The sequence below is a fragment of the Enterobacter sp. BRE11 genome, from assembly GCF_031844285.1.
Classification (GTDB): domain Bacteria; phylum Pseudomonadota; class Gammaproteobacteria; order Enterobacterales; family Enterobacteriaceae; genus Pantoea.
Map to the genome: position 1 here is coordinate 56,538 of NZ_JAUZUX010000004.1, position 225,556 is coordinate 282,093.

Sequence of the window (225,556 nt, forward strand, 5' to 3'; positions counted from 1 at the left end):
TGAGCCGGGCACCAATTACGCCTACCCAGTCACCATTGAAAAAGAGCAGGGTCGCGTGAAGCAGTTAGCGCCGGGCCAAAGCACCACCTTTGAGCTGACCTATACCCTGCTGAGCAGCGCCAGCGCGGTTAACGCAACCGAACAGCGCATTAAGCAGATTCAGGGCGATGAACAGCCCACGGTGGATGAGAAACCCATCGCCGTAGAGTAAGGCTGGCGGGCAGATCGCCATCGCTGCGGTGTGCCCTTTTACAGGACGCCTGAACGCGGCGTTCAGGATCCTCAGGACGCTTTTCTGAGTCACAAAAGGTCACCTGTTCAATAAAGTGTTTCTATTATTAGGTTAATTAACCGGTTATCCGTTAACACCTACGCTTTTACAGGAGATCACGATGAAAGCAGTTACGCTCAAGGCGCCCGGCGGTCTGGAAAACATTACCCTGACTGATATTGCCGACCCCGGCAGGCCTGGCAAAGGCGAAATTCGGGTGGCGATTAAAGCCAGCTCGCTTAACTTTCACGACCTGATTGTGGCCAGCGGAGAGTTCCCTACTCAGGATGGTCGCATCTTGCTGTCAGACGGTGCAGGCATTGTGGAAGAAGTAGGAGAAGGCGTTGAAGCGTTCAAGGCTGGCGATCGCGTTGTCTCTACCTTTTTCCCCATCTGGCCGGCAGGCAAACCGCTGCCCGCGGCAGGCAACTTTGCCCATACGCCCGGCGACGGCATCGATGGCATGGCGAGCGAATATGTTGTTCGTCCGGAAAGCGCCTTCACCCATGCGCCGCAAGGCTGGAGCCATGCCGAGTCTGCCACCATCACCACTTCCGCCCTGACGGCCTGGCGCGCGCTGGTCACAGATGGTCAGCTTAAAGCGGGTGAAACGGTGCTGGTGCAGGGAACCGGCGGCGTCTCCATCGCGGCGCTGCAGATCGCCAAAGCGATGGGCGCCAGGGTGATTGCCACCTCCTCCTCTGACGAAAAGCTCGCCGCCGTACGGGCGATGGGCGCCGATGAAACCATCAACTACAAAACCACGCCGCAATGGGGCGACAAAGCGCTCGCGCTGACGCAGGGGTTCGGTGTCGACCACGTCGTGGAAGTGGGCGGTCCGGCCACCCTGAATGAATCCCTGAAGGCGGTTAAAGTCGGCGGCCATATTGCGCAGATCGGCATTCTCTCCGGCGATAAAGCGGACATCTCCGTGCTCTCCCTGCTGGCGAAACAGGTCCAGCTTAAAGGTCTGATTGTGGCCAGCCGCCAGGACCAGGTCGATTTTGTGAAGGCGCTGGAGATCATGGGCAAGAAGCCGGTGATTGACCGGACCTTCAAATACGCCGAGCTCGGCGACGCCTTTCGCTACCAGCAGAGCGGCGCCCATCTGGGCAAAATTTGCGTCGAGTGGTGATAGCGCAGGCCATTGCGCGCGCCCTTATCGCCCTGCTGTAATGGCACCTGCACGCCCTTTAGCCGGGCCGTGCTGGTGCCCGAAGCTATCCCTCTTATCCCGCGCCATTACCCCGCTTCGCCAGAGGCCACGCCAGTTGACAGACTACCGGCTCCGGGACAATCAGTAACCGTGAACAGGAGACAAGATGGCCGACTTCGATTTTCATAAGTTTCTGATTAACGACCTGCCTTATACCTTTCTTTTTGAAGTCGTCATTCGCGTGTTTATTGCCTACAGCGTGGTGTTTATTTTCCTCAAAATTTCTGGCAGACGAGGTGTTCAGCAGCTGTCGCTTTTCGAGGTGGTCATTATTTTGACGCTGGGCTCCGCTTCTGGTGACGTGACATTTTATGACGATGTGCCGGTGCTGCCCGTCATCATGGTTTTTATCGTGCTGCTCGCGCTTTACCGTCTGACGACCTGGGCTATGTCGCGATCGACCACGCTGTCGACCCTGATTGAGGGAAACGTCGTCACCCTTATCTCCCAGGGGAAGTATGTCTCCAGCAATCTCGACAAACTCAATATTTCTGAAGATGAGTTTTTAATGGAGCTGCGCCATGTGGGCGCAGAACATCTTGGTCAGATTCGCCTGGGACTGGTCGAAGTGGATGGCCAGCTCAGCCTCTATTTCTATCGAGACGAAGATGTCGTGCCCGGTCTGTCCGTTCTGCCGGCTGAGCATCGCCCCTGCTTCACCTTAATCCCTCAGGACGGCTTATATGCCTGTAAGCGCTGCGGCCTGACCCAGCAGATGCATCGCGGTGACAAAGGTAACTGCCCCGAATGTGGTCGGGATATATGGTCGCTGGCGCTGCATTCGCGTCGGACATAAACCGCGGGCCGCTTGCTCCTGGTGCCTCGCCTGGCCCGCCGGACCCTCTCCCGCGACGCTTTCAGCCGCTTTTTTAGCCAGACGGCGCTTGTGAAACAGCTGGTAATGATTTTTTTACTCGGCTCGGCGCGCATACCGCTACGGCCTGCGCGCCACGTTCGCACACCGCGCCAGCGCCGCCACATGCGCACCAGCGGGCAACAGCCTGCTGGTGCGCCGGGCGGCAGCGGCCCGGTTGGTCAGCTTGCGTCATAAGATGAAAAAATCGTAAGCCTCCAGCATAACCGCCGGGCTTTGCTACGCTTTTAGTGAACGCCAACTCAAAGGAGACGAACTATGTCAGGAAAAATCGAAGATACCGTTAAAGAAGTTGCTGGTGCCGCTGAGCAGCAATGGGGCGAAGCCACCGATTCACCGCGTCATCGCGTTCGCGGTGCCGCACGTCGTTATTCCAACCAGGCGACCTACGCTGCGCGCGATGCGGCAGACACCATTAAAGACCAGGTCCAGTCAAACCCGCTTGCCGGTCTGGCAGTCGCCGCTGGCGTCGGCGTCTTTATCGGCTTCCTGCTGGGGCGTAAATAAGCCCGCGCCGCTTTCCGCATAACGCGGAAAGAACGGGAAGGGACGCCTGTCCCTTCCCGTCAGTCAGGCTCCCTTCTCTCTATCTACTCCGCATCGCGCTTTCCAGTTCCCGTACAGGGTAAAAGCTGTCATCCTCTTTTCTCGCGACCGCCTGACTTCGCCATATTGCCGGTTCACCTGCCGCTAACCGTCGGCGTTTTTCAGGCTCTTTGAGGAAAAAACGTGCTCTGGCTTATCTCAAAACAGACGATTGTTAAAACGGTTCGGCATTGCGCTGATGTAGAGGCTACAGCCGCTGCTGAGCCTCGCTGTTTTTCAGCGTCATCAGCGCGGGAATAGTGACCAGCGCGGTGGCCATCATGTACCAGGCCGGGATATCAGGATTGCCGGTCTGCTTCATCAGACCGGTGATAATCAGGCCAGCACAGCCTGAAAAGATGGCGTTCGACAGCGAATAGGCGAGCCCCAGCCCGGTGTAGCGCACATGGATGGGAAACATCTCCGCCAGCATCGCGGGGCCAGGCCCCGCCAGCATGCCGACAATGCCGCCGGCGATAAACACCACCAGCGCGCGCAGCGCGGTCGAGGTGGTGTCAGCCTGCAACAGGTTGAGCAGCGGAAACGCGAGCAGCAGCAGCAAGATGCTGGCGGTGAGCATCACGCGGCGGCGGCCGATTTTATCGCTGAGCCAGCCGGCCGGTAAAATGGTGGCCGCAAAGCCCAAATTAGAGATCACCGCGCTCAGCAGCGCCTGACCAAAGCCGGTATGCAGCGCCGCCTGCAGATAGCTGGGCATAATCACCAGCCAGGTATAGCCCGCCGCCGACCAGAGCATCACCCGCGCAATCGCCAGCAGGATAATTTTCAGCGTCTGCGCGGCGCTCGCCTGCGGACGGGTCTGCTGGTGCTGGCGAATAAAGCTCGGCGTCTCCTCGATGCTCAGCCGCAGCCACAGCGCAATCAGCCCGAGCGGCAGCGCCAGCAGGAAAGGCACGCGCCAGCCCCAGGCGAGCATGCTATCGGGGCTGAGCAGCCCCGACAGCAGCGCCACGACGCCCGCGCCCGCCAGCAGCCCCAGCGCAACGGTAAAGGATTGCCATGCGCCGTAGAGCCCGCGCCTGCCCGGCGGCGCGAATTCGGTCATCAGCGCCACCGCGCCGCCATACTCGCCGCCCGCGAACAGCCCCTGCAGAATACGCAAGCCGGTGAGGATCAGCGGCGCGGCGATGCCGAGCGCGGCGCTGGTCGGCACCAGGCCGATCAGGGTGGTCGCCAGCGTCATCAGCAGCAGCACCGCGATCAGCGTCGGCTTGCGGCCGATCCGATCGCCGATGCGGCCGAAGATAACGGCGCCCAGCGGACGAAAGAAAAAGGCGATGGCGAAGGAGGCCCAGGTCAGGATCAGGCTGCTGAGCGCCGAAGCGCCGGGTAGCTGAAAGAAATTCTGCGCGATCAGCGTCGCGAGAAAGCTGTAAACGGCGAACTCATACCATTCGATAAAGTTGCCGACCGAACCGGCAAGTAACGCGCGTCGCTGACGCTGCGCCAGCAGTTGAGGATTTTCCACAGGCCTCTCCTGATAACGGATCCTTTAATGCGTCAAGTATAGGATTGCAACGCGCGTTCGGCCTCAGCGCGCCGCAAAGCGGCGCGGTTTTTCCATGCGAAACCCCAGGCCGAGCAGCCGCCCAAAGACAAAGCGCAGGAACGGCCATTTGCGCAGCATGCCCGGCATCGGGTTTTTCCCGCCTCCGCCCGGCCGTTTACGGCTCATTTTGATCTGCAAAAACTGGGTAGCCACGGTGGGAAACTGACGTCGTTTCTGCACCCGGGCCAGATCGCGCAGCGTGACGCGGCCACGCTGTAGCGGCCGGGTCAGCAGATTGGCGGCGGCCACCGCATCCTGGATCGCCAGGTTGACGCCGACCCCGCCAACAGGCGACATGGCGTGCGCCGCATCGCCGATACAGAGCAGTCCGGGCCGCATCCACTTATCCAGCCGGTCGATACGAATCGACAGCAGCCGGATCTGCGACCAGTCGTCGATCGCCTCCAGCCGTCCGGCGTCGAACGGCAACACCGCGGCGATGCGCTGCTTAAGCGCCCCCAGCCCGTCACGCTGCAGCGCCTCAAACTCCCCCTTCTCGATAGTGAAGCCGCACTGCCAGTAGTCGCCGCGATCGATAACGATAAGGTTGTTGCGCGGGCCGCTGTGGCCGGTGCCCATCGCGGGATCGTCAGGCTGCTTGTCGAGTCGAAACCAGATCATGTCGCGCGGCGTGCCGAAGGCGCGGCTGGTCAGCCCCGCCTGCGCCCTGACCGCCGAATGCCGCCCGTCGGCGCCAATGACCAGCTGCGCGCGGAGGGTCAGCGGCTGGCCGTCGCGCAGCGCGGTGACGCCGCACACCCGCCCCTGCTCGACGATCAGCTCGCTGAGGGTGGTCGAGGTCATGAGCCTGAAGCCGGGAAAGGCGGCGCACTGGTCGGCAAGAAAGTTAAGAAAGTCCCACTGCGGCATAAAGGCGATAAAGCGGCAGCGCACCGGCAGGCGCGAAAAATCGGCCATCGTCACCGCTTCTCCGCCCATTTCCGCCTGCAGCTGTACGGCGCGCTGATGCGGCAGCGCCAGCAGCTTATCCAGCAGGCCCAGGTGATGCATCACCTCCAGCGTGGAGGGGTGAAGGGTGTCGCCGCGAAAGTCGCGCAGAAAATCGGCGTGTTTTTCAATAACGACCACCTGCAGGCCGGCGCGCGCCAGCAGGTAGCCGGTCATCAGGCCCGCCGGACCGCCGCCGACGATGCAGCAGTCAGCGGAAAGCGTCTGTGATGGCATAGTCACTCCTCGGTTAGTGCCTGACAGTGTAGGCCAGCTGTCAGGCATAAAGTACAGACTTATTGCAGGGATTTTGCCGTCTGGCTTGAACGATCTCATCTGGCTGCCAGGCTTAAAGGTAATGTCAAACATCCCACCATAAGGAGAGAACATGTCGAGATTTACAGGAAAAGTGGTCGTTGTCACCGGAGCGGGTTCGGGTATAGGTCAGGCTACGGCACAACAGTTTTCCCGTGAAGGCGCCGCCGTGGTGCTGGTTGGCAGAACCGAAGAGAAGCTACAGAAGACGCTCGCGATGCTGGCGTCAGGCGATCACCTGGTGGCGCCGTGCGATGTCGCCGAGGTCGATCAGGTTAAGGCGCTGCGCGATCGCGTGGCGGAGAAATATGGACGCGTCGATGTCCTCGTCAACAACGCGGGCAGCGTAGTACAGGGCCGCATTCACGAGGTGCAGCCGGATGACTGGCACAAGCTGATGAAGGTCGATCTTGACGGCGTTTACTACTGTATTCACCACTTTATGCCCGACCTGCTGAAAACCCAGGGCAACGTGGTCAATATCTCTTCAGTGTCCGGCCTGGGCGGCGACTGGGGCATGAGCGTCTACAATGCGGCGAAAGGCGCGGTGACCAACTTTACCCGCTCGCTGGCGATGGACTATGGCGCCGACGGCGTACGCGTCAACGCCATCTGCCCCGGCCTGACCTTCACCGATCTAACCGAAGAGATGAAAAACGACGAGGCGCTGATGGAGCGCTTCTATGACCGCATCGCGCTGCGTCGCGCTGGCGAGCCGGACGATATCGCCAGCGCGGTGCTGTTTATCGCCAGCGACGACGCGCGCTACATTACCGGCGTCAATCTGCCGGTCGACGGCGGCATTACCGCCTCGAACGGGCAGCCGAAACAGGCATAGCGCCACCGACGGCATCGCGCTGTGCGATGCCGCTCACTCTCAGGAGAGACTATGAACCAGGATTATCTGATTTTCGGCGCCGGCTATCACGGCGAGGTCAAAAGCTTTGCAGCGGGCCAGGTAGAAGTTGAGGTTGAGATCAAAGCGCCTGAAGAGACGGAGAGCAGCACCTCGCCGAACCGCGAGGCGCTACAGCGCTACGTGCTGCCGGTGACGGTGATTGCGGTAGACGGCAAACGCTACAACGTGGCGACAGAAGAGAATCCCAGTGAAGATGAGGTCAGGCAGGCGGTTGAGCGCGCCCATGCGCAGCCGATTCAGACCGACGAACTGCTGTAACCCACGGGGCGCGGCGTCAGCCTCGATCAGACGCCCGCCTCAGCCTTCTGCATCTCCACCAGCACCAGCGGACATTTCCTTACTTTGCAGGCGTGGCTATAGGCCAGCGCGCACACCGAACAGAGATCGCCCTCCGACTCATATTCATACTCCGTGAAATAACGGACGCCGGCGCGCTGTGACTGCGCGGCGCGGAATGACGCTTCAGCCAGAATCGCATCTAGCTCCCGGAAGGTCAGCGCGGAGGGATTATGGAATCCCACTTTGATTCGATAAGTAGCCATGCTGAGATTATTCCCGGCTGGCGCGCCGGCCGCCAGACGGTAATAGTATTTGGTGTGATAGCTGCGGATTATCAGCGGGATAATCCGCAGCCTGCGCCTAGGCCGCGTCGCTGGCGGCAGCATTATCCGTTTCGCCGAAACGCTCGCGCATCAGGGTTTCGATCTGCTCCAGTGATTTGCCGCGCGTCTCCGGCAGCATCAGGGCCACAAACGCCAGCGACGCCACGTTAATCGCCGCAAAAATAAAGAAGGTGCTGTTGCCCGCCAGCGCCAGCAGCGGCGGAAAGACGAAGGCGACCGCCGCGTTGCAGATCCACTGGAAAGAGACGGCGGTGCCGGTCAGCACGCCGCGCACCTTCATCGGGAAGAGCTCCGACATCAGCAGCCAGTAGACCGGCGAGATGCACATCTGCATAAAGAACAGGAACAGCATGATGCAGGCGAGCGCCAGCAGGCTCTGCGTCAGGTTCTGCGGCATAAAGACCAGCACCGCGCCCAGCGCCAGCTGCGCCGCGATCACCACGCACAGCCCGGTGATCAGCATCGGACGGCGACCGAAGCGCCCTACCGCGCGGATCCCCGCCATCACCGCCAGCACCGACACCACGCCGTTGCCGATGGTGGCGGCAATGGAGGCGCTGGTGCCCATGCCGGTCGTTTTCAGAATAATCGGCGTGTAGTACATAAAGGCGTTAACGCCGGTAAACTGAATGACGATGCCCATGCCCGCGCCGAGCAGCAGCAGACGCACCACCCATTTCTCGCGCAGCAGCTCACCGGCCGACGGGCCACGCTCCGCTGCGCGCGCCTGTTTGCGCATCTCCGCCATCTCTTTGCGCACCTCGCGCGGCGTTTCGCGCAGCTTCTTCATCACGCGCATCGCCTCTTTGATACGCCCCTCCGCCACCAGCCAGTGCGGCGAGGCGGGAACAAAGAAGGTGCCGATAAACAGCAGCGCGCCGGGGATCATCGCCAGCGCCAGCATATAGCGCCACATTTTCGGATCGTGCAGCAGGTAGCTCATCAGCGCGCTGACCACATAGGCGAGCAGCTGGCCGGAGACGATCATCAGCTCGTTGCGGCTCACCAGCGGCGCACGGTGGCGCGGCCCGGCAATCTCGGCGATAAACACCGGCACCGTTGAGGAGCCGCCGCCGACCGCGATGCCGAGCAGCAGTCGCATTGCGACCATTATCTCGACGTCAGGCGCAACGGCGGTGCCGATAGCGCCGGCGACAAAGAGCAGCGCCAGGCTGCGCAGGGTGATGCGGCGGCCGAAGCGGTCGGAGACATAGCCGCTGAGAAACGCGCCGATCGCGGCGCCGAAGATCAGGGAGGAGGTCACCAGCCCTTCGGTGAAGGGGGTGAGGTCAAGACCGCCCTGTGCGGCCGGCAGCGTCATATAGGGCAGCGCGCCGGAAATAATGCCGGTGTCGTAGCCAAAAGCGAGTGCGCCCATGGTTGCCACCAGCACCACAAAAAAGAGCCGCTGCCGAACGGTATCGGCCGACGGCGCGCTGCTGTCGTTTGATTCAGGTTTATTCTGCTCCACATTCACTCCATGAGTTTTAATACCCTGAATTTGCTTATAATTTCACCAACCCAGGCAAGAGTAACAAGTATAGTTGCCCTTTTGAATTTGTGACGCGCGTCACCTGATTTTCCCTTTGCGCGCGGCGATAGCCGCTTTCACGCCGCACGCCGCTCCGGCAACTCTTCCAGCGTGAACTATGATTGATTTTCGTATGGCGTCGTAAAGAGCCGGTTACGCCACCGCCGCATCCCGCCGCGGCGGGCACGCTCTCTCCGCCAGCGACGCGTCAAATACGTTTCCGTCTTACCTTTTGTTGCCTGCATCGCCGGACCTGGGCCGCGCGGTGTGGTTTATCGATCACATTTGATTCAGACGAGGTTATTGAATGGAGTCAGCATCATTTACCAAAAGCTGGGGCGCTGAATATGTCGCCAACGATGCGGTCCGCTTTCGTCTCTGGGCCCCCGGCCAGCACAGCGTGAGCTTGCGCCTTAACGGCAAAGAGACGCAAATGAGCCCGACCGAGGATGGCTGGTTTGAACTGCTCTCGACCGGCGTCGCGCCCGGCAGCGAATATCATTTTGTGCTGCCCGACGGTACGGTGGTGCCCGATCCCGCCTCGCGTGCGCAAAAAGATGAGGTGAACGGCCCCTCGCTGGTGGTGGATCCCACCCGCTACGCCTGGCAGCATCAGGCGTGGCAAGGCCGCCCCTGGGAAGAGAGCGTGGTCTATGAGCTGCATATCGGCACCTTTACGCCGGAAGGCACCTTCCAGGCGGCGATCGAGAAGCTGCCCTGGCTGGCGGAGCTCGGCATTACCATGATTGAGGTGCTGCCGGTATCGCAGTTCGGCGGCAACCGCGGCTGGGGCTACGACGGCGTGCTGCTCTATGCGCCGCACGCCGCCTACGGCACGCCTGACGACTTCAAAGCCTTTATCGACGCCGCACACGGCCACGGCCTGTCGGTGGTGCTGGATATTGTGCTGAACCACTTCGGCCCGGAAGGCAACTATCTGCCGCTGCTGGCGCCGGACTTTTTCCATAAAGAGCGCGTGACGCCCTGGGGCGCAGGCATCGCCTACGACGTCGACGCGGCGCGCCGCTATATCGTCGAGGCGCCGCTCTACTGGCTGCAGGAGTACCGCCTTGACGGCCTGCGCTTCGACGCCATCGACCAGATTGAAGATACGTCGGAGAAGCATGCGCTGATCGAGATCGCCGAGCGCATCCGCGCGGAGATTTCCGACCGCCCGATCCATCTCACCACCGAAGACAGCCGCAACGTGGTGTTCCTGCATCCGCGCGATGAACAGGGCAACGCGCCACTGTTCAGCGGCGAATGGAACGACGACTTCCACAACGCGATTCACGTCTTCGCCACCGGTGAAACCCACGCCTATTACCAGGATTTTACGCCGCACCCGGAAAAATATGTCGCCCGCGTGCTGGCGGAGGGCTTCGCCTATCAGGGCGAAGTGTCACCCCACAGCGGCGAGGCGCGCGGCGTCGACAGCCGCGGCCAGCCGCCTGCGGCGTTCGTCGATTTTATCCAGAACCATGACCAGGTGGGCAACCGCGCGCTGGGCGAAAGGCTGATTAGCCTTATCGGCGCCGATCGCAACAAGGTGCTGCTCGCGACCCTGCTGCTCTCGCCGCATATTCCGCTGCTGTTTATGGGCGAAGAGTATGGCGAAACCAATCCCTTCCTCTTCTTTACCGATTTCCACGGCGATCTGGCCAAAGCGGTGCGCGAAGGCCGCGCGAAGGAGTTCGCCGGTCACGCCGGGCATGAAGGCGAAAGCGTGCCGGATCCCAATGCCGAAGAGACCTTTACCCGCTCGAAGCTCGACTGGCGCAAGCCGCAGAGCGACGAGGGCAAGGCCTGGCTGGCGCTGTCGCGCCGCCTGCTGGCGCTGCGCCAGCAGCATATCGTGCCGCTGCTCGCCACCGCGGGCGGCCACGCCGGACGCGTGGAGCAGAGCGAGGAAGGCTTTATCCAGGTGAGCTGGCGCTTCCCCGCCGGCACGCTGTCGCTGGCGCTGAATATCGGCGAGAAGAGGCAGCCGCTGCCCGATCAGCCCGGCGAAACGATTTTCGCCTGGCCGGAGAATCGCCCTGACCTGCCGCAAAACGCCATCGTCGTGCGCCTGGCCAAAGGAGATGCCCAATGACTATTCCCGCTTCAACCTACCGTATTCAGTTTCGCAACGGCATGACCTTCGACCGCGCGGCGGCGCTGGTGCCCTATATTAAACGGCTCGGCATCACCCATCTCTACGCCTCGCCGATCTTTACCGCCACCAGTGGTTCGACCCACGGCTACGACGTGACCGACGCCAACGCCATCGATCCCGCCATCGGCGGCCGCGCCGGTTTCGATCGGCTGGTGGAGACGCTGAAGCAGGCGGGCCTCGAGCTGATTATCGACATTGTGCCGAACCATATGGCCGCCTCGCTGGAGAACGCCTGGTGGCGCGATGTGATTGAGCATGGCGAGCAGAGCCGCTACGCGCGCTACTTCGATATCGACTGGTCGCGCCGCCTGACGCTGCCCTTCCTGGGCGACAGCTTTGACGCGGCGCTGGAAAACGGCGAAATCGCGATCAAAGCCGATCCTGACAGCGGCAAACCGGCGTTCGCCTATTACGACAGCTTTTATCCCCTCTCGCCGGCGAGCTATCAGGGACGCGAAGCCGAGGTGCTGGCGCTGAGCGATAAGGCGCAGATCGCGGCGCTGCATGACCGCCAGCCCTACCGGCTGATGTCGTGGCGCGACGCGCCGCGCGACCTCTCCTACCGCCGCTTTTTCGAAATCACCGGGCTGGCGGGCGTTCGGGTGGAAGATCCGCAGGTGTTTGACGACAGCCACCGGCTGATTCTGGAGCTGGTGCATTCGGGCGCGGTCAGCGGGCTGCGCGTCGATCACGTCGACGGGCTGGCCGATCCCAAAGGCTATCTCGAGCAGCTGCGCCAGCATGCGGGCGCGGACTGCTACATCACGGTGGAGAAAATCCTCGGCGAAGGCGAACAGCTTCCAGCAGACTGGCCGGTTTCCGGCACCACCGGCTATGAATTTATCGCCTCGCTCTCCGATGCGCTGGTGGATGGCCGCCAGATCGCCGCACTGCGCCAGGCTTACGATCAGACGGTGGGCGAGCCGGTAGATATGCGCGCCCAGCTGCGCGCCGCCAAGCTGCTGATGGCGGATAAAAACTTCCAAGGCGAATTCACCACCCTGCTGAAGCTGGCGGGCGCTATCGCCAGCGCCTCCGGCGTCACGCTGCCGGAGAGCGATCTGCGCGCCGCGCTGCGCGAGCTGCTGGTGGCGTTTCCGGTCTATCGCAGCTACGGCACGCCGGAAGGCATGCCGCCGGAGGGCGCGGCCCTGCTGCAGCGCGTGGCGGAAACGGTGCGCCGCGACGCATCCGGCCTCTCGCCTGCGGCGCTCGACCTGCTGCTGCGCATCATGAACAACGACGTCGACGCCGCCGTCGCGCCGGATGCCGCCACCTTCCGCACCCGCTTTCAGCAGCTGACCGGCCCGCTGATGGCGAAGTCGGTGGAGGATACGCTCTTTTTCCGCCAGCATATGGCGCTGGCGCTTAACGAAGTCGGCGCCGAGCCGCTGCCGCGCGCCTTCTCGCTGGCGCGCTTTCACGATGAGATGCAGATCCGCCGCGAGCGCGAGCCGGACGGCCTGACCGGCACCTCGACGCACGATACCAAGCGCGGCGAAGATGCGCGTGCGCGCCTCTATACCCTGACGGAGTCGCCGCAGCGCTGGGCGCAGCATGTGGCGCGCTGGCGCCAGATGAACCGCAGCGCAGTGGTGGCGCTTGAGGGCGGCCCGGCGCCGGAACCGGCGGTAGAGTGGATGCTTTACCAGGCGCTGGCAGGCGTCTGGCCCGCCTCCGGCGCGGCGAACGCTGACCAGCTGGCGGCTATCGAACCGCGCTTTACCGCCTTTGTTGAAAAAGCGCTGCGCGAGGCCAAACTGCGTACCAACTGGGCGGATGGCGACGAGGCCTACGAAACGGCGGTGCTTGAGTATGCGCGCCGCCTGCTCTCGCCGGATAACAACGAATTCCTCGCCGACTTTAGTCAGGCACTGCTGCCCTTTATTGCGGCTGGCCTGATTAACTCTCTCAGCCAGACGGTGATTAAGCTGACCGCGCCCGGCGTGCCCGATATCTACCAGGGCAGCGAAGCGCTCAACTTCAGCCTGGTCGATCCCGATAATCGTCTGGAGCCCGACTTCGACGCGCTGCAGCGCATGCTGGGCGAACGCGGCGATTTCTCTTCGCCCGAAGGCTGGCAAACCGGCCAGCTCAAACAGCAGACCATCGCCACGCTGCTGCCGCTGCGTCAGCAGTATTACGATCTGTTCCGCCACGGCGACTATCTGCCTCTGGTGGTTAACGGCACCGAAGCCTCACATGCGATCGCCTTCGCCCGTACCGATGCGCAGCACGCGCTGATCGTTGTGGTGCCGCGCCTGGCTTTCGCCCGTCAGCGCTACAGCGAGGCCACCTCGATTACCCTGAAAGACCCCCTGGCGCTGCGCCGTTACCGCAATGTCTTCACTGGAGAAATGTGTGAGCTCACCGATCGGCTAAGCCTGGAGGCGCTCAACAGCGGTGCGCCGCTGGTGCTGATCGGCATATGAAGAAAGGAAAAAGATCATTCAATGCGGTTGTTGTGGATAGCATTTTACTGAACGGAGAGGGATAAATGTCTGAAGCTACAGAGTTTACTATTACGTCGGGCTCGGGCCAGCAGCTAGGCGCCAACTACGACGGCGAAGGGGTGAATTTCGCCATTTTTTCCGCTCACGCCGAGCGTATCGAGCTTTGTCTGTTTGATGAGAGCGGCAAGAATGAGATCGCCCGCCTGGAGCTGCCGGAGTTCACCCATGAGGTGTGGCACGGCTATGTGCCGGGCCTCAAGCCCGGCGCGCTTTACGGCTATCGCGTTTACGGCCCCTACGATCCAGAGAACGGACATCGCTTTAACCCCAATAAACTGCTGATCGACCCCTACGCGCGCGAACTGGCGGGCGACATCGAGTGGAACGAGGCGCACTTCGCCTATGAGCTGCTGCATGAAGATAAGGATCTGACGTTCGACACGCGCGACAGCGCCCCTTTTATGCCTAAGTGCCGGGTTATCGACCCCAACGAGTTCGACTGGCAGGACGATAACCGTCCGAGCATCGCCTGGCCGAACACGGTGATCTATGAGACGCACGTGAAGGGGTTCACCCAGCTGAATCCGGCGCTGCCGGAGGTGCTGCGCGGCACCTATGAGGGCATGGGGCATCAGGCCACGGTCGACTATATCAAAAGCCTGGGCATCACCTCGGTCGAGCTGCTGCCGGTGCACTGGTTCCCGGACGATCAGCATCTGCTGGACCGCGGGCTGAAAAACTTCTGGGGCTACAACTCCATCGGCTTTTTCGCTCCCGCGCCGCGCTACTACGGCCCGCGCGGCATTCAGGGCTTCCGCGACATGGTGCGCGCCTTCCACGACGCGGGCGTCGAGGTGATCCTCGATGTGGTCTATAACCACACGGCGGAGGGCAACGAGCTTGGGCCGACGCTCTCCTTTAAGGGCATCGACAACTTCTCCTACTACCGCACCCTGCCTGGCCAGCATCGCTACTACATCAACGATACCGGCACGGGCAATACGGTGAATACTTCGCATCCGCGCGTGCTGCAGATGGTGATGGATTCGCTGCGCTACTGGGCGGAGTCGATGCATATCGACGGTTTTCGTTTCGACCTCGGCACTATTCTCGGACGCGAGCCGGAGGGCTTCGATCAGCGCGGCGGCTTCTTCGACGCCATTATGCAGGATCCGGTGCTGTCGAAGCTGAAGCTGATCGGCGAACCCTGGGATATCGGCCCCGGCGGCTATCAGGTTGGCGGCTTCCCGCCGGGCTGGGCGGAGTGGAACGATAAATATCGCGACACGGTGCGCGAATACTGGAAAGGCGATAACGTCTCGACCGACTTCGCCGCCCGCCTGCTCGGCTCTGGCGATCTCTACGATCAGCGCGGCCGCCGCCCCTGGGCGAGCGTCAACTTTATCACCGCCCACGACGGCTTCACGCTGAACGACCTGGTTTCCTACAACGAGAAGCACAACGACGAGAACGGCGAGGATAACAACGACGGCCACAACGACAACCGCTCCTGTAACTACGGGGCGGAAGGCGCGACCGAAGATGAAGGCATTAACGCGGTGCGCGAACGTCAGAAACGCAACTTCCTCGCCACCCTCTTCTTCTCCCACGGGACGCCAATGCTGCTGGCGGGCGACGAGTTTGGTCGCAGCCAGCTGGGCAACAACAACGGCTACTGCCAGGACAGCGAGATCTCCTGGGTGCACTGGGAGAATCTCCCCGCCAGCGCGGAGGCGCTGCGCGAGTTTACGCGCCACGTTATCCGCCTGCGCGCCGAGCAGCCGCTGCTGCGCCGCGAAAACTGGCGCGACGGCATGGAGATCCAGTGGTTCAACGCCGGTGGCGGCTTCCAGCAGGCGGAACAGTGGGAAGAAGGCTCGACGCTGGGCGTCTATATCGGCCGTCCTGATCTGCAAACCGAGGAGGGCATCTGGCACGACGTGCTGATGCTGATCAACCCGTTTGAGGGCACGGTGCCGTTCCGCATTCCGCAGTTTGGCGAAGGCGGCTGGGTACTGGAACTGACCACCTCCGACAACGACAATAAGGGACTGGTGATCACCAAAGAGAAGGATTTTGAGCTGGAGGGGCGCAGTCTGGCGCTGTTCCGTCGACCCTAAACCGCAACGCTAGCTAAAGAGGCGCAGCGCCCCGTTTTGGGCCGCTGCGCTTTTTTATTATGTGCGGCATCAGAAGCAGACCTCCTTTTCGTGATATCGATCACAAATCAGCACTAACGGTCAAACTGTACAACTATATTTAAACTTGTACATATTTAGTTAAATTTTCTTTAGCTGATATAGAATTAGCCGTCGCTTTTTTCTGCGCGGTTATTTCCGGTAGCGAGAAAAGCAAATAGTCATCTCAAATGTCACATTGCCAAATCGCCATTCTGCTTACATAGTTAAAGTGCATTGAGACTCTTTTAATTATTATTATTTTATACAGAGAGGAATTGATATGACTCAGCGACGTGGTGGAGCAGGTAATTTTGCTGAAAACCCCGACAGAGCGCGGGAAGCGGGTAAAAAAGGTGGGCAGATGAGCAGCGGTAACTTTAAATATAACCGCGAGCGCGCGGTCGAGGCAGGACGCGTTGGCGGCAAGCTCAGCCGCCGCTCCGCCGCGGATAAAAGCGCCAGTTAAAAATAAAATTTCGCCGGGAAGAGGCTTCCCGGCTTTTATTTACTTTATCCTTTTCACCGCATCCTTTTATTCTGCACACCCCATCCCTTTAAATAACACCAGACTCACTATGCAGATAATTAACCGCGTTCAGTGCGACAGCCGCCGTTATTTTGCTGCACGCGTTTCGGCAATAGGTATCGGCTGCCGTAGCCGCTCGGCTGAGACGCCAGTACCCGGCGCAGTACCTGCACATAATCCATGACCAGGCCCGGCGTCCAGGTCATGCCCTCCGCCCGGCTGCGGATCAAACTCAGCAGCCAGAAGTCGGGATCGAGCAGCGCCGCGTAGCCCTTCATGCCGCGCAGCCCCAGCAGTCCCTCTGTGGCGACGTCCAGCGCCTGCATCACGCTGGTGGAGCAGTTGCGCGACGTCAGGTTATAGCGGCAATCCTGACCGTGACGCGCCCAGTAGTTGAGCAGCGCCTGCTGGTTGTAATGCGGCAGCGAAAGGCGCTTGTCGGGCAGACACCACTCTTTGATCTCCCGTTCAAGGGAGCGCTGGTGAAAGCCGGCGACATCATTCTCTTCACGCGCGTGCAGCATTTGTAGCACGCCGCTCAGGGTGCCGGTCATATCCTCGACCGGATAGAGGCTGACGTAGAGAGCGTCGCCCATCGCCAGCGAGGTATGGCCGGTGGAAACCTGTCCGCGATGATCGATAGCCGCAACCCAGCGGTCAAACCAGGGGCGCCGTCCGGCAACGCTGCCCGAGCCCAGCGGCGTCCAGATATAGATGGTGAGCGGTTCGCTGGCGGGCGCGGCGTCGCAGGGAACGTGACGATAATCGAGCCCGTGCGGTTTACGCACGCCTTTTCGGGTAAAGAGCGGCAGCGCCGCTACGCTGGTTTCCGGCGGCAGCGCACGAATTTGCCAGGCCATCTGCAGCAGCGAGAGCGCCCAGCCCAGCAGCACCAGAGCGAATCCCATCGGGATCAGCACGCGATGGGGCAGCGGCCAGTCGGTGACGATCATCAGGCTGAGCAGCCATTCGCCGCCGCCGATCGCCAGCTTGCTGTGCCAGCGGCGACAGCGCATCAGCGTGCAGGCGATGATGCGAAAGCCGCCATCCAGTAAAAAGGCGAGCGCAAACAGCCAGGCGACGCAGCTGCCCTTCTCGTGCGGCGCGGCCAGCAGCGCCGCGCCGAGCAGTATCAGCGTCAGCGCTTTGCTCTGCGCCGCCCAGCCGCTGTCGAACCCGGTTCGCGCGCGCCAGGCCTGTATCACACCTTCGGAGAGGAGGAAAATGCTCAGCAAACAGAGCGGCACAGCCAGCGTGCCGTGGTACAGGCTCTCCAGCACGAGACCCGCGCTGGCGGCAAGGCAGAGCGTGCCGGCCAGCAGCAGACCTGACCAGTTGGCGCGCAGCATCGGCCCGCCCATTAATAAAAAAAGCAATCGCAGCAAAGAGAGTCGCTCCCGTCGAAACAATCAACGTCTGGTTTGCCGGACAACATGCGCGACGGCACCGGGCATTCCTTCTCCCCTGGGCAGGATCCTGACCTGGCGTTAGCAGTGCGTGCAGCCTACGGACTAAAGATTAGTTTTCGCTTAATTTTGTCGCGCCGTGTCGCAACTCGTTTTTGTATGACAGAAAAAAGGCCTGAGGCGGCATTGCGCGTCAGGCCTGGGTGTTGACGTTTTGTCGCTTAGTTGCCGCGATAGGTGGAGTAGCCGTAAGGGCTAAGCAGCAGCGGGATGTGGTAGTGCTGGCTGGCGTTCTCGATCGTGAAAATCACCGGGATCTCCGGGAAGAAGGTTTTTTGCTTCACGCTGGCATAGTAGTCACCGGTTTTAAATACCACTTTATAGGTGCCCTGCTCCGCCTGTTTGCCCGCCGGATAGAGCGCGCTGATGCGGCCATTGGCGTCGGTGACGCCGGTAGCAAGCTTGACCCAGTCGCCGTTGCGGTTTTGATCCAGCTCGACCGTGACGCCAGCGGTAGGAATGCCAGTTTGTAAATTCAGCACGTGAACGCTGATCGGGTTTTTCATCGCGGCAGGTTCCGCCGCCGTGGCGGAGAAAGCGAAAGCCGCCAGCGCGGCGGCACCGAACATTGAGAGAGATTTCATAAGTCGTCCTTTTTTATGTTGAGGACCACAGGTTAAGCCAGCATGCAGCGCGACCTCTCCTTTTTCGTTGCATATCTGAAATTTCCGAGACCTGCAGCGCGGGATATTTCCCTTCTGGTGTGGTTAATAAAAATGATTATTTAGCCTGCTTATTTCCCTGCCCCATCTTTTTCTGACCTGTTTGATTCTGGACGCCCGCAGCGGTGCGACGTTTTTATTTTTTCCTGCCGCGCGCGGTTATGATAATTTGGTAGCAAATATTCTCCTAAGTTAAGCGATGACCTTATCCCGTATCCCCGCCGCGCCCGCCAGAGAGCGTGGCAGACCAAGAACTTTCGATATCGATATCGCCCTGGATAACGCCATGATCGTCTTCCGGCAGAAAGGCTTCCACGCCTCGTCGATCGCCGATCTCAGCGAAGCCATGAATCTGACGGCGGGCAGTATCTACAAGGCTTTCAAAGACAAACGCAGCCTGTTCCTGCGCGTGTTCGAACGCTATATCAGCGTGCGCGGCGCCGACCTGCGCGCGCGCCTGCAGCACTATCCTACCGGCAGGGCGCGCATCGCCGAAATGCTGCAGTTTTATCTCGACTCCGCCCGTGAAATCGAGGGTCGGCGCGGCTGCCTGGTAGTCGGCAGCACCGTCGAGCTGCAGAGCCTGGACGAAGAGCTTTCCGAGCTGGTGCGCCAGGCGGTGCTGCGCAACCGTAATTTTCTTATCGCACTGATTCGTGAAGGCCAGGAGGACGGCTCGGTTTCTGCCGCGCTGGATGCGGAGACGGCAGCAGGCCTGTTATTGTGCGTGGCGTTCGGCATGCGCGTAGTGGGGAAAGTTCAGGATGTGACTAATGGAGCAGAAACGATTAATATGCTGCTTGGCATTCTGGATTAACCTGCTTGCCCTATTAGGAAATATTTATTTCCTAAATGCAGGGTAGCAGCGCGTTTTTCTCAGACGATCGTTCTGTTTGTGCTTTATTCCGGTTAAATAGTTAAAGAGATAATGCGTTCAAAATTACCCATTCGTCATCGCTTTTCAGGAGACAGAGTGAACCACAATGAAACTGCTGATAATCAGGACGTTTACGCTCTGCTTGGCCGGGTGGTGGCGCAGCTCCTGCAGCCTGGCGAAGCCCTTCCCATCCAGGAAATTATTGGCGCGCTCTATCGCGCTGGCGCACGCGCAGAAGATCCAGAAATCAAGGCCGCCTGCGAGCGCGCAATTCGGCTGCTGGCCAGTAAATTAAACTGACACCAGGCTGTTATCTGCTTACCAGTCTGACCAAAATTTTTCCTAACCCGTTGTTAATACTGGCAGCATACTGAAGTTCAAAAAACAAACGCCGGCCTGCACAGGTAATCCTGTACAACCCCGTAAAAATTGTATAACTTTAGGCCTGACTTAACTGATTATCTTTTAATCATACGGACTTTAAGGGTTGTTTATGCGTCAGACTGGAGACAGGCCAACCACAGGCAGTGATATCGCCCACTACTTCAAGAAGGCGACGCTGCCATGCGAGCAGGAAACCCTGGGGCGGATTGTGGTCGAGATCCTGCGCGCGGGCAAACAGCTCAACAGGAAGACGCTCTGCACCAAACTGCTGGCCCGTCTTGAGGTTGCATGCAGCCCGGAAGAAGAGCAACATTATCAGAAGCTTATAGGTTTATTGTTTAAGCGTTAATTATAATTTGCAGGCTGACCATTGCGTTCATCCCCTGCCCGCAGCATGATTCACAGTGGAACGTGTCAGGAAGAGCATTTTGACGGATACAGGCCGCAGGCGAGAGCTCGCATAGCCGGTTTTGCGTCTGACCACTCTCTCCCGTCAACGGGCAAACACTGTAACAAGAGATGCGGGTATGCACAGAAGTAAGATTGAAAAACTCACCGATTACCTGATTGGCGAAGCCGTCGCCGCGCTGCTTGAGCAAAATGCCTCGATTTCGGGCGCCTCGCTGGCGAATCGCCTGAAAGCCATGGCACTGACGGAGCACGACAGCGAAAGAAAACAGGCGCTGGCGGAGATACGCCAGGAGTTTCCTTCGGCGCGCGCCGTCAGTGAACCGCCGCGCGGCTATCCCGAACCGCTTTCGTCCAGCGCAAAGAAACACTGAGGCTTCAGGCCGATCGCTTATCTGACGATCGGCAAATCTGAAAAGCGGGTGGTATAGGCTGGTGACAGCATATCGCGCTTCATCGCCCAGCTCTTTTCAATGCCCTGTCCGGCAAACCAGAGTGTTCCCCTGCCCGCCTGATTGATTTTATCTACCACCTGCATCAGCGCTTCGCTATTGGCTCGCGGCCCACAGGCGTCAAACAGATGCAGCTGCGCCACGTTCTGGCTGAAAAAATCGCCCAGCATGACGCCCGCCTTCATGTAGCGGTAGCCGTCCAGCCAGATGCGATCCAGCGCCTCTGTGGCGATGCGGACGATATCACGCGTGTCGTTGGAAGGAGTCAGCAGCTGCCCCATCGCCTGATTGCCATAATAGGCTTCATTGGCCGCGTGCGGGCTGGTTTTCAGAAACACGGCAATCTGCCGACAGTACTGATTCTCCTGCCGCAGCTTTTCCGCCGCCCGCTCCGCATACTGACAAACCGCCTGCCGCACCGCGCTGTAATCGGTGAGGCGCGAGCCAAACGAGCGCGAGCAGACGATTTGCTGTTTCGTCGGCACCATCTCTTCCAGATCCAGGCAGGCTTCGCCGCGCAGTTCGCGCACCGTGCGCTCCAGCACCACGTTAAAGTGCTTGCGGATGACCCAGGTAGAGCTGTCTGCCAGCTGCAGCGCGTGCTTAATGCCCATCTGATGCAGCTTTTTAGCGATACGCGCGCCGACGCCCCACACCTCTTCTACCGGCACCAGCGCCATCAGCTTACGCTGCCGCTCGGCGTGTGACAGGTCGACCACACCTTGCGTACCGCGATATTTTTTCGCGGCGAAGTTGGCCAGCTTCGCCAGCGTCTTGGTAGGCGCAATCCCGACCCCTACCTGCAAATGCAGTTCCTGCTTAACCCGCGCCTGCACGGCGCGCCCAAACGCCTCAAGCGGCTGGCAAAAGCTGACGCCGCTCAGGTCCAGGAAGGCCTCATCGATACTGTACATTTCTACCGCTGGCGCCATCTCCTCCAGCGTGGTCATAACCCGCAGGCTCATATCGGCATAGAGCGCGTAGTTAGAGCTAAAAACCTGCACCCTGTGCTGGCGCAGCGTTTCTTTCAGCTTAAAAAAAGGAGCGCCCATTTTAATGCCGAGCGCCTTAGCCTCTGCGCTGCGGGCGATCACGCAGCCATCGTTATTGGAGAGCACCACCACGGGCACGCCGCGTAAGTCGGGACGAAAGACGGTTTCACAGCTGGCGTAGAAGCTGTTTACGTCCACCAGCGCGTACATATTAGTGCGTCGATTTAATAACGTAGGTCACGACGCCAAACACCTGAAGTCCTTCGGGCGCGTTAATAGGGATCGGGCTGTGTTTGCTGTTGGCTGGCATCAGCAGCAGAGAAGGATGGATGCGAAGCTGTTTAATAGTAAATTCGCCATCAACGGCGGCGACGATAATATCGCCATGCTTCGCCGTAAGAGAGGAGTCGACGACAATCATATCCCCCTCGCCTATGCCTGCGTCGATCATCGAATCGCCGCTGACGCGGAGAAAATAGGTTGCGCTGGGGTGCTGCACCATCAGGTCATTCAGGTCGATGCGTTTTTCGATGTAATCCTGCGCGGGCGACGGAAAACCGCAGGGCACACGCTCAATGTAAAGCGGCAAAGAGAGCAGGTCGCGGACTTCCGCGGGGCGATATAACTTCATGAGAAAGGCTCCTTCTTCTGAATACTGTATATAAATACAGTAATATCAAACTCATGATTTAATCAAGGCGCGGCGGTGGTAAAAATGGTAAACCCACTGACGCTGAAGGGATTATTTTTTGTAAGGCCGGGCGCTCCATCGGCGCCATGAGCAAAATATCGCCTTAATTCAAACTGATATGATGATAATATGAGCGCTGAAACCTGAATAAAACGGGCTTTCGCCGGGCTTGTGTTTTCATCATCTCACCCCTTTTCAGAGTGTCATCTGCTTTACCTGGCAGTGACGGCCGCGAGGCGCTCCCTCCCCTTTTCCGCATCGCTTTTGATGCTCTGATGGTTAAATGTTTACTCGGCCGTCCAAAACGGATTCTGGCTTTTTTGCCCTGAAGAGGGGCAGTCGCTCTTTGTAAGAGATATAAATCAGCGCATCGTTTTTTTTAAAACGATTAAAACGCTATATTAATAGCAGCTAAATAACAGCATGCGCGTGAAAGGTAGGTCTCTAACCGTTAGAGATGAAGGTATTTATTTATTTTAAATCAGTGGCGGCGTTTATTAACTATGTTATGCTTAAAATGAATTCTGAGCCCAAGCCTCCACCAGAGATATTGCTCTACGAGTCCGTTTCATATCCAATATGACTCCCCCCTGCACTGCAGGGGAATTTTTTATTTCGCTTTATTAAATATCACTATCATTCTTCCCTCTCTGTTTCCCCTGGCTATGCGCGGCGTGACCGGTGCAGGCGCGTCTCTACAGAAAAGAGTGGCCTGTCCAGAGCAGCTTAGTTACCGTGCTGCCAGATATAAGTTGCAGACCATTCTTAGTAATCGTTTTCAGATATAAAAAACCACTACAATTCAATCACTCCCCTTTATCAGCAACCTAATCATTAGAAATCTAAATTTATAATATGGCCCGTCAGAGAGGTAATTATCGCTGACGTTGACTATGTTTAAGCGGCTCGGTAATGAAATCCACAATGCTTACTGAGCGGCTGTTACTCCAACCCCTTGCCCCCTTTTGGGGGCTTTTTTTGGCCGAAGCGCCCCTGGCGCGATGGGGCCGCCGCTGCTGCGCAGTATCCCGAAAGGGGCCCTGATAAGCCGATACAGGGCCCGTCATCCCGCATACAGGCGCTGTGCGACAGCGGCAAAAAACCAGCAACAGCAAAGTCCTACAGCTTGTACTGCTGACGGACTTTTCGCGGCCTGCTCAACAGATCGACGGACCCTCAACGTATGTCAGCCATACTCAAGCAAGCGAAACGCAAATGAGTCTGGCTCGAACGCTTTAGCGTGCTGCCTGCCGCGCCGGAACAGAGGCCGCTACCCGCTGACGGCGCAGAGAGACAGCACTGCTCATTTCGACGCAGGCGCTGCCGGCGTCGCTACTCCTGCTGCTGCAGCGCCTCCCTCATCATCTGTTCATTGCTGAGGCGTTTGCGCACAAGGCTGTTGTATTTCGCCAGCCACACGGAATATTGATCAACCTTTTTTTGCGCGTCCGCTTCATTTTCAGCGTAGCAGAGGAAAATGCGGCTTTTAGTATTGCTGTGTTCATCAACGGCGTACACTTCAAAATCCACGCCATATTTACTGTATATAATGGCGGTAAAAGAGATTTTCTCCCAGGATTCAATTTTATTTTCAAACTGCTTATAGTTCACGTTATTCACCTGACAATAATTAATGCTCGTGCCCGGCCAATAGCCGGGCACGAGCATTATAACGCCAGCAGAAAAGCATAATTGTTTAAAAAAGTCATTTCACATTTACCCCTTCATAAAATATGCGTGACTTTGCTTTAAATCAAATCAAGCGACATTATTAAAGCGAGCGACCTTTTCGCCGCTGCGTCGTGACAGACACAGCGCCCTCTTTACCGCTTCGTTTTTACCGTTTCGCTTTAGACGATCACGACATATTATTTGTCGAGTCAAAAGGTGAAGGCGGCAATAAACGGCTGCCGACTATTTCAAAATCCATTTGGCGAAAATAGGTGGCCGTTATCGGAATGGCGCTTTGCGGCCGATACCAGCTGAACTGAGATAAGTAGTACCAGACCTGCAGCGGTTCGTTTCCCGATTTAACCCAGTAGAAACCTTCTTTCATAAGTGACTCGCTCAGCGAATGCTGTTTTAAAGACACTCATGCATGTCTAATCGTGAGCGGCGCCTGAATTTAGCGCCGCAGCGGGTTTTCCTGCGTTCATGACAACGTACCCAGAACTTAAAGCGTAGCACTCTTTAAGCTGAATGACCGATTAATATGGCAAGGAAACCATTTCCTGCTGCGAACCTGACGTTTATTCTGTTAATTGATGGCGCTTAATCAACGCATTTATCTCGCCTTTTCAGCAGATATCATTAATGCGCCGCCTGGTTAACTTTGCCTGATAAAAAACCTCGCCAGATAGCGAGGTTTTTACCGATCGTCACGCCGGGTAATAATTAATCCTTACTCTGTAGCAGGAAGCGGTAAATAAGCCCGCCGATACAGCCACCGGCAATCGGCACCAGCCAGAACAGCCAGAGCTGCTGCAGCGCCCAGGTTCCCTGAAAAAGCGCAACCGCCGTACTGCGCGCCGGGTTGACCGACGTATTGGTGACCGGAATGCTGATCAGATGAATTAGCGTCAGCGCCAGACCAATGGCGACGGGTGCAAAGCCCGCTGGCGCTTTTTTGTCAGTGGCACCGTGAATAACGATCAGGAAGAATGCGGTCAGCACCAGTTCGACTATAACGGCTGACTGCAGGGAATAGCCGCCAGGCGAATGCTCACCGAAGCCGTTAGAAGCGAAGCCGCTGGCGGTCGCGTCGAAGCCTGCTTTGCCGCTGGCGATAAGATAAAGGACGCCAGCCGCCGTAATACCGCCAATAACCTGTGCAATGATATAGGGCACGACGCCTTTCGCGCTAAAACGGCCGCCCGCCCACAGGCCCAGCGTGACCGCAGGATTAAAATGGCCGCCGGAGATATGGCCGACCGCATAGGCCATGGTCAATACCGTCAGACCAAATGCGAGCGCCACGCCGAGAAAGCCGATACCTAATTGCGGCCAGGCAGCGGCGAGCACTGCGCTTCCGCAGCCGCCGAATACCAGCCAGAACGTGCCGAAAAATTCAGCCGCAGTTTTTTTTAACATCATCTCCCCCTGGTTTTTTGCAACGTTGCAGCGGGCATAAATGACCTGCCCGCCAGTATAAAAAAAAGATAAATAGCTACTGGCTTGAACGCTTAAATAACGCCTGCCGATTTTCACGGCCTACTACTTTCTCGTGAGCCTGAAAACTGGCAAAAAAAATACCCTGAATAAACAGGGTAAGTTTTAACAAGCCAAGAATACAAAGATTACATTTTAAGAGGTTGTTTGAGCCGGGTCACTTAACAACACACGCGCTAATAATATTCCTCTCTGCGCTTTACTTTATGATCCCGGTCAATTTTAACCGCCCCGGCCTTTCGTTATTATTCTCAAATGAGAAGATTGGTTGCGGACACGTAATTAATCAGGCTTTACGTAGCAAAAAAGTGTATTAACGCTGGCAAGAGAGCGGGCTATTCCACAATTAACCGCCCATGCAAAGGCTGCAGCGGCCGGTTATTACTCGACTTCAGCGCCTGGCGGAAAGCGTCCAGCTGCGCCTGCGACAGCGTAACGGGCTGTTTCATGACCAGCCAGCGCAGCCCTTCACTACACGGCGGCGTCGTCAGGGAGCCGCTAAAGCGATAATAGTGCAGGTCGTCAGGAAAGAGCGGACGGAGATCGACCCGCCTGTCGACGGTCACGGTGTGATGGCGCTGCGCCGGGATCACGGCCAGAAGCGGGTTAAGCGCCGGGTTCGCTTTCCCGACCTCAAACATGACGGCCACTACCGCCAGCTCGCCTGTCGCATTGCTGTGGACAAAATGCGCCTCCAGCGGAAAACTGCGCCCCTCTATCTGGTTCTCGCTGGGGGTATGGAAGTGATACTGCTTCAGCTGAAAGATTTCGCCGTCGAGCCTGAAATCATCTTCATCCTCCACGCTAACCTGTATGGTATGGCCATTATTCACCAGGGTTTCGGCAGAGGTGTGGAACTCCAGCCCCAGCGGCGGCAGCTTGCCGTCAATGGCGTTTTTAATATCGATCGGCGACTGGAACTGCCCCTGATGACAGGTCTGATAATCCGCCGCCAGCTCGCCCCAGTGCGCCGGTCCCGCTTTGCCTTCGTAGCTCCAGTGCGGCGCCGTTGCGCAGGCGGTGCCTATAGCGCTCAGCGCCATTAACAGCGCCGTCAGTCTGATTCTTTTCATCGTTTGTCTCCCTTCACTGGTAAACATCATTGTTGCCCGGCGATATTATTCCCGGCCAGTTTGCCGCAACAAGGCGCTTACGTGCGCTGGCGCGTTAAAGAGAGTCCAGAATGACGATAACGCGGCGGCACACTAATTAGCCTATAAAAGGCTCACGTCAGTGAGCCTGGCTCTGTCAAAACGGAGGGTTAATTGAGGCGCGCTGCGTCAGCCTGCGCCTGGGCTAATTCGCTCTTTGCTGATTCCACCTTTAGTTTTTTCTCTGCGACCTTGTGCGTCTTTTTAGAAATTTTATCCAGGCGTCCGTCTGCTTTCGCCTCTTCCAGCTCCTGCTGCGCTTCCTGCAGCTCAAGCTCCGCCTTTTTCACCTTTCGCTGCTGCTTGCTGACATCCTGATTCGCTCGCCGCGCCTGACGATCCTCGGTGCAATACGTTTTTACCTTCTCCCGGGCGATATTAAGCCGGGAGAGCTCTGCACTGTTGTTATATTTTTTAGCCTGCTCAATTTTAGTGTTCAGCGCGGAAAGCTGCTCGCTGCAGGAATCGGTAGCGGCAGAAGCAAATAGCGGCGCGGCCGCAAGAAATAATACAGCCATTTTCTTTTTCATATATAAGTTAATTCCTTGTTAAAAACACATATATGGATTTATCCGCCGTCACTATAACCTGGTTCTGGCGAGAAAAAGCCGCTCCTGGCCTGATTAAAAAAGAGAGAAGAAAGTAAAAAAAGATTAATTTCAGGCTGAAGCTAATTATTCCGCGGCGCGCAGGAAAGTGTGCGCAGTCTCTATAGAGCGGCAGAGGCGAGAAAAAGACACGTTTAGTTAAAAACAGGGAAAGGTATCAGGGAAAAGCGTGGTGAAGAAAAATTCCGATCGCCGCAGGGGCGATCGGAGAGAGGTCTGTTACATATTTTCGATGATCGCGTCACCAAACTCTGAACATTTCAGCAGCTTAGCGCCTTCCATCAGACGTTCGAAGTCATAGGTCACGGTTTTGTTAGCGATCGCGCCTTCCACACCTTTAACAATCAGGTCAGCCGCTTCGAACCACTGCAGGTGACGCAGCATCATCTCTGCAGAAAGAATAACGGAACCTGGGTTCACTTTATCCTGACCGGCATATTTCGGCGCGGTGCCGTGGGTCGCTTCGAACAGCGCGCATTCGTCGCCGATGTTCGCGCCCGGTGCGATACCGATGCCGCCAACCTGCGCCGCCAGGGCGTCGGAGATGTAGTCGCCGTTCAGGTTCATACAGGCGATAACGTCATACTCCGCCGGACGCAGCAGGATCTGCTGCAGGAACGCATCGGCAATCACATCTTTCACGATGATATCTTTACCGGTGTTCGGGTTCTTAATCTTCATCCACGGGCCGCCGTCCACCAGCTCAGCGCCGAACTCTTCTTTCGCCAGCTGGTAGCCCCAGTCTTTGAACGCGCCTTCGGTGAACTTCATGATGTTGCCTTTGTGCACCAGCGTCAGCGAGTCGCGGTCGTTCGTGATCGCATATTCAATCGCTGCGCGCACCAGACGTTTGGTGCCCTCTTCCGAACACGGCTTCACGCCGATGCCGCAATCCTGCGGGAAGCGGATTTTCTTCACGCCCATCTCATCGCGCAGGAACTTGATCACTTTGTCCGCTTCGGCAGAACCGGCTTTCCACTCGATACCGGCGTAGATATCTTCTGAGTTCTCACGGAAGATCACCATGTCGGTATCTTCAGGACGTTTAACCGGGCTCGGCGTGCCTTTGTAGTAGCGAACCGGACGCAGGCAAACGTAGAGGTCGAGCTCCTGACGCAGCGCCACGTTCAGAGAACGGATGCCGCCGCCAACTGGCGTCGTCAGCGGGCCTTTGATGGCGACGCGATACTCTTTGATCAGGTCGAGGGTTTCCTGCGGCAGCCAGACGTCCTGGCCGTAGAGCTCTACCGATTTCTCGCCGGTGTAGATCTCCATCCAGGAGATTTTGCGCTCGCCGTTGTAGGCTTTTTTCACCGCAGCGTCGACGACCTTCAGCATCACCGGAGAAACGTCAACGCCGATGCCGTCGCCTTCAATGTAAGGAATGATCGGGTTATTCGGCACATTGAGTTTGCCCTGATCCAGGGTGATTTTCTGACCTTCCGCCGGAACAACTACTTTGCTTTCCATTAACCTCTCCTGGGCGTTTTGTTAATAAATTGTAAGATGTGGGGTCATGATACTTGAATATTTACGCCGCGCCAATCGTCACTGTTTCGCGTTATAATGCGCCGATTGTCACCGACTGCAAAGCTCATGCGAAAAAGTTCTCAGCAAATTCACCAGCATAAACGCCCTGGCCGCGCGCCACGCGGCGCTCAGCGCAAACCGCCGCGTGCGCGCGGACCGCGACGCGTCATATTATTTAACAAACCATTCGATGTTCTACCACAGTTTAGCGACGAAGCTGGCCGCCAGACGCTGAAGGATTTTATCCCGGTCGCCGACGTCTATGCCGCCGGTCGTCTGGACCGCGACAGCGAAGGCCTGATGGTGCTGACCAACGACGGCGCGCTGCAGGCGGCGCTGACGCAGCCCGGCAAGCGCACCGGCAAAATTTACTACGTTCAGGTCGAAGGCGAGCCGCAGGAGGCGGATCTTGCGGCGCTGCGCAGTGGCGTTAATCTGAAAGATGGCCCTACGCTGCCTGCGGGCGTCGAAAAGGTCGACGCGCCGGCCTGGCTGTGGCCGCGCCAGCCGCCAATCCGCGAACGTAAAGCGATCCCTACCTGCTGGCTAAAGGTGACGCTCTACGAGGGCCGCAACCGCCAGGTGCGCCGTATGACGGCGCATATCGGCTTTCCAACGCTGCGCCTGATCCGCTATGCGATGGGTAACTATCGGCTCGACGACTTAGCGCCGGGCGCGTGGCGCGACATAACCGATTCGGCCTAAGCATTGCTGCCCTTTTCGATAACGTCAGGTTAACAATCCCGGAGGATCGATGTTTAAACCTCATGTCACCGTCGCCTGTATCGTGCAGGCCGAAGGCGAACTGTTAGTGGTGGAGGAGCGGGTAAAGGGCCGCGCCACCTGGAATCAGCCCGCCGGTCATCTCGAAGCGGACGAAACGCTGCTGGAGGCGGCGCGGCGCGAGCTGCGCGAAGAGACCGGCCTTGAGTGCACGCTCGACTATTTTCTCGGCGTCCAGCAGTGGATCGCGCCGGACAATACGCCTTTCGTGCGTTTTCTGTTTGGCGTCGACCTGCCGGAAAAGCGCGCGACCGCGCCGCAGGACAGCGACATTGACCGCTGCTGGTGGCTGACGCCTGAGCAGATTATCGCCGCAGATAACCTGCGTTCGCCGCTGGTCGCCGAAAGCGTGAGGCTGTGGCAACAGGGCGCGCGCTATCCGCTGCATCTGATTGCGCCGTTCCAGTGGCCGTTTCGCGAGGGTGCGCGCCACGCCGACGCGTGATAGAATATGCCGCCTGTTTTTTTATCGTAATCAAGAGTGCGTCATGTCTGACAACAGCCAGAAAAAAGTGATCGTCGGTATGTCCGGCGGCGTCGATTCTTCCGTTTCCGCCTGGCTCCTGCAGCAGCAGGGCTATCAGGTAGAAGGCCTGTTCATGAAGAACTGGGAGGAAGACGACGGCGAGGAGTATTGCACTGCCGCGGACGATCTGGCGGACGCGCAGGCGGTGTGCGACAAACTCGGCATCAAACTGCATAAAATCAACTTTGCCGCGGAGTACTGGGACAACGTCTTTGAGCACTTCCTTGAAGAGTACAAAGCGGGCCGCACGCCCAATCCCGATATTCTCTGCAACAAAGAGATCAAATTCAAAGCCTTCCTGGAGTTCGCGGCGGACGATCTCGGCGCGGACTACATCGCCACCGGCCACTACGTGCGCCGCGCGGACGTCGACGGCAAAAGCCAGCTGCTGCGCGGCCTCGACGGCAACAAGGATCAGAGCTACTTCCTTTACACGCTGAGCCACCAGCAGATCGCCCAGAGCCTGTTCCCGGTCGGCGAGCTGGAGAAGCCGGAGGTGCGCCGCATCGCCGAGCAGCTCGATCTCGTCACCGCAAAGAAAAAAGACTCCACCGGCATCTGCTTTATCGGCGAACGCAAGTTCCGCGACTTCCTCGGCCGCTATCTGCCGGCGCAGCCGGGCGCGATTGAAACCGTAGACGGCCAGGTGGTCGGCGAGCATCAGGGGCTGATGTATCACACCCTGGGCCAGCGCAAAGGGCTAGGCATCGGCGGGCTGAAAGAGAGCAACGACGATCCCTGGTATGTGGTGGACAAAGATGTGGCGCGCAACCGCCTGATCGTGGCGCAGGGCGCCGATCATCCGCGCCTGATGTCGGTGGGCCTTATCGCCCAGCAGCTGCACTGGGTCGATCGCCAGCCGATCGCCGCCCCGCTGCGCTGCACGGTGAAGACCCGCTATCGCCAGACGGATATTCCCTGCGAAATCGTGCCGCGCGGCGACGATCGCATCGAGGTGCGCTTCGACGCGCCGGTCGCCGCGGTAACGCCCGGCCAGTCCGCCGTGTTCTATCTCGGCGACCTGTGCCTCGGCGGCGGCATTATCGAAGAGCGCCTGCCGCTGAGCGCAGACTAAGTCGGCACGGCTGACGCGTAGACAGGAGTAACCGTGGCTAAAAATTATTACGATATTACGCTGGCGCTGGCGGGCATCTGCCAGTCGGCGCATCTGGTTCAGCAGCTGGCGCATCAGGGCCAGTGCCAGCCGGACGCGCTTAACGTTTCGCTACGCAGCGTGATTGATCTCAACCCCGGTTCGACGCTGGCGGTGTTCGGCAATGACGAAGCTAACCTGCGCCTCGGGCTGGAAACGCTGATGGCGGTGCTCAACAGCAGCAGCCGTCAGGGCATGGGCGCGGAGCTGACGCGCTATACGCTGAGCATGATGGTGCTGGAGCGCAAGCTGAGCGGCAACAAAAGCGCCCTCGACACCCTGGCGCAGCGCATCAGCCAGCTCGATCGCCAGCTGGCGCACTATGAACTCGGCTCGGAAACCATCACCAGCGCCATGGCGGCCATCTATGTCGACGTCGTCAGCCCGCTTGGCCCGCGCATTCAGGTCACCGGCTCGCCCGCTGTGCTGCAGAATCCGCTGCTGCAGAGCAAAGTGCGCGCCACGCTGCTGGCGGGCATTCGCGCGGCCGTGCTGTGGCAGCAGGTCGGCGGTGGCCGCTTCCAGCTGATGCTGTCGCGCCAGCGTTTGCTGCGCGAGGCGAAAACCATTTTATCCCGGCTCTCCCCGGCTTATTAAGTCGATGAGGCCCATACTGTTAACGATTCAGGAGTTGCACTGATGGAATTATCCTCTCTGACCGCCGTCTCACCCGTCGATGGTCGTTACGGCGATAAAGTCAGCCCGCTGCGCGCTATTTTCAGCGAATACGGTTTGCTGAAGTTCCGCGTTGAGGTTGAAGTACGCTGGTTACAAAAACTGGCGTCCACCGCAGAGATCAAGGAAGTTCCTGCATTTGACGCTGACGCAAACGCTTTCCTCGATGCAATCGTCGCCAGTTTCAGCGAAGAAGACGCGGCGCGTATTAAAACCATTGAGCGCACCACCAACCACGACGTAAAAGCGGTCGAATATTTTCTCAAAGAGAAAGTTGAAAGCGTGCCGGCGCTGCACGCGGTGTCGGAATTCATTCACTTCGCCTGCACCTCCGAGGATATCAACAACCTGTCGCACGCGCTGATGCTGGAAAGCGCGCGCCGCGACGTGATCCTGCCCTACTGGCAGCAGATCATTGAGGCGGTTAAGCGTCTGGCGCACGAATACCGCGATATTCCCCTGCTGTCGCGTACCCACGGCCAGCCAGCCACGCCCTCTACCATGGGCAAAGAGATGGCTAACGTCGCCTACCGCATGGAGCGTCAACTGCGCCAGCTGGGCAAAATCGAGATTCTGGGCAAGATCAACGGCGCGGTGGGCAACTACAACGCCCATATCGCCGCCTATCCAGAAGTCGACTGGCACCAGCTGAGCGAGCAGTTCGTCACCTCGCTGGGCATTACCTGGAATCCCTACACCACCCAGATCGAGCCGCACGACTATATTGCCGAGCTGTTTGACTGCATGGCGCGCTTCAACACCATTCTGATCGACTTCGATCGCGATATCTGGGGCTACGTCGCGCTCAACCACTTCAAACAGAAAACCATCGCGGGCGAAATCGGTTCCTCTACCATGCCGCACAAGGTCAACCCGATCGATTTCGAAAACTCCGAGGGCAATCTGGGCCTGGCAAACGCGGTAATGCAGCACCTGGCGAGCAAGCTGCCCGTTTCGCGCTGGCAGCGCGACCTCACCGACTCGACGGTGCTGCGCAACCTCGGCGTCGGCGTCGGCTATGCGCTGATCGCCTATCAGGCGACGCTGAAAGGCATTTCCAAGCTGGAAGTGAACCGCGAACGTCTGCTGGACGAGCTGGATCACAACTGGGAAGTGCTGGCGGAGCCGATCCAGACCGTGATGCGCCGCTACGGCATCGAGAAGCCGTACGAGAAGCTGAAAGAGCTGACGCGCGGCAAGCGTGTTGACGCGGCGGGCATGCAGACCTTTATCGATAGCCTCGCGCTGCCGGAAGAAGAGAAAACGCGCCTGAAGCAGATGACGCCAGCTAACTATCTCGGCCGCGCCGTGCAGATGGTTGACGATCTGAAATAAGCGCAGACGCAGGCGGGTCGGACCCGCCTGCGTTAAGCTGTTGTTTAAATGTTTTTGCGTATACTTTATCTTTACTTAACTGCTCTGAGAGTAAGGAAAAGCCATGCGTGTTTTGGTTGTGGAAGATAATGCTCTGCTGCGCCATCATCTTGCCGTTCAGCTGCGAGAAATGGGCCATCAGGTAGACGCCGCAGAGGACGCAAAGGAAGCCGACTATTTTTTACAGGAGCATCTGCCCGATATCGCGCTGGTCGATCTTGGCCTGCCGGATGAAGACGGCATGTCGCTGATCCGCCGCTGGCGCGGGCAGTCGGTGCGTCAGCCGATTCTGGTGCTTACGGCGCGCGAAGGCTGGCAGGCCAAAGTTGAAGCGCTGGAAGCGGGTGCCGACGACTACGTTACGAAACCTTTCCATATTGAAGAAGTGGCCGCGCGCCTGCAGGCGCTGATGCGCCGCAACAGCGGACACGCCTCGCAAATTATCGACATGGCGCCCTTCCAGGTCGATCTCTCGCGCCGCGAGCTGACTATCCACGACCAGCCGGTGAAGCTGACCGCCTTTGAGTACACCATCGTTGAAACGCTGATCCGCAACGCGGGCAAAGTGGTGAGCAAAGACTCCCTGATGCTGCAGCTCTATCCCGACGCCGAACTGCGCGAAAGCCATACCATCGACGTGCTGATGGGCCGCCTGCGTAAAAAAATCCAGGCGCTGCATGCGGATGAGGTGATCACTACCGTACGCGGTCAGGGATACCGCTTCGATCTCTGATGAGCTGGTTTCAACGCTACCGTCCCCTGTCGCTGCGCGCCCGCTTTTTACTGGCCTGTTCCGCTATCGTGCTGTTTCTCTCGCTCTCTTACGGCATGGTGGCGGTCATTGGCTACGTGGTCAGCTTCGATAAGAACACCTATCGCGTGATGCGTGGCGAAAGCAATCTCTTCTTTACGCTGGCGCAGTGGCAAAACAACCGCCTGACCATTGCGCAGCCGGAGCGCATGACCCTTAACTTTCCGACGCTGGTATTTATCTACGACGAACAGGGCAGACTGCTGTGGCAACAGCGCGACGTGCCGGAGATCCGCGCCAAAATCCAGCACGAGTGGCTGCTGAAGCCCGACTTCTACGAAATCGACACCAGCAACCGCACCAGCGCTATGGCGATTGGCAACGATCTGTCGGCGCAGAAGCGGCTGCACGCCATCGATAACGACAGTAACGACACCTTTACCCACTCCGTCGCGGTCAATCGCTATGACGCCACCACCAACCTGCCCGCGCTGACTATCGTGGTGGTGGACTCGATACCGCAGGAGCTGCAGCATTCGGACGTGGTCTGGTCCTGGTTCAGCTACGTACTGGCCGCCAACCTGATTCTGGTGATCCCGCTGCTGTGGCTGGCGGCGCACTGGAGCCTGCGCCCGATCGGCCATCTCGCCACGCAGATTCGCGAACTGGAAACCAGCCAGCGTGAGAATCTCGACGATGCGCCGCCGCAGGAGCTGCGCAGTCTGGTACGCAATCTTAATCTGCTGCTGAGCAACGAACGTCAGCGCTATACGCGCTACCGCACTACCCTTTCCGATCTGACGCACAGTCTGAAAACGCCGCTGGCGGTGCTGCAAAGCACGCTGCGCTCGCTGCGCAACGGCAAGGATCTCACCATCGAGCAGGCCGAGCCTGTGATGCTGGAGCAGATCAGCCGTATTTCGCAGCAGATCGGCTACTACCTGCACCGCGCCAGCATGCAGGCGGATCATAACCCGCTGCTGCGCGACCTGCATCCGGTGTCGGCGCTGCTCGACAGCCTCTGTTCGGCGCTCAATAAAGTTTATCAGCACAAAGGCGTGGAGATTACGCTGGACGTTTCGCCGGAGGTGACCTTTATCGGCGATAAAAATGACTTTATGGAGGTGCTGGGCAATGTGCTGGACAACGCCTGCAAATATTGCCTGGAGTTTATCGAGGTGAGCGCGCGGCAGACCGATCAGGCGCTGCATCTGTTTATCGACGACGACGGCCCCGGCATTCCCGAAAGCAAGCGCGATCTCGTCTTCGTGCGCGGCCAGCGCGCCGATACGCTGCGGCCCGGCCAGGGGCTGGGCCTGGCGGTAGCGCTCGATATTCTGGAGCAGTATGAGGGCCAGATTATCGCCACCTCCAGCCCGCTAGGCGGCGCGCGCATGGAGGTGATTTTTCGCCGACAGGAAGTCGAACATCGCCGCGAGTAGAAAGGCGCGCAGGCTGTTATACTTGGCTGCATTTACAGCCCTGCATGGAACCACCCTATGGACTATCAGCTCGATCTTAACTGGCCCGACTTTATTCAGCGCTACTGGCAAAAACGCCCGGTGCTGCTTAAGCGCGGTTTTAAAAACTTTGTCGATCCCATCTCTCCTGACGAGCTGGCCGGACTGGCGATGGAAAATGAGGTGGACAGCCGTCTGGTCAGTCATAACGACGGCAAGTGGCAGGTAAGCCACGGTCCTTTCGAAAGCTACGATCATTTAGGTGAAAACAACTGGTCGCTGCTGGTGCAGGCGGTGAACCACTGGCATGAGCCCTCTGCGGCGCTGATGCGCCCGTTCCGCTTTTTGCCTGACTGGCGCATCGACGATCTGATGATTTCGTTCGCCGTGCCGGGCGGCGGCGTCGGCCCGCACTTCGATCAGTACGACGTGTTTATTATTCAGGGCACCGGCCGTCGTCGCTGGCGCGTCGGCGAGAAAGTGCCAATGAAGCAGCACTGCCCGCATCCCGATTTGCTGCAGGTCGAGCCGTTCGACGCCATTATCGATGAAGAGATGGAGCCAGGCGACATTCTCTATATTCCGCCGGGATTCTCGCACGAAGGCTATTCGCTAGAGAACGCCATCAACTACTCTGTCGGCTTCCGCGCGCCGAGCGGCCGCGAGCTGATCAGCGGCTTCGCCGACTACGTGCTGGCGCGCGAGCTGGGCAGCTACCGCTACAGCGATCCTGAGGTGCCGGCGCGCGACTGCCCGTCGCAGATTCTGCCGCAGGAGATTGAAGGCATTCGCAAGGTGATGCTCGACGTGATCGACCAGCCGGAACACTTCGCCAGCTGGTTTGGGGAGTTTATCTCCCAGTCGCGTCACGAGCTGGACGTCGCCCCGCCGGAGCCGCCCTATCAGCCCGACGAGATTTACGACGCGCTGCAGCAGGGCGATACGCTGTCGCGTCTTGGCGGCCTGCGCGTGCTGACCATTGGCGAGGCGGTGTTTGTCAACGGCGAGCGCGTCGAGTGTTCGCAGCCGGAAGTGCTGACGGCGCTGGCGCACCGCCATACGCTAAGCCTGGAGGATTTCGGCGAGGCGCTGGACGATCCGTCGCTGCTGGCGCAGCTTGCCGCGCTGGTGAACGCCGGATACTGGTACTTTGGCGACGCCGAGTAGAACCACCAGACGACTCAAAAGCTAAAACGCGGGTGGCATGGAGCGAAGAGCAAAGCGTCCCGCGCCAGGGATAAAAACGCCGGAAGCATTTTAAACAACGTAGCGCGTTGGCCCGGTAACGGGCGCACCTCAGGGATGAGGCGCGTAGCTACGCGGGCCGAGCGAGCAGGGATGCGTTTAGCGACTTTGCGATCGCTCCACGCCGTCCGCGTAAGCGCTGCGCCTACTGACGGGGACGTTTTTTACCCCTTTTTCTCCGCCGCCAGCTCCGCCAGCCGGACAATCACCTCCACCGACTGCGCCATAATATTGAGCGAGGCGAACTCGTGCTTGCCGTGGTAGTTATAGCCGCCGGTAAAGATATTCGGGCACGGCAGTCCTTTCCACGACAGCGCAGATCCGTCGGTGCCGCCGCGAATCGGCTTCACCTTCGGCTCGATGCCGCAGTCGCGCATCGCCTGCAGCGCCAGCTCGATAATATGCGGATGCGGCTCTACCTTCTCGCGCATATTGCGATAGCTGTTGCTGATCTCGACCGTGATGGAGCAATCTTTGTGCAGCCCGGCGTTAAGGCGCTCGGCGATCGCCGTCAGCACCTGCTTGCGCTGCTCAAAAGAGGCGGTGTCGAAATCGCGAATAATGTACTGCAGCTCGGCGTGCTCAACCGTGCCCTTCATCTGATGCAGATGGTAAAAGCCCTCATAGCCGTCGGTAAACTGTGGACGCTCTTTCGCCGGCACCTCGGCATGAAACGCCGTCGCCACGTCGAGCGCGTTCACCATCACGCCTTTCGCCGAGCCGGGGTGCACGTTATTGCCGACGATCTTCACCACCGCCGAGGCCGCGTTGAAGTTCTCATATTCGAACTCGCCGAGATCGCTGCCGTCGATGGTATAGGCCCAGTCGGCGGCGAAGCCTTCGACGTCGAAGTGCGAGGTGCCGCGGCCAATCTCTTCGTCAGGGGTAAAGGCGACGCGAATGGCGCCGTGCGGAATATCGCTTTTGGCGAGGCGCGCCATCGCCGTCATGATCTCGGCGATGCCCGCCTTATCGTCAGCGCCGAGCAGCGTCTTACCGTCGGTGGTGATCAGGGTATGGCCGATCAGCTTATGCAGGATCGGGAACATCACCGGTGACAGCACCTCTTCGCCCGTGCCGAGCGCGATATCGCCGCCGCGATAGTTCTCAATAATCTGCGGGTTTACATTCTTCGCGGTAAAATCGGGCGAGGTATCCATATGGGAAATAAAGCCGATTACCGGCGTTGGCCAGTCGACGTTGGCGGGCAGCGTGCCCATCACGCAGCAGTGATCGCTGAGCGAGACGTCGATAAAGCCGAGCGCAATCAGCTCTTCCTGCAGCTTGCGCGCCAGCGTCCACTGCCCTTCGCTGCTCGGCACCTGACGCGCCTGCGGTTTTGCCTGCGTCTCTACCGCCACGTAACTTAAAAAACGTTCAAGTAACTGATCCATATGCCATCCTTCAAAAGAAGCCGACCATCATTATCAACAGTCGCGTTCGACGCGTGTTGCGTCATATCATTATCTGACAGGTTAACCTGCGCTGTGCGTTTGCAGAAGAATCTTTTAACAGGACTGTTAACATAAGTGGTCAGGGAAGCGGAGAACAGCCCAGTCGCCTCTTTTCACCGCCAAAACATGGCATTGCCCTGTTTTTCAGGTATCATCGCGCCCTCTCGCTGGCTGGCCGACGTAAACGGCTATGCTGTAACCTGTTCGACCCTATTACCGACTGAGTGACTAAAATGACGCAAACACGCGCGCAGCAGGCGCTGGTTACGCTTTCTGGCATCAGTAAAGCTTTCGACGGCAAGTCGATTATCAGCGACTTCAACCTGACCATCGACCACGGCGAATTTATCACCCTGCTTGGCCCGTCGGGCTGCGGCAAAACCACTATTCTGCGGCTGATCGCCGGGCTGGAAGAGGTCGACAGCGGCCGCGTGATGCTGGATGAGAGCGATATTACCGATACGCCCGCCGAGCATCGCCACGTCAACACCGTCTTTCAAAGCTACGCCCTCTTCCCGCACATGTCGGTGTTTGAAAACGTCGCCTTTGGCCTGCGCATGCAGAAAACGCCCAATGCGGAGATCGCCGCGCGCGTCAGCGAGGCGCTGGCGATGGTGCAGCTGGAGAGCTTCGCCGATCGCCGCCCGCATCAGCTTTCCGGCGGTCAGCAGCAGCGCGTCGCCATCGCGCGCGCGGTGGTGAACCGCCCTAAAGTGCTGCTGCTCGATGAATCGCTTTCGGCGCTCGACTATAAGCTGCGCAAGCAGATGCAGAACGAGCTGAAGGCGCTGCAGCGCAAGCTCGGCATCACCTTTGTGTTCGTGACGCACGACCAGGAAGAGGCGCTCACCATGTCCGACCGCATCGTGGTGATGCGCGACGGTAAAATCGAGCAGGACGGCACGCCGCGCGAAATCTACGAAGAGCCGAAGAATCTGTTTGTGGCGCGCTTTATCGGCGAAATCAACGTGTTTGATGCCGACGTCCTCGACGCCAGCGCCGCGCCGCGCGTGCGCGCCCGCGTCGAAGGCCGCGAGTGCGATATCCACTGCCCCTTCCCGGTCAGCGTGGGCGATCGCCTGCATGTGCTGCTGCGCCCGGAAGATCTGCGCGTCGACGAGGTGCACAGCGACCAGGCGGTAGAAGGCCTGATCGGCTACGTGCGCGAGCGCAACTACAAAGGCATGACGCTGGAGTCCACCGTCGAGCTGGAGAACGGCAAGCTGGTGACGGTCAGCGAATTTTTCAATGAGGACGATCCCGACTTCGATCACTCCCTGAATCAAAAGATGGCGGTGAACTGGGTTCCCAGCTGGGAGGTGGTGCTGCCCTATGAAGCTGATGCGTAACCGTTTCCAGAAAGGCGTCACGGCGCTGATCGTCGGCTGGCTGGCGCTCTTCGTGCTGCTGCCGAACCTGATGATCTTCGTTACCAGCTTTCTGACGCGCGACGACGCGCACTTCGTCCGCATGGCGTTCACCCTCAGCAACTATACGCGGCTGCTCGATCCGCTCTATGGCGACGTGCTGCTGCACTCGCTCAATATGGCGGTTATCGCCACGCTCTGCTGCCTGCTGCTGGGCTATCCCTTCGCCTGGTGCCTGACAAAGCTGCCGGCGCGCCTGCGCCCGCTGATGCTGTTCCTGCTGATCGTGCCCTTCTGGACCAATTCCCTGATCCGCATCTACGGGCTGAAAATCTTTCTCAGCACGCGCGGCTGGCTGAACGACTTTCTGCTGTCGCTCGGCGTTATCGAGACGCCGTTTCGCATCATGTATACGCCGCAGGCGGTAATCCTCGGCCTGATCTACATTCTGTTGCCCTTTATGGTGCTGCCGCTCTACTCCAGCCTGGAGAAGCTGGATCGCGCCTGCCTGGAGGCGGCGCGCGACCTCGGCGCCAGCAAAACGCAGACCTTTTTCCGCATTATTCTGCCGCTGACCATGCCGGGCATCGTCGCGGGCTGTTTGCTGGTGCTGATCCCGGCGATGGGGCTGTTCTACGTGGCGGACCTGATGGGCGGCGCGAAGAATCTGCTGATCGGCAACGTCATCAAGAGCCAGTTCCTCAACATCCGCGACTGGCCATTCGGCGCGGCGACCAGCATCGTGATGACGCTGCTGATGGGGCTGATGCTGCTGTTTTACTGGCGCGCCGCGCGCCTGCTGAATAAAAAGGTGGAGCTGGAATGATCGCACGCCTGCTACGCGGCGGCTTTATGGCCGCGATTTACGCCTGGTTTTATATCCCTGTCGCCATTCTGATCGTTAACTCGTTCAACGCTTCGCGCTTCGGCATCAACTGGCAGGGCTTCAGCACCCAGTGGTACAGCCTGCTGGTGAATAACGACAGCCTGATTCAGGCGGCGCAGCACTCGCTGATGATGGGGGTGCTCTCTGCCAGCTGCGCGACGCTGATCGGCTCGCTCACCGCCGTGGCGCTCTATCGCTATCGCTTTCGCGGCAAGCCCTTCGTCAGCGGCATGCTGTTCGTGGTGATGATGTCGCCCGATATCGTGATGGCGATCTCCCTGCTGGTGCTATTTATGCTGCTCGGCATTTCGCTCGGCTTCTGGTCGCTGCTTTTTTCGCACATCACCTTCTGCCTGCCCTTTGTGGTGATTACCGTCTACTCGCGGCTGAAGGGGTTTGACGTGCGCATGCTGGAGGCGGCCAGGGATTTGGGCGCCAGCGAAACCACGATTTTACGTAAAATTATTCTGCCGCTGGCGATGCCGGCGGTGGCGGCGGGCTGGCTGCTGAGCTTTACCCTGTCAATGGATGACGTGGTGGTCTCCTCGTTCGTCACCGGACCGACCTTTGAGATCCTGCCGCTGAAGATCTATTCGATGGTGAAAGTCGGCGTTTCGCCGGAGGTGAACGCGCTGGCGACGATTTTGCTGCTGCTGTCGCTGCTGTTAGTCGGCATCAGCCAGCTGTTGCTCCGTGATAAAACCAAATAGAGGATTGATGATGAAAAAATGGTCTCACTGGCTGGCGGCTGGGGCGCTGGCGCTGGGCATGCAGGGCGCGCAGGCTGACGACGGCAAGACGCTCTATTTCTACAACTGGACCGAATATGTGCCGCCGGGGCTGCTGGAGCAGTTCACCAAAGAGACCGGCATCAAGGTGATCTACTCCACCTACGAGTCCAACGAGAGCATGTACGCCAAGCTGAAGACCTGGAAAGATGGCGCCTGGGATCTGGTGGTGCCCTCGACCTACTTCGTGGCGAAGATGCGCAACGAAGGCATGCTGCAGAAGATCGACAAGGCGCAGCTCAGCAACTTTAAAAATCTCGACCCAAACCTGCTGAATAAGCCGTTCGATCCGAATAATGACTATTCGATCCCCTATATCTGGGGCGCAACGGCGATCGGCGTCAATACCGACGCGGTGGACGCGAAGTCGGTGCAGAGCTGGGCCGATCTCTGGAAGCCGGAGTATAAGCAGAGCCTGCTGCTGACCGATGACGCGCGCGAAGTGTTCCAGATGGCGCTGCGTAAGCTGGGTCTCTCCGGCAATACCCGCGACCCAAAAGAGATCAACGCCGCCTATGAAGAGCTGAAGAAGCTGATGCCGAACGTGCTTGCCTTTAACTCCGACAATCCCGGCAACCCCTATATGGAAGGGGAAGTGAATCTTGGCATGATCTGGAACGGTTCCGCCTATGTGGCGCGTCAGGCGGGCACGCCGCTGGAGGTCATCTGGCCGAAAGAGGGTGGCATTTTCTGGATGGATAACCTGGCGATTCCGGCTAACGCGAAAAACAAGGCGGGCGCGCTGAAGCTGATTAACTTCCTGCTGCGTCCCGACGTGGCGGCCAAAGTGGCGGAAACCATCGGCTACCCGACGCCGAACCTCGCGGCAAAGGCGCTGCTGCCGAAAGCGGTGGCGAGCGATCCGTCGCTCTACCCGTCAGCCGAGGTGATTAAGCATGGCGAATGGCAGAACGATGTCGGCGACGCCAGCGTGCAGTATGAGACGCTGTTCCAGAAGCTAAAAGCGGGTCGGTAACAAAAAGGCGGCAAAGCCGTCTTTTTGTTGAACCGGTGCCAACGCGGGTAGCCTGGTCCGATCGCAAAGTCGCTCAAGGCATCCCTGCGCGCTCGGCCCGCGACATCCTTGTCGCGGGACGCTTTGCTCTTCGGACCAGGCTACCCGCTTGCTAACATTTGTGCGGCCTGACTAAAAAGCCATTACTTATACAAACTCCGCAAAAAACCATCTACAAACTGCGGCACTTCCTGGCTCGCCAGCCCGTAGTGACGCTCGGCGAACTCGTTGCCCACCTGGCTCGGCTCCAGATTCAGCTCCACGGTATGCGCGCCCTGCAGTTTGGCCTCATGCACAAAGCCCGCCGCCGGATAGACATGTCCCGAGGTGCCGATGGCGACAAAAAGATCCGCCTTCTCCAGCGCATGGTAAATCTCCTCCATGCCGATCGGCATCTCGCCGAACCACACCACGTGCGGACGCAGCGGCGCAGGAAACTGACAGCAGGTGCAGCGATCGTCCGTCGTCAGATCCTTATTCCACTCAATCACCTGACCACTGCTGGTGCAGCGCACCTTCAGCAGCTCGCCGTGCATATGCAGCACGCGACTGTTGCCCGCGCGCTCGTGCAGATTGTCGATATTCTGCGTCACCAGCAAAAAGTTATCGCCCAGCACCTGCTCCAGCTCGGCCAGCGCCTTGTGCGCGGCGTTGGGCTGGATCTCACTGGACTGCAGCGCGCGGCGGCGCGCGTTGTAAAAACGCTGCACCAGCTCAGGGTTGCTGCGATAGCCTTCCGGCGTCGCCACATCCTCTACGCGATGCTCTTCCCACAGGCCGTCGGCGGCGCGAAACGTCTGGATACCCGACTCGGCCGAAATGCCCGCGCCGGTCAGCACCACCACGAACGGCTGCGGATGGGCCGCCAGCTCAACCTGGCGATCGCGCTCGAAAATACGCTGGCGAAAACGCTGGTGCACCTTGCGGCGGGTCTTCTTATAGCGGGCGAGGCGCAAGCGTCGACGCGGTGTGCGCATAAAAACTCCTTATGGGCGACGTCGAACGCCGCCAGAAATCTCAAGTGTAGCGGCCGCGTATGACAGCGCGATGCCGCCGTTTTCGCCGTGCTACTGCCCGCTGAGCACGCGCGCCGGATCGATGCGGCTGGCGCGCCGCGCCGGATACCAGCTCGCCAGCAGGCTCAGCACGATGGCCGTCAGCAGCACGAAGCCGACATCGAGCCAGTGCAGCTCCGAGGGCAGAAAATCGATAAAGTAGATATCGCCCGCCAGCAAATGATGGCCGGTCAGCGATTCCAGCCCGCGCACCAGAGGGGTGAGATTGAGCGCCACCAGCACGCCGATGACCACGCCGCTGACGCTGCCGAGCAGCCCAGCCAGCAGGCCGTACCAGATAAAGATGGCGCGGATCAGGCCATCTTTCGCGCCCAGGGTGCGCAGGACGGCAATATCGCTGCTCTTCTCCTTCACCGCCATCACCAGCGTCGAAACGATATTGAAACAGGCTACGCCAATCACCAGCACCATCGCCAGATACATGATGGCGCGGATCATCTGAATATCGCGGTACATATAGCCGAAAGTGCCAATCCAGCTGCGAATATAGACGTAGCCGTGGGTCGCCTCGCCCGCGTCGCGCACCAGCTTCACCGCCTGAAAGGGATCCTGCATCTTCAGGGCGATACCCGTGACACTGTCACCCATATCGAGGTAGTTTTGCGCGTCCGCCAGCGGCACCAGCGCCAGACTGTGGTCCAGCATGCCGCTCAGCTGCAGAATGCCGCTCACCTGCAGGCGAATGCGTTTCGGCTGTAGCAGCTTCGTGCCGCCATCGTTATTGGGGATCAGGATAGTAATCCAGCTGCCCTGCCTGACGTTCAGCGTGCGGGCGATGCCGCCGCCTAAAATAATCTGCTGCTTGCCGGCGGCGAAGGTTTTCCAGCCGTCGCCTTCAACGAACTGCGGCAGCGCGCTGAGGCGCGGCTCCTGGGCCGGATCGACCCCTTTCACCTGCAGCGCCTGCAGCTTTGCCCCGCTCTCGATCAGCCCGGTAAAGTTCACATAGGGCGCGGCGGCGGCGATGCCGGGCACCTGCTCTACAGGCGCAATTAGCGACTGCCAGTTGCGGAACGGCTGATTCACCGCCTCAATCTCGCCGTGCGGCACCACCGCCAGAATTCGGTTGTTCAGCTCGCGTTCGAAGCCGTTCATGGCGCTCAGGCCAACGATCAGCACCGCCACGCCCAGCGCGATGCCGAGCGTCGAAATAATCGAGATCAGCGACACCATGCCGCCGCCGCGGCGACCGCGGCTGAAGCGCAGCCCTAACAACAGCGATAACGACGAACCCATCAGAGCGCTCCTGCTAAGGTCACCTGCTCGCTAAGCTGACCGTCGCGCATCTCCATCTGGCGCGACAGGCGCTGCGCCAGATGCAGATCGTGCGTCACCACCAGAAAGGCGGTGCCCTGACGGACATTCAGCTCGCCCAGCAGTTCAAAAATGGCGTCGGCGTTGCGCGCATCGAGGTTGCCGGTCGGCTCATCCGCCATCACCAGGCGCGGACGGTTGACCAGCGCGCGGGCGATAGAGACACGCTGACGCTCGCCGCCCGACAGCTCTGACGGACGATGATGCGCGCGCTTCTCCAGCCCCACCGCCGCCAGCATTTCGCGCGCGCGCTGCTGCGCCTCCGCCTTGCTGGCTTTGCCGATCAGCAGCGGCATCGCCACGTTTTCCAGCGCGTTGAAGTCGGGCAGCAGGTGATGGAACTGGTAGATAAAGCCCAGCTCGCGGTTGCGCAGCGACGCTTTCGCAGAAGAGGACATGGCGTTCAGCGACTGGCCGTCAAACACCACGTCGCCGGCGGTCGGCGCGTCCAGGCCGCCCAGCAGATGCAGCAGCGTACTTTTGCCGGAGCCGGAGCTGCCGACAATCGCCACCAGCTCGCCGGGCTGCAGGCTAAAGGTGACGTTGCGCAGCACGTCGGTCTGCACGCTGCCTTCCTGATAGCGTTTGCACAGCTCGCGGCACTGCAACAAAGGGGTGTTACTCATAACGTAAAGCCTCAGCGGGTTGAACGGCGGCGGCGCGCCAGGAGGGATAGAGCGTCGACAGCAGCGCGACGACCATCGCCGTAACGGCGATGGTCACCACCTGCCAGACGTTGATGTCGACAGGCAGCGCCGCGCCATCTAAAAACAGGCCAATAACCGGCATCAGATTATTGAGCTGGCTGGCCAGCAGCACGCCCAGCAGCGTGCCGAGCAGCGCGCCGATAATCCCGGCGCTGGCGCCCTGCACCATAAAGACCGCGACAATCTGCCGGCGCGTCAGCCCCTGGGTTTGCAGGATCGCTACCTCGCCCTGCTTCTCCATGATTAGCAGGCCAAGCGAGGTAATAATATTAAAGGCGGCGACGGCGACGATCAGGCTCAGCAGCAGCCCCATCATGTTCTTCTCCATGCGCACCGCCTGGAAAAGATCGCCTTTGCGCTCGCGCCAGTCTTTCCACACCAGTCCGGCAGGCAGCGCCTGCTGGCTCAGCGCATCCACCGCCAGCGGTTTGTCGAGCCACAGACGCCAGCCGGTGATGTTGCCCGCCGGATAGCGCATCAGGCGCGAGGCGTCCTGCTGGTTAACCAGAATCTGGTAGCCGTCCACTTCGCTGTTGGCGGCGTAGGTGCCCGCCACGGTAAAGAGACGCTGGCTTGGCACGCGGCCCATCGGGGTAAACTGGCTGACCGACGGCACCATCAGGCGCAGCTCGTCGCCGCGCTTAACGCCAAGCTGCGTCGCCAGCTGCTCGCCGAGGATCACGTTGTACTGGCCCGACTGCAGCACGCTTTGCGGCGTGTTGACCAGATAAGGCGTGAGCGGATCTTTCTCGTCGGGCTGAATGCCGAGCATCACGCCAACCGAGACGTTATGCGCGCTCTGCAATACCACGTCGGCAGTGGTGAGCGGCGCCATGCGGCTGACGCCCGCCAGCTTGAGGCTTTCAGCGGGCTGCTGCTGCGGGTTGATGCTGCCCTTCTCGCTGGTCACCAGCGCCTGCGGCATCAGGCCGAGAATATTCCCCTCCAGCTCGCGTTCAAAGCCGTTCATCACCGACAGCACGGTGACCAGGGCCAGCACGCCGAGCGTGATGCCGATAGTGGAGAGCCAGGAAACGAAGCGACCAAAGCGATCCGATGCTCGCCCGCGCATATAGCGCAGGCCGATAAATAGCGCGACAGGTTGATACATGTATTCCGTCTTGGCAGTTGCCTGAAAGTAGACCAGTGATGATAAAGGAGGCGTTCGGTTTATGAAACCTCTAACCCGCTGAGTACGCGGCAAAGTGTGGCCGATTTTCGTCAAAAAGAAATCCCGCCAGACTCGTCTGTACGTTTAATCACCTGCCGTGCGGTTAGGCTACACTTTAAGGTAGAGTCAGCAACCTGCTCCTGAGGCGCTGGAGGAAACACCATGTTCAAATATCCCAAAGGCAGCATTGTGAAACATAAGTCGGGAGAGATAAAAGGCGAGATTGTTAACGTTTTTGAACAGGGAGACGCGCCCACCGGCTACTACGTCAAGTGGGACGACGGCAACCACAGCTACCATCTGGAAATGGAGTTGAGCTGGGCGAACGTCGATCGTCCGCGCATGCATTATACCCAACCATCCGCTAAATAACTCGGCCACCGCGCAAAGGAAAAACCGCCGCAGCAGGTGATCGCCAGGGCGTAATGTGGAATCATGACGCCCTGGAAAAAATGGAGAGAACCACAAGATCCCATGTCCGAACAGATCCGCTATGCCCTGCCCGTAAAATCCGGCGATCGCCGCCAGCTCGGTCAGCTGATCGGCGCCGCGCACGCGGTAGAGTGCGCCAGCATAACCGAGCGCCACGCCGGTCCGGTGCTGATGATCACTCCCGATATGCAAACCGCGCTGCGCCTGCTGGATGAAATCCGCCAGTTCACCGATCTTCCCGTCAGCCATCTCGCCGACTGGGAAACGTTGCCCTACGACAGCTTCTCGCCGCATCAGGACATTATTTCGGCGCGCCTGTCGACGCTCTACCAGCTGCCCACCATGACGCGCGGCATGCTGATTATGCCGGTAAATACCCTGATGCAGCGCGTCTGTCCGCATCCTTTTTTACACGGCCACGCGCTGGTGATGAAGCAGGGGCAGAAGCTGTCGCGCGATCGCCTGCGCGATCAGCTGGAGCAGGCGGGCTATCGTCACGTCGACCAGGTAATGGAGCATGGCGAATATGCCACGCGCGGCGCGCTGCTCGATCTCTTTCCGATGGGCAGCGATCAGCCCTACCGCATCGACTTTTTCGACGACGAGATCGACAGCCTGCGCCTGTTCGACGTCGACAGCCAGCGCACGCTGGAAGCGGTGCCGGCGATTAACCTGCTGCCAGCCCATGAGTTCCCGACCGACAAAGCGGCAATTGAGCTGTTCCGCACCCGCTGGCGCGAGCTGTTCGACGTGCGCCGCGAGCCGGAGCATATTTATCAGCAGGTGAGCAAAGGCACCCTGCCTGCCGGCATCGAATACTGGCAGCCGCTCTTCTTCGAGCAAGAGCTGCCGACCCTGTTCAGCTACCTGCCCGACAATACGCTGGTGGTGAACTGCGGCGATCTTAACGGCAGCGCGGAGCGCTTCTGGCAGGACGTGGAGGCGCGCTATGAAAATCGCCGCGTCGATCCCATGCGTCCGCTGCTGACGCCGACCTCGCTCTGGCTGCGGCCAGATGCGCTGCTGGGTGAGCTGAACCGCTGGCCGCGCGTGCAGATGACCAATGAGGCGCTGCCGGAAAAAGCGGGTAATACCAATCTCGGCTACCAGCCGCTGCCCGATATCGCTGTGCAGGCGCAGGCTAAGGCGCCGCTCGATCCGCTGCGCCAGTTCCTCGATGGCTTTAGCGGTCAGGTCACCTTCTCGGTCGAGAGCGAAGGCCGTCGCGAAAGCCTGCAGGAGCTGCTGGCGCGCATTAAGCTGCGTCCGCAGACGGTGCGACATCTCGATGACGCCAGCAGCGAGTGCTATACCCTGATGATCGGCGCCAGCGAGCGCGGCTTTGTCGATACGCAGCGCGACCGTGCCCTGATCTGCGAAAGCGATCTGCTGGGCGAACGCGTCAGCCGACGCCGCCAGGATACGCGCCGCACCATCAACCCCGATATTCTGATTCGTAACCTGGCCGAGCTGACGCCCGGTCAGCCCGTGGTGCATCTGGAGCACGGCGTCGGACGCTACATCGGCCTGACAACGCTGGAGGCGGGCGGCATCATGGCGGAGTATCTGATGCTCTCCTACGCCAACGACGCCAAGCTCTATGTCCCGGTCTCCTCGCTGCACCTCATCAGCCGCTATGCCGGCGGCGCGGATGAAAACGCCCCGCTGCACAAGCTGGGCAGCGACGCCTGGACGCGCGCGCGGCAGAAAGCGGCGGAGAAAGTGCGCGACGTCGCCGCCGAGCTGCTGGATATCTACGCCCAGCGCGCGGCGAAAGCGGGCTACGCCTTTAAGCACGACCGCGAGCAGTATCAGCTTTTCTGCGAGAGCTTCCCGTTTGACACCACACCGGATCAGGCGCAGGCGATCAACGCGGTGCTGAGTGACATGTGCCAGCCGCTGGCGATGGACCGTCTGGTGTGCGGCGATGTCGGCTTCGGCAAAACCGAAGTGGCGATGCGCGCCGCTTTCCTCGCGGTAGAAAACCATAAACAGGTGGCGGTGCTGGTGCCGACCACGCTGCTGGCGCAGCAGCACTACGACAACTTCCGCGACCGCTTCGCCAACTGGCCGGTGCGCATTGAGATGCTGTCGCGCTTCCGCAGCGCTAAAGAGCAGACGCAGGTGCTGCAGGCGGCGAGCGAAGGCAAAATCGATATCCTGATCGGCACCCACAAGCTGCTGATGAGCGACCTGAAGTGGCACGACTTAGGGCTGCTGATTGTCGATGAAGAGCATCGCTTTGGCGTGCGCCACAAAGAGCGCATCAAGGCGATGCGCGCCGATGTCGATATTCTGACGCTTACCGCAACGCCGATTCCGCGCACTCTGAATATGGCGATGAGCGGCATGCGCGACCTGTCGATTATCGCCACGCCGCCCGCGCGCCGCCTGGCGGTGAAGACCTTCGTGCGCGAATACGACGCGCTGGTGGTGCGTGAGGCGATCCTGCGCGAAGTGCTGCGCGGCGGTCAGGTTTACTACCTCTACAACGACGTCGAGAATATCGAAAAGGCGGCGCAGCGGCTGACGGAGCTGGTGCCGGAGGCGCGTATTGCCATCGGCCACGGCCAGATGCGCGAGCGCGACCTTGAGCGGGTAATGAACGATTTCCATCATCAGCGTTTCAACGTGCTGGTCTGCACCACCATTATTGAGACCGGCATCGATATCCCGACCGCCAACACCATTATTATCGAGCGCGCCGATCACTTCGGGCTGGCGCAGCTGCATCAGCTGCGCGGCCGCGTCGGTCGGTCGCACCATCAGGCTTACGCCTGGCTGCTGACGCCGCACCCTAAAGCGATGACCCCCGACGCGCAGAAGCGTCTGGAGGCGATCGCCTCGCTGGAGGATCTGGGGGCGGGCTTTGCGCTGGCGACGCACGACCTGGAGATCCGCGGCGCGGGCGAGCTGCTGGGCGAGGAGCAGAGCGGCCAGATGGAGACGCTGGGCTTCTCGCTCTATATGGAGCTGCTGGAGAACGCGGTAGAGTCGCTGAAGGCGGGGCGCGAGCCGTCGCTGGAGGATCTCACCAGCAATCAGACTGAAATCGAGCTGCGCATGCCTGCCCTGCTGCCGGAGGAGTTTATCCCCGACGTCAATACCCGACTGTCGCTCTACAAGCGCATCGCCAGCGCCGACAGCGAAGAGGAGCTGCAGGAGCTGAAGGTGGAGATGATTGACCGCTTCGGCGTGCTGCCGGACGCGGCGCGCAATCTGCTGGATATCGCCGCGCTGCGGCTGGTGGCGCGCAGTCTCGGCATTCGCAAAATTGAGGTGAGCGACAAAGGCGGCTTCTTCGACTTTGCGCCGCAGAACAGCGTCGACCCTGGCTGGCTGATTAGCCTGCTGCAGAAAGATCCGCAGCAGTGGAAGCTCGATGGCCCGACCCGACTGCGCTTTACGCGCGATCTGGCCGAGCGCAAGCTGCGCATGGAGTGGGTGCAGAACTTTATGGCGCAGCTGCGCGAAAACCGCATTTAGCGATGCGCAATGTCTCCCGCCAGCGGGAGACGTTACTTCCCTTACTTCAGCGCCATCGCATCGCGCAGCGTAAAGAAGAGATCGGTCTGGTCGGTCAGCCCCACTACGTTAGCCGCCCAGGGGCCGTAGGCCGCGACGCGCAGCTGCGTGCCGGTATGGCCCTGCGAATCGGTATCGGAGTTGCCGTAGCTGAGGGTCATCACCGCGCCGTCTTTGGTGTTCAGCGCCTGCGTCAGGCCGGGCGCCTTCGTCCCGTTAGCGATGATCTGGCTGCTGTGCGCATGATCCGCCGTCACCACCACCAGCGTATTGCCCTCTGCGCGCGCAAACGCGAGCGCCTGCTGCACCGCCTCGTCGAGATCCACGGTTTCACCGATCTGCCCGCACGGGTTCGCCGCATGATCCTGTTTATCTATGGACGCGCCTTCGACCTGCAGGAAGAAGCCGTTCGGATTGGTTTTCAGCAGATCGATCGCTTTGGCGGTCATCTGCGACAGCGTCGGGGTGGCGACCGGGCGATCTTTGTTCACCTCGCAGGTCACTGCTGCTTGCTCGATGTTGCCATAATGACTCGCCTTCGGCCCTTTCCAGCGCACCGGCATATTGCCGTCGGCAAACAAACCGAGCAGCGGTTTGTCTTTGTCGGCCGCGGTAACGGCGTTGAGCCCCTGCCAGTCGCTCACCAGCTGGTATCCCAGCGCCTGCGCCTGTTCACGCAGCGTTTTGCCCTGGTAGTCGCCCGCTTTAGCCACCTCGTTAAAGGATTTCGCGCCGCCGCCCAACACGACGTCGGCGCGGGTTTTCAGTATCTGCTCGCTGATTGAGCCTTTACCGCCCTGCTCCAGCGCGTTGCTGGCGCACAGCTCGCTGGTTTCCTCCGGGCCGTAGCATTTGCGGCTGGTGACATGCGCCATCAGCGCAGCGGGCGTGGCGTCCTGCAGCTCGGCGGTGGAGACGTTGCCGGTCGCTTTGCCTGCCGCTTTGGCGATCTCCAGCAGGGTTTGCTGATCCTTGCCGTTGACGTCAACGCCGATGGCACCGTTATAGCTCTTGGTGCCGGTGGCCCACGCGGTGGCGGAGGCGGCGGAATCGGTCACGTAATCCGGCTTATGGGTTTTCTTATCAAGAGAATAGTGCGTGTACTGGCCGGTAAGCGGCAGCGCGTCCAGTCCTTTAAAGAAGCCGCCTGCGCCCTCGGCCAGGTTACGCGCGGCGGTAATTTCCGAATCGCCCATGCCGTCGCCAATCAGCAGAATAACGTTTTTCGCCGTAGTATTGCGCAGCGACGCTTTCAGCGCCTCGGTCTGATCGCCCGTCAGGCGACGCGCGCCGCCGTGCTCGGTAATGTCGCCGGTGGCGGCGCGCGTGTAGCCTGCGTCTGCAGGCGCGCTGGTGGTTTCAGCGTGCGCTGAGAGGCTAACCAGTGAGGCAAGAAGCGATAAAGTAAAGAGGCGCATCGGTTTCATCTTGTGTTCCCTTATAAGAAAAATTTACCAGAAGTTTCAGGGGGTAAGTCTGTGATGCTTTGGTGACATTTTTGTGGCTGAGAGATTTCTTTTTGATGACAATATGACCGGAACGCGCAGGGATAAATCGATTCGAACAGAGCTTAAGCGGATAGAAGAGAAGAGAAAAATAGTGCTTGACCCTTTTGGGCCGACTCCCTATAGTAGCGCCCCGTTGACCCAGCAAGGTCAGCGGAAAAAATGTGGTGAGGTGTCCGAGTGGCTGAAGGAGCACGCCTGGAAAGTGTGTATACGGCAACGTATCGGGGGTTCGAATCCCCCTCTCACCGCCACTAATTCAAGAGAAAGCCTGAACTAATGTTCAGGCTTTTTTTTTACATATTCTTCGATGAGAGGGGTATGAGAACCCCCGCCGGGGTTCGACAACGGGTGCAGCCCGTTGGACAGCGGAGCCTGCGACGCTGCCCGCAGGGCGAGCGCAGCGAGTCAATCCCCCTCTCACCGCCACAAATTGCAGAGAAAAGCCTGAGCGAAAGTTCAGGCTTTTTTCGTTTATATTCCTCGATAAGAGGGGTATGAGAACCCCCGCCGGGGTTCGACAACGCACATTTTAAATTCCCGCAACAACATCCACACCGTCTTAAAATCAATAACCTGCAAACGCGCGATATCTCCTACAACCGGGACACATCCATGCTCAAACGGGCCGTAACGCATACCCGTAACAGGTTTACTGACGCAGCTTTTTCGCCCATATTAAATGCCGGTTAACTGGCCGCAACTTGCTGGACAAGGGGTCACCATCAGCCCAGCGGTCAGTTAACTCTCCTCCAGAAAGCCTTTGTTATCATCCATAAAAAAACCCGGCTTGCGCCGGGTTTTGCTTGCTACACAGACGACTCAAATCCATCAACCATACGCATGCAGCGTGCGCTGACAGAGTGCCGAGCGCACGCAGTCATCTTTGCCGAAACGTACAATGCCGACCATCTCGTCCTCTTCGAATCGCGCCAGCGCGTCCGCAAGACCGGAAGGCACCCCAGCGGGCAAGTCGCACTGGGTAATATCGCCGTTAACAATCACCGTGACGTTTTCGCCAAGGCGTGTCAGGAACATTTTCATCTGGGCTGCGGTCACGTTTTGTGCCTCATCGAGGATCACCACCGCGTTTTCAAAGGTACGACCGCGCATATAGGCGAAAGGCGCGATTTCCACCTTGCCGATTTCGGGTCGCAGACAGTACTGCATAAAGGAAGCGCCAAGACGTTTAACCAGAACGTCATAGACCGGCCGGAAGTATGGCGCGAATTTTTCTGAGATATCCCCTGGCAGGAATCCCAGATCTTCATCGGCCTGGAGTACCGGACGCGTGACGATAATCCTGTCGATATCCTTATGTATCAGGGCCTCTGCCGCTTTCGCGGCGCTGATCCAGGTTTTACCGCATCCCGCTTCGCCGGTTGCAAAGATCAGCTGCTTCGATTCTATGGCCTGGAGATAGTGCGCCTGAGCATCGTTTCTGGCGGCAACTGGCGAACGATCGCGCACGTCGCGCGCCATGCCGATGGCATCCAGCCCACTCATCTGCACCAGCGAAGTGACCGATTCTTCTTCGCGCTGACGATGACTACGAGAGTCACTACGAAGCACCCTTCTGGCTTCACGACGCGCTTTGATCACTGCTTTCTGTCTTCCCATAGTCGCACCTTACAGTTGGTTTCATTTCCCGCGTTGGGCCGCTGCCCGCCACGATTAACTGAACGCTTTAGAGGTTTGATTGGCTTCCTTTCGAGCCATGACGTACCGTTGATAAAGATGTGTCGCCGCACCGAAGCGCAGAGGCACACCGGTAAAACCGAAGATCGAGAAACAATTTGATAAAGAAGAAGAGGCTGTCGAAGGCGCGCATGCCCTCGCTGAGGAGTGTGGAACCTGAGGTAAAGCTGTCTGTCCTGTAAAGGACCTTCCCATGCGCGACTCCAGTCTGCGAACCAACACGCTTATCCATTAAACTGCACTAATTTTAACAGAGTTGGCAACATTAATTTTACGACTATGCCCATAATTCAGAAATAACAGTAGCTGGCAGGCAGGCAGGCAAAACCAGCATTTCTTATGGCAATCAAGGGATTAGATTTTCAGGCGGGAAACAACTATTTTGCACGGCGCGCAGAAACCGCGCCGCCGATGCGGCGGCGCAGGGTGTCGTCAGGCTTCCAGCAGCGGCTGCGCCAGATAGTGCTCAGGGTCGGGAACGCCCGGTAAAACAAAGAAGTAGCCGCCGCCGACGGGACGCACATACTCCTCCAGCGCTTCGCCATTCAGCCGCTTCTGTACGGTGATAAAGCCTTTTTCCAGGTCGTGCTGATAGCAGACGAACAGCAGCCCCATATCGAGCTGCCCCGATGCGGTGGTGCCCGCCGAATAGCTGTAGCCGCGGCGCAGCATCAGGCTGCTCTCTGTCTCGGGCGTGCGCGGGTTGGCGAGGCGGATATGGGCGTCGAGCGCGATAACCTCGCCATCGGGATCTTTCGTATAATCCGGCACGTCACGCTCGTGCTGCATGCCCAGCGGCGCACCGCTCAGCTTGTCGCGGCCGAAAATTGCCTGCTGTTCGCCGAGCGGCGTGCGGTCCCACATCTCTACGCGGAAGCGGATAATCCGCGCCGCCTGATAGCAGCCTCGGCGCGTCCACGCTGGCTCATCCTGATCGGCCGTTACCCACAGCAGCTTATCCATCAGCGGCTTATTCTGCGTGTCGGGATTGGCCGTGCCATCCTTGAAGCCCAGCAGGTTAATGGGCGTCTCTTTCCCCTGGCTGCGCGCGGCGTGATCGGCGATAAAGCCTTCGCGCCGCCAGCGCACGCCCAGCAGATCGGGCGTATATTTCACGATATCGCGCAGCGCGTGGATGACCGTGTCCTGGGTGTTAGCGCAGATCTGCAGCAGCAGATCGCCATGGCACTGGGCAGCATCCAGCGAATCGTTGGGAAAGCGCGTCATGCTTTGCAGCTTCTTCGGTTTCAGCGCCTGCAGGCCGAAACGCGTATCGAACAGCGACGCGCCTACCGACACCGTGATCGTCAGGTTGTCCGGCGCGATCTCAGCGCCTAGAATGCCTGAATCCATTGGCGGCAGCTTAGGGTTAGTCACCGCCGGCGCCGGGCCCCCGCGGGTCAGAAAAGCGATACGGGCGGTAAGCAGCTGAAACAGGCGCACCAGATCGGCCTTATCGCTGGCCAGCACGTCAAAGGCCACCAGCATCATCGACGCCTGCTGCGGCGTGAGAATACCTGCCTGATGCTCACCGTAGAAGGGTTGCACCTGGCGTCGCGCGTCAGGTGCAACCGTACCGGGAGAGAAGCTGTCAGCCGCCGCGTGGAACGGGCAGCCGCCGCTCACAGCGGCCGCGCCGCCCAGCAGTCCCAGCCCTTTTAACAGGCGCCGCCTTGCAGGCTGCGCCTCATCCTGTTGACGACTCATATCAATCGAGACCTAAAGTACCGCGCAGTAAAGAGAGATCCTCCGCCAATGCGGTAACCGGCCCTTTCAGGGCATTGCGATCCGCACTGGTGAGTTTCTCGTAGGAGGCGAAGCCCTCTCCCTCGCGATACTTGCCGAGAATGGCATCGACTTTTTTGAAGTTGCCGTCGACTTTCGCCAGCAGCTGCGGATTCGCCTGCTGCAGTTGCGGACGCAGCAGATCGACAATCTTTTGTGCGCCGTCGATATTCGCCTGGAAATCCCACAGGTCGGTGCGGCTGTAGCGATCCTCTTCGCCGGAGATTTTGCTGGAGGCGATCTCTTCGATCAGGCCCGCCGCGCCGCCGACTACTTTCACCGGCGGGAACGCCAGCTCGCTGATGCGGGTCTGCAAATCCTGCACGTCGCGGTTGAGCTGGGTGGCGTAGCCCTCCATGCCTTTGGTGCTGTTATCGCTGAACAGCGCTTTCTCCAGGCGGTGGAAACCGGTGAACTTCGGATCTTCCGCTTTCTTTTCGTAATCGTCTTCGCGCGCGTCGATGCTGCCGTCAAGATCGGAGAAGAGCTCGGCGATAGGCTCGATACGCTCGTAGTGCTGACGGGCCGGCGCATAGAGCGCTCGCGCTTTCTCGATATCGCCCGCTTTCACTGCATGGGTAAAGGCTTCGGTGCTTGACGCCAGCTGCGCCACTTCCTGCGTGACCCAGGCTTTATAGGCGGTGATGGGACCGGCCAGCGCCAGCACGTCAGATTTGCCCGCTTTTGCGGCTGGCGACGCCTCGCCCTGCACGGTCAGTTTGCCTTTTGGATTACTCAGCAGGCCGCAGGTCATCTCATACTCGCCCGGCTCAAGGTTGGCGGTGAGCTTCTGGCTAAAACCCGGCGCGATATTTTCGCGCTCCTCCACTACCAGCACGCCTTTCAAAATCTCCCACTCCAGCGCTTTCTGGCTGTTGTTCTTGATCAGAAACTGGGTTTTGCCTGGCTTGACCGTGAGCTGCATCGGCTCGCACTGGGTATCCGTCACGCTGACGGCGACCTGCGGAATATCGGCGGCCGCAGCGGTTCCCGTCAGCGCCAGCAGCGAAGCCAGCAGGGTTTTGCGGCGAAAGCGAATTATCATAGAGTTATCCCTGTTTAGTCGAGAGTTGGCGCGCCGGACGCGCCGGCAGTAAAAACAGCAGCAGCGCCGGAATAAGATAGAGAAAATAGGCCGCCACTTCGCTGACGCTCGGCGTCTCCTGATAGCCCAGCACGCCCTCAAGCAGCGTGCCCGCCAGCGAATGGGTGGAGAGCACGTTGCTCAGGTCGAAAGCGACAGTCTGAAAATGGTTCCACAGGCCCGCCTCATGGAAGGCGCGCACAGCGCCCGCCGCCAGCCCGGCGGCGACGAACAGAATAAACAGGCTGCTCCAGCGGAAGAAGTGCGCCATATTCAGGCGCACGCCGCCCCAGTAGAGCAGCATACCGAGCACCACCGCCGTCGCCAGCCCGAGAACGGCGCCCACCGGCGGCGCGTAGCCGACATCCTGGGTAAAGGCCGCCAGCAGAAAGAACACCGACTCCAGCCCTTCGCGCGCAACGGCGAGAAACACCATCAGCACCAGCGCCAGTCCGCCGCGCCCGCTCTGATTCAGCGCCTGATCGACCGCCTGCTCGAGCTGCGCGCGCATATTGCGCGCCACTTTGCGCATCCAGAACACCATTGAGGTCAGGATCGCCACCGCGACCACGGCCACGATGCCCTCGAACAACTCCTGCTGTTTCTGCGGGAATTCGCCGGTGGTCTGGTTGATGATAATGCCGAGCGCCAGGCAGAGCGCCGCCGCGATAACTACGCCCGCCCACAGCGCGGGAAACCAGCGCGAACGGCCGGTACGCTTCAGATAGCTGGCAATCAGGCTGACGATCAGCGCCGCTTCCAGGCCCTCGCGCAGCATGATAAGAAAGGGAACAAACATCGCCGACCTCTTGAATGTTAAGCAGCGTCAATCGCAGGTAAAGTTAGGTAAAATGCGAACGATACCGATTATCATTATCGCGGAGGAAAAAACAAGTAATGCAGCGAAATTATTTCTGGACGGAAGACACAAAAAAGCCCGCTCCCATACGGAAAGCGGGCTTGTATGTTGTAATGAATTATTTGGTCAGGTATTCCGCCTCGGCCGCGTCGAAGCGCTGCTGCGCAGCGGCGGACGGCTCGCGGCCCAGCAGGCTAAAGAGCACGATGGCGATGCTGGAGAAGGCGAAGCCCGGAATGATTTCATACAGGCCCAGCCAGCCGAACTGCTTCCAGATCAGCACCGTCGCCGCGCCGATAACCATGCCCGCCAGCGCGCCGTTGCGCGTCATGCGCTTCCAGCAGACGCCGAACAGCACCACCGGACCAAAGGCGGCGCCGAAACCGGCCCAGGCGTAGCTTACCAGTCCGAGCACGCGGTTATCCGGGTTCAAAGCGAGTGCAATGGCGATCAGCGCCACCAGCAGCACCATGGCGCGGCCAAACCACACCAGCTCTTTCTGGCTGGCGTTTTTGCGCAGGAAGCCTTTATAGAGATCTTCGGTCAGCGCGCTGGAGCAGACCAGCAGCTGACAGCTGAGGGTCGACATTACCGCCGCCAGGATGGCCGAGAGCAGAACGCCGGCGATCCACGGGTTGAACAGAATGCGCGCCAGCTCGATAAAGACGCGCTCGCCGTTGCCGCTGACGTTCGCCGCCTGCTCCGGGTGATTCTGGAAGTAGGCGATGCCAAAGAAGCCGACTGCCACCGCGCCCGCCAGGCAGAGCACCATCCAGGCCATGCCGATGCGGCGCGCGGTGCGGATCGAGCGATGCGAATCCGCCGCCATAAAGCGCGCCAGGATGTGCGGCTGGCCAAAGTAGCCCAGTCCCCAGCCCAGCAGCGAAATCACCGCGACGAAATCGAGCCCCTTCAGCATATTGAGGTTTTCAATGCTTTTCGCCTCGATCACCGCCAGCGAGTCGTCCAGTCCGCCAACGGCGACAATCACGATAATCGGCGTCAGGATCAGCGCAAAAATCATCAGGCTCGCCTGCACGGTATCAGTCCAGCTCACCGCCAGGAACCCACCCACCAGGGTATAAAGAATGGTCGCCGCCGCGCCGGCCCACAGTGCGGTTTCATAGCTCATGCCGAAGGTGCTTTCAAACAGGCGCGCGCCCGCCACCACGCCCGAGGCGCAATAGATGGTGAAGAAGATCAGGATCACCAGCGCAGAGATGACGCGCAGGATTTTACTTTTATCTTCGAAGCGGCTGGTAAAAAAATCGGGCAATGTCAGGGCGTTGTCATGGTGCTCAGTCTGCACGCGCAGCCGCCCCGCGACGATCTTCCAGTTCAACCAGGCGCCGATCGTCAGGCCGATGGCGATCCAGCTTTCTGAAATGCCAGAGAGAAAAATTGCGCCCGGCAGCCCCATCAGCAGCCAGCCGCTCATATCAGACGCGCCCGCCGACAGCGCGGTGACCACGCTGCCCAGGCTGCGGCCCCCCAGAATGTAATCGTCGAAGTTTTTAGTAGAACGGTAGGCCACGAACCCTATCAGCACCATCCCAAGGATATAAATAACAAAAGTCACCAGCATCGGTGTGCTTACACTCATTCGTCTCTCCACTTTATAGTTGATTTCCCGAGAGAAACCGCACGCTGTGGCCTCGTCGGAACGGGGCAAAGCCACAGGTTTTGTCCAGCTACAGGCGCCTGCTCTTTCCCGAGGCGCGGTATCCTGCCGGAAAGGCGCGATGCGCACAATGGATTTAACACAGGCCTTACAGCGATTTCACCTGTTAATCACGTAATTTTGTTAACAGGTTGCACTCGCTCACAGTTCCACAGTTGCACCCCGGCAAACCTCCGTCAATGCAGTAAGTTAGCGCTGCGCAATTGTGGCGAGATTCTTGCAGCAAGTTCCATGCCGCCTTTTAAGGCGTTAACAAATTAATCATTAAAAAGGCTGTTAAGCCGGTCACACTTAACACGGTTGCACAAAGTTGCAACATCAGAGATAGTGCTGGCCACGCAGTATGAGCGCTAAAGACAGGAGCAGACAGGTCATGGGCACAACAACAATGGGGGTGAAGCTGGATGAGACCACCCGCGAACGTATTAAACTGGCGGCGCAGAAGGTTGACCGCACGCCACACTGGCTAATTAAACAGGCGATTTTTAACTACCTCGGTCAGCTGGAGAGCGGCGACGCCCTGCCGGAGATCCCTGTGACGACGGGCGCACAGCCGGAGCAGGAGGAGATCGTCCCGGAAGAGACGCACCAGCCGTTCCTCGATTTCGCCGAGCATATTCTGCCGCAGTCGGTGGCGCGTGCCGCCATTACCGCCGCCTGGCGCCGCCCGGAGACCGACGCGGTGCCGATGCTGCTTGAGCAGGCGCGTCTGCCGGCGGCGCTGGCAGAGAAAACACATCAGCTCGCTTACAGCCTTGCCGACAAGCTGCGGCACCAAAAAGGGGCAACCGGACGCGCCGGCATGGTGCAAAGCCTGCTGCAGGAGTTCTCCCTCTCCTCTCAGGAGGGCGTGGCGCTGATGTGCCTGGCGGAAGCGCTGCTGCGCATTCCCGATAAGCCGACGCGCGACGCGCTGATCCGCGACAAAATCAGCAACGGCAACTGGCAGTCGCACCTGGGCCGCAGCCCCTCCCTGTTTGTTAACGCCGCTACCTGGGGTCTGCTGTTTACCGGCCGTCTGGTTTCAACGCACAACGAAGCGAATCTGTCGCGATCGCTGAACCGCATTATCGGCAAGAGCGGCGAGCCGCTGGTGCGCAAAGGCGTCGATATGGCGATGCGCCTGATGGGCGAACAGTTCGTTACCGGCGAAACCATTGCCGAGGCGCTGGCGAACGCGCGCAAGCTGGAGGAGAAAGGCTTCCGCTACTCCTACGATATGCTGGGCGAAGCGGCGCTAACCGCCAGCGACGCCAAAGCCTACCTGGTCTCTTACCAGCAGGCGATCCATGCGATTGGCAAAGCCTCTAATGGCCGCGGCATTTATGAAGGCCCGGGCATCTCCATTAAGCTTTCCGCCCTGCACCCGCGCTACAGCCGCGCGCAGTACGATCGCGTGATGGAAGAGCTCTACCCTATTCTGAAATCCCTGACGCTGCTGGCGCGCACTTACGACATCGGCATCAATATCGACGCCGAAGAGGCGGACCGCCTTGAGCTGTCGCTCGATCTGCTGGAAAAGCTCTGCTTCGAGCCGGAGCTGGAGGGCTGGAACGGCATCGGCTTTGTCATTCAGGCCTATATGAAGCGTTGCCCGTTCGTGATCGACTCGCTGATCGATCTGGCACAGCGCAGCCGTCGCCGCCTGATGATCCGCCTGGTGAAAGGCGCCTACTGGGACAGCGAAATCAAACGCGCCCAGGTGGAAGGCCTCGAAGGCTATCCGGTCTATACCCGCAAGGTCTACACCGATATCTCTTACCTCGCCTGCGCGCGCAAGCTGCTGTTGATGCCGAATCTGATCTACCCGCAGTTCGCCACCCACAACGCCCACACGCTGGCGGCCATCTACCAGCTGGCGGGCAATAACTACTATCCGGGCCAGTATGAGTTCCAGTGCCTGCACGGCATGGGCGAACCGCTCTACGAGCAGGTGGTCGGCAAAGTGGCGGACGGCAAACTCAACCGTCCGTGCCGCATCTATGCGCCGGTCGGCACCCATGAAACCCTGCTCGCCTACCTGGTGCGTCGCCTGCTGGAAAACGGCGCCAATACCTCTTTCGTTAACCGCATCGCCGATACCTCGCTGCCGATTGACGAGCTGGTGGCCGATCCGGTTGTGGCGGTGGAAAAACTGGGGGCGAGCGAAGGGGCGATTGGCCTGCCGCATCCGAAGATCCCCCTGCCGCGCGATCTTTACGGCGCGGGACGCAGCAACGCGGCGGGCATCGATATGGCCAACGAACATCGTCTGGCGTCGCTTTCCAGCGCCCTGCTGAGCAGCGCCGCGCAGCCCTGGCTGGCACAGCCGATTATTGACGGCGAGCTGAGCGACGGCGAAACCCGTCCGGTAATCAATCCGGCTGCGCCGGGCGATATCGTCGGCCAGGTGCGCGAGGCGAGCGAAACGGAGGTGTCGCTGGCGCTGGATGCGGCGGTGAATGCCGGTCCAATCTGGTTCGCGACGCCGCCGGACGAGCGCGCGGCGATCCTCGATCGCGCCGCGCAGCATATGGAAGACGGCATGCAGCAGCTGATCGGCATCCTGGTGCGCGAAGCGGGCAAAACCTATAACAACGCCATCGCCGAAGTGCGCGAAGCGGTCGATTTTCTGCGCTACTACGCCGGCATGGTGCGTAATGATTTCGATAATGAAACGCATCGCCCGCTTGGTCCGGTGGTCTGTATCAGTCCCTGGAACTTCCCGCTGGCGATCTTTACCGGCCAGATCGCGGCCGCGCTGGCGGCGGGCAACAGCGTGCTGGCCAAACCGGCGGAACAGACCCCGCTGATCGCCGCACAGGCGGTGCGCATTCTGCTGGATGCTGGCGTGCCTGCGGGCGTGCTGCAACTGCTGCCGGGCGACGGCGAAACCGTCGGCGCGCAGCTGACGCGCGACGCGCGCGTGCGCGGCGTAATGTTTACCGGCTCTACTGCCGTGGCGACGCTGCTGCAGCGTAATCTGGCTGGCCGCCTCGATCCCCAGGGCCGCCCGACGCCGCTTATCGCCGAAACCGGCGGGCTTAACGCGATGATCGTCGACTCTTCCGCGCTCACTGAACAGGTGGTGGTCGATATTCTCGCCTCGGCATTCGACAGCGCCGGACAGCGCTGCTCGGCGCTGCGTCTGCTCTGCATCCAGGAGGATGTGGCGGATCACACGCTGAAAATGCTGCGCGGCGCGATGGCCGAATGCCGCATGGGCAACCCGGAGCGCCTCTCTACCGATATCGGCCCGGTCATCGACGCTGAGGCGAAGGCGAATATCGAGCGTCATATCCAGGCGATGCGCAACAAAGGCAATGCCGTCTACCAGGCGGTGCAGGATCATCCGGAAGATCGCGCGGAGTGGCAGAGCGGCACCTTTATTAAGCCGACGCTGATCGAGCTCGATCAGGTCAGCGATCTCGACAAAGAGATCTTCGGTCCGGTGCTGCACGTGGTGCGCTTCGCGCGCAATGCGCTGCCGCAGCTGATCGACCAGATCAACGCAGGCGGCTACGGCCTGACGCTGGGCGTGCATACCCGCATCGATGAAACCATCGCGCAGGTCACCGCCAGCGCGAAAGTCGGCAACCTCTACGTGAACCGCAATATGGTGGGCGCCGTGGTTGGCGTGCAGCCGTTCGGCGGCGAAGGACTCTCCGGTACCGGCCCGAAAGCGGGCGGCCCGCTCTATCTTTATCGCCTGCTCTCCAGCCGTCCGGAAACGGCGCTGAGCACCACCTTTGCGCGCCAGGATGCCGAGCGTCCGGCGGACGGCTCGCTGCGTGAGGCGCTGCTGGAGCCGCATAAGGCTCTGGCGGCCTGGGCGCAGCAGGACAAGCCGGAACTGGCTGCGATCTGCCAGCGCTACGCCACGCTGGCGCAGGCGGGCACCGTGCGGCTGCTGACCGGCCCGACCGGCGAGCGCAACACCTTCTCGCTGCTGCCGCGTGAACGCGTGCTCTGCCTCGCCGATAACGAGCAGGACGCGCTGGTGCAGCTGGCGGCGGTGACCAGCGTCGGCAGTCAGGCGCTCTGGCCGGACGATGAGCTGCACCGTACGCTGCGCCAGGCGCTGCCGCAGGCGGTACAGGCGCGCATCGCGCTGGCGAAAGATCTGTTCGCCACCCACTTCGACGCGGTGATCTACCACGGCGACGCCGATCAGCTGCGCACGCTGTGCGAGCAGATCGCGGCGCGCGACGGCGCGATTGTGTCGGTGCAGGGCTTCGCCCGCGGCGATACACAGCTGCTGCTGGAGCGTCTGCTGATTGAGCGCTCGCTGAGCGTCAACACTGCGGCGGCCGGCGGCAACGCCAGCCTGATGACCATCGGTTGATTAATCTCGCCGGCGGATAAGCCGGCATAAAGAGCAAAGCTAAAAAAAAGGCACATCGTAAGATGTGCCTTTTTACTATGTGTGTGCTGTGTGGGAATCTTTGCCCAGTTAAGCCTGATTGCTGTTCAGGATGAGCTGGCCGTTACGGTCCAGCGGGATGCGGGTGCCAGGGTCGTTTTCCATGCGGATTTTGCCCTGCTGGTCGCCTATTTTATAGGTCACGTCATAACCCAGCATCTTTTCTTGCTTATCGTATACCGTTTTGCAGCGCTGCTCTGAGGTGGTGTAGGTGTCGCGATCCTGCAAACCGCCCTGCACCTGGTTGCCGGCGTAGCCGCCCGCCAGCGCGCCTGCGACCGTCGCCACATCGCGTCCCCGTCCGCCGCCGAACTGATGACCCAGCACGCCGCCCGCGACCGCGCCCAGCACCGAACCGGCGATGCGGTTCTCATCCTGTACCGCGCGACGATGGGTCAGCGTCACGTTGCGACATTCCTGACGCGGCTGCTTAATGCTCTCTTTGATTGGCGTCGCTGAAAGCACCTGCGCATACTGCGGACCACGGTCAAATACATCCATGCTGGCAACGGCGGCCACACCCAAAGCGGCAGCCACGCCGATACCGATACCCGCTAACATCGATTTATTCACAGGATTGTCCTCCTGAAGTTGTTACCGTGCATGCGTGCCGCGACGATGTCCACTGTCGCTATGGCACAGAACGGCGTGCACGACCCGCCGTATCATTGCAGGAAGTTTTGCAGATGGTCCGAAATTGCAACATCAGATTAATGGAGGAAAACGCACCGGAAGCGGATCAGGACCAGCTTTTCGGAGAGTTCTGAGCAAGGGGGGCAGCAGAACTTTAATTAATTTGTGTTATGTGTCAGCAGCTTAACAAGCATATGAGAAAAGAAAAGGCGGCTTACGCCGCCTGGGAATCATTAGTGCAGCTTGAGGCGCGGACGGATCACGCGGTTAAGGCTACCTACCAGCATCATCAGGCTAGTCTTGAAATAGCCGTGGAGCGCAATCTGATGCATACGATATAAGGAGATATAGACAAAGCGCGCAATGCGGCCCTCTACCATCATGGAGCCGCGCATCAGGTTGCCCATCAGGCTGCCCACGGTACTGAAGCGCGACAGCGACACCAGCGAGCCGTGATCTTTATAGACGTAGGCTTTCAGCGGCTTGCCGCTACGCTGGGCGAGAATATTCTCCATCGCGCGCGACGCCATCTGGTGTGCCGACTGGGCGCGCGGCGGCACGAATCCGCCTGACGGCAGCGCGCAGGAGGCGCAGTCCCCGATGGCGTAGATATCGTCATCCAGCGTGGTTTGCAGCGTCTCTTTCACCACCAGCTGGTTGATGCGGTTGGTCTCCAACCCGCCAATCTCTTTCAGGAAGTCCGGCGCTTTAATACCCGCCGCCCATACCATCAGATCCGCCTCGATAAATTCGCCGCCTTTGGTGTGCAGGCCATTTTTATCAGCGCTGGTCACCATGGTTTGCGTCAGCACGCGCACGCCCAGCCTGGTTAGCTCGTTGTGCGCGGCGGCGGAGATGCGCAGCGGCAGCGCAGGCAGAATACGCTCGCCCGCCTCCACCAGCGTGACGTTGAGCGCTTCACTGCTCAAACCTTTATAGCCGTAGCTGTGCAGCTGTTTGACCGCGTTGTGCAGCTCGGCTGACAGCTCGACGCCGGTCGCCCCGCCGCCGACAATAGCGATATTGACCTTCTCCAGCCGACCTTCGCTGGCGGAGAACTTCAGGAACTGGTTAAGCATCTCATTGTGAAAACGCCGCGCCTGGTGCGGGTTGTCGAGGAAGATGCAGTGATCTTTTACGCCCGGCGTGCCGAAATCGTTCGAGGTGCTGCCGAGCGCCATCACCAGGGTGTCGTAGGCCACCTCGCGCTGCGGCACCAGCACTTCGCCGTTGTCGTCGCGCATCTCCGCGAGCTCAATGGTTTTGCGCTCGCGGTTGATGTTGGTCAGCGAGCCGAGCTGGAACTGAAAGCCGTGATTGCGCGCGTGCGCCAGATAGCTCAGCGCATCAATGCCTTCGTCCATCGATCCGGTTGCGACTTCGTGCAGCAGCGGCTTCCACAGGTGGCTGTGGTTGCGGTCTACCAGAATAATCTCGGCCTTTTTCTTACGGCCCAGCTTGTGACCGAGCTGCGTTGCCATCTCCAGCCCGCCCGCGCCGCCACCGACAATAACGATTTTTTTCATGGATGTAGTCAACAAGACCCCCTCAAAATTGTGAACCAATAGTTAATCAATGGTTAAATTAAACCTTAATAAACATAGGGTTGGCGAAGTTAAAATCGCTGCTGAGGGCAGAATAGCATGGGCAGGGAAGATGGTCATACCAAAATTGATTTACATCAATTACCAGGCGGTTAACTCAGATTATTACGCAAAAGGTGCAGGCGCCTGACAGGCGCCCGGCTGCTCAACCCAATGTTTTAAAAGCGTTAATGCGCTGGAGATGCGGGGAGAGGCTGCTGAACTTATGGCCTGCGTTATCATCCCAGACAATGTCGTAAAAGGGGCGCAGCGTCTCTGCGCTGCGCTGGCTATCCAACGCCTCGTCGTGGCGCGACAGAAACACCAGGCAGCGATCGCGGTTCTTTTCGCGAAAGTCGCTGACGCACTTAGTGGCGATGTCGAGATACTCTTCAGGCCGGTCAATTTTTCCCTCCATATTTTCGAAGGGAAAAAGATTGGGATTGAAAATCGCCTGGCGAATGCCGCAGAGAAAGCCGATGCGCTCCGCCCAGTAGCCGCCCAGCCCGACGCCGCATATCAGGGGCTTGGCGCCGCCGTGCGTCAGCAGCTTGTCGGTCTCTTTCAGCAGGAACTGCATATCGTGTCTGGGGTGGCGGGTGCTGTAGCCGATCATCCTGACGTCAGGATCGATAAACTGCAGCTGCAGCACCTTTTCATGGTTGCCCGGACTGGTGGAATCGAAACCGTGCAGATAGATAATCATGACACTCCTCAGCGTTGTGCGCGCCAGGAGGAGAGATTACTTTCCTGACGCTTTGTGTTCCAGCCAGCGCGCCTGCAGGTTGCTCAACTGCTGCGCGTTCTGCTTCCAGCGCGCGCTCTGCTGTAGGCTCTGGCGGGTAAAGGTTCCCCGATGGTACAGCCGCGGCACGCGTTCAACACCGATCGCGATCAAATTATCCAGCACGCTGATCGCGCCTGCGCGGTGGTTGCAGACCAGGATCATGTCGCATCCGGCCGAGAGCGACTGCTGCGCACGCTCCGCATAGCTGCCCATGATGGCAGCTCCCTCCATCGACAGATCGTCAGAGAAAATGACGCCGTCAAAGCCCAGCTCTTCCCGCAGCACCCTCTTCAGCCAAAAGGGCGAACCACTGGCGGGTAGCGGATCCACCTCCGTATAGATAACGTGCGCTGGCATGACGGCATCCAGCGCCCCCTCGTCAAACAGCGCCTGGAAGATCGCCATGTCGTGACGACGCAGCGTCTCGAGATCGCGCGGGTCGCGCGGCGTCTCTTTATGCGAGTCGGCACTGACCGCGCCGTGGCCGGGGAAGTGCTTGCCGGTGGTTTTCATGCCCGCCTCATGCATGCCAGCGATAAAGCGGCGCGCCATCGCCAGCGCAATCTGCGGATCCTCATGGAAGGCGCGGTCGCCGATCGCCGCGCTGATGTGGCCGAGGTCCAGCACCGGCGCGAAGCTGATATCGATATCCATGGCGACCATCTCCGCCGCCATCTGCCAGCCCGCCTGCTGCGCCAGCTCGCCGCCGCGTTGCGCGTCGTGCAGCGCCGCGAAAGACTGCATCGCGGGCAGCGTGGTGAAGCCGTCGCGGAAGCGCTGGACGCGTCCGCCCTCCTGGTCGACCGCCACCACCAGCCGCGTGCGCGAGGCGCTGCGGATCTGGCGCACCAGCTCGTTTAGCTGCGCCGGATCGTGGTAGTTGCGCGCAAAGAGGATCACGCCGCCGACGGTAGGATGCCGCAGGATCTCGCGCTCTTCGGCGTCCAGTTCAAAACCTTCGACATCCAGCATCAGCGGGCCGGGAAGTTGTGTCGTCATAATCAGTTCCTGGCGCGGCGCTCTCGCCGCGCGAATTAAAGAGTTTGCCAGCTCTGCCGCGCCAGCTGGCGCAGGGACGCATCGTCGCTCTGCTCGGCGCGCAGCTGATACCAGCTGGCCATCAGCAGCCGCAGCCAGGGCTGCCAGCGCGCAACCTGCCGCGCCAGCGCTGCGGGCGACAGACGCGCCGCCCCGGCATAGGCCTCTAGCCAGCTCTCCGCCCTTTCGGGATCGGCGGCGCACAGTGCCGCCAGCTCGAGAGCCACGTCGCCATCGGCGGCGTACTCCCAGTCAATCAGATGCAGCCCTTGCGCATCGGCAATCAGGTTACCGGCGTGAACATCCATATGCAGCGGCGCCAGCCGCAGCGGCGCGGGTTCGCCCGCCTGCGCCAGTCGACGCAGAGCGCGCTGCCAGCCCAGATGCCGCTGTCGGCAGAGCTGCCAGTAGCGCTGCAGCAGCGGCAGCAGCTGCAGTCGGTAGCCGGTCTGCGGCTGGCGGTGCAGCCGCAGCAGCAGCGCGACCACTTCGTCACGCCGCTGATGAAACCGCTGTGGCGACAGCGGTTCGCCCTCACGCCACGGCAGCAGCAGCAGCTGCGCATCACCCAGCAGGGGCCGCGGCGTCAGGCCGCTGGGGTGCAGCTTGCGCAGCAGGCGGGCCTCGCGCTGGCGATCGACAAAAGGAATCGGCGGCTGCGGCGCAGGGCGCGCGACAAACGCGCCCTGATCGCTTTCCAGTTTACAGCTGTGGCCGGTAAGCCCCTGCAGCGGCGTCAGCCTTTCCGCCGAAATGTCCGGCAGCCGCCCTTGCAGACGCGCCAGCAGTAAGGGATTAATTCTGGGCGACACCTTTGCCTGACCAGATAATCTCGCCGGTCTGCACCAGCATCAGCTGCATCTGCAGCGTCGGGGTTTTTACATCGCCCTGTGCCGTGCTGTAGAGCACATACTGCGCGTTCAGCGTGCGGGCCAGACCGATCGCCTTGCTGCGCGAGTTCAGGCTGTCCTCCGGCGAGAGGCCAAGCGTCTGCTTGGCCTGCGCCAGCTGATCGCTGGTCACCAGCGTAAACTTGCCGTTGTTGGCCAGCGCGTTTTGAATCGCGTCGGTGGCTTTTTCGCTTTGCAACGCGCCGTTGGTGCTGTTTTTAATGCGATCGACCATCAGCACGCTGCCCGGTGCGACACCGTTGGCGGAGCGCAGCATCTGCGCCACCAGCGGCTGCACGCTGGCGTCCCAGTTAATGGTTTTCAGCTTCGGCGGCTGCGGCACCGGCTGCGTCGGCTCTGGTACTGGCTGCGGCTGCGGCTGCGGCACCGGCTGCGGCTGGGTGGGTTCGGCGGGCTGCGTCGGTTCAACGGGCGCAGGCTGCTGCTGCTTAATCACGCAGCCGGAAAGAATGAGCGCCATCAGGAGCGCTCCGGAACGAGGGAGTCGGCGAATCACGTAACAATCCTCAGAGATAAAGGTAGAGACGAACCTTGCTGGCCGTCAGGTTGCCCATTTGGGAAGCGGCGACAATACTGCCGTGCGCCGGAACGGTGACCCGCTGCGCCGGTTCGCCCGGCATAATTTCCAGCCCTTTGTCGTCGTACCAGTAATAACGATAGTGGATCACCACCGGCGTCTCGCGCTGATTATAGAGCACGCTGCGCGCGCGCTGCTGCCCATCCTGCTCATCCACCACCGGCTCATCGGTGATGATGCCGGCAGAGAGCACAGAGGACTCCATCACCAGCGACTGCGACGTATCGATCATCGGTTTATCGCTGCTGCAACCTGCCAGTGTCAGCAGGAGCGGCAGGCTTGTCAGCCATTGACGCATAACTCGCTTCCGTATGGAGGATCAGTCGGCCAGCATCGGACCCAGCGGACGCCCGCCGAGTAAATGCATATGAATGTGATAAACCTCCTGACCGCCGTGACGATTACAGTTAACGATCAGGCGATAGCCATCTTGATCGATGCCCTCGGCGCGCGCGATTTTTGCGGCGACGGTAAACAGTCGGCCTAGCGCCTGCTCGTGGGCGGGCAGCGCGTCATTTGCAGTAGGGATTAACACGTTCGGGACAAGCAAAATATGGGTCGGCGCTTTGGGAGAGATATCGCGAAACGCAGTGACCAGTTCATCCTGATACACCACGTCGGCAGGAATTTCGCGACGGATGATTTTACTGAAAATCGTTTCTTCAGCCATGGTGCATTTCCTTAAGCCTGATGGACAGTCAATCAGTATGCGTGAGGAATTTGTTTTCTTTCAAGCTCAGGACCACTTTTCCCCGATTAACTGCCTGCCTTTGCGCCATTTTCGCCGCTTCTTTTAACTGTGCGCCGCTTCGCAAATTCTCGCCCTGCGCGAGGTTAAAATGAAACACCGTTTCATAAATTAGAAACGCGCCACCCTTTTCTTTGCGTTATTGCCAGCCAGGGACGACGCCTGTCGGAATCGCGAAGGTTTGACCCGCGCTGCGGCTCTACTTTCTATCTATTCCGAGTATGTCGTCCGGATAACAAAGGATGTAATGACTATGGCTATAAAGGAGCATCCGTATGCGCTCACGTAAAATTGGTTTTGGCCACTATCTGGCTTATGGTTCCGGGGATTTTCTCGGCGCAGGCACCACGGCGCTGACTGCCGCCTGGCTGCTCTATTTTTATACCACCTTCTGCGGTCTGACCCCTATCGAAGCAACTTTTATCTTTGCTGCCGCGCGCGTGCTGGACGCGGTGGTCAGCCCGCTGATGGGCTTTCTGACCGATAACTTTGGCTCTACCCGGCTGGGCAAACGCTTTGGCCGCCGCAAATTCTTTATTCTGCTGGGTATTCCCTGCGTCTTCAGCTACAGCCTGATGTGGGTCGGCGATATGAGCTTCTGGTGGTATCTCGCCACCTATCTGCTGTTCGATATTGTCTACACCATGATCCTGGTGCCCTATGAAACGCTGGTGCCGGAGATGACCGATGATTTCAAACAGAAGACCCGCTTCTCCGGCGCGCGTATTGCGCTGGCCCAGCTCTCGGCAATTCTTGCCGCCTTCCTGCCAGGCGTATTAATCGGCGCGCTGGGCAAAGATAACCCGCTCTCGTTTTTCTACGCCAGCCTGGTCTTTTCGGTTATCTGCGCGCTGGTGCTGACGCTGGTCTGGCTCTTTACCTGGGAGCGCGATGCAGACGATTTCTCCGAGGAGTCGCGTCGCGCCGAAGAGGAGAAGCGGCAGCTGTCGCTGATGCAGAGCCTGAAGCGTCTCTATGTCGAGCTCGCCTCCACGCTGCGCATCCGTATTTTCCGTCAGCATCTCGGCATGTATCTGGGCGGCTATATCGCGCAGGATGTCTTTAACGCCGTCTTTACCTGGTATGTGGTGTTCGTCCTGATGCAGAGCGCGCAGATCGCTTCCAACCTGATGGGCACCATGGCGGTGCTGCAGTTTATCGCCGTGATGGGCATGATCCCCCTCTGTATCCGCATGGGGCCGGCACCAGCCTACCGCCTGGTGGTCGCGCTGTTCGGCCTCGCGGCCCTCTCCTATGCCGGTCTCTGGTATGCAGGCATGAATGACAACTTCTCGCTGCTGCTGCTGATCTCCGCGCTGGCAGGCCTGGGACGCGGCGGTATCAACTATGTGCCCTGGAATATCTACACCTATATCGCCGACGTAGATGAGGTGATTACCGGTCAGCGCCGCGAAGGGATTTTCGCCGGCATTATGACCCTGACCCGCAAAGCCTCTCAGGCGGGCGCGGTCATGCTGGTCGGTATCGTGCTGCAGCTCTCCGGCTTCGTCTCCGGACAGGCGACCCAGCCGCCGGGCGTCAGCCATACCATTCTCGGCATCCTTAGCCTCGGCACGCTGTGCGTGCTGGCCTGCGGCTTCCTGATTTCGCTGCGCTTTAAACTCAATCTGCAGACCCACACCGTGCTGCGCGAAGAGACGCTGAAGATGCGCGAAGCTGACCGCGTCCTGCCAGAGCGCATCACGCCGGAGGCGCGCGACATCGTCGAAACCCTGGCCGGCATGCCATATGAGAACCTGTGGGGCAACAACAATATCGGCTTCCTTAACCGTCATAAACCGGCCGCGCCGCCGCTCAGGGCCGCGCGTCCCATCGCTTCTTCCCTTACTACGACCTTGAAACGATAGGAATGAATCATGACTGTATTTCCTGTGAAACAGAGTGCTCTTTTGTGCCAACCAGAATTTCTGCTGCCGCGCCGGGAGCTGTTGCAACTGATTCACAAACTGACGCAAAACCTGGTGAATATCACCGACGAAACGGGGGAGTTTTTACTGCGCCTCGATGACGGGCGCGTGATTGATACCAAAGGCTGGGCGGGCTGGGAGTGGACCCACGGCATCGGGCTCTACGGCATGCTGCACTATTATCAGCAGACCGGCGATCGGCAAACGCTGAGCATTATCGACGACTGGTTTGCCGCGCGTCTTAAGGAAGGGATGCCGACCAAGAACGTCAACACTGTCGCCCCCTTTCTGACGCTCGCTTATCGCTATGAAGAGACCGGCAACGCCGCCTGGCGGCCGGTGCTGGAGCGCTGGGCGGAATGGGTCATGTATGAAATGCCGCGCACGGAACAGGGCGGCCTGCAGCATATCGTCTACAACAACGAAAACCACCAGCAGCTCTGGGACGATACGCTGATGATGAGCGTGATGGCGCTGGCAAAAATCGGCCAGCTGCTGAATCGTCAGGAGTTTATCGAGGAGGCGAGCTATCAGTTTCTGCTACACACGCAATATCTGATGGATCGCCAGACCGGGCTCTGGTTTCACGGCTGGAACTTTGAAGGACGCCATAACTTCGCCAATGCGCGCTGGGCGCGCGGCAACAGCTGGATCACCATTGTGATCCCCGATTTTCTGGAGATGATGAACTGGCCGGAACAGCATGCGACGCGCCGCTTTCTGCTACAGGTGCTGGAGAGCCAGGTGAAAGCGCTGCGCGACTGCCAGCATTCGAGCGGCCTGTGGCATACGCTGCTGGACGATCCCGATAGCTATCTGGAAGCATCGGCGACCGCAGGCTTCGCCTACGGCATTATCAAGGCGGTGCGCAAGCGCTACCTCAGCGCAGATTATCTGCCCACCGGCCTGAACGCGCTGCGCGGCGTGATCGCCAATATCGACGAAGACGGCGAGCTGAAACAGGTTTCGTTCGGCACCGCCATGGGCAGCGACCTCGACTACTACCGCAACGTGCCGCTGACCTCGATGCCCTATGGGCAGGCGATGGCGCTGCTGTGCCTGACGGAATACCTGCGCGTCTATCTCTAATCCCTTGATCGCCGATAAAAAAAAGCCCCGCTTGTGCGGGGCTTTTTTCTTATCACGCATTACATGCTGCGAATGTAATCGTCCATATCGGTTTTCAGGTTATCGGACTTGGTGCCGAAAATCGCTTGAACGCCAGAGCCTGCGACCACCACGCCACGAGCGCCGAGGTTTTTCAGCTCGTTCTGGTTAACCTTGCTGACGTCCGCTACGCTGACGCGCAGACGCGTAATACAGGCATCCAGGTTGGTGATGTTCTCTTTGCCGCCGAAGGCGGAAACCAGCTTGCCCGCCATTTCGCTGCCGGTCGCTGAAGAGGACTCGGTGGTGGTCTCTTCACGGCCTGGCGTTTTCAGGTTCAGCTTCACAATCAGCACGCGGAAAATGGTGTAGTAAACCAGACCGTAAATAATGCCGACGACCGGGAACAACCAGATTTTACTGCTGTTGCCGCTCAGTACGATAAAGTCGATCAGGCCGTGCGAGAAGCTGGTGCCGTCACGCATACCGAGCAGAATACAGATCGGGAACGCCAGACCGGCCAGAATTGCGTGGATCACGTAGAGGATCGGCGCAACGAACATAAATGAGAATTCGATCGGCTCGGTAATACCGGTCAGGAATGCAGTCAGCGCGGCGGAGATCATGATACCGCCCACTTTGGCGCGGTTTTCAGGCTTCGCAGAGTGCCAGATGGCGATTGCCGCCGCCGGCAGGCCGTACATTTTGAACAGGAAGCCGCCAGAGAGTTTGCCCGCCGTCGGATCGCCCGCCATGTAGCGCGGGATATCGCCATGGAAGACCTGACCCGCCGCGTTGGTAAACTCGCCAATCTGCATCTGGAAAGGGACGTTCCAGATATGATGCAGGCCGAAAGGCACCAGCGCACGCTCAACGACGCCATAGATACCGAACGCCACAACCGGGTTTTGATAGGCTGCCCACTGCGAGAACTCCTGAATCGCCGAGCCAATCGGTGGCCAGATAAAGGAGAGCAGCACGCCCAGTACGATCGCCGTCAGGCCAGAGATAATCGGCACAAAACGCTTACCGGCGAAGAAGCCGAGATATTCCGGCAGCTTGATACGGTAGAAGCGGTTGAACATATAGGCCGCTATCGCACCGGCGATAATGCCGCCCAGTACGCCGGTATCCGCCAGATGATGCGCAGCAATCTCCTCAGCGGAGAGATGCAGCACCAGCGGCGCGACCACCGCCATAGTTTTCACCATGATGCCGTACGCCACCACTGACGCCAGCGCGGAGACGCCGTCGTTGTTGGTAAAGCCGAGCGCCACGCCGATAGCGAAGATAAGCGGCATATTAGCAAACACCGAACCGCCCGCTTCCGCCATCACGTGGGAAACGACGGCTGGCAGCCAGCTAAAATTTGCCGAACCAACACCTAATAAAATGCCGGCGATCGGCAGAACCGATACCGGCAGCATGAGCGATTTACCGACCTTTTGCAGGTTCGCAAATGCGTTCTTGAACATAGCCTGAAGCTCCTGAGTATGAGTGCGATTTTGCGCAGTGCGCTGGGTCGCAGGGGAGGATCCGCAACCCGTATGACGGTGACCGCCTTTTAATTATTACGAAGGGTAAAATAAATCCGTCAGCGTTACTTTGACGACTATCACGTTTCCGGGATCGGCTCAGCCTGATATCAGTATATTCCGACTGACAGCGCCCGTTTTACCGCCATAAAAGCGTAGCCCTGCGATACAAAGCAGGGCAATCAGTGGGTATTACCGAATTATTACAGGCTTTGAAATAAACCCTAACCGCCAAGATGGCTCAACGGCACCTTGAAAAGCGTTGAGAAGTTTTGCGTGGTCGCCGAAGCCAGCGTCTCGATATCGACCCCTTTCAGCACGGCGAGATATTCCGCCACGTCGCGCGTATAGGCTGGCTGGTTCTCTTTGCCACGATACGGCACCGGCGCCAGGTAGGGAGAGTCGGTTTCCACCAGCATGCGATCCAGCGGGACATAGCGCGCCGCTTCGCGCAGCTGTTCGGCGTTACGGAAGGTGACGATACCGGAAAAGGAGATATAGAAGCCCATATCAAGCAGCTTCGCCGCCGTCGCCTGATCCTCGGTAAAACAGTGCAGCACGCCACCGCAGCGCTCGACCTGCTCTTCGCGCAGAATCGCCAGCGTATCGTCGCGCGCGTCGCGGGTGTGCACGATAATGGGCTTGTTCAGCGCGATGCCGGTACGGATATGCTCGCGAAACGACGCCTGCTGCTGCGCTTTAGTTTCCTGTTGATAATAGTAGTCGAGGCCGGTTTCGCCCAGCGCCACCACGCGCGGATCGGCGGCCAGACGACGAAACTCCTCGACGTCGTACGGCTCTTCCTGATTCAGCGGGTGCACGCCAACCGAGAGCGCGATATTTTCACGCTCGCCCACCAGCGCCTTCAGGGTATGAAAACCCGGCAGCGTGGTGGCGATTGCCAGCATAAACTTCACGTCGCGCGCGGCGGCCTTGGCCAGCACATCGTCGAGATCGCGATGGTTCTTTTCATAATCCAGGCCATCAAGATGGCAGTGTGAATCCACAATGAACATAAGGTATCTCGTTTGGTCGTTAAGCGACTACGCCGGGCTTGCGTTGATCGGCCCAGCTCAGAAGTCGGTCGGTTAACAGCAGTTCGCGGTTGACGGCGGCTACGTGGATTAGCTCTTCCCGGCACTGCATCCATGCGCGTGCGCTCTCATCCAGCGCGCGGGCGGAAAAGGTCTCTGCCAGCAGCGCGACCACATCCTGACGGTCGGGATTGCTTAGCCAGCGCACGGCGCCCTGCTGCCATTTGATCGCATCCACCAGCAGCGCCATCAGCCAGCTGATGCGCGCGGCAACATCTTCGGCACTAAGCAGCGGCAGCAACAGCAAAATATCCTGCCGCAGCGCGGCCGGCAGCGCGTCACACAGGTTCTGGCGCGCCTGCCAGCGCGCCGGCTCCAGCAGCTGTAACGCCGCCGCAGGCGCGCCCGCGCTGAGGCGCAGCGCGGTCTGCAGCGCGACAGACTCGTGCGGTAGCTGCCTGCCCAACCACTGCAGGCTCTGCGCCTCGTCCGGCGGCGCCAGCGAGAGCGCCATACAGCGGCTGCGCAGCGTGGCCAGCAGACGCGACGATTCGCGACTGCCTAAGAAGAACCAGCTGTTGGCTGGCGGCTCCTCCAGGGTTTTCAACAGCGCGTTAGCCGCCGATTCGCTCAGCTGCGCGGCATCGGGTAGCCAGACCACCTTCGCCCCGCCCTGCTGGGCAAAATGGTAGAGTTTTTCAGTCACCTGACGCACCGCATCGATGCCCAGCGTGCTTTTGCCCTTCTCCGCCTCCAGGCGGTACCAGTCGGGATGCGTCTGCGCCTGCATCAGCTGACAGCCGTGACACTGGCCGCAGCTCTTGAGTCCATCCTTTTGCTGGCACATCAGCCAGCGGCTGACGCCCCATACCAGCGCCTCCTCACCCATGCCGTCAATCGCCTGGATCAGCAGCGCGTGATGCGCGCGTCCCGCCTGATGCTGGCCGATAATGTAGCGGTAGGGCTGATTCAGCCACGGATACCAGTTCATGCCTGCCGATCCAGCCAGCCGCTCAGGGCCGCTTTGATTGCCTGGGTGACGCTGTCGAGCGGCTGCGTGGCATCCACCGTCAGGATGCGATCGTCTTCGGCAGCCAGCGCCAGATAGCGCTCGCGGGTGCGTTCGAAAAAGCGCAGCGACTCCTGCTCGATGCGGTCCAGCTCGCCGCGGGCGCGGGCGCGCTGCAGGCCGATTTCCGGCGTGACGTCGAGGTAAAGCTGAAGGTCGGGGCGAAAATCGCCCAGCACGGCGTCGCGCAATGTGCGCATCAGCCCGGCGTCCAGCCCGCGCCCGCCGCCCTGATAGGCCTGCGAAGAGAGGTCGTGCCGGTCGCCGATGACCCAGGCGCCGCGCGCCAGCGCGGGCTTGATCACCGTATCCACCAGCTGCACGCGGGCGGCGTAGAGCATCAGCAGCTCCGCTTTGTCCGTGACCTGTTCCCCCTCGATGCCCTGCTTCACCAGGATACGCAGCTGCTCCGCCAGCGGCGTGCCGCCCGGCTCGCGGGTGAAGACGATATCCTGAACGCCTCGCTCGCGCAGCGTTTCGACCACTGCCTCGCGCGCCGTGGTTTTTCCGGCGCCTTCCAGGCCTTCAATGACGATAAACTTACTTTTCATCTTTTTCCTTCAGCGTTTGCCGGTAGGCCTGTACCGCCTGGTTATGACTGGCAAGGTTGGTGGTAAAGGTATGACCGCCCTTGCCGTCGGCGACAAAATAGAGGTAATCGGTTTTTTCGGGATGCGCGGCCGCTTCCAGCGAGGCTTTGCTCGGCACGGCTATAGGGCCAGGCGGCAGGCCATTTATGGTATAGGTATTGTAATCGGTCGGCGTCTCGAGGTCTTTACGCGTCAGCGTGCCCGTATACTTCTCCCCCATGCCGTAAATCACCGTCGGATCGGTCTGCAGCTTCATGCCGGTGCGCAGCCGGTTGATAAACACCGAGGCGACACGCGCACGTTCAGCGCTGACGGCGGTCTCTTTTTCAATCACCGAGGCCATGGTGACCATCTCCTGCGGATTTTTATAGGGCAGATTTGGCATGCGATTTTTCCAGATCTGATCCACCAGCGCCGTCATGCGAACGTGCGCGCGCTGCAGCAGCGCGATATCGCTGGTGTTGGCGGTATAGAGGTAGGTATCGGGATAGAAACTGCCTTCCAGCGCCAGCGGATCGATGTTCAGCGTCTTCGCCAGCGTGGCGAACTGATCATCTTTCAGCTGGTGTTTGATATAGGGCGCAGCGCGCAGCTCGGCGAGCCAGTCACGCAGTCGCTGTCCCTCGACCAGACGCAGCGGAAACTGCGCCTCTTTGCCGCTGGCGAGCAGCTGCAGTAGCGCGCGCACCGTCATTCCCCTCTCCAGCCGGTAGGTCCCCGCTTTAAAACGCGCCAGCTCCGGTTCGAGCTTCAGCAGCGGACCGAACCAGACGCTTTGCGGGATCAGGTGCTGGCTCTCCAGCTGCGCCTCCAGCGCCACGCGGCCGGTGCCCGCGGGTAAGGTATAGATTGTTTCCTGGTCAATGGTTAACGGCCTTGCGGCGAAGCGCTGGATTTGCCAGTAGCTATAGGCCGCCGCCAGTACCAGAATCACCGCGATAACGGCGAAAAATTTTTTTGTTCGACTCATTTTGCTTCCATTAAATAGCAGCTGTGCTGTAACCGGTGGTAAAGCGCGCGCGCGCTGAACGCCTTGCCGTCCAGCTCTCGTACCGGTAAAACCGGCATCAGGGCATTGCAGATGACGATTTCGTCGGCCATCTGCAGCTGCGCCGCTTCACAGCGCACTACATCGCAGCGCAGGCCTGCAGCGGCCAGCTGCGCCATCAGATAGCGCCGCATCACGCCGTCGACGCCAGCGTGCGTCAGGTCGGGCGTAAAAACGCGCTCGCCCTGCCGCCAGAATAAATTGGCCGCACAGCATTCCACCACGTAGCCCGCAGTGTCAAGCACCAGCGCCTCGTCGGCATCGCTCTGATCGAGATGCGCGCGGATCATCACCTGTTCCAGACGATTCAGGTGCTTGATGCCCGCCAGCAGCGGGTTCTGCGCCAGCCGCACCGGACTGGTCTGCAGCCTGACGCCCAGCGTTTGCAGCGGCTGATAGTGGTGTGGCCAGGGCGCAACCGAGACAATACGCGTGACGCCGCTGCTGCCTTTGCGGCTGTAGCCGCGTCCGCCAGCGCTGGCGCTGAGAATAACTTTCAGCACCGCCTGGGCGTGCGGCTCTGCAGCCGTGCGCATCTCCATCTCCAGCTGCGCCCAGTCGGCGTCGGGCATCATCAGGCGTTCACATCCCTCGCGCAGACGCTGCAGGTGCGCCGTCAGCAGCTGAATGCGGCCGTTGTGCACCGCTGCCGTGGTAAAGCAGCCGTCACCGAACTGCGTCGCGCGATCGCTGACAGGCAGCGTGCGCTGCTCCGTTCCATTTATCCACATGAGGCTCTCCCGCAAGCTAAAGCGCTATGGTAGCGCGTTGTGGTGTGATAATCCGTTTCAAGGCCTTTCCAGATAGAAAAAAGGCCCGCATTTGCGGGCCTTTTGCCAGAACGTGAATCGTCAGATTTTACGGAAAATCAATGAGCCGTTCGTGCCGCCGAAGCCGAAGGAGTTACACAGCGTGTACTCCAGACCGCTCACCTGACGCGCGGTGTGCGGCACGAAGTCGAGATCGCAGCCCTCATCCGGATTGTCCAGGTTAATGGTCGGCGGAACCGCCTGGTCGCGCAGCGCCAGAATCGAGTAGATTGACTCTACCGCGCCTGCCGCGCCCAGCAGATGGCCGGTCATTGATTTGGTCGAGCTGACCATAACGCTTTTCGCCGAGGCGCCGAAAATCGTTTTTACCGCCTGCGCTTCCGCTTTGTCACCCGCCGGCGTAGAGGTGCCGTGCGCGTTGACGTAACCGATCTGCTCTGCCGACAGCTGCGCATCGCGCAGCGCATTTTCCATCGCCAGCGCGGCGCCAGCACCATTTTCCGGCGGCGACGTCATATGGTAAGCATCGCTGCTCATGCCAAAGCCGACAATTTCCGCATAGATTTTCGCGCCGCGCTTTTTCGCGTGCTCATACTCTTCCAGCACGATAATGCCCGCGCCGTCGCCCAGCACGAAGCCGTCACGATCTTTATCCCACGGGCGGCTTGCCGCCTGCGGGTTATCGTTGCGCGTAGAGAGCGCGCGCGCAGCGCCGAAGCCGCCCACGCCCAGCGGGGTGCTGGCTTTCTCTGCGCCACCCGCCAGCATCACGTCAGCATCGTTATAGGCGATGATACGCGCCGCATGACCGATGTTGTGCACGCCAGACGTACAGGCAGTAGCGATAGAGATGCTGGGACCTTTCATGCCATACATAATCGTCAGATGACCGGCGATCATATTTACGATGGTGGAAGGCACAAAGAACGGACTGATTTTGCGCGGACCGCCGTTGACCAGCGAGGTATGGTTCTCTTCGATCAGACCCAGTCCGCCGATGCCGGAACCAATTGCCGCGCCGATGCGTCCAGCGTTTTCTTCGGTCACGACCAGACCCGAATCCTGCATAGCCTGCACGCCGGCAACAATACCGTATTGGATGAACTCATCCATCTTGCGCTGATCTTTGCGCGAGATAATTTCATCACAATTAAAATCTTTTACGATGCCAGCAAAACGGGTTGCGTAGGCACTCGTATCAAAATGGTCGATCAGGTTAATGCCGCTCTGACCGGCAAGGAGAGCACTCCAGGTAGACTCTACGGTTTTGCCGACAGGAGACAACATGCCAAGACCGGTCACAACTACACGACGCTTAGACACGTTCGTCCTCCAGGGAGGGGAAATAAAAACTCTAAGGAACTAGCATAAAACTCAGGCGGTCGAGCGACCGCCTGAAGATATTCATTAGCCTTGGTGGCTATTGATGTAATCGATCGCTGCCTGAACGGTAGTGATTTTCTCAGCTTCTTCGTCTGGAATTTCAGTATCAAACTCTTCTTCCAGAGCCATTACCAGCTCAACGGTGTCAAGAGAATCAGCACCCAGGTCTTCAACGAAAGATGCAGAGTTAGTTACTTCGTCCTCTTTCACACCCAGCTGCTCAGCAATGATTTTCTTAACGCGTTGTTCGATATCGCTCATACTATTTAATTTCCTATCAAAACTCGCTTTCGCGATGGTTTTCGTAGTGTATAAAATGTTGAAAAAGATGCAACAAAATCCCGGCTGGTCGAACCACGATTTTACGCTATTTTGCGGTTTTTACCGCAAATAATGCAAATGATTTCGTGATTATCAGACCATGTACATGCCGCCATTGACGTGCAGCGTTTCACCCGTGATGTAGGCTGCTTCGTCAGAGGCTAAGAATGCAACAGCATTGGCGATTTCCTGCGCGTCGCCTAAACGACCTGCTGGAACCTGCGTCAAAATGCCGGAACGTTGATCTTCGCTCAGTGCACGCGTCATGTCCGTCTCGATAAAGCCCGGAGCCACGACGTTTACGGTAATGCCACGTGACGCAACTTCGCGCGCCAGTGATTTGCTAAAGCCAATCAAACCCGCCTTGGCTGCTGCGTAGTTTGCCTGGCCCGCGTTGCCCATGGTGCCAACAACGGAACCGATGGTAATGATACGACCCACGCGTTTTTTCATCATGGCGCGCAATACCGCCTTGGAAAGACGGAAGACCGACGTCAGGTTGGTATCAAGGATATCCGCCCACTCGTCGTCTTTCATGCGCATCAACAGATTGTCACGCGTAATGCCTGCATTATTGACCAAAATGTCTACTTCGCCAAATTCTGCGCGAACCTTCTCCAGCACGCTGTCGATCGATGCGGAATCGGTCACATTCAGCAGCAGACCTTTGCCGTTATCGCCGAGGTAAGCGCTGATGGCTTCCGCGCCGCTTTCGCTGGTCGCGGTGCCGATAACTTTCGCGCCGCGCGCGACCAGCGTTTCAGCGATCGCGCGGCCAATGCCGCGGCTCGCGCCTGTTACCAGCGCAACTTTACCTTCAAAGCTCATGTTTATCCTCTTATTCCTGTTCAAGTGCTGCAGAAAGCGACGTCGGGTCGTTGACCGCTGTCGCCGTCAGGCTGTCCACGATACGTTTGGTCAGACCCGTCAGCACTTTACCCGGCCCCATTTCCAGCAGTTGGGTAACGCCCTGCGACGCCATAAATTCTACGCTCTCGGTCCAGCGAACCGGGCTGTAAAGCTGGCGTACCAGCGCATGACGAATCGCAGCCGCGTCGCTTTCGCATTTTACGTCAACGTTGTTTACCACTGGAACGGACGGCGCGTTAAACGCTATCTTTTCCAGCGCTACCGCCAGTTTGTCTGCGGCAGGCTTCATCAGCGCGCAGTGCGATGGCACGCTCACCGGCAGCGGCAGCGCGCGCTTGGCGCCTGCGGCTTTACAGGCTGCGCCCGCGCGTTCAACCGCTTCTTTATTTCCGGCGATGACCACCTGGCCCGGCGAGTTAAAGTTAACCGGCGAAACCACCTGGCCCTGCGCGCTCTCTTCGCAGGCTTTGCGAATCGAGGCGTCGTCGAGACCGATAATCGCCTGCATCGCGCCGGTGCCTTCCGGTACCGCTTCCTGCATCAGCTTGCCGCGCAGCTCCACCAGCTTGATGGCGTCGGCGAAATCAAGCACGCCAGCGCAAACCAGCGCAGAGTATTCGCCAAGGCTGTGACCAGCCATTAGCGCAGGCTGCGCACCGCCCTGCTGCTGCCAGACGCGATAGATCGCCACGGAAGCGGCCAGCAGCGCAGGCTGCGTCTGCCAGGTTTTGTTGAGTTCTTCAGCCGGGCCAGCGCTGACCAGCTGCCACAGATCGTATCCCAGCGCGTCAGACGCTTCGCGGAAGGTCGCTTCCACCAGCGGAAAGGCCGCCGCCAGCTCAGAGAGCATGCCGACGGTCTGTGATCCCTGACCGGGAAAAACAAAGGCAAATTGCGTCATCTTTCTTTCCTGTGAATCAAAAGCGAACCAGTGCGGAACCCCAGGTGAACCCGCCACCAAAGGCTTCCAGCAGAATCAGTTGTCCGGGTTTGATACGGCCATCGCGCACGGCTTCATCCAGCGCGCTGGGCACCGACGCCGCCGAGGTATTGCCGTGACGGTCCAGCGTGACCACCACTTTATCCATGCCCATGCCAAGTTTTTTCGCCGTCGCGCTGATGATGCGCAGGTTCGCCTGATGCGGCACCAGCCAGTCGAGCATCTCGCGATCGAGATTATTGGCCTGGAGGGTTTCGTCAACGATGTGCGCCAGCTCGGTTACCGCTACCTTGAACACTTCGTTGCCGGCCATGGTGAGATAGGCTGGCTCGTCCTGGCTGGCACGGTTCTGATAGGGCAGCGTCAGCAGCTGGCCGTAGCGGCCGTCGGCGTGCAGATGCGTAGAGATAATGCCCTGCTCTTCGCTCGCGCCTAATACCACCGCGCCCGCGCCGTCGCCGAACAGAATAATGGTGCCGCGATCGTTCGGATCGAGGGTGCGCGCCAGCACGTCGGAGCCAATCACCAGCGCATGCTTTACCGCACCGTTTTTAATGTACTGGTCCGCGACGCTCAGCGCATAGGTAAAGCCTGCACAGGCGGCCGCGAGATCGAAGGCGGCGCAGTCGTTGATGCCCAGCATCTGCTGGATCATGCAGGCCGAGCTGGGAAAAGCGTGGCTGGACGAGGTGGTGGCGACGATAATCAGTCCGATGTCGCCTGCGTCTACGCCCGCCATCTCCAGCGCGCGCTGCGCGGCCGCGAAGCCCATGCTGGCGACGGTTTCGTCCGGGGCAGCAATGCGGCGCTCGCGGATGCCGGTGCGGGTTACAATCCACTCGTCCGACGTCTCCACCATTTTTTCCAGATCTGCGTTCGAACGCACCTGGCTAGGCAAATAGCTGCCCGTACCGATAATTTTGGTAAACATCTAGGCTTTGTCACTCCTGGCTAATACAGCATCAAGACGCGCGGCGATTCGTTCGGGAACCTGCCGTCGCACCGCCTGCTCTGCCTGTTCTATCGCCACGGCAAAGGCGCGTTGATTGGCCGCGCCATGGCTTTTGATCACTGTTCCGCGCAATCCTAACAGACAAGCGCCATTGTACTGGTCGGGGTTGAGATGCCCGAAGCGCTGCGCCAGACGTTTCTGAATCCAGCGCCCCAGCAGCTTCAGCCACCATGACCTTTTTTTGCCCTCCCCTGAAGACTTCAGCAGGGAAAGGAACATTCTTACCACGCCTTCCATGGTTTTCAGCGTGACGTTGCCGACGAAACCGTCACACACCAGCACATCTGTCTTGCCGGTAAGCAGGTCATTGCCTTCCAGGTAACCAATATAGTTAATCTGCCCGGACGCTTTCAGCATGCTGGCGGCGCCGCGTATGCTCTCCAGCCCTTTGGTCTCTTCCTGACCAATATTGAGCAGCGCGACGCGGGGATTGGGGATCGCTAACACCTCTTCCGCCATCACCGCGCCCATTACGGCAAACTGCACCAGCATCTCGCTGTCGGAGTCCACGTTGGCGCCTAAATCGAGCACCACCGTTTTGCCGCGCTGCTGATGCGGCAGCACGGTCATCAACGCCGGGCGTTCAATGCCGTCCAGCGGTTTTAACATTAATTTCGCCAGCCCCATCAGGGCGCCGGTGTTACCAGCGCTGACGCAGGCCTGGGCTCGTCCCTCTTTCACCAACTCCAGCGCAACACGCATTGAGCTGCCGCGACTGGCGCGAATAGCCTGAGAGGGCCGCGCATCGCTTGCAATAACTGACTCCGCAGGAATAACCTGCAAACGTTCTGTTAGCGAGGAATCCGCTTTGGCAAGCAATGGAGTGATATTGTCGGGAATGCCGACCAGAAGGAGATTGAGATGCGAATGAGAGGCCAGTGCCTGCAAAGCTGCAGGCACTGTCACGCAGGGACCGAAATCCCCGCCCATGGCATCAATAGCCAGGGTCAAACGTGTCAAAGTATCACCTTGCTAAGCGCAAGTCTTACTTGGTGATAACCTTGCGACCGCGGTAGTAACCATCCGCAGTGATGTGGTGACGCAGATGCGTTTCGCCAGAAACTTTATCTACAGACAGAGTTGCAGTGGTCAGCGCATCGTGCGAACGACGCATGCCACGCTTAGAACGGGTGGGTTTATTCTGTTGTACGGCCATGGACCTTACTCCTATTACTTACGCTTTAAACTGGCTAATACGGCAAATGGGTTTGGTTTTTCCGCCTCTGCAGGCAATTTGCCAAAGACCATGTCCGCCTCGGACACTTCACAGTGTTCAGAATCATGCACCGGAACGACCGGCAGCGCGAGGATGATTTCATCCTCTATCACCGCCAGCAGATCGACCTCGCCAAAATCATCGACGTCGATCGGCTCGTAGGCTTCCGGCAGTGCCTCGGCCTGCTCATCAGTTGAGACAGGACTGAAGCAATAGCTTACGTGGACAGCGTGAGGGAATGTCTGGTTGCAGCGCTGGCAGCGCAATGTAACCTGCACGTCCGCTGTACCTTGCAGTACGGCGAGGCGCTGGCTGTCAACCGCAAACGACATGGTACATTCCACGTCACTGTCCACACTAACAACTGATTCGGCTACGCGCTCCACCTGTTCAGGGGTGTAAACGCCCTGATAATCCAGGCGTTTTTGAGCGGCGCGGACCGGATCCAGCGTCAGGGGTAATTTTACCTTTTGCATAGGGCGCGCATATTAACTTTGTAACGTCATAGAGTCAAAGAAAAAGGCCGTTTCACAGCATCTTTCACCAGTTATTCGCATCCAGTGCGGCGCACAGTTTAAAATGAGTGTCACCAATTCGCCATTACTATTGTGAAAAAATGCCTGTCTCCCTTATTTTAGCCTCAACCTCGCCGTTTCGTCAGGCGCTGCTGGGCAAACTCGGCCTGCCTTTTATTACCGCTGCGCCAGACATTGATGAAACATCGCGCGCTGGCGAAGCAGCCGACGCCCTGGTGACGCGCCTCGCCGTCGCCAAAGCGCAGGCGCTGGCCGCCGACTACCCCGACAGCTGGATTATCGGCTCGGACCAGGTGTGCGTGCTCGACGGCGCCATCGCCGGCAAGCCGCACACGCCCGACCGCGCCCTTACGCAGCTGCGTCAGGCGAGCGGCAACGCCATTACCTTTTATACCGGGCTGGCGCTTTACCAGCCGCGCAGCGGCACGCTGATGCAGTGCTGCGAACCCTTTGTGGTGCACTTCCGCTCTCTCAGCGATGCGGAGATCCGCGCCTATATAGAGAAGGAGCAGCCTTTACAGTGCGCCGGGAGTTTCAAAAGCGAGGAGCTTGGCATCTGCCTGTTCGAGCGGCTGGAGGGGCGCGATCCTAATACGCTGGTGGGGCTGCCGCTGATTGCGCTCAGCGGCATGTTGCGGGCGGTCGGCATCAATCCTCTGCTATGACGCCGACAGCGCGTCAGCTTTTTTGCTGACGCAGCGCCTGCAGGCAGCGCTTGAGTTCGTTATCGAGCGGCGCCTCTAAACGCAGCGTTTCGCCGCTGCCGGGGTGGGTAAAGGTCAGGGCGGCGGCGTGCAGGAACAGACGACGCAGTCCGGTTGAGGCGAGCTGGCTGTCGAACTCGCGCTCGCCGTAGCGATCGTCGAAGGCGATAGGATGACCGGCGTGCAGGGTATGCACACGGATCTGATGGGTGCGGCCCGTGACCGGACTCGCCTTAACCAGCGTGGCGAAGGCGAAGCGCTCTTCCACTTTAAAGCGCGTTTCTGACGGTTTTCCTTCGCTGCTGACGCGCACCACGCGCTCGCCGCTCTGCAGGATATTTTTCAGCAGCGGCGCCTGTACGATCTTGAGATGCGACGGCCAGCTGCCGCGCACCAGCGCCAGATAATCCTTCTGCATCCCCTTTTCGCGCAGCTGCTCATGCAGCGAGCGCAGCGCCGACCGCTTCTTGGCGACCAGCAGTACGCCGGAGGTGTCGCGATCGAGACGGTGCACCAGTTCAAGGAAACGCGCCTCAGGACGCAGCGCACGCAGCCCCTCAATCACGCCGAAGCTCAGCCCGCTGCCGCCGTGCACCGCCGTACCGGAAGGTTTGTTGAGCACCAGAATATGATCGTCTTCAAAGAGGATCGCCTCAGCCAGCGCCGCGACTTTCTCCAGCTTTGGCGACACGGCCTGCTCTTCGCGCTCGGCGACGCGCACCGGCGGGATACGCACCTCGTCGCCCTCTTCCAGCTTATATTCCGGCTTAATGCGTTTTTTATTCACCCGCACTTCGCCTTTGCGCAGGATGCGGTAAATCATGCTTTTCGGCACGCCTTTAAGCTGGGTGCGTAAAAAGTTATCGATGCGTTGTCCGGCATTTTCAGCCGAAATGGCGACAAGCTGTACGCCAGGATTCTCTGTTTTCATGGCGGCGATTCTAAATAGTGTCCTGTGATAGCGCCACCCCTTTTTCTGTGCTTAACTCTCCTCTTGTCGCGCGAAAAAGCGCAGCGTGCGCTGGCTTTTTCAGCAGCCTGCTCATTCGTCCGACATATTAAGGTGTTATGCATCACTAATCTTCATCTGGCGGCAAAAGTCGCCTTGCTATATGAAGGTTAGCAATGGAATAATGCCTGAGTTTCTCGTCTGATGCATTTCAGGCCAGAAAAAGAGCTAATTAGTCATTTTGCCGAATGAAACGCACACGCAGCAATGGCGTAAGACGTGATGTTTATTCAGGCACTTAGCGGGCTGCGGGTTGCGGCCTGGACGGAAGTTTGAAATGCAGGAGTTATCAATTTCTCTCAGGCATTTCAGCGCAACGGCGCTGTTTTTCCTTATGAAAAACAGGCCACCGACGTTATTTGCGCCCCTCGCGCAGTCGACAACCGGGAGGTTGACGTAAGGCACTTAGTCACGGGGCCATCGGTCAGAACTCGTCCAGGGTAACTATGCCCGCAGCTTTATCACTCATGTGAGAATAACGAGTCAGAAACGATGAAAAGAATGTTAATTAATGCAACTCAGCAGGAGGAGTTGCGCGTTGCCCTGGTTGATGGACAACGCCTGTACGATCTGGATATTGAAAGCCCCGGACACGAACAGAAAAAAGCCAACATCTACAAAGGTAAGATCACCCGCATTGAACCCAGCCTCGAAGCTGCGTTTGTCGATTACGGCGCCGAGCGCCACGGTTTTCTCCCCCTGAAAGAAATCTCCCGCGAATACTTCCCATCCAGTTATAACGCGCAAGGCCGTCCGAATATTAAAGAGGTGCTGCGCGAAGGCCAGGAAGTGATTGTTCAGATCGATAAGGAAGAGCGCGGCAACAAAGGCGCAGCGCTGACCACCTTTATCTCTCTGGCGGGTAGCTATCTGGTGCTGATGCCGAATAATCCGCGCGCGGGCGGCATTTCCCGCCGCATCGAAGGAGACGATCGCACCGAGCTGAAAGAGGCGCTCTCGTCGCTGGAGCTGCCGGACGGCATGGGCCTGATCGTACGCACCGCTGGCGTCGGTAAATCCGCCGAGGCGCTGCAGTGGGATCTGAGCTTCCGTCTGAAGCACTGGGAAGCGATCAAAAAAGCCGCTGAAAACCGCCCTGCGCCTTTCCTGATCCATCAGGAAAGCAACGTTATCGTGCGCGCCTTCCGCGACTACCTGCGCCAGGACATTGGCGAAATCCTGATCGACAACCCGAAAGTGCTTGAGCTGGCGCGCCAGCATATCGCTGCCCTTGGTCGTCCCGACTTTAGCAGCAAAATCAAGCTCTATACCGGCGAGATCCCGCTGTTCAGCCACTACCAGATCGAATCGCAGATTGAGTCCGCCTTCCAGCGCGAGGTGCGCCTGCCGTCAGGCGGTTCAATTGTTATCGACAGCACCGAAGCGCTGACCGCTATCGACATTAACTCGGCGCGCGCTACGCGCGGCGGCGATATCGAAGAGACGGCCTTCAACACCAACCTGGAAGCCGCAGATGAGATCGCGCGTCAGCTGCGTCTGCGCGACCTGGGTGGCCTGATTGTTATCGACTTTATCGATATGACGCCGGTGCGTCACCAGCGCGCGGTGGAAAATCGCCTGCGCGAAGCGGTGCGTCAGGATCGCGCGCGTATTCAGATCAGCCATATTTCGCGCTTCGGCCTGCTGGAGATGTCGCGCCAGCGCCTCAGCCCGTCGCTGGGCGAGTCGAGCCATCACGTCTGTCCGCGCTGTAGCGGCACCGGCACCATCCGCGACAACGAATCGCTGTCGCTGTCAATCCTGCGCCTGATTGAAGAAGAAGCGCTGAAAGACAATACCAAAGAGGTGCACGCCATTGTCCCGGTGCAGATCGCCTCTTACCTGCTGAACGAAAAACGTGAAGCGGTGAACGCGATTGAGAAGCGCCAGGGCGGCGTTCGCGCGATTATCGTGCCGGACGACCGTATGGAAACGCCGCACTACTCCGTGCTGCGCGTGCGCAAAGGCGAAGAGACACAGACCCTCAGCTATCACCTGCCGAAGCTGCATGAAGCTGAAATGGCGATGCCGTCGGAAGAGGAGCACGCCGAGCGCCGTCGTCCTGAGCAACCTGCGCTGGCCGCTTTCGTCATGCCTGACGCGCCACCGGCGCCGGCAGAGACCCCTGCCGAGCAGCCTAAAGCCGTTGAGCCACAGCCTGCAGCCAAACCGGCCGCCGCCGCCCCAGCCGCCGCCAGCGGTACCGGCTTCTTTAGCCGACTGCTGAAAAAACTGTTCGGCGGCGACGAGCCCGCTCCGGCACCCGCCGTGGAAGCGACGCCAGCGCCGCAGGCCAGCAGCGAAGGCAGCGAGAACGACAGCAGCGCCAAAGAGCGCGGCGATCGCCGCAACAATCGCCGCAACAACAACCGTCGCGAGCGTACGCCGCGCAATGGCGACAGCCGCGAGCCGCGTGAAAACCGTGAGAGCCGCGAGCCACGCGAAAATCGCGAACCGCGTGAAAATCGCGAACCGCGTGAAAGCCGTGAGCCGCGCGACAACGCCGATACGCGTCGCAACAAGCGCCAGTCACCGCAGAACGACGCGCGCGAAGAGCGCAGCCCAGTTCTGAGCGATGAAGCGCGCCAGCAGCGCGAAGAGCAACAGCAGCAGCGTCGCGAACAGCGCGCCGAGCGCCAGCGTCGTCGTCAGGAAGAGAAGCGTGCGCAGCAGGAAGCGAGCAAAGCCGCTGAAACCGCCGCCGTTGCTGATGTCGTCGAAACCCCGGAAGCGCAGGAAGATGAGCGCGTTCAGGTGATGCCGCGCCGCAAGCCGCGCCAGCTGACGCAGAAAGTGCGTATCGGCGGTGAGACGGAGCAGCCGACAGCGGACGCAGTGGAAACACAGCCAGAGGTCGCACGCAGCGCGTCGCAGATCGACGAGCCAGCCCCGTTCGAGCAGGATGAGGCGGAAAACCGCGACAACGGCAATATGCCGCGCCGCTCGCGCCGTTCGCCGCGCCACCTGCGCGTCAGCGGCCAGCGTCGTCGTCGCTATCGCGACGAGCGTTATCCCTCCGAGTCAGCGATGCCGCTGGCTGCTGCTGCCGCGTCGCCAGAGATGGCCTCCGGCAAGGTCTGGGTACGCTATCCGGTCGCTCAGCCGGTAGAGATGCAGGCGCCTCAGCAGGATGCGCCGGTCTCTGACCAGCAAGAGACCGCAGGCGCTATCGCTCTGCCCGTTGCCGCTGCCGAAGCCGCGCCGTCTGTCGCCGATACTGCACCGCAGACGACGGGTGCCGACGTGCAGCAGGGTGAGGCTCAGCATCTACCGCAGCCGAATGTCGCTGAAGCCGGGCAGGCTAAGGACGTGCAGCAGGCTGAACCTCAGGCGGAAACGCCGGTCGCTCTGGTGAATACGGATAACACCGCGCCGATTGAGGCCCCGGTAAATCATGAACCTGCCGTTATCCCGGCCGCCGACGAAGCCGTAGCGGAAGCGATCGCCGAGCAGGCTGTTCCCGCTGCGCCGATGGTTGAAGAGGCGACGCCAGCCGCTGACGCTACCGAGATTGCCGCTGAATCCGCGCATGACGTTACGCCGGAAGCAGAAGCGCAGGTTGAAGAGGTGCTGAATGCGCCGGTTGCAGCAGAGCGCGCGCCTGAGCCGCTTAGCGAGCCGCATGCGCCCGTTCCGGCACGTGACGCCGCGCCGCAGGCAATCATGCCGCAGGAAGCCGCCGTTCGCTTTACCCATCACGCTTCTGCGCCGATGACGAAAGCCCCGGCGCCAGCCTGGCAGCCTGAGCCGGCACGCCACAGCGACTGGGTGCGTGCGCCGTTCGCCTTCGAAGGCAAAGGTGCAGCGGGCGGTCACAGCGCCACGCATCAGGCCACCGCTCCGGCGACCCGACCTGAAAGCGCGTAATCACCCGACGCGACCTACAAAAAACCCCGGCAAGCCGGGGTTTTTTATTGCTCAGAGATAAAAAAATCCCACGATACCGGTCAGGGTCGTGGGACAAAAATGAGCATGTCCGGTTCAGGCATGCTCGAATCAGGTTTTGTCAGGCGTTAAGCTGGAACAGCGACATTTTGGACATGTCGGTAAAGGTTTTATAAGAGGCCTGAAGCGCCGTCTGCTGCATGGTATAGCTGGAGATCGCGGAGGTGTAGTCGGTGTCGACCAGGTCGCTCATTTCGCTGCTCAGGATAACGTCGCGGTTGCCGCCCTGCCCATCCAGCGTGCTCAGTTCAGAGAGCTGGGTGCCGATCTCGGAGCGCACGGTCAGCACATTGTTCAGCGAGTTGCCCAGGCCACGGTTGGTTTTATCCATCGCATCCTGAAACGTCTTTTTCGCGGCGTCGTCGGCGTTTGCCAGCGGCGTTTTCAGCGCGGCGATAGCGCTGTCGAGCATATTAAAGATATTGGTTTCGCTGGCGCTGCCGTCCGGCTCTTTTTTAGCGTTGCCGGTAATTGACATAAAGATATCGTCGCCGGTGTGGCCTACGGTCATGGTGCGGCTGGTATCCACCTTCTGCGTAATGGCGTCGCTGCCGCCCGCATAGGTGACCGCGCCGCTGCCGTTGTCGACGAAAGGCGCGCTGTCGGTTTTATAGCCGGCGAAGATATAGCGGCCGTTGCCGTCTTTGCTGTTCGCCAGGTTCAGCAGCTGCGAGCGCAGGCCCTCCAGCTGGGTGGCGATAGAGCCGCGGTCGTCGTCGCTCAACGTGCCGGTCGAGCCGTTTACGATCAGCGTCTGCGCATCCTGGATGGTGCTGGTGACGCCGGTGAGCGTATTCTCTTCCATCGACAATCCCTGCGTCGCAAAGGTGCGCGCCAGTGAGTACTGGCTGCTCTGTGCCTGAGTCTGCGCCAGCACCACGGAGCGCGACGCGGCGATAGGATCGTCTGAGGGATTGTTGACGCGGCGGCCGCTGGAGAGCTGCTGGCCCACTTTCAGCCAGGAGGATTGCGAATCGCTGATGCCACGCACCTGCTGGTCAAAAATCATATTGGTACTGAGTCGCATAGTTCTTTTCCTTAGCGGATGTTAAGCAGCGCGTCGAAAATCGAGCTGGCGGTTTTCAGCACCTGCGCGTTCGCCATGTAGTACTGCTGATACCTGGTCAGGTTGGCGTACTCTTCATCAAGGTTGACGCCAGATACCGACTGCTGGCGATCGGTCAGCTGCGTCACGACGTTTTTCTGCGTGGTGCTGGCGGTTTCCAGCGTGCTGGTTTTGTTGCCGACGGTGCTGACGATGCTGGCGTAAGCCTGCGACAGCGTCGCGTTGCCGTTCACCAGCTTCGCGTCCTGCAGCGCCAGCAGCTTCTGGGCGTTGCGGTTGTCGCTTTCGCCGCCCGTCGCGCCCGCCGCAGCGATCTGCGATTCATTGGTAATGGCGACCGACATGCCGCCGATAACGTTCTGCACCGGTTTCACCAGGAAGCTGTCCTGCGCGCTCGGCGTGCCGTTCACGGTCAGCTGGACACCGTCGAAGCTCAGCGTGGCGTTACCCGAGGCGTCGGTGCCGGCCGTGGCGGTTATCTTCACGTTGTCGGACGCGCGCATGACGTTCCAGTTCGCACCGTCATAGCTGACGGTATAATTAGAGGCTTTCAGCGCGCTGGTATCGGTCCAGCTCGCCGTTACGGTCGTGGCGGAGCTGTTTTTACTGTTGCTCTGCACCGTTGGGCTGCCGATAGTGAAAAAGTCCGCGCCCTGATTGCCGTTGCTGTCGTAGCCCTGCTTATGCACCGCGTTGAAGCTGGTGGTAAAGGCGGCCGCCAGCTGGCCGAGCTGGTTCTGCGCGCTGTCCAGGTCCTGCGAGCGGAAAGCCAGCAGACCGCCCAGCGAGCCGGTACTGATATCCTTTTCTGCAATCTGGACGTTGCCAGCGCTGTTATCGACATAGCCGACGGTGGTGCGCGTCGTATCGCTGCTGGAGGGCATCGCGACCAGGCTGGTAGCTTTGTTGCCGTTGACCAGCGTCACGCTACCCATTGAGACGATATAGTTGCCGTCCTGCTTAGAGACGCTGACGCCAACAATATTGTTCAGGCTATTGACCAGCTGGTCGCGCTGATCCATCAGATCGTTCGGCTGCGCGCCGCCTGCGGTGCTCAGCTTGCCAATTTGCTTGTTGAGATCGGCGATCTGGCTGGTAAAGGTGTTGATCTGATTAACGTTCGAAGCGACATCGGTATTGACGCTGTTCTGCATATTGGTCAGATACTGCGCGGTGGTCTGGAACTGATTCACCAGCCCCTGGGCGTTGCTCAGCATCGACTGACGCGCCGACGGATCGTTCGCGTTGCTCACCACGTTCTGCAGGTTAGTAAAGAAGCTCTGAATCGACGTCGAGAGGCTGGTGGTTGAAGTAGAAAGCAGATCGTCGATGTTGGAGATTTGCGAGTACTGGGTATTGGCCGCGCTGTAGGTGGCACTGGAACTGCGCAGCTGCGCCGTGATGAACTCGTCATACTCGCGCTGTACGCCGGTGATGTTCACGCCATTGCCGTAGTAGCTGCTGCCCTGCAGGGTGCTGTTCGCCTGCGACAGCAAAATCGTCTGCCGCGAGTAGCCTGCGACCGTATAGTTGGTGATGTTGTTGCTGGTGGTGCTGAGCGCCGCCTGTGCGGCGCTCAGCCCACTCATCGCAGAGTTTATTATGCTGGACATTTCGGTTCCTTTCTTTCCCGTTAAGCGGGCTCGCACTCATCAAGGCTCGCCCGTGCGCAAAAAACGCGTCTGGCATCTGCTGATATTATCGGCGCGCCGGCGTGAAACTTGAGGCTGAGCCGCTAGAAGAGATCGTTTAAATCTTTGCTGTACGCCTTCACCACTTTCTCACCCATGTTCTTGAATTGCTGAATCATTCCCACCAGCTTCTGCGCATACTTAGGATCGGTAGCGTAACCGGCGGCCTGCAGCGCGTGTGCGCCCTGCTCGGCAGTCTGCGCGCTGGTGACGGCGGCGTAGCGCGGGTTGTTCGAGAGCAGTTTGACGTAGTCGGTAAGCGCCTCGAAATAGGAGTGGTAGACGCGGAAGCTGGCGCGCACCTTCTTCGCCTCGCCCCGCTCATACTCGGTGGTCATGATATCGGTGGTTTCGCCCGTCCAGTTACCGCTCGCCTTAATGCCAAAGACGTTGTAGCTCGGCTTGCCGTCACGGGTCAGGATCTGGCGCTGGCCCCAGCCCGACTCCAGCGCTGCCTGCGCCAGAATCAGGTGGTGCGGAATGCCGCTTTCAGCGCTGGCGGCCTGCGCCGGCTGCGCCAGCTGGGCGATAAACTCGCTGCTGTCGGCAGGCAGGTTGGTCGGCGAGACCGGCAGGCGCGGCACCGCTTTGCGCACTATCTGCTCCAGCTGGCTGGAGGCCGCCGCGCTGTAGATGAAGCTGTCGTCGAGCGGCATCGGCACGGTGCCGGCGCGCTCGTCGGGCTCCTGCGCCGGCTGCATCTGCCTGACGATAAGATCGGCCATGCCCAGACCGCGCTTGCCAATCTCTTGCGCAATCTGCTGATCGTACATCGAGGTAAACATTTTGGTCGATTCATTGCTGAAGATGCCGTCCTGCGGCAGCGCTTCGCGCATGCTCTTCATCATCATCTGCACAAACATGCCCTCAACCTGTTTCGCCACCTGCAGCGCCTTGCCTTTCGGGTCGGTGCTGGCTTCGCGCTTCAGGTCGTTCAGCGAGCGGCTATCAAAGGCCGCCCTCATCAGCGATTGCGTATCCATCGTCAGATAATTTCCAGTTTGGCGCGCAGGCAGCCCGCGCTCTCCATCGATTGCAGGATCGACATCAGCTCGATTGGCGAGGCGCCTAAGGCGTTAAGCGCGCGCACCACGTTGTTCAGGTTGGCGCTGGCGCTGACGCGCTGCAGCGCGCCGCCGCTCTGGCGCAGATCGATCTGCGTCTGCGGCGTCACCACCGTCTGACCGCCGCCAAACGGCGTATTCGGCTGGCTGACGTTCTGCGACTGGTTGACCGTGACCGACAGGTTGCCCTGCGCCACCGCACAGGTGCTCAACGTCACTTCGCGGTTCATCACCACCGACCCGGTGCGCGAGTTGATGATCACTTTGGCGTCTTCAATCGGAATCGAAACGTCGATATTCAGGATCTCCGCCAGCATACGCACCTGGGAGCTGTTGTTCGGCGAAACGCGCACCTGCACGGTACGGGCGTCAAGCGCCGTCGCCTGGCCGTAGCCGCCGCGTCCGTTGATGGCGTCGGCGATGCGCTGCGCCATGGAGAAATCTTCGTTGTTCAGCTGCAGGTTAAGGGTGTTCTGGCTGCCGAAGTTGCTTTGCAGTTCGCGCTCAACGGTGGCGCCACCGGTAATACGGCCGCCGTTAAGCTGGTTGACCTGCACGCTGCTGCCGCCTGCGGACGCACCCGCACCGCCCACCAGAATATTGCCCTGTGCCAGCGCGTAGACCTGGTTGTCGACGCCTTTCATTGGCGTCATGATCAGGGTGCCGCCGCGCAGGCTTTTGGCGTTGCCCAGCGAGGAGACCACCACGTCGATGGTCTGCCCCTGACGGGCGAAGGCGGGCAGCTGCGCCGTTACCATGACCGCCGCGACGTTTTTCAGCTGCATGTTGGTGCCCTGCGGCACGGTAATGCCGAGCTGGGAGAGCATGTTGCTGACGGTTTGCGTGGTAAACGGCGTCTGGGTGGTCTGGTCACCGGTGCCGTCGAGGCCCACGACCAGGCCATAGCCAATCAGCTGGTTATCGCGCACGCCCTGCACGCTGGCCAGATCGCGAATGCGATCCGCGTGGGCGCTGAGGCAGAGGCCGAGCGTCAGGCTCAGGCCGAGCAGTAAACTTTTCACACTTTTCATCATGACCTCATTACATCGGCGAGATGTTCAGGAAGAAACGCTGGAACCAGCCCATGGTCTGCGCTTCATTAATATATCCATTGCCGACATATTCGATGCGGGCATCGGCCACCGCCGTCGACAGTACCGAGTTGCTGGCGCTGATCGTGCGCGGGTTCACCACGCCAGAGAAGCGAATAAACTCGGTGCCCTGGTTAATCTCGATCTGCTTCTCGCCGACCACGCGCAGGTTGCCGTTCGACAGCACCTGGTTCACGGTGACGGTAATGGTGCCGGTAAAGGTGTTGTTGGCGGTTGCGCCGCCTTTGCCAGCGAAATCGTTTTTGCCATTGGCGCCCAGGTTGGCTTTTGAGCCGTCTGCGCCCACCAGGCCGTTCAGACCGGTCGGAATAGCGTCGAGGCCGAAGTTGGCGCTGCCGTCGCGCGATGCGTTAGCAGAAGAGCTCTTGCTGGCGCTGACGTTTTCCTGCAGGACGATAGTGAGCGTATCGCCGATATTACGCGGGCGACGATCCTCAAACAGCGGCTGATAGCCGTAGTTGAGCGGCGCGACGCCTTGAAAAATAGAGCCGTTGACCACCGGCGGCGCGGAAGGCAGCGGCTGCGCCGTTGTTGCCCCTTCCACCAGCGGCGTGCGCGGCACTAACGCACAACCGTTAAGGGTCAGCAGCATTGTTGCCACCAACCAATGTCCAGGCTTTATGTTCAGTTGCTTCGCCACGGAGTCACGACCTTTTAGATGTGTTGACTACAGGCCAGCCAGCGCTGGCCCTGATAACCGACATTAAATCTGCGTTAATTTCTGCAGCATTTGGTCGGAGGTGCTAATTGCCTTGCTGTTGATTTCATAAGCGCGCTGCGTCTGGATCATGGTGACCAGCTCTTCCGCCACGTTGACGTTAGAGGTTTCCACATAGCCCTGATAAAGCAGACCCGCACCGTTCTGGCCCGGCGTGCTCTGGGTCGGCGCGCCTGACGCCTGGGTTTCCTGGTAGAGGTTTTCGCCCATGCTGTCGAGACCGGCGTCGTTAATAAAGGTGCTGAGGGTCAACTGCCCCACCTGCGCCGGGTTGGTCTGGCCCTGCTGCGTCACGCTCACCACGCCGTCGCGCGAGATGGTGATGCTGGTGGCGTTGGCCGGGATCGTGATGCCTGGCTGCACCGGATAGCCGGCGTTGTTGACCAGCTGGCCGTTCTGGTCCACCTGGAATGAGCCGTCGCGGGTGTAGGCGGAGGTGCCGTCCGGCAGCTGCACTTCAAAATAGCCCTGGCCGTTAATGGCCACATCTTTGGAGTTGCTGGTCTGCGACAGGTTGCCCTGTGTGTGCAGGCGCTCGGTAGTGACCGGACGCACGCCGGTACCGATCTGCAGGCCCGACGGCAGCGTAGTCTGTTCGGAAGACTGGGTGCCCGGCTGACGCAGGGTCTGGTACATCAAATCTTCAAACACCGCGCGCGAACGTTTAAAGCCGTTGGTGCTGACGTTCGCCAGGTTGTTGGAGATAACGTCCATATTGGTTTGCTGGGCGTCAAGACCGGTTTTGGCGATCCATAAGGAACGAATCATCTTTTTTCCTCTGCCTTAGCTGCTCATGTTCAGCAGCTGGTTGGCTTTTTGTTCGTTTTCGTCGACGTTGGTGATGACTTTCATCTGCATCTCGAAACGTCGGGCGTTGGCGATCATATCGACCATGGTCTCTACCGGCTTGACGTTGCTGCCCTCCAGCACGCCCGGCATGACCTGTACCGTGGCATCGGCGGCCAGCGCCGCGCCGCGCGTCGCCTGGGTCTGCTGGTTAGGACGGAACATGCCGTCGTCGCCGCGCTGCATCTCTTTGCCGGTCGCTTTCACCAGCTTCAGGCGGCCGATCTGCACCGTGGCATTTGGCGCATCGCCCGCGTTACGCGAGGTGATGGTGCCGTCCGCCGCGATGGTCAGCTCGGCGCCCTGCGGCACCGCGATGGGGCCGCCGTCGCCCATGACGGGATTGCCCTGGACGGTCAGAATGCCGGTCGAGCTGATCTGCATATTGCCGTTGCGGGTATAGGCTTCGCTGCCGTCAGCGGTACGCACCGCCAGCCAGCCGTCCTGCCCCATCGCCACGTCCAGCGTGCGTCCGGTGTTGTCCATCGCGCCCTGGCTCATATCGGCGCCGGGCGTCGAGGCGGCGACCAGGGTGCGCGTCGGCAGCGACCAGCCGCTGACCGGCACCGCGCGCAGCGCATTGAGCTGCGCGCGGAAGCCTGGCGTTGAGGCGTTGGCGAGGTTGCTGGCCGTGACGGCCTGCTGATCCAGCGTCTGGCTGGCCGCGCCCATTGCGGTATATATCGCGTGATCCATAAAGCAATCCCGTTAGTGAATTAACGCAAGTTAACCAGGGTGTTGAGAATCTGGTCCTGAGTTTTGATGGTCTGGGCGTTCGCCTGATAGTTGCGCTGCGCCACGATCATGTTCACCAGCTCTTTGCTCATATCGACGTTCGACGCTTCCAGCGCGCCGGAGGTCAGCGAACCGTAGGTGCCGGTGTTCGCCAGGCCGATCGCCGCCTGACCAGAGGAGCTGGTAGCGGACCAGACGTTGTCGCCCTGCGACTGCAGCCCTTCCGGGTTAGAGAAGCTGGCCAGCACGATCTGGCCCAGCAGCTGAGTTTTCTGGTTGGAGTAGCTGCCGGTAATGGTACCGTCGTCGTTAATGGCGTAGCTGGTCAGGTCGCCCGGTGCGTAGCCATCCTGCGCCGGGTTACCAAAGGTGGTGGCGCCGGTGTTCTGCTGCAGGCTGCCCAGCATGTTGAGCGAAATGGTTTGCCCCGCCGCCGCGCCGTTGGAGCCATTAATGGTCAGGTTAACGGTGGAGCCGGTGCCGCCGTTGATGCCAGTCAGTTTGCCGCTGTTGTCAAACGCCATGGTGAAATCACCCGCGCTGGTACCAGTCGTCGAATCGATCGCATGGACCGTCCAGTTGTTATCGGCGGTTTTGACGAAATACATATCAAGGGTGTGATCGTTACCCTGCGAGTCATAGACCGTCATGGTGCTTTTGGCGTTACGGCTGTCGGCATTGCTGGCGCTGAACGGCGTCACGGTGGGAATGGCGCTGGTAGAGTTCAGGTTGGCTACCAGACTCCCGGTGGTGGTGGCGCGCGCCGACATCTGCGTGGTCGGAATGCTCAGCGCAACCGGGTTGGCACCGGTCTGCACCGTCGGCGGCGTGCCGCTGACCGGATAGCCGGTGACTTTCAGGCCCTGAGTGTTCACCAGGTTACGGTTCTCATCCAGCGTCAGCTGGCCGTTGCGCGAGTAGTAAACCGCGCCGCTGGTGTCAGTCATACGGAAGAAGCCGTTGCCGCTCAGCGCGACGTCGAGGCCGCGGCTGGTGGTGGTGGTGGCGCCATCGTTAAAGTTCTGGATCACCGCCGCCACCTTGGTGCCGAGGCCGACGTTGGAACCGGCGAACATATCGGCGAAGGCGATGGTGCTGGACTTAAAGCCCGCCGTCGCGGAGTTGGCGATGTTGTTGCCGATAACGTCAAGGTTGCTGGAGGCAGCGCCCAGGCCGCTCACCGCTTGGGAAAATGACATGTTTATTTCTCCTGTTTAGGGATGAATCAGAGAATCTGACGTACTTCATCAAGGGTTGCGGCGCCCATGGTGCCGAGATCCAGTTTGGTGGTGTTATTCGCCGTCGAGACGCCGTTGATGTAGGCGTAGTTGAGCGGCTGGGCCACCAGCTGCGTGCTGCCATTGCTGGCGGCGATTGAAACCGTATATTTGCCGTCCGGCGCGGTAGAGCTGTCCGCCAGGGTGCCGTCCCACGAGAAGGTATGCACGCCGGCCGAGAGCGCGCCCAGATCGATGGTGCGCACCACGTTGCCGCCTGCGTCTTTCACCGTGGCGGTGGTGGCGGTCGACGCGGTAGCCAGCTCGACGCCAAACGGCGTGGTGGTGCCTTTGCCGACCAGCACCTGCGAGCCGTTTACCATGACGCCGTGGCCGATCAGCGTCGAGCTCTGCAGCGACTGGCTGGTGCTGATCTGGCCGGAGATCGAACCCAGCGTGGTATTGAGTTTTTCAATGCCGCTCAGGGTGTTGATCTGCGCCAGCTGCGTGGTGAGCTGGCTGTTGTCCATCGGATTAGTGGGGTCCTGATTCTTTAACTGCGTGACCAGCATGGTCAGAAACTGGTTCTGCAGATCCTGCGCGCTGTTGCTGGTGCCGCTGCTGGAGGAGCTGAGGACCGTGGGGTCCAGCTTCTCATTAACGCCTACTGCAATGCCCATCTGTTATCTCCGTCAGGAACCCATCGTCAGGGTTTTCATCATCATTGATTTCACTGTGTTCAACACCTCGACGTTGGCCTGATAGCTGCGCGACGCCGACATGGTGTTGACGGATTCCGCCACCACGTCCACGTTTGGCATCTTCACGTAGCCCTTGTCATCCGCCAGCGGATTACCCGGGTCGTACACCAGCTTTGCCGGAGAGGGATCGTCCAGCACCTGCGCCACTTTGACGCCGCCGGTCGCCGCGCCGGGCGCCGCATCGGTTTGAAACACCACCTGCTTCGCCACGTAAGGCTTGCCGTCAGGCCCGGTGACGCTGTCGGCGTTCGCCAGGTTGCTGGCGCTGACGTTGAGACGCTGGGATTGCGCGGTCATCGCTGACCCGGCAATGTCAAAAATATTCAGCAGTGCCATGTTTATTGCCCTTGTAACACGCTCATCATGCCCTTGATCTGGCTGCTGATGAGGGTGAGGTCGGTCTGGTACTTCAGACTGTTGTCCGCGAACTGGGTACGTTCGCGATCCATATCGACGGTGTTACCGTCGGCTGCAGGCTGATCGGGAATGCGATAGAGCAGGTTGGCCGACGCCGCCGAGTTGACCTGCGCTTCGATATGACGCGGCGAGGTAACCTTTAGCGACATACCGCTGCCTTCGGCGCGACCATTTTTCATTACCCGACTGAGCTCGCTGGCAAAGTCGATATCCCGCGCCTGATAGCCAGGGGTATCGGCGTTGGCAATGTTTGACGCCAGGATCTCCTGACGTTGAGCACGCAGATTGAGGGCTTCAGTGCCGAACTGCAGCGCCGCATCCAGTTTGTCGAGCATGCTTCCTCCGCTAATGAGAATTTCGAGCGGACAGCTTATGCGGAGAAAAGCAATAGCCATCGTCTGAATAACGTTAAAAACCACGGCTATTTTTCGGCTTGATTTTGTCGCGACGCGAGTACACTCGTCGCCATTAGCAGCAAGGAGTCATTTGATGCGTAACATTACCGCCCTGTTGGCCAGCCTGCTGGCGCTGTTCGCCCTGCCCGCCGACGCCGCCGATCTTTCCGCCCAGCTAACGGGTTTCTTTCAGGCTCGCGACGCGCAGCATGCGGCGGGCATGACGGTGGAGATTAAGACGCCACAGGCGCAGTGGCCGACCTGCGACGCGCCGCAGTTCAGCCTGCCTGGCAATAGCCGCCTGTGGGGCCCCATGAGCGTGGCCGCTACCTGCGGCGATACGCGACGTTTTCTTCAGGTGCAGGTGCAGGTTACCGGCCAGTATCTGGTGGCGACGCGCCTGCTGGCGCGCGGCTCGACCGTCAGCGCCGACGATTTTCGTTTGCAGAGCGGCCGTCTCGATACCCTGCCGGCGCGCGCCATGCTGGACGCCGGCTCGGTCGCGGATGCGGTGGTGCTGCGCGATATTCAGCCGGGCCAGCCGGTGACGCTGTCGATGATGCGTCAGCCGTGGCGCGTGAAGGCGGGTCAGAGCGTAATGGTGATCGCCAGCGGCGAAGGCTTTAACGCCAGCGGCGAAGGCAAAGCGTTAAACAATGCGATTCTGGCGCAGTCGGTGCGCGTGCGCATGGGCAACGGTCAGGTGGTGAGCGGGAAAGTGGATGCGGATGGGAATATTCTGATATCGCTATAAGGCGCTAAAGAACACTGTTTTTCTGCCGATAGAGAAATCAATTAAGCGATTACGCTATTCTGATTCAGGTGGCAGTTTCCCCTGACCGTACAGGAGCCCGAATATGAGCATCGACAGAACGCAACCTCTGAAGCCCGTCGCGACCGTGCAGACCCGTGAAAGCAATGAGTCTGCAACCGGTAAAACGCGCCAGGCGTCGAACGCTACCGCAACCACGCCCGCCGCTGCTCAGGTCAGCCTGAGCAATGCGCAGTCACAGCTGACCCAGCCGGGCAGCCAGGACATTAACGTGGCGCGCGTCGAACAACTGAAAACCGCCATTCGCAATGGCGAACTGAAAATGGATACCGGCAAGATCGCCGATGCGCTGATTGCCGACACTAAGGCGTATTTAGAGGGTAAATAATCCCCATGATCAACCTGTTGACCACACTAGATAAGATGCAGGAAGTGCTTTCCTCGCTGTCGAACATTCTCGAAGAGGAGCAGCACCAACTGGCCGCGGGCAGGATTAACAATAATCTGCTGCAGCGCATTACCGAAGATAAAAGCGCGCTGCTGGCGACGCTCAGCTATCTTGACGAGATGCGTCGCAGCACCGAGCGGCAGCTCGGCACCCAGGCGCCTTATGCTGGTCACAGTGATATGACGCGCCGCTGGCAGAGTATCGGCCTGATGACGCGTCGCTTAAACGACGCCAATACCCATAACGGTCTGCTGCTCACTCAGCAGATTCGCTTTACCGAAGAGGCGCTGACCGTGCTTAAGCCGCATCAGACGCAGGCGTTTTACGGCCCGGACGGGCTGGGTAAAGGTCAGGCGACGCTAAGCCGGAAGGCATAACATTCAAAGCCGGATAGCGCAAATCCGGCTTTTCCCTCTGAATTTAAGCATACTGCATCACCGGTTGGCGCTTCCTGACGGCCTTTCATCGTGAAATTTCATCAAAAGAGTAAGACCTGAGCCCCCATTTTATTCGACCGCGTTTTTCATCATTTAACACCTCATCGACAACGCCATTAACCAGCGAAAGGCATTGCGCGCCCTGTTGCCCTGTCGTCTTAAGACTTTTATTCGCCCTTTCAGCATACTCCAGAAACGAAGGCTTATTATAAACAACGGGGTCAGGCAACGTCGCGCAGACCGAGTTGCTGCCTATTCTGTCAGTATCACTATCCTGGTCTTGCTGGCTGATATAGCTATCAATCTTATTTAAAGTCTCAAGGGTCTCAGCAGGCGCTGACAGTAACGCACTGACCAGCGCGTCCCGCAGTGCAATGCTTTGAACCGAATTAATTTTGCCGGATAGAGCAGGCGTGAATGCTATAAATACTTTTTCGCCCTCAGAAACGCCGCTAACAAACGTGTTAAAACAGTGCTGATCGGTCAAAATTATTTTCTCATCTAAAATCGCCCTGCAGCGGTTTGTATTGGCAAAATTAGCAGCTGAGTAGATAAGCAAAATGGAGGTCATGATAAACAGAGATTGTTTTTTCATCTTATCACTTCTAGCGTTCTGTCCGATGAGAGAGCTATGAGACGGCGAGTGTGATAACCCAGAATTATGCATCCCTCAGAAGCCCATCCCGCCGGAGGCGCGATGCGCTCTCCATGGATACGAAAAGCGCTACGGCCATAACTTTCGCCCGATGTTTTTATTAACGTTATAGTTAATGGTCCTTTAGAATGCGTATAACCGCCGATATGATACATTCCCTGGGGTAACGGGCCTAATCCGCGGACCTGCTGGCGATCAGGGTTATTTTTGTTAGTCATCCTTCCCGCATACCCCTGTTCAATCATTTCGCCGTTATGAAACAATTCTCCTGTGCTTTGCTTATATATCCATGCCATACCTTTTCCATCTCCTTTATCAAGCCCCGACTCGCCAACTGTCAGCGTGCAATATATTCCCGTCAACATAATGTGAAGTTAACTTTTCATAGGATAAGGCAATAGATTCAACAGGCTCTATCGCTGATCCGTAGCGACTTTTAATATCGTACATTAATGTTGCGTTAGAGCAGACCTGAACACCTTCTAAAAACAGGGTGAAATAGTGTTCCTCCTGCCCATTATCATGAATTCTGTAATAATGAAACTTAGCGGATTTTAGCTTTTCACCGTTAGTCAGCGCTTTTAATAAAGAGGGTGTAGATGAATCAATAACTTTATCAAAGTAGAGTGGCTGATGGCACCTCGCACTAGCGCTTTTCCCTGTATATGGATCAACCGGAACCTCGGTCGGACTCATTACAGACAAGACCTCTATGCTGTTTTCTCTTCCTGAAACGTCAGCAGAACCTTTTATTAAATTACCCGCATCATCATACAGCCATGCATATACTGGTATAGCCATTCCCCTTTCCTCTTTTAACGGCCTGATTACAGACTATAAAGATAAAAAGGGGTGGGCTAAAACAGTCTCGTCAAAAATTCATGGTCGTTTGATACTGATTAACTTAACCGAATGAAAAAAATGAAAACAAAAAAACTGCGAGAGAGGCTCATTAAAATCAATATACATATTTTATTACTGGAACAGGTTAAACATAGATTTTACTTGCACTACTGCACAGGCTGCTATGTCTGCATTGTCAGATGTACAAAAAAATCGCCCTTAAGACGTAATGCCAGCCAGTTAAGCATGGGATGATAACGTAGTCTGGTGCCGCTCAGGGGCGGGCGGTCCTCGCGCCGCTAACGCGATACCTTCACGCTATTCGCCTGCCTGACGGACCGGTGGGGCTGGAACGTCCCTGTTCCAGCCCCACCTTTCGCCCGCATCCCTGCGGGCTCTCCTGGCAGACTCACTCTGTTCAGCGCTGCGAAATGCCAAACCTGAGCGGCACCAGCCTGCCTGCCAGCTTCCGTGTGCGCTGTTAGAAAAGGACTATGAGAAAGGCCGCTATTTTAAAAAATAGCGGCCTTAACTGGCAAGCATAACGCCAGAAAGCGGGATTTTGCTGTTTTACGCGTGCGCCCGGCGCGCATAGTCGCGCAGCCGGAAGCCGAGCAGCCCCAGCGTCAGGAAGTAGGCGCCGCCGCCCACCGCGCAGACCGCCGCCAGACGCAGCAGACGCCAGACCATCGCGCCCTCTTCCCACGCCGGCATCACATAAAGAATGCCCACCAGCGCCGCCGCCATCACGATGACCGCAATCACCAGACGCAGAAGGAAACTCGTCCAGCCCGGCTGCGGCTGAAAAATCTTTTTCTTACGCAGCTGCCAGTAGAGCAGCGCGGCGTTAAGACAGGCCGCCAGCCCAATTGAGAGCGACAGACCGGCATGCTTCAGCGGGCCGATAAAGGCCAGGTTCATAAGCTGCGTCATCACCAGGGTAATCATGGCGATCTTCACCGGCGTTTTGATGTCCTGACGCGAGTAGAAACCCGGCGCCAGCACCTTCACCACGATCAGCCCCATCAGGCCCACCGAATAGGCGATCAGCGCGCGCTGCGTCATCAGGGCGTCGAAGGCGGTGAACTTGCCGTACTGAAACAGCGCGACGGTGAGCGGACCGGAGAGAATGCCCAGCGCCACCGCGCTCGGCAGCGCCAGTAAAAAGCAGAGGCGCAGGCCCCAGTCCATCAGGCGGGAATATTCATCGTGATTGCCGCTGGAAAAGCTTTTCGCCAGCGACGGCAGCAAAATGGTGCCGAGCGCCACGCCCAGTACGCCCGACGGAAACTCCATCAGGCGATCGGCGTAATACATCCAGGAGACCGAGCCGGAGACGAGAAACGAGGCGAAGATAGTATTGATAATCAGCGAAATCTGGCTGACGGAAACGCCGAGGATCGCCGGCCCCATCTGACGCATCACGCGCCAGACGCCCGCATCCTTCAGGTTAATGCGCGGCAGCACCAGCATGCCGATCTTCTTCAGGTGCGGCAGTTGGTAGAAAAGCTGCAGCATGCCGCCTGCCACTACCGCCCACGCCAGCGCCATCACCGGCGGATGGAAATGCGGCGCGGCAAAAAGCGCAAAGCCGATCATGCTGATGTTCAGCAGCGTCGGCGCGAAGGCGGGAACGGAAAAGCGGTTCCAGGTATTGAGGATCGCGCCCGCCAGTGAAGCCAGCGAAATCAGCAAAATATAGGGAAAAGTGACCCGCAGCAGCGCGCTGGTGAGTGCAAACTTATCGGCGGTATCGGCAAAGCCGGGCGCGGTAACCAGAATCACCCAGGGCGCAGCGACCATCCCAGCGAGAGTCACCAGCGCCAGCGCCAGCGTCAGCAGGCCAGAGACGTAGGCGATAAAGAGCCGCGTCGCCTCTTCGCCCTGCTTGCTTTTATACTCGGCGAGGATCGGCACGAACGCCTGCGAAAAAGCGCCTTCGGCGAAAATACGCCGCAGCAGGTTCGGCAGCTTAAAGGCGACGAAAAAGGCGTCGGTGGCCATCCCGGCACCGAACACCCGCGCCACAATGGCGTCACGGGCAAAACCCAATACGCGGGAAAACAGGGTCATGGAACTGACCGCTGCCAGCGATTTCAACAGATTCATAATTGGCGCGCGTCCTGAAAAGAGTCGGCAAAATGAGCTACTTAGCGCGGGCGCCCAGCGGCGCCCGGCGATAGTCTACTGCCACGGCGGGAAATGACCAGCGCGGAGTGTTACAAGGCGTTATTCCTTCTTCGCCTCGCGCCACATCTTTTCCACCACGCGCTGCGCCAGCAGCGCCTGTTCGCCGCCTGTTTCAGGCATCGTCTGATTTTGCACGCACTGGATAAAATGGTGCGCCGCGCCGCTAAAGCCGCGCTGGGTCAGATGGCTTTGCCAGCCGGGCGGCGGATCGCTGCGCACGCCGTCGCCGCGCTCCTCCTGCCAGTCGCGCATCTCCAGCACGTCGATGCAGCGGCCGTCGCCGACCAGGCTTACGCGCTCGCGCTGGCTGCCCGCGCGGCGATGCATGCTGGTGGCGATCTGCACGGCGCCGGCGGTGAAGTGGTGCTCGGCATAGAGCATTTCGCCCTGCTCGTTGGTGTGGATGTAGCCATGACGCTGGACGGCGCGATCGCCCGCCAGCCAGAGCGCGGTATCCACCACGTGCAGATAGTCATCGAGCAGCGTAAAGCGCAGATCGTGCGGCCCCACGCTGTCGCTGCGGTGTTTCTCCACGCGCAGGCTGGCGGCCTGCGGCATCGCCAGCCGCAGCTGCTGATAGCGCGGCGCAAAGCGGCGGTTAAAGCCCACCATCAGCTTGCGTCCGCGCTTTTCCGCCAGCGCCACCAGCGCCTCGGCCTGGCTGAAATTATCGGCCAGCGGCTTATCCACCAGCACATCTTTTCCCGCCAGCAGCAGCGCTTTGACAACCTCGTAGTGGGTAGCGGTGCTGGTGTGAACGAACACCGCGTCGCAGGCGTCCGCCAGCGCGTTCAGCGAGGAGAAACAGGCCATACGGTAGCTGTCGCACACCCTCTGCGCCTTCTGCTGATTCGGCGAGAAGCCGCCGACCAGCGTCCAGCTTTCCGCCTGTCCCAGCACCGGCAGCCAGGCTTTCTGCGCAATCGAACCCAGTCCAACCACGCCAATTCGCAGCGTCATCTCAGCCTCCTTTATGCAGCAGCGTCTGCACCAGCGCCTGTAACGCGGCGACCGACTGCTCCAGCACGGCGACGCGCGCGCTGAGATCGCTGTTATCGTCCAGCGGCGTTTGCGCCTGGCTGACGGCCTGATCGTCGCCAAACAGATGCAGGTAGCGGCTTTCGCGTTTGCCCGGCTCGCGCGGCAGGCGCGTCACCATCTCGCGCTCGGTCAGGCCAGCCAGCACGCTTTCCACTTCCTCAACGTCGGCAAACTCGTGCAGTCTGCCGCTGCGCGTGCGCAGCTCGCCCGGCGTTTGCGCGCCGCGCAGGAACAGCAGCGTCAGAATCGCCACCTCGGCGCTGCTGAGCTGCAGGTTGCCGAAGGTCGAATTGCAGAAGCGCTGCTCATACTTCGCCACACGCTGCCCGAAGCCGCTGTTGGCCGTCGCCAGATGCTTTTTCGTCAGCCGATCGAGCTCCTCCTGCACGTCGCTTTCGGTCAGGTTCATCACCGGCTCGCGGTTCGACTTCTGGTTGCAGGCGATCACCACCGCATTCAGCGATAGCGGATACTGCTCCGGCGTGGTGACTTGCTTCTCCAGCAGGCAACCCAAAACACGCAACGCCAGCGGCGAAAGCGCCATTTTCATTCCGATCTCCTTATTAGCCGCGCCGATCCGGCGTCCACTCCTGACGGGTCAGCGCGGTCAACACGTGATCCTGCCAGCGGCCGTCGATTAACAGATAGTCTTTCGCATAACCCTCTTTTTCAAAGCCGAGGCGCGCCAGCAGCGCACCGCTGCGCTGATTATGCGGCATGTAGTTCGCCATAATGCGGTGGATATTCTGCTGGCGTTGCATATAGCGAATGGCGGCCTGCAGCGCTTCAAACATCAGCCCCTGTCCTTGCCACTTTTCGCCCAGCGAATAGCCGAGGTAGCAGGCGTGGAAGGAGCCGCGCAGCACGTTGCTGAAGTTGGCGACGCCGCGCACTTCAGACTCGTCGGGATCCATCAGAATGAAATAGTAGGCGGAGCCGCTTTTCTGCATATCGGCGATCAGGCCCAGGCGCGCCTGCCAGCCCGAGGGATAACAGTGGCTCTCGTCGCGCACCGGCTCCCAGGGTTTTAAGAAGGCGCGGTTTTCGGCGTAGTAATCCGCCAGTCGCCAGGCGTCGCGCTCGTGAACCAGACGCACCACCAGGCGATCGGTGGTTAATCGCACCCTGGGCGCGGCAGAACGATAGCCAAACATCATGACTCCTGAAATCTGAGGCTTAAGGAAAGCGGCGCTAACAACATAGCTTTCACTATAACCGCCGCCCCTGCTGCGGTAAAATATTCGTTAACAACCAGTATGAAACGCGTTGATTTTATTTTGCAAATCCCGGCCCGCTCGCGGCATGGGTTTGCCCTCGCCCGGAATCTCTTCCATACTTCCGACACGCCCTCAATCAGGGTGACGCCCGTCGCCCTGACTATCATAAGGAGACCGGGATGAAACTCTACATCTACGACCACTGCCCCTTTTGCGTCAAAGCGCGCATGATTTTCGGCCTGAAAAACCTGCCGGTAGAGCTTATCGTGATGCTTAATGATGACGAAGCGACGCCGAAAAAGCTGGTGGGCCAGAAGGTCGCGCCCATTCTGCAAAAAGATGACGGCAGCGCAATGCCGGAAAGCCTCGATATTGTGCGCTTTATTGATAAAAGCGACCGGGAGCCGCTGCTGAACGGCAAAATCAATCCGGCAATCGGCGACTGGCTGCGCAGCGTCAACGGCTACGTTAATAAGCTGCTGCTGCCGCGCATCGCGGACGCCGCCTTCGCCGAATTCGCCACGCCAGAGGCGCGTGACTATTTCCGCCAGAAGAAAGAGGCGGCGATCGGCGATTTCGCCGAGCTTAAGAGCCATGCGCCGGGCCTGATCAAAAAGGTCAGCGACGATCTGCGCCAGCTCGACAAGCTGATTGTCAAACCCAACGCGGTCAACGGCGAGCTGTCGGAAGATGATATCCACCTCTTTCCGCTGCTGCGTTCGCTGACGCTGGTAGCCGGCATCGACTGGCCGAGCCGCGTGGCCGACTATCGCGACAACATGGCGAAGCAGACGCAGGTCAACCTGCTCTCCTCTATCGCCCTCTGATCCGGTTTGATGAGAGGCGCGCTGGCGTTTCTCATCGCCTTTTTAATGACACCTCATCTGCATTCAGGCACCCTAGGCGCTGCATGAGCATCAACTGGATGAGGACAAAATGAAAAAGGCATTTCTGGGGCTGACGGCCCTGTTTTTCGCCGTGCTGGTTAGCGGCTGCAATCAGCTGACGCAGTACACCATCAGCGAGCAGGAAGTGAATCAGGCGCTGGCGAAGCACAACAATTATGAAAAAGATATCGGTGTCGCTGGCCTGGTGAACGCCCATATTCTGCTGACCGACCTCAGCAGCCAGATTGGCCGCGAGGAGCCGGACCGCGTCACGCTGACCGGCAGGGCGAAAATCAACGTCAGTTCGCTGTTTGGCCCGCAGGAAGCGGATATGCAGCTGAAGATGAAGGCGCAGCCGGTATTCGACGCGCAGCAAGGCGCCATCTATCTGCGCGATCTGGAGATCGTCGACGCGCAGGTGCAGCCGGAAAAAATGGCCGCGGTGATGAAAAGCCTGACGCCCTATCTGAATCAGTCGCTGAAAAGCTATTTTAATCAGAAGCCTGCCTATGTCTTGAGCGTCGATCGCAGCAAGGGCGAAGCGCTGGCGAAGAAATTTGCTAAAGGGCTCAAGGTCGAACCTGGACAGCTGGTGATTCCGTTTACGCAGTGACAAGGTGCAGGCGTGGGTGACATGGCCCGATCGCAAAGACGCAAAAGCGCCATCCCTGGCGGCTCGTCCCGCGCAGTCCCTTGCGCGGGACGCTTTGCTCTTCGGTCCATGTCACCCGCGCTGTAAGCTCATCTGCGGTCTGGCGCCGTGCCCGCTGTTCTTTTCCCCCTCCCTGCAAGAAAAGAAGTGCAAACGGTTGCCCGACACCTTATGCTTTGTACCCGGCCAAAACGCGCCTCTACGTTTCCTGACTAGCCGGAGCTTCACTGATGACTGCACACCCTCAGCAACTTACTATCCGCCGCCCTGACGACTGGCATATTCACCTGCGCGACGACGCGATGCTGAATACAATCCTGCCCTATACCAGCGCGGTTAACGGACGTGCCATCGTGATGCCCAACCTGGTACCACCGGTCACCAGCGTCGCTGCCGCCGTCGCCTACCGCGACCGCATCCTGGCCGCGCTGCCCGCGGAACATCGCTTCACCCCGCTGATGACCTGCTACCTTACCGACTCGCTCGATCCCAATGAGATTGAACAGGGCTTCAATGCGGGCGTGTTTACCGCCGCGAAACTCTACCCGGCGCATGCCACCACCAACTCCAGCCACGGCGTCACCCATATCGCCGCCATCAGCAGCGTGCTGGAGCGGATGCAGAAGATCGGCATGCCGCTGCTGATTCATGGCGAAGTCACCCACGCCGACATCGATATTTTCGACCGTGAGGCGCGCTTTATCGACAGCGTCATGGAGCCGCTGCGCAAAACCTATCCGGAACTCAAAATCGTCTTTGAGCACATCACGACGCGCGAAGCCGCGCAGTACGTCGAGGCGGGCAATGACAAGCTGGGCGCCACTATTACGCCGCAGCACCTGATGTTCAACCGCAACCATATGCTGGTTGGCGGCGTGCGCCCGCACCTCTACTGCCTGCCGATCCTCAAGCGCAACGTCCATCAGGAGGCGCTGCGCAGAGTGGTTGCCAGCGGCCATCCGCGCTTCTTCCTCGGCACCGACACTGCGCCGCATCTGCGCCATCTTAAAGAGGCGAGCTGCGGCTGCGCGGGCGTTTTCAACGCGCCGACGTCGCTGCCCGCCTACGCTACCGTTTTCGAAGAGCTGGACGCCCTGGCGCACCTGGAAGCGTTCTGCTCGGAGAACGGCCCGCGCTTTTACGGCCTGCCGCTGAATGAAGGGAGCGTGACGCTGGTGCGCGAACCCTGGAAAGTTGAAGAGAGCATCAGCATGGGCGAGCACGCGCTGGTGCCCTTCCTCGCCGGCGAAACCCTGAACTGGCGCGTGAAAAACTGATTGCGCTTTCGCTTGCCTCCGGCCGGGATATACTGTAAATATATACAGCATCTAATCCGGAGGCTGCTATGCGTGTTGAAATTACCGTTGCGAAAACGTCCCCGCTTCCGTCCGGCGCAATGGAAGCGCTGACGGCAGAACTTTCCCGCCGTATCGATGAAGAATTTCCCGACGCCCAGAACCATGTCAAGGTGCGCTATGCCACCGCGAACCAGCTCAGCGTGCTGGGCGGCGGTAAAGAGACGCGCGATCGAATCAGCGATATTTTACAGGAAACCTGGGAAAGCGCTGACGACTGGTTCATTACCGATTAACCGCCACTGCGCAGTTTTTGCCGGGTGTCGCCATCCGGCTTTTTTATCGCTCTCTCCCCTCGCCATAACTTTTTCCTGCATCTAGACTCTGATCGATCAATCGCCTATTCTTGCGCTCGTTATGCTTAACAGGAGGTGAGATGAAATGATGACAGACAACCCGGAAGAGGCCATGACCTTCGGTGAACTGCTGGCGCTAATTGCCGATCAGCAACGTCGCCTGACGGTGCTGGAAAGCGCCTTCTCCAGCCTGACCCTCTGCCTCGACGAGCGCGCCGCTCAGCTGCTGGTGCATCATCTGACGCTTGAGGCACAAAATCAGAATCACGACGAACCGCTGCAGCAACACTTTTCTCGCCTCGCACTGACGCTGCAAAAGCCTCACAGCGTACAGCCGGCGGACCCACTGGCCTGATTTTTTACTGCTGCGCGAGCGCGTTAAAAAACTGCCTGATGCGTCAGGCATTTTATTTTTTTTAATCGTTTTTTTAACGCCGAATATTTCGCTCACTTTTTGTTCTCCGCACATTTTAATCGGATAGAACGCTTTTTCTGTTATAATTGTCTCGCTATCGGATAAAAAAGCCGCATTGAACCTCATCATGCACTTCGTTTAACGAGTAATAAGGAGGTTATAATGGACAGTAATCATAAAGACGTTATTCAAACTCACCCGCTGGTGGGCTGGGATATCAGTACCGTAGACAGCTACGACGCTATGATGATCCGTTTGCATTCGCTCTCCTCGCAGGATCAAAAAGAAGAAGAAGCAGACGTCGGACCGACCTACTGGCTGACAACAGACGTGGCAAGACAATTTATTTCTATTCTTGAAGCTGGCATTGCCAAGATCGAATCGGCCGAGCAAATGGAGCGTTACCAGTCCAAACATTAGTCTCCGCCAGATAAACAGGCACCCTCAGGGGTGCCTTTTTCATTTCTGATTCTGGTATGCTGCTGGGCGTGTTACGGCTTTCAGGAGTTATCCTTCAATGATTTATGATCTGATTGTGGTGGGCAGCGGGTCCGTTGGCGCCGCCGCGGGTTTTTACGCCACCCAGGCGGGCCTGTCGGTGTTGATGATCGATTCCAGCCATCCGCCGCATACCCAGGGCGCGCATCATGGCGAAACGCGGCTGATCCGTCACGCCTACGGCGAGGGCGAACGCTATGTTCCGCTGGTACTGCGCGCGCAGGCGCTCTGGGACGAGCTGGAACAGCAGGCTGGCGAACGCATCATGCACCGCAGCGGCATTATTAACCTTGCGCCCCAACACTCTGAATTTATCCGCAACATCATCGACAGCGCGCAGGCCTGGCAGCTGGAGATAGAGCTGCTGCAGGCGGAGGAGGTGCGCCAGCGCTGGCCGCAGATCAGCGTGCCGGATGGCTATATCGGCGTGTTCGAACCGCAGTCGGGCTACCTGAAGTGCGAGCAGGCGGTGCGCAGCTGGATCGCCCTCGCCGAGAAGGCGGGCTGCGCGCAGCTGTTTAATTGTGGCGTGTCGCAGATTGGCCGCGACGGCGATCTGCAGCAGGTGGTCACGGCAGACGGCACCTTCCGCGCGCGCAAGATGCTGATCAGTGCCGGTACCTGGGTTGGCAAGCTGGTGCCAGACTTACCGATCAAGCCGACGCGTAAAGTGTTCGCCTGGTATCAGGCCGATGGCCGCTATAGCGAAAACAATAAGTTTCCGGGCTTTACGGTAGAGATGGAGAACGGCAGCCACTTTTACGGCTTTCCGGCGGATAACAACGCGCTGAAAGTGGGACGTCACGACGGTGGCCAGCCAATGCGCCAGCCGGAGGACCGCAAACCCTTCGGGAGTTTTGCGGAAGATGGCAGCGACGCCTTTGCGTTTCTGCGTAAATTCCTGCCTGGCGTCGGGGTCTGTCTGCACGGCGAAGCCTGCAGCTACGACATCAGCCCGGATGAAGACTTTATTATCGATACCCTGCCGGACGAGCCGAATCGGCTGATTATCACTGGCCTGAGCGGACATGGATTCAAGTTCGCCAGCGTGCTGGGGGAGCTGGCGACAGAGTTCGCGCTCGATAAACCCTTTTCGTTTGATCTCACGCCCTTCTCACTCGCTCGCTTCACCCGCTAAGCGATAAAAAGCCTGACGCATGCGCGTCAGGCTCAGGCGGTTACTCTTTCTCCGGCATCGGGATTGCCATGGTCAGCCGGCCGCGCGACTTATTGAAGATTTTATTGCCGTTTTCACGACCGGCGCGGCGCGCGCGCTGCTCTTCCGGCGACAGCTGTGCCTCTTCCATACAGAGCGGGCTGCAGCAGTTGTGGAACTTCTCGGCGCAGCTCGGGCACTGAATAAACAGCAGATGGCAGCCGTCGTTGACGCAGTTGGTGTGCGTATCGCATGGCGCACCGCACTGATGGCACTGCGACAGCACATCGTCGGAGATGCGCTCGCCCATGCGCTCATCGAAGACAAAATTCTTACCCTTGAAGCGCACCGGCAGGCCCTGCTCGCGCGCGCGACGCGCATATTCGATTATGCCGCCTTCGATATGGTAAACATCGTCGAAACCGTTATGACGCATCCAGGCGCTCGCCTTCTCGCAGCGAATGCCGCCGGTGCAGTACATCACGATTTTTTTATCTTTCTGCTCCTGCAGCATCTCAACCGCCATCGGCAGCTGATCGCGGAAGGTGTCAGCCGGGATCTCCATCGCATTATCGAAACGGCCCACTTCATATTCGTAGTGGTTGCGCATATCGACGAATACCGCGTCGGGATCGTCCAGCATTGCGTTGACTTCTGCCGCTTTCAGGTAGGTGCCGACGTCACTGGCGTCGAAGCTCTCATCTTCAATACCGTCCGCTACGATGCGGTCACGCACCTTCAGGCGCAGCACCCAGAAAGATTTGCCGTCGTCGTCGAGCGCGATATTCATGCGCAGATTGTTCAGCGCCGGATCGAAGCCATACAGATAGTCTTTCATCTTCTCATAGAGGCTGGCGGGGACGCTGATCTGCGCGTTGATCCCCTCTTTGGCCACGTAGACGCGGCCAAAGACCTTGAGTTCGGTCAGGCCAAGATAGAGGGCGTCGCGAAAGGCTTTGGGATCGGCGATGTGAAAATATTTGTAGAACGAGACGGTCGTGCGCGGTTCGGTTTCCGCCAGCATGCGCGCCTTCAGCTCTTTATTGTTAACAAGGTTATGTAACACTGGCATGGTGTTCGTTCCTGTCTGGGATAAAAAATTGCGCGGCACATGATACAGCAATGGGCCAGGATGCAAAGAGAATTGATCTGGATTGCTTTTTATTCACCCGTTCAGGCGCGCTTCTTTTCAACTGGAGGTATGCGCAATCGCCCTGCATTTATTTCAGCGCAGAAGAAAAGCTGGCACAATAGGGGAAAATCAACGAGATATTGGCGCCATCAGGCGCATGACGCAGGATAAGCTTTTTCATATGACTCAACTGCCGCAATTTTCCCGAGCACTCCTCCATCCCCGTTACTGGCTCACCTGGCTGGGCATTGCCTTTCTTTATCTGCTGGTGCTGCTGCCCTATCCGCTGCTCTATGTGCTGGGCTGCGGGCTCGGACGCATCGCAATGCGCTTTCTGCAACGCCGCGTCGCCATCGCCCGACGCAATCTGGAGCTCTGCTTTCCCGATATGCCGACCAGCGAACGTGAAGCGATGGTAAAGCATAACTTTGAGTCGGTAGGCATGGGGCTGATTGAAACCGGCATGGCCTGGTTCTGGCCCGACTGGCGCATCAAGAAGTGGTTCGATGTCTCCGGCCTTGAGCATATCCAGAAAGCAAAAGATGAGCAGCGCGGCGTGCTGCTCATCGGTATGCATTTCCTGACGCTGGAACTGGGCGCGCGTATTTTTGGCATCTATAACCCTGGCATCGGCGTCTATCGCCCCAATGACAATAAGCTGCTTGACTGGCTGCAGACCTGGGGCCGGATGCGCTCTAATAAAGGTATGCTCGACCGTAAGGATCTGAAAGGCATGATCCGCGCGCTGAAAAATGGCGATATTATCTGGTACGCACCCGATCATGATTACGGCCCGCGCAGCAGCGTGTTTGTACCTTTCTTTGCGGTGGAAAAAGCCGCTACGACCGTCGGCACCTATCTGCTGATCCGCAGCGGCAAGCCGCACGTCATTCCCTTCGTCCCGCGCCGCCTGCCGCACGGCCGCGGCTATCAGATGCTTATTCTGCCTGACGTTAGCCAGCAGATCCCGCTCGACAGCGATGTCGCCACCGCTGCGCAGATGAACAAAGTGGTGGAAGATGGCGTCTTACTGGCACCGGAGCAATATATGTGGCTGCACCGTCGCTTTAAGACCCGTCCTGAGGGCGAGCCTTCTCGCTACTGATCTCCTTCCGGCGGACGCGCTGTCGTCCGCCGACCTTAAGCATCATTTTTGCTTACGCTTAAAATTTCGCCCCAACCAACACAACCCGTTGTTTCATAATGAAAATTCATTTCATCCTTTCCCATAAGAGCCATTCAAAACTAAAAGGAAAGGGATAATAATTCAGTCCCTGATTTTTATTGTTCACCCGTGCTAAATTAATTGTGGCCAAAAGTGGGCTTTACCCGTTAATATAGCCTGTAAGCAGCTGAGAAATTAATGATTGCGATTTATCTTATTTGGATCTGATTGTCATTCACTCCAGGTCTTTTCTTATTTATTCGCAAGCTATTCTTTGCCTTAGCTTATGTATCCAGTAAAATTAACTTATTTTACAAGGTATTGTCTGATTAGACCTCTTGCATATAATCATTATGCTGATTATATCTTCGCCTTATACTTTTATGGAATTTGAACAATTAGAAACATATCGGTAATTTCCCTCGTGACAGTTAATTATTTAACTGCCTTTCAAAAAATATAAAAAGATTACACACAGCAAATCTCTAGCAGGAACATAAAAATGAATAAAGGCATCTATTACTACGTGACAATCAGTACCGATCAGGATAATTACCATTATTTACACCGCAAAGAGTGTAAACGTATGCCGGATAAAGAAGACGTCGTTTTTATCGGCACGTTATATAATTTAAATCAGGCATTATCTATTGCGCGAATTAATTTTAAAAAAGTCAAACCCTGTATTAAATGCTGTATTCGCTATGCGGCGCCCGTTATGCGCGAAACGGTGCGACCGGTGCTGCACTTCCCGCAAAAGTCACTCTGATCGATGACGGCGGGAGGACTTTCTCGCCCGCCGTCTCTTTTTCATACTTTCCCCTGAAAAATTTCGTCTATCCTTCTCTGACATCCCGTTAATCAGGCAAGGAGAAGAGTAATGAGCATGTTCAGCACCTTAGAAGAAGCCATCGAGGCTGCGCGTGAAGAGTTTCTCGCCGATCATCCCGACACTGAAGAAGAGGATGTCAGCATCAGTCAGTTTGGCCTGCAGAAATATGTGATGCAGGATGGCGATATTATGTGGCAGGCAGAGTTCTTTGAAGATGAAGGCGAAAGCGGCGAATGTCTGCCTGTCCGCAGCGGCGAGGCAGCGCAGGCGATATTTGACGGCGATTTCGACGAAGTTGAGCTGCGCCAGGAGTGGTTAGCCGAAAATACGCTGCACGAATGGGACGAGGGCGAGTTTCAGCTTGAGCCGCCAATCGACAGCGAAGAGGGCGAAGCGGCGGCGCAGGAGTGGGAAGATGACAACAGCGAGTCCGATCGCCTGCTCTGATTACTCATAGGGCCCGTGGTGGGCATCAACCGGCAGCAGCATGGTGTCCACCACCAGCGACAGCGGCAGATCGAGAATAGTCAGCACGCGCCATGGGCGATCACGCACATCCCACTGCACGCCGGGATAGTATTGATTGCCGTGTCCCTGTCCAGGCACAGCGCGGCTAATAATACTGCCGCATCCGCTTAATATCAGCGCCATCAGCGCGACCATCACCGTTTTCAGCAAACTTTTCACTCGCGATACTCATTTCAGTTAGCGGCTAGTGTAGACAATGGCGCAGGTAGGCTGTCGCCTTATTACGCTGTCAAAGCGTAATAGTAGCGTTAAATCGCGCGCATAAAAAAAGCGGCATCGCTGCCGCTTTAGGTTGGCGAATATTAACCCGCCTGAGGCGGTAGCGCCAGCGGATTAAGCGCCAGCTTCTGATAGCTCTCAACCCACTGATGATACTTGTCGCCGTTCTCCCACAGGCGTGAGTGAACGCGTGCCAGCACCACCGGATCGCTAATCAGCTGCAGACGCTGTTCGCGGTTCAGCTTCTCGGGCGCCTCGCTCAGCGCCTGATCGACGCGGCGGTCGCGCGCATAATCGAGCAGCTGACTCTGTCGGTGACGTGAGGTCGCCAGCGCGGTCGCCAGCGCGTTAAACGCCGGATGGAACAGCGCATGCATAAAGCCGTGCTTCAGAGCGCGCTCGCGGTTGATCTGCAGGTAGCGATCGGTGTCCACCAGCTCTTTCGGCGGCGCATACTCTTCCGGGATCAGGAACAGCTTCGCGCGCTTGCTCTTCAGCCCGACCGTCGCGCGGCTCGACATCACCGACACAAACGGCGACAGGATCAGCGAGAAGACGATCGGCGCCAGCCACCAGAGGAAGTTGAGATCCAGCACGCCCATGCCTACCGCCCAGACGATGCCGAGCAGCATCTGCGATCCGTGACGACGGAAAGCTTCGCCCCACGGCGTGGCGTCATCGTCGCGCTGCGGCGAGTTCCACACCACTTCCCAGCCCAGGAAGGCGCTGACCACGAACACGGTATGGAACAGCATGCGCACCGGCGCCAGCAGCACGGAGAAGAGCATCTCCAGCAGCAGCGAGATAAAGAGCCGGAACGCGCCGCCGTAAGGTTTCGCGCCTTTGAACCAGATTAGCACCACGCTGAGCAGCTTCGGCAGGAACAGCAGCACCAGCGTCGTCGAGAAGAGCGCGATCGCCAGCTCAGGACGCCACTGCGGCCAGACCGGGAAGAGCTGCCTCGGCTGCAGGAAGTATTGCGGCTCCATTAGCGTATGCACCACCTGCAGCGCGGTGGAGAGCGCCAGGAACATAAACCAGAGCGGCGCCGAGAGATAGGACATGACGCCGGTCAGGAACACCGCGCGGTGCACCGGGTGCATCCCTTTCACCAGGAACAGGCGGAAGTTCATCAGGTTGCCGTGACACCAGCGACGGTCGCGCTTCAGCTCGTCCAGCAGGTTCGGCGGCAGCTCCTCATAGGAGCCCGGCAGGTCATAGGCGATCCACACGCCCCAGCCGGCGCGGCGCATCAGCGCGGCCTCAACGAAGTCGTGCGACAGGATCGAGCCGGCGAATGAGCCCTCGCCCGGCAGCGGTGCCAGCGCGCAGTGCTCGATAAAGGGCTTCACGCGGATAATGGCGTTATGCCCCCAGTAGTGCGACTCGCCAAGCTGCCAGAAGTGCAGACCGGCGGTAAAGAGCGGACCGTAAACGCGCGTGGCGAACTGCTGGCAGCGCGCATAGAGCGTATCCATGCCCGACGCCTTCGGCGACGACTGGATGATCCCGGCGTTGGGGTTCGCTTCCATCATGCGCACCAGGCCGGTAAGACATTCACCGCTCATCACGCTGTCTGCGTCCAGCACCACCATGTAGCTGTAGTTGCTGCCCCAGCGACGGCAGAAGTCGTCGATGTTGCCGCTCTTACGCTTCACGCGGCGGCGGCGACGGCGGTAAAAGATCTTGCCAGCCCCGCCCACATCGCGCACCAGCTCCATCCAGGCCTTCTGCTCCGCGATGGCGATATCGGGATCGTAGCTGTCGCTCAGCACGTAGACGTCGAAATGCTCTGCGTTGCCGGTGCGCGCGACCGATTCCCAGGTGGCGCGCAGGCCCGCGAAGACGCGCTCTACGTCCTCGTTACAGATCGGCATAATCAGCGCGGTGCGATGTTCAGGATTAAGCGGCTCATCGCCTACCGTTGAGTAGGAGATGCTGTACTTGTCGCGACCGATCAGCAGCTGCAGGAAGCCCATCAGCGCGGTCCAGAAGCCGGCCGATACCCAGCAGAACAGAATGGCAAACAGGAACAGAATACCGGTCTGCAGCACGTAGGGCAGGATCTGCATCACCGACTGCTGCCAGTTCTGATTCAGCATCTCCATTGGGTCGAGCAGCGTCCAGCCCTGGTAAGGCAGGATGGTTTTCATGTACCAGGTGGCGATGACGGTCTGGAACAGGGTCAGGATCAGCAGCACATAGCGGCGAATCGAGCCGACATGACGCCATTTTTCCTCGGCGCGCTGCTCTTCCGCCGTGGCGTAGCGGTGCGTCAGCTTTTCGCCGCGCAGCGAACGCCAGGCGCGCACCAGCGGGTTGGTCCGCCAGGCTTCCGGGAACATCAGCGAGCGCTTAACCTTCGGCATCGCCTTCAGCGTGGTGCGGTCGAGATAATCTTTGCCGAACTGCTCGCCGTCGGCCAGCGAGTCCGGCCACGCCATTTTGACGCGGGCCGAGACCGACTTGAGCGGCGCATCGTCAGGACGATCGCTGGCGGCTACATCCTGGCCAAGCGTATCGTGAATGAAGTGAAACGCCTCGGCGTGCTGCAGCGAGGCGCTTAACCGGGCCTTCCCTGCCGCATCCAGCGGCAGGGCTTCCACGTAGTTTTTAGGAATAAATGTCGGATTATTCATTGGCAGGTAACTGATAGCTCCAGGTTTCCGTCAATGTCTTGTCGCCGCTAACCAGCGCGGCGCGCATTTCGGTAGGCTGTTTGTTATCTTTGACGCGCAGACGCAGCACCAGACGCCAGCCTTTGGTGACCGGATTATAGCGCACGCTCTGCTCAACCACTTCGCCGTTCTCGCCCACGCTGACTTGCGGCGCGACCTGGCTGTTAGCGGGCATCTCGCTCATCGCTTTCCCAACGAAGTCGATGGTGAAGGCGACAGACCCGTCCGGCTGACGCACCAGATTTGACTGCTTCACGTCACCCGCCGATCGCAGCGTGTTTTTCACCCAGGCGATATCGTCGGAGTGAAGCTGGCTCTCGTCGCGCGTAAAGTGCAGGCGGTAGTTGAAGCTCATCTCTTTGCCCGGATCCGGCAGATTCTCCGGTGTCCAGAAGGCGACGATATTGTCGTTGGTTTCATCCGCGGTCGGGATCTCCACCAGCTCGACGCGGCCTTTACCCCAGTCGCCCAGCGGTTCAACCCAGCCGCTCGGACGCATATCGTAACGATCGTCGAGATCCTGATAGCGGTTGAAGTCGCGGCTGCGCTGCAGCAAGCCGAAGCCTTTCGGGCTTTCGATGGTGTAGGTGCTCACCGCCAGATGGCGCGGATTATTGAGCGGTCGCCAGATCCATTCGCCGTTGCCGCTGTGAATCGACAGACCGTCGGAGTCATGCAGCTCTGGACGGAAGTTCATCACTGGCGAAGGCTGGTTGGCGCCAAACAGGAACATACTGGTCAGCGGCGCAACGCCAAGCTTGCCGACTTTATCGCGCAGATAGACTTTCGACTGAACGTCAACGGTGGTTTCTTTGCCCGGATGGACGGTAAAGCGATAGGCGCCTGTTGCGCGCGGCGAATCGAGCAGCGCATAGATCACCAGCTGCTTATCCTGCGGCTTAGGACGCTGGATCCAGAACTCCTTAAAGCGCGGGAACTCTTCTCCAGACGGCAGCGCCGTGTCGATGGCCAGGCCTCGAGCCGACAGGCCATAAACCTGATCGGCACCGATAACGCGGAAGTAGCTTGCGCCCAGGAAGCTGGCGATTTCATCATCTTTTTTATCGCGCGAGTTAAGCGGATAAAGCACTTTAAAACCGGCGAACCCTAAATTTTTCACCGAGTCGGCATCGTGCTTGACGTTGCCGAAGTTGAAATAGTCAGGGCTGTATTTGATTTCGCGCACCGCGTTGGCCGCCACTTCGTTGATTTTTACCGGCGTGTCGAAATACATGCCCTGGTGGTAAAACTCAAGCTTGAACGGCGTACGCAGTTTGCCCCAGTACGCTTTATCGTGGTTAAACTGGATCTGCTGATAGTCAGCAAATTTCATTTCACGAAACTGAGAGGGTAAATTGCTCTTAGGCGCCTCAAAACTTTTCCCTGCCAGCGTTTTGGCTTCTTTTGCGACATCATCAAGGTTAAACGCCCAGCTATTATTGGCGTACAACGCCAGCAAAACTGCCGCGCCAAGCCAGCGCATCTTCATCAGTCCGCCTTTTTTTTCTACATTAATCAGCACATCCCCCCCTTTCGTGTGCTAAGTACAAACCCATTTATCTTAAAGGATTATTCGCTTTTCCGACAGCATATCCAAAAGAATGTTCCAGGGTTTCGTCAGGACTACGCCTGCTTTTAGGACAATTAAACGTTCCAGAATCAACTGATAGTATACGCTGTTTACAGCGGGTAGAATTTCCCTGCGGCATAAACCAGTTTCAGGGGGAAACTGGCCGAAACGTACTAACAAACTGGAACTTTATGGGTACAGTAAAACCTGAACGTGAATATTTCCTCGATTCGATTCGGGCGTATTTGATGTTACTGGGGGTGCCGTTTCACGTTTCCCTCATCTATTCCACTCAAAAATGGGCCGTCAATAGTCAGGAAGCGTCGCTCTGGCTGACAGTGCTGAACGATTTTATTCACGCCTTCCGCATGCAGGTCTTTTTCGTTATCTCAGGCTACTTCTCCTACATGCTCTACCTGCGCTACGACGCAAAGCGCTGGCTGAAAGTGCGCATGGAGCGCGTCGGCATTCCACTGCTGACCGCCGTGCCGCTGATTACTCTGCCGCAGTTTTTTATGCTGCGCGCGCTGTCGGATAAGATGGGCAACTGGGATCAGCTGACGCGCTATGGCAAGTTCAATAACCTGATGTGGGAGCTGATTTCGCACCTCTGGTTCCTGGTAGTGCTGGTGATCCTCACCGCGCTGGGCATGCTGACCTTTAACTGGCTGCGCCGTCAGCATCGGCATACCGATTACAGCCGCATCGGCTGGGGCAAGGTGACGCTGGGGATCCTGGGCTATGCGCTACTGTGGGACATTTTCCGCCGCGCAATCTTTACCTTTTTCCCCGCCCTGCTGATGGATGGCCTGTTCAGCATTATGGTGATGCAGACGCTGCTGTTTTTGCCCTTCTTTATGCTGGGCGCGCTGGCGTGGAAGCACCCGGCTCTGAAGCAGCTGTTCGTGCGCTTTAACCCGGTGATGTGCTTTGGCGCGATTCTGGTTTTTATCGCCTATAGCCTTAATCAGCGCTACAGCAGCGGCGACGGCTGGCTCTATGAGCTTGATGCGTTGATTACCGCGCTGATGGGGCTCTGCATGCTCAACGTCTGCTTCAGCTTCGGCCACCGCATGCTTAATGCCCACTCGCCGCGCATTATGTATCTGGTGAACGCCTCGCTGTTTATCTACCTGGTGCACCATCCTTTGACGCTGCTCTACGGCATATTTATCACGCCGCGCATCGGCAACAACACGCTTGGCTTCTTTGTCGGGCTGGCGATGGTGTTCGGCGTGGCGTTTCTGCTCTACGAAATCCACCTGCGCATCCCGCTGCTGCGCTTTCTGTTTTCCGGCAAGCCGCAAAAGAAATAGCGGAACGACCGACCGCCGGACGCCCTGTCGTCCGCGCGGTCGACGCCTACAGCAGCCATTCGATCGGCAGACGCCACACCAGCCGTACCAGCAGGCGCTGCACCCAGGTGCAGCGCGGCTCATGCTTATGCACTATCTCCTGTGCTTCTCCCGCATACTCTACCCAGTTGACCCGCCCCCATTTGTCGAGCCGCAGCGTCCAGGCGCGATCGCGCATCGCGGCGCTGAAGCGCTGATGGGTCTGCCGCGCCAGCGCTTCGCTCTCAATGACCAGCCCCATTTCGGTGTTCAGCACCGCCGAGCGGGGATCGAAGTTGAATGAGCCGATAAACAGCGTCTCCTGATCGACGGTAAAGGTTTTGGCATGCAGGCTGGAGCCGGAGTTACCGGTGAGACCGCGGTCGTGCGGCGCGTCGGGCACGCCCGACTGCGGCTTCAGCTCATAGAGCTCAATGCCGCGCCGCAGCAGCTTTTTACGCCATTTGGCGTAGCCCGCATGCACCACCGACACATCGTTGGCGGCGAGGGAGTTGGTCAGAATCGCGATTTTCACGCCGCGCCGTTTCAGTGCCAGCAACTGGGCGACGCCCGCGCGCGTAGGCACGAAATAGGCGGAGATAATATCGAACTGCCGCTGCGGCACGCCGATCACCTCCAGCATGCGCTGCGGCAGCAGGTTCCTGCGCTTCGCCCGGCCCAGCCCTTTACGCGGATCGTCGCTCAGCAGACGTGCGTGCGCCCAGGTCATGCTCAGCGTGCCCTGCTCCAGCTGGCTGACGAAGTGTGAGCTCTCCAGCCGCGCCAGATAGCGCTGCACCGACTCGCTGTCACGCCAGTCGGGCGGCAGCGCCACCGTGCCGTCCTGATGCTCGCTCTCATCCAGCACGCTCTTTAACGGTGCCACCGGTTTGCTCTGCCAGTAGCGCTCGAAATCTTCCGAAACCTCGTTTACCACCGGGCCGATCGCCAGCACGTCGAGGTCGGCGAACAGCGGTTCGCTGCCGGTGGCGAAATATTCATCGCCGACGTTGCGTCCCCCGACAATGGTTGCCACGCCGTCCACGGTGAAGCTCTTGTTGTGCATGCGGCGATTAAGACGGGCGAAATCGGAGAGATAGCCCAGCGCGCGCAGGGTGCGGAATGAGAATGGATTAAACAGCTTCACCGTGATATTGGGGTGACGATCGAGACGCGCCAGCGTATCGTCCAGGCCCGGCGTGTTGTTGTCGTCCAGCAGCAGCCGCACCTTCACGCCGCGTCCGGCCGCCTCCAGCAGCGCGCTGAACAGCAGGCGTCCCGACATATCGTTCTGCCAGATGTAATACTGCACATCCAGCGTGCGCTCCGCTTTGCCCATCAGCAGATAGCGGGCCGCGAACGCGTCGAGCCCGTCTGCCAGCGGATGGATGCCGCTCAGGCCGGGGTGGCGTGCACTGCGCGGGCCGATAATCTCCTCAAGCCAGCTGACGTCCGGCCGCTCAGCCAGCAGATTTAACGCTTCGGTCATTGGGGTTCCCTGAATAATCGACACGCTCTTATTATTTAACGCTTCGCCGGATATGGCTATACGCGCAGTCTGAGAGCCGCCAGACAGCGCCGTTTTTTCAGCTAGACTTAGCCAGACTATCACGACCGGCCAGTTACAGGAGCGGACCATGACGTCAGATTCATCCCTGCTTCAGCGCCATCACCCCCGGCTGTTTAAGAGTTTTTTTCAGGGCAGCTTCCCCTGCTCTACCGCCTGCCGCACCGCAGGCAAGCGGCTGGACATGGTGATCAGCAGCGGCCACGATATGCTGCTGGATAAAGATTACGCCGCGCTGGCGGCGCAGCGTCTGCATACGGCGCGCGATGGCGCGCGCTGGTATCTGATTGAGAAAGAGCCGGACCGCTACGACTGGAGCAGCTTTCTGCCGATGGTGCAGGCGGCCAGACGCCACGAGATGGAGATTATCTGGGAGCTGGCGCACTTCGGCTATCCCGATCATCTGAATATCTGGAAGGCGTCGTTTATCGAGCATTTCGCCCGTTTCGCCCGCGCCATGGCGCAGGTGATGCGCGATGAGGGCATTGAGCGTCCCTTTTTCACGCCGATTAACCAGATTTCATTCTGGTCATGGGCCGGTGCCGACGTCGCCTGGTTCAATCCCCACGTCGCCAACCGCGGCAGAGAGCTGAAGCGTCAGCTGGTGCGCGCCTCGCTGGCAGCGATCCATGCGATCCGCGAGGTCTATCCCGACGCGCGCTTCGTCCTCACCGATCCGCTGGTGCAGATCGCCAGCGATCCTCATAACCCCGACAGCAAACCCTACGCCGACGTGCAGCATCAGGCGCAGTTTGAGGCCTGGGATATGCTGGCGGGCCGCATCGACAGCGAGCTCGGCGGCAGCGAGGATTGCCTTGATATCCTCGGACTCAACTACTATCCCGACAATCACTGGTTCTTTCCCGGCGAGCCGATGCCGGCGACCCATCCGCTGTGCCAGCCGCTGCATCGCCTGCTGGCGCAGTGCTGGCAGCGCTACCAGCGTCCACTGCTGCTGGCGGAAACGGGCGCAGAAGGCGAGGCGCGCGCCACCTGGCTGCAGCATATCAGCGAAGAGGTCATGCTGGCGCTCGACCAGGGAGTGGGTCTGGAGGGCATCTCCCTCTATCCGGTGGTGGAATATCCCGCCTGGGCGGACGATCGGCGTTCGCCAGGCGCGCTGTTCGGGCTGGGCGATCCCAACGGCAACCGCACGCTGCATGAGGGCCTGGCGCTGGTGTTGCGCAGTCAGCAGATCAAATTTCAGACGCGATTTCAGGAGGGGTGAACGGGCGGTTTTTTCGGCGTGCAGCTCTGGACTTCAAGCGACGGATCGGCAGGATGACGGACATCGGTGAGCCAGGTCATTGCAAAGAGAAATACCACGCCGATTAAGCAGGCGGCCAGCAAACCAATAATGGCGATCAGTTTGTCATCTCGCGATTCCATACTTTCTCCTTCTGAACCTCCCTGCCGCTTACGATACTCTTTTTAACTCATCCAGAGCGTCACCAACAGGACGAAGATTATAAGCGTAACAGAGGTCACCGCAAGCACCACGATGGCGAAGTGCGCATCGTCCATTGTCTGGCGAAGAGGCTCATCTTGTGGATCGTGCGGCGACAGTGGAAGCATAGATACTCAACGGGAATCGGTAGATTGCCGCAGGCTTACGGCGGCGACCAGTGTAATAGAAACTGGGCCGCCCGCTAGTTTTTTCCTGGACCAAAAAAAGCGGGACGCGAGGCGCGTCCCATTAACGGATCAGAAGTCGTAGCTGACGCCCACTTTCAGCGTGCGGCCGTCGCCTTGCGTCAGATAAGTCCCGGTGCTGTCGACGTTAGCCCAATATTTTTCATTGGTCACGTTTTCAACCGCCACGCGCCAGACCATATCATTCTCGTTGAGCTTCATGCGGTAGCGCATCCCCACATCGAGCGTGGTATAGCTGTCAATCTTTTTGGTATTGGCGGAGTCGGCCCACTGCGAACCGGAATGGTTTAGCAAGGCGGTCGCCGTCAGCCCTTCCAGCGGCTTGATGTCATACTCGGCGCCCAGCGCATAGTTATAGCGCGGTACGCCGATCGCCTGCTTGCCGTCATAGGTGCCATTTTCCGTTTTTTCCATTTCGGGATTAAGCCAGGTGGCGCTGGCATTGAGTCGCAGACCCAGCACAGGCTCGCCGAAAATATTGGTCTCCATGCCGCGGTGGCGCTCTTCGCCGTCCATCGCAAAGGCGCCGGAAGCGTTGATAATGCCAGAGGGCTTGCGGATATCGAACAGCGACAGCGAGCCGCCGACGCGGCCGAAATCAGCCTTGACGCCGACTTCATTTTGTCTGGAGTGCGCGATACCGGTAATGGCGCCTGGATTGGTTACCGTGCTGTTATTTGGCGCCACTTCGCCCGGCTGCAGCGCTTCGGTGTGGTTCGCATAGAGTGAAATAGTCTGCCAGGGCTTATAGACCAGGCCATAGGTCGGCATCCAGCGGCTGTTGGTGTAGCGCGATGAGGTATCTTCGGCGCCGGTATTGTAGTTGTAGTTGCGCACCACCACTTTTTGATGGCGCGCACCCAGTGTGAGCAACACCCTGTCGTCAAAGAAGCCCAGCGTGTCGCTCAGCAGATAACCTTGCGTGCGTGAACGGGCGGTGGTTAGCGGATCGGAGAATTTACCGCCGGCAAAGTTGGCCTCAGGCGCGTCTATGTCACGGGTGTGGTAAATATTGGTCTCGCTCCCGGTCAGCGACATGTTGTAGGCGTTTTTCGCGTTGGTGGTGAGCGCAGAGTAGCCGACGTTGACCTTATGGGTGACAAAACCGGTGGTGAAATCCCCTCGCACGCCAGCCATACCGCTCATATTGTCCTGAATGCGGTTGGTGTTGAAGGTGCTGATAGTCGCGTCGCCGTCGCTGTTCGTTAATTTCGGCGTGCCGTAGTTGCCGGTTTCATGGGCGTGCTGCGCCCCCAGTCCGGCATAGGCGGTCCAGTTATCAGTCAGGTCATACTCAGCTTTCGCGATACCGAACTCGGACGCCATATCGCTGTAAACCCATTTCTGGCTGTAGTTATGGGAGTTTGACGGCACGGCAGGAATCACATCGATGCCGGTGATGTTGACGCCCTGCAGGCCGTTATGGAACGTTTTTTCCTGGTAGCCGACATCCAGCGAGGTGCGCAGACGATCGCCGCGATAGTCCAGGCCGACGGAGACCGCCGTGGTTCTTTTCTTCTCGCCGTCCACGCCGGTTTCGCCTTCGCGGTGGACAGCGTTCAGGCGCACGCCGAACTGGCTGTTATCGCCAAAACGGCGGCCGGTATCGATACTGGAGCCGATCTGGGAGTCAGAGGTGTAATCGACGCCGACGCGGGTCAGCGGCAGATCCTCTGCATGCTTCGGTTCCAGATTGATCAGGCCGCCCACGCCAGAGCTGGCCGCGCCGTTAAGCAAGCTGTTCGCGCCTTTGAAAATCTCCACGCGCTCCACCAGCGAGGCATCCATCACCTGACGCGGCACCACGCCAGGCAACCCACCGAAGGTCATGTCATCGCCATCAAGCTCAAAGCCGCGAATGCGATAGCTTTCAGCAAAGTTGCCGTAGCCTTTCACACTCTGTACGCCCGCGTCGTTTTTCACCACGGCGGCGATGGTTTTCGCCTGCTGATCCTGAATCATCTTTGAGGTAAAGCCGATGATGTTAAACGGCACGTCCATGGCGTTTTGCTCGCCAAGCATGCCGAGACGGCCGCCGTGCGCGACCTGCCCTTCAAGATAAGCGGGCACCAGCTGGTCGCCGCCAGGCTTGAAATCGCTCTGCGGCGCAGCGGTGACGGTCAGCGTCTGCCCGCTGTTGTCGAGGGTTGAAGCGGTATCACTGGTGGTAGCAGCCATCACTGGCAAACAACCGGCGCTGACCAGCAGAGCGAGCAGCGTCGGTTTAAATCCGGGAGAAGAAAGCGAACGGCGCATAGTCGAGCCCTAATGTTAAGGTTACTGATAATCATTATTATTACGGTTTGCGATTATGCGCAGCCTTGCTTCTTTTGCAAGCGAATATTGACGGGAAAATGGGGGTCTTTGCCTAACGATTTGATACGGACAGTTTTTTTGAAAGCAGGCGGCGGAAAAAGGCGGCGGCTCTCGCCGCCGTCCGTAGGCGGCCTACCGCGCCTGCCAGCCGCCGCCCAGCGCACGATACAGGGCGATTTGTGCCAGCAGCAGGTTATTTTTCACCGAGACCAGGTTGAGCTGGGTGGTGAACAGCGTGCGCTGCGCGTCCAGCTCGTCAAGATAGGAGGCGTAACCGTTTTGATAGCGATTGCGGGCGATGCGCAGCGCCTCCGAAACATACTCCTCCTGCTTCTGCAGCTCCGCCAGTTGCGCCTGCCCCTGCTGAATGGCGTCCATCGCGTCGTTCACCTCCGAGAAGGCGTTGCGCACCACTTTCTCATAGCCGTAAAGCGCCTGGTTGCGCGCCGCCATCGACACATCCACCTGCGCCGTCAGCGCTTCGCGGTTTAGCAGCGGCGCCAGCACGCTGCCGCCGATGCTCCAGAGGCGAAACGGATGGTCGATCAGCTGATGCAGTTCGCTGCTTTGCAGGGTGCCGCTTGCGGTCAGGTTGAGCGACGGCAGCAGCTTCGCCTGCGACGAGGCGAGCGTGGCGTCCGCCGCCAGCAGCAGGCGCTGCGCCTCAATGATATCGGGCCGCCGGTTGAGCAGCTGCGACGGCAGTAGCTGCGGCATCTGCTGCGGCATAATTTGATTGAACTGCGGGCGACGCGCAATCTCGCGCGGGTTCATCCCGACCAGAATGCTCAGGGCGTTCTCCTGCTGGGCGATCTGATGCCGGAGCTGCGGCACCTGCGCCTTCGCCGTCTGGAACTCGGACGCCGCCTGCATCCACTCCAGTCGCGAACTATAGCCGGTTTCGAACTGGCGCTGCGCAAGCTGCAGCGAATTGCCGCGCGACGCAAGCGTCGCCTCGGTCACGCGCAGCTGCTCATCCAGCGCCACCAGGCTCAGATAGCCCGACGCGACCGAGCTGGCGACGGTCAGCTCCGCCGCCGCCGCCGCCGCGCGCTGCGCCTCCAGCGACGCTTCGCTGGCCGCGATGCTGCTGCGGCGCGCGCCCCACAGGTCGACATCGTAGTTCGCCTGCAGCAGCCCCTGATAGACGGCGCTCTCATAGGGCTGGCCGGTAGCGGCAGAGAGCGCGCGCTGATGCGTCGCGCCGACGCCCGCGCTCAGCGTCGGGAAGTTATCGCCCTGCGCCGCGCGCAGTTCGGCGCGATACTGTTCGACGCGCGAACGCGCCGTGAGAATATCGAGGTTATGGCGCAGCGCCTGCGTCACCAGCCGGTTAAGGTTGTCGTCGCCAAAGGCGCGCCACCACTCCGCTTCCGGCGCGGCGGCGGGTCCAGCCTGGTTACGCCACTGCGGCGGAATCGGCAGCGACGCCGGCGCTTTCTCTACCTCGGTGGCGCAGCCGGCCAGCGCGAGCGCCGCCAGGCCAGCGCACAACAGCCGCCGCATTATTTCACCGCCTTGTCGCGCGGTTGCGCGGCGGTATCGATGCTGACCTCCACCGACATGCCGGGGCGTAGCTCGCGCATATCCTCCGCGTCAATGGCGATACGCACCGGGATGCGCTGGGCAATTTTAACGAAGTTACCGGTGGCGTTATCCGGCGAAATCGCGCTGAATTCGGAGCCCGCCGCCGGGGAGATAAATTCCACATGGCCGCTAAAGCGTTTGCCGTTAAGTGCGTCAACGGTGAACGTCACCGGCAGGCCCGGTCGGATATCCGCCAGCTGCGTCTCTTTCAGGTTGGCGATAACCCACTTATGGTCCGGCACCACCGAGGTCAGTCGCGTACCCGCAGTGACATAGGCCCCTTTGCGCACCGAAAGCTGGCCGAGCTGCCCGGCATCCGGCGCGGTAATACGCGTATTCGCAAGATCGATCTGCGCCAGCTCCAGCGCCGCCTGGGCGCTGGCCACGTCCCCTTCCAGCGAGGCGCGATTAACGATCGCCGTTTGCAGATTCTGCTGCGCCACCGCCACCTGCGCCTCTGCCTGACGCACCGCTGCCTGCGCCTGCGCGTTGGCGGCGCGCGCCGCATCGCGTTCACGCACCGAGAGCGAGCCGTCGGCGGCGAGATTTTCCACGCGCTTCAGATCGAAGCCCCCTTTCAGCGCCTGGGCTCTGGCGTTCTCCAGCGCCGCCTTGTTGCTGGCGATGGTGGCCTCCGCGCTGCGGCGCTGCTGCAGATTGTTGCTGAGCGCCGCCTGCTTCATCGCCAGCTGTGCCTGCGCCTGATGCACACGCTGCCGATAGATGCGATCGTCGATAGTCATCAGCAGCTGCCCTTTTTGCACCGGCTGAAGATCCACTACCTCCACCGAGGTGAGATAGCCATTGACCTGCGGGCTGATAAAGGTGACCTGACCGCGCACATAGGCGTTTTCCGTACTCTGTATGGCGCTGGTAAAGGGCCAGAGCTGCCAGGCGTATAAAATGATCAGTACGCCAAGAATGGCGATGCCGCTTCCCGCCGCAATAGAAAGAATGCGCCGCCGGTTGGCGCGCTCGCGCTCCGCCGCCTGAAGTTCATCCTGCTGACTCATCGTGACTCCGTAGGTGCTTGTGACGCTGCCGCCAGACGCTGCTCCATCAGATTAAAGCGCGCCTGTCGCCAGTTGAGATATCGCTGACGAGAGAGACGCCACAGCGCCCACATCAGGGTAATGAGCGCCAGCGCCGCCGTCAGTAAATAGGTGTCGTTATAGGCCAGCACGTTCGCCTGCAGCGTTGCAACGCTCTGCAGCTGGCTGGTGCTTTGCGCGCTCAGCAGCGCAGGATCGCCCAGCTGGCTGTTGAACAGCGCGCCGTACTGGCTGAGGCGCTCCGTAACGTTGGGGTCGAGCAGCGAGAGCTGATCCCCGATCAGGCTGGAGTGGTACTTCTCGCGCCAGACCTGAAAGGTGCCGAGGATGGCAGAGCCGATCAGACCGCCCAGGTTCTGGCTCATGCCGAACAGCACCACGAAGCTCACCAGATTTTTCGGCTGCGTCACCACGCTGCCGATGCCGATCAGCATCGCGGGCGCCATAAAAAAGGTGCTGCTGAAGCCGAGCAGAAACTGGCTAATATACATATTGTTAGCGCGCGTGACCGGGCTGGCCTGCGCATCCATCAGCGAGGCGACGATCATCACCGCCAGCGAGGTGACGATCGGCCAGTTGAGGTGTGCGGGCCGGATGGTCAGCGCGCTGGTGGCGATGCCGAGCGTCATGCCGCCGATAATCGCCAGCGACAGGCCGCGCATCTGATCGTTAAGCAGCCCCAGCTGCTGCAAAAAGCCGACCGCGCCGGTATTCTGCTCCGCCAGCACGATGCGTATCATAATCATCACGATGCCGAGACGCACCATGTTGCCGCTGCTGAGCCAGCGGGTATTGATCAGCGGATTTTTCCGGTTGTGTTCAATGACGATCGCCGCGACGATCAGCACCAGCGCGAGCGCCAGGCAGACGCCGAGCCAGGGCGTGGTAAACCACCATTCGATGCGCCCCAGAGACAGCACGCCGCAGAGCAGCGCCATGCCCGGCGCCAGCAGCATAAAGGTGACGAAGTCGAGCTTTTCAAAAGCCTTGATGCGATCGCCCGGCGGCAGCTTCACCACCAGCACGCAGCCCAGCGCGATCATCGCCAGACCCAGCTCAAACAGATAGAGCCCGCGCCACTCCTCCAGCTGCAGTAGCTCGGACGAAAAAAGCCGCGCCATCGGAATAGCGAACTGCGAGACGGTCAGACCGATCACCAGCGCCTTCAGCCGATGCTTTGCTGGCCACGCCTGCACCTGATAGTAGATCCCCAGCGAACTGAGCGCGGCGCCCGCCATGCCGTGGGCGGTGCGCACAATAATCGCCGAGCTGAGATCGTTGGCAAAGAGATGGAAAAAGGCCACCAGCACATAGAGCACCAGAAAGGCCTCGGTAAACACGCGCAGGCCAAACTGCTGGCGAAACTTCACCAGCAGCAGGTTGATAGAGATGTTGCCCATCACGTAGACGGCGGGCAGCCAGGCGATTTCACTGGACCAGGCGCCGAACGTGCCCTGAAGGTTGGTCAGATTGGCGGTAACCAGCGCGTTGCTGAGCGCCCCGGTAAGCGAGATCAGCAGGCCAATCAGGCCAAAGGCAATCCGCTTCGGCGGCGAATGAATCGGGGTTGAGGGCGATCCCGGCAGCATGGGTTTTTCATGCGGCAACCATTCGCGCTGCGCGTAGGGATTGCGTCGTGCCACCGCTACATATTTCCCATACGCGTCAGCAGCTGTTGCAGCACCAGTTCCGTGGTCGCCAGCGCCTGCGGATCGATATCGCCGAGCAGATCGGCGCGCAGTGCGTCTGCCTCGCTTTTCACTAAGGCGAATGCCTGATTGCCCTTTTCGGTCAGCACCAGGTGGCGCTTGCGGCGATCTTCCGGCGGCTGCACGCGCGTCAGCAGCTCCTGTTTCACCAGACGATCGATGAGCGGCACCATGCTGGCATCCTCAAGACCGAGCATCTGCGCCAGCTCCGTCTGGGTCAGCGGCCGCGTTTCGCTGGCGATAAGGCCGATCGCCATCCAGCTGCTCATGCTCAGGCCGCTGTGTTTAAGGTGACGATCGACGGCCAGCCGCCACGCGTGTGCGGTCTGGTAGAGAAGATGAGTAAAGGTTTTATAGTGCAGAGTCAAAGCGTAGCGACCTGATTATTAGGGTTCTAACTAAATGAATGCGTTATTATACGCTGAGCAAATTGCTAATGAAAATAGCACATGACGTTAAATAATGACGCCTGTATCGTCGGGATTTAGCGTCATATTACTCCCCGGACGGGGTAAAACTGGAGCGACTATGGCTGACTGCAACGGTAACTGGGTAGATTTGCGCCGCGACGCCTTGCACGGCATCGAGACAATCCGCGCACATTTCACCGGCCACGCCTACGATCCCCACTGGCACGACAGCTATCTGATCGGCGTGACGGAGCAAGGCGTGCAGCAGTTTCACTCGCGCCGTAAACAGCATCGCAGCCGGCCCGGCACGGTATTTATGCTGGAGCCGGAAGAGCTGCACGACGGCGACGCCGTGGATGCGCAGGGTTTTACCTATCGTTTGCTCTACCTCTCGCCGCAGCAGATGGCGCAGCAGCTGTCGCCGCTCTGCACCGCTGGCCACGGCGGCGAACTCCGCTTCGCCGCCACGCTGCGCGACGACCAGGCGCTCGCCTGGACCGTCTGGCACTGCTTCGACGCGCTGTGGCACGACCATCCGGCCTTGATCAAAGAGGCCACGCTCGACCGCCTGTTCCTGCAGCTGAGCCAGCATCCGCTCTGGCGCAGCGAGCTGCTCGCGGCGGATAACGATCGCCGGCTGGCGCAGCAGGCGCGCGACTGGCTTATCGCCCATCATGCGCTTAATCCAGGTTTACAGGCGATGGCCGAGGCGCTGCAGGTGGATCGCTTTCGCCTTTCCCGCCTGTTTCAGGCGCAGTGGGGCCTGCCGCCGCACGCCTGGCTGGTGCAGTGGCGCTTATCCCAGGCGCGCCGCCAGCTGGCGGCGGGCATCCCTGCCGCCGACGTCGCTGCGGCGCTGGGCTTCGCCGATCAAAGCCATCTGGGCCGCTGGTTTAAGCGCGCCTGCCATCTGACGCCTGCGCGCTACCAACAGGCCTGCACAAATCTTCCAGACGCGGGCTAAAGACGCGGTCACAATGCGTTTTTTCTGTCTGGAGAAGTGCTATGCAAGACCCTCGTTGCGTCATGATTTTGCAAAACGATCTCGCCCCGGGTAAAGCCGCCAACGCCGCAGCGGTTATCGCGCTGACGCTCGGCCAGCGTCACCCCGCACTGGTCGGCGAGGCGCTACAGGACGCCAATGCCTGCTGCTTTCCCGGCCTTATCCCGGTCGGCATTCCTGTGCTGGCGGCCACCCATGCCGAAATGGATGCGCTGCGTGCAAGCTGTGCCGAACTGGCGTGCGATCTGGTGCTCTTTCCTGAGCAGGGTCAGACCACTACCGACTATGAGGCCTTTTGCGCACAGATGCGCCAAATCCCGGCCAGCGAGTGGCGGCTGTTGGGTCTGGCGCTGGTCGGCGAGAAAAAACAGGTTCGAAAGCTGACCTCAACGTTAAAGCTTTTTAGCTAAACAGGGGCGGGAAAGACCCTGTGCTTTTTCATATGGCTGTACACGCGTCTCATTGTACAAACAACCTGTACAGCTTTGATGGGCAAGGTACAACTATATGTTACTGATAATTAACATATAGCACAAATTGCTTAATATTAGACTTGTGTCTGTACACCTTCTTTGTATAACTTTACGCCCCATGAATCGGATAACGATTCCGTAACGAATGATGCGTTTGCGTCGCCTCTGAAGGTGTCAGTGGATTTCCACCTTCAGAGGTCTTTTTTTGATGAGCTGGCACCCTTTACATCTGTCCATGTAAGGGGATTTTCATCGTTAATTGACCTGGTATTCAATTTGAAAGCCAGAGCTAGTTTAGGGCTGACACATGCAAGACGCTGTTTCGCAAACCGATAAAGAGATGGGCGATCGCTTTAACGCAGCAAGCAACACCACCGTTAGCGAGATGGAAATGCTGGGTTTAGCCATCGCGGAAATTCTTCAGGCAGGTAATCCTGTTAGCAATAAAGCGATTATTGCAAAACTGATCCACTGGCTGGAGCTGGAGTCGGATCCGGCGATGCTCGATATCTATCGTCAGCTGCTGGAGCGGGTGGTGCATAAAACCCCCGACGATTTAACGGTATAATTCTGACTCCAGGGATGGAGTTATCCTGCCCGTTCCGCCAGTCATCGCTGGCAAAATATCCTTTCAGACAGTACTCTCTCCAGCTTAATTTTTGCTGCACGCTCCGCGTCTGTTGCGAGAGCGAATAATCCAAAAGAGCCTGCAAGTTTATGAGTCAATCGAATGACGTTGCCCCATCTGTGGACAGCGACCTGAGCATGGGACGCGTGCTGCGTTCCCCCGCCCTGCTCACCCGCGAGTGCCTGGCGGGCGTGATCACCGCGCTGGCGCTGATCCCAGAAGTGATCTCTTTTTCCGTCATCGCCGGCGTCGACCCTAAGGTCAGCCTGGTGGCGTCCGTCGTGCTCTGCCTGACGCTCTCAATACTGGGTGGACGTCCGGCGATGGTCACCGCCGCCGCCGGTTCGGTGGCGCTGGTGATCGGCCCGATGGTGCATACCCACGGCGTGGCCTATATTCTGCCCGCCGTGGTGCTGGGCGGCGTGATTCAGATCCTGTTCGGCGTAGCGGGTCTGGCGCGCATGATGCGCTATATTCCGCGCTCGGTGATGCTCGGTTTCGTTAATGCGCTCGGCGTGCTGATCTTCTTCGCGCAGGTGCCGCATGTGTGGGGGCAAAGCTCGCTGGTGTGGCTGCTGTTTGCCGTGACGCTGGCAATCGTTCTGCTGCTGCCGCGCCTGCTGAAAAGCGTGCCCTCCCCGCTGGTCGCTATCGTGGTCGTTACCGCTGTCGCGCTGCTGATGGGCTGGCGCGTGCCCAACGTGGGCGACGAAGGCCCAATGAGCGCTGGTTTGCCCGGTCTCAATGCGCTCCAGGTGCCGTTAAGCCTGCAGACGCTGCAAATCGTTTGGCCGACCGCCCTCAGCATCGCCTTTGTCGGCCTGATGGAGTCGCTGCTCACGGCTAAGCTGGTGGACGATCTGACCGATACGCTCTCCAGCAAGCGTCGCGAGTCCTGGGGATTAGGTGTCGCCAACATTTTCGCCGCCTTTTACGGCGGCATCGCCGGCTGCGCAATGATCGGCCAGACCATCGTCAACGTCGAGTTGGGCAAGGCGCGCACGCGCGTGTCGACCCTGGTCGCCGGGCTGGTGCTGCTGCTGCTGGTAACTGGCCTGAGCGCCGTCATGGCGCAGATCCCGATGGTTGTGCTGGCGGGCATTATGATGGTGGTCGCGGTCAAGACGGTGAACTGGCACAGCCTGCAGCCCGCCACGCTCAGGCGCATGCCCTGGTCGGAAACGCTGGTGATGGCGCTGACGATTGGCGTTACGGTATGGACCGGCAACCTGGCGCTGGGCGTGCTGGCGGGCGTGATCGCCGCCATGATGCTGTTTGCGCGTCGTATCGCCCACGTGATCCACGCCGAGCGCGAAGTCAGCTCCGACGGCCACTCGGTGCGCTATCGCGTGCGCGGCCCGCTTTTTTTCGCCAGCAGCAACGATCTGTTTGAACACTTCGATTACGGCCATGACCCTAAACAGGTCACTATCGATCTGACTGAGGCGCAAATCTGGGATGCCTCGTCGGTGGCCGCGCTTGATGGTATTGAATACCGCTATCAGCGCCACGGTGCGCAGGTAACGATTGTGGGTCTGGACACCCGCAGCAGCGATTTTCATCGCCGTCTGACCGGCAAATTCGAATGATTTACGGCTGATGATGGCGATGCGGCGGAGGCCGCATCGCCGTTAAAATGGTCAGGCCTGCCGACGCGCCTTGAAACGCACAATGAGCGTGGTCATCGCCTGATAGATGACGCCTGCGTAGAGGCTTTGTAAGATCGCCATCCCTGTTTCCATCCCCTCTTTTTGCCAGAAGCAAAACCACATAAACAGTCCCCACAGCAGGGCAAACAGTAGACAGCCTTTTATAAATTTCATGACGCCCTGCATCTCGCTTCCTTTTTGTCTCTGCAGCCCGTGCCGCATTGTCGAGGCGAGAAAGTAGCGCATCGCGCGGCGATTTGCATTCCTGGCTGCGTCAGATGAGAGGCGGGTCAACTTTTACCGCCATGCACTTATTTATGCGTCCAAAGCTGGTGCGCTGACGCTGGCCTGCTACGCTTTAATTTCATTGCATTTTCATGCTTTCTTTTTCAATACCGGAGAATGAGGTGGCAACGATGAACAACGTGAAAAAAGGGATCTGCATTACGCTGGCGGTGCTGGCGCTGGCGGGCTGTATGCACCGCAGCGATGCGATTAAATCAGATGGCCGTCCTCATGCGCCAAGCGGTCAGTCGTCGCCGGGCGGCACGCTGGGCTCAGGTCCGGTTGGACAGCCGCAGTCGTAATGAAAAAACCCGGCCAGCGCCGGGTTTTATTTTACCGTTACCGATCTCCTCATGGGCGATGTCCCGGCATAAGGATGTCAGGATAGAACGGATATAGCGCATCATTAGTGCACAGAATGATTGAGCAGCTCCATCGCCGTTTTATACACCAGTTCAGGTCTACCATCGGGCAACATCACCTTAATCTTTTCTTTTAGCGCACAGTTAGTTAACGGTTGACCATCGGCCAGCAGCTCAAGCACGGCCTGCCCAAACATCAAACGACACACATGAATAGCATCTTTAGCGTATTTCGTTTCCATCATAACCTCCCCTGTTGGTGAGGAAGTAAAGTAACGCGATTTACAGGAACGCTTATATTGATTAGCTGGCGGGACAATTCCGAAACAAAAAAACCGCCCCGAAGGCGGTCACGACAATGCTTACTACTGCTTTTTCTAATTTGGTTTTTCTAAATCGACAGATAGGGCACCCGGGGCGGGACTTGAACCCGCACGACCATAAGCCGAGGGATTTTAAATTGCGTGGCAAAACATTATTTATCAGGAAGATAAGTTAATTCTGACTAACATTTTCCAAAAGTTTCTACCAGTTATGATGGGCTTTCTGGCGTGGATATAATCCCATGCCAGGTAAAATTTGGAAATATTTAATCGTAATGGCGCATAAACATTCAATTGAACGAGCCATTTAGATGTTTACATGACACACAGGCGCCATTATTGTTTAATCAGTAAAGTTACAATGGCCAAAGGGACTGGGTTATGTATTACAGCAATGAAGTGATAAGTTTTCTACAGGCAAATAATATACTTGCGTCAAAACTCGACCACGTATTAACAGGCGCTGGAAAAAAGGTATCTAATCAAATTGATATGATTGGGGCGGGCGCAAAGCGTGCTCTTTTTTACACATCCTGCTTCACTGAAGAGTATCAGGATGTCTGTATTCAACAAAAAAATGAAGATATTCGCTTCCAGCGAGGCATATTACATCTATTCCAGCACGGCAATGTTGTCTATGACATGCTAAAAATTTATTTCGCAGAAATATTCAGATATAAAACAAAAGATCAATTAGAATACATAAAAAAAGGTTTGATGGCGGTCAACGTTCACATTGCTGCCAGCTATCTAACAAGTGCGGGGATGGCCCTGGCTGTAGCCACTACAGTTGCTGTTGGATTGAATTTAAGCCTTAACATGAGCGCGTTAATCGGTGGAAAAGCTGCCGGCCTCGCTGGCATTGCTGGTATCTATGGAGTAGTCCAAAAAGCTGCGGATAGCGCACGTCGACTGCATTATACTGGACCTGGTTATTATGACGCACTATATACTCAAGAACTGGAAATGATGTTTTTCCTGATCGAACCTTTATTTGATAGAGCGCAAGCGTTTAATATAGGAACATCAGATCGGGATGTAATCAGCATCATTCAAAAGATGATTGGGTGATTTAATAAATGAAAAAAATTCTTAAAATTTCTATAAAGGCATTTTTCAAAACCTCTCTTACTTACTATGGCCCTGCCGCATTAACGGTGATTTTTTCATTCACTCTTTTACATTTTTTTCCAGACGGCCCTTTATGGCCAATACCGGTATTTATCATATTGATAACGATTTTTGTAAAATGGTAACCTTTACAACATATTTATAAGGAAATTATACATGGCTACTCCAGCACATTTATGGCTAGAAGATGAAAACGGCTCCCCTATAGTCGGTAGCTGCATGATGCCACTTCGGTTAGGCTCCATCGAGTTAAAATCATTCTCTCGTGGTGTCACTATTCCGGTAGATCCCAGCTGGGGAAAACTGACAGGTACGCGCGTTCACCAGCCTATAACGATAGTCAAAGAATTCGATCAGACTACGCCGCTTCTTTACCGTGCCGTATGTCAGGGCCGCCCTATGAAAAAAGCGACAATAAAAATGTATCGTATTTTGGAATCGGGTATCGAGTCTGAATATTTCAATATCATTTTAGAAAACGTTAAAATCACAACGGTTTCCCCGTACCTTGCCCCTAACGGCATGAGCAGTACCCACCTGGAAACACTGGAATTACGTTATGAGGCCATTACATGGAAATACACGGATGGAAATATCATTTTTCGGGATTCATGGAATGACCGTTGCTGTGCATAGAAGGCCACACTAGACTAAATAGAAGAAAAAAATGCCCGGCATTAGCCGGGCTGGTGTTGGCAGATCAAAAGTAAAACCAAAACGTTTTATAAAATTTTATTATTACAAGTATCGTTATTATCCAGGCTATCACATATCCCGTTATTACCAACTTCCATCAATGCCCTGCCGCCCCGCGTTTATCGCGGGCGGACAAAATATAAGTTTTACCCTGCCGCCGGGGGCTCCATATCACTCTGCCCTCTCGATTCGCCGTTGCCTGCCGTCTGGGCAAAAAGATGTACTGGAGCTCACGCGCGGCCAGCTGCTGGAGGAAGGGATTTTTATTTGCCAGCATAAAACTAACAAAAAGCAGATTAAAGCATGGTCGGATCGACTGCGTGCGGGGATCGCCATGGCCGAAGCGTTGCCGCTTAAACCTAGACTCAGCAGCCTGTATGTCCTGCATCAAAGCACCGGCGGCAAATACACGCACGACGCTTTCCATAGCGCCTGGGCAAAAGCGCGCTCAGCAGCATCTGCTGTACACGCTGAACGTCAGCTTGATTTCACATTTCACGATATCAAGGCAAAAGGCATATCGGATCTGGATGGCACGCTGCGGAAAAAGCAGAATATTTCCGGTCATAAATCCATTTCGCAAACGGCGCGCTACGATCGCAAAGTAAAGATAGTGCCGGTAGTCGGTACTCAGTGAGAGTGAATTTTTAGTCAGTCAGCAAAAAATGATGTTAGGCGGAAACGGTAAGCACAAAAAAACCGCCCCGAAGGCGGTCACGACATTGCTTACTACTGCTTTGTTTTAATTTGGTTTTTCTAAATCGACAGATATGGTGCCCGGGGCGGGACTTGAACCCGCACGACCATAAGCCGAGGGATTTTAAATCCCTTGTGTCTACCGATTTCACCACCCGGGCAGGGTATAAAGTGGAGGCGCGTCCCGGAGTCGAACCGAGGTGGACGGATTTGCAATCCGCTGCATGGCCACTCTGCCAACGCGCCTTTATCCGCTGTGCCGTCAGGGGTTCCTGACCTGCAAATCTGGAGCGGGAAACGAGACTCGAACTCGCGACCCCGACCTTGGCAAGGTCGTGCTCTACCAACTGAGCTATTCCCGCATTGTTCAGCAATCTAATGGAACTTGCTGATTTTGCTTATCTTCTGGCAGCCTCGCTGCCGTTCGATGCGATGCATTCTACTGACCTGACGCACTGAGTCAACAGAATTATCTTCACAGTGCGTCCGTTTGCTGCTTTTTAAGTCGCTTCGATCAGCTATCGAGCAGATCGCCGCGCGCAGCGCTCAAATACTGAAACATTGACCAGAATGTCAGCACAGCGGCGATATAAAGCGCTACCACGCCCACGGCGATAACCGTGGTATCGGGACGCCACAGCAGCGCCACCAGCGAGAGCATCTGCGCTGTGGTTTTCACCTTGCCGATCCAGGAGACGGCGACGCTGCTACGCTTGCCAATCTCCGCCATCCACTCGCGCAGCGCGGAAATAATAATTTCGCGCGCAATCATGGTTGCGGCTGGCAGAGTAATCCACCATGAATGAAAGTATTCCGCGACCAGGACCAGCGCAATCGCCACTATCACCTTATCGGCCACGGGATCGAGGAAGGCGCCAAAGCGCGTGGTTTGCTTCCAGCGACGGGCGAGAAAGCCGTCGAACCAGTCGGTTACCGCAGCGACCACGAAAATCAGCGCGGTGGCGAACGGCGCCCAGTAGAATGGCAGATAGAAAGCCAGCACAAAGAAAGGAATCAGGACGACTCGAAACAGGGTGAGACACGTCGGAATGTTAAATTGCATATGCCGGTAACTGTCTGGAATGGGTAGAATTTCCCCTATGTTCCTACATTGCCTCACCTGTTTCAATGCTAGTGTTTTAGCGAATGGTATATTTTTTCCGCCAGCGCGAACGAAATGCCGGGTACATTGGCAATCTCTTCCACCGTGGCATTCATCAAGGGTTGCAGGCCGCCCATATACTTAAGCAGCTGCTGGCGACGTTTTGGGCCAATCCCTTCGATGCTCTCCAGCGCGCTGGTATTCTTTACTTTCGCCCTTTTTTTTCGGTGGCCCGAAATTGCATGATTGTGAGCATCATCACGAATATGCTGGATAACATGCAGCGCTGCAGAGTCCGGCGGCAGCGAAACGCCCTCGCCTTCCGCTTCAAAAAAGAGGGTTTCGAGGCCCGCTTTACGATCGCTCCCTTTCGCCACGCCCAGTAAAATCGGTCGCGATTTATCCCATTCAACGTCCAGCTCGGCAAACACCTGCTTTGCCTGCGCCAGCTGTCCCTTGCCGCCGTCGATTAGAATGACGTCAGGTATTTTGTCCTCTTCCAGCGCTTTGCCGTAGCGGCGTCGCAGCACCTGATTCATCGCCGCATAATCATCGCCCGGAGTGATGCCGTCAATATTGTAGCGTCGATAGTCGCTGCGCAGCGGCCCGTTGGCGTCGAATACCACACAGGATGCGATGGTCTGCTCGCCCATGGTGTGGCTGATATCGAAGCACTCCATGCGGTGGATTTTGTCCAGCTCGAGAAACTGCGCCAGCGCCGCCAGCCGCTGCTGGATAGTGGAGTGCTGCGATAGCCGCGTGGTGAGCGCCGTCGCCGCATTGGTGCGCGCCAGCTTAAGGTAGCGCGCGCGGTCGCCGCGCGGTTTGCTCTGGATGGTCACGCGTCGACCCGCCAGCTCGCTCAGCGACGCGGCAAGCAGTTCGCGCTCCGGCAGGTCGAAGTCCAGCAGGATATCGCCTGGCAGGGTGCGCGCTTCGCTGCCCTGCAGGTAAAACTGGCCGACGAAGGTTTGCACTACCTCTGCCAGCTCGGTATCGGCCGGGACTTTTGGGAAGTAGCTGCGGCTGCCCAGCACTTTGCCCTGACGAATAAAGAGCACGTGCAGACAGGCCATGCCGGCGTCATAGGCCACCCCTACTACATCCAGATCGTCGCCCTGATTAGAGACGAACTGCTTTTCCGTGATACGGCGCACCGCCTGAATCTGGTCGCGCAGACGCGCCGCCTCTTCGAAGCGCAGCCCGAGGCTCGCCTCTTCCATGCGCTTCACCAGCATGTTCAACACCTGGTCATCTTTACCGGCGAGAAACAGCCGCACATATTCCGTCTGCTGCGCATACTCCTCTTCGCTCACCAGCCCCGCGACGCACGGCCCCAGGCAGCGTCCAATCTGATACTGCAGGCAGGGTCGGGAGCGATTACGGTAGACGCTGTTTTCACACTGGCGAATCGGAAAGACCTTTTGCATCAGCGCCAGGGTTTCACGCACCGCATAGCCATTCGGGAACGGGCCGAAATATTCGCCTTTCGCGTGTTTTGCGCCGCGATGGTAGGCCAGGCGCGGATGCGTATCGCCGCTAAGAAAGATAAACGGATAGGATTTATCATCGCGCATCAGCACGTTGTAGCGCGGCTGATAGAGCTTGATGTAATTATGCTCGAGCAGCAGCGCTTCCGTTTCAGTGTGCGTAACGGTGACGTCTATATGATGGATGTTGCTGACCAGCACCTCAGTCTTTCGACTGCCGACATGGCTGCGAAAGTAGCTGCTGAGGCGCTTCTTAAGATCTTTGGCTTTTCCTACATAGATCACGGTGTCCGAAGCGTCGTACATGCGGTACACGCCCGGCTGGCTGGTCACCGTGCTGAGAAAGGCTTTGGCGTTGAAAACTTCACTCACTACTGATTAACGGCTCCGCATTGAACAGGCCATGTCGAATGGCCAGATGCGTTAACTCTACGTCGCCGCTGATGTTCAGCTTGCTGAACATGCGATAACGATAGCTGTTAACGGTTTTAGGACTGAGATTGAGCTGCTCGGAAATTTCCGTCACCTTTTGCCCTTTGGTGATCATCAGCATAATCTGCAATTCCCTTTCCGACAAACAGCTGAAGGGCGATTCCGCTTTTTGCGGCTCAATTTGGCTCAGCGCCATCTGCTGGGCGATATCGGAAGCGATATAGCGCTGGCCTGCGTGCACGGAACGAATAGCGTTTACCACTTCCTGCGGCGCGGCGCCTTTGCTGAGATAACCCGCCGCACCCGCCTGCATCACCTTCGCGGGCAGCGGGTTTTCGGTGTGGATAGTCAGCATGATAATTTTGATATCGGGATTGAAGCGCACAATTTTGCGCGTCGCTTCCAGGCCGCCAATGCCGGGCATGTTCATATCCATCAGGATGACATCGACCTGATGTGCCCGACACCATTTCACCGCGTCCTCGCCGCAACAGGCCTCTCCCGCGACCACAAGACCTTTCATATCCTCCAGTATGCGTCGAATACCGGCGCGTACCAGTTCATGGTCATCCACAAGAAGAACACTGATCAACGGGGAGCACTCCGCAAGCTAAAATGAGGGATAATTCTGATAATGAATCCGCGCATGATACCTGCTTTTCATCCTGATGAACATCAACAGCCTGAATGTTTGACCGTATTCAATGATTTACATCAAGGCTTTCCAGACCACCTGTTAAACAGGCATGCCGTATAAATTATGATTGCCCTGTCAATTATTTTTATCGTTTAATTTCAAACGGTTAAATTATACCGCAGGCAAAATATCGATCTACGTCTAATTGTTGCACCAGCAATCGGTGAAAATTATTCACCTGCTGCTTTAAATCATCTCCTCTTGATGAATCAACCGCGCTGACGCTTCGCTTGCGCAGCTAAATAGCGTGCTGTGATATACTGTTGCACGGCTGTGCGGAACATGCCGGCACGATCGATTAACCCCCAAGGAGAACACGATGAGCGATGAAGAGTTTGTGACCTCGCACGATACGCTAAAGCTGGCTGATGAAGTCGCCTGTTTGAAAATGATGGTGACGCTGATTCTGAAAGGAATGGGCCAGGCAGACGCCGGCAAAGTAATTATTAATATGGAACGCTACGTGCAGACCCTGGGTGATAAGCCGCAGGCGGAAGTGTTTAGCAATACCATTAAACAGATTAAAACCGCTTATCGTCAGTGATGCCTTCGCCCCCGCCTGACGCGGGGGCGCGCGCTCAGGTGTGCGACTGCCAGTTAACAGAAACACCCAGTGACGGCAACACCTCCTCTGGGCTAAAGCGTCGCGTCCCGCGATACTTTTCTGCCAGCGCAGGCTGCGTCACCGGAATACGAATGGCGAACAGGTTGTCCTCCGACTGAATCAACCCCGGCGTGAGCGGCTCATAGGCGACCTGATGATCCTCAAACATCTTCTCCAGCATCGGCGTCGCCGAACTGATCAAATACTCCATGCCGTTGAGTTCGGCGAGCTGTACGGCGTGCCATAAGAGGTTGAACGGCAGCTCAGCGTCCACTTCCAGCTTCGCCGAGAAGCGCGACATCTCCCACACTTTTTCATGACTGAACGGCACGACCAGCCCTTCGCTCTGGGCGGGCTCATGCCACGGCATCAGCCGCGCGCAGCCGCTAATGCCGTCGCGCGCGCTCCATGCCAGTAGCCAGATGACATCCGAACGATCAAAACGGTCATACTCCTGACCCGGCGTGCTGAGCCGCGGTGGAATTGACCAGCCTTCTCCACGCGCAAATACGCTATAACGGTAGCTGCCCAACTCGGCCAGCAGAGAGGACGGCATATCCTTGAACTGGGTTTGAATTATTTTCATCATGCGCCCCTGACATCCTCATGTTTGCACTGATTTACGCTACGCCTGCCTGGCAAAGTCCTGGCGCAGGGTAGACAACTACTTTCGGCAACGTAACTACTAAATTTAGTAGTTGCCTTTTTCTATATCAGACCAATCGCCGCCGCATAACAGGCAATTTGGGTTTTATTGGAAACATTAAATCGCTTTTGCATATTCTTTTGGTGAAAATTTACCGTATGCTGCGAGATAGCTAAAATGAGCGAAATTTCAGCCGAGGTTTTACCCTCCGCGGTCCATTTCAAAATTTCCAGCTCGCGCTGACTAAAATCATTTTTTAGCACCATTAGCGCATCATCGGAAAAACGCTGGAGCGCACGCAAACTCAGCTCCGCGAGAAAGTGCAGTTTCACTTCCAGCTCGACGTGCTGATGCTGCGTCCTGCTTGCCAGGCGGGATGCTATAGATAATATACCAATGGCGCGATTTGATGCCATGGCGGAGCAGGAAAATCCGCTGTTCAGCCCGTGCTCCTGTGCCTCTTTCCACAAATCCCCGGCATTGGTGAAAAGGTCGTGCGTCCACTCGAGGCCGCGTCCGGGCTGCTGGCATAGCGTTAACACGGGATCGAGAGCATAATAGTTTTTTTCTTCATAGCGTTTAATCCAGGCAGGCGGATAGGTGCTATGCAAAAAAATACGCGGCCGGGTAAAAGGCACAGGATGCTGAATCAAAAAGGAATAGCTGTCGAACCCTAATGACACGACCTGTGTCTGAATAAGCGTCTTCAATTCTTCTGTTGAAGTGAGAGCCTGAAATTCTTTTTCCGTCTCTCGGCGCCAGACGAAATAATTTTCGTTAGTCATATTGCCTCGGCGTTATCCTCACGCTGACGCGTCTGGTTATTGAGGTTGTGCATTTAAAAAAATTAATTTTATAAGCGAAAAAAGTTTTGTTGAGAAAAAAACAGGCATACCAGTAAAAACCACGTCACGTCCGGTTGTGCGTGTTTTACTTAAAACATATTTTCTGCGCCTGTCGAAAGAGAATCTCATTCTCAGCAGTAGCGCCGCTGAAAAAACAGAATAAGATTTTTCTTAATGAGATTCAATCTGCAGCACAACAATAAATTCTTCACCCATCGGCCATCATTCAGCATCGCTATTAAGTTAAATTAGTTTAGATCCGCAATTTATTTGTAAACATAGAGTTAAGGTATTCTAAAGCGAAAACGCCGGCAGGGGTGGAAATGCGTGCTTTTTTTGCCGGTTCGCTTAAGCATCGATTGCTGCCTTGTGTTGCAATTGGGCTAAGCTTAGCCATAGACGCTTTATCGACGCCTTTCGCGCGGCATGCAGGCCTCTGGCTGCCTTCGGCCGTTGTTACGGATGCGCTTTTTACCTTTGCAGGTGGGAAACACTATGTTGAATCAGCTGGCATTGCCCTTCCTGGTATTAGGAGCCTGTACCGCTCTGATGATCCTTAAGGATATATTCCGCCATCCTCATCCTGTCGGGATAATGAGCATTATCTGGCCTCTGACCGGACTTTACATGCCGTTCTTTGGCTGGCTAGCCTGGTGGTATCTTGGTCGAAAACCTTCGCGTCATCTTAAACTTGCGCTATTGGTTCCGCAAAAAATTCATCAATACGCTGGCTGGCAAACCATATTTATTACCACTTCTCTCTCTGCGGCAGCCTGCCTTTTTAGCGAACTGATTACTATTCCGATTATCACCCTGCTAAACCACTCTCATTTTGCTACGCCGATCTGGATGCAGGCAATTATCTGTCTGACTATTTCTCTGATTAGCGGTCTTTTTTTACAGTTTATGGCGATCAGGCAGCGCGAAACATTTTCCATATGGCGCGCCTTGCTGATCGCCTTTCGCACCGAAACGTTCCCGCTGCTGGTTTATCAGGCGGGTATTTTCCTCTTTATGAGCCTGGCCCTAAAATTTGTGCTTCATCAGCAGATTAATCCGCTGACGGCGGCTTTCTGGTTTATGCTGCAGCTCGGGATGCTGACCGGATTTATATTCTCCTGGCCTGCCAATCATTTCCTGATTAAACGTGGGCTGAACCCGGCAGTCTAATTCAACGACAATATCCGGTTCCGCGCATACCGAAATGAAAATGGCTGGCATGCGCGGCGTTATAATCTGGTCCCAGCGCATTGCCAAAGTTATTACACCCCTCCTGCCAGAGCTGATGCAGCAGAGCCGACTTGTTTTCCGGCTGTGTCCAGTTTTTCCCCACTTCAAGACGTTGTCCATCGACCAGATGAAAGCCGGTAACGTCCCAGGCATCCGCAGTCGCATGCTCGCTTAAGCGCCCTTCAGTGCGGTGATAGATATTGCGGCAGGCGTAGCTGCCGACATGGTTGATGCGCGTCAGCGATGCGCCAGACTGCGCCAGACGCTGCTGGCTGCGCAGCACAAACATCGTGCTGGCGACGGCCATTGGGCAGCTGGCGAGAAAGCTGCTGCTCAGGCTGACCTTGCCGAACCGCTGGATGCGCAGCGGGTCAGGCAGCGGGCAGGCGCCCGTAACGGCGGGACGCGCGCTAAACGTCACCAGGCCCGCCAGCTGCGCGCGGCGCATCACGTCGAGACAGGCCGCGGGATCGCCAGCCAGCCGCTTGAGTTTGTAGCGCGTCATCCAGCCGGGCGAATCGGTGACCGCCAGCGGCGTAAAGGGATTGAACGAGGGCGGCAGATGCTGTTTTAGCCACGGCAGACTCCACCACCCAACGGCGATGAGTACCAGTAGCAGAATAATCGTACGCATTCTCCCTCTCGCAGCAGCTTGATTTAGAGAACAAAAGTGTAGAAGCTACGCGCCGGTTTAGCGTCGGAAACGACGCTTTTCGCTTAAAACAGCTGCGTTGTGCCGCAAGTTTGTGCTGCGTAAAGATTTTCTGACATGTTAATAAGACGTAAAGGTCGCATTTGTACAAAAAAATTAGCGAGCTTTTGTCTTATTCCTCTATCTTATGCCCACTTGCCTCCAGGTAAGCGATCGCAAACAGCCAGCAGAGCTGACACAACATCCAGACAGGAAGAACGATTTTATGGTTGATCAAATAAAAGAAGCCGTTGCCGGGCAGGAGAATCCTGACAAGCTGCGGCGTAATCTGCATAACCGTCATATTCAGCTTATCGCCATCGGCGGCGCCATTGGCACCGGCTTGTTTATGGGCTCCGGCAAAACCATCAGCCTGGCGGGCCCGTCGATCATTTTCGTTTATATGATCATCGGCTTTATGCTCTTTTTTGTTATGCGCGCGATGGGCGAGCTGCTGCTCTCCAATCTGGAATACAAATCGTTCAGCGATTTCGCCGCCGATCTGCTTGGCCCCTGGGCGGGCTACTTTACCGGCTGGACCTACTGGTTCTGCTGGGTAGTGACCGGCATTGCCGACGTGGTGGCGATATCCGCCTATTTCCAGCTCTGGTTCCCCGGCTTTTCCGTATGGATGAGCGCCCTGCTGTGCGTCTTCATCTTCCTTGCGCTGAATATCGCCACGGTCAAAATGTTCGGCGAGATGGAGTTCTGGTTCGCCATCATAAAGATCGTCGCCATCGTGGCGCTGATTATTACCGGCATCGTGCTGGTGACCCTGCACTATCCGTCGCCAGGCGGCGGCACTGCGTCCCTGAGCAATATTTGGGATCACGGCGGCCTGTTCCCGAAAGGGCTGAGCGGCTTTTTCGCCGGTTTCCAGATTGCGGTGTTCGCCTTTGTCGGCATTGAGCTGGTCGGCACGGCGGCGGCGGAGACGCACGATCCCCATAAGGTGCTGCCGCGCGCCATTAACGCCATTCCGCTGCGCGTGATTATGTTCTATGTGCTGGCGCTGATGGTCATCATGGCGGTGACCCCCTGGACGCAGGTGCTGGCGGATCGCAGCCCCTTTGTTGAGATGTTCGTGCTGATCGGCCTGCCGGCGGCGGCCAGTATCGTGAACTTTGTGGTGCTGACCTCAGCGGCCTCTTCCGCCAACAGCGGCATCTTTTCCACCAGCCGTATGCTCTATGGCCTGTCGCAGCAGGGCGTGGCGCACCGCGCCTTCGGTCGACTCTCCGCGCGTGCGGTGCCGACTGCCGGACTCTTTTTCTCCTGCCTCTGCCTGCTTGCAGGCGTCGCGCTGATTTATCTGATCCCGGACGTGATGACGGTGTTCACGATGGTGACCACGGTGTCGGCGATCCTGTTTATGTTCGTCTGGACCATTATCCTGTGCAGCTATCTGGCTTACCGCAAGAAATATCCGGAGCGCCACGCGGCGTCGGGCTTTAAGATGCCGCTTGGCAAGTTCATGTGCTGGGTGGTGATGGCGTTCTTCGCCTTCGTGCTGGTGCTGCTGACGCTGCAGGAGGATACCCGTCAGGCGCTGATGGTGACCCCGCTATGGTTTGTTATGCTGACCATGGGCTGGCTGCTGCGTCGTCGCGCCGCCCGATAAGCGGTTTGCCTCCTCGTTAACGCGCGAGAGGTATCGACCGGGCGTCCCCCTCAGCGATGAGGCGGACGCCCGTTTTTACAAACGCTCCCTGATATCTTTAAAACTTTGTTCCAGCGAGGGCCGCGCGACGGGTAGCCTTTGTGGATGCGCAGCGGGCGACTGCGGCGTGCCCAGCCCGAAGGTAAAGGTATAACGCCCCGCTTCCCCCATGCGCAAATCGGCAATAATCGTCTGCCCCTCCTGCTCGCGCAGCGCATAGAAGCCGTGGCTGAACCAGGCGACGCGCTCCGCATACCAGCTGCCCTTCAGCGGCGCGAACAGCGCCGTGTGTCGCGGCTGCCAGTGGATCTGCAGCGGCCGCGTCGGCGACAGCAGCGACCACCAGGCTTCGCCATAGCGATCGCCATCAATAATCACCGCGCGCCACGCCAGCGTGTTAAATGCGGTTGGCGTCACCAGTACCTTCTCGTCGGGCAGCTTCTGCTGCGCCAGCGATTGCCTGATCTGCCAGCCCGCCACGCCCTGAATCGCCACGCTCCAGGCGAGATAGAGCGTGCTCAGGGTTAATCCAGCGCGATTCCAGCGCAGACCGCTGGCGCCGCCGCGCCGCAGCGCGACCGCGAGGCAGAGGAGCAGCGGCAGCGTATAGAGCGGATCGACGATATAGATGCTGCCGATGGCAAAGGGGTGATCGGTGAGCGGCAGGCCAAGCTGCGTGCCGTACACCGTCATCAGATCCAGCAGCGGATGGGTAATCAGCGCCAGCCAAATCGCCAGCCACCACTGCTGCCAGCTTACTCCGCGCCGGAACAGGCCTGCGATCAGCCAGGCGAGCAGCGGCGAGGCCAGCGTCAGCCACAGCAGCGCATGGCTCTCGGTGCGGTGCAGCGTCATATTGCGGATAGCGTCGCCGTGATCGATAAACACATCGAGATCGGGCAGCGTGCCACAAACGGCGCCTACCGCCGCCGCCTGCCAGAGCGGCGTCCGGCGCCCCATCGCCGCGACGCTGACCGACGCGCCCAACAGCAGTTGCGAAACAGAATCCATCGATAACTCCGTGACAGAGCGACGGCACCAGCCGCCGGGAAATTAGCGCACGCGGATCCCTTCGATAATCATGCGCTGCACGTTTTCGACCGTTTCATCAAAAAACTGGGGATCGCTCAGGGTCTGCCCGGTAATCGCCTCGACCTGGCTGGCGAAATCCGCATAGTGCTGCGTCGCCGCCCACAGCATAAAAAAGAGATGCTGTGGCTGCACGCCCGCCAGCCGCCCTTCATTAATCCAGCGCTCGACAATCGCCGCCTTATCGTCCACCAGCTGTTTGAGATCGCCCGCCAGCTCCCCTTTCAGCAGCGGCGCGCCCTGCAGCATCTCCAGGCAGAAGAGGCGCGACGCCTGCGGATGATCGCGCGATACCTCAAGCTTGAGGCGGATATAGCGGCGTATGGCGCTAAGCGGATCCATATCGTGCTGCAGCGCGCGCAGCGGCGCCAGCCAGACGTCGAGGATCTCTTTCAGCACGGCGATATAGAGCGTTTCTTTCGAAGGATAATAGTAGAGCAGATTGGTTTTCGAGACGTCAGCGCGCTCGGCGACCTGCTCCAGACGCGTGCCGTGAATACCAAACTGAGAGAAAAGCGCCAGCGCGGCCTCCAGAATAGCGGCGCGTTTCGCCGCAGTGGCGCGCGAACGTCGCGTCGGTTTTTTTTCATCGGTTTTCACAGCGTTACCTCATTCCTTAAGCGTACTGGCATCATAGCAAAGCCGCTCACCCCTGCCCAACCTGGACGCTGCACCTTTTTTGTTCAGCCTGCCTGCAAAACGTGCAGAGATTTTTGACCAGCTGGTCCATAACGGACCAGCCGTTCCACTTTTCTTTGGCCTGTAATATTTAACCTTCTGTTAAATATATCTTTTTATTTTGTGGCACAACCTTTGCAAATTTGTCAGCAAGCGCCGCCATCAGGGATGACGCAGGATGCCGCGCAGCGCACCACATCATTTATCACCTGGCAAAGAGGGTTTGACATGAAAATTGGCGTTTTTATTCCGATTGGTAACAACGGCTGGCTGATTTCTACCCACGCTCCGCAGTACAAGCCGACGTTCGAACTGAATAAGGCGATCGTACAAAAGGCAGAGCGCTACCACTTCGACTTTGCGCTCTCGATGATCAAGCTGCGCGGCTTTGGCGGCAAAACCGAATTCTGGGATCACAACCTTGAATCCTTCACCCTGATGGCAGGCCTCGCCGCCGTGACCTCGCGTATAGAGATCTACGCCACTGCCGCCACGCTAACGCTGCCGCCCGCTATTGTGGCGCGCATGGCCTCCACCATCGACTCCATCTCCGGCGGCCGCTTCGGCGTTAACCTGGTGACCGGCTGGCAGAAGCCGGAGTATGAGCAGATGGGCATCTGGCCCGGCGATGACTACTTTAGCCGCCGCTACGACTACCTGACGGAGTACGTTACCGTGCTGCGCGATCTCTGGGGCAGCGGCCAGTCCGATTTCAAAGGCGAATTTTTCACCATGAACGACTGCCGGGTCAGCCCGCAGCCGCAGAAGCCAATGAAGGTGATCTGCGCCGGTCAGAGCGACGCAGGCATGGCCTTTTCCGCACAGCATGCTGACTACAACTTCTGCTTCGGCAAAGGGGTCAACACGCCAGCGGCCTTCGCCCCCACCGCCGCGCGCATGAAGCAGGCGGCAGAGAAGGCGGGCCGCGACGTCGGCTCCTACGTGCTGTTTATGATTATCGCCGCCGACAGCGACGAGGCGGCACGCGCCAGATGGGAACATTACAAAGCGGGCGCCGACGAAGAGGCGCTTGCCTGGCTGACCACGCAGAGTCAGCAGGACAAGCGTTCCGGCAGCGACACCAACGTGCGCCAGATGGCCGATCCCACTTCCGCGGTCAATATCAATATGGGCACGCTGGTCGGCTCTTACGCTAACGTCGCGCGCATGCTGGATGAGGTGGCGCAGGTTGAAGGCGCCGAGGGTGTGCTGCTCACCTTCGACGACTTCCTGCAGGGCATCGAAGAGTTTGGTCAGCATATCCAGCCGCTGATGCAGTGTCGCAGCGAGATCAATGACAACAGAGAGGTGGCCTGATGAGTACCGTTTACTGCGCCCATACTGCCGCGCTGCCGCAGGTTGAGCTGCCTGCGCGCCCGGAAGCGATCGCTTTCCCGCCCACGCAAAGCGCGCTGATCGTGGTCGATATGCAGAACGCCTACGCCACGCCCGGCGGCTATCTTGACCTGGCTGGCTTCGACGTCTCCGCCACGACGCCGGTGATCGAGAAGATTGCGCAGGCGGTCGCCGCCGCGCGCGCGGCGGGCGTGCAGATCGTCTGGTTCCAGAACGGCTGGGACAACCAGTATGTCGAAGCGGGCGACGCCGGTTCGCCGAATTTTCATAAATCCAACGCCCTGAAAACCATGCGCAAACGTCCTGAGCTGCAGGGTTCGCTGCTGGCCAAAGGCGGCTGGGATTATCAGCTGGTGGACGCGCTGCAGCCACAGCCAGAGGATATCGTGCTGCCGAAACCGCGCTACAGCGGCTTTTTCAACACCCCGCTCGACAGCATGCTGCGCAGCCGCGGCATCCGTCATCTGATCTTTACCGGCATCGCCACCAACGTCTGCGTGGAATCGACGCTGCGCGACGGCTTTTTCCTTGAATATTTTGGCGTGGTGCTGGAAGACGCCACTTACCAGGCGGGTCCGCCCTTCGCCCAGCAGGCGGCGATTTTCAATATCGAAACCTTTTTCGGCTGGGTCTCCAGCGTCGACGCCTTCTGCGAAAGCCTGCAAGGTCATAAGGAGTAACGCTATGCCGAAGTCTGTGATTATTCCTCCGGGCACCGCCACGCCTATCGCCCCTTTCGTCCCGGGCACGCTGGCCGACGGCGTGGTCTATGTCTCCGGCACGCTGCCGTTCGATAAAGAGAATAATGTGGTGCATGTCGGCGACGCTGCCGCGCAGACGCGCCACGTGCTGGAAACCATTAAAAGCGTGATTGAAACCGCGGGCGGCACGCTTGACGACGTGACCTTTAACTCAATCTTTCTTACCGACTGGCAGAATTACGCCGCCATTAACGCGGTTTACGCGGAATACTTTGCCGGGGATAAACCGGCGCGCTTCTGCATTCAGTGCGGTCTGGTGAAGCCCGACGCGCTGGTGGAGATCGCCAGCGTGGCGCATATCGGCAGGGGGGAGGCGTAATGCATCTGGAGATACTGGGACGGCAGGATCCCGCGGCACCGACGCTGGTGCTGGCTTCCGGCCTCGGCGGCGTAGCGGGTTTCTGGCAGCCGCAGCTGGCGGCGCTGAGCGCATGCTATCGCGTGGTGGTTTACGACCAGCGCGGCACCGGCCGTAGCGCGCAGCCGCTGCCCGCCGACTATTCGATGGCGATGATGGCGGCCGAACTGGCCGAGGCGCTGGCGCAGCGCGGTATCAGGCGCTTTGGCCTCATCGGTCACGCGCTCGGCGGCCTTGTCGGGCTGCAGCTGGCGCTCGATTATCCGGAACGCATTGAGCGCGTGGCGGTCATCAACGGCTGGCTGCGGCTGCATCCCCATACGCGACGCTGCTTTCAGGTGCGGCAAGACCTGCTGCTCAAGGTGGGCGTCGAGGCCTTCGTGCGCGCGCAGCCGCTGTTTCTCTATCCGGCGGAGTGGATGGCGCAGCATCAGCCGCGCCTTGCCGAAGAAGAGGCGGCGCATCTCGCCCATTTTCAGGGGCGCGATAACCTGCTGCTGCGCCTGGACGCCCTGATGCGCGCCGACTTCACCTCGCTGGCCGCGCGCATTCAGCAGCCGGTGCTGGCGATCTGTAGCCAGGACGACATGCTGGTGCCCTGGAGCTGCAACGGGGAGTTAGCCGCGGCGCTGCCCAATGCGCAGCAGATCGCCATGTCCTGGGGCGGACATGCCATGAGCGTCACCGACGCCGACGGATTCAATTCGCTGCTGCTGCAGTGGCTTAACAGGAGCGAAGCCGCGCCGCAGCGCGCGGCGAGCTAAGGAGATAACGATGAGCACCCTTACCCTTACGCCTGAGATCGCGCTCGTAGAGAAGCAGGCCTTTCGCGACGGCATGGCGCGCCTTGGCGCCGCCGTAAATATCATCACCACCGATGGCCCGGCGGGCCGCGCAGGTTTTACTGCCTCCGCGGTGTGCAGCGTCACCGATACGCCGCCGACGCTGCTGGTCTGCCTGAATCGTTCAGCCTCGGTATGGTCAGTCTTCGACGCCAACCGTCAGCTTTGCGTCAATACCCTGGCGGCCGGTCAGGAAGCGCTTTCAGGCCTGTTCGGCGGCAAAACGCCGATGGAAGCGCGCTTTCAGGCGGCGCAGTGGCGCACGGCGGTGACAGGCTCGCCCGTGCTGGAGGGGGCGCTGGTCTCGTTCGACTGCCGCATCAGCGACATTACGCCGGTCGGCACCCATGACGTGCTGTTTTGCGAAGTGCTGGCGCTGAGGTTTAGCAATGAAATGCACGGGCTGGCTTGGTTCGATCGCGGCTACCTCCCCTTGCCGCGGCAGGACGCCCGCTAATCCGCCCTGCGCGGCCTGATACCACTCTTTCTGGAGATAACGATGGCGAGTTCCTGGTTTCCTCAATGGCGTAAAAAGTCGGCGGTATCAGACGGCGGGCTTATCGCCCCGGATGAGACGCTGCCGTTTGGACAAACGGCGATCCTCGGCCTGCAGCATGCGGTGGCGATGTTCGGCGCCACCGTGCTGATGCCGCTGCTGATGGGGCTGGATCCCAATCTGGCGATCCTGGTGTCAGGCATCGGCACCCTGCTCTTTTTTGTTATCACCGGCGGACGCGTGCCGAGCTATCTGGGCTCCAGCGCGGCCTTTGTCGGTGTGGTCATCGCCGTAACCGGCTTCAACGGGCAGGGACTTAATCCCCATCTCAGCGTCGCACTCGGCGGGGTCATCGCCTGCGGCGCGCTCTATATGCTTATCGGCCTGCTGGTGATGAAGGTGGGTACGCGCTGGATCGAACGCCTGATGCCGCCGGTAGTTACCGGCGCCGTGGTCATGGCGATTGGGCTGAACCTGGCGCCCATCGCGGTGCACAGCGTGGCGGCTTCTGGCTTCGACAGCTGGATGGCGGTAATGACCGTGCTCGCCATCGGGCTGGTGGCGGTCTTTACCTACGGGATGGTGCAGCGCCTGCTGATTCTGGTAGGGCTCATCGTCGCCTGGGCGATTTATGCGCTGTTGACCAACGTGCTGGGCTTCGGCAAACCGGTCGACTTCAGCGGCGTGGCGCAGGCCGCGTGGTTCGGCATGCCGCAAACCACCGCACCCAGCTTCGATCTTCAGGCGATGGTGATGATCGCGCCGGTGGCCATTATCCTGGTGGCGGAAAACCTCGGCCATCTCAAGGCGGTCGCGGGTATGACCGGTCGCAATCTCGATCCCTGGATGGGACGCGCCTTTGTTGGCGACGGCATGGCGACCATGATCTCCGGCGCGATCGGCGGCAGCGGCGTCACGACCTACGCGGAGAATATCGGCGTGATGGCGGTCACCAAAGTCTACTCGACGCTCGCCTTCGTGGCGGCGGCGTTGATTGCGCTGATCCTCGGCTTTTCACCAAAATTCGGCGCGCTGATCCATGCGATTCCCGCGCCGGTTATCGGCGGCGCCTCGATTGTGGTCTTCGGCCTGATCGCGGTCGCGGGCGCGCGCATCTGGGTGCAGAACCATGTGGACTTTAGCCAGAACAGCAATCTGATTATGGTCGCCACTACGCTGGTGCTGGGCGCAGGCGATTTTTCTCTGAAAATCGGCGGCTTTACCCTGGGCGGCATCGGCACGGCCACTTTCGGCGCGATTCTGCTTAATGCGATTCTGCGTCGACGCGGCGCGCCGCTGGCGGAGCGTGCGGCGCGTCAGCAGGGATGATTATTTGTGCGGCGCCTCTGGCGCCGTTTTTTTCGCCTGAGCTTCAGCTCGCTGACGATCACGCCGCAGACAATCAGCGCGCCGCCGAGAATGGCTGCCGCCGGGAGTCGCTCTCCGGCGATGCGCCCTACCACACCCGCCCAGACCGGCTCGCCCGCGTAAATTACCGTCGCGCGCGTGGGTGAAACGCTGCGCTGCGCCCAGTTCATGGTGACCTGAATCAGCGCGCTGGCCGCACCGAGACCCAGCGCGCTCAGCAGCAGCGTCGGGCTGAGCGCAGGAATCGATTCGCCGTTCGGCACCATCAGGGCGAAGGCGCACAGCGAGGCGACCGCCAGTTGAATCAGCGTTACGCGGCGCACATCCACCCGACCGGCGAAACGGCTAATCAGGATAATCTCGGCGGCAATTGCCAGCGTGCTGAGCAAGGTGGCGATTTCGCCCTGGTTAAGGCTGATGCGGCCATCCTGCGGCCCGGCCACCAGCAGCAGGCCGAGAAAGGCGAGCAGTATGCCGCACCACGCCATCACGCCCGGCGGCCGCCGTAGAAACAGCCACTGCAGCAGCGGCACTACCGGCACGTAGAGCGCGGTGAGAAAGGCGGACTGGCTGCTGGAGATGGTCTGCATGCCCCAGGTTTGCAGGCCGTAGCCGCCTGCAATCGACAGGCCGATCAGCGCGCCTGCGATCAGCTCCTGACGTGTGGTGCCTGCCAGCGCGCGGCGAAAAACGCAGGCGAGGATCAGCGCGGCGGTAGCGAAGCGCAGGCCGACGAAGAAGAACGGCCCTGAAACGGCCATCGCACGATGCACCACCAGAAAGGTGCCGCCCCAGACCATGGTAATCAAAATCAGCACCAGCTCTTCGCGCGAAACGCGCAGCGTCAGGGTGCGGGAAACGTCCGACATATCTCACCTTTAGCGATTTAACGGGCGCCATTGTGCGCAGGTCGCGGCCTGAATGCAATGCATCAGAAAAAGCGCAAATTTTGCGATCTCGCCGCAGGGCCAAAAAGCTCTTCTATACTTCTGCTTAGGTTTTCACATGCTGAGGAGCGCGCAATGGCCCGAATTCTGGTGCTTTATTACTCAATGTACGGACATATCGAAACCATGGCAAACGCGGTAGCGGAAGGCGCGCGCCGCGTTTCGGGCGTCGAGGTCGACATCCGGCGCGTGCCGGAAACCATGGACGCCGAGCGGTTCGCCCAGGCAGGCGGAAAAACTGACCAAGCGGCGCCGGAAGCCACGCCGGACATATTGCCGCAGTACGACGCTATCCTGATCGGCACGCCAACGCGCTTCGGCAATATGTCTGGCCAGATGCGCACCTTCTGGGACCGCACCGGCGGCCTGTGGGCCTCTGGCGCGCTGTTCGGCAAGGTTGCCAGCGTCTTCACCTCAACCGGCACCGGCGGCGGCCAGGAGCTGACCATTACCTCGGTCTGGACCACGTTAGCGCACCACGGCATGGTGATCGTGCCGATTGGCTACGGCACCAAAGAGCTGTTTGATATTTCCCAGACGCGCGGCGGCACGCCTTACGGCGCTTCCACCCTGGCGGGTGGCGACGGCTCGCGTCAGCCTTCGGAAGAAGAACTTAATATCGCCCGTTTCCAGGGCGAGCACGTTGCCGGCATAACGGTAAAACTCAAAGGGTAAGTTTCACTAAGGAGAAAATGATGTCTAACGATCAAGCGAAAGCACACCACGTGGGCGAATGGGCCACGCTGCGTCACACCTCTCCCGAGATCGCAGAGGCTATTTTCGAAGTAGCGAACTACGACGAGAAGCTGGCTGAAGAGATATGGCGTCAGCAGGGCAATGACGAAGTGCTGTTTCGCGCTTTTGACAAAACAGAAGCCGATGTCCTGACCTGGGACGACACGCCGGTAGAGCGTAAAAATATCTGATTGCGAGGCGGGATTTCCCGCCTCACCTTTTTGACTGACCAAGGAGAATCTATGTCTTCCTATCAGAGCATTAACCCCGCCAATAATCAGCTGCTGAAAAGCTGGCCTTCTCACGATGCCGCTGCGGTCAGCCAGGCGCTGGAAACCGCCGATCGCCTGTTCCACTCGTCGTGGAGCAAAGGGGATATTGCGCCGCGCCTGCAGGTGCTCGCCAGGCTGGCTGATTTGATTGAAAGTCGGGTTGACGAGCTGGCTACTATCGCCAGCAAAGAGATGGGCAAGCTGATTGGTCAGAGCCGTGGAGAAGTGAAAATTTGCGCGCAGATCGCGCGCTACTACGCCGACCATGCGGCAGAGATCCTGAAACCGCAGCCCTACCCCAGCGAACTGGGCGAGGCCTGGGTCGAGTATCATCCCATCGGCGTGCTGGTCGCCGTCGAGCCGTGGAACTTTCCTTATTACCAGCTAATGCGCGTGCTGGCGCCCAATCTGGCGCTGGGCAATCCGGTGCTGGCGAAACATGCCAATATCGTGCCGCACTGCGCCGACCTGTTTGCCAGGCTGGTCATCGAGGCAGGCGCGCCGGAAGGTGCCTGGACTAACCTGTTTATCAGCAGCGACCAGGTCGCCGAACTGATTGCCGACGATCGCGTGCAGGGTGTCGCTCTGACTGGTTCAGAACGCGCCGGCAGCGCCGTGGCGCAGCAGGCGGGCAAATACCTGAAGAAATCGACGCTGGAGCTGGGTGGCAACGACGTTTTCGTCGTGCTCGACGACGCCGATATCGACGAAGCGGTGCGTCAGGGCGCGCAGGCGCGGCTCAGCAACTGCGGCCAGGTCTGCACCGCCGCCAAGCGCTTTATTCTGCACGAAAAGATCGCCAGCGCCTTTATCGATAAGTTCAGCGCCGCGCTGAAGGCGGCGCGCCTGGGCGATCCGCTCGACGAGCAGACCACGCTGGGACCGCTCTCTTCCAGAGAGGCGCGCGATCGCCTTGCGAAGCAGGTCGACGAGGCGGTGAAGAACGGCGCAACGCTGCTGATCGGCGGCAAGCCAGTTGAGGGCGTCGGCTGCTACTTCCAGCCGACGATCCTGACCGATATCCGCCCGGATAATCCGGCCTACTATGAGGAGTTTTTCGGCCCGGTGGCGCAGATTTACGTGGTGGGCGACGACAACGCCGCCGTTGCGCTGGCGAACGACTCTCACTACGGCTTGGGCGGCTCGGTCTGGACGCAAGACAGCGCGCGCGGACGCCGACTGGCCTCAGCGATCGAGACCGGCATGGTGTTTATCAACTCGCAGAGCGATACCTCAGCCGAGCTGCCGTTCGGCGGCGTGAAGCGCTCAGGCTATGGCCGCGAGCTGTCGGACCTGGGTATCAAAGAGTTCGCCAACCAGAAGCTGGTGGTGGTGGCAGGCTAGTCCGCCTGGCCCATAAAAAAACCCCGCCGCGGCGGGGTTTTTCATGAGTGCTGGTTTTACTGGGTGACGGCTTGTTTCGCGTCGCTGTTCTGCGCCGATTCCACCGGCTTCTGCGCTGTCGCGTTAGCAGGCTTATCCGCGTCGGCTTTGTCTGCCGCCGCTTTATCGGCCGCCGCCTTCTCAGCCGCCGCCTTTTGCGCCGCGGCGCGCTCTGCCTTCGCTTTCTCCTCGGCCGCTTTCGCCTTCTCTTCTGCGGCTTTCGCTTCAGCCGCTTTTTGCGCGGCAGCTTTTTCCGCGGCGGCTTTCTCCGCGGCGGCTTTGTCAGCGGCGGCCTTATCGGCCGCTGCTTTATCAGCAGCGGCTTTACCGGCGGCCGGTTTATTTTCCGCTGGTTTAGCGGCATCTTCAGCCGCTGCCGCGGTCGGCTGAGCGACCGGCGCCATCGGCGTGCCCTGCAGCGCGCCGTTCAGCGCCTGAGCGAACTGATCCCAGCTGCAGTAGCCGTTGCCGTCGGTCGGACAGCCTTCCAGCTGCAGCGTCACGCGCTTCGGCGGATTCTTCAGGCTCAGCACTTCACCATCGCGCAGCTGATCGGCGGTCTGGTAGACATATTCCAGCTTCAGCAGATCTTTGTTGTTTTTCGCATCATGCCAGCGTTCAAACACCAGCTGTCCGCCAATGGGCGTATTTTCCCAGGTGCCGGGCAGTTCATAGGGCTTAACCTGCAGCGCGCTCAGCAGCGAGGCGATGTTGGAATCGTGTCCGACCATCAGCGTGATTTTCGGCGCGTTGGCTTTGTCCTCATCCACCAGCTGGCTGCGGATGTAGTCCACCAGCGGCGCGGCGACTTCGCGCGCGATATCCGGACTGGTGAAAAGCGCATCCTGATAGCCGTTTTTAATCGCCGACAGCGTTTTCCACTGCTCTGGGGTTTTGATCTGGCCCCAGGCGACCTGCTCAAGCGGGAAGCCCTCATAATATTGCAGCGTAAAGGCGTCCATCAGCGAGTTGCCGACCTTCAGCGGACCGCTGACGTTTGGCTCTTTGCCGTTTTCGGCGCTGAAGACATTGTCACCGCTGCTTAAGTCGCACTGTTTTTTATTGTTGCAGGCTGGCGCGGATTTGTAATCGACGATCTTATCCAGCTGCTGCAGCGCAGGCTTCAGCGCCAGCTTTTCGTTTTCCGCCGTCATTGCCGCCAGCGCTTTCTTATTAAAGGCTTCGCTGTCATCGGTGATTACCGGGTTAAACACCGGATCCATGGTGCCCATGGCGTCCTGATGGGTGACGGCGATATCGCAGCCGGGGAACGCGCCGTTAACGAAGAACTGAGCCGTCGCGACGGTGCGCTGCAGGCTGTTGGCGTAGACAAAGACGTTGCTGCTGTCAGGACAGCTGCCGTTATGCACCAGGCCCTGCTGCGCCAGCCACTGACGCGTGTAGTTGCCCATGTAGACTTCCAGCACGCCGCCTTTGGTGGTGAGCTGCCCGCCCGGCACGCTCCACTGCGGCCAGCTTTTCTTCGTCGACTGTTCCAGCACGCTGCCGTTATCGGCCAGCGGCGCGCGCAGGTTGTGGCGGCTAAACATCAGTACCTGCTGCAGCTGCATATCGCCTTCAGCCGCCTGGGCCGCCATGCCGATCGGCAGCGCGGCGAGCACCGACAGTGCGCAAAGACTCAGTTTCTTGATCATTGTGCCTATTCCATTTATTCAGTAGAGAAACACTCTGGCTATCAACCGATTAGCTCTGATCAGAGCATAGTGGCCCACAGTGTAACTCAAGCTGGCCGCGAAATGCGCCCGATGTTTGTAAAAACCTGAATGGACTATAGCAGAGCGGGCCGAAAGCAGCCTGTAAAGCGCGGTACCGTACCAGTAGAAACTGGAAGGCAGAAATGCAACAGGCCAGCACATTGTGCTGGCCTGTCTGGTGTGGCGGAGGAAGAGAGATTCGAACTCTCGGATGGTTTCCCATCGGCGGTTTTCAAGACCGCTGCCTTAAGCCGCTCGGCCATCCCTCCGGGGTGATGCTTTTCACATCGGCAAAACGACGTTGCCGCATTGCCTGTTCCTGCCTGAGCAGGAAAGTGGCGGAGGAGGAGAGATTCGAACTCTCGGATGGTTTCCCATCGGCGGTTTTCAAGACCGCTGCCTTAAGCCACTCGGCCACCCCTCCGCAATGAGGCGCACTATAAACATCCCCCCGAAGGATGTAAAGCCTGTACGAATTCATTCGCCTGAAAAACAGCCAAAATGGTGTTATTCGTTGGCGAAATCGCCATTCCGCTCAGAGAAACAGCGATTTATCGCGTAAAGAAGGGTAAAACGCCTTTCCCGTTTTGCCCCCGCTGCGTATTCTCAGCGCAAACCTCGTGTTCTGATAAAGGAGCGCATTATGGACAGAATTATTTCCTCGTCTTCACGCACATCGCTGCTCAGCACCCATAAGGTGCTGCGCAATACCTATTTCCTGCTCGGCCTGACGCTGGCGTTTTCCGCCGTGACCGCCACCGCGAGCACCGTGCTGGGCCTGCCTGGTCCAGGACTGATTTTAATGCTGGTGGGTTTCTACGGCCTGATGTTCCTTACCCACAAACTGGCTGACAGCCCGATGGGGATTGTAGCGGCCTTCGCCTTCACCGGCTTTCTCGGCTACTGCCTGGGCCCGATCCTCAGCTCGTTTTTAGCCGCAGGCATGGCTGATGTGATTGCGCTGGCGTTAGGCGGCACGGCGCTGGTCTTCTTCTGCTGCTCGGCCTATGTGCTCACTACCCGCCGCGATATGTCCTTCCTTGGCGGGATGATGATGGCGGGCTTTGTGGTGCTGCTGGTGGCGGTCGTCGCCAATCTGTTCCTGCAGCTGCCTGCCCTGCATCTGGCAATCAGCGCGCTGTTTATTCTCTTTTCCGCCGGTGCCATCCTGTGGGAAACCAGCAATATTATTCACGGCGGCGAGACCAACTATATCCGCGCTACCGTTAGCCTCTACGTTTCGCTCTACAATATCTTTATCAGCCTGCTGAGCATTCTGGGCTTTGCCCGCAACGACTAGTTGCCTCGCATGTAGATAGCCTTACACAGAGCGTAACGCGTCTTGCAACAGCGCCTTCCTGACCCCGCTTCGGCGGGGTTTTGCTTTTTCTGACGGCGCAATTTGGTAGAATGCCGCCGGATAACGCAGTCAGGAGCAAACGTGGAATTTAACGGTAAAACCATTGAGGTCGACGGCGAAGGCTATTTGAAACATCGCGACGACTGGAGCGAGGCGCTCGCAGAACAGATCGCCGATAAAGAAGGCATCGCCATGAGCGATGCGCACTGGGAAGTAGTGCGCTTTGTGCGCGCATTCTATCTGGAGTACAACACCTCGCCCGCCATTCGCATGCTGGTAAAGGCGATGGCGCAAAAGTACGGCGAAGAGAAAGGCAACAGCCGCTATTTGTTCCGTCTCTTCCCGGATGGCCCGGCGAAACAGGCGACTAAAATTGCCGGCCTGCCCAAACCGGCGAAGTGTCTCTGATCAGCCGGTAGTGAAACGGCGCGGCGGCTCAGCGGGTTGATGCGGCTCCATAAGCACCTTGTCGACGCGCGCGCCGCGCGGCCCGCCCGCCTTGAGCCAGGCGATAAGCGCCTCAACCTTGTCCGGCTCGCCCCAGGCCAGCACCTCGACGCTGCCGTCATCCAGATTTCGCGCGTAACCCAACACGCCAAGCTGCGACGCCTGCGCCTGAGTGCCGTAGCGGAACCCTACGCCCTGCACTCTGCCATGCACCCATATTTTGTAACAGGTTGATGTCATCACTCTCTCCTGCCGCTGCGCGTTGCAATTTTCCGTTAACCGCCGGACAATGGCGCCTCATTTTTTCAGGTAAGCATAGCAAACTATGACCGTTCGATTGATTCTCGCTAAGGGACGTGAAAAATCCCTGCTCCGCCGCCATCCGTGGGTGTTTTCCGGTGCCGTCGCGCGCCTTGAAGGTAAAGCGCAACTGGGTGAAACCGTTGATGTCTGCGACCATAATGGCAAATTTCTCGCGCGCGCGGCCTGGTCGCCGCAGTCGCAAATTCGTGCCCGCGTCTGGAGCTGGCAGCAGGACGAATCAATTGATATCGCCTTCTTCGTGCGCCGTTTCGAGCAGGCGCGCCAGTGGCGTGACTGGCTGGCGCAGAAAGACGGGCTGGACAGCTATCGTCTGATCGCCGGCGAATCGGACGGCTTGCCTGGCGTGACCATCGATCGCTTCGGCAATTTCCTGGTGCTGCAGCTGCTCTCCGCCGGGGCCGAATACCAGCGCCCGGCGATTATCTCCGCGCTGCAGCAGTGCTTCCCCCAGTGCGCCATCTACGATCGCTCCGATGTGGCGGTGCGTAAAAAAGAGGGGCTGGAGCTGACGCAGGGCCCGGTGACCGGCGAACTACCGCCGCCGCTGCTGCCGATAACCGAACACGGCATGAAGCTGTTGGTCGATATTCAGGGCGGCCATAAAACCGGCTACTACCTCGACCAGCGTGACAGCCGTCTGGCGACGCGTCGCTACGCGCAGGATGCGCGCGTGCTGAACTGCTTCTCCTATACCGGCGGGTTTGCCGTATCGGCGCTTATGGGCGGCTGCCGCGAAGCGATAAGCGTGGACACCTCGCAGGAGGCGCTCGACGTGGCGCGCCAGAACGTTGAGCTCAATGAACTGGATCTGTCACGCGCGCAGTTTGTGCGCGACGACGTGTTCAAGCTGCTGCGCCGCTACCGCGACGCCGGTGAGAAGTTCGATCTGATTATCATGGATCCACCGAAGTTCGTGGAGAATAAAAACCAGCTGGCGGGCGCCTGCCGCGGATATAAAGATATCAATATGCTGGCGATGCAGCTGCTTAATCCCGGCGGCATCCTGATGACCTTCTCCTGTTCAGGTCTGATGACGACCGAGCTGTTTCAGAAAATCGTGGCTGATGCGGCGCTGGATGCCGGTCGCGAAGCGCAGTTTATCGAGCAGTTCCGTCAGGCGGCCGATCACCCGGTGATCGCCAGCTATCCTGAGGGACTTTATCTTAAAGGTTTTGCATGTCGTGTGGTGTGACTTGAAAAAGCGCCTTCTGACGCCATATTGATCAGGAGGCAGTTTTTCTGGAGGTCACTATGATTGCCACTAAATTTGGTATTGGTCAGCAGGTTCGCCACCGCCTTTCGGGCGTGCTGGGCGTAATAGTCGATGTCGATCCCGAATATTCGCTGGATACGCCGAAGCTTGACGAGGTCGGCGCGACCGAAACGCTGCGCCGCGCGCCCTGGTATCACGTGGTGATGGAAGATGAAGAAGGCGATCAGGTGCACACCTATATCGCTGAGATACAGCTTTCCGGCGAAACCAGTTCGGAGCATCCGGAACAGCCGGAGATGGACGAGCTGGCCGCATCCATTCGCCAGCAGCTGCAGGCACCGCGCCTGCGCCACTGATCGCAGGCGGCACTTCTGCGCCGCCTGTGATACTACGGTTTCTGTCGCGTCACGCCCAGACGCGGAATTTCTATTTTAGGACAGCGATCCATAATCACGGTCAGACCGGCATCCTGCGCCAGTACGGCGGCCTGCTCGTTGATCACGCCCAGCTGCAGCCAGAGAGTATCCGCGCCTGCCGCAATCGCTTCCTGCGCTACGCCCCACGCCGCTTCTGAATGGCGAAACACATCAACCATATCGATTTTGCCCGGGACCTCTTCCAGTTTCGCGTAGGCGGTCTGGCCCAGCAGCGTCTGCCCGGCCAGTTTCGGACTCACCGGCACCACCTCGTAGCCCTGCTCCAGCAGATATTTCATCACGCCGTAGCTCGGTCGGTCTGGACGATCGCTGGCGCCTACCAGTGCAATGCGCTGAGTGCGCGTTAACACGTCGCGAATAGTTTGATCGTTCATCTTTCTCTCCTTATTTCAGAGCATTAAATGTAGCGTTGCCCGTTAAGCGAGCCGCTCTCCAGAAAAGGGAATTTTGCACTGGCGCACAAAAAAATATGTTCAAATGTAAATTTACTGCCATAATGTAAGAATTTGCTACACACAAAACTTTGCGCCCTATTCTGGAGTCTACATGAAACTCTCTCTGGCCGTGACGGGGTTGACTGTTCTCCTCATCTCGGCAACCTGTCACGCCATCACGCTGAAGCTTGATCCGCAGATCGATCTGCTGGTGCTGGACGGGCGCAAAATTTCTGGTTCGCTGCTAAAAGGCGCCGACAGCCTTGAGCTGGAGCGCGGGCAGCATCAGTTTCTCTTTCGCGTCGAACAGCTGCGCGACGCCCGCAAAGATGCGTCGCTGCGCTATCAGTCTGCGCCGATGATCGTCACCTTCAACGCCCAGGTTAAAACCATCACCATTCGCCTGCCCGCGCTGGAAAACCGCCGCGAGCGCCACCACTTCGACCGCACGCTCAACTTCCAGCTGGTCGACGAGCGCGGCAAAGAGATCGATATTCGACGCGATCGCCTGCCTCTCTCCGCGGAAAACGATATGGAAAAGGCGATGATCCGCTATAACCGCAACGGCCAGATCGCCTCCGTTCCCCATTTCGCCGCCGTACGCGACGGTGCGGCTAACCGCCCGCCCGCTGAAGCCGAGTTTGTCTGGATAGACGAAGCGCAGTCGCCCGCCATTAAACGCTGGTTTCATCGCTTCGATCAGGCGACCCGCCAGCAATTTATGTCGCTGGTCAAATTGTTAAGGACAAGTTGATAGGCGCGAAAGACGCAGGGTAAACTCGTGCCACTCTTCTTCGCACGCGACTTCATCAGGACCTCTTTATGGAACAGACCACCCGCACGCTTGGCCTCAGCAAACATATCGCCCTCGTTGCGCACGACCACTGCAAGGCCTCGCTGCTTGACTGGGTCAAAGAGAACCAGCCCATCCTTGAACCTCACACTCTTTACGCCACCGGCACCACCGGCAATCTGATTAATCGCCATACAGGCCTGAACGTGAATGCGATGCTGAGCGGCCCGATGGGCGGCGACCAGCAGGTGGGCGCGTTGATTGCGGAAGGCAAAATTGACGTGCTGATCTTTTTCTGGGACCCGCTTAATGCGGTGCCGCACGATCCCGATGTGAAGGCGCTGCTGCGCCTCGCCACCGTCTGGAACATTCCGGTTGCGACCAACCGCGCCACGGCCAACTTTATTATTCAGTCGCCGCTGTTTGCCCAGACGGTGGAGATCGCCATCCCCGACTATCAGCGTTATCTGCAGGCGCGCCTGAGCTAATCAGGCTTTACGCAGTAGCGGCACGCCGAGCTGACGAAACGCCTCGACGAAGCGCGAAGGCTGTTCGCGATCGTAAAGCATCCAGACCTGCTGGCGCGCGCGCGTTAACGCCACATAGGCCAGCCGCCGCTCCTCCGCATCCGGGAAATCCTCCGGCGACGGCAGCAGTCCCTGCTCAATGACCGATTCACGCGCCGCGGCGGGAAAGCCCTCTTTGCCCGCCTGCAAGCCCAGCAGAATAACGACATCCGCTTCCTGTCCTTTGCTGGCGTGAATAGTCATAAAGTCGAGGTTAAGCTTCGGCCAGCGTGTTTTCGCTTTATCCAGCACGTCCGGGCGCAGATGGTGATAGCGCGCCAGCAGCAGCACCCGCTCGTCTGGTTTTACGTAGCCGCTCAGCTTGTTCAGCAGCGGCTCCAGCTGCTCCTGCGGTAGCAGGCCTGCGGCTTTTTTACTGCCTTTGATCGGGCTGTTGAGCGGCTTGCGCAGCTGGTGCGGGTTCTGCTGGATGAAGCGGTTAGCAATATCGCCGATGCGATCGTTAAAGCGATAGGTGGTATCCAGCACGCAGCGATCGCCGTCGCCGAAGTAGTGATGAAAGGCAGTGGTCAGCGTCATCTCTGCGCCGGTGAAGCGATAGATCGCCTGCCAGTCGTCGCCCACGGCGAACAGCGTGGCGCGCTTGTTTTGCTGACGCAGCGCCGCAAGCAGGGCGGCGCGCTGCGGCGAGATATCCTGAAATTCGTCTACCAGGATATGTTTCCACGGGCTGATAAAGCGTCCCTTGTCGAGAATTGCCACGGCCTGATGGATTAGCCCGGAAAAATCGACTGCGCCCTCCTCTTTCAGCGCGCTTTTCCAGGCTTTCAGCAGCGGCGCCATCAGCTTCACTCGTTTGCCGAACAGCTCGCGCACCTCTTCCGGCGCGTCAGCGATCATCGCCGCCTGCGCGCCGCCGTGCATGCGCATCAGTCCCAGCCAGCGTTCGAGGCGCGATGCCAGCCGTTTCGCCAGCCGATCGTCCTGCCAGAAGTGCCCTTCAGGCAGCTCCCACTCCAGCTCGTCGCGCAGCCACTGGCGCCAGCCGTTCGCCTGCGCCTTCTTCTCGTCGCACTGCTGACGCCAGCTGTCGATCAGCAGGGCGTGACGCGCCGCGGTATCGCTCTCTAGTTTGCTGATGACCGGCTGCTTATTGCTGCCTTCGCGGATAATGTGCAGCGCCAGCGCGTGAAAGGTGCGCGCCTGAATGTCGGTGACGCCCAGTCGCGACCGAATGCGATCGTTCATCTCTTCCGCCGCCTGACGCCCAAACGCCAGCAGCAGAATTTGATCGGGCGCGGCCAGCTTGCGCCTGAGCAGCCAGCCCGCCCGCGCCACCAGCACCGAGGTTTTGCCGCTGCCTGCGCCAGCAAGCACCAGCACCGCATCTTCGCCGTTCACCACCGCTTCGCTCTGCGACAGGTTGAGCGGCGAAGTTTCCACCGAGGCGAAAAAATCGTGATGGGCGCTGAGCATGCGCGCCGTCCAGTCGCGGTTGCGCTGACGCAGCGCCGCCTCGCCCTGCTCCAGCCAGCGCTGGCAAAGCAGGTAAGGCTCGCGGCAGCCGCTGAACTGCTCAAGGCGCGCCAGCGGCAGCGGCAGCGCGGCGAACTGTTTCTCGATGGTGGCGCGCAGCGCCTGCAGCTCGCTGCGCTTGATCCAGCGATCCTGCTCGCCGAAGCGCGCGATCTCCTGCCTGAGTTCATCCAGCACCCCGGCGCAAATCGCGCTCATCTCGGCGCTCCACGCCTGCCAGGCCTGCAGCAGATAGTGGTAGAAGCGCTGCGTCTCCTGCCATTCAGTGCCGTGCAGCCGCACTACTTTGTCGTCAGGGAGTAAAAATTCCAGCTCGCCCCAGACCATGCCGCGCTTGCAGCTGATATCAAGCAGCTCGTTGAAAGGAATCAGGTATTCGTGCCGGTCGCCGCTTACTTCCACCCCGGCCGCCAGCAGGCGTACCCGATTATAGGGATGCTGGGCAAGCCGTTTGCCCATCGATGTCGCTTTGAGTTCCATGTCCACACCGTCGAACCTGGGAAAAGAATATCGGGAGTTTACCTGTCAGACTCTTGGCGCTCCAGCCTTAAAACAGGCTAAACTTGGCGGCACATCTTGCGGAAAGCAAAAGGAAAAAAACGCCATGCGCACTGTGTTAAACATTCTCAACTTTATCCTCGGCGGGTTTATCACCACCCTTTGCTGGCTGTTCGCCACGCTGGTGAGTATCGTCCTGATCTTTACCCTGCCGCTGACGCGCTCCTGCTGGGAAATCACCAAACTCTCTCTGCTGCCTTACGGCAACGAGGCGGTGCATGTGGACGTGCTGCGCCCGGAGAGTAAAAGCGCGCTGATGAACACCGGCGGCACCTTCCTCAATATTTTCTGGCTGATCTTTTTCGGCTGGTGGCTCTGCCTGACCCATATCTCTACCGGCATCGTACAGTGCATCAGCATCATCGGCATTCCAGTGGGCCTCGCCAACTTTAAAATCGCCGCTATCGCGCTCTGGCCGGTTGGCCGCCGCGTGGTCTCGGTTGAAGAAGCGCGCGCCGCGCGCGACGCCAGCGCCCGTCGGCGCTACTGAGGCCGCCACATGATGTCCAACGCCTTGCCGGGCTGGCGCAACTATCTCTTTAACAGCAGCTGGCGCTATCTGCTGCGCATTTTTCTGGCGCTGACCGGCTGTGCGGCGGTGCCCTGGTGGCTGCATCAGATAGACTGGACCATCCCGCTGACGCTCGGCGTGGTGGCCGCGGCGCTGGCCGATCTCGACGATCGCCTTACCGGTCGGCTGCGCAATCTGCTGATTACCCTGCTCTGCTTCTGTATCGCCTCGGTGTCGGTAGAGCTGCTGTTTCCCCATCCGCTGGCCTTTATGGTCGGCCTGGCGCTCTCCACCTGGGGCTTTATTCTGCTGGGCGCGCTTGGTCAGCGCTACGCCACCATCGCCTTTGGCGCGCTCTTGATTGCCATTTACACCATGCTGGGCATCGGGCTCTTTTCACAATGGTATATGCAGCCAATAATGCTGCTGGTCGGGGCGCTCTGGTACAACGTGCTGACGCTGCTCGGCCATCTGATGTTCCCAGTGCGGCCGGTGCAGGAACAGCTGGCGGGCAGCTACGCGCAGCTGGCGCAGTATCTTGAAGCCAAGGCGAATCTGTTCGATCCCGACGGCGAGGCGCAGGATGACGCCACGCTGATCCGCACCGCAATGGTCAACAGCCAGCTGGTGGCGCAGCTCAATCTGACAAAAAGCACGCTGCAGAGCCGCCTGCGCGGCGATCGCGGTTCGCGCAGCACCCGCCGCAGCCTGCACTACTACTTTGTGGCGCAGGATATCCACGAGCGCGCCAGCTCCTCCCATCTGCAGTATCATCTGCTGCGCGACGACTGGCGTTACAACGAGATCCTGTTCCGCTTTCAGCGGCTGCTAAATATGCAGGCGCAGGCATGCCGTCAGCTCTCGCAGTGCATTTTGCTGCGCGAACGCTGGGAGCACGACCCGCGCTTCGAGCGCGCCTTCGATCGTCTGCAGACGGCGCTGGAGCGCCTGCAGCAAAACGAGCCTGATGCGCCCCATCTGCGTCCGCTTTTCTGGCTGTTGCGCAATTTGCGCGCTATCGACGCGCAGCTGGGATCGATAGAGTCTGAGCAGTCGTTAGCCAGCGAAAACCTGGCGAGCGATAACCGACTGTCGCGCGAAGGGCTCAGCGGCTGGAGCGACATTCGCCTGCGGCTGAGCCGCCATATGACCCCCGCCTCCGCGCTGTTCCGTCATGCGGTGCGCATGACGGTGGTGCTCTGTATCGGCTACGGCTTTATTCAGATTACCGGCCTCGATCGCGGCTACTGGATCCTGCTTACCAGCCTGTTTGTCTGCCAGCCTAACTATAACGCCACGCGGCGCAGGCTTGCGCTGCGTATCGGCGGTACGCTGGCGGGCATCGCTATCGGCCTGCCGGTGCTCTGGCTGGTGCCCTCGACCGAAGGCCAACTGGTGCTGATCGTGGTCAGCGGCGTGCTGTTTTTCGCCTTTCGTCAGGTGCAGTACGCGCAGGCGACGCTCTTTATCACGCTGCTGGTGCTGCTCTGCTTTAATTTGCTGGGAGAGGGATTCGAGGTGGCGCTGCCGCGCATCGTGGACACGCTGCTGGGATGCGCCCTCGCCTGGCTGGCGGTGGCGTTTATCTGGCCTGACTGGCGTTTTCGCCAGCTGCCTGCCGTGGCGGCGCGTACCCTGAACGCTAACTGTCGCTATCTGGATGCGATTATGGAGCAGTATCACCAGGGCAAAGATAACCGCCTCGCCTATCGTATCGCGCGCCGCGACGCTCACAACGCTGATGCTGAGCTGGCTTCGGTGGTCTCCAATATGAGCGGCGAGTCGCGGACGCAGCAGAAACATAAAGAGTCCGCTTTCCAGCTGCTCTGCCTTAACCACTCTTTCCTGAGCTATATTTCTGCGCTGGGGGCACACCGCGATAAGCTGAACGACGGCGCACTGCTGACGCTGCTCGACGACACGGTCTGCTATGTCGAAGATGTGCTGCAAACCGACGTGGTGAGCGACGCCGAAGCGGAAGCAATGCAGAGCGCGCTGACGCAGCGCATCAGCGATATGGCTGCCAATCAGGAGACACGCGCTCCGCTGGTGCTGCAGCAGCTGGGCTTGCTGGTCGCGCTGCTGCCAGAAATCGCCCGTCTGCGCAGGACGCTGGCGCAGCCTTAAGCGCCGTCGCCTTTCAACGTCTCCTGATACCATTCACTCAGTTCCGCCCTGACCGTTTGCGGCAGGGCGGCCTCATGGCGTCCTTCTATCGCCCCTTCCAGCGCCAGCAACGTTTTAAAGCCGATATGTTGGTTGATTGCTCTGAGCCTGAGCCAGCACCGTTTTGCTCCCAGCTCTTTCAGATGGCGCACGCTTCTTACGCCTGCCTCATGCAGCAAGAGCTCCATGCGCAGGCTGAGATTGGGCAGGTCTTTCAGCCGCAGCGGCCGCTGTTTAGCCAGCGTCTCCTGTTGAGCGGTGCGCAGCGAGGCGGCGGAGAGCGACAGCAGGCGATCGGTATCGCGCCAGAGCGCGTCGTCGACGCGATAGTAGTTAAGGCTCACCTCGGTGCCGCGCTTGCGAAACACCAGCGGCTGCATCGGCTGCCGCGCTGCATACTCCCTCAGCGCTTCGCTGGCGCGCAGATAAAGCGCGTCGTCATTGATGAGAGCGAAAACGACTTTTTCCACCGCCAGCGCATAGCCGCCGAACTGAGTGCGCGACTCAATGTGGCCTAACGCGGCCAGACGATTGCGGGACCGTTCTACAACAGGGTGCTGTTTTTTCATGACACGCTCTCCTTGTGTTCAATTAATAAAAAACCATCACTATCAATCCGTTAGAGATATAGAAAAAATCAATTAAGGGTTCAATTAATTCTTTTGTTCGAGCCCGACCTTCTCTCTTTTTTGCGAGCCGTTTTCCAAATTTGAGGTTGATCTTTATCCAGGAAGTCATTACTGTATATCCATACAGTCCAATGCTGAGTGGTTAACTTATGCGCACCCAACACTTTAATAATGCAGGCTTTGCTCACCGTCACGTTTCCGCTTCCCAGCCTTCGCAGCACAGCGGCTGGATTACGGAACTGCGCTACAGCGAGCAGCCCGGCATGATGCAAATGTTGCTGCTGCCGTTACTGCAACAGCTCAGCCAGGAGTCTCGCTGGCAGCTGTGGCTGACGCCCGCGCACAAGCTCAATCGCGCCTGGCTGCAGCAGTCAGGTTTGCCGCTGGAAAAAAGCATGCACGTTGCGGATTCTGAGCGTTGCACCTCTGTTGAGGCGATGATTAAAGCTTTGCGCACAGGAAATTACAGCGTCGTGCTGGCGTGGATACCCTATGATTTAGATGAAGAAGAGCGGCGCGAATTAGAACAGGCGGCGGCAGAAGGAAAAGCGTTAGGGTTGATTATGCGCCCAAACGGGATGAGCGAACCCACGCTGCGACCAAATAAAGGGCTAAAAATTCAGTCGGATTTGTTTCATTAAGTAAAAATAGGATTTTTCTCGCGCCGTTTACCTTTTTTGTTACAGCTAAACCACTGATTCTTTTCCCTCCAGCTTTGACAATGGTTTAGCTGCATTTTGCCTTGAAGCACGACGGCATTAAGACCGGGCGAAATGTTAGAATATGTGTATAAAGCCCTGTTTTTTTGCAGCATCCCCTCACATCATACTTGTAACTTTCCAATCTCGTTGTAGACTTTACCTCGCCAGGGTGCTCAATAATCTCCGTTTTTTAGCGGTAGAGTCATAAGCGAGCGTATTAACCCGGCGAAGGATTACAACCAAGAGCATCCCTTTTTGCTCATTGCCTATTTGGATGATAACGAGGCGCAAAATGAAAAAGACAGCTATCGCAATTGCAGTGGCACTGGCTGGCTTCGCTACCGTAGCGCAGGCCGCTCCGAAAGATGACACCTGGTATACCGGTGCTAAACTGGGCTGGTCTCAGTATCACGATACTGGTTACTACGGTAACGGTTATGGCAACAACAATGGTCCGACTCACGAATCACAGCTTGGCGCTGGTGCATTCGTAGGTTACCAGGCTAACCCGTACCTGGGCTTCGAGCTGGGCTACGACTGGCTTGGCCGTATGCCGAACAAAGGCACCGTAAACAACGGCGCATTCAAAGCACAGGGCGTTCAGCTGGCTGCTAAACTGAGCTATCCGATCACTGACGATCTGGATGTCTACACCCGTCTGGGTGGTATGGTATGGCGCGCTGACGCAACGCAGAACAACGTTGTCAACGGCCGCATCAGCAACCACGACACCGGCGTTTCTCCGCTGGCAGCAGTGGGTGTTGAATACGCTCTGACTCAGAACTGGGCAACGCGTCTGGACTACCAGTGGGTGAACAACATCGGCGACGCACAGACCGTTGGCGCTCGTCCTGACAACGGCATGCTGAGCGTAGGCGTTTCATACCGCTTCGGTCAGGATGAAGTTGCACCGGTTGTTGCTCCGGCTCCGGCACCGGCTCCAGTTGTTGAAACCAAGCGTTTCACCCTGAAGTCTGACGTGCTGTTCACCTTCAACAAAGCTACCCTGAAGCCGGAAGGCCAGCAGGCGCTGGATCAGCTGTACAGCCAGCTGAGCTCAATGGATCCGAAAGATGGTTCAGTCGTCGTTCTGGGCTTCACTGACCGCATCGGCTCTGAGCAGTACAACCAGAAACTGTCTGAGAAACGCGCTCAGTCAGTGGTTGACTACCTGGTCTCTAAAGGTATCCCGTCTAACAAGATCTCTGCACGTGGCATGGGTAAATCTAACCCAGTTACCGGCAACACCTGTGACAGCGTGAAAGGCCGTCAGGCTCTGATCGACTGCCTGGGTCCGGACCGTCGCGTAGAAATCGACGTGAAAGGCATCAAAGACGTTGTAACTCAGCCGCAGGCTTAAGTTATTTCGTAAGAAAAAACCCCGCAAAGCGGGGTTTTTTTATGTCTCTTTTCTGGCTTTTATGCGCCACGCTAGTCGCTGCCCGTTTCTGATTTGCCGAGAATCGCCTGCAGATCCTGTTTCAGGCTCGACATCTGGGTAGCGTATTTCTCTTTACGCTCGGCATCTTCGATCAGCTGAACGATAGTTTCCGATAGCGTGCAGCCGCGGCGCTGCGCCAGCCCTGCCAGTCGCTGCCACACCAGATACTCCAGATCGATCGATTTCTTACGCGTGTGCTGATGCTCAGCGTTGAAATGCCGTTTGCGGCGCGCACGAATGGTCTGTTTGAGCCGATTATCCAGGTCTGGATGAATATGTTGCGCGATCCATTCAGCCACATCGACCGGACGATTTTCTATTGCGAGCAGTTCATCTACGGCTGCCTGCGCGGCGCTGCGTTCAAGATGACGCGTGATCGGCTCGCCTTCCCGGTGTTTTTTTACCAGGTATTTCCATTTCCATCCACTTTCAAGATTTTCGAGTTGTTGGTATTTCATCGGAATCTCATCGTGACCGCGTAACAAACTTAGGATAACAGTTTTTTTGCTGGATGCAGTAAGGAAAAAGGCGTTGTCTGTCTCAGGGTTAATCCGAACCATGCAGTGCTTAACAAAGGGGTTTCCTGTATAATCCCGCTTTTCTTTAATCAACCAAATGCGATTATTTTGACCAGTTCCCAACTTTCCTGGCAAGACCTGCAGCCGAATATTACCGGATACGCGTCCGTTTTCTCCCGTATTACCGAAGAAGAGACCGATAGCCTGGCGACGGTACAGCCGCGTTTGCTGAATGCGCTGGCCTGCCTCGCTCAGCAGAACGAGGGCTTTCCCCTTCTGCTGGTGTGTAGTCAGGAAAACCTGGACTACCTGGCGCTTATTGCGCGCCAGATGGAGCGCGTTACCGACAACCCCAATGAGCTGTTCGGCGGACATTATCATATCATCGCGGATAACGTGACCCTTCAACCCCCTGGCGATGCCTCGCATCCTTTTACCGGCAGCGGTCAAATTCATTTTGCGGAGTGGGTTGAGAACGAGCAGCTGTTTGGCTGCGTGCGCCTGCATCGCGACCGCCTGCAGCTTGAGCCGGGCCTGATCCACCGCGCGAATGGCGGAACGCTGGTGCTGTCGCTGCGTACCCTGCAGGCACAGCCGCTGCTGTGGCTGCGATTGAAACGCGCTATCCAGCTGGGTCGCCTGGAATGGCAATCGCCCGATGAACGTCATCCTCTGCCCGTCTCTGTACCTCCGCTTCCGCTTAGCCTGAAGCTGGTGCTCTGCGGCGATCGCGATGCGCTGGCGGCGTTTCAGGAGAGCGATTCCGAACTGCACGAGATGGCGATCTATACTGAATTTGAAGAAAACATGCAGGTCGTCGATGAAGATGACATGCTCGCCTGGTGCCGCTGGGCGCAGGATGTTGCGCTGCAGGCGGGACTGCCCGCTCCGCAGGCCGATTTCTGGCCGCCGCTGATCCGCGAAGCGGTGCGTTATACCGGCGATCAGGAAGTGCTGCCGCTCTGCCCGCGCTGGCTGCTGCGTCAGATGCGCGAAGCCTTCGCCCAGGAGAATGCGCTCAGCGAGGCGGCCCTGGTCAGCGCCCTGGACGTACGCGGCTGGCGCGAAGCTTTCCTCGCCGAGCGCATGCGCGACGAAATTCTGCTGAAGCAGATCTTGATTGAAACCGAAGGCGAAGTGGTCGGCCAAATCAACGGTCTTTCCGTGGTTGAGTTTCCTGGCCATCCGCGCCCGTGGGGCGAACCTTCGCGCATTACCTGCGTGGTACATCCGGGCGACGGCGAGTTTACCGACGTCGAACGCAAAGCTGAGCTGGGCGGGAACATCCATGCCAAAGGCATGATGATTATGCAGGCTTATCTTATCGCCGAGCTGGAGCTCGATCAGCAGCTGCCCTTCTCGGCATCGCTGGTCTTCGAACAATCCTACTCGGAGGTCGATGGCGACAGCGCCTCGCTGGCGGAACTCTGCGCCCTCGTCAGCGCGCTGGCTAATCAGCCGATTAATCAGCAAATTGCCGTTACCGGATCGGTCGATCAGTTCGGCAATGTTCAGCCGGTCGGTGGTTTAAACGAGAAGATTGAAGGTTTCTTCACTATCTGCAACGAACGCGAACTGACCGGCCAGCAGGGCGTCATCATTCCGGCGTGCAACGTACGTCACCTCTGCCTGAGCCAGGACGTGGTCGACGCGGTTGAACAGGGCCGTTTTCATATCTGGGCGATCGATCGCGCCGATGAGGCGCTGCCGTTGCTGACCGGCGTGGTCTGGCGCAGCGAAGAGGATAACGGCGACGCGCTGCTGCGCCGGATTCAGGATCGTATTACCCAACTCAATCAGCAGGAAGCGAGTCATCGCCCCTGGCCGCTTCGCTGGCTAAACTGGTTTAACCAGAACTGATTGAATTGCCCAGCGTACAGCTGTTCGCTAAACTTCGTGCTCTACTAAAACAAGGCTTATTGAAAACATGGTTGATAAACGCGAATCCTATAGCAAAGAGGACCTGATTGCGTCAGGTCGCGGTGAACTGTTTGGCGAGAACGGTCCGCCGCTTCCGTCAGGCAACATGTTGATGATGGACCGCGTGGTCAAGATGACCGAAGATGGCGGTAAGTTCGACAAAGGTTTCGTTGAAGCCGAACTGGATATCAATCCGGACTTATGGTTTTTTGCCTGCCACTTTATCGGCGATCCGGTCATGCCGGGCTGTCTCGGTCTGGACGCAATGTGGCAGCTGGTAGGATTCTATCTGGGCTGGCTGGGCGGCGAAGGCAAAGGCCGCGCGCTGGGCGTTGGCGAGGTGAAATTTACCGGCCAGGTGCTGCCGACCGCAAAAAAAGTGACCTATCGCATTCACTTCAAGCGCGTCATTAACCGTAAGCTGGTGATGGGCGTTGCCGATGGCGAAGTCTTCGTTGATGGTAATCTGATTTACTCTGCCAGCGATTTGAAAGTCGGTCTGTTCAAAGACACCAACGCTTTCTGATTGCACAAATGAAAACCTCCGCCAGCGCGGAGGTTTCTTCCTTTTCCTGACGGTCGATTACACCGTAACTGACCTGTCCTCCATGGCTTGTCGCCAACCTCCCAACCAGTGAGACTTAGCCTCAATCATCTGATACGGACACATCTCTTTTGAGCGTCCTGTAATACCGGCCTGGTAGCCACGTGCATGAGCGCGTTCAAGGCGGTCTCGTTTCTGTCTCTTCATACTCCGTATCCCTCATATCAGGTCTGTGGAATCTGGTGGAAAGAAATAGAGTGGCGAATTATTACTCAACCACTATTAAGTTCTACCTGCCCTGACCGGAAAGGTCAATGCGCAAATTTCACGCCAGTGTCATCATTTTGACGCTAAATCGCCATGATTTTGCTCTCGCGCAGCCTGGCCGCTGCCTTTATCGCCTTGAAGCGGCAGCAAAAAAGCCCCTGTTTGCCGCCGCATTTCGCTGACGACAACCAGGGGCTGAGCAACATCTTTAGCGAATTTTATTCTGTGGTTATCGCCGCATTGGCAATTTGCTGCGCAGTTTGCTGCCAGCCGATAGCCAGAGTGCGCACCAGCGCGTCATAGCCATCCTCGTTCTGCGGCAGCGCCACGTCGAATCCCTGCTTCACCACACGACCATTATGCTGCAGCACCCATTCGCCGCTCACCACGGCGCGTCCGTCATAGCGGCCCTGAAATCCGGTTACCGTCACGCTCAGCGTGTCATGCTTTTCGCCCAGCGGCGCAGCGGAAACCAGCCGGCCGGGCAGCGCCTTACTCAGGTTCGCCACCAGCGTTTGTTGAAGCTGCTGGTCCAGCGGGCTGGCCCAGAGATTATTGGCGGCAATAACGTACTTTACGTCGCTGGTCTGATAGACCAGGCCGTTGCCCGCCAGGTAATCAGGCACCGCCACCTGCTGAACCCACAGCGCTGGCGGCTGCGCTTCACCGCCGCTGCGAACCTGCATCGCCGCCGGCTTCGACGGCAGCTGGTAGTAGGTGTTATCGATGGTGCTGCTGCACGCGCTTAACAGCAGCGCGGCGCAAAAAACGGCTCCTTTTCTCACTGTTTCGCCCTCTTTGGCTGTGGATCCTGACCCGGTTTGGCCTCGAAGACCAGCGCGTTGCTCTTGGTATTAAGCGTTTTCAATACCGGCTGCAGTTCACGCAGCACCTGATCGAGTCGCTGCATATCGCCCACCAGCTTGTTATAGGCCGGGGAGCCAGGCTGCAGCCCCTTCATGCTGCGGTTCAGCTCGCGCAGCGTTTGCTGCATATCTTCCGGCAGCGTTTTCATCGCCGGGCTGGCGGTGATCTGATTGAGGTTTTTCAGCGTGCCCTGCATTTCACGCAGCGTGCGCTGGCTCTCTTTCAGCGTGCCGGTCGCCTCGGTCACCACATTGTTAAGCGGCAAGGCGTTGATCTTGTCGAGCGCCGCCACCAGTTTTTGCTGGATCTGGCTCAGGCCGCCGCTGGTGGTCGGAATGATCTCGTAGCCTGCAATTTTGTTCGGGCCTTTATAAGCCGGCACGTTATCGTAGAAGTCGAGATCGATATAGAGCGAGCCGGAGAGCAGGTTGCCGGTTTTCAGCGAAGCGCGCAGGCCACGTTTTTTGCCGTCCTGCAGATGCTGCTCCAGGTTGAAGTCCTGACCGAGTCTGGCGATAAAGCGATCGGGCTCAATGCGGATCAGCACCGGCACGCGATAGTCGTTATTCAACGCCTGATTCACCCCTTTGTTCATAAAGGGCACCTGCGCCACCGTACCCAGACGGATGCCGCGGAACTCAACCGGCGCGCCCACTTGCAGGCCGCGAATCGAATCGGTGAAGAACATCAGGAAATCAACGTGATTAGTGTAGAGCGAATCCTGGATGCTGCGCTGATCGTCGAACAGATGATAGTCGGCGTTGTTCGCTGCCGCCTGGCCTAAATCCCAGCCGTCCGGCACGTCGAAACTGACGCCGCCGCTGAACAGCGTCGTCAGCGAGCCCATCTCGACGCGCATGCCGGATGCTGACATATCCACCGCGATGCCGCTGTCTTTCCAGAAACGTACATTGGTGGTCACCAGCCGATCGTAGGGCGCGGCGATAAACAGCTGGTAGGTCATCATGCGCTTATCGGTATCAAAGGTGCTGGTCTCCACGGTGCCGACGCGATAGCCGCGAAACAGCACCGGATCGCCGGCGTTGAGCTGCCCCGCTTTTTTGCTGTCGAGCGTAATGCGGATGCCTTTGGCGTCCGGCGGTGCCAGCGGCGGCGCGTCAAGCAGCTCATAGCGCTCTTTTGGCTCCTCTTTTTTACCCGGCTGCAGTTCGATATAGGCGCCGGAGAGCAGCGTATTCAGGCCAGTTACCCCCTCGCGGCCAATCTGCGGCTTCACCACCCAGAACACGCTGTCGCCGTGCAGCAGCTTTTCCATACCGGAGTTAAGCCGCGCGGTGATTTCAACGTGATGCAGGTCGTCGGTCAGCTCCGCTTTTTCTACCGTGCCGACCTCAACGCTGCGGCTTTTAATGGTGGTTTTCCCCGCTTCAATCCCTTCCGCGTTTTCCGTAATAAGGATCACTTCCGGCCCGAGATGGCTGAAGTGGTAGAACAGGATCCATCCGCCGATCAACAGCGTCACGATGGGGACAATCCATACCGGCGACCAGCGTTTAATCTGGTCAACTTTGGCATGGCCGTGGTTATTTTCCGTCAAGGCGCGGCTCCTTTGTAGTGTGTTCCCGTACGCGATCCCAGGTCAGGCGCGGGTCAAACGTCATGGCGGCGATCATGGTCAGGATCACCACCAGCGCAAACAGCAGCGCCCCCGTTGCGGGATAAACATTCATCAGCTGCCCCATGCGCACCAGCGCAGAGAGCACGGCGATAACAAACACGTCGATCATCGACCAGCGGCCGACAAATTCGACGATTTCATAAATCAGGTGCATTCTTTCGCTGTCGCGCTGGCCGCGCCCGCTGGCGTTCCAGCAGAGCCAGCCAATCGCCAGCATCTTCAGCGACGGCACCATGATGCTGGCGATAAAAATCACCAGCGCCACCGGATAAGATCCGTCGCTCCAGAGCAGGATCACGCCCGCCATAATATTAGACGGATAAGGCGTGCCGAGGGTTTCGGTCACCATAATCGGCAGCAGGTTGGCGGGAATATAGATCATCAGCGAAGTAAACAGCAGCGCCAGCGTCCACTGCAGGCTGTGTTTACGGCGCGGCGCGGCTATGACGCCGCAGCGTGGACAGTCAGGCTGGTCCGCGGCCAGAATTGCGGTGCAGCAGGGACAGGAGCGCATCCCCTGCTCCAGCCCGCTGACGCCCTTTTCCGGCGCATGCGGCAGCGGCGGCATCGGCGCGATCTGATCCCACAGCCAGCGTCGATCCACGCACTGAAAGGCGCGCAGTTGCAGCAGGCAGAACAGGCACCAGGGCCAGAAGCTGGTTTCCAGACCAATATCGCCGTAGGCCATCAGCTTGACGAAACTGACCAGCACCCCGGCCATAAAGATCTCCGCCATGCCCCAGTTGCGCAGCTGGAACAGGATGCGCGCCAGCCCCAGACGCAGGCTGACCGGCATCGGTATGCGGTTGACCAGCAGAATAATGGTCAGCATACAGAGCACGGGGATCGCCTGAACGAATGCCAGAAACAGCGTGGCCAGACTGCTGTAATTCTCTGACACCATCACCTGCGGGATCTCCAGCAGCGAGATCTGGCTGCTGAGGCCCGCGACCTTCATGGTGATAAAGGGAAACAGGTTAGCCAGCAGCAGCATAAACAGCGCCGCCAGCGCGTAGCCGGTCGGCCGCTTGCGCGGCTCGGGCCAGTTGGCGGTCAGCACCGAATGGCAGCGCGGGCAGGAGGCGCGGCTACCCTGCGGCACCTCCGGCAGTTTCACCATTAAATCGCATTGTGGACAGAGCATCCACGCCTGGCTTTCAGCGGCTGAACACATCCCGACTCCCTTATGGTTACGCGCCGTTTTTCAGCGCTTCCAGCTCTTCCCAGCGAGCGAACGCCGTTTCCAGCTCCTGCTCGGTCTGCGCCAGCGCGTCCAGCACCGGTTGAGTCTGGTCATGCGGCTGGCTGAAGAAGTCAGGATGGCTCATTTTCGCCTGTAGCTCGCCAATGCGCGCCTCCAGCGACTCCAGCTTCTGCGGCAGCTGCTCCAGCTCTCGCGTCAGGTTATAGCTTAGCTTACCGCCGCTGCGTTTCGCGCCGTCAGCTTTTTCCGCCGCCGGTTTCGCCGCGGCGGCGGGCTTGTTTCCCTGGGCGCTTTTTTGCTGTTTGTAGGCGGCGCGCTGCTGCTGCGCGTCGTGATAGCCGCCGACGAAGCTGCCGATTTCGCCGTTGCCTTCGAAAATCCAGCATTCGGTCACGGTGTTGTCGACGAACTGACGATCGTGGCTCACCAGCAGCACGGTGCCCTGATAGCCGTCGATCAGCTCTTCCAGCAGCTCCAGCGTTTCGACGTCGAGGTCGTTGGTCGGTTCATCGAGGATCATCAGGTTGCTGGGACGCAGGAAGAGGCGCGCCAGCAACAGGCGGTTGCGCTCGCCGCCGGAGAGCGCGCGCACCGGCGTCATGGCGCGTTTCGGATGAAAAAGGAAGTCCTGCAGGTAGCCGAGCACATGGCGCGGCTTGCCGTTCACCATCACCTCTTGCTTGCCTTCCGCCAGGTTATCCATGACGGTGCGGTCGGGATCCAGCTCGGCGCGATGCTGGTCAAAATAGGCGACTTCCAGTTTGGTGCCGCTGTGCACGCGGCCGCTGTCGGCCTTCAGCTGCTGCAGCATCAGACGCAGCAGCGTGGTTTTGCCGCAGCCGTTCGGGCCGATGAGCGCGATCTTGTCGCCGCGCTGCACCTGCGCGGAGAAGTCATGCACCAGCGTCTTGCCGCCCACGCCGTAGTTGACATGCTCCAGCTCGAAAACGATTTTGCCCGAACGCGACGCTTCGCCCACCTGCATATTGGCTTTGCCCATCACTTCGCGGCGCTCGGAGCGTTCGCGACGCAGCGCTTTCAGCGCGCGCACGCGGCCCTCGTTACGGGTGCGGCGCGCCTTGATGCCCTGACGGATCCACACCTCTTCCTGCGCCAGCTTGCGGTCGAATTCGGCGTTCTGCATCTCTTCTACGCGCAGCGCCTCCTCTTTCCCTTCCAGGTAAAGATCGTAATTGCCCGGCCAGGAGACCAGCTTGCCGCGATCGAGGTCGACGATGCGCGTCGCCATATTGCGGATAAACGAACGGTCATGGGAAATAAAGACGATGCTGCCGCTGAAGGTCTTCAGGAAGGTTTCCAGCCAGTCGATGGTTTCAATATCGAGGTGGTTGGTCGGTTCATCCAGCAGCAGCACGCGCGGGTTACTCACCAGCGCGCGGCCCAGCGCCGCTTTGCGCAGCCAGCCGCCCGACAGCGACGACAGCTCGGTATCAGGCTCCAGGCCGATCTGCTGCAGCACATCGTTGATGCGGCTCTCCAGCTGCCACAAATTGTGGTGGTCGAGGATAGTCTGCAGGCGCCCCATCTCGTTGAGGTTTTTCTCGCTGGGATCGAGCATCACCGCATGGGAAATCGCGTGATAGGCTTTGAGGTGCTCGGCCTGCTCTTCCACCCCCTCCGCCACAAAGTCATAGACAGAGCCGGTAATATTGCGCGGCGGATCCTGCTGCAGACGCGCCACCACCAGGTCCTGCTCAAAAATGATGCGGCCGTCATCCAGCGGCTGCTCGCCGTTGATGATCTTCATCAGGGTCGATTTGCCTGCGCCGTTACGGCCGACCAGACAGACACGCTCGTTCTCTTCGATATGCAGCTCGGTGTTGTCGAGCAGCGGCGCATCGCTGAATGAGAGGTAAGCGCCGTGAATACTGATTAATGACATCTGAACTTATTCCTTACCGGCGTGCGTAATCAGCCAGCAGTTGTGAATTTGACGGTTGCGGGCAAAATCCTGCGACAGGGTTTTCTGGGTAATGTCCTGCGCCTTCAGGCCCAGCGACGCCAGCCCTTCGAGATCCATTTTGAAGCCGCGCTTGTTGTTGGAGAACATGATGGTGCCGCCCGCGCGCAGCAGGCGCTTCAGGTTGCGCATCAGCATAATATGATCGCGCTGCACGTCGAAGTCCTCCTCCATGCGTTTGGAGTTGGAGAAGGTCGGCGGGTCGATAAAAATCAGATCGAACGTCTCGTCGCTCTCGCGCAGCCAGCTCAGGCAGTCAGCCTGCATCAGGCGATGCTGACGGCCGGTCAGGCCGTTCAGACGCAGGTTGCGCTCCGCCCACTCCAGATAGGTGCGCGACATGTCGACCGTGGTGGTGCTGCGCGCGCCGCCTAGCCCGGCGTGCACGCTGGCGCTGCCGGTATAGGAGAAGAGGTTAAGGAAATCTTTATCCTTGCTCATTTTGCCGAGCATATGGCGCGCGATGCGATGGTCCAGGAACAGCCCGGTGTCCAGGTAGTCGGTGAGGTTAACCAGCAGGCGCGCGTTGTACTCCTGCACCTCGAAGAAATCGCCCTTCTCGCCCAGTTTCTGATACTGATTCTTGCCTTTCTGCCGCTCGCGCGTTTTCAGCACCAGGCGGTTGGCGGGCAGCTCCAGCACGCTGAGCGTCGCGCCGATAACGTCGAACAGGCGCTGGCGCGCTTTCGCGGCGTCAATGGTCTTCGGCGGCGCGTACTCCTGCACCACCACCCATTCGCCGTAGCGATCCACCGCCACGTTGTACTCCGGCAGGTCGGCGTCATAGAGGCGATAGCAGGCAATACCTTCCTGACGCGCCCACTTCTCCAGTTTCTTTATGTTCTTACGCAGGCGGTTAGCGTAATCCTCGGCGATCTGCGCGCCGTTGGCGCTGCTGTTTTCCGCCAGCTGATAGTTCTTCTGCACGCACTCAATCGGGCCGTTTTTCGCCTTGAACTGGCGCTCCGCGCGCAGCTGCAGGCAGCTCAGCAGCTCAGGCGACCCGCTGAAGAGCGACAGGGCCCAGCCGCCGAAGTGCTGTTTCATGATGCGGCCAAGCTGGCTGTGCAGCGCGATCAGCGCCGGCTCGCTCTCCAGACGTTCGCCGTAAGGCGGGTTGCTCAACACCGTGCCGCGCTGTTCGCCCGGCAGCGGGTTTTTCAGCTGCAGCACATCCTGACGCGCAAAGGTAAAGAGATCGGCGACGCCGGCGCGGCGGGCGTTAGCCTGTGCCCACTCCAGCACGCGGCCGTCGCTGTCGTAGCCGAAGAAGCGCGCCTGTGCGGCGGCGGTGCCCGCGCGCGCGCGCTGCTGCGCCTCGCTTTTCACTTCGCGCCACAGCGCATCGTTATGCTGACGCCAGTGGGTGAAGCCCCAGCGGCTGCGCAGCAGGCCCGGCGCGCGATCGCAGGCGATCAGCGCCGCTTCAATCAGCAGCGTGCCGGATCCGCACATGGGATCGAGCAGCGGCGTGGCGGGCTGCCAGCCAGAGCGCAGCACGATGGCCGCCGCCAGGTTCTCCTTGAGCGGCGCCTGACCGGTCTGCTGACGATAGCCGCGCTGATGCAGCGCCTCGCCGCTCAGATCCAGCGCGATGCTGGCGCGATCTTTATTCAGCCAGACGTTGATGCGGATATCGGGCTGTTCGCGATCCACATTGGGACGCGGCAGCTTCTGACGGGTAAAGGAGTCGACAATGGCGTCCTTGACCTTTAACGCGCCAAACTGGCTGTTGCGAATCGATTCGTTGGTGCCGCTGAAGTGCACCACGAAGGTATGCTGACTGCCGAACAGTTCGGTCCAGTCGATGCTCTGTACGCCGACATAGAGGTCAAGGTCGCTGTAGACGCCAAATTCGCCGAGCGGCAGCAAAATACGCGACGCCAGCCGGCTCCACAGCAGACTCTGATACATCGTACGGTCATCGGCTTCAAAGTGAACGCCTCCCTGTACCACCTGCAGATCCTGCGCGCCCAGCGCGTCCAGCTCACTTTTCAACAGCTCTTCGAGCCCACGCGCCGTACTGGCAAAGAGAGAATTCATATCGTCACTATTACTCTTGAGAAAATTGCTGCGCATTATACCCTAATTACGCCTCATTGTTGGAAAGCGACACGCACGCCTCTCACTCTGCCGATCACGAGGCTATAGCGTCCCGACGCCAGGTATCATAAAGTTAGCTTCTTTTGTCGCCTACGCCCGCTTATCTGGAGATCGCCATGCTCACGCTGTCCCGTCTGTTCATTCATCCGGTCAAATCGATGCGGGGTGTACACCTTTCTCATGCACAGGCGCTGGAGAGCGGACTGGCTTTCGACCGCATTTTTATGGTGACGGATCTGGACGGCACCTTTATTACCGCGCGGCAGTACCCGGAGATGGTGCGCTTTACCCCGGCGCTGCTGACCGACGGCCTCTCTCTGCAGGCACCTGACGGCAGCCAGGCGATGATCCGCTTCAGCGATTTCGCCGCGCAGGAGGCGCCGACGGAAGTCTGGGGCAACCATTTTACCGCGCGCATCGCTCCCGACGCCATTAACGCCTGGCTCAGCACCTTTTTTCCGCGCCCGGTGCAGCTGCGCTGGGTGGGGCCGCAGCCGTCGCGCCGGGTAAAGCGTTTCAACGAGGTGCCGCTGGGGTTCGCCGACGGCTATCCATTTCTGCTGGTTAACAGCGCCTCGCTGCAGAATCTGCAGCAGCGCTGCCCGGCCAGCGTGCGCGCCGAACAGTTTCGCGCCAACCTCATCGTCAGCGGCGCGCCAGCCTGGGATGAAGACAGCTGGGCAACGGTGCAGATCGGCAGCGTGATCTTCGACGTACCCAAACCCTGCAGCCGCTGCGTCTTTACCACCGTCGGCACCGAAAGCGGCCGCAAGCATCCAGAGGGCGAGCCGTTAACCACCCTGCAGGGTTTCCGCAGCGCGCAGGACGGCAGCGGCGATATCGACTTTGGCCTTAATTTGATTGCGCGCGGCAGCGGCATCGTCCGCGCCGGGGATGAGGTACAGGTGCTGGCGCGTCATACGCCGCGCGCCTACGGGCCTGGCGCGGTAGTAGAGACGCTGAAGCCGCAGCCGCAAACGGCGGCGGCGGTCTCTGTTACCTGGCAGGGCGAGCGTTTTCAGGGCGATAACCAGCAGGTGCTGCTGGAGCAGTTAGAGCAGCAGGGTTTTAAAATCCCCTACTCCTGCCGGGCAGGCCTGTGCGGAAGTTGTAAAGTGACGCTGGTTGCGGGAGAGGTAAAAGCGCTGAAGAAGAGCGCCATTCGCGACGACGGCACGATTCTGAGCTGCAGCTGCATTCCCGCCGGCGATATTGAACTGGCGTAAGGATCAGACTGCGTAAGCGAAGCGCGGCGCGCTTTCCGCATGGTGCGGCAGCAGGCGATCGTTCATGATTTTGATGGCGTCGCCTAACACCATCTGCTTGCCCGCCAGCGTAAGCGCAGGCTGCGCCAGCAGGCAGAGCGTGGCGTTGCCGCCGCTTTCTACCGCCAGCAGCCGCGCCTGTTCGCCGTTTTCCGCCAGCGTCACCTCCACCATATCGCCCGCCTCCGGCTGCATCACGCAGGTCCAGGCGGTGAAATGCCAGCTTTTCGGCATCAGCGGCTTCAGAAAGCGGCTCGCCACCAGCGCGTTAAGCGTCAGCTCGGCGCGCTGATCAACGCTTAGCGAGCTCTGTCGGCAGCGTTCTTCGAAGGTGTAGTAGAGGGCGGCGTCGTCAACGCTGAATCCGGTCTGGGTGAAGGCGTCGGGGGTCAACATTTTGCGGGTATAGCGAGAGCGGAAAAGCATACCGTCAGCCAGGTCCAGCATCATCCGGTCATGGTCGGCGTCAAAATACCAGCGCCAGTTGTCATCAGGTTTGATTTTCATAATTTGCCTCGTCATTAACCGCCGCGTTTCTCTGCACAGACTCAGCGAAGCCCTGTTTGTGGGGAAAAAGCTGAAAATACGCACAACAGGAGAAAAATATAAACGAGCCGAAGTGAGAAATAAACCCCCCGGCGTCGTTTTATTAGAATTGTCTTAGAGATGGGTCACGATATCTTTTATTAATCCCGGCCCTTTATAAATAAAGCCGGAGTAAATCTGCACCAGCGCAGCGCCTGCAGCCATTTTTTCTCGCGCCGCAGTTAATGAATCGATGCCGCCAACGCCGATAATCGGCAGCGCGCCGTCCAGCTCCTGCGCCAGCCGTTTGATCACCGCCGTGCTGCGCGACTGCACTGGACGGCCGCTCAGGCCGCCTGATTCCGTGCTGTATTTCAGGCCGCTGACCAGCGAGCGGTCGAGCGTGGTATTGGTGGCGATTACGCCATCGATATTATGGCGCACCAGGCTGTCAGCAATTTGTATTAATTCTTCTTCAGAAAGATCGGGCGCAATTTTTACCGCGACCGGCACATATTTCAGATGCTGCTGCTCCAGCGCTTTCTGTTTAGCTTTAATCGACATCAGAAGATCGTCGAGCGCTTCGCCATATTGCAGCGTACGCAATCCCGGTGTATTTGGCGAGGAGATATTTATCGCGATATAGCCAGCATGCGCATAAACCTTCTCCATGCAGATGAGGTAATCCTCTTTGCCGTTTTCTACCGCCGTATCTTTATTTTTGCCGATATTAATCCCGAGAACACCTTTGAACCGCGCTTTTTTCACGTTCTCTACCAGGTGATCAACGCCGAGATTGTTAAAGCCCATGCGGTTGATAATACCCTCCGCCTCAACCAGCCGGAACATGCGCGGCTTATCGTTGCCTGCCTGAGCGCGCGGCGTAACGGTGCCGACTTCGACGAAGCCGAACCCCATCGCGCCGAAAGCGTCGATGCATTCCGCGTTTTTATCCAGTCCGGCCGCCAGCCCCAGCGCGTTGTCAAACCGTAAGCCCATGCAGGTCACCGGACGAGAAGGAAGACGCTGACGGATCAGCCCCTCCAGCGGCGTGCCGCTGATGAAACGCAGTTGCTGAAAAGTGAGTTCGTGAGCGCGCTCGGGGTCGAGCTTAAACAGCGCAGGTCGGACGATAGGATAAAGCATGCACTCTCCTGGAGGTCGGAAGCGATGAGTTGTCAGGGTGCACGGGAAAATGTGCGCCAGAATGGTAAAGGCCTCTGGCGCAAAAGTAAATTACTGACGGGACGAGATTATTGATCGCGATCAGCGCTTGCTGGCATAACGCGCCAGACGGCGACACGCCTGCAGCCCGCTGTAAATCGTCGGATAGTACCAGAGCAGTTTGAGACGTTTGCTTTCGCCCGTGACCTTGCGCACCAGCTGATCGATAGTGGTATGCCAGGAGGCGGGCACCGCAATATTGTTTTTGCGGATTTCGATCAGGCAGCCGTACATCACCGGCTGATAGTAGATATCCAGCAGCTTCTCTTCCGGCGGCATTCCCTGCTCGCGCAGGAAGCTTTCGCTGCTGCGGCGGGCGATATAGTAGTTCTCTACCCAGGAGAAGGTCGCCTTGCTCTGCGACAGCGAGGTCGGCATAAAGCGCTTGTTGTAGTAGCTTTTCCGCGTAAAGCCGATCTGCCGCGCCGACATATAGAGGGCGAACATATAGGGCGCGTCCTCATGGTTCTGGATCGGCAGGAACTGCACGCCGGTGCGCCTGATGAGGTCGCGCGAGAGAATGCTGCTCCAGAGTGTGCGATGCGCCGAGCGGTGCGGGATCATGCTGCGCAGCGTGTCGGCGCCGCCAGGCCAGACGCCGTCGACGTGGCGCTGATGGAACTGCTCATACTGGCGCTCGGCGACCGGCTTGTCGGTAAACATGCGCGCGCCGAAGCAGAACATCTCCATCTCGGGATGCTGCGCCAACATACCGCGGAAGTCGGCGAAGAGATCTTTTGAGACAAAATCGTCGGCGTCCATAAAGTAGATAAAGTCGCCGGTGGCGATCTCCAGCCCTTTGGTGCGCGCCGCGCTGACGCCACCACGCTCGCCGCGCAGCAGCGTCAGCTGCGGATGACGGGCGGCCAGCGCCTCCAGCAGGGCGACGCTGTCATCGGTAGAGCCGTCGTCAATAACAATCACCTGCTCCGGCGGAGATGACTGACCCAGCAGCGAATCGATCGCTTCCGGCAGCCAGGGCGCGCAGTTCCAGTTCGGCACGATAACAGAGATCGTCGCTGCGCGGCTGTCAGGGTTCCGTGTGCTCATTCTCGCTCCTCAATAGTAAAACCTTTGGCTCGGGCAGGCAGCAGACGCTTAATCACCAGGCTGTGCAGCAGACAGCAGGCTGAGAGGTTAACCAGGCCGATCAGGCCCAGCCAGAGCAGGTTAAGCCAGCGGTTCTGGTTCCACTCAATCGGCAGGAAGGTGCAGAGCCAGGCGATTAGCCCCGCCACCGCCCAGATCAGCAGTACATCGCGCGTCAGCCAGGTAAAGTGAATGCCCGGCGCGAAACGGCGGTGCACCAGCCATGCCCAGCCAGCCAGATAGAAGACATTCTGCCCCAGCCATAGCCAGCCGGTACCCTCCGCGCCATAGTGAATCGCAGCCCAGATGTTGAGCGGAACCAGAATCACGGCGAAGCAGGAGAAGCCCTTCAGATGCAGCTTGAGGTTACCGTTGACGTACTGCAGATGGTAAAGCAGGCCGCAAATCGCCTGCACGCCGCTGCCCAGCGCGTAGAGGCTGAGCACGAACGACATATCCGTCACCACCTGCATCTTCTGCGTCCAGGCCCAGAGCAGCGGCGTGGCGAACATCGCGATAGTAATGCTGAGCGGCGCCATAAAAATGGCTACCGCCTGAGTGGTGTAGCGATAAAGCGTCAGGGATTCGGCATCGCCCTCTTTGCGCGTTTTTATGCCGGTCATGCGCGGCACAATCGCCTGCATAATCGGGCTGCTGAGCAGGATAATACCGGTCGCCGCGGTGGCGACAACGGTAAAGGAGCCGTAGGCGCTCAGCGGCAGGGTTTTTGACAGCACCAGACGATCGATTTGCGAAATAAAGGTCCAGATAGCGCTGGCGAACGCCGCGCTCAGGGCAAAACGAATAAAGGGCTTTAATACCGTCTTTAAATTCTCGTGCTTCTGTTTACGCGCGGCGGCAGGCACCAGCTGATAGGATTTGGCAATCAGGCAGATCGCTTCCGCAATGGATACCGCCAGCTGCCAGATAAAGAAGCTCAGCACCGGATTGGAGAAGAGCTGAATGATCAGCACCGCGCCAAAGGTGCGCAGCGTGACGATGACCAGGTTGACGCCGTTGAGCCAGACCTGATGCTCAAAGCCGACAATCACGCTGCGATAGGGGCTGGTACGCCAGCGAATAGCCGCCGTAATCACCATGATCGCGACGGCGAGCGTCACGTCCGCCGAAGGCAGATGACGCGCGTCGAGCCAGTTATGGGCGATCCAGGGCGTCGCCAGCCAGCCAATGACCACCAGAATGACCGTGGAGACAAGAAAGAATTTCGACAGCGCAGAGAAGAGCGCCGGGAACCAGATAAACTCCGCCTGATTAGCGCGATAGCGCGCCGCTTCGCGCATTAGCGTGGTCGACACACCGGCGTCGAGCAGCTGGAGCCAGGTTAACAGAATCGAGAAAAACCCCACCAGCCCGTAAGCTTCCATCCCGAGATGTTGAATATAGAGCGGCACGACCAGAATGCCTGACAGCGTCAGGTAAATCTGACCGACATAATTGGCGATCGCGTTGCGTTTAATTGACATAAGTATGATTGTATCTGGGCAGTTTTCTCGGAGGTCACAAGCGTGGCACACATCATCAGAGCTGCCTACCAGACATAGTCTTAAATTTATCTCTGGCGCTGCGCGCCAGATTTAATCTGACCTGCCGCGGGAGAAGTCAGAGGGTGAAATAATATTTATCCGCGGAAAATCGTCCGGTAAGCAGGCATTCCGCTGCGAGCAAAAAGTCAGGCGGCCTTTTTCAGCTCTTTTGTAACTTTATATTTTTGCAGCAGGATAAACATGCGCGGACGGTTAATAAGCAGCCACTCTTTCGCGTTGACCGGCTTAAATTTGCCGCCCATAAAGCGAATCGCATTAATGACATATTCCGGCACCGGCGTACCGTTATAGAGCGACAAATAAATCATCAGGCGGAAGGAGTGCATTAAATAGGCTTTCTCCAGCTGCGCCTTCAGCGGCGAATGATCTAAATTATGCTTGAGTATGCCGTAGGTCTGCATAAAGGCGTTATAACGCTGCAGAAAATAGTCATCGTTTTTACGGCTGTTGGTAAGCGAGCCGCTGCGTACGCGCTGACGATAGTAAACGTGCTGGCTGACCCACGCCTGCGTGGCGTGAACAAATACCGACAGCGTAAATTTATGATCTTCATGTACCCGGTCGACAAAACGCAGGTTGTGCTGCGTAATAAGGCTTCGTTTCACCGCATAGTTCCAGGCGGCGGAGGTATAGGAGCCGTTATTCAGCAGGCGCGACAGAACCTGCTGCGGCGACTGCAGGCCAAATTGCTCGTGACGCACTTTAGGACGGGTCTGATTTTCCCGGCCCTCTTCGAACATCTGCGAATTAAAGCAAAAGAGGTCGATCTCCGGGTGCGCAGCGGTAACCTGCTGCAGCTCAGCAACGAAGCCTTCCGGCACGATATCGTCCGGGTCGCAGAAGAAGACAAACTCACCCTGCGCGGCGTCGATGCCGGTATCGCGCGCTTTACCCGCGCCGCCGTTGGGCGTGGTGATCACGCGAACCTGCGGCTGGTGGCCATATTTCTGCTCCACCAGCGCGAGAGTGCCGTCGGTCGAGCTGTCGTTAACAATGATAATTTCTGTCGGTGCGTCAACCTGACGCATCAAGGAGTCGACACATTCGACTATATATTTCTCCACGTTATACGTGGGAATAATGACTGACAGCAGCGTCTTTGCCATACATCTTTCTCTGATTCAATTAAAAGAAAAGGCACGAGCGTTACACAAATATTAAAGTTGTGTTAAAGCATGGCGCAGAAAAAATTAAACGAGACGTCAGCAGCGCGTCTCACATGGTGGGATAGTATAAGCAGAAGCTTTTTTCTATTAACAGGGCCAGCGTTTTATTCAGCGCCGTGCTCAGCGCGTAATCTATCACACCAGATAAAGTATCAGAGGCAAAGTGTGGCTTTTGCTTAACATCGTGTAACTTTTCTGGCTAAAGCGTCAGCGTTTTTAGCGGAAACAAAGGTCACAAAGCGTTTCAGTCTGACAGCTTTATTATCACTTAACGGAAATGACGTTTCCGCAGGAGGTGTTATCGGCATGGCGATATTCCGATAATAATACCTGGAACTCTACGACTGATGCGGCTTGACTGGCGCTCCCGCCTTTATAGCGCCGCAAAAGGGCTGCAGAAAACAGCCAGGCGCTGTATCAGACCCGATCATTTAGCCCGCGCCAGGTAATTTGCAGATACTTTTACTGCTATTTGTTAAGTCGGCATAAACAATGCCTCTGGATCTGCGCCAGCCTTTTAGGATTATTCGGAACGCACCCTGCCGCTTCCGGCATGGCTTTCATTAATAACGCTGCGCGTTTTGCGCTTTTCGCCTTTAGATTGCCGGATAAATCATTTAAGCCCTCTCCCCCGCTCTGTCAGGATGTGAACATCAGTTCTCAACGATAGCTAATCAATAACTTTCAGTTATAAGGAGTAACGATGCGAGTTATTACGCTAGCTGGCAGCCCGCGTTTTCCGTCACGATCCACTTCGCTGCTTACCCTGTGCCAGCGCGCGCTGGAAGCGCGCGGCGTTGAGGTCATCCCCTGGCATATCCAGAACTTTCAGCCAGACGATCTCATTAACGCGCGCTTTGATGCCCCAGCGCTGCTGGCGCTGCGCGAAGATTTGGTCGCCGCCGACGGCGTGATCGTCGCCACGCCGGTCTATAAGGCCTCTTTCTCCGGCGCGCTGAAAACGCTGCTCGATCTGCTGCCCGAACGCGCCCTGGAGCACAAAGTGGTGCTGCCGCTGGCCAGCGGCGGCAGCGTGGCCCATATGCTTGCGGTCGATTACGCCCTGAAGCCGGTACTCAACGCGCTAAAGGCGCAGGAGATCCTGCACGGCGTGTTTGCCGAAGATCACCAGATTACCCACTACGATCGCCAGCCCGAACTGCAGGCGGCGCTGGCGCGCCGGCTGAATGAGGCGGTCGAGGCGTTCTGGCTGGCGCTGACCCGCCATCACAACCCTCTGGCTCAGGCTGTTTAAAGGAAAAAAACGATATGAAGAGTATCACCGGCTGGCTATTTGCCGCCCTCGCGGTACTGAGTTTGCAGACACAGGCGGCGGACGCGCCCGCGCAGATTCGCATCGGCTACCAGAAAGGGTCCGTCAGCATGGTGCTGGCGAAATCGCACCGACTGCTGGAGCAGCGCTTCCCCGACACCAAAATTCAGTGGATCGAATTTCCCGCCGGTCCGCAGATGCTGGAGGCGCTAAACGTCGACAGTATCGACCTTGGCAGCACCGGTGATATACCGCCGCTGTTCGCTCAGGCGGCGGGCGCCGACCTGCTTTACGTCGGCTCAGAGCCGCCTAAGCCGCAGGCTGAAGTCATTCTGGTGGCAAAGAACAGCCCGCTGAAAAGCGTCGCCGATCTGAAAGGCAAGAAAGTCGCCTTTCAGAAAGGCTCCAGCTCGCACAATCTGCTGCTGCGCGCCCTGCAGCGTGAAGGGCTCAGCTTTAAGGATATTCAGCCAGTCTATCTGACGCCCGCTGACGCGCGCGCCGCCTTCCAGCAGGGCGACGTGGACGCCTGGGCTATCTGGGATCCCTACTATTCCGCCGCGCTGCAGCAGGGCAACGTGCGCGTGCTGGCCGACGGCAGCCAGCTCAATCTCACCGGCTCTTTCTACCTGGCGACGCGCAAGTTCGCCGAGCATAACGGCGCCTTCGTTCAGCAGGTGCTCGATACCTTTAGCCAGGCGGATGCGCTGACGCTCAGCCAGCGCGATCGGAGCATCGATCTGCTCGCCGCCGCGATGGGCCTGCCGAAGCCGGTTATCGCCAGCTACCTCGACCACCGGCCGCCGACCCGCATTTCGCCGGTCAGCGCGCAAACCGCCGCGGCGCAGCAGCATACCGCCGATCTCTTCTATTCCAGCCACCTGATGCCGGTCAAACTGACGATCGCCGATCGCATCTGGCATCCCAGCGCCCAACTTCAGTAAGGAGCGAATAATGCGCTTATCTGTATTCTGGTTTCTTCCGACGCACGGCGACGGACACTATCTCGGCACCTCGGAAGGGGCGCGGCCGGTCGACCATGGCTACCTGCAACAGATCGCGCAGGCCGCAGACCGTCTGGGTTTCGGCGGCGTGCTTATCCCGACCGGCCGTTCGTGCGAAGACGCCTGGCTGGTGGCCGCCTCGCTGATCCCGGTCACGCAGCGCCTGCGTTTTTTGGTGGCGCTGCGCCCCGGCGTGATTTCGCCGACCCAGGCGGCGCGCCAGGCCGCCACGCTCGATCGCCTCTCTAACGGCCGCGCGCTGTTTAATCTGGTGACCGGCGGCGATCCCGAAGAGCTGGCGGGCGACGGCGTATTTCTCGATCACCATGAGCGCTATGTCGAATCGGCGGAGTTTACCCGCGTCTGGCGCCGCGTGCTGGAGGGCGAAACGGTCGATTATGCGGGCAAATATGTCAAGGTGCGCGGCGCGCGCCTGCTGTTCGACCCGGTGCAGCAGCCGCGTCCGCCGCTCTGGTTCGGCGGCTCATCCGAACCGGCGCAGGATCTGGCCGCCGAGCAGGTCGACGTCTACCTTACCTGGGGCGAACCGCCGGCGCTGGTGAAAGAGAAGATTGAACAGGTGCGTGCCAAAGCGGCGGCGCTGGGACGCAAGGTGCGCTTCGGCATTCGTCTGCACGTCATCGTGCGCGAAACCAACGATGAGGCCTGGCGCGCCGCCGATCGTCTGATTGCCCATCTGGACGACGACACCATCGCGAAGGCGCAGGCTGCATTCGCCCGCACCGACTCGGTAGGCCAGCAGCGCATGGCGGCGCTGCACAGCGGACGCCGCGACCAGCTGGAAATCAGCCCGAACCTGTGGGCGGGCGTCGGTCTGGTGCGCGGCGGCGCCGGCACCGCGCTGGTCGGCGACGGTCCAACCGTCGCCGCACGCATGCAGGAGTACGCCGACCTCGGCATCGAGACCTTTATTCTTTCCGGCTATCCGCATCTGGAAGAGGCGTATCGCGTCGGCGAGCTGCTCTTCCCGCATCTTGACCTGGAGGTGCCGCCGATCCCGCAACCGCGCGACGTGCAGGCGTTCGGCGAAACCGTCGCCAACGATTTCCGTCCGCAAAAAGTGTCGCAGAGCTGAGGGAGAAATGATGGCGAAAACCACTAAACGCATTACCAACCAGCTGGTGCCCTGGATTTTCCCGGCGCTGCTGGTGGCGATCTGGCAAATTGCCTCTCAGACCGGGCTGCTGTCGACGCGCATTCTGCCGTCGCCGGAAAATATTGTCATTACCTTCTGGCATCTGGCCGCCAGCGGCGAGCTGTGGCAGCACCTCGCCATCAGCGGCTGGCGCGCGCTGATCGGCTTTAGCATCGGCGGCTCCATCGGGCTGATTCTGGGGCTGATCACCGGCACCTCGCGCCTTGGCGAGCGGCTGCTTGACACCTCGGTGCAGATGCTGCGCAACGTGCCGCATCTGGCGCTGATCCCGCTGGTGATCCTCTGGTTCGGCATCGACGAGGCGGCGAAGATTTTTCTGGTGGCGCTCGGCACCCTGTTTCCCATCTACCTCAATACCTACCACGGCATCCGCAATATCGACCGGGGTCTGGTAGAGATGGCGCGCAGCTACGGCCTCTCGGGCTGGAGCCTGTTTATTCAGGTGATCCTGCCCGGCGCCTTGCCCTCGATTATGGTCGGCGTGCGTTTCGCGCTCGGCCTGATGTGGCTGACGCTGATCGTCGCCGAGACCATTTCCGCCAATTCGGGCATCGGCTATCTGGCGATGAACGCGCGCGAATTCCTGCAAACCGACGTGGTGGTGGTGGCGATTATTCTTTACGCCCTGCTCGGTAAACTGGCGGATGTCGCCGCCCTGCTGCTGGAGCGCATCTGGCTGCGCTGGCATCCAGCCTGGCAACTGAAGGAGGAGAACGCATGAGCACTTCACTCTCTCCGGCGCGGCTGAATGCCGGCACGCCGGTCGGCGTCAACGGCGTCAGCAAGCAGTACGGCAACCGCACCATCCTGAATCATATCGATTTGCATATTCCTTCCGGCCAGTTTGTCGCGGTCGTTGGGCGCAGCGGCTGCTGCAAGAGCACGCTGCTGCGCCTGCTGGCAGGGCTGGAGCAGACCACGCAGGGCGAGCTGCTGGCGGGCAACGCGCCGCTGCACACCGCGCGTGAAGATACCCGTCTGATGTTTCAGGACGCACGTCTGCTGCCGTGGAAGCGGGTTATCGATAATGTCGGTCTCGGCCTGAAGGGTCGCGAGTGGCGTGGCGCGGCGCTCGAGGCGCTCGAGGCGGTCGGGCTGGCGGAGCGCGCGCATGAGTGGCCCGCTGCGCTCTCCGGCGGACAGAAGCAGCGCGTGGCGCTGGCGCGTGCGCTGATTCACCGTCCGGGTCTGCTGCTGCTCGACGAGCCGCTCGGCGCGCTTGACGCGCTGACGCGTATTGAAATGCAGGGGCTGATCGAGTCGTTATGGCAGCAGCACCATTTTACCGTGCTGCTGGTGACACATGACGTCAGCGAGGCCGTCGCGATGGCGGATCGCGTGCTGCTGATCGAAGAGGGTCAGATTGGGCTCGATTTGCTGGTGGATTTGCCGCGTCCGCGCCGTCGCGGATCGGTCAGGCTGGCGGAGCTGGAGGCGGAGGTGCTGGACCGCGTGATGCGCCGCAGCGAAAGCGAGCAGCCGGCGCGCTACGCCCACCAGCGTTAAGGCAAGCGGCACCATAGCATAATACGCGGATGACAGGGTCCGAAGAGCAAAGCGTCCCGCGACAGGGATGTCGCGGGTCGAGCGCGCATGGATGCCTTGAGCGACTTTGCGATCGGACCCTGTCATCCGCGTCAGCACCGTAGGCTAACAAAAAGGCGGGGTTTACCCGCCTTTGCCGTTTAAGCGTTTAGCGCGCGGGTGATCTTCTCATAGAGATCGCCCGAGAGCTTATCCAGCCCCTGCAGCGTTTCCAGCGCCTGACGCATCAGCGCCTGACGGTCGGCGTCGTAGCGCTTCAGGCGGATCAGCGGCTCGATCATACGCGCCGCCACCTGCGGGTTGCGGGTATTAAGATCGGTCAGCATCTCCACCAGGAACTGATAGCCGCTGCCGTCTTTGGCGTGGAACGCCGCCGGGTTGCCAGAGACGAAGGCGCCGATCAGCGCGCGGATGCGGTTAGGGTTGCTCATGGAGAAAGAGCGATGCTGCAGCAGTTCGCGCACCTTCTGCAGGACGTCCGGCGACGGGCTGGTTGCCTGCAGCATGAGCCATTTGTCCATCACCAGGCCATCCCGATGCCAGCGCTCGTCGTAGTGCGCCAGCAGCGCGCCGCGGCACGGCAGCTGCGCCGCCACCGATGCCGCCAGCGCCGCCAGCGCGTCCGTCATATTGTTCGCCTGCTGATACTGCGTCTGCACCAGCCGATCCGCCAGCGCGGTTTCACCGAACGCCAGGTAGTACAGGCAGACATTTTTCAGCGCGCGCTGCCCCATCGCATCATGCTCGATGCGGTACTCGCCCTGCTGATTCGCGTTGTAGACGGCATAAAACTCATCCGCCAGCTCGGTGGCCAGCGTGCGCACCAGCGCCTCGCGCACCACCGTAATCGCCTGCGGATCGATCACCTCGAACAGCTCGGCAATCTCGTTCTCGCCCGGCAGCGTCAGAATCTGCGCGGTCAGCGCCGGATCGCGCCCTTCGTCCAGCAGCACCGCGCGGAACGCGTCGGCAACGTGCAGCGGCAGCGACAGCGGCTGGCCCTGCTGATGGCGCGCCACGTTAAGGCGGATATAGGTGGCCAGCAGGCTCTGCGCCGCATCCCAGCGGGCAAAGTCGTTGCGCGCATGGCGCATCAGGAAGGTGAGCTGGGCATCGCTCCATTTATAGTCGAGCTTCACCGGCGCGGAGAATTCGCGCAGCAGCGACGGCACCGGCTGGAAGTAGACGTTATCGAAGATAAAGGTCTGGAACTCCTCGGTCACGTTCAGCACGTGATGCACCGGATGACCGTTATGCTGCAGCGGGATCACCTTACCTTCGCCGTCATAGAGTTCGATATCGAGCGGAATATGCAGCGGCAGCTTCTCTTTCTGATCGGCGGTCGGCGGCGTGTGCTGCGTGACGTGCAGCGTATACTGCTCCAGCTCGGGGTTGTAGTCGTCGCGTACCGACAGCACCGGCGTGCCGCTCTGGCTGTACCAGCGGCGGAACTGCGACAGATCGACATTTGAGGCATCTTCCATCGCCTGCACGAAGTCGTCGCAGGTCGCCGCGCTGCCGTCGTGGCGCTCGAAGTAGAGCTGCATCCCTTTCTGGAAATTCTCTTCGCCGAGCAGCGTGTGCATCATGCGGATCACTTCCGATCCCTTTTCGTAAACGGTCAGGGTGTAGAAGTTATTCATCTCCATCACCTGATCCGGGCGGATCGGGTGCGCCATCGGGCTGGCGTCCTCGGCGAACTGCGCGCCGCGCATCACGCGCACGTTATCAATGCGGTTGACCGCGCGCGAGCCGAGATCGGAGCTGAACTCCTGATCGCGGAATACCGTCAGCCCCTCTTTCAGGCTGAGCTGGAACCAGTCGCGGCAGGTGACGCGGTTGCCGGTCCAGTTGTGAAAATATTCGTGGCCAATCACCGCTTCGATGCCGAGATAGTCTTTGTCGGTCGCGGTTTCCGCCTTCGCCAGCACATATTTGGAGTTAAAGACGTTCAGGCCTTTGTTCTCCATCGCGCCCATATTGAAGAAGTCGACGGCAACAATCATAAAGATGTCGAGGTCATACTCGAGGCCGAAGCGCTCCTCATCCCACTTCATGCTGTTTTTCAGCGAGGTCATCGCCCAGTCGGCGCGATCCAGATTGCCGCGATCGACGAAGATCTCCAGCGCCACGTCGCGGCCGGAGCGAGTCGTAAAGCTGTCGCGCAGCACGTCGAAATCGCCCGCCACCAGCGCAAAGAGATAGCAGGGTTTCGGGAAGGGATCCTGCCATTTCACCCAGTGCTTGCCCTGCTCCGCTTTGCCGCCGTCGATGCGGTTGCCGTTGGAGAGCAGATAGGGGTAGCGCGCCTCGTCGGCGACGATGGTAGTGGTAAAGCGCGCCAGCACGTCCGGGCGATCCAGATACCAGGTGATGTGGCGGAAGCCTTCGGCCTCGCACTGGGTGCAGAGCGCTTCGCCAGACTGATAGAGCCCTTCCAGCGCGGTATTTTTATCGGGATGAATATCGTTGACGATCTTGAGCTGGAACTGCTCCGGCAGCTGGCTCAGCACCAGCGCGCCCTCTTCCTGACGGTAGGCGCTCCACGGCGCGCCATCCACTTCAATGGCGATCAGGGTTAACGCTTCGCCATCGAGACGCAGCTCAGCCTGCGCATCGCCGAGACGTTTGACCTGGCTGACGGCGGTGACGCGCGTCACTGCGGCGTCGAGCGCAAAGGTCAGGTCGATATCGGTAATGGTGTAATCCGGCGCACGATAGTCGTGGCGATATTTAATGTGGTGCTGTTGCGTCATATTCCGTCTCGCATTGTTATAGGTTTACCGCCAAAGTCTAAGCGCGTTGCCTTTAGCTTGCCATGCACAATGCGCATCGCGGCATAAATAGCTACAATTCATTAACAACGGCACGTTTTACCCTCGACCTGCGGGCTTGAAATATGCTGTGATCGGTCGCAGTTACTGATTTATACTCCTGCGTCTTTATGACTCTCACACACCGGGCTCTGCGCCGCCGAACAGGATGCTGAAACGCACCATGACAGGACATGCTTCCCCGATACTGACTTCCCTGCTGGATACCGACGCCTACAAGCTTCATATGCAGCAAGCCGTATTTCACCGTTATCACGATGTCACGGTGGCGGCTGAGTTTCGTTGCCGCGGCGACGATCTGCTCGGTCTCTATGCGAATGAGATTCACGAGGCCATTCACGCCATGCAGACGCTAGCGCTGACCGATGACGAACACAGGTATCTCTCTGGCCTGCCCTTCTTCCACGCCGACTACCTTCACTGGCTGCGCGATTTTCGTTATAACCCCAACCAGGTGCAGGTAAGCAACCGCAACGGCCATCTCGCTATTCGCATCACCGGGCCCTGGCGCGAAGTGATTTTATGGGAGGTGCCGCTGCTGGCGCTGATCAGCGAAGTAGTGCACCGCCACCGCTCGCCGCTGGTGAGCGCGCAGCAGGCGGTTGACCATCTGCAGCAGAAGCTGAGCGCCTTCCGCCGCGACGTCGCCGACATCGATATGTCGCGCTTTCGCCTGATGGACTTTGGCACTCGCCGCCGCTTCTCGCAGGAGGTGCAGCAGGCCATCGTCGCCAGCCTGAAGCAGGACTTCCCCTGGCTGATCGGCACCAGCAACTACGATCTGGCGCGCCGCCTGGCGCTGACGCCGGTCGGCACCCAGGCGCACGAATGGTTTCAGGCTTTTCAGCAGATCAGCCCGGTGCTGGCCAATAGCCAGCGCGCGGCTCTGCAGGCGTGGCTCGACGAGTATGACGGTGAGCTGGGCATCGCACTGACCGACTGCATCGCGATGGACGCCTTCCTGCGCGACTTCGGCGTTAACTTCGCCAGCCGCTATCAGGGACTGCGCCACGATTCAGGCGATCCTGTCGAATGGGGCGAAAAGGCGCTGGCTCACTATGAGAAGCTGGGCATCGATCCGCACAGCAAAACCCTGGTCTTTTCCGACAACCTCGACCTGGATAAGGCGCTGACGCTCTATCGTCATTTTGGCCAGCGCACCAACGTCGTCTTTGGCATCGGCACCCGCCTGACCTGCGATATTCCCGGCGTCCGGCCGCTCAATATCGTGATTAAACTGGTGGAGTGCAACGGCAAGCCGGTAGCGAAGCTCTCCGACAGTCCGGGCAAAACCATCTGTCAGGATCAGGCCTTCGTCCGCGCCCTGCGCAAAGCTTTCGATCTGCCACTGGTGAAAAAAGCCAGCTAATCCTCGCGTTATCGGGGCGTTGATGCGCCCTGCTTCTGCTGTAATAAATCTGCCGTCCCGCCGGATTTTGCTTGTTTCCTTGCGACTCGCAAGTAACATAGCAACACCCCGGTCTGGGGAGATTGTTTAAACTCACTTCTTCTATATAGAGAGATATTTATGAGCGTAGTGCCTGTAGCGGACGTACTGCACGGTCGCGTCGCGGTTGACAGTGAAGTCACCGTACGTGGTTGGGTGCGTACCCGAAGAGATTCAAAAGCCGGTCTTTCCTTCGTCGCCGTTTATGACGGTTCCTGCTTTAATCCCGTTCAGGCCGTTGTGAATAATTCTCTGAATAATTATCAGGACGAGGTTCTGCACCTGACCACCGGCTGCTCGGTGATCGTGACCGGCACCGTGGTGGCCTCGCCGGGCCAGGGCCAGGCGTTTGAGATCCAGGCGACCCGCGTGGAAGTGACCGGCTGGGTGGACGATCCCGACACCTATCCGATGGCGGCGAAGCGTCACAGCATCGAATACCTGCGCGAAGTGGCGCACCTGCGTCCGCGCACCAACCTGATCGGCGCCGTGGCGCGCGTGCGCCATACCCTGGCGCAGGCGCTGCATCGCTTCTTCCACGAGAACGGCTACTTCTGGGTATCGACCCCGCTGATCACCGCCTCTGACACCGAAGGCGCGGGTGAGATGTTCCGCGTCTCGACGCTGGATCTGGAAAACCTGCCGCGCACGCCGCAGGGTGCCGTCGACTTTAACGAAGATTTCTTCGGCAAAGAGGCCTTCCTGACCGTTTCCGGCCAGCTGAACGGTGAAACCTACGCCTGTGCCCTGTCGAAAATCTATACCTTCGGCCCAACCTTCCGTGCGGAAAACTCCAACACCAGCCGCCATCTGGCAGAGTTCTGGATGCTGGAGCCGGAAATCGCCTTCGCCACGCTGGATGACGCCGCCGCGCTCGCGGAAGCGATGTTGAAATATGTATTTAAAGCGGTGCTGGATGAACGCGCCGACGATATGGCGTTCTTTGCCGAACGCGTAGATAAAGAGGCGGTCGATCGTCTGCAGCGCTTTATCTCCACCGACTTCGCGCAGGTTGACTACACCGACGCTATTACCATTCTGGAAAAGTGCGGACAGCGCTTTGAAAACCCGGTTTCCTGGGGCATCGATCTCTCTTCAGAGCACGAGCGCTATCTGGCCGAGCAGCACTTTAAAGCGCCGGTGGTAGTAAAAAACTATCCGAAAGAGATCAAGGCGTTCTATATGCGCCTTAATGAAGATAATAAAACCGTTGCGGCGATGGATGTGCTGGCGCCGGGCATCGGCGAAATCATCGGCGGTTCGCAGCGTGAAGAGCGTCTCGACGTGCTGGACGCGCGTATGGAAGAGATGGGTCTGAACAAAGAAGATTACTGGTGGTATCGCGATCTGCGTCGCTACGGCACCGTGCCTCATTCAGGCTTCGGGTTAGGCTTTGAACGTTTAATCGCCTATGTCACCGGCGTACAAAATGTAAGGGACGTTATCCCTTTCCCACGCACCCCGCGCAATGCAAATTTCTAAAATTATCTATTAATTATAAGAAATTCATATATATAAAGAGGTCGGCACTGCCGGCCTTTTTTTATTTTTGTAAATTTTGAGTTCTCTCACAAAGTTCCCCGGAATTTACATTTTGTAATACAAATTTTCTTTCAGAAACCAGATTACGAGTTTAGTAGCATTTTCAGGGTGGCATATCCTGCTTCGGGATGGAAAGATGCGTGCAGACACAGGAAGACACCAAACTTCTCTCAGGGTTCCGTAACGGTTTCTTGACGGCAGTGGCAGGTGTCCGAATAAACTCCAATGAGGGTAATAAATAATGATGAAGCGCAACATTCTTGCAGTGGTTATCCCTGCTCTGTTAGCTGCCGGCGCAGCAAACGCAGCAGAAATTTATAATAAAGACGGCAACAAGCTGGACCTGTATGGCAAGGCTGTTGGTCTGCACTATTTTTCTGATAACGATGCTGCTAATGGCGACGGCAACAATGGCGACAAATCTTATGTTCGCTTCGGCTTCAAGGGTGAAACTCAGATCAATGACCAGCTGACCGGTTACGGCCAGTGGGAATACAACGTTCAGGCCAACAACTCTGAAGGTTCTGACGCACAGAATGGCAACAAAACCCGTCTGGGCTTTGCCGGTCTGAAATTTGGCGACGCAGGTTCAATCGACTACGGTCGTAACTATGGCGTTGTGTACGACGCAATCGGCTGGACCGATATGCTGCCAGAATTCGGCGGCGACTCTGGTTACTCAGACAACTTCATGAACGGCCGTAGCACTGGCCTGCTGACCTACCGCAACAAAAACTTCTTCGGCTTGGTTGATGGCTGGGACTTTGCGGTACAGTATCAGGGTAAAAACGAGCGTACCGACGTTCGTCGTGCTAACGGTGATGGCTGGGGCGCATCAACGTCTTACACTTCACCAATTGGCGTAGGCATTGTTGGCGCATACAGCAGCAGCGATCGTACTGATAGCCAGGCGGCGGGTACTACCGACGTGAACGGTACCGTATATGGCCAGGGCAAACGCGCTGAAAACTGGGCAACTGCTCTGAAATATGATGCTAACAACGTTTACCTGGCAGCAATGTATGGTGAGACTCGCAACTCCACGCCAATCTCTGTAACTACCAGCTTCAACAGCGCGGGTGTTGCTCAGTCAGGCCCAGCGTTCGCCAACAAAGCGCAGAACATCGAGCTGGTTGCACAGTATCAGTTCGACTTCGGTCTGCGTCCGTCTATCGCCTACGTACAGTCTAAAGGCAAAGACATCGAAGGCGTGGGCGATACTGACCTGGTTAAATACATCGACGTGGGCGCAACCTACTACTTCAACAAAAACATGTCGACCTATGTTGACTATCAGATCAACCAGCTGGATGACAACAACCGCCTGGGTCTGAACACCGACGACACCGTAGCAGTAGGCCTGGTTTACCAGTTCTAAGTTACCTGTCGCAGAAAAAACGGAGCTTCGGCTCCGTTTTTTTATGCCTGCTATTCACCGCACAGCGGCGCTCTCCTTATCTTTTTCCTGCGCCTGCGTAATCTCCGACGCCCGGCGACGATTTTTTGCGTAAACGGTTGGCAATGCGCAGCGCTGACGTTAACCTGAAGGCTCATTTCGTTAAAGTTCACGCTACTGGACACGACTCATGTTTGAATCTATCTCTGCGGCACCCGCCGATCCTATTCTTGGGCTGGCCGATCTGTTTCGCGCTGACGACCGCCCGCACAAAATCAACCTTGGCATCGGCGTTTATAAAGACGAAACCGGCAATACGCCGGTGCTCACCAGCGTAAAAAAAGCCGAGCAGTATCTGCTGGAAAACGAAACCACCAAAAACTACCTCAGCATTGATGGCCTGGCTGATTTTGCGCGCTGCACCCAGGAGCTGCTGTTTGGCGCAGAGAACCCGCTCATCGCCGCTGGCCGCGCGCGCACCGCGCAGACCCCTGGCGGCACCGGCGCGCTGCGCGTCGCGGCAGATTTTCTCGCCACGCAGACAGCCGTCAAGCGCGTCTGGGTTAGTAACCCCAGCTGGCCGAACCATAAAAACGTCTTTAACGCGGCGGGCCTCGAGGTGTGCGAATACGCCTGGTACGATGCGGAAAACCATCAGCTCGACTTCGACGGCATGCTGGCCGCGCTGCAGGAGGCCAAAGCAGGCGACGTGGTGCTGTTCCACGGCTGCTGCCATAATCCGACCGGCATCGATCCGACGGCGGAACAGTGGAGCCAGCTGGCGCAGCTCTCTCAAGCAAAAGGATGGCTGCCGCTGTTTGACTTCGCCTATCAGGGCTTTGCGCGCGGCCTGAATGAAGATGCGGAAGGACTGCGTATTTTCGCCGCCTCGCATCAGGAGCTGATTGTCGCCAGCTCATACTCCAAAAACTTCGGCTTATACAATGAGCGCGTCGGCGCCATTACCCTGGTGGCGGCCGATGCAGCGACGGCTGATACCGCCTTTAGCCAGATGAAGTACACCATTCGCGCCAACTACTCTAACCCACCCGCGCATGGCGCCGCCGTGGTGGCGACTATCCTGAGCAATCAGGCGCTGCGCACTATCTGGGAGCAGGAGCTGACCGATATGCGCCAGCGTATTCAGCGCATGCGTCAGCTGTTTGTGAATACCCTGGCGGAGAAAGGTGCCACGCGCGACTTCAGCTTTATTATTCAGCAGAACGGCATGTTCTCTTTTAGCGGCCTGACCAAAGACCAGGTTATTCGCCTGCGTGACGAGTTTGCCGTCTATGCGGTAAATTCAGGTCGGGTTAACGTTGCAGGCATGACGCCGGATAATATGTCGGCGCTGTGCGAGGCGATTGTTGCCGTGCTCTGAGCCAAAACCGCATTCTGCGGCTGCGCGGCAAGCTTCGCTGATGCGCGTGACTTGCGCGCATCAGCAAACAGAATGGGCCACTACGGCCCATTTTTTATTGCAGAAAGGGGTTGCTGATACGTTCGCGTCCCAGCGTCGAGATGGCGCCGTGGCCGGGCAAGAAAGTGATATCGTCGCCCAGCGGCAGCAGCTTCTCTTTAATTGAGGCGATCAAATCCTGATGGCTGCCCTGCGGGAAGTCGGTTCGCCCGACGCCGCCGTGGAAAATTACATCGCCGGAAATCAGCAGTCGCCCTGCGCGATCGAAAAAGACGATATGGCCTGGCGTATGGCCGGGCGTGTGCAGGATCGTCAGCTCGACGTTGCCGACCTGTACGCTGTCGCCCTCCTCCAGCCAGCGATCAGGCGTAAAGGGCGCACACTCCGCCAGACCAAACATCCGACTCTGCGTCGGCAGCGCTTCCAGCCAGAAAGCGTCCAGACGGTGCGGACCGACGATCGGTGCCTGATAGTGCGCCGCCAGCTCCGCCGCTGCGCCAACGTGATCCAGGTGGCCGTGCGTCAGTAAAATCTGGCGAGGAGTAAGATTGAGCTGCTGGAGCGTTTCAATAATGGTCGCCGCATCGCCGCCCGGATCGACCAGGGCGGCGTCGCGCGTCGCCTCACACCAGATAACCGAACAGTTCTGCGCAAAGGCGGTAACAGGAATAATGTGGTAGTTCATAACGCTCCATGACCGGCGCACGCAGCGTTGCCGGCGTCATTACCAGTGCCGTACCGGCCCGGTATCAATATGAACGAAGTTGCTGCGAGGATAATATCCTACACCACCGGCACGCATTGTTAAGGCCGCTTTGCGAATGTTATTCAGCGCGATGCCTTCGATATGAAAATCCATCGCCTGGCCTTTGGTGTGGTAGCTATGCTTCGCCACGCCCGGACCGCTTTCGCGTAGCATGTTATTCGTCGCCAGCGAGCGATAGCCGGAAATCAGCTGAATCGGCTTGCGGGTTTCGAGCAGCGCCTGCAGGCGATAGATCTGATCGAAGAGATGGGGATCGATGCTTTTGGTCAGATTGGCGCGATAGTCGCGGAAAAAGTGGTTAAGACGAGCCAGCTCGCTCTTATCGTAACTTTTCCCATTAAAAAACTCAGTTTTAAGGGTTTCACCGGTGTGAAGATTGCTCAGCGTCAGCACGCGAGGGCGCGACGTTGAAAGCGAGGCCATGGCTGCGTTAGGCAGCAGCGCCATGCCGGCCGCAGCCGTTCCGCCAAGAAGCAATTTGCGACGTGTTAAGTTAAAACTGGACATGAAAAACGGTTACCTGAGATTAAAGCCATCGAAATGTGCAAAAACCGCACAAGGCCGCACCATAACCGGCCATTTGGGCCACGTCAACCCGCCGTAAAGAGGTTTGCGCGGCGATCCCGGACGGGATCGCCATTCTGGAATCCTTATCGCAGCGGCGGCGAAAAGGAACAGGGTTGGAAAATCAAGGATTAGAGCAGCAGCTGTCCAGCGCGCGCCAGCGCCTGACTGCCGGAACGGGCAGGATTATCATAATTGTAAATATCTGTGCGGAACTGCGGTTTGCCGTCATCAGCAACCCAGGCGGTCAGATAGTACAAATTCACCGGAATACGGTGTCGAATCGGCACGTAGCGCGTATCGCCCTGTTTTAACTGGTCAGAAATACGCGAATCATTCCAGCCGGCATCCTGCAGCAGCACGCCTGCCAGCTCTGACGCTTTATTGACGCGCACGCAGCCTGAGCTCAGCGCGCGGATATCGCGCTGAAACAGGGCGTGATTGGGCGTGTCATGTAGATAGATAGCGTCCGAACTCGGCATGTTGAACTTATAGCGGCCCAGCGAATTGGTGTTGCCCGGTGCCTGACGCAGGCGATAGGGGAACGACGAAGCGGAGACCATGCTCCAGTCAATCATGCTGGGATCGATCACCTCTGCGTCCGCGCTCCAGCCGGAAAGCAGCGTATAGCCGTGCTTGTAGAGATAGGTCGGATCCTGCTTCACCTTGGGAATAATATCCTGACGCACCAGCGTTGTTGGCACGTTCCACGGTGGATTGAGCACCACGTTATTCAGCGCGCTACGCATCAGCGGCGTTTTGCGATCGGGGCGGCCAACAATTACGCGCGACGACAGGATCTTGTTGCCGTTGTTGTAGTAGGTCAGCGAAAAGTTAGGGATATTAACCATGATGCCGTTGTGCATATCGTCCGGCAGCAGGCGTAAACGCTGAATATTCAGCGCCAGCAGCGCGGCACGCATCTGCGGCGTGACGTTGAGCCATTCGCGGGTGCGTGGACCGACCGCGCCGTCGCCGCCTAATCCCTGCCACTGCTGGAAGCGTTTAACGCCCTCCACCAGCGCGGCGTCATAGACATTGTCGCTGACCGCATCGGCGGCGTCGTTCTGCACGTTCCCTGCCTGCTGCGGCGTCTGCGCGGCGAGATCGCTAACGCTGGCCGCTGACGGGCTCACCGCCGCGGGCTGGCCGCTCTGGCTCGCCGGAACCGGCGCGGTCGGCACTGCGTCGTCAGCAGGGCCCGGCGCGACAGGCTGCGCGGAAAGCATGCCGGTGCGCTGTAAAATTTCGCGCAGCGCTGGAACGTCGTCGCTCACCTGACCCGGACGCAGCGTTTCACGGTTTTTCAGCTGCGGCCAGGGACGCGAATCGGTGAGCATCTGCTTCAGCGCGGCGTGCATGGGCGCATATTGCGGGTGCTGCGGCACCAGCGAGGCGACAAAGGCAGCGGAGCCTCCCGCCAGCACAGCGTTTTGCCACTGATTCACGACCGATACCGACGGCTGCGCCAGCTTGTAAGGCACGTTGCTGTAGAGCCAGTTTTCGCCCTGGGTCGGCACGCTGGAGACGAACTGCAGATAGCCCAGCATCGCGTCGCTAAGCACCACGTCGCGCGCGAAGCCGCTAATGCCGGGATCGGTGAGCCGATCGACCCAGCGCGTAAACTGCGGCTGCACGCCCGACAGGGCGACCTCTGCCAGCTGCTGCTGGAACTGCTGCACCGCCGCGCGATCCTGCCACATCGGCTGCATATTGTGCGCCGCATAGAGCGTCGCCAGAGAGGCTAAATAGAACGGCGGCTCTTTACCGGCGAATGCCTGACGCAGGCGCTGTTGGCTGTCACTGACTGAAATGGCGGTGTGCGTAGTACCGGGCAAAGCTGCAATAACGGCCGCATGCGTCAGATGCAGCGGCGTTAAGGCCAGCGCAAGCGCCAGCAGTGAAAAAACATAATTGTTGGTTTTATTGGTCAGCAACATCCCTGCCCCCTCATTTGTTTACCACGCAGCGTTTCCTGGATACGCTGCAACTGGGCTGCTACTCATGACCTGAGTATACAAATAAAAAACGGCATTTGCCTCACAGGACAAATGCCGTTTACAGATTACTCAATGCGGTAATTATTGACCAGATTAAACCTGCGAGTTTTCCGCTTCCACCCCGGCCGACGCTTCGCTTTCGCGGCGCGGCGCTGGCGCGTCGGCAGAGAAGCCGCGCAGTCCGACGACGTGCACATGTTCCGTATTATTGAACACCTTACGGACCAGCTTATATGTCGTGCCTTTTTCCGGGCTGATGTTTTCCGGCGCCGCGATCACCAGCTGCATCTCCAGACGCTCGCAGAGTTCAAACAGCGTGGCGATAGAGCGCGCATCCAGACGTGCCGCTTCATCGAGGAACAGCAGGCGGCAAGGAGAGATATCTTTGCCGCGCAGACGGCGCGACTCCTCTTCCCAGCTCTGCACCACCATCACCAGGATCGACATGCCGGTGCCGATCGCCTCGCCGGTCGACAGCGCCCCACTCTCGGCGCGCAGCCAGCCGTCGGAGCCGCGGTTGACCTCGACTTCCATCTCCAGATAGTTGCGGTAGTCGAGCAGCTCTTCGCCGATGGTCTGCGGCGTGCGCTGACCCATATCGATGTGTGGATTGAGGCGCTGATAGAGCTTCGCCAGCGCTTCGGAGAAGGTGAGACGGCTGCTGTTGAAGAGATCCTGATGCTGCTCATGCTCTTCCGACAGCGTATCAAGCAGCGTGGCGTGAGCTTCGCGCACGTTGACGTTAAGGCGCACGCTGCGCACCTGGCCGAAGCTCACCATCTGCAGTCCCTGGTTGAGCTGACGGATACGGTTCTGCTCGCGCTGTATGGTTTTACGGATAATATTCGACACGCTGCGCGAACTGATCGCCAGCGTCTGCTCGCGCGCCGTCAGCTCTTCGGTCAATCGGTTCAGTTCGATCTCCATCTGCTCGATCGCCTCGACCGGATCGTCGGTGCGGATAATATCCTGGCGGATACGCTCGCGCAGATGCTGATAGACAGCGATAAAGAACTGGATTTTGCGCTCTGGACGCTTCGGATCTTCCGACAGTCGCAGCACGTCGCGCAGATGCTCGTTATCCGCTACCGCCAGGCGCAGCGCGCCCAGCGCCTTATCCGACATCGAACGCAGCTCGTCGCCGCTCAGGTAGGCCAGCTCGCGACGGTGCAGACGACGCTCGACGCCGTTCTCTTTTACCAGCCGCAGCACGCTGCACCAGCCCGCTTTGGCGCTCACCACCTGCTCGCGAATGCGGTGGTAGTCGCGCTCCAGCACCCGCAGCCGTTTCTGCAGGTTCTCCATTTCCGCTTCACAGAAGGTGAGCTGTTTTTCCAGCTGATTACGACGGGCGCGATTGTGGCTCAGCGCGGCGTAGAGCTCGTCGCGGCGAATGCGCGCGCGCTCTTCCGCGCTGGCGTCGGCGCGCACGCCAGTCTCCTGCATCTCCTGCAGCAGCTCTTTCAGCATGTCGCGTTTGGTGTCGTGCGAGCTCTTCAGGGAGGCGAGCACCTGACTGTACTGCGCCATCTGCGTTCGCTGCTCGCGCAGGCGTTCGCGCGCGCGGCTGCGCTCGCCTTCCGCCTGCTCCAGCTGGCGACGCAGCTTATCGCTGAGGTCGTTGTTGCCGTTCAGCATGCCGGCGGAGTCGCCGTAGCTAAAGTGGGCGCGGCGCTGCACCACTTCCGTCAGAGCGAACGCCTGCTGACGCGCGACGCGCTGCTGCTGCTGCGCCTGCTGATAGTCCGCCTGCAGCTGTTCATGCTGCTCGGGATCGCTCTGCAACACGCCGATCAGCGACTCGAGCTTCGTCAGCTTCGCGCCGTGCTGATGCAGGAAGCGCGCCGCCTCCTGCGCCTCTTCGACCTGCTCGCGGATTTCATCGCAGCGATCGGCCAGCGTATCGTCCAGCAGAAGATTAACGCGCGGCAGCAGGCGGTTTAGCTGCGCTACCCCCTCTTTCGCCAGCTCGTACTGCTGGCGCTGCTGCTGATTGTCGCTTTCGTGCTGCGCCAGCGCGCGCTCCAGCTCGGTGCGACGGGCGTTGAACTGGCGGATCTGCGCTTCGGGATCTTCCTCGAAGGCGACCGCCAGATGCGTGCCGATAAAGCGGCTGAACGACTGATGCAGCCGCTGCGTTTTCTGCACGTCGAACGAGAGCGTGGCGTAGCGTTCCGCCAGGCGATCGCGCTCAATGTGCAGCTGCTCCAGCTGACTCTCACGCGCGGCGCGGCCAAACAGCGGCACTTTTGGAAAGCGGGAATAGCGCCACTGACGCTCCGCCACCTTCACCACCACCGCGTTCTGCAGCTCCTCCACGGCGAAGACGCTGTCGTCGAATGACTGCGGATCGCCCTCAATCAGATAGAGATCTTCCGGGCACTCTTCCAGGCCATCGAGCTGCTCGCGCACCAGCGTCAGGTCCGGCACCACGATAGCGTGGCGCGACGGGCCGTAGAGCGCCGAGAAGTAAGGCGCATCCTCCAGCGTGACGTCGTCGTAGATTTCAGAGAGCAGCACGCCGCCGAAGCGTTCCGCCAGCTGCGTCAGGCGCGCATCTTCTGCGCCGCCAGGCTGGCTGAGGCGTTCGATTTTACGCTCCACGCTGCGCTTGCGCGCGGCGACCTCGTCGCGCTCCACCGTAGTTTCGCGCTCGCGTTCCAGCAGCTGCTGCATGTATTCGGTGATCTGCTGGCTGTTTTCCAGCGCCTCGCCGGTCTGCTCGCTGAGCTGCGTCAGGATCTCCTGCGCCGCCAGCCAGAGCGGCGCGCGTGAGGTCAGGGTCGCGATGCGCTCGCGCAGCGACTCCAGCTCCTGGCGCATCACCATGCGGCGTTCGCCGGCATCGGAGACGCTGGCGTTGAGCTGCTCGATCTGCGCTTCCAGCTCGCTATGCAGCCCGTCTAGCGCGTCGGCGTCATAGTGCGCGCCCTGCCGTTTGCAGAACTCTGCCAACAGGCGTTCCGCCTCATGCTGCTCGCGCAGACGCTGCTCCATCTCATTCAGGCGCAGGCGCAGCGAGGAGAGCTGCTCGGCGTAGTGACGCTGATTGGCGGCGTCGCGCAGCAGCTCGCGGCCGGTTTGCCAGGCCTCCTGGCGCGGCACCTCGCCAGCGATGCTGGTCACCAGCGCCAGCGCCTGCTCAAACTGGCTGTGCGCCGCTTCCGCCACGCTCAGCTTCTGTTCCAGACGCAGCAGGGTATCTGTCGCTTCCTCTTCGGTCGCCTGGAAGCGCGCCTGCCACTCATCGGCGTTGTCGATGGTGAGATCGGGCAGCTGGCACAGCGTCTTCGCACGCTCCAGCGCCTGCAGCGCCTGCTGATACTGAATCGCTCGGGTCTGCTGAACATCGAGCGCCTGCTGGAAATCGGCCAGCTGGTTTTTCAGCTCGTCGACCTCCAGCTCCGCCGCTTCGGCGCGCGCCTCGTTCTCTTCCTGCGCTTCGCGCGCTTCCGCTACCACTTCGTTCTGCTCTTCCAGACGGTGCGTCAGCTCGTCGAGGTCAGCTTCGTAGCGCGCAATCTTTTCCTGCTGGCGCATCGCGGTCTGCACCAGATTGAGGTGATCGCTGGCGGCCTGATAGTCCGCTTCCAGATCGTTCTCCGCCCCGCCATGCTCGGCGAGTTCGCGCGCCATCTCAATATGGCGATACTGCTCCGTGGCCAGCTGTTTGCGGCTGGAGAGGAGGTCGCGACGCAGCTGCAGCGCGCCGTCAAGATGAATGCGTCGCTCGTTGGCGTGACGCATATAGTCCGCCGAGACGTAGCTGGTGGCTTCGGAGATCAGGTGCTTAAACAGGTCGCGATCGGACTGCGTCACGCGGATCGCCTCCAGCGTCATGCGGTTTTCGCGCAGCGCCGCTTCCATATCCTGAAACGCTTTGCGCACGCCGCCGTTTTCCGGCAGCAGATAGTCGCGCAGCGAGCGGGTGATGGCGCTGGAGATGCCGCCGTAGAGCGATGCCTCGATCAGACGGTAGAATTTGCTGCGATCGCCAGCGGAGCGCAGGCGGCGCGGCACAATGCCGTGCTCAAACATCATCGCGTGGTAGTCGGTGACCGAGCTGAACTGGCGGAACTGCACGCCCTCCTGCGCTTCGACCCGATCTTTAACCTCGCTCAGCGGCAGCACGCGCGCCTGGCGGCTGTTCATAATCTCGGTCAGCATATCGGTCGGCTGGCTATCCATCGGCAGCCCGTGAATGCTGAACGGTTTGATATCGACCTTTTTATCGCGGCCAGCGACCTGCTGCAGACGCACGCCGGCGATAACGCGCTGGTGACGCGAGTTGATCACGTCGAGCACCGCGTAGCAGACGCCGGCGCGCAGCTTGCCGTGCAGGCCCTTATCGCGCGAGCCGCTGGTGGCGCCCGCCTCCGTGGTGTTGCGGAAGTGCAACAGCGTCAGATCCGGGATCAGCGCCGTCACGAAGGCGGCCATGGTGGTGGATTTGCCTGCGCCGTTGCCGCCCGACAGGGTGGTGACCAGTTCGTCGAGATCAAAAGTGCGGGCAAAAAAGCCGTTCCAGTTGATCAGGGTAAGCGAACGAAATTTTCCGCGTTCAATCATGCCTGTTCTTCCTCCGCGCTCTCACTCGCGTCGCTGTCAATATCATCCTGCTCGCTGGTCGCGCTCACGCTGTCGAGCGCCATCGCTTCGCCGTCGCGGATCAGGCGCAGCTGCGCCTCGCGCGGATCGTCGCCGCTGCGCACGTCGGCGCCGAAACGGAACACCGATTCAGTGATGCGGAATTTGCTGCTGTCGTTGCCCATAAACCACACCATGCCGAGTCGACGCAGTCGGCTCAGCGAGGCGCGCATCTTCTCCTGCAGCCTGGCGCGATCGAGATCGGAGCCGGTGGAGCGCTGGTTCACCAGCTTGAGCAGCTTGTTCTCGTCGGCCAGCGCCAGCAACTCGTCATACAGCTCCTGCTGGGTGAAGATGCCTTCGTTCGCCAGACGTTCCGGGCTGAGATAGAGATAGCAGAGCAGCTTGCCGACCATCATATCCAGCTCAGAGAGCACCGAGCGCGGGATCAGCGTGGTGGAGCGCGGACGCAGATAGAAAAAGCCCTCTGGCGCGCGAATTAATTCGACGTTATAGCGGGCGTAAAACTCTTCCAGAAAGGTCTGGTAGTCCATCAGAAAAGCGTGCTGGTCCAGCTCTTCGATGCCGATATGGCGACCGGCGCGCAGCTGGCTGTCGAGCGCGGGGAAAATCGGGTTCGCCAGTGCCTGCGCCAGCTTAAGCGGCATCACTTGTTCAATATTTGTCGATGACATGTGCCTGCACCTTGGCTCCGTAATCATTAATGGCCTGCCACTGCGCGGGCAGACCGGCTAAATCGGCTTCCGCCACGCCGAGACGCACCGCCTGATCGACGACGATACGCGCCAGGTCAAAGTGGCGCGCGCGCGGATACTGGGCTAAATAGTCGCGCATCACCGTGGCGAGGTTGAGCGGTTTCTGTTCAGATTTGTAGCTCAGCAGCGCCTCTTCAATCATCGCCGCCAGCTGTTCGCGGATCTCGTTGAACTCTTCATATTCCAGCTCGGCAGGCAGTTCGCCCATCACCTCGTCGTTGCGCAGCGTCAGATCCTCGTCGCGCATATCAAACAGGCGATCGGCGCTGGCGTAGGTCAGCACCCACGGCTGGTCGAAGTAGTTCTGCACCGACTGGCGCAAGCGCTGCGCAAAGACGCGGTTCTTGTCCAGATCAATGGCGGTGCGAATGAATTTGTGGACGTGGCGGTCGTAGCCGATCCACAGGTCGATCGCCTGCTGACCCCAGCTGATAATGCGGTCCAGCTTGTTTTGCAGGTCGAACACCAGCTTATCGACAAAGCCAAGATCGGGGCTGCTGAGCGTGGCGTCCTGGATACGCAGCAGATTGGCCTGCAGCTTATCGCCTGCCGCCTCCAGCGTATCCTGCAGCTCGCGCAGCGTGCCGGAGGTCTCCGACAGCAGCATTTCGCAACTGGAGATCGCGGCGCGCCAGTCTTTGTTCAGCAGATCGGCGATATCGTTCTTGACCGCCTGCTGCTGTTCATCCATCAGGCGCTGCGTCATATCGATGCTGTCGAAGATCTCCGCCACGGAATATTTCAGCGGCGCGAAGACGTTGCGATGCCAGTGGAACTCGTCGCCATCCTCTTCCGCCGCATCGGCGGCGCGCTTTAGCTCGCCCGCCACAATCGACAGCTGCATCGAGAGGCGCAGCGTCGAGAATTCGCGCTGGCGGATGTAGTAGTCGGTGATGCCGATCGCCAGCGGCGTCAGACGATAAATAGCATGTCCTTCCGTCATCTCGCTGGTGAAGCGGTTGATCAGGCGCTGGCGCACCATATCGTTGATGGCGTTGTTAGCGCGCACCACGACGGTTTCATGGGTTTGCTCAAAGGCTTTGCTGACGTGCTGAAAAGCGTCGATCAGCTCGCCCTCACTCATTTCGCCATCCATTCGCTCGCCGTTCAGGGTGGCGATGGCCAGCAAAAAAGCCAGACGATCGACCGGCAGCGCAAGGGAAAAGTCATTCTTGCGCGCCCAGCTGACCAGCTCGGGTACCGTCTGGGAAAATTCACTCATAGTTCGTCCTTCTGCCCTGGTTTACGCGCGGTCACGTGGATGTAGCGTCCCAGGCTTAAAAAGGGTTCCTGGCGACAGTAGCGTCGCTCCATCTCAAGAATGCTCGCGTCGCCTCCGCCGTCCGCCGGCGGGGCTTTCATATAGTCGCTGAAGACGCGCACGCCCGTGCGCTGCTCGATCTCAAAGCCGCACGCGGCGAGCCAGCGGTAGACATCTTCCGGATCGCGCGGGTAATCCGGCGACAGGGAGCGCTTCTTCTGCTTCGCCATATTGACGCGCAGATAGCCAAAGTTCCCCAGCGTCAGGTTGCGAAATACCAGGCTGTGGCGGTTAAAAAACATCAGCGACATCACGCCGCCGGGCCGCAGCGCGTCAAACAGCGCCTGCAGCGCTTTTTCAGGCTCTGCGACCCACTCAAGCACAGCGTGAAACAATACCAGATCCACCGGCGTATCCAAATGCTCGCCCACCTGCTGCACGGCGATTTGTCTGAATTGCATGTTGTGGCTCACCTGCTGCGCCTCGGCATGCTGCTGCGCCCGGCGCAGCATCTCCGCCGAGAGATCGCACAGCAGGATCTGATGGCCGCGCTGCGCCAGCCCGCTGGAGATTTGCCCCAGCCCGCCGCCGGCATCCAGCACGCGCAGCGGCGCCGCGCCGAGCGTCGGCAGAATCGCCTCAAGCTCGTCCCAGAGGATCGCCTGACGCACGATCCCTTTGGTGGTGCCGTAAATGTTTTGCGAAAATTTTTCCGCGAGATCGTCGAAGTTACGATCCTGCATGGCGTGGGCTCCGGTATGCTGCGCTCAGACTTGTGCTATTTTGTCACAGGCTCATGAAGAATGAACCTTTCATCCCCTTCTTCCTTTCCAGCTGCTGTTTTTTCGGACAACAAGGAGTTTTTTTGATGTTTTTTGGGCTGAAAAAACTGGTGGGCGGTCTGTTGATGCCTTTACCGCTGCTGCTGCTGATGATGGCAGCAAGTATTTTACTGCTTTGGTTTAGTCGCTGGCATAAAAGCGGCAAAATTTTAGTCTCGCTGAGCTGGGCGCTGCTCCTGCTGCTGAGCCTGCAGCCGGTCGCCGATCGCCTGCTGCTGCCGCTGGAGTCACGATACTCTACCTGGAACGGCAGCGAGAAGGTCGATTTTATCGTAGTGCTGGGCGGTGGCTATACCTTTAACCCCGACTGGGCACCCAGCTCGAACCTGATCGGCAACAGTCTGCCGCGCGTCGCCGAAGGCGTGCGCCAGTGGCGGCGCAACCCGCAGGCGACGATGATCTTCACCGGCGCCGCTGCCGGGCAGAATCCTGTCAGCAATGCGCAGGTCGCCGCCTCGGTCGCGCTGAGCCTGGGCGTGCCGCCGGATCGTATTCAGGTACTGGATCGGCCAAAAGATACCGAGCAGGAGGCGCGTGCGGTGCGCGGCGTCGTTGGTCAGCACTCCCTCCTGCTGGTTACCTCCGCCAATCATATGGCGCGCGCCCTGAATTTCTTTCACGACGCCGGCTTAACGCCGCTTGCCGCGCCCGCCAATCAGCTGGCGATCGTTTCGCCGCTCAACTGGTGGGAGCGCGCAATTCCTTCGCCGCTCTGGCTGAGCCACAGCGATCGGGTCGTCTATGAAACGCTGGGACAGGCGTGGCAGTGGCTGAAAGGCGGCGACGCGCCCTCAGCCGAGCCAGGGCAGTAGCTGCGCATGGGCGTAATCGAAGCGCGCCCGGTCGAATTCGCCGTACTGCACCAGCCCGTCGATGCAGTCCCAAAGCTGATAAAGCCAGCGCCGCCAGAGAAAGCCTTCGGAGACCGGCGCGCACTGGAGATAGCGCGTCATCAGCGCCTGCTCAGCCGGACTTTCGCCCAGCTGCATCAGCTCATATTCGCGCGGCCCCCACAAAATAGCGCCCGGCTGGGTCATCGCCAGCAGCTGATCGCTGCGCGCATTTTTGACGATGCTGGTCAGACGCAGATTGCCATGCAGCATTACACAGGGATCGTCGAAGTCGCGAAAGAGGTGCGCCAGCTGCTCGCGGCTGCGAAACAGCACCTGGCGATCGGCATGGGTGAACGCGGGCGGCTGCAGGTAGCTGAGCGTGGACCAGAGCACTTCGACGCGCTGATGAAACCAGGCAGGCCAGCTGTTTTGCTGGGTGCTGTCCACGGTGCCGACCAGACCATGTCCGCTGATGCGATGCCAGGCGAGCAGCCCTTCCACCACCTCTTCGCACAGCTGCTGCCAGCGCGCGCCGTCGCGGGTCGGCGCCTCGGCAGAGACGCCGTTCAGGCGCGCCATCAGCAGCATTTCATGCGCGGGTGGCTGCTGGCTCAGCACCAGACCATAGACCGCCGGCACGGCGATCAGCCCTTCATGGCCAAGCAGCGCCAGCTTTTTCGCCTCCAGCGCGGCGCGCCCCTGATGACGGAAATATTTCGCCACCAGCGGCATCGGCTTGTCCTGACGATCGTAGAGCGCATAGAGCCGCGTCGGCGGCTGTTCGCTGATGGTTTCGAGCCGGCCGATCGTCTCGCCCAGCACCAGCGAGAGTTCAGATTTGAGACTTTCCATGCATCCTCCTCAAGGAAAAGGTCACACCATCCTGGAGGCCTCAGCGGGCAAAAAAGCAGAAACAGATCAATAAAAGCGTCGGGGATAGCTCCCCGACACCGTCAGCCCTGCAGCGCGGCGCGCACGCGCGCCAGATCTTCCGGCGTATCCACGCCCGTACCCGGCACGGTTTCCGCGACGGCGACATGGATCTTTTCGCCGTACCAGAGCACGCGAAGCTGCTCGAGCAGTTCGATCCGCTCCAGCGGGCAAGGCGCCCAGGAGACATAGCGACGAATAAAGCCAGCGCGATAGGCGTAGATACCGATATGGCGCAGCAGCGTATCGCCGATCTCCTCGCGGGACGCAGCGTAACGCTCGCGATCCCAGGGAATGGTGGCGCGAGAGAAATAGAGCGCGTAGCCCTGCGCATCCATCACCACCTTCACCGCGTTAGGGTTAAATGCCTCTTCCGCGTCATGAATCGGCACCGCCAGCGTCGCCATGCCCGCCTGCGCGCCTGCCAGATTCGCCGCCACCTGGCGGACGATTTCCGGTGGGATCAGCGGCTCATCGCCCTGCACGTTGACGATAATCTCATCGTCGGCAAATCCGCAGGTTTCGATCACCTCCGCCAGCCGCTCCGTGCCTGACTGGTGGTCGGCGCGCGTCATGCAGACTTCGCCGCCCGCCGCTTCAACCGCCGTTTTCACGTCCGGATGATCGGTGGCGACAATCACACGGCTGGCGCCAGAGGCGCGCGCGCGCTCCATCACGTGAACGATCATCGGCTTTCCGGCGATATCGACCAGCGGTTTGCCGGGCAGGCGCGTCGAGGCGTAGCGCGCGGGAATAATCGCCGTGAAGCTCATGGATGAATCTCTTCCACGGCGAGCGTGCGCGCTTCGTTTTCCAGCAGCACCGGAATACCGTCGCGTACCGGAAAGGCGAGCGCGTCAGGTTTGCAGATTAGCTCCTGCTGGGCGTTGTTGTAGTAAAGCTTGCCGTTGCATACCGGGCAGGCAACGATTTCGAGTAAGCGGTGATCCATATGTCCTCCATTGCGGACCGATTGCATAAGGCGCTAAGGATACCATAGCGCAGGGTTTCAGCGTGCGCGGAAAGCGGCCGCGAAACTGCGGCGCAGACCGCAAAGCTCAGGAATCGAGCCTCCAGACGTCAGGCCAGTGCGCTCGCAGCGCGGCGGGCATCTGTTCAAACAGCACGCTCTCCGCATCCTGCCAGGCCGCAAAGCGTTCAATCGCCTGGCGAACATCCCTGACGAATGCGGCGGTGACGCGCGCGTCCGACTCCAGCCAAAAATTCTTGATCACCAGCTGCCGCGCCTGGCGCTGCATGCGGGCGTCCAGCCTGGCCTTGATCGCGCCGCGATGCAGCACCGGCAGGACGAAATAGCCATATTTGCGCTTCGCCTCTGGCGTATAGCATTCGAGGCGGTAGTCGAACTGGAACAGCGCCAGCGCGCGCCGCCGATCCCAGACTAGCGGATCGAAAGGCGACAGAATGGCGCTGTGCGTGGCGTTAAGCGGCGCGTCGAGCAGCGGCAGCAGATCGCGATGCAGCCACATCTCGCCGAGCCCAGCCACCTCGACCGGCGTAATCTCCCCCATCTGCTGCGCTTTTTCCAGGTAAGGCTTCAGCGCAACGCGTTTAAGACGGTAGTAATCCGGCAGCCAGGCTGCGCGAAAAATGCCCAGGCTGCGCGCGCTGTTGCGCAGCATTTCCTCCTGCGCCTCCGCTTCGCTGAGGGCGTGCAGCGCATCCTGCCACTCCGGCAGCACCCGCGCACGCAGATCGTAAACCCGCTGAAAATTGCGCCGCTCGCTGACCATCAGCTCGCCCGCGCTGAACAGATTTTCCAGATGTCGCTTGTGCGGCTTCCAGGCCCACCAGCCAGGTTTGTGGTCGGCGCCGCTGGCGAAATCGGCGGCGCGTACCGCTCCTTTTTCAGCAATATGCTGCAGCAGGTCAGCAATCTCCTGCTGATGCTCCTGCATCCACCGGGCGTTATATTTCCAGCCAAGACGCTCGGGTTCAAGCATGCGGTGGCGCAGCAGTCGATAATCTTCGCGGGGAATAAAGCAGGCTTCATGCGCCCAGTATTCAAACAGCTCCCCCTACGCCAGTGCCTCCTCCAGCCAGCGCGACGGGTAGCTGCCCAGGCGGCTGAACAGCACCAGATAGGGACTGCGCGCGACGACGTGGATGGTATCGATTTGCAGCAGCGACATGCGCCGCACCGCGGCGAGCAAATCCGCATAGCGTGCGCGTTTCGACGGCGCGCGCAGCAGACCCTGCGCCGCCAGATGAAGGTTTCGTGCCTGTTGAAGCGAAAGCGAAAGCGTGGTGTTCATTCCCTTCCTGCATTCGGCGAGAGGTTAGTCGGCGGCCCTGCCTGCGCGCTGCTGGACCAGACGTTCAATGTCGTCCAGTAGCGGCGCGACGGCGCTGCCGCTCAGCTCAGCTTCGACCGGCAGATACCACCAGTTGGGCTCGGCGAAGCGACGGCATTTCACCGCGTCTTTTTCGGTCATCAGCAGGGTCTGGCCTCGGGCAACTAAGCCAGCCAGTTCCGCCTGACTATAGGCATGATGATCGGCGAAGGCGATCTCAGCGATCGGCGTGACGCCATGCTGGTTAAGGGTAGCGAAAAAGCGCGGCGGATGCCCGATACCGGCCATCGCTACCACACTTTCCAGCGCGGCAAGCGGCGCGCGCTGCTGCGTTTGCAGGTTGACGGCATCGCCCGGCCGTAGCGACATCGCAATTTCACCCGCTTCCGCGCGGTCGCCATTAATAATAACGGCGTCCACCTGCTGCAGACGCGAAGCGCGCTCACGCATCGGCCCGGCGGGCAGCCACCAGCCGTTGCCGAAGCGGCGGACGCCGTCGACCACCACGATTTCGCAATCGCGCTGCAGCGCGTAGTGCTGAAGACCATCGTCGGTAATGATGAGATCGAGGGGCTGGCTGGCGAGCAGCGCTTCAACCGCGGCGCGACGCTTCGGCGCCACCGCGACCGGCGCGCCGGTGCGCTGGGCGATCAGCACCGGTTCGTCGCCCGCCTGCTCGGTGGGCGTATCGGCATTGACCAGCAGCGGGTAGCGATCCGCTTTGCCGCCGTAGCCGCGCGAAACCACGCCGACGCGAAGGCCGCGGCGCTGTAACGCCTGCACCAGCCAGATTGCGACCGGCGTTTTGCCGTTGCCGCCTGCGGTGAGATTGCCGACCACCACCACCGGAACCGGCGCGCGCCAGCTTTTACGCCAGCCGCGCTGATAGCTGAGACGAATCAGAGAGGAGACCGCGCCGTAGATCAGGCTAAGCGGCCACAGCAGCAGCCACAGCGGCGAGCGCCCACTCCAGATACGCTCGATCATTGTCCAAACTGCATCTTATGCAGCTGGGCGTAGGCGCCCCGCTGAGCCAGCAGATCGGCGTGGGTACCGCGCTCAACGATACGGCCATCTTCCACCACCACGATTTCATCGGCTTTTTCGATGGTCGACAGACGGTGAGCGATAACCAGCGAGGTGCGGTTTTTCTGCAGCTCGTCCAGCGCCGACTGGATGGCGCGCTCCGACTCGGTATCAAGCGCGGAGGTCGCTTCATCCAGGATCAGGATCGGACAGTCGCGCAGCAGCGCGCGCGCAATAGCGATACGCTGGCGCTGGCCGCCGGAGAGCAGCACTCCGTTTTCGCCAATCACCGTATCCAGCCCGTTATCCATCTTGTTTATGAAGTCCATTGCGTGCGCCATCGTCGCGGCGCGCTCGATTTCGGCGCGGCTATACTGCTCACTGCGCGCATAGGCGATATTGTTGGCGATAGTGTCGTTGAACAGGTGAACATTCTGCGAGACCAGCGCGACCTGATTGCGCAGCGAACGCAGCGTGTATTCACGCAGCTCGTGCCCGTCCAGCAGAATTTCGCCCTGCTGAATGTCGTAAAAGCGCGTCAGCAGACTGGCCAGCGTCGACTTGCCTGAGCCGGAGCGCCCTACCAGCGCCACGGTTTTGCCTTCCGGCAGCGCCAGGTTGATGTCGCGCAGCGCCGGCGTATCGCGGCCAGGATAAGTAAAGGTGACATTGCGGAACTCCACGTCGCCTTTGGCGCGCTCAATTTCGCGCGTGCCGGTGTCCACTTCCTGCTCGCTGTCGAGGATAGAGAAAAGCGTCTGGCACGCCGCCATACCGCGCTGGAACTGCGCGTTGACGTTAGTCAGGGATTTTAGCGGACGCATCAGCGCGATCATCGATGAGAAGACCACGGTGATGGTGCCTGCGGTCAGCGTATCCATCACGCTGGGAAAGCTGGCGGCATAAAGCACAAACGCCAGCGCCAGCGAGGCGATCAACTGGATCACCGGATCGGAGATGGATGAGGCTGATACCAGCTTCATGCCCTGCTGACGCATGCGGTTGCTGACGCGGGCGAAACGCTCCGACTCCACTTCCTGACCGCCGAAAATCAGCACTTCTTTGTGCCCTTTCAGCATCTGCTCGGCGCTGGTGGTGACCTGCCCCATGGTGTTCTGCATGGTTTTGCTAATGCTGCGAAAACGCTTAGAAACCGAGCGAATGGCCAGAGAGACAATTGGCGCCAGAACAATCAGGATGAGCGACAGCTGCCAGCTGTAGTAGAACATCATGATAAACAGGCCAATAATCGACGCTCCCTCGCGCACTACGGTAACCAGTGCGCCAGATGAGGAGGAGGCGACCTGCTCGGAATCGTAGGTAATACGCGACAGCAGCGTGCCGGTTGACTGCTGGTCGAAAAATGAGACCGGCATGCCCATCATATGGCTGAAGAGGCGACGACGCATATTCATTACGACATTGCCAGAAACCCAGGAGATGCAGTAGCTGGAAATATAGCTGGTAACGCCGCGAATCAGCATAAGTCCAATCACAGCCAGCGGCATCCAAATCAGCACCGACTTATCCGCTTTGCCAAACCCATCATCCAGTAAAGGCTTCAACAGGGAGAGCATGAGCGTGTCGCCCGCGGCGTTAAGTATCAGGGCCACAGCGGCCACGCATAAGCCCGCTTTATGGGGCGAGATCATCGGCCAGAGTCGACGAAATGTCTGCCACGTTGAGAGATCTTTATCTTGATGCATTATTTATTCACGCTGTTTGAAATAGCCGCTCATTCTACCTGGATTACCGTTTGACGCCAAACCACTGATGGTACCAGCGGGGCGAAATTTGCTTCCTCAGCGATGAAACGTTTAATTTCCCATCATTTATAGCAATGCTGATCTGCCCCAACTGCGCGGTGTCGTACCAGGCGAAGCCCGCACGGCGGTAGTTTTCCAGCACGCTGTTGACCGGCATGCGCCAGGCGTTGTAGCGTGCCATTGAGGCGATCGCGATACGTCCGCCGACGTTGCGCAGCAGCAGCGGCGTTGAGGAGGTACGGCTGCCGTGGTGGGGTACCTGGATGATATCGGCTCTGAGCCCCCTTTTTTCGAGTGCCACCAGCTGCCGCTCCGCGGGTGCCTCCAGATCGCCCATGAGCAGCAGCCGCGTGACGCCATCGTCAACGCGCAGCACGCAAGAGTCATTATTGTTACTGACCGCCGAGCGTGCTGGTGGCCACAGCGCTTCGATATTTAAGGCTCCCCACCGCCAGCGCACGCCGCGTGCGCAGGGCAAATGATCGGTCTCAAGCGTAGCGCTGCGTATCGGTACCTCGGGCCAGCGCCGTCTTATCGCCTGGAGGCCGCCGCTGTGATCGAGATGGCGATGGCTGAGCACCACTGTTTTGAGGCGCAACCCTTGTCGCGTTAGCCAGGGAATAATGTGCCGCGCGCCGGCGTTGCCGTTTTCCCACGCGGGACCGGTATCATAGAGCATCGCTTCCCTGCCCTGACGAATAACCACGCTCAGCCCCTGTCCGACATCCAGCATATCGATATGCCAGCCCGGCTCGTCGTGTGGCCAGCGCCAGACCAGCAGCGCCGCAATGACGGCGGCGCAGCTGACCGGCGCCGCGTAAAACAGCGCGCCGCGCCAGATAATCAGGCCGCCCCACAGCAGCAGCGCCAGCGTGCCGGCGTCATGGAATGCCCACCAGCCGTGCGGCAAAGCCTCTAGCGCCCTCATCAGCCAGATAACAGAGAAGTCAGCCAGTCGCCACAGTGTGGCGCAGACAGCACTGACCGGCGTCAATATCGCCAGCAAAATGAGGGGCACGCTGATAAACGTGATGACCGGTATGGCTAGCATATTTGCCGCCAGCGCCGAGAGGCTGATGCCTTCGAACAGCATGACCTGAAGCGGCGCCATCAGCAGCATCATGCCGAGCTGAAGGTGTAGCAGCTGAACCGGCAGCCAGCGCCAGCCGCGGCGGCAGCGCACCGGCAGGGGAAACCAGCGATACCAGGTGAGCAAAGTGGCAACGGCCAGCGCTGAAAGCCAGAAGCTCTCTGAAAGTACGTTAAGCGGATCGAACAGCAGTAGCCCACCGACGCACAGGCTCCAGACCTGCCAGCCGCTGAGCTGTACACCTCTAACGCGGAAAGCCCCCCACAGCGTCAGGCCAAACAGCGTCCGCTGAGCGGGCGCACCGCTGCCGGAGATCCAGGTATAGAGCGCTGCTGCCAGCCAGTTCATCAGCAAGGGAAAC

Annotated in this window: 211 protein-coding genes, 6 tRNA genes and 1 pseudogene (2 of these 218 only partly in view); 93 read left to right on the plus strand and 125 right to left on the minus strand. The window is 59.0% G+C overall.

Features of this window, described 5'->3' with window-relative positions:
* From Q9R34_RS05450 to Q9R34_RS05465, 4 genes are all read left to right on the plus strand, one after another.
* Positions 1 to 211: the end of an aldose 1-epimerase family protein gene (locus Q9R34_RS05450; RefSeq protein WP_485892688.1), read on the plus strand. The gene continues 998 nt to the left of window position 1, outside the view; 211 of the gene's 1,209 nt are visible here — the last part of the coding sequence; its start codon lies off the left edge, out of view; the stop codon is at positions 209 to 211.
* Positions 212 to 392: 181 nt separating this feature from the next.
* On the plus strand, positions 393 to 1,406 hold the full coding sequence (locus Q9R34_RS05455) for a zinc-dependent alcohol dehydrogenase family protein (protein ID WP_485892690.1): 1,014 nt from the start codon (positions 393 to 395) through the stop codon (positions 1,404 to 1,406).
* A 187-nt stretch (positions 1,407 to 1,593) separates the two neighbouring features.
* Positions 1,594 to 2,283, plus strand: coding sequence for a DUF421 domain-containing protein (locus tag Q9R34_RS05460; RefSeq protein ID WP_485892691.1), 690 nt, complete (start codon positions 1,594 to 1,596; stop codon positions 2,281 to 2,283).
* A 336-nt stretch (positions 2,284 to 2,619) separates the two neighbouring features.
* Entirely contained in the window at positions 2,620 to 2,868 is a 249-nt protein-coding gene (locus Q9R34_RS05465; RefSeq protein ID WP_033747813.1) for an ElaB/YgaM/YqjD family protein, read from the plus strand.
* Positions 2,869 to 3,154: 286 nt separating this feature from the next.
* On the opposite strand, the gene Q9R34_RS05470 is transcribed toward Q9R34_RS05465, so the two are convergent.
* Together Q9R34_RS05470 and Q9R34_RS05475 are read right to left on the minus strand one after the other, a co-directional pair.
* Positions 3,155 to 4,435, minus strand: coding sequence for an MFS transporter (locus Q9R34_RS05470; protein ID WP_485892692.1), 1,281 nt, complete (start codon positions 4,433 to 4,435; stop codon positions 3,155 to 3,157).
* A 63-nt stretch (positions 4,436 to 4,498) separates the two neighbouring features.
* Positions 4,499 to 5,701: an FAD-dependent oxidoreductase gene (locus Q9R34_RS05475; protein ID WP_485892694.1), complete on the minus strand. Its 1,203-nt coding sequence runs from the start codon at positions 5,699 to 5,701 to the stop codon at positions 4,499 to 4,501.
* A gap of 151 nt (positions 5,702 to 5,852) precedes the next feature.
* Here Q9R34_RS05475 and budC point away from each other — a divergent pair, with 151 nt between their 5' ends.
* Together budC and Q9R34_RS05485 are read left to right on the plus strand one after the other, a co-directional pair.
* The gene (gene budC / locus Q9R34_RS05480) at positions 5,853 to 6,617 is read left to right on the plus strand and encodes a meso-2,3-butanediol dehydrogenase (protein WP_033747821.1); all 765 of its coding nucleotides are present in this window, start codon (positions 5,853 to 5,855) and stop codon (positions 6,615 to 6,617) included.
* A 51-nt stretch (positions 6,618 to 6,668) separates the two neighbouring features.
* On the plus strand, positions 6,669 to 6,956 hold the full coding sequence (locus tag Q9R34_RS05485; protein WP_434125360.1) for a hypothetical protein: 288 nt from the start codon (positions 6,669 to 6,671) through the stop codon (positions 6,954 to 6,956).
* 26 nt (positions 6,957 to 6,982) lie between these two features.
* Here the strand turns inward: Q9R34_RS05485 and Q9R34_RS05490 are convergent, their stop codons facing one another.
* Both Q9R34_RS05490 and Q9R34_RS05495 read right to left on the minus strand, forming a co-directional pair.
* Positions 6,983 to 7,240 (minus strand): hypothetical protein, encoded by a 258-nt coding sequence (locus Q9R34_RS05490; RefSeq protein ID WP_485892697.1) that lies wholly within the window; start codon positions 7,238 to 7,240, stop codon positions 6,983 to 6,985.
* Positions 7,241 to 7,337: 97 nt separating this feature from the next.
* Positions 7,338 to 8,792 (minus strand): sugar porter family MFS transporter, encoded by a 1,455-nt coding sequence (locus Q9R34_RS05495; protein WP_485892698.1) that lies wholly within the window; start codon positions 8,790 to 8,792, stop codon positions 7,338 to 7,340.
* Positions 8,793 to 9,159: 367 nt separating this feature from the next.
* Between Q9R34_RS05495 and treZ the strand changes: the two genes are divergently transcribed.
* From treZ to Q9R34_RS05515, 4 genes are all read left to right on the plus strand, one after another.
* Positions 9,160 to 10,947, plus strand: coding sequence for a malto-oligosyltrehalose trehalohydrolase (gene treZ / locus Q9R34_RS05500; RefSeq protein ID WP_485892700.1), 1,788 nt, complete (start codon positions 9,160 to 9,162; stop codon positions 10,945 to 10,947).
* Positions 10,944 to 13,442 (plus strand): malto-oligosyltrehalose synthase, encoded by a 2,499-nt coding sequence (treY, locus tag Q9R34_RS05505; protein ID WP_485892702.1) that lies wholly within the window; start codon positions 10,944 to 10,946, stop codon positions 13,440 to 13,442. Before treZ ends, treY begins: the two co-directional genes overlap by 4 nt.
* Positions 13,443 to 13,507: 65 nt before the next feature.
* Complete coding sequence (gene glgX, locus Q9R34_RS05510) at positions 13,508 to 15,583, plus strand: glycogen debranching protein GlgX (protein WP_485892704.1); 2,076 nt, start codon at positions 13,508 to 13,510, stop codon at positions 15,581 to 15,583.
* Positions 15,584 to 15,923: 340 nt separating this feature from the next.
* Positions 15,924 to 16,109, plus strand: a complete 186-nt coding sequence (locus tag Q9R34_RS05515; RefSeq protein ID WP_033747833.1) for a con-10 family general stress protein — start codon at positions 15,924 to 15,926, stop codon at positions 16,107 to 16,109.
* A gap of 119 nt (positions 16,110 to 16,228) precedes the next feature.
* Here Q9R34_RS05515 and Q9R34_RS05520 read toward each other — a convergent pair whose 3' ends face one another.
* Positions 16,229 to 17,554: a hypothetical protein gene (locus Q9R34_RS05520; RefSeq protein WP_485892706.1), complete on the minus strand. Its 1,326-nt coding sequence runs from the start codon at positions 17,552 to 17,554 to the stop codon at positions 16,229 to 16,231.
* 242 nt (positions 17,555 to 17,796) lie between these two features.
* Positions 17,797 to 18,219: a hydroxyisourate hydrolase gene (gene uraH / locus Q9R34_RS05525; protein ID WP_485892707.1), complete on the minus strand. Its 423-nt coding sequence runs from the start codon at positions 18,217 to 18,219 to the stop codon at positions 17,797 to 17,799.
* Between the two features lie 277 nt (positions 18,220 to 18,496).
* Between uraH and Q9R34_RS05530 the strand changes: the two genes are divergently transcribed.
* The 4 genes from Q9R34_RS05530 (at position 18,497) to Q9R34_RS05545 (ending at position 20,340) form a co-directional block, all read left to right on the plus strand.
* Complete coding sequence (locus tag Q9R34_RS05530; protein ID WP_434125349.1) at positions 18,497 to 19,114, plus strand: TetR/AcrR family transcriptional regulator; 618 nt, start codon at positions 18,497 to 18,499, stop codon at positions 19,112 to 19,114.
* Positions 19,115 to 19,225: 111 nt separating this feature from the next.
* Positions 19,226 to 19,474: a hypothetical protein gene (locus Q9R34_RS05535; protein WP_485892708.1), complete on the plus strand. Its 249-nt coding sequence runs from the start codon at positions 19,226 to 19,228 to the stop codon at positions 19,472 to 19,474.
* 193 nt (positions 19,475 to 19,667) lie between these two features.
* A complete protein-coding gene (ycgZ, locus tag Q9R34_RS05540) occupies positions 19,668 to 19,907 on the plus strand; it encodes a regulatory protein YcgZ (protein ID WP_434125347.1) in 240 nt (79 codons plus the stop codon).
* A gap of 178 nt (positions 19,908 to 20,085) precedes the next feature.
* Entirely contained in the window at positions 20,086 to 20,340 is a 255-nt protein-coding gene (locus Q9R34_RS05545) for a hypothetical protein (RefSeq protein ID WP_485892710.1), read from the plus strand.
* Between the two features lie 17 nt (positions 20,341 to 20,357).
* On the opposite strand, the gene umuC is transcribed toward Q9R34_RS05545, so the two are convergent.
* From umuC to icd, 8 genes are all read right to left on the minus strand, one after another.
* Complete coding sequence (gene umuC, locus Q9R34_RS05550) at positions 20,358 to 21,620, minus strand: translesion error-prone DNA polymerase V subunit UmuC (RefSeq protein ID WP_485892711.1); 1,263 nt, start codon at positions 21,618 to 21,620, stop codon at positions 20,358 to 20,360.
* 1 nt (position 21,621) lies between these two features.
* Positions 21,622 to 22,041, minus strand: a complete 420-nt coding sequence (umuD, locus tag Q9R34_RS05555; protein ID WP_434125343.1) for a translesion error-prone DNA polymerase V autoproteolytic subunit — start codon at positions 22,039 to 22,041, stop codon at positions 21,622 to 21,624.
* A 1,392-nt stretch (positions 22,042 to 23,433) separates the two neighbouring features.
* Complete coding sequence (locus Q9R34_RS05560; RefSeq protein ID WP_485892712.1) at positions 23,434 to 23,712, minus strand: hypothetical protein; 279 nt, start codon at positions 23,710 to 23,712, stop codon at positions 23,434 to 23,436.
* A gap of 247 nt (positions 23,713 to 23,959) precedes the next feature.
* On the minus strand, positions 23,960 to 24,157 hold the full coding sequence (locus Q9R34_RS05565) for a hypothetical protein (RefSeq protein WP_485892713.1): 198 nt from the start codon (positions 24,155 to 24,157) through the stop codon (positions 23,960 to 23,962).
* A 338-nt stretch (positions 24,158 to 24,495) separates the two neighbouring features.
* Positions 24,496 to 25,191, minus strand: a complete 696-nt coding sequence (gene aqpZ / locus Q9R34_RS05570) for an aquaporin Z (RefSeq protein WP_485892714.1) — start codon at positions 25,189 to 25,191, stop codon at positions 24,496 to 24,498.
* A gap of 413 nt (positions 25,192 to 25,604) precedes the next feature.
* Positions 25,605 to 26,342: a carbonic anhydrase gene (locus tag Q9R34_RS05575; RefSeq protein WP_485892715.1), complete on the minus strand. Its 738-nt coding sequence runs from the start codon at positions 26,340 to 26,342 to the stop codon at positions 25,605 to 25,607.
* A 188-nt stretch (positions 26,343 to 26,530) separates the two neighbouring features.
* Positions 26,531 to 26,950 (minus strand): DUF1090 family protein, encoded by a 420-nt coding sequence (locus Q9R34_RS05580; RefSeq protein ID WP_485892716.1) that lies wholly within the window; start codon positions 26,948 to 26,950, stop codon positions 26,531 to 26,533.
* A 297-nt stretch (positions 26,951 to 27,247) separates the two neighbouring features.
* On the minus strand, positions 27,248 to 28,498 hold the full coding sequence (gene icd / locus Q9R34_RS05585; RefSeq protein ID WP_033789611.1) for an NADP-dependent isocitrate dehydrogenase: 1,251 nt from the start codon (positions 28,496 to 28,498) through the stop codon (positions 27,248 to 27,250).
* Between the two features lie 96 nt (positions 28,499 to 28,594).
* Between icd and rluE the strand changes: the two genes are divergently transcribed.
* From rluE to Q9R34_RS05625, 8 genes are all read left to right on the plus strand, one after another.
* A complete protein-coding gene (rluE, locus tag Q9R34_RS05590; protein ID WP_485892718.1) occupies positions 28,595 to 29,263 on the plus strand; it encodes a 23S rRNA pseudouridine(2457) synthase RluE in 669 nt (222 codons plus the stop codon).
* Between the two features lie 49 nt (positions 29,264 to 29,312).
* Complete coding sequence (locus tag Q9R34_RS05595; protein WP_434125332.1) at positions 29,313 to 29,786, plus strand: NUDIX domain-containing protein; 474 nt, start codon at positions 29,313 to 29,315, stop codon at positions 29,784 to 29,786.
* 43 nt (positions 29,787 to 29,829) lie between these two features.
* Positions 29,830 to 30,942, plus strand: a complete 1,113-nt coding sequence (gene mnmA, locus Q9R34_RS05600; RefSeq protein ID WP_485892719.1) for a tRNA 2-thiouridine(34) synthase MnmA — start codon at positions 29,830 to 29,832, stop codon at positions 30,940 to 30,942.
* 33 nt (positions 30,943 to 30,975) lie between these two features.
* Positions 30,976 to 31,617 carry a high frequency lysogenization protein HflD gene (gene hflD, locus Q9R34_RS05605; RefSeq protein ID WP_434125330.1) on the plus strand — a complete coding sequence of 214 codons (642 nt, stop codon included), beginning with the start codon at positions 30,976 to 30,978 and terminating at the stop codon, positions 31,615 to 31,617.
* Between the two features lie 42 nt (positions 31,618 to 31,659).
* Entirely contained in the window at positions 31,660 to 33,030 is a 1,371-nt protein-coding gene (purB, locus tag Q9R34_RS05610) for an adenylosuccinate lyase (protein ID WP_434125328.1), read from the plus strand.
* A gap of 103 nt (positions 33,031 to 33,133) precedes the next feature.
* Positions 33,134 to 33,802, plus strand: coding sequence for a two-component system response regulator PhoP (gene phoP, locus Q9R34_RS05615; protein ID WP_033747880.1), 669 nt, complete (start codon positions 33,134 to 33,136; stop codon positions 33,800 to 33,802).
* A complete protein-coding gene (gene phoQ, locus Q9R34_RS05620; RefSeq protein WP_485892721.1) occupies positions 33,802 to 35,262 on the plus strand; it encodes a two-component system sensor histidine kinase PhoQ in 1,461 nt (486 codons plus the stop codon). The genes phoP and phoQ overlap by 1 nt, the downstream gene beginning before the upstream one ends.
* Before the next feature lie 57 nt (positions 35,263 to 35,319).
* Positions 35,320 to 36,447: a ribosomal protein uL16 3-hydroxylase gene (locus Q9R34_RS05625; RefSeq protein WP_485892722.1), complete on the plus strand. Its 1,128-nt coding sequence runs from the start codon at positions 35,320 to 35,322 to the stop codon at positions 36,445 to 36,447.
* A 242-nt stretch (positions 36,448 to 36,689) separates the two neighbouring features.
* Here the strand turns inward: Q9R34_RS05625 and pepT are convergent, their stop codons facing one another.
* Positions 36,690 to 37,919: a peptidase T gene (gene pepT / locus Q9R34_RS05630; protein ID WP_434125325.1), complete on the minus strand. Its 1,230-nt coding sequence runs from the start codon at positions 37,917 to 37,919 to the stop codon at positions 36,690 to 36,692.
* Positions 37,920 to 38,212: 293 nt separating this feature from the next.
* Between pepT and potA the strand changes: the two genes are divergently transcribed.
* From potA to potD, 4 genes are read left to right on the plus strand one after another with little or no spacing between them, the layout of a single operon-like run.
* Entirely contained in the window at positions 38,213 to 39,328 is a 1,116-nt protein-coding gene (potA, locus tag Q9R34_RS05635) for a spermidine/putrescine ABC transporter ATP-binding protein PotA (protein ID WP_434125324.1), read from the plus strand.
* On the plus strand, positions 39,312 to 40,172 hold the full coding sequence (potB, locus tag Q9R34_RS05640) for a spermidine/putrescine ABC transporter permease PotB (protein WP_434125323.1): 861 nt from the start codon (positions 39,312 to 39,314) through the stop codon (positions 40,170 to 40,172). Before potA ends, potB begins: the two co-directional genes overlap by 17 nt.
* The gene (gene potC / locus Q9R34_RS05645; protein ID WP_485892723.1) at positions 40,169 to 40,942 is read left to right on the plus strand and encodes a spermidine/putrescine ABC transporter permease PotC; all 774 of its coding nucleotides are present in this window, start codon (positions 40,169 to 40,171) and stop codon (positions 40,940 to 40,942) included. Before potB ends, potC begins: the two co-directional genes overlap by 4 nt.
* Before the next feature lie 10 nt (positions 40,943 to 40,952).
* Positions 40,953 to 41,996 (plus strand): spermidine/putrescine ABC transporter substrate-binding protein PotD, encoded by a 1,044-nt coding sequence (potD, locus tag Q9R34_RS05650; RefSeq protein ID WP_485892724.1) that lies wholly within the window; start codon positions 40,953 to 40,955, stop codon positions 41,994 to 41,996.
* Between the two features lie 182 nt (positions 41,997 to 42,178).
* On the opposite strand, the gene cobB is transcribed toward potD, so the two are convergent.
* From cobB to lolC, 4 genes are all read right to left on the minus strand, one after another.
* The gene (gene cobB / locus Q9R34_RS05655; RefSeq protein ID WP_485892725.1) at positions 42,179 to 43,012 is read right to left on the minus strand and encodes a Sir2 family NAD+-dependent deacetylase; all 834 of its coding nucleotides are present in this window, start codon (positions 43,010 to 43,012) and stop codon (positions 42,179 to 42,181) included.
* 90 nt (positions 43,013 to 43,102) lie between these two features.
* Positions 43,103 to 44,347 carry a lipoprotein-releasing ABC transporter permease subunit LolE gene (gene lolE, locus Q9R34_RS05660; RefSeq protein ID WP_485892726.1) on the minus strand — a complete coding sequence of 415 codons (1,245 nt, stop codon included), beginning with the start codon at positions 44,345 to 44,347 and terminating at the stop codon, positions 43,103 to 43,105.
* Positions 44,347 to 45,051, minus strand: coding sequence for a lipoprotein-releasing ABC transporter ATP-binding protein LolD (lolD, locus tag Q9R34_RS05665; protein ID WP_485892727.1), 705 nt, complete (start codon positions 45,049 to 45,051; stop codon positions 44,347 to 44,349). The genes lolE and lolD overlap by 1 nt, the downstream gene beginning before the upstream one ends.
* Positions 45,044 to 46,243, minus strand: a complete 1,200-nt coding sequence (lolC, locus tag Q9R34_RS05670) for a lipoprotein-releasing ABC transporter permease subunit LolC (protein ID WP_434125313.1) — start codon at positions 46,241 to 46,243, stop codon at positions 45,044 to 45,046. The genes lolD and lolC overlap by 8 nt, the downstream gene beginning before the upstream one ends.
* 222 nt (positions 46,244 to 46,465) lie before the next feature.
* Between lolC and Q9R34_RS05675 the strand changes: the two genes are divergently transcribed.
* Positions 46,466 to 46,675 (plus strand): hypothetical protein, encoded by a 210-nt coding sequence (locus tag Q9R34_RS05675; protein ID WP_033747909.1) that lies wholly within the window; start codon positions 46,466 to 46,468, stop codon positions 46,673 to 46,675.
* A 102-nt stretch (positions 46,676 to 46,777) separates the two neighbouring features.
* Positions 46,778 to 50,221: a transcription-repair coupling factor gene (mfd, locus tag Q9R34_RS05680; RefSeq protein WP_485892729.1), complete on the plus strand. Its 3,444-nt coding sequence runs from the start codon at positions 46,778 to 46,780 to the stop codon at positions 50,219 to 50,221.
* A gap of 41 nt (positions 50,222 to 50,262) precedes the next feature.
* Here the strand turns inward: mfd and phoA are convergent, their stop codons facing one another.
* Positions 50,263 to 51,687, minus strand: a complete 1,425-nt coding sequence (gene phoA, locus Q9R34_RS05685; RefSeq protein ID WP_485892730.1) for an alkaline phosphatase — start codon at positions 51,685 to 51,687, stop codon at positions 50,263 to 50,265.
* 244 nt (positions 51,688 to 51,931) lie between these two features.
* Between phoA and Q9R34_RS05690 the strand changes: the two genes are divergently transcribed.
* A tRNA-Ser gene (locus Q9R34_RS05690) sits at positions 51,932 to 52,019 on the plus strand.
* Between the two features lie 577 nt (positions 52,020 to 52,596).
* Here the strand turns inward: Q9R34_RS05690 and phoH are convergent.
* The 5 genes from phoH to putP all read right to left on the minus strand — a co-directional run bounded on the left by phoH (position 52,597) and on the right by putP (position 58,794).
* On the minus strand, positions 52,597 to 53,385 hold the full coding sequence (phoH, locus tag Q9R34_RS05695) for a phosphate starvation-inducible protein PhoH (RefSeq protein WP_434124678.1): 789 nt from the start codon (positions 53,383 to 53,385) through the stop codon (positions 52,597 to 52,599).
* A 510-nt stretch (positions 53,386 to 53,895) separates the two neighbouring features.
* Entirely contained in the window at positions 53,896 to 55,170 is a 1,275-nt protein-coding gene (gene efeB, locus Q9R34_RS05700) for an iron uptake transporter deferrochelatase/peroxidase subunit (protein WP_485892731.1), read from the minus strand.
* Between the two features lies 1 nt (position 55,171).
* A complete protein-coding gene (efeO, locus tag Q9R34_RS05705) occupies positions 55,172 to 56,293 on the minus strand; it encodes an iron uptake system protein EfeO (protein WP_485892732.1) in 1,122 nt (373 codons plus the stop codon).
* 4 nt (positions 56,294 to 56,297) lie between these two features.
* Positions 56,298 to 57,131: an iron uptake transporter permease EfeU gene (efeU, locus tag Q9R34_RS05710; RefSeq protein WP_485892733.1), complete on the minus strand. Its 834-nt coding sequence runs from the start codon at positions 57,129 to 57,131 to the stop codon at positions 56,298 to 56,300.
* Positions 57,132 to 57,309: 178 nt separating this feature from the next.
* A complete protein-coding gene (gene putP, locus Q9R34_RS05715) occupies positions 57,310 to 58,794 on the minus strand; it encodes a sodium/proline symporter PutP (RefSeq protein WP_485892735.1) in 1,485 nt (494 codons plus the stop codon).
* A gap of 451 nt (positions 58,795 to 59,245) precedes the next feature.
* Between putP and putA the strand changes: the two genes are divergently transcribed.
* On the plus strand, positions 59,246 to 63,196 hold the full coding sequence (putA, locus tag Q9R34_RS05720) for a trifunctional transcriptional regulator/proline dehydrogenase/L-glutamate gamma-semialdehyde dehydrogenase (RefSeq protein ID WP_485892736.1): 3,951 nt from the start codon (positions 59,246 to 59,248) through the stop codon (positions 63,194 to 63,196).
* Positions 63,197 to 63,304: 108 nt separating this feature from the next.
* Here putA and Q9R34_RS05725 read toward each other — a convergent pair whose 3' ends face one another.
* From Q9R34_RS05725 to hinT, 8 genes are all read right to left on the minus strand, one after another.
* Complete coding sequence (locus Q9R34_RS05725; RefSeq protein ID WP_033750889.1) at positions 63,305 to 63,847, minus strand: glycine zipper 2TM domain-containing protein; 543 nt, start codon at positions 63,845 to 63,847, stop codon at positions 63,305 to 63,307.
* 293 nt (positions 63,848 to 64,140) lie between these two features.
* The gene (locus Q9R34_RS05730; RefSeq protein WP_485892738.1) at positions 64,141 to 65,445 is read right to left on the minus strand and encodes an NAD(P)/FAD-dependent oxidoreductase; all 1,305 of its coding nucleotides are present in this window, start codon (positions 65,443 to 65,445) and stop codon (positions 64,141 to 64,143) included.
* 211 nt (positions 65,446 to 65,656) lie between these two features.
* On the minus strand, positions 65,657 to 66,196 hold the full coding sequence (gene ycfP, locus Q9R34_RS05735) for an alpha/beta hydrolase YcfP (RefSeq protein WP_485892740.1): 540 nt from the start codon (positions 66,194 to 66,196) through the stop codon (positions 65,657 to 65,659).
* A 36-nt stretch (positions 66,197 to 66,232) separates the two neighbouring features.
* Positions 66,233 to 67,276, minus strand: coding sequence for a beta-N-acetylhexosaminidase (gene nagZ / locus Q9R34_RS05740; RefSeq protein WP_485892741.1), 1,044 nt, complete (start codon positions 67,274 to 67,276; stop codon positions 66,233 to 66,235).
* A gap of 35 nt (positions 67,277 to 67,311) precedes the next feature.
* Positions 67,312 to 68,091 carry a thiamine kinase gene (thiK, locus tag Q9R34_RS05745; RefSeq protein WP_485892852.1) on the minus strand — a complete coding sequence of 260 codons (780 nt, stop codon included), beginning with the start codon at positions 68,089 to 68,091 and terminating at the stop codon, positions 67,312 to 67,314.
* A gap of 19 nt (positions 68,092 to 68,110) precedes the next feature.
* Positions 68,111 to 68,722, minus strand: coding sequence for a penicillin-binding protein activator LpoB (gene lpoB, locus Q9R34_RS05750; RefSeq protein ID WP_485892742.1), 612 nt, complete (start codon positions 68,720 to 68,722; stop codon positions 68,111 to 68,113).
* Between the two features lie 10 nt (positions 68,723 to 68,732).
* A complete protein-coding gene (locus tag Q9R34_RS05755) occupies positions 68,733 to 69,101 on the minus strand; it encodes a YcfL family putative periplasmic lipoprotein (protein WP_434124667.1) in 369 nt (122 codons plus the stop codon).
* Positions 69,102 to 69,122: 21 nt separating this feature from the next.
* The gene (hinT, locus tag Q9R34_RS05760) at positions 69,123 to 69,473 is read right to left on the minus strand and encodes a purine nucleoside phosphoramidase (protein WP_485892743.1); all 351 of its coding nucleotides are present in this window, start codon (positions 69,471 to 69,473) and stop codon (positions 69,123 to 69,125) included.
* Between the two features lie 353 nt (positions 69,474 to 69,826).
* Here hinT and Q9R34_RS05765 point away from each other — a divergent pair, with 353 nt between their 5' ends.
* Together Q9R34_RS05765 and bglB are read left to right on the plus strand one after the other, a co-directional pair.
* On the plus strand, positions 69,827 to 71,419 hold the full coding sequence (locus Q9R34_RS05765; protein ID WP_485892744.1) for an MFS transporter: 1,593 nt from the start codon (positions 69,827 to 69,829) through the stop codon (positions 71,417 to 71,419).
* A 9-nt stretch (positions 71,420 to 71,428) separates the two neighbouring features.
* Entirely contained in the window at positions 71,429 to 72,568 is a 1,140-nt protein-coding gene (gene bglB / locus Q9R34_RS05770) for a beta-galactosidase BglB (protein WP_485892745.1), read from the plus strand.
* 59 nt (positions 72,569 to 72,627) lie between these two features.
* Here the strand turns inward: bglB and ptsG are convergent, their stop codons facing one another.
* The 14 genes from ptsG to yceD form a co-directional block, all read right to left on the minus strand.
* On the minus strand, positions 72,628 to 74,061 hold the full coding sequence (ptsG, locus tag Q9R34_RS05775; RefSeq protein WP_434124661.1) for a PTS glucose transporter subunit IIBC: 1,434 nt from the start codon (positions 74,059 to 74,061) through the stop codon (positions 72,628 to 72,630).
* Between the two features lie 284 nt (positions 74,062 to 74,345).
* Positions 74,346 to 75,137, minus strand: coding sequence for a metal-dependent hydrolase (locus Q9R34_RS05780; protein WP_434124660.1), 792 nt, complete (start codon positions 75,135 to 75,137; stop codon positions 74,346 to 74,348).
* Positions 75,138 to 75,156: 19 nt separating this feature from the next.
* Positions 75,157 to 76,146, minus strand: coding sequence for a DNA polymerase III subunit delta' (gene holB / locus Q9R34_RS05785; protein WP_485892747.1), 990 nt, complete (start codon positions 76,144 to 76,146; stop codon positions 75,157 to 75,159).
* Positions 76,143 to 76,775, minus strand: a complete 633-nt coding sequence (gene tmk / locus Q9R34_RS05790) for a dTMP kinase (protein ID WP_485892749.1) — start codon at positions 76,773 to 76,775, stop codon at positions 76,143 to 76,145. Before tmk ends, holB begins: the two co-directional genes overlap by 4 nt.
* The gene (mltG, locus tag Q9R34_RS05795; protein WP_485892750.1) at positions 76,765 to 77,784 is read right to left on the minus strand and encodes an endolytic transglycosylase MltG; all 1,020 of its coding nucleotides are present in this window, start codon (positions 77,782 to 77,784) and stop codon (positions 76,765 to 76,767) included. The genes tmk and mltG overlap by 11 nt, the downstream gene beginning before the upstream one ends.
* On the minus strand, positions 77,781 to 78,593 hold the full coding sequence (gene pabC, locus Q9R34_RS05800) for an aminodeoxychorismate lyase (protein ID WP_485892751.1): 813 nt from the start codon (positions 78,591 to 78,593) through the stop codon (positions 77,781 to 77,783). The genes mltG and pabC overlap by 4 nt, the downstream gene beginning before the upstream one ends.
* Before the next feature lie 120 nt (positions 78,594 to 78,713).
* Positions 78,714 to 79,955, minus strand: coding sequence for a beta-ketoacyl-ACP synthase II (fabF, locus tag Q9R34_RS05805; RefSeq protein WP_434124655.1), 1,242 nt, complete (start codon positions 79,953 to 79,955; stop codon positions 78,714 to 78,716).
* An 84-nt stretch (positions 79,956 to 80,039) separates the two neighbouring features.
* Complete coding sequence (acpP, locus tag Q9R34_RS05810; protein WP_025901771.1) at positions 80,040 to 80,276, minus strand: acyl carrier protein; 237 nt, start codon at positions 80,274 to 80,276, stop codon at positions 80,040 to 80,042.
* Positions 80,277 to 80,429: 153 nt separating this feature from the next.
* Entirely contained in the window at positions 80,430 to 81,164 is a 735-nt protein-coding gene (fabG, locus tag Q9R34_RS05815) for a 3-oxoacyl-ACP reductase FabG (RefSeq protein ID WP_434124654.1), read from the minus strand.
* A 10-nt stretch (positions 81,165 to 81,174) separates the two neighbouring features.
* Positions 81,175 to 82,107 carry an ACP S-malonyltransferase gene (gene fabD / locus Q9R34_RS05820; RefSeq protein WP_434124653.1) on the minus strand — a complete coding sequence of 311 codons (933 nt, stop codon included), beginning with the start codon at positions 82,105 to 82,107 and terminating at the stop codon, positions 81,175 to 81,177.
* Positions 82,108 to 82,123: 16 nt separating this feature from the next.
* Positions 82,124 to 83,077, minus strand: a complete 954-nt coding sequence (locus tag Q9R34_RS05825) for a beta-ketoacyl-ACP synthase III (RefSeq protein WP_434124652.1) — start codon at positions 83,075 to 83,077, stop codon at positions 82,124 to 82,126.
* Entirely contained in the window at positions 83,078 to 84,118 is a 1,041-nt protein-coding gene (gene plsX / locus Q9R34_RS05830) for a phosphate acyltransferase PlsX (RefSeq protein ID WP_434124651.1), read from the minus strand.
* A 25-nt stretch (positions 84,119 to 84,143) separates the two neighbouring features.
* On the minus strand, positions 84,144 to 84,314 hold the full coding sequence (rpmF, locus tag Q9R34_RS05835; protein WP_017348070.1) for a 50S ribosomal protein L32: 171 nt from the start codon (positions 84,312 to 84,314) through the stop codon (positions 84,144 to 84,146).
* Positions 84,315 to 84,328: 14 nt separating this feature from the next.
* Positions 84,329 to 84,850, minus strand: a complete 522-nt coding sequence (gene yceD, locus Q9R34_RS05840; protein WP_033750954.1) for a 23S rRNA accumulation protein YceD — start codon at positions 84,848 to 84,850, stop codon at positions 84,329 to 84,331.
* A gap of 140 nt (positions 84,851 to 84,990) precedes the next feature.
* Here yceD and Q9R34_RS05845 point away from each other — a divergent pair, with 140 nt between their 5' ends.
* The gene (locus Q9R34_RS05845) at positions 84,991 to 85,575 is read left to right on the plus strand and encodes a Maf family protein (protein ID WP_485892753.1); all 585 of its coding nucleotides are present in this window, start codon (positions 84,991 to 84,993) and stop codon (positions 85,573 to 85,575) included.
* 13 nt (positions 85,576 to 85,588) lie between these two features.
* Here Q9R34_RS05845 and rluC read toward each other — a convergent pair whose 3' ends face one another.
* Positions 85,589 to 86,545 (minus strand): 23S rRNA pseudouridine(955/2504/2580) synthase RluC, encoded by a 957-nt coding sequence (rluC, locus tag Q9R34_RS05850; RefSeq protein WP_485892755.1) that lies wholly within the window; start codon positions 86,543 to 86,545, stop codon positions 85,589 to 85,591.
* 570 nt (positions 86,546 to 87,115) lie between these two features.
* On the opposite strand from rluC, the gene rne reads away from it, so the two are divergent.
* Complete coding sequence (gene rne, locus Q9R34_RS05855) at positions 87,116 to 90,490, plus strand: ribonuclease E (RefSeq protein WP_485892756.1); 3,375 nt, start codon at positions 87,116 to 87,118, stop codon at positions 90,488 to 90,490.
* Positions 90,491 to 90,629: 139 nt separating this feature from the next.
* Here the strand turns inward: rne and flgL are convergent, their stop codons facing one another.
* From flgL to flgB, 11 genes are all read right to left on the minus strand, one after another.
* Complete coding sequence (gene flgL / locus Q9R34_RS05860) at positions 90,630 to 91,595, minus strand: flagellar hook-associated protein FlgL (RefSeq protein ID WP_485892758.1); 966 nt, start codon at positions 91,593 to 91,595, stop codon at positions 90,630 to 90,632.
* Between the two features lie 11 nt (positions 91,596 to 91,606).
* Positions 91,607 to 93,247: a flagellar hook-associated protein FlgK gene (flgK, locus tag Q9R34_RS05865; protein WP_485892759.1), complete on the minus strand. Its 1,641-nt coding sequence runs from the start codon at positions 93,245 to 93,247 to the stop codon at positions 91,607 to 91,609.
* 122 nt (positions 93,248 to 93,369) lie between these two features.
* Positions 93,370 to 94,308 carry a flagellar assembly peptidoglycan hydrolase FlgJ gene (gene flgJ, locus Q9R34_RS05870; RefSeq protein WP_434124645.1) on the minus strand — a complete coding sequence of 313 codons (939 nt, stop codon included), beginning with the start codon at positions 94,306 to 94,308 and terminating at the stop codon, positions 93,370 to 93,372.
* Positions 94,309 to 94,310: 2 nt separating this feature from the next.
* On the minus strand, positions 94,311 to 95,411 hold the full coding sequence (locus tag Q9R34_RS05875; RefSeq protein ID WP_485892760.1) for a flagellar basal body P-ring protein FlgI: 1,101 nt from the start codon (positions 95,409 to 95,411) through the stop codon (positions 94,311 to 94,313).
* 19 nt (positions 95,412 to 95,430) lie between these two features.
* A complete protein-coding gene (locus Q9R34_RS05880) occupies positions 95,431 to 96,093 on the minus strand; it encodes a flagellar basal body L-ring protein FlgH (protein WP_434124687.1) in 663 nt (220 codons plus the stop codon).
* Between the two features lie 111 nt (positions 96,094 to 96,204).
* On the minus strand, positions 96,205 to 96,987 hold the full coding sequence (gene flgG, locus Q9R34_RS05885; protein ID WP_120452019.1) for a flagellar basal-body rod protein FlgG: 783 nt from the start codon (positions 96,985 to 96,987) through the stop codon (positions 96,205 to 96,207).
* A gap of 15 nt (positions 96,988 to 97,002) precedes the next feature.
* Positions 97,003 to 97,761 carry a flagellar basal body rod protein FlgF gene (locus Q9R34_RS05890; RefSeq protein WP_033750975.1) on the minus strand — a complete coding sequence of 253 codons (759 nt, stop codon included), beginning with the start codon at positions 97,759 to 97,761 and terminating at the stop codon, positions 97,003 to 97,005.
* A gap of 20 nt (positions 97,762 to 97,781) precedes the next feature.
* A complete protein-coding gene (gene flgE / locus Q9R34_RS05895; protein WP_485892761.1) occupies positions 97,782 to 98,999 on the minus strand; it encodes a flagellar hook protein FlgE in 1,218 nt (405 codons plus the stop codon).
* Positions 99,000 to 99,025: 26 nt separating this feature from the next.
* Positions 99,026 to 99,697 (minus strand): flagellar hook assembly protein FlgD, encoded by a 672-nt coding sequence (gene flgD / locus Q9R34_RS05900; RefSeq protein ID WP_434124642.1) that lies wholly within the window; start codon positions 99,695 to 99,697, stop codon positions 99,026 to 99,028.
* 12 nt (positions 99,698 to 99,709) lie between these two features.
* Positions 99,710 to 100,114: a flagellar basal body rod protein FlgC gene (gene flgC / locus Q9R34_RS05905; RefSeq protein ID WP_033789486.1), complete on the minus strand. Its 405-nt coding sequence runs from the start codon at positions 100,112 to 100,114 to the stop codon at positions 99,710 to 99,712.
* Between the two features lie 2 nt (positions 100,115 to 100,116).
* Positions 100,117 to 100,530 (minus strand): flagellar basal body rod protein FlgB, encoded by a 414-nt coding sequence (gene flgB / locus Q9R34_RS05910; RefSeq protein ID WP_033750987.1) that lies wholly within the window; start codon positions 100,528 to 100,530, stop codon positions 100,117 to 100,119.
* Between the two features lie 154 nt (positions 100,531 to 100,684).
* Between flgB and flgA the strand changes: the two genes are divergently transcribed.
* From flgA to flgN, 3 genes are all read left to right on the plus strand, one after another.
* On the plus strand, positions 100,685 to 101,344 hold the full coding sequence (gene flgA / locus Q9R34_RS05915) for a flagellar basal body P-ring formation chaperone FlgA (protein ID WP_434124641.1): 660 nt from the start codon (positions 100,685 to 100,687) through the stop codon (positions 101,342 to 101,344).
* 103 nt (positions 101,345 to 101,447) lie between these two features.
* Entirely contained in the window at positions 101,448 to 101,750 is a 303-nt protein-coding gene (flgM, locus tag Q9R34_RS05920; RefSeq protein ID WP_033750992.1) for a flagellar biosynthesis anti-sigma factor FlgM, read from the plus strand.
* Positions 101,751 to 101,755: 5 nt separating this feature from the next.
* Positions 101,756 to 102,187, plus strand: a complete 432-nt coding sequence (flgN, locus tag Q9R34_RS05925; protein ID WP_434124639.1) for a flagellar export chaperone FlgN — start codon at positions 101,756 to 101,758, stop codon at positions 102,185 to 102,187.
* An 85-nt stretch (positions 102,188 to 102,272) separates the two neighbouring features.
* On the opposite strand, the gene Q9R34_RS05930 is transcribed toward flgN, so the two are convergent.
* The 7 genes from Q9R34_RS05930 to rimJ all read right to left on the minus strand — a co-directional run bounded on the left by Q9R34_RS05930 (position 102,273) and on the right by rimJ (position 108,130).
* Positions 102,273 to 102,842: a hypothetical protein gene (locus Q9R34_RS05930; RefSeq protein ID WP_485892762.1), complete on the minus strand. Its 570-nt coding sequence runs from the start codon at positions 102,840 to 102,842 to the stop codon at positions 102,273 to 102,275.
* On the minus strand, positions 102,839 to 103,198 hold the full coding sequence (locus Q9R34_RS05935; protein ID WP_485892764.1) for a tlde1 domain-containing protein: 360 nt from the start codon (positions 103,196 to 103,198) through the stop codon (positions 102,839 to 102,841). The genes Q9R34_RS05930 and Q9R34_RS05935 overlap by 4 nt, the downstream gene beginning before the upstream one ends.
* Before the next feature lie 19 nt (positions 103,199 to 103,217).
* Positions 103,218 to 103,703, minus strand: coding sequence for a type VI secretion system tube protein TssD (tssD, locus tag Q9R34_RS05940; RefSeq protein ID WP_485892766.1), 486 nt, complete (start codon positions 103,701 to 103,703; stop codon positions 103,218 to 103,220).
* Positions 103,704 to 104,315: 612 nt separating this feature from the next.
* Positions 104,316 to 105,854: a murein biosynthesis integral membrane protein MurJ gene (gene murJ, locus Q9R34_RS05945; RefSeq protein WP_485892767.1), complete on the minus strand. Its 1,539-nt coding sequence runs from the start codon at positions 105,852 to 105,854 to the stop codon at positions 104,316 to 104,318.
* Between the two features lie 120 nt (positions 105,855 to 105,974).
* The gene (locus Q9R34_RS05950; RefSeq protein ID WP_485892768.1) at positions 105,975 to 106,895 is read right to left on the minus strand and encodes a Gfo/Idh/MocA family protein; all 921 of its coding nucleotides are present in this window, start codon (positions 106,893 to 106,895) and stop codon (positions 105,975 to 105,977) included.
* A 1-nt stretch (position 106,896) separates the two neighbouring features.
* Positions 106,897 to 107,526, minus strand: coding sequence for a YceH family protein (locus Q9R34_RS05955; protein WP_485892769.1), 630 nt, complete (start codon positions 107,524 to 107,526; stop codon positions 106,897 to 106,899).
* Positions 107,527 to 107,539: 13 nt separating this feature from the next.
* Complete coding sequence (gene rimJ / locus Q9R34_RS05960) at positions 107,540 to 108,130, minus strand: ribosomal protein S5-alanine N-acetyltransferase (protein WP_485892770.1); 591 nt, start codon at positions 108,128 to 108,130, stop codon at positions 107,540 to 107,542.
* Between the two features lie 242 nt (positions 108,131 to 108,372).
* Here rimJ and grxB point away from each other — a divergent pair, with 242 nt between their 5' ends.
* From grxB to solA, 7 genes are all read left to right on the plus strand, one after another.
* Positions 108,373 to 109,020: a glutaredoxin 2 gene (gene grxB / locus Q9R34_RS05965; RefSeq protein ID WP_485892771.1), complete on the plus strand. Its 648-nt coding sequence runs from the start codon at positions 108,373 to 108,375 to the stop codon at positions 109,018 to 109,020.
* Positions 109,021 to 109,129: 109 nt separating this feature from the next.
* The gene (locus Q9R34_RS05970) at positions 109,130 to 109,693 is read left to right on the plus strand and encodes a lipoprotein (RefSeq protein WP_485892773.1); all 564 of its coding nucleotides are present in this window, start codon (positions 109,130 to 109,132) and stop codon (positions 109,691 to 109,693) included.
* A gap of 269 nt (positions 109,694 to 109,962) precedes the next feature.
* Positions 109,963 to 111,009 (plus strand): dihydroorotase, encoded by a 1,047-nt coding sequence (gene pyrC, locus Q9R34_RS05975; RefSeq protein ID WP_485892774.1) that lies wholly within the window; start codon positions 109,963 to 109,965, stop codon positions 111,007 to 111,009.
* A 68-nt stretch (positions 111,010 to 111,077) separates the two neighbouring features.
* Positions 111,078 to 111,323 (plus strand): DNA damage-inducible protein I, encoded by a 246-nt coding sequence (dinI, locus tag Q9R34_RS05980; protein ID WP_485892775.1) that lies wholly within the window; start codon positions 111,078 to 111,080, stop codon positions 111,321 to 111,323.
* A 145-nt stretch (positions 111,324 to 111,468) separates the two neighbouring features.
* On the plus strand, positions 111,469 to 111,738 hold the full coding sequence (locus Q9R34_RS05985; RefSeq protein WP_485892776.1) for a hypothetical protein: 270 nt from the start codon (positions 111,469 to 111,471) through the stop codon (positions 111,736 to 111,738).
* A 222-nt stretch (positions 111,739 to 111,960) separates the two neighbouring features.
* A complete protein-coding gene (gene bssS, locus Q9R34_RS05990; RefSeq protein ID WP_033751022.1) occupies positions 111,961 to 112,218 on the plus strand; it encodes a biofilm formation regulator BssS in 258 nt (85 codons plus the stop codon).
* Positions 112,219 to 112,315: 97 nt separating this feature from the next.
* The gene (gene solA, locus Q9R34_RS05995; protein WP_485892778.1) at positions 112,316 to 113,434 is read left to right on the plus strand and encodes an N-methyl-L-tryptophan oxidase; all 1,119 of its coding nucleotides are present in this window, start codon (positions 112,316 to 112,318) and stop codon (positions 113,432 to 113,434) included.
* Between the two features lie 40 nt (positions 113,435 to 113,474).
* Here solA and trhO read toward each other — a convergent pair whose 3' ends face one another.
* A complete protein-coding gene (gene trhO / locus Q9R34_RS06000; RefSeq protein ID WP_485892779.1) occupies positions 113,475 to 114,524 on the minus strand; it encodes an oxygen-dependent tRNA uridine(34) hydroxylase TrhO in 1,050 nt (349 codons plus the stop codon).
* A gap of 241 nt (positions 114,525 to 114,765) precedes the next feature.
* On the opposite strand from trhO, the gene Q9R34_RS06005 reads away from it, so the two are divergent.
* From Q9R34_RS06005 to Q9R34_RS06015, 3 genes are all read left to right on the plus strand, one after another.
* Positions 114,766 to 115,689, plus strand: coding sequence for a Kdo(2)-lipid IV(A) acyltransferase (locus tag Q9R34_RS06005; protein ID WP_434124626.1), 924 nt, complete (start codon positions 114,766 to 114,768; stop codon positions 115,687 to 115,689).
* Positions 115,690 to 116,251: 562 nt separating this feature from the next.
* On the plus strand, positions 116,252 to 116,518 hold the full coding sequence (locus Q9R34_RS06010) for a hypothetical protein (RefSeq protein WP_434124625.1): 267 nt from the start codon (positions 116,252 to 116,254) through the stop codon (positions 116,516 to 116,518).
* Between the two features lie 111 nt (positions 116,519 to 116,629).
* On the plus strand, positions 116,630 to 117,028 hold the full coding sequence (locus Q9R34_RS06015; protein WP_485892781.1) for a MysB family protein: 399 nt from the start codon (positions 116,630 to 116,632) through the stop codon (positions 117,026 to 117,028).
* Here the strand turns inward: Q9R34_RS06015 and Q9R34_RS06020 are convergent, their stop codons facing one another.
* The 3 genes from Q9R34_RS06020 to Q9R34_RS06030 all read right to left on the minus strand — a co-directional run bounded on the left by Q9R34_RS06020 (position 117,029) and on the right by Q9R34_RS06030 (position 121,498).
* Complete coding sequence (locus Q9R34_RS06020) at positions 117,029 to 117,244, minus strand: YceK/YidQ family lipoprotein (RefSeq protein ID WP_434124685.1); 216 nt, start codon at positions 117,242 to 117,244, stop codon at positions 117,029 to 117,031.
* 167 nt (positions 117,245 to 117,411) lie between these two features.
* Positions 117,412 to 119,967, minus strand: coding sequence for a glucans biosynthesis glucosyltransferase MdoH (gene mdoH, locus Q9R34_RS06025; protein WP_434124623.1), 2,556 nt, complete (start codon positions 119,965 to 119,967; stop codon positions 117,412 to 117,414).
* The gene (locus Q9R34_RS06030; RefSeq protein WP_485892853.1) at positions 119,960 to 121,498 is read right to left on the minus strand and encodes a glucan biosynthesis protein G; all 1,539 of its coding nucleotides are present in this window, start codon (positions 121,496 to 121,498) and stop codon (positions 119,960 to 119,962) included. Before Q9R34_RS06030 ends, mdoH begins: the two co-directional genes overlap by 8 nt.
* A gap of 269 nt (positions 121,499 to 121,767) precedes the next feature.
* Between Q9R34_RS06030 and mdoC the strand changes: the two genes are divergently transcribed.
* Positions 121,768 to 122,892, plus strand: coding sequence for a glucans biosynthesis protein MdoC (mdoC, locus tag Q9R34_RS06035; protein ID WP_485892782.1), 1,125 nt, complete (start codon positions 121,768 to 121,770; stop codon positions 122,890 to 122,892).
* Between the two features lie 46 nt (positions 122,893 to 122,938).
* Here the strand turns inward: mdoC and Q9R34_RS06040 are convergent, their stop codons facing one another.
* Positions 122,939 to 124,399, minus strand: a complete 1,461-nt coding sequence (locus tag Q9R34_RS06040; protein ID WP_485892783.1) for a phospholipase D-like domain-containing protein — start codon at positions 124,397 to 124,399, stop codon at positions 122,939 to 122,941.
* 148 nt (positions 124,400 to 124,547) lie between these two features.
* Here Q9R34_RS06040 and Q9R34_RS06045 point away from each other — a divergent pair, with 148 nt between their 5' ends.
* Positions 124,548 to 125,705 (plus strand): glycoside hydrolase family 1 protein, encoded by a 1,158-nt coding sequence (locus Q9R34_RS06045; RefSeq protein ID WP_485892784.1) that lies wholly within the window; start codon positions 124,548 to 124,550, stop codon positions 125,703 to 125,705.
* Here the strand turns inward: Q9R34_RS06045 and Q9R34_RS06050 are convergent.
* The 6 genes from Q9R34_RS06050 to Q9R34_RS06075 form a co-directional block, all read right to left on the minus strand.
* Complete coding sequence (locus Q9R34_RS06050; protein ID WP_187143625.1) at positions 125,693 to 125,866, minus strand: hypothetical protein; 174 nt, start codon at positions 125,864 to 125,866, stop codon at positions 125,693 to 125,695. The two genes, Q9R34_RS06045 and Q9R34_RS06050, sit on opposite strands and share 13 nt — an antisense overlap.
* A gap of 315 nt (positions 125,867 to 126,181) precedes the next feature.
* Entirely contained in the window at positions 126,182 to 128,386 is a 2,205-nt protein-coding gene (locus tag Q9R34_RS06055) for a TonB-dependent receptor (RefSeq protein WP_485892785.1), read from the minus strand.
* A gap of 192 nt (positions 128,387 to 128,578) precedes the next feature.
* A complete protein-coding gene (locus Q9R34_RS06060; protein WP_485892786.1) occupies positions 128,579 to 129,952 on the minus strand; it encodes an efflux transporter outer membrane subunit in 1,374 nt (457 codons plus the stop codon).
* Complete coding sequence (locus Q9R34_RS06065) at positions 129,952 to 131,046, minus strand: HlyD family secretion protein (RefSeq protein ID WP_434124617.1); 1,095 nt, start codon at positions 131,044 to 131,046, stop codon at positions 129,952 to 129,954. Before Q9R34_RS06065 ends, Q9R34_RS06060 begins: the two co-directional genes overlap by 1 nt.
* Entirely contained in the window at positions 131,043 to 132,728 is a 1,686-nt protein-coding gene (locus Q9R34_RS06070) for an MFS transporter (protein ID WP_485892787.1), read from the minus strand. Before Q9R34_RS06070 ends, Q9R34_RS06065 begins: the two co-directional genes overlap by 4 nt.
* Before the next feature lie 2 nt (positions 132,729 to 132,730).
* Positions 132,731 to 133,162 carry a MarR family winged helix-turn-helix transcriptional regulator gene (locus Q9R34_RS06075; protein WP_434124615.1) on the minus strand — a complete coding sequence of 144 codons (432 nt, stop codon included), beginning with the start codon at positions 133,160 to 133,162 and terminating at the stop codon, positions 132,731 to 132,733.
* A 160-nt stretch (positions 133,163 to 133,322) separates the two neighbouring features.
* Between Q9R34_RS06075 and Q9R34_RS06080 the strand changes: the two genes are divergently transcribed.
* From Q9R34_RS06080 to Q9R34_RS06095, 4 genes are all read left to right on the plus strand, one after another.
* A complete protein-coding gene (locus Q9R34_RS06080; protein ID WP_485892788.1) occupies positions 133,323 to 134,168 on the plus strand; it encodes an AraC family transcriptional regulator in 846 nt (281 codons plus the stop codon).
* Between the two features lie 41 nt (positions 134,169 to 134,209).
* Entirely contained in the window at positions 134,210 to 134,617 is a 408-nt protein-coding gene (locus tag Q9R34_RS06085) for a DUF2000 family protein (RefSeq protein WP_485892789.1), read from the plus strand.
* 370 nt (positions 134,618 to 134,987) lie between these two features.
* Positions 134,988 to 135,248 carry a biofilm/acid-resistance regulator YmgB/AriR gene (locus Q9R34_RS06090; RefSeq protein ID WP_434124612.1) on the plus strand — a complete coding sequence of 87 codons (261 nt, stop codon included), beginning with the start codon at positions 134,988 to 134,990 and terminating at the stop codon, positions 135,246 to 135,248.
* 149 nt (positions 135,249 to 135,397) lie between these two features.
* Positions 135,398 to 136,897, plus strand: a complete 1,500-nt coding sequence (locus Q9R34_RS06095; protein WP_434124611.1) for a SulP family inorganic anion transporter — start codon at positions 135,398 to 135,400, stop codon at positions 136,895 to 136,897.
* A 51-nt stretch (positions 136,898 to 136,948) separates the two neighbouring features.
* Here Q9R34_RS06095 and Q9R34_RS06100 read toward each other — a convergent pair whose 3' ends face one another.
* A complete protein-coding gene (locus Q9R34_RS06100; RefSeq protein WP_434124610.1) occupies positions 136,949 to 137,143 on the minus strand; it encodes a DUF6404 family protein in 195 nt (64 codons plus the stop codon).
* A gap of 230 nt (positions 137,144 to 137,373) precedes the next feature.
* Here Q9R34_RS06100 and Q9R34_RS06105 point away from each other — a divergent pair, with 230 nt between their 5' ends.
* The gene (locus tag Q9R34_RS06105; RefSeq protein WP_033751084.1) at positions 137,374 to 137,544 is read left to right on the plus strand and encodes a hypothetical protein; all 171 of its coding nucleotides are present in this window, start codon (positions 137,374 to 137,376) and stop codon (positions 137,542 to 137,544) included.
* Between the two features lie 104 nt (positions 137,545 to 137,648).
* Here the strand turns inward: Q9R34_RS06105 and Q9R34_RS06110 are convergent, their stop codons facing one another.
* Positions 137,649 to 137,849 (minus strand): hypothetical protein, encoded by a 201-nt coding sequence (locus tag Q9R34_RS06110; RefSeq protein WP_434124609.1) that lies wholly within the window; start codon positions 137,847 to 137,849, stop codon positions 137,649 to 137,651.
* A 459-nt stretch (positions 137,850 to 138,308) separates the two neighbouring features.
* Here Q9R34_RS06110 and Q9R34_RS06115 point away from each other — a divergent pair, with 459 nt between their 5' ends.
* The 3 genes from Q9R34_RS06115 to Q9R34_RS06125 all read left to right on the plus strand — a co-directional run bounded on the left by Q9R34_RS06115 (position 138,309) and on the right by Q9R34_RS06125 (position 140,391).
* Positions 138,309 to 138,998 (plus strand): hypothetical protein, encoded by a 690-nt coding sequence (locus Q9R34_RS06115; protein WP_485892790.1) that lies wholly within the window; start codon positions 138,309 to 138,311, stop codon positions 138,996 to 138,998.
* A gap of 216 nt (positions 138,999 to 139,214) precedes the next feature.
* A complete protein-coding gene (locus Q9R34_RS06120; RefSeq protein ID WP_485892792.1) occupies positions 139,215 to 139,694 on the plus strand; it encodes an Hcp family type VI secretion system effector in 480 nt (159 codons plus the stop codon).
* A gap of 31 nt (positions 139,695 to 139,725) precedes the next feature.
* Complete coding sequence (locus Q9R34_RS06125) at positions 139,726 to 140,391, plus strand: site-specific integrase (RefSeq protein WP_485892793.1); 666 nt, start codon at positions 139,726 to 139,728, stop codon at positions 140,389 to 140,391.
* Positions 140,392 to 140,525: 134 nt separating this feature from the next.
* Here the strand turns inward: Q9R34_RS06125 and Q9R34_RS06130 are convergent.
* The 6 genes from Q9R34_RS06130 to uvrY form a co-directional block, all read right to left on the minus strand.
* Positions 140,526 to 140,611: transfer RNA gene (locus tag Q9R34_RS06130), tRNA-Leu, on the minus strand.
* 11 nt (positions 140,612 to 140,622) lie between these two features.
* Positions 140,623 to 140,696, minus strand: a tRNA-Cys gene (locus tag Q9R34_RS06135).
* Positions 140,697 to 140,736: 40 nt separating this feature from the next.
* Positions 140,737 to 140,812: transfer RNA gene (locus Q9R34_RS06140), tRNA-Gly, on the minus strand.
* 152 nt (positions 140,813 to 140,964) lie between these two features.
* Positions 140,965 to 141,513 (minus strand): CDP-diacylglycerol--glycerol-3-phosphate 3-phosphatidyltransferase, encoded by a 549-nt coding sequence (gene pgsA / locus Q9R34_RS06145; RefSeq protein WP_485892794.1) that lies wholly within the window; start codon positions 141,511 to 141,513, stop codon positions 140,965 to 140,967.
* Between the two features lie 68 nt (positions 141,514 to 141,581).
* Positions 141,582 to 143,414, minus strand: a complete 1,833-nt coding sequence (uvrC, locus tag Q9R34_RS06150; protein WP_485892795.1) for an excinuclease ABC subunit UvrC — start codon at positions 143,412 to 143,414, stop codon at positions 141,582 to 141,584.
* A complete protein-coding gene (gene uvrY / locus Q9R34_RS06155; RefSeq protein ID WP_485892797.1) occupies positions 143,407 to 144,066 on the minus strand; it encodes a UvrY/SirA/GacA family response regulator transcription factor in 660 nt (219 codons plus the stop codon). Before uvrY ends, uvrC begins: the two co-directional genes overlap by 8 nt.
* Before the next feature lie 424 nt (positions 144,067 to 144,490).
* On the opposite strand from uvrY, the gene Q9R34_RS06160 reads away from it, so the two are divergent.
* On the plus strand, positions 144,491 to 144,715 hold the full coding sequence (locus Q9R34_RS06160; RefSeq protein WP_033751095.1) for a DUF2594 family protein: 225 nt from the start codon (positions 144,491 to 144,493) through the stop codon (positions 144,713 to 144,715).
* Positions 144,716 to 144,749: 34 nt separating this feature from the next.
* Here Q9R34_RS06160 and Q9R34_RS06165 read toward each other — a convergent pair whose 3' ends face one another.
* Both Q9R34_RS06165 and Q9R34_RS06170 read right to left on the minus strand, forming a co-directional pair.
* Entirely contained in the window at positions 144,750 to 145,361 is a 612-nt protein-coding gene (locus tag Q9R34_RS06165; protein ID WP_485892798.1) for an autoinducer synthase, read from the minus strand.
* A gap of 122 nt (positions 145,362 to 145,483) precedes the next feature.
* Positions 145,484 to 146,206 (minus strand): autoinducer binding domain-containing protein, encoded by a 723-nt coding sequence (locus tag Q9R34_RS06170; RefSeq protein WP_434124604.1) that lies wholly within the window; start codon positions 146,204 to 146,206, stop codon positions 145,484 to 145,486.
* Positions 146,207 to 146,761: 555 nt separating this feature from the next.
* Between Q9R34_RS06170 and Q9R34_RS06175 the strand changes: the two genes are divergently transcribed.
* Positions 146,762 to 147,436, plus strand: a complete 675-nt coding sequence (locus Q9R34_RS06175) for a DUF4396 domain-containing protein (protein ID WP_485892799.1) — start codon at positions 146,762 to 146,764, stop codon at positions 147,434 to 147,436.
* A 1-nt stretch (position 147,437) separates the two neighbouring features.
* On the opposite strand, the gene Q9R34_RS06180 is transcribed toward Q9R34_RS06175, so the two are convergent.
* Positions 147,438 to 148,130 carry an extensin-like domain-containing protein gene (locus Q9R34_RS06180; RefSeq protein ID WP_485892801.1) on the minus strand — a complete coding sequence of 231 codons (693 nt, stop codon included), beginning with the start codon at positions 148,128 to 148,130 and terminating at the stop codon, positions 147,438 to 147,440.
* Positions 148,131 to 148,413: 283 nt separating this feature from the next.
* Between Q9R34_RS06180 and cycA the strand changes: the two genes are divergently transcribed.
* Positions 148,414 to 149,808: a D-serine/D-alanine/glycine transporter gene (cycA, locus tag Q9R34_RS06185; RefSeq protein ID WP_485892802.1), complete on the plus strand. Its 1,395-nt coding sequence runs from the start codon at positions 148,414 to 148,416 to the stop codon at positions 149,806 to 149,808.
* A 75-nt stretch (positions 149,809 to 149,883) separates the two neighbouring features.
* Here cycA and Q9R34_RS06190 read toward each other — a convergent pair whose 3' ends face one another.
* The gene (locus Q9R34_RS06190) at positions 149,884 to 150,858 is read right to left on the minus strand and encodes a metal-dependent hydrolase (RefSeq protein ID WP_485892804.1); all 975 of its coding nucleotides are present in this window, start codon (positions 150,856 to 150,858) and stop codon (positions 149,884 to 149,886) included.
* Between the two features lie 42 nt (positions 150,859 to 150,900).
* A complete protein-coding gene (gene rutR / locus Q9R34_RS06195; RefSeq protein ID WP_434124599.1) occupies positions 150,901 to 151,536 on the minus strand; it encodes an HTH-type transcriptional regulator RutR in 636 nt (211 codons plus the stop codon).
* 306 nt (positions 151,537 to 151,842) lie between these two features.
* Here rutR and rutA point away from each other — a divergent pair, with 306 nt between their 5' ends.
* From rutA to rutG, 6 genes are read left to right on the plus strand one after another with little or no spacing between them, the layout of a single operon-like run.
* Positions 151,843 to 152,931 (plus strand): pyrimidine utilization protein A, encoded by a 1,089-nt coding sequence (rutA, locus tag Q9R34_RS06200; RefSeq protein ID WP_434124598.1) that lies wholly within the window; start codon positions 151,843 to 151,845, stop codon positions 152,929 to 152,931.
* Entirely contained in the window at positions 152,931 to 153,650 is a 720-nt protein-coding gene (gene rutB / locus Q9R34_RS06205; RefSeq protein WP_434124597.1) for a pyrimidine utilization protein B, read from the plus strand. The genes rutA and rutB overlap by 1 nt, the downstream gene beginning before the upstream one ends.
* 4 nt (positions 153,651 to 153,654) lie before the next feature.
* Positions 153,655 to 154,050 (plus strand): pyrimidine utilization protein C, encoded by a 396-nt coding sequence (gene rutC, locus Q9R34_RS06210; protein WP_434124596.1) that lies wholly within the window; start codon positions 153,655 to 153,657, stop codon positions 154,048 to 154,050.
* On the plus strand, positions 154,050 to 154,853 hold the full coding sequence (gene rutD / locus Q9R34_RS06215) for a pyrimidine utilization protein D (protein ID WP_434124595.1): 804 nt from the start codon (positions 154,050 to 154,052) through the stop codon (positions 154,851 to 154,853). The genes rutC and rutD overlap by 1 nt, the downstream gene beginning before the upstream one ends.
* A gap of 10 nt (positions 154,854 to 154,863) precedes the next feature.
* Positions 154,864 to 155,388 (plus strand): NADH-dependent FMN reductase RutF, encoded by a 525-nt coding sequence (gene rutF / locus Q9R34_RS06220; protein WP_434124594.1) that lies wholly within the window; start codon positions 154,864 to 154,866, stop codon positions 155,386 to 155,388.
* A 42-nt stretch (positions 155,389 to 155,430) separates the two neighbouring features.
* Positions 155,431 to 156,756, plus strand: a complete 1,326-nt coding sequence (rutG, locus tag Q9R34_RS06225) for a pyrimidine utilization transport protein G (protein ID WP_485892806.1) — start codon at positions 155,431 to 155,433, stop codon at positions 156,754 to 156,756.
* On the opposite strand, the gene Q9R34_RS06230 is transcribed toward rutG, so the two are convergent.
* Positions 156,744 to 157,664, minus strand: a complete 921-nt coding sequence (locus tag Q9R34_RS06230) for a DMT family transporter (protein WP_485892807.1) — start codon at positions 157,662 to 157,664, stop codon at positions 156,744 to 156,746. The genes rutG and Q9R34_RS06230 overlap by 13 nt on opposite strands.
* A gap of 153 nt (positions 157,665 to 157,817) precedes the next feature.
* On the opposite strand from Q9R34_RS06230, the gene wrbA reads away from it, so the two are divergent.
* The 3 genes from wrbA to Q9R34_RS06245 are packed head-to-tail and all read left to right on the plus strand — an operon-like array spanning position 157,818 to position 160,093.
* Positions 157,818 to 158,417, plus strand: a complete 600-nt coding sequence (gene wrbA, locus Q9R34_RS06235) for an NAD(P)H:quinone oxidoreductase (RefSeq protein ID WP_434124591.1) — start codon at positions 157,818 to 157,820, stop codon at positions 158,415 to 158,417.
* A gap of 20 nt (positions 158,418 to 158,437) precedes the next feature.
* Positions 158,438 to 158,668, plus strand: a complete 231-nt coding sequence (locus tag Q9R34_RS06240) for a YccJ family protein (protein WP_033751138.1) — start codon at positions 158,438 to 158,440, stop codon at positions 158,666 to 158,668.
* 51 nt (positions 158,669 to 158,719) lie between these two features.
* Positions 158,720 to 160,093 carry an NAD-dependent succinate-semialdehyde dehydrogenase gene (locus Q9R34_RS06245; RefSeq protein ID WP_485892808.1) on the plus strand — a complete coding sequence of 458 codons (1,374 nt, stop codon included), beginning with the start codon at positions 158,720 to 158,722 and terminating at the stop codon, positions 160,091 to 160,093.
* 56 nt (positions 160,094 to 160,149) lie between these two features.
* Here Q9R34_RS06245 and agp read toward each other — a convergent pair whose 3' ends face one another.
* From agp to Q9R34_RS06260, 3 genes are all read right to left on the minus strand, one after another.
* Positions 160,150 to 161,787 (minus strand): bifunctional glucose-1-phosphatase/inositol phosphatase, encoded by a 1,638-nt coding sequence (agp, locus tag Q9R34_RS06250; protein WP_485892810.1) that lies wholly within the window; start codon positions 161,785 to 161,787, stop codon positions 160,150 to 160,152.
* Positions 161,788 to 162,028: 241 nt separating this feature from the next.
* Positions 162,029 to 162,116: transfer RNA gene (locus tag Q9R34_RS06255), tRNA-Ser, on the minus strand.
* 67 nt (positions 162,117 to 162,183) lie between these two features.
* Positions 162,184 to 162,271: transfer RNA gene (locus Q9R34_RS06260), tRNA-Ser, on the minus strand.
* A 219-nt stretch (positions 162,272 to 162,490) separates the two neighbouring features.
* Between Q9R34_RS06260 and yccA the strand changes: the two genes are divergently transcribed.
* Both yccA and tusE read left to right on the plus strand, forming a co-directional pair.
* Complete coding sequence (gene yccA / locus Q9R34_RS06265) at positions 162,491 to 163,147, plus strand: FtsH protease modulator YccA (RefSeq protein ID WP_434124587.1); 657 nt, start codon at positions 162,491 to 162,493, stop codon at positions 163,145 to 163,147.
* A 141-nt stretch (positions 163,148 to 163,288) separates the two neighbouring features.
* Positions 163,289 to 163,615, plus strand: a complete 327-nt coding sequence (gene tusE / locus Q9R34_RS06270; RefSeq protein ID WP_216492017.1) for a sulfurtransferase TusE — start codon at positions 163,289 to 163,291, stop codon at positions 163,613 to 163,615.
* Here tusE and yccX read toward each other — a convergent pair whose 3' ends face one another.
* Positions 163,616 to 163,894 (minus strand): acylphosphatase, encoded by a 279-nt coding sequence (yccX, locus tag Q9R34_RS06275; protein ID WP_434124585.1) that lies wholly within the window; start codon positions 163,892 to 163,894, stop codon positions 163,616 to 163,618. It lies immediately after the preceding gene.
* Positions 163,895 to 163,979: 85 nt separating this feature from the next.
* On the opposite strand from yccX, the gene rlmI reads away from it, so the two are divergent.
* Positions 163,980 to 165,170: a 23S rRNA (cytosine(1962)-C(5))-methyltransferase RlmI gene (rlmI, locus tag Q9R34_RS06280; RefSeq protein ID WP_485892811.1), complete on the plus strand. Its 1,191-nt coding sequence runs from the start codon at positions 163,980 to 163,982 to the stop codon at positions 165,168 to 165,170.
* A 59-nt stretch (positions 165,171 to 165,229) separates the two neighbouring features.
* The gene (gene hspQ / locus Q9R34_RS06285) at positions 165,230 to 165,547 is read left to right on the plus strand and encodes a heat shock protein HspQ (RefSeq protein ID WP_033751160.1); all 318 of its coding nucleotides are present in this window, start codon (positions 165,230 to 165,232) and stop codon (positions 165,545 to 165,547) included.
* 32 nt (positions 165,548 to 165,579) lie between these two features.
* On the opposite strand, the gene Q9R34_RS06290 is transcribed toward hspQ, so the two are convergent.
* Positions 165,580 to 166,002 carry a CoA-binding protein gene (locus Q9R34_RS06290; RefSeq protein WP_434124582.1) on the minus strand — a complete coding sequence of 141 codons (423 nt, stop codon included), beginning with the start codon at positions 166,000 to 166,002 and terminating at the stop codon, positions 165,580 to 165,582.
* 172 nt (positions 166,003 to 166,174) lie between these two features.
* Between Q9R34_RS06290 and Q9R34_RS06295 the strand changes: the two genes are divergently transcribed.
* On the plus strand, positions 166,175 to 166,816 hold the full coding sequence (locus Q9R34_RS06295; RefSeq protein ID WP_434124581.1) for a YccT family protein: 642 nt from the start codon (positions 166,175 to 166,177) through the stop codon (positions 166,814 to 166,816).
* A 68-nt stretch (positions 166,817 to 166,884) separates the two neighbouring features.
* Positions 166,885 to 167,343: a methylglyoxal synthase gene (gene mgsA, locus Q9R34_RS06300; RefSeq protein WP_434124580.1), complete on the plus strand. Its 459-nt coding sequence runs from the start codon at positions 166,885 to 166,887 to the stop codon at positions 167,341 to 167,343.
* On the opposite strand, the gene helD is transcribed toward mgsA, so the two are convergent.
* Complete coding sequence (gene helD, locus Q9R34_RS06305) at positions 167,344 to 169,398, minus strand: DNA helicase IV (RefSeq protein ID WP_485892813.1); 2,055 nt, start codon at positions 169,396 to 169,398, stop codon at positions 167,344 to 167,346.
* Positions 169,399 to 169,522: 124 nt separating this feature from the next.
* Between helD and Q9R34_RS06310 the strand changes: the two genes are divergently transcribed.
* Together Q9R34_RS06310 and yccS are read left to right on the plus strand one after the other, a co-directional pair.
* Complete coding sequence (locus tag Q9R34_RS06310; RefSeq protein ID WP_434124579.1) at positions 169,523 to 169,966, plus strand: YccF domain-containing protein; 444 nt, start codon at positions 169,523 to 169,525, stop codon at positions 169,964 to 169,966.
* Positions 169,967 to 169,975: 9 nt separating this feature from the next.
* Positions 169,976 to 172,114, plus strand: a complete 2,139-nt coding sequence (gene yccS, locus Q9R34_RS06315; RefSeq protein WP_485892815.1) for a YccS family putative transporter — start codon at positions 169,976 to 169,978, stop codon at positions 172,112 to 172,114.
* On the opposite strand, the gene Q9R34_RS06320 is transcribed toward yccS, so the two are convergent.
* Positions 172,111 to 172,722 (minus strand): TfoX/Sxy family DNA transformation protein, encoded by a 612-nt coding sequence (locus Q9R34_RS06320; RefSeq protein ID WP_485892816.1) that lies wholly within the window; start codon positions 172,720 to 172,722, stop codon positions 172,111 to 172,113. The two genes, yccS and Q9R34_RS06320, sit on opposite strands and share 4 nt — an antisense overlap.
* Before the next feature lie 209 nt (positions 172,723 to 172,931).
* Between Q9R34_RS06320 and sulA the strand changes: the two genes are divergently transcribed.
* Together sulA and ompA are read left to right on the plus strand one after the other, a co-directional pair.
* Positions 172,932 to 173,423: an SOS-induced cell division inhibitor SulA gene (gene sulA, locus Q9R34_RS06325; protein ID WP_485892818.1), complete on the plus strand. Its 492-nt coding sequence runs from the start codon at positions 172,932 to 172,934 to the stop codon at positions 173,421 to 173,423.
* Positions 173,424 to 173,775: 352 nt separating this feature from the next.
* Positions 173,776 to 174,843: a porin OmpA gene (gene ompA, locus Q9R34_RS06330; protein WP_434124573.1), complete on the plus strand. Its 1,068-nt coding sequence runs from the start codon at positions 173,776 to 173,778 to the stop codon at positions 174,841 to 174,843.
* Between the two features lie 71 nt (positions 174,844 to 174,914).
* On the opposite strand, the gene matP is transcribed toward ompA, so the two are convergent.
* On the minus strand, positions 174,915 to 175,382 hold the full coding sequence (gene matP, locus Q9R34_RS06335; RefSeq protein WP_434124682.1) for a macrodomain Ter protein MatP: 468 nt from the start codon (positions 175,380 to 175,382) through the stop codon (positions 174,915 to 174,917).
* Between the two features lie 105 nt (positions 175,383 to 175,487).
* Between matP and Q9R34_RS06340 the strand changes: the two genes are divergently transcribed.
* Positions 175,488 to 177,302, plus strand: a complete 1,815-nt coding sequence (locus Q9R34_RS06340; RefSeq protein ID WP_485892820.1) for an AAA family ATPase — start codon at positions 175,488 to 175,490, stop codon at positions 177,300 to 177,302.
* 67 nt (positions 177,303 to 177,369) lie between these two features.
* Positions 177,370 to 177,888 (plus strand): bifunctional 3-hydroxydecanoyl-ACP dehydratase/trans-2-decenoyl-ACP isomerase, encoded by a 519-nt coding sequence (fabA, locus tag Q9R34_RS06345; RefSeq protein WP_033751185.1) that lies wholly within the window; start codon positions 177,370 to 177,372, stop codon positions 177,886 to 177,888.
* A 57-nt stretch (positions 177,889 to 177,945) separates the two neighbouring features.
* Here fabA and rmf read toward each other — a convergent pair whose 3' ends face one another.
* Positions 177,946 to 178,113, minus strand: coding sequence for a ribosome modulation factor (gene rmf, locus Q9R34_RS06350; RefSeq protein WP_434124569.1), 168 nt, complete (start codon positions 178,111 to 178,113; stop codon positions 177,946 to 177,948).
* A 107-nt stretch (positions 178,114 to 178,220) separates the two neighbouring features.
* On the opposite strand from rmf, the gene Q9R34_RS06355 reads away from it, so the two are divergent.
* Complete coding sequence (locus tag Q9R34_RS06355; protein WP_485892822.1) at positions 178,221 to 178,355, plus strand: hypothetical protein; 135 nt, start codon at positions 178,221 to 178,223, stop codon at positions 178,353 to 178,355.
* A gap of 36 nt (positions 178,356 to 178,391) precedes the next feature.
* Here the strand turns inward: Q9R34_RS06355 and pqiC are convergent, their stop codons facing one another.
* The 5 genes from pqiC to rlmKL are packed head-to-tail and all read right to left on the minus strand — an operon-like array spanning position 178,392 to position 185,907.
* The gene (gene pqiC / locus Q9R34_RS06360) at positions 178,392 to 178,958 is read right to left on the minus strand and encodes a membrane integrity-associated transporter subunit PqiC (protein ID WP_434124566.1); all 567 of its coding nucleotides are present in this window, start codon (positions 178,956 to 178,958) and stop codon (positions 178,392 to 178,394) included.
* Positions 178,955 to 180,598 (minus strand): intermembrane transport protein PqiB, encoded by a 1,644-nt coding sequence (gene pqiB / locus Q9R34_RS06365; RefSeq protein ID WP_485892823.1) that lies wholly within the window; start codon positions 180,596 to 180,598, stop codon positions 178,955 to 178,957. The genes pqiC and pqiB overlap by 4 nt, the downstream gene beginning before the upstream one ends.
* Entirely contained in the window at positions 180,585 to 181,853 is a 1,269-nt protein-coding gene (pqiA, locus tag Q9R34_RS06370) for a membrane integrity-associated transporter subunit PqiA (protein ID WP_485892824.1), read from the minus strand. Before pqiA ends, pqiB begins: the two co-directional genes overlap by 14 nt.
* A 16-nt stretch (positions 181,854 to 181,869) precedes the next feature.
* Complete coding sequence (locus Q9R34_RS06375) at positions 181,870 to 183,786, minus strand: ABC transporter ATP-binding protein (protein ID WP_434124561.1); 1,917 nt, start codon at positions 183,784 to 183,786, stop codon at positions 181,870 to 181,872.
* A gap of 6 nt (positions 183,787 to 183,792) precedes the next feature.
* Positions 183,793 to 185,907 (minus strand): bifunctional 23S rRNA (guanine(2069)-N(7))-methyltransferase RlmK/23S rRNA (guanine(2445)-N(2))-methyltransferase RlmL, encoded by a 2,115-nt coding sequence (gene rlmKL, locus Q9R34_RS06380; protein WP_485892826.1) that lies wholly within the window; start codon positions 185,905 to 185,907, stop codon positions 183,793 to 183,795.
* Positions 185,908 to 186,083: 176 nt separating this feature from the next.
* Between rlmKL and Q9R34_RS06385 the strand changes: the two genes are divergently transcribed.
* Entirely contained in the window at positions 186,084 to 187,193 is a 1,110-nt protein-coding gene (locus Q9R34_RS06385; protein ID WP_485892827.1) for a YcbX family protein, read from the plus strand.
* A 3-nt stretch (positions 187,194 to 187,196) separates the two neighbouring features.
* Here Q9R34_RS06385 and Q9R34_RS06390 read toward each other — a convergent pair whose 3' ends face one another.
* The 5 genes from Q9R34_RS06390 to Q9R34_RS06410 form a co-directional block, all read right to left on the minus strand.
* Positions 187,197 to 187,739: a cell division protein ZapC gene (locus Q9R34_RS06390; RefSeq protein ID WP_434124556.1), complete on the minus strand. Its 543-nt coding sequence runs from the start codon at positions 187,737 to 187,739 to the stop codon at positions 187,197 to 187,199.
* A gap of 153 nt (positions 187,740 to 187,892) precedes the next feature.
* On the minus strand, positions 187,893 to 188,903 hold the full coding sequence (gene pyrD, locus Q9R34_RS06395; protein WP_434124555.1) for a quinone-dependent dihydroorotate dehydrogenase: 1,011 nt from the start codon (positions 188,901 to 188,903) through the stop codon (positions 187,893 to 187,895).
* 120 nt (positions 188,904 to 189,023) lie between these two features.
* Entirely contained in the window at positions 189,024 to 190,031 is a 1,008-nt protein-coding gene (locus Q9R34_RS06400) for a glycosyltransferase family 2 protein (protein WP_434124553.1), read from the minus strand.
* Positions 190,028 to 191,554: a lipopolysaccharide biosynthesis protein gene (locus Q9R34_RS06405; RefSeq protein WP_485892829.1), complete on the minus strand. Its 1,527-nt coding sequence runs from the start codon at positions 191,552 to 191,554 to the stop codon at positions 190,028 to 190,030. Before Q9R34_RS06405 ends, Q9R34_RS06400 begins: the two co-directional genes overlap by 4 nt.
* Before the next feature lie 206 nt (positions 191,555 to 191,760).
* Positions 191,761 to 192,741 carry a glycosyltransferase family 2 protein gene (locus Q9R34_RS06410; RefSeq protein WP_485892830.1) on the minus strand — a complete coding sequence of 327 codons (981 nt, stop codon included), beginning with the start codon at positions 192,739 to 192,741 and terminating at the stop codon, positions 191,761 to 191,763.
* Between the two features lie 763 nt (positions 192,742 to 193,504).
* On the opposite strand from Q9R34_RS06410, the gene ssuE reads away from it, so the two are divergent.
* From ssuE to ssuB, 5 genes are read left to right on the plus strand one after another with little or no spacing between them, the layout of a single operon-like run.
* Entirely contained in the window at positions 193,505 to 194,056 is a 552-nt protein-coding gene (ssuE, locus tag Q9R34_RS06415; RefSeq protein ID WP_434124549.1) for an NADPH-dependent FMN reductase, read from the plus strand.
* Between the two features lie 14 nt (positions 194,057 to 194,070).
* Positions 194,071 to 195,018 carry a sulfonate ABC transporter substrate-binding protein gene (locus tag Q9R34_RS06420; RefSeq protein ID WP_434124548.1) on the plus strand — a complete coding sequence of 316 codons (948 nt, stop codon included), beginning with the start codon at positions 194,071 to 194,073 and terminating at the stop codon, positions 195,016 to 195,018.
* Between the two features lie 10 nt (positions 195,019 to 195,028).
* Positions 195,029 to 196,174, plus strand: coding sequence for an FMNH2-dependent alkanesulfonate monooxygenase (gene ssuD, locus Q9R34_RS06425; protein ID WP_434124547.1), 1,146 nt, complete (start codon positions 195,029 to 195,031; stop codon positions 196,172 to 196,174).
* A gap of 10 nt (positions 196,175 to 196,184) precedes the next feature.
* A complete protein-coding gene (gene ssuC / locus Q9R34_RS06430; RefSeq protein WP_096072895.1) occupies positions 196,185 to 196,976 on the plus strand; it encodes an aliphatic sulfonate ABC transporter permease SsuC in 792 nt (263 codons plus the stop codon).
* On the plus strand, positions 196,973 to 197,761 hold the full coding sequence (gene ssuB, locus Q9R34_RS06435; RefSeq protein WP_485892832.1) for an aliphatic sulfonates ABC transporter ATP-binding protein: 789 nt from the start codon (positions 196,973 to 196,975) through the stop codon (positions 197,759 to 197,761). The genes ssuC and ssuB overlap by 4 nt, the downstream gene beginning before the upstream one ends.
* 179 nt (positions 197,762 to 197,940) lie before the next feature.
* Here ssuB and pepN read toward each other — a convergent pair whose 3' ends face one another.
* Positions 197,941 to 200,556, minus strand: coding sequence for an aminopeptidase N (gene pepN, locus Q9R34_RS06440; protein ID WP_485892833.1), 2,616 nt, complete (start codon positions 200,554 to 200,556; stop codon positions 197,941 to 197,943).
* Between the two features lie 241 nt (positions 200,557 to 200,797).
* On the opposite strand from pepN, the gene pncB reads away from it, so the two are divergent.
* From pncB to Q9R34_RS06460, 4 genes are all read left to right on the plus strand, one after another.
* Positions 200,798 to 202,003 carry a nicotinate phosphoribosyltransferase gene (pncB, locus tag Q9R34_RS06445; RefSeq protein WP_485892834.1) on the plus strand — a complete coding sequence of 402 codons (1,206 nt, stop codon included), beginning with the start codon at positions 200,798 to 200,800 and terminating at the stop codon, positions 202,001 to 202,003.
* A 159-nt stretch (positions 202,004 to 202,162) separates the two neighbouring features.
* Complete coding sequence (gene asnS, locus Q9R34_RS06450; protein WP_434124542.1) at positions 202,163 to 203,563, plus strand: asparagine--tRNA ligase; 1,401 nt, start codon at positions 202,163 to 202,165, stop codon at positions 203,561 to 203,563.
* Between the two features lie 301 nt (positions 203,564 to 203,864).
* Positions 203,865 to 205,001 (plus strand): porin OmpF, encoded by a 1,137-nt coding sequence (gene ompF, locus Q9R34_RS06455; protein WP_434124541.1) that lies wholly within the window; start codon positions 203,865 to 203,867, stop codon positions 204,999 to 205,001.
* Positions 205,002 to 205,209: 208 nt separating this feature from the next.
* Complete coding sequence (locus Q9R34_RS06460; protein ID WP_485892836.1) at positions 205,210 to 206,400, plus strand: amino acid aminotransferase; 1,191 nt, start codon at positions 205,210 to 205,212, stop codon at positions 206,398 to 206,400.
* A 94-nt stretch (positions 206,401 to 206,494) separates the two neighbouring features.
* Here Q9R34_RS06460 and Q9R34_RS06465 read toward each other — a convergent pair whose 3' ends face one another.
* From Q9R34_RS06465 to cmoM, 7 genes are all read right to left on the minus strand, one after another.
* Positions 206,495 to 207,124, minus strand: coding sequence for an MBL fold metallo-hydrolase (locus Q9R34_RS06465; RefSeq protein ID WP_434124538.1), 630 nt, complete (start codon positions 207,122 to 207,124; stop codon positions 206,495 to 206,497).
* Between the two features lie 39 nt (positions 207,125 to 207,163).
* A complete protein-coding gene (mepK, locus tag Q9R34_RS06470; RefSeq protein ID WP_033751243.1) occupies positions 207,164 to 207,712 on the minus strand; it encodes a peptidoglycan L,D-endopeptidase MepK in 549 nt (182 codons plus the stop codon).
* Between the two features lie 188 nt (positions 207,713 to 207,900).
* Positions 207,901 to 209,706 carry a L,D-transpeptidase gene (ldtD, locus tag Q9R34_RS06475; RefSeq protein WP_485892854.1) on the minus strand — a complete coding sequence of 602 codons (1,806 nt, stop codon included), beginning with the start codon at positions 209,704 to 209,706 and terminating at the stop codon, positions 207,901 to 207,903.
* 156 nt (positions 209,707 to 209,862) lie between these two features.
* Positions 209,863 to 214,338 (minus strand): chromosome partition protein MukB, encoded by a 4,476-nt coding sequence (gene mukB / locus Q9R34_RS06480; RefSeq protein ID WP_485892839.1) that lies wholly within the window; start codon positions 214,336 to 214,338, stop codon positions 209,863 to 209,865.
* Positions 214,335 to 215,051, minus strand: coding sequence for a chromosome partition protein MukE (mukE, locus tag Q9R34_RS06485; RefSeq protein WP_434124535.1), 717 nt, complete (start codon positions 215,049 to 215,051; stop codon positions 214,335 to 214,337). Before mukE ends, mukB begins: the two co-directional genes overlap by 4 nt.
* On the minus strand, positions 215,032 to 216,354 hold the full coding sequence (gene mukF, locus Q9R34_RS06490; protein ID WP_434124534.1) for a chromosome partition protein MukF: 1,323 nt from the start codon (positions 216,352 to 216,354) through the stop codon (positions 215,032 to 215,034). The genes mukE and mukF overlap by 20 nt, the downstream gene beginning before the upstream one ends.
* On the minus strand, positions 216,351 to 217,136 hold the full coding sequence (gene cmoM / locus Q9R34_RS06495) for a tRNA uridine 5-oxyacetic acid(34) methyltransferase CmoM (RefSeq protein ID WP_033751258.1): 786 nt from the start codon (positions 217,134 to 217,136) through the stop codon (positions 216,351 to 216,353). The genes mukF and cmoM overlap by 4 nt, the downstream gene beginning before the upstream one ends.
* Positions 217,137 to 217,261: 125 nt before the next feature.
* Here cmoM and elyC point away from each other — a divergent pair, with 125 nt between their 5' ends.
* Positions 217,262 to 218,047 carry an envelope biogenesis factor ElyC gene (gene elyC / locus Q9R34_RS06500; protein WP_485892842.1) on the plus strand — a complete coding sequence of 262 codons (786 nt, stop codon included), beginning with the start codon at positions 217,262 to 217,264 and terminating at the stop codon, positions 218,045 to 218,047.
* Here elyC and Q9R34_RS06505 read toward each other — a convergent pair.
* The 7 genes and pseudogenes from Q9R34_RS06505 to Q9R34_RS06535 all read right to left on the minus strand — a co-directional run.
* Positions 218,027 to 218,920: a fructosamine kinase family protein gene (locus tag Q9R34_RS06505; RefSeq protein ID WP_485892843.1), complete on the minus strand. Its 894-nt coding sequence runs from the start codon at positions 218,918 to 218,920 to the stop codon at positions 218,027 to 218,029. The genes elyC and Q9R34_RS06505 overlap by 21 nt on opposite strands.
* Before the next feature lie 101 nt (positions 218,921 to 219,021).
* Positions 219,022 to 219,771, minus strand: a complete 750-nt coding sequence (gene kdsB, locus Q9R34_RS06510; RefSeq protein WP_033751263.1) for a 3-deoxy-manno-octulosonate cytidylyltransferase — start codon at positions 219,769 to 219,771, stop codon at positions 219,022 to 219,024.
* Positions 219,768 to 219,950, minus strand: a complete 183-nt coding sequence (locus tag Q9R34_RS06515) for a Trm112 family protein (RefSeq protein WP_033751266.1) — start codon at positions 219,948 to 219,950, stop codon at positions 219,768 to 219,770. Before Q9R34_RS06515 ends, kdsB begins: the two co-directional genes overlap by 4 nt.
* A gap of 106 nt (positions 219,951 to 220,056) precedes the next feature.
* Positions 220,057 to 221,274 (minus strand): annotated as a pseudogene (locus tag Q9R34_RS06520) (winged helix-turn-helix domain-containing protein).
* 24 nt (positions 221,275 to 221,298) lie between these two features.
* Complete coding sequence (lpxK, locus tag Q9R34_RS06525) at positions 221,299 to 222,300, minus strand: tetraacyldisaccharide 4'-kinase (protein ID WP_434124528.1); 1,002 nt, start codon at positions 222,298 to 222,300, stop codon at positions 221,299 to 221,301.
* Positions 222,297 to 224,045, minus strand: a complete 1,749-nt coding sequence (gene msbA / locus Q9R34_RS06530; protein ID WP_485892844.1) for a lipid A ABC transporter ATP-binding protein/permease MsbA — start codon at positions 224,043 to 224,045, stop codon at positions 222,297 to 222,299. The genes lpxK and msbA overlap by 4 nt, the downstream gene beginning before the upstream one ends.
* 43 nt (positions 224,046 to 224,088) lie before the next feature.
* Positions 224,089 to 225,556 carry the 3' portion of a DNA internalization-related competence protein ComEC/Rec2 gene (locus Q9R34_RS06535; RefSeq protein ID WP_485892845.1) on the minus strand. It continues 776 nt past the right edge of the window, so 1,468 of the gene's 2,244 nt are visible here — the last part of the coding sequence; its start codon lies beyond the right edge, outside the window; its stop codon occupies positions 224,089 to 224,091.

What these genes read in the sequence shown, in the direction of transcription:
- Q9R34_RS05455 (WP_485892690.1), top strand. Translation starts at nt 393, where the DNA reads ATGAAAGCAGTTACGCTCAAGGCGCCCGGCGGTCTGGAAAACATTACC.
- Q9R34_RS05460 (WP_485892691.1), top strand. Translation starts at nt 1,594, where the DNA reads ATGGCCGACTTCGATTTTCATAAGTTTCTGATTAACGACCTGCCTTAT.
- Q9R34_RS05465 (WP_033747813.1), top strand. Translation starts at nt 2,620, where the DNA reads ATGTCAGGAAAAATCGAAGATACCGTTAAAGAAGTTGCTGGTGCCGCT.
- Q9R34_RS05475 (WP_485892694.1), bottom strand. Translation starts at nt 5,701, where the DNA reads ATGCCATCACAGACGCTTTCCGCTGACTGCTGCATCGTCGGCGGCGGT.
- budC (WP_033747821.1), top strand. Translation starts at nt 5,853, where the DNA reads ATGTCGAGATTTACAGGAAAAGTGGTCGTTGTCACCGGAGCGGGTTCG.
- Q9R34_RS05485 (WP_434125360.1), top strand. Translation starts at nt 6,669, where the DNA reads ATGAACCAGGATTATCTGATTTTCGGCGCCGGCTATCACGGCGAGGTC.
- Q9R34_RS05490 (WP_485892697.1), bottom strand. Translation starts at nt 7,240, where the DNA reads ATGGCTACTTATCGAATCAAAGTGGGATTCCATAATCCCTCCGCGCTG.
- treZ (WP_485892700.1), top strand. Translation starts at nt 9,160, where the DNA reads ATGGAGTCAGCATCATTTACCAAAAGCTGGGGCGCTGAATATGTCGCC.
- treY (WP_485892702.1), top strand. Translation starts at nt 10,944, where the DNA reads ATGACTATTCCCGCTTCAACCTACCGTATTCAGTTTCGCAACGGCATG.
- glgX (WP_485892704.1), top strand. Translation starts at nt 13,508, where the DNA reads ATGTCTGAAGCTACAGAGTTTACTATTACGTCGGGCTCGGGCCAGCAG.
- Q9R34_RS05515 (WP_033747833.1), top strand. Translation starts at nt 15,924, where the DNA reads ATGACTCAGCGACGTGGTGGAGCAGGTAATTTTGCTGAAAACCCCGAC.
- uraH (WP_485892707.1), bottom strand. Translation starts at nt 18,219, where the DNA reads ATGAAATCTCTCTCAATGTTCGGTGCCGCCGCGCTGGCGGCTTTCGCT.
- Q9R34_RS05530 (WP_434125349.1), top strand. Translation starts at nt 18,497, where the DNA reads ATGACCTTATCCCGTATCCCCGCCGCGCCCGCCAGAGAGCGTGGCAGA.
- Q9R34_RS05535 (WP_485892708.1), top strand. Translation starts at nt 19,226, where the DNA reads ATGCGTTCAAAATTACCCATTCGTCATCGCTTTTCAGGAGACAGAGTG.
- ycgZ (WP_434125347.1), top strand. Translation starts at nt 19,668, where the DNA reads ATGCGTCAGACTGGAGACAGGCCAACCACAGGCAGTGATATCGCCCAC.
- Q9R34_RS05545 (WP_485892710.1), top strand. Translation starts at nt 20,086, where the DNA reads ATGCACAGAAGTAAGATTGAAAAACTCACCGATTACCTGATTGGCGAA.
- umuC (WP_485892711.1), bottom strand. Translation starts at nt 21,620, where the DNA reads ATGTACGCGCTGGTGGACGTAAACAGCTTCTACGCCAGCTGTGAAACC.
- umuD (WP_434125343.1), bottom strand. Translation starts at nt 22,041, where the DNA reads ATGAAGTTATATCGCCCCGCGGAAGTCCGCGACCTGCTCTCTTTGCCG.
- Q9R34_RS05565 (WP_485892713.1), bottom strand. Translation starts at nt 24,157, where the DNA reads ATGAAAGAAGGTTTCTACTGGGTTAAATCGGGAAACGAACCGCTGCAG.
- aqpZ (WP_485892714.1), bottom strand. Translation starts at nt 25,191, where the DNA reads ATGTTAAAAAAAACTGCGGCTGAATTTTTCGGCACGTTCTGGCTGGTA.
- Q9R34_RS05575 (WP_485892715.1), bottom strand. Translation starts at nt 26,342, where the DNA reads ATGAAAAGAATCAGACTGACGGCGCTGTTAATGGCGCTGAGCGCTATA.
- Q9R34_RS05580 (WP_485892716.1), bottom strand. Translation starts at nt 26,950, where the DNA reads ATGAAAAAGAAAATGGCTGTATTATTTCTTGCGGCCGCGCCGCTATTT.
- icd (WP_033789611.1), bottom strand. Translation starts at nt 28,498, where the DNA reads ATGGAAAGCAAAGTAGTTGTTCCGGCGGAAGGTCAGAAAATCACCCTG.
- rluE (WP_485892718.1), top strand. Translation starts at nt 28,595, where the DNA reads ATGCGCCGATTGTCACCGACTGCAAAGCTCATGCGAAAAAGTTCTCAG.
- Q9R34_RS05595 (WP_434125332.1), top strand. Translation starts at nt 29,313, where the DNA reads ATGTTTAAACCTCATGTCACCGTCGCCTGTATCGTGCAGGCCGAAGGC.
- mnmA (WP_485892719.1), top strand. Translation starts at nt 29,830, where the DNA reads ATGTCTGACAACAGCCAGAAAAAAGTGATCGTCGGTATGTCCGGCGGC.
- purB (WP_434125328.1), top strand. Translation starts at nt 31,660, where the DNA reads ATGGAATTATCCTCTCTGACCGCCGTCTCACCCGTCGATGGTCGTTAC.
- phoP (WP_033747880.1), top strand. Translation starts at nt 33,134, where the DNA reads ATGCGTGTTTTGGTTGTGGAAGATAATGCTCTGCTGCGCCATCATCTT.
- phoQ (WP_485892721.1), top strand. Translation starts at nt 33,802, where the DNA reads ATGAGCTGGTTTCAACGCTACCGTCCCCTGTCGCTGCGCGCCCGCTTT.
- Q9R34_RS05625 (WP_485892722.1), top strand. Translation starts at nt 35,320, where the DNA reads ATGGACTATCAGCTCGATCTTAACTGGCCCGACTTTATTCAGCGCTAC.
- pepT (WP_434125325.1), bottom strand. Translation starts at nt 37,919, where the DNA reads ATGGATCAGTTACTTGAACGTTTTTTAAGTTACGTGGCGGTAGAGACG.
- potA (WP_434125324.1), top strand. Translation starts at nt 38,213, where the DNA reads ATGACGCAAACACGCGCGCAGCAGGCGCTGGTTACGCTTTCTGGCATC.
- potB (WP_434125323.1), top strand. Translation starts at nt 39,312, where the DNA reads ATGAAGCTGATGCGTAACCGTTTCCAGAAAGGCGTCACGGCGCTGATC.
- potC (WP_485892723.1), top strand. Translation starts at nt 40,169, where the DNA reads ATGATCGCACGCCTGCTACGCGGCGGCTTTATGGCCGCGATTTACGCC.
- potD (WP_485892724.1), top strand. Translation starts at nt 40,953, where the DNA reads ATGAAAAAATGGTCTCACTGGCTGGCGGCTGGGGCGCTGGCGCTGGGC.
- cobB (WP_485892725.1), bottom strand. Translation starts at nt 43,012, where the DNA reads ATGCGCACACCGCGTCGACGCTTGCGCCTCGCCCGCTATAAGAAGACC.
- lolE (WP_485892726.1), bottom strand. Translation starts at nt 44,347, where the DNA reads ATGGGTTCGTCGTTATCGCTGTTGTTAGGGCTGCGCTTCAGCCGCGGT.
- lolD (WP_485892727.1), bottom strand. Translation starts at nt 45,051, where the DNA reads ATGAGTAACACCCCTTTGTTGCAGTGCCGCGAGCTGTGCAAACGCTAT.
- lolC (WP_434125313.1), bottom strand. Translation starts at nt 46,243, where the DNA reads ATGTATCAACCTGTCGCGCTATTTATCGGCCTGCGCTATATGCGCGGG.
- Q9R34_RS05675 (WP_033747909.1), top strand. Translation starts at nt 46,466, where the DNA reads ATGTTCAAATATCCCAAAGGCAGCATTGTGAAACATAAGTCGGGAGAG.
- mfd (WP_485892729.1), top strand. Translation starts at nt 46,778, where the DNA reads ATGTCCGAACAGATCCGCTATGCCCTGCCCGTAAAATCCGGCGATCGC.
- phoA (WP_485892730.1), bottom strand. Translation starts at nt 51,687, where the DNA reads ATGAAACCGATGCGCCTCTTTACTTTATCGCTTCTTGCCTCACTGGTT.
- phoH (WP_434124678.1), bottom strand. Translation starts at nt 53,385, where the DNA reads ATGGGAAGACAGAAAGCAGTGATCAAAGCGCGTCGTGAAGCCAGAAGG.
- efeB (WP_485892731.1), bottom strand. Translation starts at nt 55,170, where the DNA reads ATGAGTCGTCAACAGGATGAGGCGCAGCCTGCAAGGCGGCGCCTGTTA.
- efeO (WP_485892732.1), bottom strand. Translation starts at nt 56,293, where the DNA reads ATGATAATTCGCTTTCGCCGCAAAACCCTGCTGGCTTCGCTGCTGGCG.
- efeU (WP_485892733.1), bottom strand. Translation starts at nt 57,131, where the DNA reads ATGTTTGTTCCCTTTCTTATCATGCTGCGCGAGGGCCTGGAAGCGGCG.
- putP (WP_485892735.1), bottom strand. Translation starts at nt 58,794, where the DNA reads ATGAGTGTAAGCACACCGATGCTGGTGACTTTTGTTATTTATATCCTT.
- putA (WP_485892736.1), top strand. Translation starts at nt 59,246, where the DNA reads ATGGGCACAACAACAATGGGGGTGAAGCTGGATGAGACCACCCGCGAA.
- ycfP (WP_485892740.1), bottom strand. Translation starts at nt 66,196, where the DNA reads ATGATTATCTATCTGCACGGTTTCGATTCCACCAGTCCGGGCAACCAT.
- nagZ (WP_485892741.1), bottom strand. Translation starts at nt 67,276, where the DNA reads ATGACGACACAACTTCCCGGCCCGCTGATGCTGGATGTCGAAGGTTTT.
- Q9R34_RS05755 (WP_434124667.1), bottom strand. Translation starts at nt 69,101, where the DNA reads ATGCGTCAATGGCTGACAAGCCTGCCGCTCCTGCTGACACTGGCAGGT.
- hinT (WP_485892743.1), bottom strand. Translation starts at nt 69,473, where the DNA reads ATGGCTGAAGAAACGATTTTCAGTAAAATCATCCGTCGCGAAATTCCT.
- Q9R34_RS05765 (WP_485892744.1), top strand. Translation starts at nt 69,827, where the DNA reads ATGCGCTCACGTAAAATTGGTTTTGGCCACTATCTGGCTTATGGTTCC.
- bglB (WP_485892745.1), top strand. Translation starts at nt 71,429, where the DNA reads ATGACTGTATTTCCTGTGAAACAGAGTGCTCTTTTGTGCCAACCAGAA.
- ptsG (WP_434124661.1), bottom strand. Translation starts at nt 74,061, where the DNA reads ATGTTCAAGAACGCATTTGCGAACCTGCAAAAGGTCGGTAAATCGCTC.
- Q9R34_RS05780 (WP_434124660.1), bottom strand. Translation starts at nt 75,137, where the DNA reads ATGTTCATTGTGGATTCACACTGCCATCTTGATGGCCTGGATTATGAA.
- holB (WP_485892747.1), bottom strand. Translation starts at nt 76,146, where the DNA reads ATGAACTGGTATCCGTGGCTGAATCAGCCCTACCGCTACATTATCGGC.
- tmk (WP_485892749.1), bottom strand. Translation starts at nt 76,775, where the DNA reads ATGAAAAGTAAGTTTATCGTCATTGAAGGCCTGGAAGGCGCCGGAAAA.
- mltG (WP_485892750.1), bottom strand. Translation starts at nt 77,784, where the DNA reads ATGAGTCGAACAAAAAAATTTTTCGCCGTTATCGCGGTGATTCTGGTA.
- pabC (WP_485892751.1), bottom strand. Translation starts at nt 78,593, where the DNA reads ATGTGGATAAATGGAACGGAGCAGCGCACGCTGCCTGTCAGCGATCGC.
- acpP (WP_025901771.1), bottom strand. Translation starts at nt 80,276, where the DNA reads ATGAGCGATATCGAACAACGCGTTAAGAAAATCATTGCTGAGCAGCTG.
- fabG (WP_434124654.1), bottom strand. Translation starts at nt 81,164, where the DNA reads ATGAGCTTTGAAGGTAAAGTTGCGCTGGTAACAGGCGCGAGCCGCGGC.
- fabD (WP_434124653.1), bottom strand. Translation starts at nt 82,107, where the DNA reads ATGACGCAATTTGCCTTTGTTTTTCCCGGTCAGGGATCACAGACCGTC.
- Q9R34_RS05825 (WP_434124652.1), bottom strand. Translation starts at nt 83,077, where the DNA reads ATGTTTACCAAAATTATCGGTACGGGCAGCTATTTGCCTAGCCAGGTG.
- rpmF (WP_017348070.1), bottom strand. Translation starts at nt 84,314, where the DNA reads ATGGCCGTACAACAGAATAAACCCACCCGTTCTAAGCGTGGCATGCGT.
- yceD (WP_033750954.1), bottom strand. Translation starts at nt 84,850, where the DNA reads ATGCAAAAGGTAAAATTACCCCTGACGCTGGATCCGGTCCGCGCCGCT.
- Q9R34_RS05845 (WP_485892753.1), top strand. Translation starts at nt 84,991, where the DNA reads ATGCCTGTCTCCCTTATTTTAGCCTCAACCTCGCCGTTTCGTCAGGCG.
- rluC (WP_485892755.1), bottom strand. Translation starts at nt 86,545, where the DNA reads ATGAAAACAGAGAATCCTGGCGTACAGCTTGTCGCCATTTCGGCTGAA.
- rne (WP_485892756.1), top strand. Translation starts at nt 87,116, where the DNA reads ATGAAAAGAATGTTAATTAATGCAACTCAGCAGGAGGAGTTGCGCGTT.
- flgL (WP_485892758.1), bottom strand. Translation starts at nt 91,595, where the DNA reads ATGCGACTCAGTACCAATATGATTTTTGACCAGCAGGTGCGTGGCATC.
- flgK (WP_485892759.1), bottom strand. Translation starts at nt 93,247, where the DNA reads ATGTCCAGCATAATAAACTCTGCGATGAGTGGGCTGAGCGCCGCACAG.
- flgJ (WP_434124645.1), bottom strand. Translation starts at nt 94,308, where the DNA reads ATGGATACGCAATCGCTGATGAGGGCGGCCTTTGATAGCCGCTCGCTG.
- Q9R34_RS05880 (WP_434124687.1), bottom strand. Translation starts at nt 96,093, where the DNA reads ATGCTGCTGACCCTTAACGGTTGTGCGTTAGTGCCGCGCACGCCGCTG.
- flgG (WP_120452019.1), bottom strand. Translation starts at nt 96,987, where the DNA reads ATGATTCGTTCCTTATGGATCGCCAAAACCGGTCTTGACGCCCAGCAA.
- Q9R34_RS05890 (WP_033750975.1), bottom strand. Translation starts at nt 97,761, where the DNA reads ATGGATCACGCGATATATACCGCAATGGGCGCGGCCAGCCAGACGCTG.
- flgE (WP_485892761.1), bottom strand. Translation starts at nt 98,999, where the DNA reads ATGTCATTTTCCCAAGCGGTGAGCGGCCTGGGCGCTGCCTCCAGCAAC.
- flgD (WP_434124642.1), bottom strand. Translation starts at nt 99,697, where the DNA reads ATGGGCATTGCAGTAGGCGTTAATGAGAAGCTGGACCCCACGGTCCTC.
- flgC (WP_033789486.1), bottom strand. Translation starts at nt 100,114, where the DNA reads ATGGCACTGCTGAATATTTTTGACATTGCCGGGTCAGCGATGACCGCG.
- flgB (WP_033750987.1), bottom strand. Translation starts at nt 100,530, where the DNA reads ATGCTCGACAAACTGGATGCGGCGCTGCAGTTCGGCACTGAAGCCCTC.
- flgA (WP_434124641.1), top strand. Translation starts at nt 100,685, where the DNA reads ATGCGTAACATTACCGCCCTGTTGGCCAGCCTGCTGGCGCTGTTCGCC.
- flgM (WP_033750992.1), top strand. Translation starts at nt 101,448, where the DNA reads ATGAGCATCGACAGAACGCAACCTCTGAAGCCCGTCGCGACCGTGCAG.
- flgN (WP_434124639.1), top strand. Translation starts at nt 101,756, where the DNA reads ATGATCAACCTGTTGACCACACTAGATAAGATGCAGGAAGTGCTTTCC.
- Q9R34_RS05930 (WP_485892762.1), bottom strand. Translation starts at nt 102,842, where the DNA reads ATGAAAAAACAATCTCTGTTTATCATGACCTCCATTTTGCTTATCTAC.
- Q9R34_RS05935 (WP_485892764.1), bottom strand. Translation starts at nt 103,198, where the DNA reads ATGGCATGGATATATAAGCAAAGCACAGGAGAATTGTTTCATAACGGC.
- tssD (WP_485892766.1), bottom strand. Translation starts at nt 103,703, where the DNA reads ATGGCTATACCAGTATATGCATGGCTGTATGATGATGCGGGTAATTTA.
- murJ (WP_485892767.1), bottom strand. Translation starts at nt 105,854, where the DNA reads ATGAATCTGTTGAAATCGCTGGCAGCGGTCAGTTCCATGACCCTGTTT.
- Q9R34_RS05950 (WP_485892768.1), bottom strand. Translation starts at nt 106,895, where the DNA reads ATGACGCTGCGAATTGGCGTGGTTGGACTGGGTTCGATTGCGCAGAAA.
- Q9R34_RS05955 (WP_485892769.1), bottom strand. Translation starts at nt 107,526, where the DNA reads ATGAAAATGGCGCTTTCGCCGCTGGCGTTGCGTGTTTTGGGTTGCCTG.
- rimJ (WP_485892770.1), bottom strand. Translation starts at nt 108,130, where the DNA reads ATGTTTGGCTATCGTTCTGCCGCGCCCAGGGTGCGATTAACCACCGAT.
- grxB (WP_485892771.1), top strand. Translation starts at nt 108,373, where the DNA reads ATGAAACTCTACATCTACGACCACTGCCCCTTTTGCGTCAAAGCGCGC.
- Q9R34_RS05970 (WP_485892773.1), top strand. Translation starts at nt 109,130, where the DNA reads ATGAAAAAGGCATTTCTGGGGCTGACGGCCCTGTTTTTCGCCGTGCTG.
- pyrC (WP_485892774.1), top strand. Translation starts at nt 109,963, where the DNA reads ATGACTGCACACCCTCAGCAACTTACTATCCGCCGCCCTGACGACTGG.
- dinI (WP_485892775.1), top strand. Translation starts at nt 111,078, where the DNA reads ATGCGTGTTGAAATTACCGTTGCGAAAACGTCCCCGCTTCCGTCCGGC.
- Q9R34_RS05985 (WP_485892776.1), top strand. Translation starts at nt 111,469, where the DNA reads ATGATGACAGACAACCCGGAAGAGGCCATGACCTTCGGTGAACTGCTG.
- bssS (WP_033751022.1), top strand. Translation starts at nt 111,961, where the DNA reads ATGGACAGTAATCATAAAGACGTTATTCAAACTCACCCGCTGGTGGGC.
- solA (WP_485892778.1), top strand. Translation starts at nt 112,316, where the DNA reads ATGATTTATGATCTGATTGTGGTGGGCAGCGGGTCCGTTGGCGCCGCC.
- trhO (WP_485892779.1), bottom strand. Translation starts at nt 114,524, where the DNA reads ATGCCAGTGTTACATAACCTTGTTAACAATAAAGAGCTGAAGGCGCGC.
- Q9R34_RS06005 (WP_434124626.1), top strand. Translation starts at nt 114,766, where the DNA reads ATGACTCAACTGCCGCAATTTTCCCGAGCACTCCTCCATCCCCGTTAC.
- Q9R34_RS06010 (WP_434124625.1), top strand. Translation starts at nt 116,252, where the DNA reads ATGAATAAAGGCATCTATTACTACGTGACAATCAGTACCGATCAGGAT.
- Q9R34_RS06015 (WP_485892781.1), top strand. Translation starts at nt 116,630, where the DNA reads ATGAGCATGTTCAGCACCTTAGAAGAAGCCATCGAGGCTGCGCGTGAA.
- Q9R34_RS06020 (WP_434124685.1), bottom strand. Translation starts at nt 117,244, where the DNA reads ATGGTCGCGCTGATGGCGCTGATATTAAGCGGATGCGGCAGTATTATT.
- mdoH (WP_434124623.1), bottom strand. Translation starts at nt 119,967, where the DNA reads ATGAATAATCCGACATTTATTCCTAAAAACTACGTGGAAGCCCTGCCG.
- mdoC (WP_485892782.1), top strand. Translation starts at nt 121,768, where the DNA reads ATGGGTACAGTAAAACCTGAACGTGAATATTTCCTCGATTCGATTCGG.
- Q9R34_RS06040 (WP_485892783.1), bottom strand. Translation starts at nt 124,399, where the DNA reads ATGACCGAAGCGTTAAATCTGCTGGCTGAGCGGCCGGACGTCAGCTGG.
- Q9R34_RS06045 (WP_485892784.1), top strand. Translation starts at nt 124,548, where the DNA reads ATGACGTCAGATTCATCCCTGCTTCAGCGCCATCACCCCCGGCTGTTT.
- Q9R34_RS06050 (WP_187143625.1), bottom strand. Translation starts at nt 125,866, where the DNA reads ATGGAATCGCGAGATGACAAACTGATCGCCATTATTGGTTTGCTGGCC.
- Q9R34_RS06055 (WP_485892785.1), bottom strand. Translation starts at nt 128,386, where the DNA reads ATGCGCCGTTCGCTTTCTTCTCCCGGATTTAAACCGACGCTGCTCGCT.
- Q9R34_RS06060 (WP_485892786.1), bottom strand. Translation starts at nt 129,952, where the DNA reads ATGCGGCGGCTGTTGTGCGCTGGCCTGGCGGCGCTCGCGCTGGCCGGC.
- Q9R34_RS06065 (WP_434124617.1), bottom strand. Translation starts at nt 131,046, where the DNA reads ATGAGTCAGCAGGATGAACTTCAGGCGGCGGAGCGCGAGCGCGCCAAC.
- Q9R34_RS06080 (WP_485892788.1), top strand. Translation starts at nt 133,323, where the DNA reads ATGGCTGACTGCAACGGTAACTGGGTAGATTTGCGCCGCGACGCCTTG.
- Q9R34_RS06085 (WP_485892789.1), top strand. Translation starts at nt 134,210, where the DNA reads ATGCAAGACCCTCGTTGCGTCATGATTTTGCAAAACGATCTCGCCCCG.
- Q9R34_RS06090 (WP_434124612.1), top strand. Translation starts at nt 134,988, where the DNA reads ATGCAAGACGCTGTTTCGCAAACCGATAAAGAGATGGGCGATCGCTTT.
- Q9R34_RS06095 (WP_434124611.1), top strand. Translation starts at nt 135,398, where the DNA reads ATGAGTCAATCGAATGACGTTGCCCCATCTGTGGACAGCGACCTGAGC.
- Q9R34_RS06100 (WP_434124610.1), bottom strand. Translation starts at nt 137,143, where the DNA reads ATGCAGGGCGTCATGAAATTTATAAAAGGCTGTCTACTGTTTGCCCTG.
- Q9R34_RS06105 (WP_033751084.1), top strand. Translation starts at nt 137,374, where the DNA reads ATGAACAACGTGAAAAAAGGGATCTGCATTACGCTGGCGGTGCTGGCG.
- Q9R34_RS06110 (WP_434124609.1), bottom strand. Translation starts at nt 137,849, where the DNA reads ATGATGGAAACGAAATACGCTAAAGATGCTATTCATGTGTGTCGTTTG.
- Q9R34_RS06115 (WP_485892790.1), top strand. Translation starts at nt 138,309, where the DNA reads ATGTATTACAGCAATGAAGTGATAAGTTTTCTACAGGCAAATAATATA.
- Q9R34_RS06120 (WP_485892792.1), top strand. Translation starts at nt 139,215, where the DNA reads ATGGCTACTCCAGCACATTTATGGCTAGAAGATGAAAACGGCTCCCCT.
- Q9R34_RS06125 (WP_485892793.1), top strand. Translation starts at nt 139,726, where the DNA reads ATGCCCGGCATTAGCCGGGCTGGTGTTGGCAGATCAAAAGTAAAACCA.
- pgsA (WP_485892794.1), bottom strand. Translation starts at nt 141,513, where the DNA reads ATGCAATTTAACATTCCGACGTGTCTCACCCTGTTTCGAGTCGTCCTG.
- Q9R34_RS06160 (WP_033751095.1), top strand. Translation starts at nt 144,491, where the DNA reads ATGAGCGATGAAGAGTTTGTGACCTCGCACGATACGCTAAAGCTGGCT.
- Q9R34_RS06165 (WP_485892798.1), bottom strand. Translation starts at nt 145,361, where the DNA reads ATGAAAATAATTCAAACCCAGTTCAAGGATATGCCGTCCTCTCTGCTG.
- Q9R34_RS06170 (WP_434124604.1), bottom strand. Translation starts at nt 146,206, where the DNA reads ATGACTAACGAAAATTATTTCGTCTGGCGCCGAGAGACGGAAAAAGAA.
- Q9R34_RS06175 (WP_485892799.1), top strand. Translation starts at nt 146,762, where the DNA reads ATGTTGAATCAGCTGGCATTGCCCTTCCTGGTATTAGGAGCCTGTACC.
- Q9R34_RS06180 (WP_485892801.1), bottom strand. Translation starts at nt 148,130, where the DNA reads ATGCGTACGATTATTCTGCTACTGGTACTCATCGCCGTTGGGTGGTGG.
- cycA (WP_485892802.1), top strand. Translation starts at nt 148,414, where the DNA reads ATGGTTGATCAAATAAAAGAAGCCGTTGCCGGGCAGGAGAATCCTGAC.
- Q9R34_RS06190 (WP_485892804.1), bottom strand. Translation starts at nt 150,858, where the DNA reads ATGGATTCTGTTTCGCAACTGCTGTTGGGCGCGTCGGTCAGCGTCGCG.
- rutA (WP_434124598.1), top strand. Translation starts at nt 151,843, where the DNA reads ATGAAAATTGGCGTTTTTATTCCGATTGGTAACAACGGCTGGCTGATT.
- rutB (WP_434124597.1), top strand. Translation starts at nt 152,931, where the DNA reads ATGAGTACCGTTTACTGCGCCCATACTGCCGCGCTGCCGCAGGTTGAG.
- rutC (WP_434124596.1), top strand. Translation starts at nt 153,655, where the DNA reads ATGCCGAAGTCTGTGATTATTCCTCCGGGCACCGCCACGCCTATCGCC.
- rutD (WP_434124595.1), top strand. Translation starts at nt 154,050, where the DNA reads ATGCATCTGGAGATACTGGGACGGCAGGATCCCGCGGCACCGACGCTG.
- rutF (WP_434124594.1), top strand. Translation starts at nt 154,864, where the DNA reads ATGAGCACCCTTACCCTTACGCCTGAGATCGCGCTCGTAGAGAAGCAG.
- rutG (WP_485892806.1), top strand. Translation starts at nt 155,431, where the DNA reads ATGGCGAGTTCCTGGTTTCCTCAATGGCGTAAAAAGTCGGCGGTATCA.
- Q9R34_RS06230 (WP_485892807.1), bottom strand. Translation starts at nt 157,664, where the DNA reads ATGTCGGACGTTTCCCGCACCCTGACGCTGCGCGTTTCGCGCGAAGAG.
- wrbA (WP_434124591.1), top strand. Translation starts at nt 157,818, where the DNA reads ATGGCCCGAATTCTGGTGCTTTATTACTCAATGTACGGACATATCGAA.
- Q9R34_RS06240 (WP_033751138.1), top strand. Translation starts at nt 158,438, where the DNA reads ATGTCTAACGATCAAGCGAAAGCACACCACGTGGGCGAATGGGCCACG.
- Q9R34_RS06245 (WP_485892808.1), top strand. Translation starts at nt 158,720, where the DNA reads ATGTCTTCCTATCAGAGCATTAACCCCGCCAATAATCAGCTGCTGAAA.
- agp (WP_485892810.1), bottom strand. Translation starts at nt 161,787, where the DNA reads ATGATCAAGAAACTGAGTCTTTGCGCACTGTCGGTGCTCGCCGCGCTG.
- yccA (WP_434124587.1), top strand. Translation starts at nt 162,491, where the DNA reads ATGGACAGAATTATTTCCTCGTCTTCACGCACATCGCTGCTCAGCACC.
- yccX (WP_434124585.1), bottom strand. Translation starts at nt 163,894, where the DNA reads ATGACATCAACCTGTTACAAAATATGGGTGCATGGCAGAGTGCAGGGC.
- rlmI (WP_485892811.1), top strand. Translation starts at nt 163,980, where the DNA reads ATGACCGTTCGATTGATTCTCGCTAAGGGACGTGAAAAATCCCTGCTC.
- hspQ (WP_033751160.1), top strand. Translation starts at nt 165,230, where the DNA reads ATGATTGCCACTAAATTTGGTATTGGTCAGCAGGTTCGCCACCGCCTT.
- Q9R34_RS06290 (WP_434124582.1), bottom strand. Translation starts at nt 166,002, where the DNA reads ATGAACGATCAAACTATTCGCGACGTGTTAACGCGCACTCAGCGCATT.
- Q9R34_RS06295 (WP_434124581.1), top strand. Translation starts at nt 166,175, where the DNA reads ATGAAACTCTCTCTGGCCGTGACGGGGTTGACTGTTCTCCTCATCTCG.
- mgsA (WP_434124580.1), top strand. Translation starts at nt 166,885, where the DNA reads ATGGAACAGACCACCCGCACGCTTGGCCTCAGCAAACATATCGCCCTC.
- helD (WP_485892813.1), bottom strand. Translation starts at nt 169,398, where the DNA reads ATGGAACTCAAAGCGACATCGATGGGCAAACGGCTTGCCCAGCATCCC.
- Q9R34_RS06310 (WP_434124579.1), top strand. Translation starts at nt 169,523, where the DNA reads ATGCGCACTGTGTTAAACATTCTCAACTTTATCCTCGGCGGGTTTATC.
- yccS (WP_485892815.1), top strand. Translation starts at nt 169,976, where the DNA reads ATGATGTCCAACGCCTTGCCGGGCTGGCGCAACTATCTCTTTAACAGC.
- Q9R34_RS06320 (WP_485892816.1), bottom strand. Translation starts at nt 172,722, where the DNA reads ATGAAAAAACAGCACCCTGTTGTAGAACGGTCCCGCAATCGTCTGGCC.
- sulA (WP_485892818.1), top strand. Translation starts at nt 172,932, where the DNA reads ATGCGCACCCAACACTTTAATAATGCAGGCTTTGCTCACCGTCACGTT.
- ompA (WP_434124573.1), top strand. Translation starts at nt 173,776, where the DNA reads ATGAAAAAGACAGCTATCGCAATTGCAGTGGCACTGGCTGGCTTCGCT.
- matP (WP_434124682.1), bottom strand. Translation starts at nt 175,382, where the DNA reads ATGAAATACCAACAACTCGAAAATCTTGAAAGTGGATGGAAATGGAAA.
- fabA (WP_033751185.1), top strand. Translation starts at nt 177,370, where the DNA reads ATGGTTGATAAACGCGAATCCTATAGCAAAGAGGACCTGATTGCGTCA.
- rmf (WP_434124569.1), bottom strand. Translation starts at nt 178,113, where the DNA reads ATGAAGAGACAGAAACGAGACCGCCTTGAACGCGCTCATGCACGTGGC.
- Q9R34_RS06355 (WP_485892822.1), top strand. Translation starts at nt 178,221, where the DNA reads ATGCGCAAATTTCACGCCAGTGTCATCATTTTGACGCTAAATCGCCAT.
- pqiA (WP_485892824.1), bottom strand. Translation starts at nt 181,853, where the DNA reads ATGTGTTCAGCCGCTGAAAGCCAGGCGTGGATGCTCTGTCCACAATGC.
- Q9R34_RS06375 (WP_434124561.1), bottom strand. Translation starts at nt 183,786, where the DNA reads ATGTCATTAATCAGTATTCACGGCGCTTACCTCTCATTCAGCGATGCG.
- rlmKL (WP_485892826.1), bottom strand. Translation starts at nt 185,907, where the DNA reads ATGAATTCTCTCTTTGCCAGTACGGCGCGTGGGCTCGAAGAGCTGTTG.
- Q9R34_RS06385 (WP_485892827.1), top strand. Translation starts at nt 186,084, where the DNA reads ATGCTCACGCTGTCCCGTCTGTTCATTCATCCGGTCAAATCGATGCGG.
- Q9R34_RS06390 (WP_434124556.1), bottom strand. Translation starts at nt 187,739, where the DNA reads ATGAAAATCAAACCTGATGACAACTGGCGCTGGTATTTTGACGCCGAC.
- pyrD (WP_434124555.1), bottom strand. Translation starts at nt 188,903, where the DNA reads ATGCTTTATCCTATCGTCCGACCTGCGCTGTTTAAGCTCGACCCCGAG.
- Q9R34_RS06400 (WP_434124553.1), bottom strand. Translation starts at nt 190,031, where the DNA reads ATGAGCACACGGAACCCTGACAGCCGCGCAGCGACGATCTCTGTTATC.
- Q9R34_RS06405 (WP_485892829.1), bottom strand. Translation starts at nt 191,554, where the DNA reads ATGTCAATTAAACGCAACGCGATCGCCAATTATGTCGGTCAGATTTAC.
- Q9R34_RS06410 (WP_485892830.1), bottom strand. Translation starts at nt 192,741, where the DNA reads ATGGCAAAGACGCTGCTGTCAGTCATTATTCCCACGTATAACGTGGAG.
- ssuE (WP_434124549.1), top strand. Translation starts at nt 193,505, where the DNA reads ATGCGAGTTATTACGCTAGCTGGCAGCCCGCGTTTTCCGTCACGATCC.
- Q9R34_RS06420 (WP_434124548.1), top strand. Translation starts at nt 194,071, where the DNA reads ATGAAGAGTATCACCGGCTGGCTATTTGCCGCCCTCGCGGTACTGAGT.
- ssuD (WP_434124547.1), top strand. Translation starts at nt 195,029, where the DNA reads ATGCGCTTATCTGTATTCTGGTTTCTTCCGACGCACGGCGACGGACAC.
- ssuC (WP_096072895.1), top strand. Translation starts at nt 196,185, where the DNA reads ATGGCGAAAACCACTAAACGCATTACCAACCAGCTGGTGCCCTGGATT.
- ssuB (WP_485892832.1), top strand. Translation starts at nt 196,973, where the DNA reads ATGAGCACTTCACTCTCTCCGGCGCGGCTGAATGCCGGCACGCCGGTC.
- pepN (WP_485892833.1), bottom strand. Translation starts at nt 200,556, where the DNA reads ATGACGCAACAGCACCACATTAAATATCGCCACGACTATCGTGCGCCG.
- pncB (WP_485892834.1), top strand. Translation starts at nt 200,798, where the DNA reads ATGACAGGACATGCTTCCCCGATACTGACTTCCCTGCTGGATACCGAC.
- asnS (WP_434124542.1), top strand. Translation starts at nt 202,163, where the DNA reads ATGAGCGTAGTGCCTGTAGCGGACGTACTGCACGGTCGCGTCGCGGTT.
- ompF (WP_434124541.1), top strand. Translation starts at nt 203,865, where the DNA reads ATGATGAAGCGCAACATTCTTGCAGTGGTTATCCCTGCTCTGTTAGCT.
- Q9R34_RS06460 (WP_485892836.1), top strand. Translation starts at nt 205,210, where the DNA reads ATGTTTGAATCTATCTCTGCGGCACCCGCCGATCCTATTCTTGGGCTG.
- Q9R34_RS06465 (WP_434124538.1), bottom strand. Translation starts at nt 207,124, where the DNA reads ATGAACTACCACATTATTCCTGTTACCGCCTTTGCGCAGAACTGTTCG.
- mepK (WP_033751243.1), bottom strand. Translation starts at nt 207,712, where the DNA reads ATGTCCAGTTTTAACTTAACACGTCGCAAATTGCTTCTTGGCGGAACG.
- mukB (WP_485892839.1), bottom strand. Translation starts at nt 214,338, where the DNA reads ATGATTGAACGCGGAAAATTTCGTTCGCTTACCCTGATCAACTGGAAC.
- mukE (WP_434124535.1), bottom strand. Translation starts at nt 215,051, where the DNA reads ATGTCATCGACAAATATTGAACAAGTGATGCCGCTTAAGCTGGCGCAG.
- mukF (WP_434124534.1), bottom strand. Translation starts at nt 216,354, where the DNA reads ATGAGTGAATTTTCCCAGACGGTACCCGAGCTGGTCAGCTGGGCGCGC.
- cmoM (WP_033751258.1), bottom strand. Translation starts at nt 217,136, where the DNA reads ATGCAGGATCGTAACTTCGACGATCTCGCGGAAAAATTTTCGCAAAAC.
- elyC (WP_485892842.1), top strand. Translation starts at nt 217,262, where the DNA reads ATGTTTTTTGGGCTGAAAAAACTGGTGGGCGGTCTGTTGATGCCTTTA.
- Q9R34_RS06505 (WP_485892843.1), bottom strand. Translation starts at nt 218,920, where the DNA reads ATGGAAAGTCTCAAATCTGAACTCTCGCTGGTGCTGGGCGAGACGATC.
- kdsB (WP_033751263.1), bottom strand. Translation starts at nt 219,771, where the DNA reads ATGAGCTTCACGGCGATTATTCCCGCGCGCTACGCCTCGACGCGCCTG.
- Q9R34_RS06515 (WP_033751266.1), bottom strand. Translation starts at nt 219,950, where the DNA reads ATGGATCACCGCTTACTCGAAATCGTTGCCTGCCCGGTATGCAACGGC.
- lpxK (WP_434124528.1), bottom strand. Translation starts at nt 222,300, where the DNA reads ATGATCGAGCGTATCTGGAGTGGGCGCTCGCCGCTGTGGCTGCTGCTG.
- msbA (WP_485892844.1), bottom strand. Translation starts at nt 224,045, where the DNA reads ATGCATCAAGATAAAGATCTCTCAACGTGGCAGACATTTCGTCGACTC.